Raw genomic sequence first — 228,806 nt, forward strand, 5'->3', positions numbered from 1 at the left:
GCTGTGGTTCCTTTCGGGGGCCTTCTTCCCAACCTCGTCTCTGCCGTCGTGGATATACCCTCTGAGCGTTGTCAACCCGCTCACCTATGCCGCAAACGGGGTGCGCGATGTCATGATGGCCGGCGTATATCCCGTTGCATCAGCCGCGCTTGATCTGTCTATAGTAGCGGCGTTCAGCCTGATAATGATAATCCTTGCATTCAAGACGTTCAAGAGGACGATATGATGAGTGGCAAAAACCCGAAAGGCATAAGAATGGGACACGAAGCTATGGCAATTGGAATGGCGGCGCTGATGTTGCTCTGGTTTGCCAGTGCGGCAAGCGCCCAGTCGACAAGCTATGTTTCCGGAGCGCTGAGCCTGGCCAACCTTGTGATAAGCCCGCAGCCTGTTGTTGCAGGCAGCAACGTGACCGTGCAGTTCCAGCTGTACAACGACTACAACAACCCGCTGCAGAATGTGAACCTGCAGCTCGAGGCGCAGAATCCAATAATAAACGTATCCCCGTCGCACACCTACATAACTGATAGCATAGGCCAGGGCATATTCGGTGGCATAGGCTACAGCATATTCACCTATACGCTCCACATCCCGGCCTCGCTGCCTGCAGGCTCATACGAGATAGATGTAGTGGCCACGTACGAATCATCGGCGCCTTCCACATCAGGCCTTAGTTCGAACAACGAGCCGGGCGAATCTGATATGCCGATCTACATCTATGTGTACGGCACGCCAAGCATCTCCGTTACAGCGACGCCCTCTCCGCAGATAACGCCTGGCATGACCTCGCTGCTGACGCTCGCTGCGGAGAACAGCGGCACAGACACGGCGCGGAACGTGAACATAACAATCCTTAGCACCAACGGCATCGCCGTCTCTGGTCCTAGCAGGATAAGCCTTGGCACCATGGCGCAGGGTGTGCCGGAGCAGGCGAGCACCTCTGTATACGCGCTAACCAACATAAGCGCCGGTACGCAATACATCCCGATGAGGATATCATACACAGCACCCGACGGCATGCAGTACGTGCAGGATGTCAACGCACCCGTAAGCGTGTCCATACCAGAGCCTGACGTCGTGGTCAGCATAGAGGGTTCGCAGCCTGCGCAGCTCTACGCAGGCTCCAACGCCAGCGTCGAGCTTCTCGTGCAGAACATAGGCGGGGGCACAGCAAAAAACGTAAGCATTAACGTGGAATCCAGCAAGTACCTGATAGCTGGCGGCGCGGCATCAACCTTCTTCATAGGCTCGCTGCCATCAGGTGCCTCTACTACAGAGACCACATTCATAAGCGCCAACAGGAGCTCAGGAAGCGCACCATACTACCTGCCTGTCAACGTCTCATACAAGAACGGGGATTACTCCTCAAAGCTGTCGGCAGTTCAGTACGTACCGATAAACATGCAGAATGCCGCGCTCTTCAACGTTACCTCTGTTATCGATTCGCTTGCGCCAGGCACTTCGTATGCGTCAGTGACATTTTCGATCAGGAACACAGGTAGCGAGACAGCGCAGGAGATAACGCTGAGCCTGCAGTCCATCTATCCTATAACAGTGATAAACTCCAACAACTACGTGAACAGCTTGGCGCCAGGCCAGGAAGTAAACGTGACATTCTACGTGAGTGCAGATTCGCGCGGCAAGCCAGGAGAGTATCCGGTTACGATATACGAGCAGTGGCGCCAGCCAAACGGGGCTGCTGGCCAGCAGTACTCGGCGTCTAACGGCTACTATGTTACTGTTGGCTCCGGTGCTGGTTCCTCAGGTTCTATAGGGTCTGACGCAGCATACGCAGTAATAGCAATCGTCATAGTAGTGGCGATAGCGATGGTGCTGCGCCGCAGGCGCGCAGGCAAGGGCGCGAGGGCGAAGAAGGCAAAGGAATAACGGGCGCTGCTGCACGGCAGCGCAGTCCCTGCCATAAGTTTATAGAATTATAACCTAGGAATATAAGTGGGGATTGGATTGAACGCAGGCGTCATGGGTCTATTGGATCCAGTGCTCAAGAAGTACAACGTGCCAGAGTGGCTGAGACCATACCTATACGAGTACGCGCGCAAGGACCCCATCAACGCGATCAAGCGCGCCACCAGCTTCATAGACGTAAAGAGGAAGAAGGGAGTCGTTACGAGCAGCTACATCAAGCTGCCGAACAACATCACCTTCAAGACCGAGAGCGTGGTGCACATACTGAGCCTGTTCTTCTACGGCGAGGAAGAGGCAGCTAAGATAGCGAAGGAATGGGCGTCCGGGCACGACATGCCGAGCAGGGAGTATGCTGAGCAGTTCGCCGGCATGGTCGAGATGTACGAGAAGCACCTGCGCGCCATAAAGAACCTGCTTGGAGGGATGGGCTACAAGCCCACCGAGCCCACGAGGGAGGTGCGCGAGGTGTTCGACTACATGCACGCGATAGAGGGCTGGCCGGAGCGCATGGTTGCAGCGAATATTTTGCTCAAGCAGTCATACGGCGCAGCTTTCGGCTCCACCTTCTACAAGACTTTTTACTTCGTGATGCCTGAATTCATGCGCTCGTTCGGAAAGGTGTTCAATGATACGAACAACATAGCTGTTAGGGGTGCGGATCTCGCCAATGTGGCGGTCAAGTCGAAGGCGGTTCCCGACGCGCGCCTCATCGAGCTTTCGGAGGGCATGCTCTCAAGGGTGGCGCGCTCCATAGACTCGGAGATGCCTATGGCCAGGGCGTCTGGCATAAAGAACGAGGCTGAGCTGCTGCGCAGGCTGGCGATTGCGTATCCGTTGCACACGCTGAAAGAGCTCGGCGTAGAGCTTGACATCGAGGGGGAAGAGCAGGCGATATCCGCGATGGCTGGAAGATTGGGCGCAGCCAAGCCAAGAGCAAAACGGAGCGCACACGGCAAAGGCTAAATATGTTACCGCAAAATTCTCTTTGCAAACGCCTCAGAAGCAAAACTAAGCAAGTGATACTATGGACGAAAACACACAAATCGCAGGGACGCAGCAGAAGGAGAATATAGTGTATATAGGAAAGAAGCCCACCATGAACTACGTGCTTGCGGTGGTGACGCAGTTCAACAGCGGCGTGCCAACTGTGACAATAAAGGCGCGCGGTAATGCCATATCGAGGGCTGTCGACGTGAAGGAGATAGTGATGAACAAGTTCATGCCCAACGTAAAGGAGCGCGGCATAACCACCTCGTCCGAAGAGCTTACGAACGAGGACGGCACGAGGTCGAAGGTCAGCGCCATACAGATAGTCTTGGCTAAGTGACCTCCTCTTTTTCTTAAATGCATCGGCCAGCATGCCGATGCAGACAAGCTTTTTATAGCTGGTTACTCATTACAGAATGTATAGCAGAAAGCCCCTATCCTTTAGATAGGAGAGGATGTCAGACTGCAGGGACTTCTGCGCAAGCGATTTCCATGATGCGCACAAACTTCATAGGCGAACTCGACAGCGGCATGGACGGCAAGGAGGTTACGCTTGCCGGCTGGGTCCACGAGGTGCGCGAGCTCGGCAAGATGACATTCCTTTTGCTCAGGGATAGCACAGGCATAGCGCAGGTCATAGCCAAGAAGGGCGAGGCCGACGAAGCCCTCATCAAGCGCATGTCCCTACCGAAGGAGAGCGTCATAGTTGTCAAGGGGATAGTGCGCGCGAACAAGGAGGCGCGCGCGGGCTTCGAGATAGTGCCGAGCAGCATAGAGAACGTCAACCCGCTATCGGCAGGCATACCTTTCGAAGTAACAGGCAAGGTGCCCGTAGAGCTCGACGTGCGCCTGAACAACAGGCACATAGACCTAAGGCGCATACATACTTCCTCGATATTCAGGATAGAGTCGACAATACTGTCGGCGTTCAGGAAGACCTTCATGGAGAAAGGCTTCACCGAGATCCGCACCCCGTCAATAGTGGCAGAGGCGACAGAAGGCGGCACCGAGCTCTTCCCTGTGCAGTATTTCGAGAGCAAGGCCTATCTGGCGCAATCGCCCCAACTGTACAAGCAGCTTGCAATAATCGGAGGCCTCGACCGCGTGTTTATAGTGACGCCAGTGTTCAGGGCAGAGAAATCGAACGACGTATACCACCTCAACGAGTCTACGCAGATGGATATAGAGGTGAGCTTCGCAAACCATGACGACGTGATAGCAATGCTAAGCGAAACAGTCGTCAATATCGTGAAGACTGTCATTGCAGAGAACAAGAGGGATCTGGACGGACTTGGCGTGAAGTTGCAGGTGCCAAAACCAGTGGTAATTACGTATACTGATGCTGTCGACAAGCTGAACTCTGCTGGTCACATGATAAAGCTTGGTGATGACTTCACACGAGAGCATGAGAAAGCTATAAGCGAGCTGTTCGGTGAGGCAGTCATAGTTAAGGAGTATCCCACAGCGCTGCGCGCCTTCTACTCGATGCCCAACGACAGTAATCCCGAGCTCTCGAACAGCTTCGACCTGATATACAAGGGCCTTGAGGTGTGCAGCGGCGCGCAGAGGATCCACCTGCCGGAGATGCTTATATCATCGATAAAGCGCAAGGGCCTAGACCCGAAGGGCTTCGATTTCTACATAAACGCGTTCAGGTGCGGTGCGCCGCCCCACGCAGGCTGGAGCATAGGGCTCGAGCGCATTGCGATGCAGATAACCGGCTCGCACAACATACGCGAGGCTTCAATGTTTCCGAGGGACAGGAAGAGGCTCACGCCATGACGCCGTAGCCTGTCAGGCGCCATCTCTGCGCCACGCTCCTCATCACGGCTATCTTTATCCCCTTCTCTGCACATACCGGGTGGCGAAGCTCGAGCTTCAGCACGCTCTTCTTCGCCTGCACCACGTAGCCGACTACAGTCAGCGTGCCAACGCTGAGTATGACTGGTTCGTTGTCTGCGAAGCTCCTCTCTGGTATGTCCTTCCTGTTCAGCGTTGTGTAGCTCATGCTCATTGAATTTACCACGTCAGGCAGCTTACCTTTGCGCCCCACAACGTTGCCGACAAGCCCGTCAGCCTTCGTTATAGAGGGATCCATCTCGGTAGAGAGGCCTATCAGGCCGCCAGGTCCCGCATCGGTCAGCTCATCAGTGCCGTTGCTTATGGCGTCTATTTTGGTTATTATGGGCTTGTAGGTCTCGCGCTTGTGCGCGGTGCTCTTCAGGCCCGGCCTTATCTCCACCTCGTCGCCGGTCTTCAGCATGCCCCTGACTAGTGTGCCGCCCATAACCCCTCCCTTGAGCGAGCCAACCTTTGCCCCCGGCCTGTTGACGTCGAAAGACCTCGCTATGTACATGAATGGATCAGCGTTGGGGTCATGCTTCGGCACAGGCAGCTTGGTTATCATCTCCAGCAGCACGTCGACATTTATGCCTTGGTTGGTCATCACAGGTATTATCGGCGCATTCTCTATCACGCTGCCCTTGATGAAGTCCTTTATCTGCCTGTAGTGCGCTACTGCCGCCTCCTTGCCAACTATGTCGACCTTGCTCTGTACTATTATCGTGTCCTTTATGCCAAGCAGGTTTATTACCATCAGGTGCTCGCGCGTCTGCTGCATCGGGCACGGCTCGTTAGCGGCTATCACGAACAGTATCGCATTTATTATGTTGGCGCCTGCTATCGCTGTAGCCATGAGCGTCTCATGGCCCGGCGCGTCGAGTATGGATATGCGCATGACCGGCCTGGCCTCGCCGCCGCATTCCGTGCATTTATCGCCTATCGTGTACGCCTCTGGGCCCCTGCACCTCTCGCATCTCCTTATTATCGTATCTGCATAGCCGAGTTTTATCGTCATGTTGCGCTTCAGGCTCTCGCTATGCCTGTCGGTCCAGACGTTGGTCAGCGCCCTCACAAGCGACGTCTTTCCATGGTCTATGTGCCCGAGCGTGCCTATGTTGAGCACGCTCTGCTTGAAACCTTCCATAAGCTAACCAACTACTGTTTTGCCTCCTGTGCCTCGCCGGCCGGCTTCTCCTTCTTCGGGAGAACCTCGTCTATGCTCTTCGCGCCATACTCTACTATGACTGCGTTGACCTGCTCGGTGTTCTCGCTTACCATCGAGCCTGCGACCGTCCTGCGCGTCCTTACCCCCTTGTCGCGGCCCGATCTCTTGGCCTGGCTGAGCATGCTCCTCTTGCCGGAGCCCTGCAGCGACGCATCCATCGGGAAGCCGCTCTTGTCCGAGCCGCCGGTTATCTGCAGCTTGTAGCCGCTCAGGCCTATCACCGCGCCATCCACCACGTCGCCTATCCTCCTGTTCAGAAGCAACGGCTTCATCTCATCAGTAATCTCTGCCTGTGCGCTCCTTCCAGTCTTCTTGTCGGAATATACCATTTTCAAGTGACCCACCTACCTATACATGTTCTCCGGCTCCTCCTTGAAGCGCCGTATGCGCTCTGCTAACTCCTTCGGCACCGCCGGCCTTACCTCAGTAAGCGCGTAATCGAAGTCCGCTTTCGTGACTTCCACCTTCTTTATGTCGATATCTATGTTGCTGCGTATCGCGCTCATGCCTGCCTCTCTTGCAAGGTTCTCAAGCTCCGCGCCTGTATATCCGTCTGTCGCCTTCGCCAGCCCTTCCAGATCCACGTCCTTTGCCAACGGCATGCGCTTCGTGTGCACCTTAAGTATGGCGAGCCTCATGCGCGCGTCAGGCATCGGTATCTCTATTATCTTGTCGAACCTGCCCGGCCTGAGCAGCGCAGGGTCTATTATGTCCGGCCTGTTGGTCGCAGCTATAACAATGACGTTCTTGAGCTCCTGCAGCCCGTCCATCTCTGTCAGCAAGGTGTCCACTACGCGCTCCGATACCAGCGAGTCGCCGGAATCGCCCCCACGCGCGAACGCCACTGAGTCTATCTCGTCTATGAATATTATGCACGGCGACGCCATCTTTGCTTTCCTGAACACCTCGCGCACTGCCTTCTCGCTCTCGCCCACGTACTTGCTCAGGAACTCAGGGCCTTTTATCGATATGAAATTGGACTCGCGCTCAGTTGCTACCGCCTTGGCGAGCAGCGTCTTGCCTGTGCCTGGCGCACCAACCAGCAGTACGCCCCTGATCGGCCTTATGCCTATGTGCTCGAATGTCTCGGGCCTCTTTATTGGCAGCTCTATTGCTTCCTTGAGCTGCTCCTTTATTTCGTCGAGGCCTCCGACATCGTCCCAGTGCACGTTCGGCCGCTCGACGAACACCTCCCTGAGGGCGCTCGGCTGTATGCTGTTGAAGGCTTCCAGGAAATCGTTCTTCGTCACTTCTAGGCTCATCAGCAGCTCGTTCGGCACCGAGCGCTTGTCGATTATCTTCGGCAGTATGCGCCTAAGCGTCGACATTGCAGCCTCTCTGGCGAGCGACGTTATGTCAGCTCCAGTATAACCGTGCGTAAGGTCTGCCAGCTCGTCTATGTTCACATCCTTCGCGAGAGGCATGTTCCTGGTGTGTATCTGCATTATTTCCTTCCTGGAGTTCCTGTCCGGCACGCCTATCTCTATCTCCCTGTCGAACCTTCCCGGGCGCCTCAACGCCGGGTCTATGGCGTTCGGTCTATTGGTAGCGCCGATTATTATGACCTGGCCGCGGGAATTCATCCCGTCCATAAGGGCCAGCAGCTGCGAGACCATGCGGCGCTCCACCTCGTTCGTTGCTTCCTCGCGCTTCGGTGCTATCGCGTCAATCTCGTCCATGAAGATTATGGTAGGCGCCTTCTCTTTTGCTTCCTCGAACATGCTCCTAAGGCGCTCCTCGCTCTCTCCCACGAACTTGCTGACAAGCTCCGGGCCCGATATGTCTATGAAGTTGGCGTCGCTCTCGTTTGCTACTGCTTTGGCGAGCAGCGTCTTGCCTGTGCCTGGCGCACCGTATAGAAGCACGCCCTTCGGCGGCTCTATGCCCAGCCTTTCGAACAGCTCAGGGTAGCGTATCGGCAGCTCAACCATCTCCCGTATCTTCTGTATCTCTGTCTTGAGGCCGCCTATGTCCTCGTAGTGCACCTCACCTATCCTGACGAGCGACTCGGGCACAGGCTCTGTCTTCACCACCACCTCTGTGTTCTGCGTAACCCTCACCACTCCGTGCGGCACAACCTGCGCCACTACGAAGTTGAAGACATAGCCGAACATCGGCACTGGTACCACGTCGCTCTTCACGAGCGGCTTGTTCTCGAGCTTGCTCTTCGCGTAGCTTGCGAAGTCGGGGCTTATCGGCGTGCGCTGGTTCTGCGGCGGGGCTAGTATAATCCGCTCGGCGTCGTTCACAGTGGCTTTTGTCACGAACGTCTTGTCGCCTATGCCGACGCCTACGTTCTGCCGTATGTAGCCGTCTATGCGTATGAAGTCCAGGCCCTCGTCCTGCTGGTGGGCTTGCCATACTACGGCAGCGGTGCTCCTGCGCTTGCCCTTTATCTCGACTATATCGCCGGATATGACGCCCAGGAGCTTCCTCGCTTTCGAGTCTATCCTGGCTATGCCCCTGCCGTCGTCCGTGACCAGTGCGCCAGCGACTGTCAGCTCTATGCCGTTAACCATCAGAAACACCCACGACTGGCGCACCCAAGAGAGCGCGCCATGCCATCAATCTATTATCTGTATTACTCTTTTATACCTTATTATTCTTTGCTTGGCATCCATGGCACTGCGTACAACCTGCGAGAAAAAGGGGTCAAATAAATAAAAGAAATACACAACGCCCTAGTCGATTCTGGCCTGTTAAGAGTCGTCGCCGTCGCTGTCCATGTCGTCATCGTCGCCGTCGTCTAGTTCCTCGTCGTCATCGTCGTCTTCGTCTTTCTCGTCGTCCATCTTCGCCATTCGTATCACCTGCCTGTGGCCGGATAACTCTTTCTATACATGTGGAAACATATAAAAATTTATCGCAACGGTTCGCATCTTCGACGACTCAAAACATTTATAAACCTTTAAGTTGAATAAATCCTGCAGCCGAGGCAGCGCTACACATCAATGGCGTCTACCGACGGCATTTATAGATAGAGATAAATATCTGAATGGAGACAATCTGAAACGAAAGTTCTATTGCTGGCCGCACGCGTTGCAGCTCGGCCGGTACCGGCCAAAGAGCCGCGACCGGCTGTTCCAGAAGCAAGGCCTGGAATTCAGCAAAGCACTCGGAAACATTGCGCTAAAAAGTGATACAATGGTAGAAAAACCGCACCTTAATCTGATCTTCATAGGGCACGTGGACCACGGAAAGTCAACCACCGTAGGGCGCCTGCTCTACGAGACCGGCGTGATAACGCAGAGGGACATCGACAGGTACAAGGAGATAACGCAGCAGCTCAACAGGCCCACATTCGAGTTCGCATTCGTCATGGACCAGCTCAAGGAGGAGCGCGAGCGCGGAATAACCATAGACATCATGCACAGGGACTTCAACACTCCCAAGTACTACTTCACGATAATAGACGCGCCTGGCCACAGGGACTTCGTCAAGAACATGATAACCGGAGCGAGCCAGGCCGATGCGGCTGTGCTCGTGGTCAGCGCCGCCGACGGCCCACAGGCCCAGACGAGGGAGCACGCCATACTGGCCAACGTCCTCGGCATAGGGCAGCTGATAATAGGTATCAACAAGATGGATGCCGCGAACTACGATCAGACCAAGTACGAGGCCACGGCCAAGGCGGTCAAGGACCTGCTGAAGAGCCTCGGCTACAAGAACGTCGACACAATGAAGGCGGTGCCATACTCTGCGCTCCAGGGCGATAACATAGCCAAGAAGAGCGAGAAGATGGCATGGTACAACGGCCCGACGCTCCTTGAGGCGCTGGACACGCTGACAGTGCCTCCAAAGCCGACAGACAAGCCGCTCAGGCTGCCGATCCAGGACGTTTACAGCATATCAGGTTTCGGCACGGTGCCGGTCGGCAGGGTAGAGACCGGAACGGTAAAGCCCGGCGACCAGGTGATCATAATGCCCAGCGGAGTAAAGGTCGAAGTAAAGAGCATAGAGATGCACCACCAGCAGCTGCAGAAGGCCGAGCCTGGTGACAACATAGGCTTCAACGTAAAAGGCGTCGAGAAGAAGGACATAAAGCGCGGCGACGTGGTCGGCTCGACGAGCAACCCGCCGACAGTTGCTTCTGAATTCACCGCGCAGATAATAGTGCTCCACCACCAGAATGTCATAGCCAGGGGCTACACGCCTGTCTTCCACATCCACACGGCCCAGCTTGCATGCACAATCTCAGACATACTTGAGAAGAAGGATCCCAAGACCGGCCAGACGCTCGAGAAGAATCCAGAGACTATCAAGACTGGCGACATAGCCATTGTGAAGATAAAGCCTACAAAGAACATCTGCGTGGAGAAGTTCAGCGACTTCCCGCCGCTCGGCAGGTTCGCTATAAGGGACATGGGCGAGACGGTTGGCGCCGGCGTGATACTGGATGTCACGCCTGCTACACAGGCGAAGTGAACTGCAGCGTGATGATATGGTTGGCGTAGCTGTTATAAAGCTCTCGAGCATCTCCCAGAAGGCTGCCGATTCGGTGATGCAGCAGATAAAGACGATAGCTATGTCAGCTGGCGTGAAGTTCTCCGGGCCGGTGCCGTTGCCTACCAAGCACATCAGCCATACCACAAGGAAGGCTCCTGGCGCAGATGGCAGCCACACCTACGAGAAGTGGGAGCTCAGGGTGCACAAGCGCCTCATACAGCTCTACGCGAACGACCAGGCGCTCAGGCAGGTGATGCGCATCCCCGTGCCCGATACGGTGCAGATAGAGATAAGCCTGAGCTGATAGCGCTTCTTGCCATCCTTTTTTCTTTTTATTTCCTATTTTCCTTTCATACAACTCTGCGACGCAAACTGCTTTATACCTGAAGCTGGAAGCTCTAACGCTTACGGTGTGCATTATGTCGACAATCAACGAGGTCGTAGAGGCGCTGAAGCAGTGCAAGGACCCGGAGCTTGATGCTAACATCGTAGACCTGGGCCTGATCTACGGCATAACGATGAAGGAGGGTGGCGTGAAGGTCACTATGACGATGACTTCGGCGATGTGCCCCGTAACGTCGCTCATACTCGCTGATGCGCAGCTGAGGCTCGAGGCCGTTCCGGGCATAGGCAAGGTGGAGCTGGAGCTCGTCTGGGACCCGATGTGGAGCCCTGACATGATGAGCGACGAGATAAAGTACAGGAACTGAAATGCCCCTCAGTAAATGACGTCCTCATCCGACCTTTTGTAAGAAGCAATATCCTTGCTGGAGAACCATACCCCTATCTCGCGCTCGGCTGTGGGTGTCGAGTCAGATGCGTGTACTATGTTACGAAGCACCCTTTTCTTCGAATCTGAGAAGTCATACGAGTCTGTAGAATACATGCCCCGTATGCTAGATGGGTCTGCCCTATTCGGAGCTGTTGCCCCTGCGATTTTTCTTACAGCTGCAATTGCATCATTACCCTCGACCACCATTGCTACCACAGGGCCGCCTGTCAAGCTTTCCATAAGCCAGCCCCTTATACGCTCGCCGAGCTGGAGCGGCGTTTCATCCATCTTAAGGCCTTTCTCATCATAACCCTTCTTTGTGTTCTTCCATGCATTAGTGTACCATTCCTTGTCAAGCGGGTAGTGCATGCCTGCGAGCTTCTTGTCTGGAAGCGTAAGCTTGAGTGCCACAACCTTGAGGCCTGCGTCCTCAAACCTTGAAATGACCTTGCCTATCAGCGCCCTTCTTACTCCATCCGGCTTGACAAGCACCAGAGTGCGTTCTATCATACAATCATCATTATTCTTTCACCTGAAAAACAATAAAAAGGATGGCGTATAATCCATCTGCGATGGTGAGACAATGGATATAAATGACTATCAGGCGAAGGCCGCGATTACTGCGCTGTACCCTAATGAGCTAAAGGGGGGCATCTTCTACCCATCATTGGGCTTGGCTGGAGAAGTTGGGGAGCTTCTGAACAAGATAAAGAAGATTGCCAGAGATAATGCAACACCTGATAAAGACGGCATCAAGGCAGAACTTGGAGACATCTTGTGGTATGTGGCACGCATAGCATCAGAAATGGACATTACGATGGATGAAATTGCAAACTACAACATAGAAAAACTTGCGAAACGAAAGGAGAACGGTACCATCCATGGGAATGGAGACTACCGATAGATGACAAGTAAGTTCTTATTGTATAGACATCTGTTGCCATCCAATTCTAATGGTGACATTTGCCAGGGCAATCGGCTATGATACGCTCTTCTGCTTCTTCTGCACCCTAAGCTCCAAAGCAATCTTTGTTACTTCTGGCTTGTCTATACCTAGATACTTGCCTCTGTAAGGTATTGTGGGCCGCGAAAGCTCTTCAAGCATGAGCGAACAGAACCTGATCCCAGGATTCAACGATACGGCCAAAGGACCCTGATTTGCAATCTCCAAGGTTATGTTACCATAAAATCCAGGATCGATTCTTGGGGCCATTTCGACTATCAATCCGAGCCGGGCGAAGCTTGATCTTCCAGTAATCTGCCCTACCAAATCATTCGGTATCCCTACTTGCTCTGCTGTCATACCTAGTACAAGCGTACCTGGATGAAAGGTGAATTTTTGAGCGTTTTCCCTCCTTACTTCCTTTACCGGAATATCAAGTTTGGGGATGGTAAGGTCTATTGAAGGGGTTTGGTCAATCTCATAGACCTTGAAATAATTGCCTAAGGTAAGGTCTATGGAGCACGGCCCGACATTTTCTGGTACAAACGGCTCTATCTTAAGTTTCCCGCTATCAATGTAAGCCTTTATGTCTTCTTTGGCAAGTACAGCCATGTTTTCACCATTGCGATTCGGCTGCATTTAATATATATAGATTTGCTCGCCCTGTTTTGTTAATTACAAGACTCGGTCACAGTGGGCAACAAGTAAATACCTTGCCAACAGAATGGTACTGCTTGCACATATGCATATTCGTTCTTTTTGTGCAGAGAGGGTGTCCAGTATGATCCGCCAGCCAATCATAGTCGTGATGGGGCACGTCGACCACGGTAAAACTACTTTGCTCGACCGCATTCGCAACACCTCGATAGCTGCGAAGGAAGCTGGAGGCATTACCCAGCACATCGGCGCGAGCGAAGTGCCCCTTGAAGCGATAAAGAAAATCTGTGGCGTGATACCGAACGCCAACACAAATCTCAGGATTCCTGGCTTGCTCTTCATAGACACGCCAGGCCACGAGGCCTTCACCAACCTGAGGCGCAGGGGGAGCAGCGTCGCCGACATGGCGATACTGGTAGTCGACATAATGAAGGGCTTCGAGCCGCAGACAATAGAAGCCATAAAGATACTCAAGAGCTACAAGACGCCTTTCATAGTCGCAGCGAACAAGATCGACGTGATAACCGGGTGGCGCGAATCCAAGAGCGCAAGCGTGGCAGAGGCATTGAAGGAACAGGATGCGCACGTCGCCGAAACGCTAAACGCCAAGGTGTACGAGCTCGTGGGCAGATTGAGCGAGCAGGGCTTCTCGAGCGACCTTTACAGCAACATAAAGAACTTCCAGAATGAAGTGGCGGTCGTGCCGATCAGCGCCAAGACCGGCACCGGAATACCCGAGCTGCTCATGCTGGTGGCCGGGCTTGCGCAGCGCTACCTAGAACTTAAGCTCACTATAGAGGTGGACGGCCCAGGCAAGGGCAGCATATTGGAGAAGAAGGAGGAGCGCGGCATGGGCATGACGATAGACGTGATACTGTATGATGGCACGCTTCATGTCAACGACACGATAGCGTTCGCATGCATCGACGGCACTGTCAAGACAACGAAGATAAAGGCGCTGCTCAAGCCGAAGCCTCTTCACGAAATGCGCGAGTCGGCCAGCGGCTTCAGCTACGTCGAATCGGTAAGCGCTGCAGCAGGCGTAAAGATAAGCGCTCTGGGCCTCGAGGATGCGATTCCCGGCTCATCGGTCATACAGACAACGTCGCGCAACTACCTGGAAGAGATAAACTCGGAGCTCGGCGACGTATTCAAGACCGACAAGTTGGGCCTGATATTGAAATCCGATTCGATCGGAGGTATAGAAGGCCTTTCGAAGCTTCTCGAGTCAGAGGGAATAATGGTCAGCAAGAAGGGCATAGGCAGCGTCACGAAGCGCGACGTGATTGACGCTTTCTCAATGAACGGCAAGGATCCGCTGTATTCGGTCGTGCTGGCATTCAACGTCGGCATTGACCAGGATGCCGAGGAGGCCGCCTCGTCAAGCGGCGTAAAGATAATGCGAGGTTCCATAATCTACAAGCTGGTCGACGACTACAAGGAGTTCGCCGAACAGAAGCGCGCCAACAGGGCAAAGCAGGTTGAGGAGCGCCTCTCGATGCCGGCGATGTTGCAGGTGGTGCCAGGCGCGTGCTTCAGGATATCGCACCCTGCGATATTCGGCGTAGACATAACGGAGGGGAGCATAAGGCCCGGCAACGTGATCATGAACGAGGCAGGCGACACGGTCGGCAGGCTCAAGGGCATACAGAACGAGAAGTCGCCGATGGCCGTCGCGAAGAAGGGCGATCGCGTGGCCGTCTCTATGGACGAGCCGACATTCGGCCGCCAGGTTCGCGAGAACCAGGTGCTATACACGCGCGTCAGCGATGACGACGCGCGTATGCTGAAGGGAGAATTCTCGCCGCTGCTGGGCGATGTCGACCGGGAGCTGCTGCAGAAGATACTTGACATAAAGGCCAATGCGAAGCAGTCGAAGAAGCAGGGAGCCTCATAGACATATGCCAAAACCTACAGGGACAGATGTCAAAGTAGCAGAAGTTTTATCGGCATACATCTGTTTTGCGCTCATCCTTTTAAGCTGCAGCGCCAAGCTCCTCTCATCAAAAGCGATAATATGAAAAACATCAGGGTATCGAGAAATTCCTATGAAAGGCTCGAGGAGCAACCGGTAGAGTATGTTGAGAGGAAGGGCTTGGGGCACCCGGACAGCCTTATAGACGGCATAGTCGAGAGGGCCAGCGTCGAGCTCTCTAACGCATACATGGACGCGGCAGGCATGATACTGCACCACAATGTGGACAAGGGCCTGATAATAGGCGGCAGCTCAGAGGCGCGCTACGGCTACGGTGCGATAACCCGGCCAATAGAGGTGATACTGACGGGCAGGGCGGTGCAGGAATACCAAGGCACGCGCATACCTGTTGACGAAATAGCGGTTCATGCCGCATCATCCTACCTGAAGGAGCACACCCGCTTCCTCGACATGGAAAAGGAGGTAAGAATAGAGTCGAAGATCGTGAAGGGTTCTAACGACCTGATCGGCATATTCGGGAAGGGCACCGACATGCCGTTAGCAAACGACACCTCATTTGGCATAGGCTTCGCCCCGTTCACGACAACCGAGCGCCTGGTTCTTGAGGCAGAGCGCATGCTCAACAGCAAGCAGTACAAGGAAGCAATGCCTGCCGTTGGCGAGGACATAAAGATCATGGGAGTGCGCGATGGCAGCACGATAATGCTGACCATCGCAGTGGCATTCGTTGCGCCCCTGATTGCAAGCGCCGACGATTACGCTTCGAAGAAGGAGCGCGTTGCGCAAGACGTGGCCGAATTCGCAAGGAAGCTTGTTGGCCGGGAAGTCGAAGTGGCAGTCAACGTGGGCGACCACAGCGATGACGGCTTTGTCTACCTGACGAAATCAGGCCTAAGCTGCGAGTCTGGAGATGATGGCTCTGTGGGCAGGGGCAACAGGGTCAACGGGCTCATAACCCCGTTCAGGCACATGAGCCTGGAGGCCGCGGCCGGCAAGAACCCGGTCAGCCACGTCGGCAAGATATACAACGTGCTTGCCAATGAGATTGCGAACGACATAGTCAATGCATACCCCCAAGTGACCGAATGCGGCGTCTCTATGGTGTCGCAGATAGGCCGGCCTATAGATGATCCAAAGCACCTTGACATAAAGGTTAACACCGAAAGGCCGGAGCAGGCCGATGCGCTGGCCGGCAAGCTTTCAGACCTGGCCGAGCAGTCGCTTGCCAATATAGGCTTCCTCACGAAGGAGATACTCGCCGGCAAGCACTCAATGTTTTGAGCGCCTGCGTCTAAACCTGCCAGCCACGAACGCCTTGAGCGCGCTGTCCAGTACGCTGTCATTAGGCTTGAGCTCGTACGATACCTGGACTATCGGCTTGTTAGCGTTGAGTATGCCCCTAAGGTTGGTTGGCGTTGCTGACACCACGGTGTCGCAATCAGCAAGGTTTATCGTGTTCTGGAGGTCGCTTATCTGCTTCTGCGAATAGCCCATGGCCGGCAGTTCGTCGTTCAGGCGCGGGTACCTGTCGAAAGTGTCCCTTATCGTTCCCTGGGCATACGGTTTCGCGCTCACGATCTCCTTGGCCCCGAACTGCTTCGCAGCTACCGTGCCGGCGCCGAACTTCATCTCGCCATGTGTTATGGTGGGACCGTCTTCTATTATGAGCACGCGCTTACCCTTTATCATGTTCGCGTTGTCCACGCTTACCACAGAGTCCGCATATGTGATTTTCGCAGTCGGGTTTATCGAGCGCAGGTTCTTGACGAGCACGTCAAGCTCTTCTTTCGTCGCTGAGTTCACCTTGTTGATAAGAAGTATGTCGGCCATCTCAGCCACTTCAGTGCCCGGATAATACGACAGCTCATTTCCGGCCCGGAGCGGATCTGCCACGGTAATGAGAAGGTCAGGCTTTATGAACGAGGCATCGTTGTTCCCACCGTCCCATATTATCACGTCTGCCTCTTTCTCTGCCGCCTCCAGTATCTTCCCGTAATCAACACCGGAGTAAAGCACGAAGCCGTTCCTTATGTGCGGTTCATAGTCTTCGCGCTCCTCGATAGTGCATTTGTACTTATCAAGATCCTTGAGCGTGCTGAACCTTTCGACAATCTGGTCCTTAAGCTCCCCGTAGGGCATGGGATGCCTTATGAGCACCACCTTGAGGCCCTTGTCGCGCAGGAACTTCGCTATGTAGCGCGATGTCTGGCTCTTGCCGCTGCCTGTTCTTACCGCGCACACAGCTATGACGGGCTTGTTCGACTTTATGTATGCTTTCTCTGGAGCTATGAGCCAGAAGTCGGCACCATTCGCATTGACAAGGCTCGCCTTTGTCATCACGGCGCCGTACTGGAGGTCGCTGTACGCCTGCACGCATATGTCTGCCTTTAAGTTCCTTATCAGCTTCGCGAGCTCCGACTCGTCATAAATCTTTATGCCGTCTGGGTATAGCTTGCCGCTGAGCTCCTTTGGGTATACCCTGTTCGAAATGAATGGTATCTGCGCTGCGGTGAAGGCCACTACCTCATAAGCTTCGTTGTCCCTAAACAAGACGTTGTAGTCGTGAAAGTCCCTTCCGGCAGCCCCGATGATGATTACCTTCTTCCTGTCCATGCGATCACATGCGGTATTTACAAGCAAAGCGTATAAAGCATTCCTGGCAATCAATAGTGTGAAAACCGTAATAGCGCTTGGCGGCAACGCTATATTGCGCGAAGGCGACAGGCCGACGTACGCAAATCAGTACGCCAGAATAAGGGCCACCGCTGCGCAGATCGCGAAGATAGCCAAGCGCGGCGGCAAGCTGCTAATAACGCACGGCAACGGGCCGCAGGTCGGCGATGAGCTCCTGCGCAACTGGTACGCCAAGCAAAAGGTTCCCCCATTCCCGCTCTATCTGCTCAACGCAGAGACGCAGGCGACTGTAGGGAGCATGATTGTCACTGCGCTGTCGAACGAATTCATAAGGCAGCGCATTCGAAGGCAAGTGGTTGCCGTGATTACGCATGTTGAGGTCGATGCCAACGATCCCGCATTCAAGCGGCCAGACAAGCCTGTCGGGCCATTTTATACGCACGCTGAGCTTGCCAAGGAACTGAAGCACGAGAAATTCAGTTACGTGCCAGAGAAGGGATTGTATAGGCGTGTTGAGCCGTCGCCAAGCCCAAAGGCTGTGCTTGAGATAGACGCGATCGGGGAGGTGTTTGAGAGTGGTGCAGTGGTCGTGGCAGGCGGAGGCGGCGGCGTGCCTGTCATCAGGCGCCATGGCGCATACGTAGGCACAAGCGCTGTGCTTGATAAGGACAGAACGACACAGCTGCTAGCAAACAAGCTTGGCGCAGACACGATGCTCATGCTCACCAATGTAGGCTATCTGTACAAAAACTACCATGACAGGGGCTCAGCCATACGCTCGATAAGCGCCGAAAGGCTCAAGCGCATGCTGCCTAGCCTCGAAGCCGGCACGATAAGGCCGAAAGCCTCTGCATGCGTCAGCTTCATCGAGAACGGTGGCCGGAGGGCCTACATAGGCAACCTCTCGGGCCTCGATGCCATGCTTGACGGTACGGCCGGAACGACGATAACCAAGTAAGATTCTAGCCGTTCCGCTAATTGCCGATCGCACAACACCATTAAGAATATTGTCCATTTATTCTAATTGCGACCTTCGGCCCGGTGTACCTATGTATTACAGTGAGCACAAGCGCGTCAAGCGCATAGAATCGCTGCTCTCCACTTTAGCATATGCGTCAGTAGGGTCCGATCTCTTCGTAGCCGCTGCGACTTTTCTGGTGGTCAGGAAGATGCAGTATTCAACTACGCTCCTCGCTTTCAGCGATTACATCATACTGATAGAGACTGCGCTTGCAGGTGCGATCTTCGTAACGATAGTCGCGCTTAAGTACTACCGCAGGCTTGCAGAAGGGCTCTCACTGTCGATGTTCAGGGCCAAGCACAGCATCAGGGCAACCAAGCCGATGCTTGCCAGATGAACCAGTCCGGCCAGTCACGAGTATATTCCAGTTACGCAGCTCTGCGGCTTCATGTAGCTGACGTTGAAGAACCTCATAGCATTGTCCGCCCAGCACTCGCCATTGGACGACTCGCTCTCGAGCTTGGCGATCTGCCCTGCAGTGAGCGTGTAAGAATAGCCCACTCCCGGCACGTCGACTTTGCCATTGGCCGAGCGATAAATTGTTCCGGTGCCTATGTCAAGCGTCGAGTTGCTGAAATTTACGTATGTAAGGTAACACGGTGAGCCTGAAGCTATGCCGTCGACTACTGTGCTTACATCACTGTAATTGGCCGTGCTGTAAAAGAACAGCGCCGGGCAGGCGAATGCACCTGGCGCAGTTCCACTAGGAACTCCTGAAACGGTATGCGCGTGCGCGGCAGCGTATGCCCCGTAATAAGCCATCGCGCCGCCTCCTATTACGGCAGCCACAACTGCTATTACTACGCCATATACCTGCCAATGCGGCATCGCTTTGGCTTCTCCGCGCGAATAGCTGTTACTGAGCTTGAAATACTTCATGCGCCTGAAATGGCTGTTGTCATCCTCTACAACCTTCCCCATGTGCTTGAGCTCTGCTATATGCTGGCTGACCGTGGCCTTGGACAGGCCAAGCTCTTCGCTGAGCTGCGTAACAGTTTTCCTACCTGAGCGCAGGCTCTCAATCAGCATGGCCTTGGTCTCGAATGTCTTGCTCATGCCCACACACACTAGACGTTCGTCGCGTTATCTATAAATAGCGCTAGCAGACGGTTAGGTTTATGTTCGGTTTTATCCTGCCTTGAAGCGGGCGCAGTCTTTCAGCTACTGTTTCACTTCGGCCACATTCACGCTAAGTTTGTCGGAAAAGAATGGCTGCCTCTTCAGTTCCGCAATTGCTTCATCTATCTCATCATGCATCGCTCCGCCGACCGAGACGAAGCGTATGTCGTTAAGCCCAAGCGCAGACACTGCGATATCTATGTCAGGCAGTACCTCATCGAACGAGAGCGCCTGTATAAAATAGGTATCATCCTCAAGCACCCCCAGCTGCCTAGACGCTTCAGCGTATGCAACTGCCTGCCTGCCAAGCACTATGGCGAGCACATGCTTGCTCCCGGTATGGAGGTTCAACTTCGAGAGGTCTATGATGCTTGCATCTACGCTTACATCAAGGTCCTCATCAACTGCAAGATCCCTTATCGCGGACAGCTGCACGTCTGTGTTAGTGTTGTCCAAGTCGTCCGTGAGCATTCCTTCGAACTGCCTGACAAGCCTCTTGTAGTTTTCACTGCTTGGCTTCGTCTCTTTGGCCAGCGCGGCCTTTACGAACTTCATAGCTCCGCAGTCCGTGTGCGTGCGCACCACGACTTTGTCCACTGTCCTATCATTGACAAGTCTCTTTATCGATTCTGCGACACCGCGCACATTCGCGCCCGCATTCCTCAGGAAAACGGTAGACTCGCCTGCTTCATTGTCCAGCTCCTCGTTGAGCCTCCTGTCCATGCACGACAATATTACTTTGCCCATGCTACCCTCTCGTTGAATGTAAGCCTCAGGGGGGATTTGAACCCTCGACCTTCTGCTCTATGGTTCTTGATTAAACTTCTTCAAAGAAGTTTACCATGCAGACGCTCTGCCATGCTGAGCTACTGAGGCGCAGATAGAAGTTTTGCTGCAAGATATTTAAAGCGAACAGATTATTATCGTGTTATGCTTCCAAATGTGACTGTCGGCATCACGCCGTTGGGTGGGTAGGCACGGGTACGAAGCCAATACATAGTTCCAGTCCCTCCATTGCCACCAATATATAGATTTCCATTTGTATTAGAATAATAGCCAGTGGAAGATGTTATAGTCACCAAATTATAATTTACATTTAATATAGATTCTCCGCTGCTAAGCATTTGAGAAGTTAATACATAATAGGTGTTTTCAGCATCATCGCCCGTATAATATAGTAAGTTTACATTGTTGTACACTTCCCACCCGTCCTGTAACGGGTAGAAGTAGAATAAGACACCGCCTCCACTATATGTTCCTAATTGAGAAAAACCAATCCAACCAACATTTGTAGGATAAATATAAGCTTCCGTTATTATAGGAGCAGAAAAAGAGTTAATACTCTCTACATAGCTCCTATCAATGGCTGTTCCTTGGCTTTCAAACTCAAATCCGTTATTAATAGCATATCCAGTGCCTAATGACGTCCATTTGTTTGTATTCAAGTTTGTTCCAGCAAAGTTATCATAGAAGCTGAATACGCCCGCTCCGTTGTCGTATTCTGCGTATGGCGTTGTGAGCTCCGGCGCCTCGCCCGCATAAATACCGTCATACTGCACTGTGAAGGGCAGGAAGTACATGTCTATGGCTCTGCTTCCCTGCGACGGTATTGCCACAGGCATCTGGATCCAGAAGATTGCGTTAGCTGATGATGTGCTGCACCCGCTCTCGCACCAGCTGTACAGTTCCTTGCTGCCGTAGTAGAAACGTATGTTGCCAAGATCAGACCTCTCGTACTGCGAATAAGTCTGCGGATTGAAGGTTATCATCTGCTGGAAGTGTGCCGGTGCGGCGCCCGTTTGGCTGTTCGTGATTGTTATTGGCACGTACGCGCCGCCTGCACCGCTGCTTAAGGAGGTGTTTACGCCGCCTATCTTTGCGTTGGATGGCTGTATACGTATGTTGCCCGCAAACGCATAGTTGCTGTTGGCTGGGCACGACTCATTGACAATGGCTGCCGGAGATCCAGCGCAGTAATTTGCGTGGATGCTGAACGTTCCTGTATAGGCCGTGCTGGTGCTTAGGCTGAAGTTGAAGTTGGCAACGCAGTATACCGTCTGGCCTTGTTGGGCCTGGCTAGGCACGCAGTAGCCGGACTTGCTGTTGCCGCTGCCGATGAATGCGCTGAACGAGCTTACGTTCACTATGCCTGGCGTTGAGTCTACAGAAGCAACGAGCAGCGTCGAACCTGTTGAATTGGTCGAGAGCACAGCATCTTCGCACGTGAACGTGTTGAAGTATGCGCACTGCGTAGGCAGTATGGTGCGCGGTACGTTCGATATGAAGACAAGGAGCGCCAGGACTATTGCTATGATTAGGAGCACTAGCCCGTATACAGACATGAACTCTATGGCGCTCTGCTGCCTGTATTCCATAATCGCACTATGTGCTGCTCATGTATAAAAAGGATGGCGTGGAAATCCACTAGTGCTGAGCATGGACAACGACTACAGGCAGGTGCTGAAGAACCTGAGGGCGCACAAGAGGCTGGGTCAGAATTTCCTTGTCAATGCAGATATAGCGAAGGCCGAGGCCGAGTACGCGAGAAATCGTGTAGTCGTTGAGCTGGGTCCGGGCCTCGGCATACTGACAAGGGAGCTAAGCGCAGTTGCAAAACGTGTAATAGCTATCGAGAAGGACAAGCGCCTTTTCGATATGCTAAGCTATGACCTGCATGCCCGCAATGTCACTCTTGTAAATTCGGATTTCTTCGCAGCCGATGAGCGCACCTTCACTGGCGCTGAAATAATGGTATCTAACGTGCCCTACAACCTATCCAGCAAGGTGCTGATGTGGCTGGCAGGGCGCAGGCTCGAAGCCGTGCTATGCCTGCAGAAGGAGTTCGTCGAGCACATGCTTGCCAAGCCGGGCACGAGGAAGTACTCGAAGCTGAGCGTAGTGTCTTCGCTGCAGTTCAAGGTTTCGCAGATGATGAATGTCGGCAGGAACAACTTCTATCCAGTACCAAGGGTGGACTCAGCGCTAGTGCATCTTGGCGTGAAGAACGTGCATATAGAGCCGCGGGCTTCCGCCATGCTTGCATTGCTCATGGAGCACAAGAAGAAGCTGGTTAGGAATGCGGTTATAGATTCGTCCAAGGAGCTCTATCTAAGCAAGGAAGAGGCCGCGCGCATAGCCGGCATGATGCGCAGCTCCAATGCAAGGGTCTTCAAGATGGGGCCAGAGGAGCTGCTCGCAGCTGCAACCGAGCTTGCCGATATGGTTCATCGGTCGAACGAATAAGTAGGCTCCTGAATCTCATGCAGCACCATTGCGCCCCTGACTGCATCCATGAACTTTTTTTCGGCTGCGGCCGACCTGTTTTTGCCGAGAAGGTTCTTGTAGTGCATCGGCACGCTGTGCTTTGCACCTATTGCGTTGGCGGCGCTTATTGCCTCGTCTACGTCCATCGTGTACGTGCCGCCAATCGGAAGCAGCGCCACATCTATGTCATTAAGTTCCTTCATCTCATTTATGAAATCTGTGTCGCCGGCATGATATATGCGCATGCCGTTCGCGCTTACTACGTAGCCTACCCAGTTGTTTGACCTTGGATGGAACTGAAGCCTTTCCTGCCTTGTGTTGTAGGCAGGCACAGCTTCTACCTTTACGCCGGCTATCTCGGCGCTGAAGCCAGGTTTGGCTATGGTAATGCCGGGAAAATCCTTCGCATCTATGCAGCCCTGCGCTGCGACAATGCGCGTTCCGCTGCCTTGTAACTTAGCTATGTCGTCCTTGCTGCAGTGGTCAAAATGCGCGTGCGTTATCAGTATTATATCAGCCTTATTGCTGACATCTGACACCCTGAAAGGGTCAACGAACACCCTTGTGCTGCCATCATTAAGAATGAAGCTTGCGTGCCCTATCCATTCTACCGTTTCATCTACGTTCATGCCATCAGGCTATCATGTACGCCAGACTATTAAATATTATTGCACCCAACTATATACCGGTACGATGAAATACTCGCCTCTCGTCGGGTTCCTGTTAGCATTCATATTTGTCGCCTTCCTCGCGCCTGCACATTCGGCAACCAGAACAGCGATTTCTAGCACTCTCCCAGCTCCTGTTTTCGCTACTTCTTCAAGTTGCCTTATAGGCGCACCGGCCGGCTATTGTGACTTCGCAGCGTGCCCTAACGGGTACACATGCAGCAACCCGACCAACCAGCGAATAACAAAAACAAGCAGCGGTACATGCGTGCTTGGGGGCAGCGGTTACACTATAGGGTCGTGCGTGCCCTCTACCCCTGTGTCTTCCACCACAACCACGACCATCGCGACAACCACGACAACCGCAATCCCCCCATCTCCAATAACTTCCACTACATCAACATCAACCTCCTCGACTTCCACCACATCTACAGTCTCACTTCCGCCAGGCGTAATCGTAATCACTACTCACTCCTTCGCAGACACACCATACCCAGATGCGCAGGGCGGCAGCCTGGTCGCATCAGCTTCGCCGCAGCAGCCTAACTCGGTCACCTCGCAGTCCCTGAAATACACTAATGCCAGCGCCCAGTGGCTCATAACATGCCCTTCACAACCTAACCCATCAGACACCATGCTGTACTTCTCGTCTGAACCCGGTTCGTACATCGGCGGCGACATATGCCTTGCGCAACCTACCACTCTCAGCACCACAGCCTCACTCACTACAACAATCTCGTGGTCGACAACACAGGTAGCCAGCGCCTCTACCACATTCTCGATCGAGAACCCCGGCATCGCATCTGTGCAGAACCTAGGCTACGAAGGCGCCACTAACACAACTTCCAACTACTTCATCACGCAGCAATCAGGTCAGTCGGAAGTGTACGAACCATTTACGCCTGCTGCGCTCCAGCCCAATTGCGAAGTGTCGCTGGCTGCAGGTGTTGCAAGCGACATAGCCAGCGCATGCGGCTGGGATCAGCCAGTTAGTGGCACTCTGTACTTCATGGGTCACACATACAATGCCGAGCTCTATACAAACTCCTCCAATCCCTCATTCTACTGGGCCGTGTTCGAGACAGGCCTTGTATACTACGGAGGTAGGGTGCCTTCGACGTCAGTAGGCTCGTCTCCTACGCCAACCAGCACGTCGATCTCTAACGGCTACGATACCAACTCGTACATATTCAGCCAGGTGCCTTCAGGCAGCCAGGCCGGCATATGGACATGGAATTTCGAGTACGCCAACTTCAGCAAGATGGTGCCGTCACAGCTCACCCAGCCGACGCAAACGTTCCCAGGGCTTGTGTACGACGCGCCGGACGGCTGCTCCTACACTTACACGTTTTCAGAATCGGTCAACTTCCAAAGCATACAGAATGCCAACATACCTATACCTTCCAGCGCACCCACAATACAGCAGAACTACATGGAGATGAGCAGCAGCCTCTATTATCCGGTTACTGAAATAACGTCTGATTTTTCAGGCATCTCTGGCAACCTGAGGCTGCGGTGCCTCTACAACGGCTACTGCCTTACATCTTCCGACCTTGTCAACGTAAATTACATATCATCGAACGGCACGCTCAACTACGGCGGCAAAACGTATGACGGGCCATACGGCACTGGTCTGTACGTTTACCAAGGCATAGGCCAGCTTGCAGGGGATTACGTCGTGGTCACGAACCCCAGCTTCAATACTTACCGTGCATATGCGGTGCCTGACACAATCGCAAGCACTGAGAACGTGTCATTCCTCCCTTACTTTCTATATAGCCTCTCCATGCCTGCGTCTGCCAGCGACGCAAGCGCAAGAGTCGAACCCCTCAACCTATCGTTCGACATCTATAGCCCTCGCAACTATCTGCATGGCAGCTCTCTGGATCCGTTCCAGTTTTATACCGGCTCCGGGTTCTTTGCAACGGTCAACGGCTCCCTTGCCGAATTTCCATCCAACTCCCTCTCGTCGCAGTCGGGATCTGCGTTCTCCAGCCCTACAATAAACTTCATATCCGGCCTTCCTGCGTCGCAGGGCAGTTCAGGCATATCAAACCTGCTCTCACAGACCGTACAAGCGGGCTCGGGCTCATACGGCATAGGCGAGATATCAAACCCGATATACATAGCATCGTCGCCCAACGACTACATCTACCTTCTTAACTACACCAGCACGTCGCAGTTCGGGTTCGGACCATCAACCACTACAAACCTGTTCAAGCTAAGGTACATACCTTATGGTTACTACAACCTGACATACACGCAGCCGAATTTCGTTGTCGGCCAATATGCGCCCAGCTCTAACGCATGGACGAGCGAATGGCAGAGCTACTGGAATGCCGTGCTGCCAGAACAAGCGTCCAACCTTTACGTAACGAACGTCACGACGCTCACCGACACCACGAACAAGCTGTGCTTCTTCTCGCTCTGCATACCTGGCAGCATACAGCCAGGTGTGACGTTCGGTTCGCTCATACCGCTGGCGCTCACGTCGGACTATGCCGATGACGTGTTCTTGGTGGGCGCCAACCGCTACAATCTCGGCACCGAGTTCCAGCTTGCTGCAGTGTTCTCCAATGGCACTACTGCAACAAACAACGTGAAGCCTGGCGCAATAGGCGGCTTCCAGCCTGCGGGCATGATAGCAGCGGATCCGGGCGGCCAGTTCATATACCTGGCGAATTACAGCTATGGATTCATACCGATCTTCGCGGCCAACACGCTGTCAGACGTGTCAAGCATACCTCTGAACTACTCGAACTCAACCTACAGCGCGCAACTCAACATAACAAAGTACCTCGCCAATGGCGGCCCGTTCAACGATTCGCAGATAGCAAGCGCTTATGCCGGAATGCAGGCATCTAATGACATAATGCAGTACCACAGGCCTGTCGCGCTCTTCGCCAGTGGCGGGTTGCTCTACTTGGTCGACGACTGGGCCTTCATGGTCGACGGCCAGCAGTCAAGCGTGCTGATGCTGCGCGTCTTCCTTGACAATGGCACGGAAGTGCCAATACGCGGCACGCCCAATTATGACCTTTCGGTGCCTGCATCAACGCTCGACCTTTCGCAGGGCAACTCTGGCAGCATATACAGTTATCCGCCATACGGATGGCCGCTTGCTGCAAACATCAGCATAGGTAATGGCGGTTATGTGACATACTGCATGGCAGGATGCACGTTCACGCCTAGCAATCCGCCGCCAAACGACTTCAACGGCTACCTACCTATCGGCCCGATGATCAATGTGACCGGCGGAGTGGGCCCGATGAGCAGCATCCAGTCTGGTTCCCCTGGCAAATACCTGGCGTTCTCATCATCATTCAATGGCACGGTGTACATGCTGACCCATGACATTCCGCACAACATTGTGAGCAGCTATAGATGCACAGGCGGAGAATACGGCACATGCACAAAAGTCAGTACTGACAAAGGCAAGATAAACCCTAACCCTTACACGCTGCTTGTAGGCTTCACGCCAAACATAGAGAACTACACGAAGCTCTCGAATGGTGCAAATGCGCCGTTCCAGTGCTACATCAACACTACGGCATATACCTCGCCCTGCGTAACCAACTACAACATCTCGCAGCTCTGGCCGCCATTCTCCGAGATACCGAGCTCGTTCTCGTATGTTACAGGCGAGGGCGCCCCGCAGACGTTCTTCTCCGCAGGCAACCTTTACGAGTCGCTGTATCCGACTGGCGTTGCGTCCAACAACGCATCAGAATCGAGTTACGCGAACAACATAACGAGCAACACGTCAGTGCAGAACACCGCAAACGAGATTGAGACAAATGCCCTCGCCAGCCTGGCCGGCGCCCCGGTGCCGTTCTCGCCATTCGTGCAAACTTCCACCTACATGCGCAGCGTGATAGACGGCTACATGCTGCTGCCATACTACGTTTCCTATATACCAAGCGAGTCGTGGGACACTACATCTGCCTCTGGCAATTACACAGTCGATGGCGTTACCTATAACTGCACAACTGGCGGCGGCCCCAACGGCTCATCATCATCTCCAACGGCTGGATATACAGCGCTGCAGATACCTGTTGAGAGCAACCAAGCGAACAGCACCGTGGAGGGAGGCGCAACGTATGCGTATCTGCCTGCACTGACCCAGTATTACGATGCCAACGTATCTGACGCCAATCTCGCCATGCCCCCGCAGATATACTTCAGGATGTTCTCTGACAGGGTGTTCGGCGACATCTACGTGAACCAAAGTGTATCGCCGTCGCAGCAATACGCGCTCCAAGTGCCGCTTTTCATAAATGGAACCAGGAGCTACAACTATTCGCTTGTAACGTTTACGCAAGACGCCGGCGGCAAGGACTATGCGGGCTATGCGATTGAGGAAGCGGTGCCGTTCAGTTCGCAGTATATTCAGACTGGAACTGCGACGGCACCACAAAATGACGCCGGCCTGAAGCTCTTTGCCGGAGCTTCTAGCATAGGCTCATCCAACACATCAGCGATAAACTACGTCTCGCTCTTCCAGACATATGCAAGACTGTCGCACACCTCGGACATAGTGTTGGGCCTGCAAGGCGATCAGGGTGTGCTCGGCTACAACAGGCTGGTCTATACGTTCGTCGACAGGTTCAACAACACCATCTACATGCCGGTGGACGTAGACCTGACAAACCTGACCACCATATCGCTGAATATAAACACGCTAATAAACGCAACTAACGACAACGAAACCTTGGTGATGGTCAACGGCACCGCCGGCGACTACAGCGGCCTTTTCGGCACGAGCTACGCACCGCTGCCTAAGGGCTCTAGCATATACTTGTATTACGACACGAACCTGAACTTCTATCCGCCTGCAGGCCAGGAGTCATCGCTGACGCCGGGCACTCTGGCCTACGCCGAGTACCAGGACCTCTGTGCCTTCGATCCCGCAATGATATGCACGCTCGCGAATCCGGTCGACACCTCGCAGCAGCCCTATGCTGCAGAGTACGCCAGCCATGTGGACTTCGCGACGCAGTACAATTCCATAGTCGCATCTGGCGCTTCAGGTACGTGCTCGCTGCAGCCGAAGGGCCTCCTCAACATAAGCCGGAACTACAACTGCAACATCTATGGCGCAGCTACCGACAACGGGCCTGCAGTGTACGACCCCAACACCGGTAGCTACGCATACTGCGTGCCTGATTTCGCCAATGGCACAGGCATGCTGACTACGCAGATAGGCCTGATACGCGAGGCAAGTACAAACGGCACAGGCTTCTTCAAGGACAACTCGATAAACACATGTGGCACAGGCACATCAAAAGTAATAGCTAAGTATTTCGGGGCGCCGGCACCGCAGCCAATGACATATACGCAGCCTCCGATCGCGCAGTCTGCAAGCATACCTCCGGCCGACAGCGAGCCATTCACAGAGCTCGGCTACACGTATGCGCCGAACGAGTCTATAGCATCGTTCCAGACGGGGAACTACGCGCTGAGCTTCAGCGCCATAGGCGTTGCGGCTCTCCTGTCGGGCATGGCAGCGCTGGTCGCGCTCCTGCTGAAGTCTGCGCGTTCGAAGCGCCATGAATAGGTATTTATATGAGGGAAGCCGTTATAATTAATCGGATAGGGTTGGCGATTTTATGCTTGGCCCGATTGCAGTGATGCTGAGCTTCAACGTGATACTGCCTCTCGTGCCAGTGATAATAATAGCCATACTGATAATCGCGGCCGCGGGCCTGACGCGGGGCGTCGACATGTTCGCGCTCTTTGGACTGGGAGCGCTCATAGGCCTTGGCGGAAGGGGCGGTGGCGGCGTAGGCAAGGGCGGCGTAGGCAAGGGCATAAGCGGAGTCAAGTACAGGGGCGACGTCATTGCGAGGGGCAAGGCAACCAAGAAGGCAGGAGCTTTGTCTAAGTACGCAAAGAGCCTCCAGAAGAAAGCGAAGGGAGCCGTTAAGACCAAGATTAAAAACAAAATTAGCGACATGCGTGGAGCAGCCGCTGCCGGACGGAAGGCCCAGAGAAGTCTGTTGCAGCAGCACGGAATAAAATTGGCAGTGCCGCAGGCGAGTGCACCCTCCAAGACATCAGCCAGATGGACCACGCAATCCGGCAGATTCACATTTAATCCTAATTCGAAAAACCCGTCTTCGGTTTACATCCCGCTAGCTGCAACGGCGCTTGCCATAGGCGCAGCGGCGAAAAGGCACTCGCAAGTAAAGAAGGAGAAAGCGTCCATACTTAAGGGTGAGGACGAGCTGTTGCAGAAGGGCGGAGGTGGCGCAGATTATTTCCAGGCGAAAAAGCAGAAGACGCGTGAGGCCAAGTCAGCTTTCTATGAGCAGAAAAAGAAAGAGAGAGGAGAAGAGAAGGCACAGAACAGGGAGAAGAAAGCACAGGATGCTCAAGCATCCAAGCAGAAGATAAGGGAGCAGAAAGCCGATTTCAAGAAGATGTGGGGAAGCATGAATTCTGAGGAGCGCAAGAACTACGCCAAGGACGCCCGGAAAGCGTATTTCTGGGGCGGAGATCAGAAGTACATAAACTACAAGACCGGCAAGCCCGTAGAAGGCGTTTTCGAGAAAGGCGTCATAGCCAGCGGCGTGGCCCAGTGGGTCAGGGCAAGCAGGCAGAAAAGGGAGCCTACGAATCTTGCTGCGCCGTCAAGCGGCAACAAAAATGTAAGCGATAGCGAGCGTAAGGAGAAGGTCGATCAGCAGAAGCAGCAAGCAGAAGAGCAGAGTAGGAAAGAAGAGGAGAAAGCGCAGAAAGAAAAGGAAGAAAAGGCGCAGAAAGAGAAAGAGGAGCAGGAACGGAAAGAGAAGGAAGATAAAGGCTAGGCATTTGCGAAATTAATGGCATGTGGCCGCAAGCTTGCCAATAATAGCTGGTTGTCCGCGATTGCAGTCTATTTTCTAATCAGACAATCTTCTTCAGCACAGCGTCGGCCAGAGCCGCTCCCGCGGCCAGCTCCGGCATGACGAGCTTGTAGGTGCCCGCCCTGCTGAGCTTCGGCATGTTCTCCTGCGCCGCGAGCTTAGATATTATTCTTACGCCGCTGTTGGTCGCCTTTGCGGCTATGGAGATCAGCGTGTTCTCGAGATCCTTATCGCTGCACGCCACAACGTACTTTGCGTTCGCAATGCCCGCGGCATCAAGCATCTCTGTGGAGTCTGGATTGCCTGCTATTGCAAGCACGCCCTCGCGGTTGAGCCTCGCTGCTGACTTCTGGTCCCTGGTGATGACTACGCACCTTGCTTCCGAGCCTTTGAACCTATCGACAAGCGTCTGCGCGAACGCATTGTATGGGGCTATTATGGTGTGGCCCCTAAGCGCCCTTATCCTTTTCAGCACCCTTCGCTCGTGCATGCCCGATCCGCGCAGTGCATCGTAGAAAACTGATGCGAGCAGCACAGTGATAAGTGCGAACACGAAGACATCGAGTAGGTTAGCGACAAGCACGAAGATGTTGCCTGCGCTCTGCTCCGGCAGCGTGTAGAAGACTATGCTTAGCGAGCCCAGCGTATTCCAAACAAGAGCGTCGGCGAAGCCTACGCCTCCGATGACGGTGAGCGCTACCGCCACTGCGAAGAACAACGCTGCGGAATAACCTATTATCGCGATGCGCCTGTCCATATCACCCAACCTCTTTGGCTATCCTGCCGCCGATCTCCAGGCCGGTGAGCACCTCAGGCACGACGCATAGCGCCGCGCCGGCCCTGTGCATCTTGGAAACGCTCGATTCGTCCTTGGCCCTCGATACTATCTTCACGCGGTCATTGAGATGATGCGCCGCCACTATGCCAAGCAGGTTTTCGAAGTCGCTTTCGGTGCTGAAGACTGCAGCTTTGGCCTTGCCTATTGCGGCCTCCTTGAGCGTCGCCTCGTCGGTGAAATCGCCGCTGACCACATTGTAGCCTCGTTCTATCACCATCTCGCTTATCGTGTTATCCTTCTCCACGACAACAAACGGCACTGAATGCTTTGCCAGCATCGCGCACAGCTCATCGGCCAATGCGTTGTAGCCGCATACCAGAGTGCCGCCCTTCATGCCCCTTACCCTGATTGATACGAGCCTGGCGCGTATATTAAGATTGGCCATGAGCTCTATCACTCCTGCTATCACGAAGCCTATGACTGCTATCTTTATCACGCCGTCCGCTATCAGCAGCGGCAGCAGCAGGTAGAAATTGCTGCTGAACAGCCCAGCCGTCGCGAATATCGCGCTTGACGAATCTACTCCAACAGCATCGAACAGCGTGGTTTCGACGAAGTAGCCAGAAGGATATGCTCCCCCGGATATCTTGTCTACAACGATGGCTGTGGCAGCCGCTGCGCTGATCAGCACGAATATGAGAAGCGCAAGGTACACGACCGGCACGCCCTCCAGCCTGTTCCCTAGCTCAGCCATTTTTCCGCCTTACTTTGTAATCTCGCCGAATATCTCCTCGCTGGCGCTCTTCTGCGGCGTGGCTATGTAGTCCGCTCCGGCCTCGAGCATCTTCTCCCGCACCATCGCGTCGTTGGCCCTCGTCGCTATGAATATGTTTTTGTTGAGGTCTCTTGCCGTCAGCACCGCGAAGAGGTTCTTCGCATCGTTGTCCATGACTATGGCTATCGCTTTCGCTGTAGCTATCGAAGCCATGCGCAGCACGCGCGATGCGGTTGCGTCGCCTGCTATGACCCTGTAGTCGAGCTCGCGTATGTGCTCTACTACCTGCGGCATTATCTCGATTATCACGAATGGTATGCCGTGCTCCTCCAGCACTTCAACCACCTTCTGCCCAACCACTCCGAAGCCGCAGACTATGACATGCCCTTCCAGTTTGTCCTGTGCCTGAGCCAAGAGAACACCGATACGGTCGTCAAGGAGTCTTGTATGATGCAATCTATAAATATTGCCCTGCATGTATAGAGCCTGAGCCGTGGCGGTACAAATGGAAGATGCTGAGCTCGAAGCCTTGGTAAGGAATATAGTAAAGCTTTCTAAGGAGCTGAAGGACAAGTATACCAAAGCTGCATCTGCACCCGTGAACTATGCGTGCGTGTTCTCTCACAGCAAAGTGGAATACGATGGATTGATCGAGGCTGCAGGCAAAATCGGCAAGGTGATAGACAATACGTCGACGGGCCCAGTTTTCCTGATTAAGCCCATAGAAACAGTGGCCGGCAGGCTGAAGCTGCTCAAGATACGCATCCCGGATCCTACGCGGCCTGAGAGGGGCGATGCGGATTTCTCCAACCGCCGCTCGATAGGCAGCTGGGAATTTAGCCCCACCCAGATTCGAACTGGGGTTTACAGGTCCAGAGCCTGCCGTCCTTGACCACTAGACGATGGGGCTGCCGCGTAGTATATTCTTCGATGCTCTTTTATATATGTTGCTGGCTGATTATCCCGTATGCAGTTCAGGGAGAACATTTCATCGATGCGCGAAGTGCGCGAGATCGCCATAGCAGACGCTGTGCTCATACTCGCGTTCACGCTCACGCTGTCCGGCGGTGTTTTCCTTGCTTCAAGCTCTTCATTTTCGAAGGATTTCATATATCTGCTGCCTATCGTGGCTCTCGGCGTCACGCTCAGCTTCGTGCTGCACGAGCTCATGCATAAGTTCGTGGCGCAGCACTATGGCGCAATAGCAGGATTTCGCACCTCGCCCAACGGGCTTCTCATAACATTGCTGACCGGCATGTTCGGCTTCCTTCTGGGCATCCCTGGCGCGACGGTGATATACGCCAGCAGCTTCACCCGCAAGGAAAATGGGATAGTGTCGCTGGCCGGACCCCTGACAAACTTTGTTGTGTTTATGGCCTTTCTTGTCGCAGGCCTCGCGCTCAACCCTGCGCCGGGCAGCTACCTTGCGAGCACAATAAGCTTCGTGCTCTTCATAAGCATACTTCTAGCATTCTTCAACATGCTGCCCATATTCCCGCTTGACGGCAGCAAGGTCCTGGCTTGGGACAGGCGTGTCTATCTAGTGACGATGGCCGTGATATTCGTGCTTATGATAGAGTTCACAGGCATACCCCTCTACGACATAGCGTTCATGGTGATAATCGCGCTATTCTTCTCGCTCTTCTACAGGCATGTCCTGTGACTGAAGCGCTCTCTAAAGGTATTTAACCCTTTATTCCCTTGTTAACTTAATCTTCACGCAAGTCTATACAGGAAGGTAAGTGCAATGGCCAAAAACGCTCAAACCCCGGAAGCGAAGACCACCATCGACTCTATGGTAGAACTATTGAAGGCCAAAGGAAGAATGGACCTCAACAGCATATCGATGGCCCTTAGCCTTGCGCCCAGCGTGGTGGAAGGCTGGGCAAAGGTGCTTGAATCAGGAGGAATCATAAAGATAACCTATGAAGTTGGGCGCATGTACATCGAGCTGGCCGGCACTGCCCCTGGGCAATCCACAGCACGCACTTCTGAGTTCAACGCCAAGCTTGATACCCTCAAGAGTAATATCAACACCGAGAGCATCGGCCTTGAAGGTCTTTCGGAATATGTGCAGAATGTGAGTGCAAATGCCGCAAACGCCATTGGGACGCTCGGCAAGTCGGCGCCCGAGCTGGAGAAGGAGCTGTCCGAACTGAACAGGATCAGGTCGCAGATAACAAACTATGGCGCAGAAATGGCAAATGCCGTGCGCTCTGTTGATGAATCGTATACCCAGATTAGCAAGAAGTTCGACGATTTCGTGCCGAAGTATAACGATTTCATGTCAAAAATCGCTGCGCAGCCACAGCCAAGCGCGATAGGCGACGATATGCTGAAGCGCGCCAAGGACTCGCTCGCCGCGCTCGACCAGATAAGGAAAAGCAAGGATGCGATGATTGACGGAATGAAACGCGAGATGGACGGGCAGGTGAAGGGCGTGTACTCGGCGCTCGATGCTGCTAGCAGGCAGATAAACGACACGATAAAGCAGTCAAAAGACAGCATAGAGCAAGGGCTCAGGCAGATCGAAGAGAATGCAAAAGCCAGCAGGGCGATGCTCAAGGAGGCGCAGAATCTATCTGGAGAGGGCATGCAGCTGCTGAAGAAGCTCGAGCAGGACAGGACGCAGTTCAACGACAGGTATGCGAAGATATCGAAGGAAATGAAGGACACATATTCGACGTTCCAGGAAAAGTATTCTGCGCTTTCCGGCAAGGTAGAGGAGATGGACTCCAAGTACAGCAACGCAGGCGAGCTCAGCAGTGCGCTTGCCGACCTGAAAGCAAAGAGCGATCAGGCTAAGTCTGACATTGCGTCGCTCAAGGAGCAGCTTGCAACGCTTCAGCAGCAGGCTGCCGCACTTGGCACGCTCAAGGATACGCCGCTGGACAAGCGCGAATCCATACTTAGTGCATTGTCAAACAAGGAGGCAGACATAAAGCATAAGGTCGACGCTACGAGAAGCGCGGTCAAGGGCGCGGATCAAGAGCTTGGCAAGAAGGTTAAGGGCAAGAAGGGTGGCAAGAATGGCGGAGCAACCTGACCAGACAGCTGCAGATCCGGTGCTGGCCGAGTACGACCTGAATGCGCACGGAATGAACGTGCACGTCAGGATACACAGCCCACCTTTGGAATTCGTGCCGGTATACGATGTTACATTCACGGGCGTGAGCAACGCGACGCGCCTGCTGCTGCTCTCGTTCAGGAGAGAGCTCGTCTCCATGGTGCCGATTGACCCGACCAGAATAGAGAACCAGAGCTATGTAGACACGCTCAATGGAAGGTACGTGCAGTCCAGCGGAGTTCTGATAGACAAGTACCTGCCCGGTACCTCTGCTGACACCAAAGCGCTGCTCACCGCATACATACTGAACATGATGCTGGGCTTGGGCGACCTGGAGGTGCCGTTGGCTGACGACAACCTCGAGGAAGTTGCAGTTAACGGCTCAAGCAGCCCCATATGGGTCTTCCACAAGGCCATCGGATGGTGCAAGACCAACATGAAGCCTTCAAGCGAGGACTTCATATACGACCAGGCCGAGCAGATCGGGCGCAGGATAGGCCGCGAGCTGAACAACCTATCACCGCTCATGGACGCGGAGCTGGTCGACGGCTCGAGGGTCAACGCCACGCTTTTCCCGATATCGCAGTTCGGCAACACGATAACGATCAGGAAGTTCGCCAAGAACCCCTGGACGATGCCTGCCCTAATAAAGAACGGCACCATAAGCCTCGAAGAAGCGGCGCTCATGTGGCTGTGCATACAGAACGAGGTCAGCATGCTCATATCAGGCGGCACAGCGTCCGGCAAGACGAGCTTCCTCAACGCGGCTAGCATATTCTTCCCGCCATCGAGGAGAGTAGTTTCTGTAGAAGAAACGAGGGAGCTTACCCTCCCGGACTCGCTGCAGTGGGTGTCGATGTCTACGCGCCAGCCTAACCCCGAGGGCAAGGGCGAGGTAACGCTATACGACCTTATGATAAATGCGTTGAGGCAGAGGCCCGACATAATGCTTGTAGGAGAGGTAAGAATAGCGAAGGACGCAGAGACGTTCTTCGAGGCCATCCACACAGGCCATGCCGTGTACGGCACTGTGCACGCCGACAATGCCGAAGATACAGTGGTAAGGATGATAAACCCGCCTATCAACACGCCAAAGGTGCAGATGAACTCGCTCGGCGCGATAGTGAGCCTGTTCAGGCACAGGGGCAAGGGGATAAGGCGCACCCTCGAGTTCGGCGAGATGCTGAGCTCAGGCGACATAAACGTGCTGTACAGGTGGAACATGCGCGACGACACTTTCCCGCGAATAGGGGATATGACAAGGCTGGCTGAGATACTCTCGCTCTACGGCGGGCTCTCTAAGCAGGACATAGAGACAGAAATAAAGGAGCGCTCCATGATACTGGACTGGATGGTCAGAAACAACGTTATTGGCGTGAACGACTCAGGTTTCGTGATCGCCAACTACTACAAGAACAAGAACAAGGTGATAGACGTGGCGAGGAGCAATGTTCCGTTCTCGAGGGACGTACTGTGAGCTGGCAACGGTGCAACCATGGCTGACTACGCGGCGAACAGCTACAGGTCGCTGGTCGAGCTGATAGGTTCGGTGGAAAACAGCTCGCAGAAAGAGGACGTCGATTTCGTTGATATGTCTGCTGGGCTGGGACCAAAGGGGCGCGGCGAAGTCCAGGGCTCGTACGTTGACGCCATGGAGACGATAAGCAGGATCGAGTCGGAGCGCGGGTTTGAGCCTAGGCGCCGCGCGCAAGCAGCGCAGCCCCATCTCGCCATGTCAGGAGTGCAGCAGGCGGCTACATCGCAGGCCGTGCCTGCTCCTCAAGAGCAGGTCCAGAAACCAAAAACGCAGCCCCAGCCTGCCAAGCCGCAGGAGTTCGCCGAGCCTGCCATAAAGGCGCAGGCAGAGCAGGAAGCCAAGCAATTGACGTCTGAGCTGCACCTGCAGAAGGTCAAGATCAACATAAGGCGCATAAACCTGAAGGAGCTCGTGCTTCCCGGCCTGTCGATGGCCGACCAGATATCGGAGCTGGAGCGCATAATCGAAGGTATACGCGGAAACGCATTCGACCAGGAGCACATGGCCATAGTCGTTGAAGAGGTGTACGGCCTGCAGAAACATCTCGTCATGCAGGAAAAGGAGCAGAAGCGCAAGCACATAGAGCCAAGCGCGCTTGAGCAGTCGCTCATAGCGTTGCGCGAGCAGCGGCTCAACGATGCCATATTGGAACTGAAGCAGCGCGGTGTTGTGTGATGTTCGGCAAGAAGCAGAGGATAGTTAACGTCGGCGGACAGCCCATCGCCCTCGAGCCTAAGCCCAGGAAGGGCATACTTGGCCTGTTTGGCAAAGGAAAGCATCGGCAACCTGCTGCTCCCGCGCCTGCAGCCCCCATCCAAACGCCGCAGCAGGCTCCAGCACAGCAACCGCAGCCTAAGTCTCAGACGTGGTACGATTCAACGAAAATGCAGGTGCAATCGCCATCACAAACTTCAACTCCAGTAAATGTCCCGACGCCATCGCAGGTGCTCGCGCCGAAATCTGCAAGCCACGGCCTATTCGGGCGCGCCAAGCCAGGCGCCGCGCGCCAGGTCAGGCAGGGGAGGTGGCACACATACATAGAGAGCATAGGCTCCAAACAGACGGGCCTGGAGATGGTGCTGAAGGAGCAGCACATCAACGAGAGCCTCTACTCGTTCGTGCAGCGCATGGTGTTCACCTCGATGATACTTGCTGCAGTAATAGCAATTACTGTCTTCGCGCTCTTCCTCCACATAGGCATCAGGGAGATAGCGGCAGCCATACTCGGCATAATGCTGGGAGTCGCGATATTCTACGGCTTCCTGCGCTCGTTCCTCAACTTCCCCAAGCGCAGGGCTGTGACTAGCGCGAAGCTCATAGAGCGCGACATACTGTTCTCTGCCAGGGACCTGATAATAGCGCTCCGCTCCGGCATGCCCCTATTCAACGCCCTGATATCGGTGAGCACCGGCTACGGCGAGTCAAGCAAGGAGTTCTCCCGCATAGTGGAGCGCGTCCAGGTCGGCATGCCTCTCGAGCAGGCCATAGACGAGGCGCTGGCTGAAACCAAGAGCCCCTCGTTCAGGCGGATCATGCTGCAGGCTTCAGTAAGCATAAAAGCTGGCGCCGATGTAGTTGCAGCGCTGCAGAGCGTAATAGACCAGCTCTCGCAGGAGCGCGTCATAGAATTGCGCAGGTACGGCCAGCGGCTCAACGCAATAGCAATGTTCTACATGCTCTTCGGCATAATACTGCCCAGCATGGGAGTCGCTGTGCTCACAATACTCACGACGTTCATAGCTCTGTTCACTGTCACGCCCACGCTGCTGGAAGGCGCGCTTGTGGGCATAGCTTTCCTGCAGATAGTGTTCCTGCAGCTCATAAGGACATCAAGGCCGACATTCACAATGTGATACGATGAAGATAAACTTCGAACGATTGGTTTCGCGAAATGTCGCGAGGTACCTCTCACGCCTGCTAGACCTGGCTGGCTCAAAGATGAGCGTTCAGCGCCTTCTCCGCATGGTAATACCAAGCTTCTTCGTGCTGTTCATCGGCGTATCGATATTCCTTTATGCGATACATATAGGCGTACTCGCCTCAGCGATCATCGGCCTGATAGCCGGCCTTTCCATAATACTCGTCGTATACCTGATCCTGAACTACATGATAGACAAGAGGAAGTCCGCGGTCGAGCAAATCCTGCCGGATTACTTCCAGATCACATCCGCCAATCTGCGCAGCGGAATAGCCCTCGACCGCTCCATGCTCCTCGCGGCAAGACCGGAGTTCACGTTCTTCTCGGAAGACGTGCTCGAGATGAACAGGAAGGTATTCGGCGGCGAGACCTTCGAGGCCGCGCTCCAGGAACTGGGCAACAAGTACAGGTCGATAGCGCTGCAGCACGCGATAAAGATGATGATCGAGGCGCAGCGCTACGGCGGCGCTATGGCCGACCTGATGGACCAGCTCTCGAAGGACCTTCGCAACCAGCAGATAGTCCAGAAAGAGGTATCTGGGCAGCTCTTCATGTACAGCATCTTCATAGCCTTCGCAGGGCTCATCGCAGCGCCAGTGCTCTACGGCCTGACGAGCCAGATGATTGTGGTGACGAACACCGTCTGGAAGGGCATACTCGCCTCTAACCCGGGCGGGCTTCCGACTACTGGCGTATCGTTCCTGAAGCCAAGCCCGCCCAAGATAAGCACATCATTCTACCGCGACTTCGCACTCGTCTCAATAGCACTGGTAACTGGCTTCGCTGCCCTGATCATGAGCACGATATCGTCAGGCTCCACCGTGCGGGGCATACGGCTCGTGCCCGCATTCATACTAATTGGCCTGGCCATATACTTTGTGGTAGGGTCGTTTATCGGATCGCTCTTCAGCAGCATAGGCGGCGTGTAAAAAAGACTCACGGCGGAGTATAGCTAGGTCCGCACTGCCCGTTCACCACCTGGCTGTTTGTGCATGCGGCGCCGTTGCCATAAAGATATCCTGTGTTTCCATGCACTATGTCAGACGTCTCGTTCAGCAGCCCGTTCATTCCAGCGCCGAGCGGCCAGTAATCAACCGGGGTTACACCTTGCACGCTGTTGTTGAGATACAGCTGCTGCACCTGCGCTGAACTAAGCGCCGAGCTGTAGAGCTGGACGTCTGCGACACTGCCGTTGAAGAAATATCCGTTCGTCTGGATTGCACCGATAAGCATCGAGCTGCCTGTTATCGCAGGCGTGGCTGTTGTGCTTACCTTCTGTACGCCGTCAACGTATACTATGAGGCTGCCGGCCGTGCCTCCTCCAAACGTAAGAGTCACGAAATGCCATCCCCCGCTCGTAATTCCACTGCCTAAGTTGGTCCCATAAAGCCCGCCGCCTATCGAGTTGCTTGTGCCTGTCTGGGCTGTTGTCACATAGCCGATATAAGCAGATTCCCCGCTAGATGGGGATCCGATGGCGAACGCACCGCCATAGTTGGACATAGATTGCGCATAGACCCAAGCAGATAAAGTAAAGGCGCCGCTACCAGAAATCGGATTTCCTGATGCGCCCACGTAGTCGCTCACCCCATTGAAGCTCATCGCGTCAGGCAGCGCAGCCCCAATCATGTCGAGCGCTGTGGTCTCGTTCATGAAGCCCCTGCCGGCATGCTCCAGCGGCAACGGATTTAGGTAGAGGTGCTGCAGGGTGGTGTTGCTGCACTGGTTCAGGCTACCGCAGTTCAGCACACCCTCGACAAGGTTTGCGGTGGGGCTGTTCGGCAGCGGGCTGTATATGACGTTGGTCGGGATGCCGTTGTTGCCCTTGCCAGAATAGTCATTGGCGTTGCCGCTTAGCGGCCACCATCCAACAAGCCCGGCGTTGCTTATGGGACCACCATTTATGCCGTCTTGGTAAAGCTGCGAAACCTGTGCGACACTTAAACCCGTGTTATAGACTTGGACATCTGCCAAAGTGCCATTATAGGTGCGGCCAGCAGTATCGTTTCCCATAAGGAGGTTACCGGTTGGAGTGACCGGCAAAGATTCAGGTGGTGAGGTATAAGCTACATTACCATTGGCATACAATGTGTAAATCACATTGCTGGTGCCGCTTGCGGTGGAGACTAAAACTGTATTGTACAGTTTATTGGTGCTAAAGGGGTATAAGGTGCATATCCACCTAACACCTGACTCAAGTATTGCGAACTGCCCGGCCGGGCAGCCTGTGTTGGTGCCTCCGGTGTATATACCATATCCATTGGTACCTCCATTGCTGCCTAACAGCGCTATCACCTGCCCAGTGGTCTCGATGGGTGTTGAGAACCAAGCGGAGATGGTTGTACCTGTAACGCCGTTTGATGGCAAAGGTGTGCTGATGCTGCTCGCCCCATTGAACTGCGCTGCTTTGCTCGTCGGTATACCGGGCACGTGGCTTGAGAGCGAGTCGAATGTATATCCGCCCGGGGCAGCATAAATAACATTTGTGGCTACTCCATTGTTGCTCTGCCCGCTGAAGTCTGTCGCGTTGCCGCCGAGAGGCCACCATCCTGTCAAAACCGAATTACTTGCAGGGGTGCCAGATATACCTTCATGGTAAAGCTGTGCTATCTGCGCAGGTTGCAGTGCTGCATTGTAGACCTGCACATCAGCTATTGAACCATCCCAGAAACTGTTGCTACCCCGTGTGCCGTTGCCTATGTAAATTCCATTAAAACCCACAGATGCAGTAGAAACAGTATTGGAAAGAAACACTCCATCATCGTAGACTTTTGCGACGCTTCCATTGTAAGTCAATGTAACATACTGCCATGCATCCTTTGCGAACGGATTGCTGTTGAACGTCTGTATTCCAGAGCCTAGCCACACATTCAAACCATTATATCCTTGTCCTATATTTACTCCAAAAAACAACGTCTGACCGGATTGTTCATCAACAATCATTGGATAGGCGCCTGCACCTTGAAGCAGGAAGACCCAAGCCGAAATAGTGAATGGCGAATTGGCAGGTATATTGCTTGGTGCTTCAATGTAGCTGCTCGCGCCGTTGAACTGCGCCGCCTTTGTATTCAGCGTCGAGAAGGTGTAGAAGCCGTTGGACGATGAGCCGAAAAGATCATTCTGCGACCTCTGCAGGTACGAGGGCATGTAGGGCGACGCATAGGCGTAGCCCGACTGCACCGCCTGCTGCAACGGTGTCGTGTTGAGGAGCGCGAGCCTCTGGCCTGCAAGCAGCAGGCTAAGCGAACCCTGCAGGTAGCTCATTATTGAAGAGTTCGCGTAGAGCAGATAGGGCACAAGCGGCGTGCTTGCGTTTATCGTGTCGGTCACGAGGCCAGCCATGCCGCAGACGTTCTGCCCTATATTTGTAGCGTTAGGTGTAGCAAGTATGAAGTTGTTGTTCTTATAGCCTGAAGCTATCGAGCTGCAGTTCGGCTTTCCTGGATAGTAGACCACTGTCCCGTATGCAAACATGTACGGTGAGGTGCTGCCAGCCTTCGCATATATATTGCCTACAACAGTTGCGTTCGGGCTTGTGGTTCCAGGCACTAGCATGCTGTAGCTGCCTTGTTCTGCAGCGAGCAGGTATTGTCCGAAACCCGTCGAGACATTGGCCTGTGCGTCGATAAAGTAGCTTGATACTGTATTGCTCTGGTTTATCGTAAGCAATGCGGTATATGACGCGCCTATAGTGAACGCGCCGCTCTGGAACACGCTCAGCGTGCCGTTCGTTATGCTTACCGAAGCGCCCTGACCTGCCGCCTGCTTTACCAGCATTGCTATGTACTGGCTGAGCGTTGTTCCCTCGTAGCTAGAAAGGCTGTAGCTATTGTAAGAGCCAGTATTCATTACCGTTGCCAAGGCAGCTGCAGTGTTGTTGATGAACGAGTCCTTCCTTACAGAAGGCGTAGACTCGTAGTACGTAAGCCCGGCAAGCGCTCCGCTCAGCGAAGAGTGCAGGAAAGTTGCCAAGCTAGCGTTAACGTTCTGCACTATGCTGCTAGTACCTGTTGCGCTGCTTACCTGCGTTTCGAGATTGCTGTAGTTTATGTTCAGCACGACGTAGGTGACGAGCTCGCTCAGCATGAGCACGAATAGCACTATGGTGAAGAGCGTCAACAGTATGCCCTTCCTGCCGACGAACAACGAATGCCTGCGTTTCAGTGCCATACAACAACACTCACATTGTAAAGCTTACTTGTGCCTCCAGCATTTAATAGCATGGGCGCCGATGCCTTGCTTACCGAATATGCGTTCTGGAGCCCGGGCGGCATAGGACCCTGTTGCGTGTATTGCACGGAAATTGAGGTGCCTTCATTGCCATTGCCACTGTAATCGTTCGCATTGCCGTCAAGCGGCCACCACCCGATCAGCTTCGCATTGCTTACCGGAATCGCAGCAATGCCTTGCTGGTAGAGCTGCGATATCTGCGTGGCTGACAGCGAGCTGTTGTATATCTGTACGTCAGCTATCTCGCCTGTGAACAATGAGTTTGCAGTTCCAGGAGCCCCACGGGCGCCTATTCTGAGTGCAAGGCCTGTGTTGCCAACCCCCCCAGTTGCAGGATACGGTGTTGCCTTGGCTGTATTGAGGTACGCTATTACTGCGCTGCCATTGTATGTCAGCGCAACCTGACTCCATTTGTCTGCCGGCACGTACAGCGATGGGCATATCCATGTCCATCTTGGAGATGTGGTGTTCAGCGCCCAGCACAGCTGGCCTGTTGATGAAAGCGCCCATTCGTAAGAGTTTTCCTTGTTGAATATGATGCAGCCTTGCGACCCACAGCCCGATAAGCTGCTTGGATTGAGCCAGGCGTAGAACGTCAGCTGCGTCCCTACGCTAAGATCAGGAGTGTTGTTGACTTGAACGTAGCTGCTCGCGCCGTTGAACTGCGCGATGTCCATTGCGGGCGCATATTCGTTGTTTATGAAAATCGCCGAATCGCTGGTGTTGTAGAGGTTCTTGAAGAGCATGTCAGCAACTGCTGACTGGTTGTTCAGGTAAAGCTCAGAAAGCGCATGCAGCATGCTCTCGTTCGAAGTAAAGTTGTAGCCCCACAGCTGGGTCGTTCCGGTCTGGACGAACGTGGTGTAAGTTGTTTGGCCGTTAACAGTGCCTGCATAATCGTTAGCATTGCCGTCAAGCGGCCACCACCCGAGCAGATCGTAGCTGTTGAGCGGGCTGCCATCAATGCCCTCGGCATACAGTGCGTTGGCCGCGTTGGCTCCTAATGCATATCCATACACCTGTACATCAGCTATACCTCCAGAGATAGGGTTGCAGCCGCTGCTTGATGTAGGATTCGTGCCGCTTATTGTCGTGCCGTTGTACAATATGCTCCCTGTGGCAGCCATAGGGCTGCCTATCCTTTTGCCATTAAGATAGACTATAAGGTAGGTACCATTGTATGCTCCTATAAGCTGCTGCCATTGATTTGGTATAAGATGTGCGCCAGGAGAATTTTGGAAGTTGCTGCCTCCTGTGTTCTTTATACCCCACAATTCGGTCGGTGGGCTGGCCCCCGCCTCTAGGTAGAAATAGTAGCTGTCGCCGCATCCCTTGCTCCCTGAAAGTGCGTTCTCCCAATAGTTTCCAGACGCTCCCCATAGGCTGTTATTGGTTGGGTATACCCAGAATGACACAGTTATATTGTTGGTGTACTGCGGGGTTGTGACGGCCTTTATGTAGCCAGCAGGAGCCTGCAGGAAGTTTGCGTAACCGAAAGGCACGGCCGGACTGTATCCTGCCTGCACCTCGGTAATGCTACCTCCCTGCGCCACCTGCCCGAAAGTGGTGCGCAGCATGCTCTGGAGAAGTCCCTGCGCAAGCGTCGACGGCGCCTGAAAGCTCTGCGGTGCGCTGAACTGCATGTAAAGCAGTATAGATACAGCTGCAGTTGCCACTATAAGCGAAAAAATAGCATCGACCGTGAATATGAAACCTTTCATCATCCAACACCAAATGGCTGGCTTGTCCAGATATCTACCTGCACCGCAACAGGCACGCCTCCCAGGAATGCATGCCCTGTGCTCGTGTATGTCGTTAGTGCACCATTAGTTTCTGGATTTTCGCCTATTGTTATGTTGAGGCTGCCGCCCCTTATGGTTATGAAATATTCGTAGCCTACGCCAAGCACCTGCTTGCTCTGCTGATAGCCTGCAGGGGTGCTTGCCATTGCTGCCAGCGCGTACACCTTGGCAGGAGAGAGCACCGTGGAGCCAGAGCTGTTAGCCAGGCCAACTCCTATTCCCTGCCAGGTGCTCTCGTTGCTCGTGTTGATCTCTGAGTTCCAGTAGCTCGGCGAGCCTGGCGTGAGCAGCGTGCTCGCAAGGCTCTGCTGCTCTATCTGCATTATCGTTGCGCCGTTGCCGTAAGAAAGCGAAAGCTGGCTGTTCACGTCATACCACGTATAGGTAAGAAGGGTCAGCGCCACGCTGAATATGACTATAGCGAAGATGACGTCGAAGCTCCAGAACTGCGCTTTCATGTTCATCATATCAGCTCAGCGATACGTTTACCTTTGCGTAGAGCGGCAATCCCTGCGCGTAGAGCTGCTGCACCTGCTGCTGTGTAAGCGATGTGTTGTAAACCTGTATACCCGCAATCTTTCCATTGAAATAATACGGCGTTCCACCGCAACTGGTGTCCGAGCATTTACCAATATCGGCCGGATCAGAGGCGGGAAGAGTTGTAGATAGCGATAAACCAGTTGCAACTGTCTGTGGTACGCCATCTATGTATGCAGTCACAGTGCCTGAGGTATATGTGTAACCAACTAAATACCATTTTTTCGGTGCCAGCGTCGATGTAGTACAATAGTTCGGTCCGTAGTTCGAGAAGCACACGACTCCGCCACTTCCAAGATGGAGTGACGACCATTCATTACTTATGGTGCTTCCGTAGGAATATATTATTTCAAAGGTCGATGGAACTGAAGGGGTTTCTACCCATGCAAAAACAGATCTTGCTGAGTTTCCGGTAGGCAAGTTGGTATCTCCAGTAGATATATACCCAGAGTTGCTGAGGTTTGCGACCGGAATATCCTGTAGCGATGAAGAGACGGTCTGCATATTGCTATACGTGACACTGGTCGCAGTGCCACCGTTTGCATATATTGAATAATCATTGGCATTGCCGTCAAGCGGCCACCATCCCACAAGCCCGGTATTGCTGAGCGGCATGGCAGTGATGCCTGCTGAATATTGCTGCGCTATCTGCTGGGCCGTGAGCGATGTGTTGTAGACCTGCACGTTCGATATTATGCCGTTCCAGTCATCGAAGCCGGCCAGGTTGCCTATCCTGAACAGCTTTGATGGGATATAATAGATCAGCTGGGAATCGGGCACGCTGCCGCTGAGCTTGCCGTTTATGAATATGCTCGCATTGGTGCCATTGTAAGTGCCAACCACATAGTACCATTTGCCGAGCTGCAACGGAGTGCTGTTGGTGCGAACGGCTACTGTGCTGTTGTACGTGCCGAACGTCATCTCCCCTATGGAGTTGCCAGTCATTGAAAGGTAGTACGAGCCATCGCTAGCTGTCGCCTGCACTCCAGCCACGAACATCCATGGCGTGTCAGAATTGGCCTCGACCCAAGCACCCACAGTAAGGTGCGTTGGCTTGAGCACGGGGCTGCTGCTCACGTTTATGTAGCTCCCTAGCGTACCAGTATAGGTCCCAGCGCCCTGGCCGTTGAACTCCGCTGCCTGGAATGCGGATGTGTTCGCAAACGGCGCCCAAGACGGGCTCACGAACGTGCCATTATTTCCATTGCCGCTCATGTCGTGTGCCACGCTGCCATAGCCTTCGTCAAGCGGCCACCATCCAACAAGATGCGACTGCAGGCTGTTCGCCGAGCTGAAGGCGTTGATTGTCACGTTGGCCATGCCTATGGGCGAGTTAGACGTCACGAACACGGTTGCATTTCCAGCAGGGTCGGTAACAGATGATAAATCTGATGTGTTGCTCGTAACGCTAAGAGAGCCAAAGCTCGGAGCAGCCCCAATCAGAGTGTTTGTGCTATCTGCTGCGCTGCCCGTGCTGGCATGCACATTCACCTGTGCCACGTTGCTGTAATTCACGTAATTTGGCACGCCATTATTTCCATTGCCGCTGTAGTCGTTCGCGTTGCCGTCAAGAGGCCACCACCCCACCAGTCCTGCATTGCTTATCGGCGTTCCGGATATGCCCTCCTGGTAAAGCTGCGAAACCTGCGCCTGCGAGAGTGCGGTACTGTAAATTTGTACGTTAGCGATAGATCCGTTGAAATATCTATCCCACCTGCCTATCCCATTCATGTCAGGAAGCCCTATACACCCTATATAATTTGCGCCACCTGGATAATCGACTCCATTTATATATCCTGTGGGGTGACCATTGCTCAGTACAAGTGCGGTAAATATCCATCTACCTTTAAAGGACTGAGACACACCCCATGAATTTCCCGTCGATGTGTTTCTTAGTTCAAATCTAAGTGAGCCATCGTTATACTCAATGTCATCCCAACCACCGCCGTAAAGGCCTACAACACCTCCTTCGGATCCTGACGATACCATTCCAGAATCATACGACCACGCTGCTAGGGTTACATTACACATGACATTGTTTGAAAATGGAGAAGGGGGGATCACTACGCTGCTCTGCCCATTGAACTGCGCCGCTTTCGTTTCAGCTATGACTTCTGTGCTGAGCTGCCTGGCGTATGTTGCAGGATTCGGTGGCTGTGCGTCTATGTAAACCACTCCATTTTCGTTTGCCACCTTGAGCAATCCTGTATATGCCGGCACGCTGTAAACCGTTATGCCGTTGTACGCGCTTGAGATGGTGCCGTTTATCAGCAGGTTTCTTGCAGAGCTGTACGCTATGGCTGTGATCAACGTCTTGCCCACAGTCTCGTTCGCTATCACTGCTCCGTCAGATGTTATGAACAGGTTGTATGGCTGGAGCGAGCTTGCCACAGGCATGCTCAGCGTGGCGTTGTAGCCGCTCCCTGCCACGAGCGCCTGGTCTATGTAGCTGGATATGTCCTGCGCCACGAGCTGCATCGATGCGTATTGCTGCGCATTGAGCGTCGTGGATCTCTGCAAGGCGACGAGCCCGAACAGCACAAGGAACAATACAAGCACGAACGAGTATACTATTATGAACTCGAAGGCGATCTGGCCCTTGCTCCGTCGCCCCCTGGCCTGCCCCAGCATCAAATCCATTGTTATTAGATGAAAAGCATAATAAAGTTGTCGGGCTGCGTCTAACTAAGTATCTTATGCATCTCCCCATGTCAGAAAATATAGGTTTCCAATGCACGCCAGAGCAATCCACTCCTACCTTCTAAAGTTGGATAGATCGTCCAGCATGTTTCAATAAAAATTGACATTTCCGAAATAAAATAGAAAACTATTTATATGTTATGCTTGCTAAATATCCCGTATGGCCATAAGGATAGTCATAAGGTCTGTCGAGAAGCCGACCATCAAGAAGCCAGAGGACCTGATAGACTGGTTCTGCGAGGTCTTCGGCATAGGCACCGAGAGCGGTGCGGCCGACGCCGAGGAGCGCATATTCAAGGCGTTTGCATATGCGGCGTTCGAGAACAAAGGTTTATCAAGCTCGGACCCCAGCTTAAGGCAGGGCCTTGCAAGGAGCACAGTTATATACCATCTCAACAGGCTCATCAGCATGGGTCTGATAACGAAGCAGGGCCGCAAGTACCACCTGCGCGCCAACGAGATGTCGAAGGTGATAGAGGAGCTGGAGTATGACATCAACAGGGAGATGATGCGAATGCTCGATGCTGCGCACGAGTTCGACAGGCTGATGCTGCGCCAGCGCAGGACGCGCAGTCCACGGGCCAAGATAAGCAAGGAGAGGTGATTGTATTGGCAGATAAAAAAGATAATGATGCAAATGGAGCCAAGAACGGACAGGAAGGAGGGAAGCCAAATACCAAAGAGCCAACTGTGACCAAGCAGGAGTACGACGAGCTCAAGGAGCGCATGCTGCGCATCGCGGCAGAGTTCGACAACTACAAGAAGCGCACAAAGGCCGACATAGACAATGCCAAGGGCATCGGCAAGGCAGAGGTAATAAAGGGCATACTGCCAGTTCTTGACGAGTTCGAGCTCGCCATGATGGCAGTAAGCAATGCGGAGCCCACGCTTGCGAAGGGCGTTGAGATGGTGTTCTCCAATCTTGTTGAGGCGCTGGCAAGGGAAGGGCTCAAGGCCATAGAAACAGACGGCATGTACGACCCGTACAAGCACGAGATCGTGCTGGCCATGGAGAGCGACAAGAAGCCAGGCACCATATTGCAGGTGACCAAGAAGGGCTACACGGTGAACGGCATAATGATACGGCCGGCTTCGGTCATAATCGCGGTCGGCAGCGAGGCCAAGGAAGGCATCGAAGAGAAAGATGATATTAACAAAAACAACAAGGGCGAATAAAATGAGCAAGATAATTGGAGTGGATTTAGGCACATCTAATAGCGCAGCGGCAGTGCTTGAGGGCGGACGCCCGTCAATAATCCCGAGCGCGGAGGGAACGTCGCTCTACGGCAAGGCGTTTCCGAGCTACGTGGCATTCACGAAGGACGGCCAGCGCCTGATAGGCGAGCCGGCCAGGCGGCAGGCCGTGGCGAACCCTACCGGCACTGTAACTGCATTCAAGCGCAAGATGGGCACAGACTACGTGTACAGCATATACGGCAAGGACTACAAGCCGCAGGAACTGTCGGCAATGCTGCTGCAGAAGATCAAGAAAGATGCAGAGACATTCCTGGGTGAGGAGGTCAAGCAGGCGGTCATAACAGTGCCTGCTTACTTCAACGACAACCAGCGCCAGGCCACGAAAGATGCGGGCGCAATCGCGGGCCTAGAGGTCGTCAGGCTGGTCAACGAGCCTACCGCGGCATGCCTGGCGTACGGCCTCGACAAGTCCGACAAGGAGATGAAGATACTGGTGTACGACCTCGGCGGAGGCACGCTCGACGTCACCATCATGGAGTTCGGAAAGGGCGTGTTCGAGGTGAAGAGCACGAGCGGCGACACGCAACTAGGCGGCACTGACATGGATAATCTCATAGTAGAGTTTCTGGTGGGCGAGGTGAGCAAGCTTGGCGTTGACGTGAGGAAGGACCCGCAGGCCATGCAGAGGCTGCGCGAGGCAGGCGAGAAGGCGAAGATCGAGCTCTCAACGGTCATGTCAAGCGAGATAAACCTGCCGTTCATAGCGCAGAAATCAGGGCAGCCTGTGCATTTCACTTATTCGCTCACAAGGGCGAAGCTCGAGAGCATAGTGCTGCCAATAGTAGAGCGCTCCGCCAAGCCGGTGATGCAGGCGCTCAAGGATGCGAAGATGGAGCCCAACGGTCTGGACAAGACAATACTGATAGGCGGCCCGACGCGCATGCCGATAGTGCAGCGCTACATAGAGCAGCTGCTCGGCAAGAAGATAGAGCGCGGCGTAGACCCGATGGAAGCAGTGGCTCTCGGCGCTGCTGTACAGGCAGGGGTGCTGACAGGCGAGGTCAAGGACATACTGCTGCTTGACGTGACGCCGCTCACCCTTGCGATCGAGACCCTTGGTGGCGTAGCCACGCCGATGATAGAGCGCAACACTACAATACCGATAAAGAAGACGCAGATATTCACCACAGCCGAAGACTTTCAGACCAGCGTGCCGATACACGTAACGCAGGGCGAGCGTACGCTCGCCAAGGACAACATAGACCTTGGCAGGTTCACACTGACAGATTTGCCGCCGGCGCGGAGGGGCACGCCGCAGATAGAGGTGACGTTCGACATAGACGCCAACGGCATACTCCACGTTACGGCCAAGGACAAGGGCACAGGCAAGAGCCAGAGCATGGACATAGTGGCGCCGCACAAGATGGACAAGAAGGACATAGAGGCCAAGATGGAGGACGCGAAGAAGTACGAAGAAGCAGACAAGAAGATCCGCGAGCAGGTCGAGGCCAGAAACGACGCGGAGTCGCTCATATACACGGCAGAGCACACCCTTGACGAGTATAAGGACAAGGTGACCAAGGAAGACAAGGAACGCGTAGAGAAGGCGAAGGACGCGCTCGCTGCTGCTGCGAAGACCGACGACATAGAGGGCATAAGGTCGAAGATAGAGGAGCTGAAGCAGGTGCTGGGCGAGGTCGGCGGCAAGTTCTATAAGGGCCAGCCTGGCGAGGGCGCCGAGCAAGGCGCTCCCGGTCCTGGCTCGAGCCCAGACCCTGACGAAGGTGCGCCGGGGCCTGAGGACAGCAGCGCTACAGATGCCGATTTCAAGGTAGAGAAGTGAGGTAAGCCCGCATGGCAAAAGACTACTACGACATACTGGGCGTAAAGAAGAGCGCCTCCGCTGACGAGATAAAGGGCGCCTACCGCGCTCTGGCCATGAAGTACCATCCGGACAAGAACAAGGACCCTGGCGCAGAAGAGAAGTTCAAGGAGGTTAATGAAGCCTATGCCGTGCTGAGCGATCCGGAAAAGCGCAGGCAGTACGACGCATATGGCCCTGATGTGTTCAACCAGCGCTTCACCGAAGAAGACATTTTCCGCGGCTTCGACTTCGACCAGGTCTTCAGGAGCATGGGCTTCAATGTCGGAAATATGTCAGGCTTCGGCAACATAGACGACATGTTCAGTAGCTTATTCGGTATGCAGACGCGCCAAGGCCGCGCGAATGACATGGGCACAGACATATTGGCGCGCGTGAGCGCGAGCCTGCGCGATGCTGCGCACGGCACCACAAAGCGCGTCTCTGTAAGGCACATCAAGGTGTGCCCGAGATGCGCTGGCACAGGCGCAGAGCCCGGTTCCAGCATAGTGAGGTGCGACAGGTGCGGAGGCACCGGCCAGCTGAAGGCCACAAGGCGCACGCCCTTCGGGATGATGCAGACGATAAGCGCCTGCCCCAAGTGCGGGGGTGCGGGCCGGGTGCCTGAGAAGGTGTGCAGGACGTGCTCAGGAACAGGCCGCGTGCAGGGCGAGGACAAGATAGATGTCACCATACCGAGAGGCATAAGCTCGGGCCAGAGGCTGCGCGTCAAGGGCATGGGCGACTACGGCTCAGACCGGCATGGCAACCTCTACATTGACGTTATCGTAGAAGACGATCCGAACCTCGAACGCGTCGGCGATGACCTCCACGCGCAGGTTGACGTACCATTCTACATCGCTATGCTGGGCGGCGAGGTGGAGGTGCCGACGATAGACGGCAGCGAGCCTCTGCGCATAGAGCCCGGGGCACAGAACGGCGATAAGATACCAATGAGAGGCAGGGGCATGCCGCATTTCGAGCGTCAGGGCAGCGGAGACGAGATCGTTGAGGTAAGCATAAGCGTGCCAAGAAAGCTGACGAAGGAGCAGCGCGACCTCATGGAGAAGTTCGCCAACGAGCAACCGGACGATGGCCAGCAAGGCCGCGGCAAGAAGAGGAAGTTCGGCATGTTCTGAGAGCGCTTCTTTTTGATTGGCAATGCAAACGTTTAATAATATTATCATGATTACCGGTGGGCCGTGATGTGCTTGATGATCTAGTCAGGAAAGCAAGACTCATAGGTGCTCCTGGGAAGTACAACTACATTCTAGTATCAAAGGCAGGTTTCAATAAAGAATGCAGGGATGCTGCAGCGAGTTATAGCACAGTACTGCTAGACCTGAATGACATCAAAGAGCTGTTCGATGCTGCCGGATGAATGCCGCTCTGAGTCACAGCCATGTAGAAAACTACTCTTATCATCTTCACTTCAATCTTATCGAATCGAGGTTCATTGGCGCCCTGCTGTCCGCGTGCGCCACCCTTCCCAGCGTCCTTGCCAAGTCCTCGCACTTCTGCTCCTCCCCATGCATGGTAAATATGCTCTTTGGCCTGACGTTGAGCTTCTCCACGAAGCTTATGAGCTGGCGCCTGTCGCTGTGGCCCGAGAAGCCCTCGACAGTCTTGATCCCCATGTTCACCTTTACCGGCATGAGCTTGCCGTCCTCGTCAGGCAGTGGAACCTCGCTGGTGCCGTTCTGCAGGCGCCTGCCGAGCGAGTTGCTGCTGTTGTAGCCCACGAAGACAAGCGTGTTCTTCGGGTCTTCGGCCAGGCGCCTGAAATATTCCACGCTCGCGCCTCCGTTCATCATGCCCCCGCTCGCGAGTATTATCGCTGGCCCCTTCTCAAACACCTGCTCGCGCTCGCCCTTCACCACCTCGAACAGCTCGCTCTCGAATGGGCTCCTGTTGTTCAGTATGCGGCTCCTGAGCCCCTCCTTCAGGTACTCTGGATAGGCAGTGTGTATAGCGCTGGCATCGAGTATCATGCCGTCCAGATAGACCGGCACGTCGAGCTTGTATTGGCTGTTCTCTCCCATCATGTAGCTCTCCAGAACGAGCTGGAGCTCCTGGCTCCTGCCCACCGCGAATAGCGGTATTAGCACCTTGCCCCCGTTGCCTATGGTGCGCCCTATGGTCTCCATCAGCGCATTTTCCGCATCGTGCCTGTTCGGCGTTATGTCGTTCGGGCCACCGTACGTGCTCTCTATGAACAGCGCGTCCATCCGCGGGAAGCGTGTGTTGGCAGGGTCAAATAATCGCGTGAAGCCGTACTTCATGTCGCCGGTGTGCACTATGTTGTACATGCCTTCTCCGACATGCAGGTGCACAAGCGCGCTGCCGAGTATGTGGCCCGCGTTGTGGTACGTGAGCTTCAGCTCGTCTGTTATGTTGGTCACCTCGCTGTAGTCGCGCGTGACCATGTGCATGAGCATCTTCCTCACGTCCTTTTCGTCGTAGAGCGGCGTACCCCCGCTCCTCTGCACGAGCTTTATGTAGTCGTTGAGCAGCAGCGCGGCGAGGTCTCGCGTGGGCGGCGTGCAGTAGACCGGGCCGTCGTAGCCGTACTTGAAAAGGTAGGGTATGAAGCCCATGTGGTCCATGTGGCCGTGCGTCAGCACCACCGCATCAAGCTCGTTTATCGAGAAGTTGGCGCTGTCTAAGTAAGGGAAGGCCTTGTTCGTCTCGCCGCCGGCATTTGCGTCGAGTCCCTTCACGCCCGGCTCCGGGCTTATGCCGCAGTCTATTATCACCTTCGAGTGCGGCGTTTCGAGTAGCAATGAGCTCCTGCCGACCTCGCGGAAGCCGCCGAGGGCCGTCGCCTTGAGCCACTCGCTCTTGAGTATAACCTTGTTGATGTTCTGCCCCACCCTATGCAAGAACTTCTTCCTGAAGTCGCTTTCGTTGTACAGGAGCTGGCGCACTCCGCGTATCGTGTCGCTGTTCATGGTGGGCGTGCGCAGAACCTTCGGCACCCAGCCTGTCTTTATCGCTATCTCTTTGAGGGTGCTGCCGCCCTTGCCTATAACTAAGCCTGGCTTGAGCGCCTCTATCAGCACCTCGCTGAAATCTGCCACGAACCGTATGTTGCTAGTCACGGCTTCCTTCGGCACTATGGCGTTTATGACCTCGAGCGCCTTCTCGGGCTCCATGAGCGCGGAGCTGTCGCTCCTCACGACGAGCTTCTTCTTTATGGCCCCGGCTATGCTCCTTATTACCGTCTCGTCGCTGTATACCGCTGCTATCTTCTTGACCGTGACGACTATGTCAGGGCCTTCGAAGTCCGCCTTGACGAAGCCTGCCTCCTTCGGAAGCAGCTCCTCGATCTTGCCGAAGAGCTCCCCGTTGCGGAGCTTCGTCTGGTCTTCCTTGTCTTGTGGCTTGTCCTCCAATGAATCACTGGCGTTTAAGCTATATGTAAAAAATCCCTAGAGTGCTATGCCTGCGAAGTACGCAAAGTCAAGGTCGAAACATAAATGCGGCTCTACTTGGCCTGGCTGAGTATCTTGTCAAGGTCCTTGCCCGTGTATTCCTCGTAGCCCGCCTTGGTTATGGCGGCTATGGTTATGGTGTTGCCCGTTGCGGAGTCGCGCTTCATGGCGATGTTGAGGGCCCTATACGTGCCCCTTATTGCCTCCTTCGTCGTTATGCCCGGCTTGTACATGTCCTCCAGATAGCCGAGCGCCGTCAGCGAGCCGCTCCCTGTGCTTGTGAACTTGGTTTCCTCAGAGTAGCCTCCTGCCGCATCGAGATTGTAGAGCTGGCCACCCTCGCCGTCAACCCCTCCGACTATGAGCTGGACGTAGAAAGGCAGCATCTTGTTCTCCTGCAGTATGACAGAGAGCAGAGTCGCGGCGCTCCTCGGCGACAGCGGCCTGTTCTCATTCATCTTGTAGATCTCGTTCTGTATCTTAAGTATGCGTATCAGCTCCTGCGCGTCACCCACCAGGCCTGCTATGGTCATGCCAAGATTGTCGTCTATCTTCCATACCTTCCTGGCCTCGGTGCTCGCTATGAACGTGTCCATGGTTGCGCGCGAATCCGCGCCGATTACTACGCCGTCAGTACACACTATGCCAACGGTCGTCGTGCCCTTCATGTACCTCTTAACATCTCTCTCACTCATATCCGTCGCCATTTAAACCACTCGAACAGCTGAAGCATTACTGCACACGTGCAATGCAGCAACGTCGCCCTCCTTGCCGGGTAAATTTCCGGCTTGAATAAAAATAAACCAACAAACCGCTAGCACTATTGCCATGCTTAAGTATAAAAGTCTTGCGCTCGCTCAGAGCTCGACCACGCTGCCGTTGCCGATGAACTGCCGTTTCGCGTCGCTGAGCTCGGCATAGCCGAAGGTCCTGTGCAGCTTGGTTATCCTGACCCTATAGCTGTTGCCTATGCGGGTCTTCGCGTTCTTTATGAAAATCACGAAGTCCCCTGCCTTGCCAATGCCTTCGCCGCGGGCACCCTTCGCGTCCACCTTCAGGTCGTATTCCATTCCTTCCGCTATATCCTCTGGCGTCACGCTCATCTACTCCACCTTGTCGCCGGTTTCCCTAGGCCTTCAACAACCCTACTGGCCCTACTTTTCCTCTCCCAACCCTGGGCGCACCAGCTTCAAATGTATTTTCTGCGCTGCCTATTTAAAGTTATTCTGCAGATTCGGCATCATTTGGCATTTGTCTAACAGGCCGGTGCGCTTTTAAGCGGTTCCCTTTTTTCTCCTGCCTTTCACTACAACTTTCGGCGTCCTCATCACGACGTAAAGCGCGGCAGCGCTAGCTGCCGCCAGCACTCCCATGACTATCAAAGAATCCGCCCTGTAGGAATAGATCCTGGCCAACTCTGTCGCCGCCCTCTCATGCGCCTCATCCAAGTAAAAGTACGCCGCGCTCGCGTTTGCCGCATATTCTGATTTAGCGTTCGCCAGCGCGCTGTACGCGCCGGTCAGGTTGGGATAGAATATTATGTATGAGCTCTGGTTCACCATGCCTATGTACTTGAGCGTGGCGTTGAAGCTGGAGCTGAAGTTCGCAGGCGCATTGCCGGGCAGCGTGAAGTTGTATGCAAAGGCGGCGCTGAAGAGGTATGCCGCAAATACAAGAGGGAGCAGCAAACGCCCTAGCATGCAGTCACAGGTTCACGTCCAGATTGAGCTGCTCCTTCAGCTCCCTGTACCTGTTCCTTATCGTCACTTCAGTCACGCCTGCCACGTCAGCCACCTCCTTCTGCGTGCGCCGCTCGCCCGCAAGCGCGCCTGCTATGTACACAGCAGCGGCGCTTACGCCTGTCGGGCTCCTGCCCGACACGAGCCCCTTGCGCATCGCGTTCCTGAGCAGGCCGACGGCCTTCTCCTGCGCCTCGCCGCTCAGCTTAAGGGCGTTGACGTACCTTGGCACGTAGCTTACCGGATCGGTAAGCGGTATCTTCAGGCCGAGCTCGTGGGATATGGCCCTGTAGGCCCTGCCTATCTCCTTCTTCGGCAGCCCGGATATGTTCGCTATCTCGTCGAGCGTCCTTGGCATGCCGGCCTTCCTGCACGCAGCGTAGATTACCGCCTGCACCACGGTCTCGATCGGCCTGCCCCTTATAAGGTTGTTCTGCACGCATTTCCTGTAGAGCAAAGCGGCATTCTCCCTTATGTTCTCCGGCAGTCCGAGATAGCTGGAGACGCGGTTCAGCTCTGGCAATGCTATGAGATAGTTCCTCTCGCTCGAGCTCGCTATGCTCGCGCGCTTGTGCCACTTGCGCATCCTGTAGAGCTGCGCCTGCCTCTTTGACGGTATGCGCACGCCGCGTATGTCCTTGTTGTACAGGTCTATCTCAGTCACAAGGCCTTTGTTAGGCCTCGTGTACTTCATCGGCGCGCCGGTGCGCGCCCTTGCATTGCGCTGGTCCGTGTCGAACGCCCTCCATTCCGGGCCGGTGTCAGTCACGTTCTCCTCTATTACAAGGCCACAGTTGTTACAGACTACCTCTCCGCGCTCGCTGTCGAATATAAGATCAGTGCTCCCGCAGCTCGGGCACACTTTAGGATTTGCGCTAGCCACATTCATGGCGTGCTGGGCCGCATGCTGCGCCTCGTCGTGCGTCAGCTCCAGCTCACCAGGCCTGGGCCTTGGCGCAGCGTCAGCTATGCTTATCTTGTTGTCCGTGAGTACTATGCGCCTCGGGGCTTCACTGCCGGTAGCAGGCTTCTCCTTGCCCTTCGCACTACGCGCGGCGGCCTTCCTGTGTACGTTTTGCTTCTTCTTCGTAGCCATGGTATCGCTCTATACCCATCGCTAATTCGCTTCACGCGGATAAGCAATAGGTTTATATTCCTTTCTAAAAACAGGCAGTAGATTAGTGCAGGAAAAGATATTTAAAGCTTGCGGTAGGGGAAATTTGAAAATTGTCGCTGATCCCATGCAATGTTTCTCGGTTTTGTGGGCGTATGCGCAGTCATTGCAGTTTACATCGGTACGCACGGATTGGTTGCAAGTGCTAAATCAAGAATCGAACGATTAGGCCAATGGGCAAAGCAGGAAAAGCGCGCGTTGCCCCCATTAAAGATTACCGGAAGCGCCAACGTCGTGGAGAAGATTCCAGGCATGCCCCAAAGGCGCACATTTTTAAAGTTTGATTTGCAAAGGCAACCAGGTGATCAAATGAAGGTTTCAGACATCTACAGCATGGACATATATAGCGACAACGGCCAGTACCTGGGCGAGGTGCGCGACGCTATAATCGATCTTGAGAAGGGCGAGGTCAGCAGGCTCCTGATGGAGGAGTGGAAGAACGCCAGCGAGGACGAGACCCGGAAGGTACTCCAGCAGAAGAGCATACTGTTCAAGAACATAAAGAACATAGGCGACGTGGTGCTCGTGTCTGCCGCAGGCCCGACGGCGAAAGCGCAAAGTTCGAGCGTCGAGGTATCCGACCTAGCAAGCAGGTAGCCAAATAACTTTTTTCTTTTGCCCTACTTCAGCACCTGCGGCAGCTTTATGCCGCGCTGCCCGGAATAAAAGCCGGAATACCTACTGCCGGTCTTGCTGTCGAGCTTCTCGAATATTATGTGCGCGAACCTCTGCTTCGGCCTCAGCAGTATCGAGTAGGGCGCGTTGTTCACTACCTCTAGCGTTATTGTGCCCCTGAAGCCCGCATCTATTATGGTCGGAGGCATGGACAGCCCGTGCCTGGCCCATGTGCTCCTGAGCTCCACGAAGCCCGCTATGTCGTCAGGCATCTCCAGGTATTCGTGGGTCGAAAGCAGAACCTGCTCGTGTGGGCCTATAACAATACCGTCCTTGCCCTTCTCTATCCTGTACGCCATGGCTATATGCTCTTCGTTTGCAGGATCGAGGACGAAACCCTCATTGCCGGGCTGGTGCCTCGCCACCTCGCTCGTTATGCGGCAGTCGATGCCGTTCTCGCGCACTATCTCCCTCGCGAACGGTTTTATCACGAGCCTCTTCGTGCGCAGCATGTTCAGTATGTCCACGTCAGACAGTATCATGCAACCCCCAGGTATCTTATTCTGCAAGCTATAAAAGGATTGAGCTGCAATAGGAACGCAGCGCTCCCTTCGTCCAGCCCGGCCAAGGACACGAGGCTTTCAACCTCGGAACTCGGGTTCAAATCCCGAAGGGAGCATGGCATTAACTAGAGTGCTGCTTCTCGAAGAGCGCATGACTCTAAGTCCTGTAGCCCTCGCTATCTATTGCAAAAGTATTTATATATTAACATTTAGTTAATTTACGATGAAATTAACAAACAGGCTCAGGCAGTATATAAATAATGCTAAGTTGACCGACTTCCGCCATCTGGCGAGCCTTTCGCTTACGTCAGAGAATTCATTGCGGGTTACCCTTAGCCGGCTGGCTGCCAGTGGCGAAATCTACAATCCGATAAGAGGTGTCTACATCTCAAAGGGCGCCGATATGTTCTGGGTCGCGTGCCGGCTCTATCCGGGGTATATCTCGCTTTCGACTGCGCTTTACATCCACCACTTAACCGAAGAATTCCCATTCACGATTTTTGTTGCTTCAGAAGTAAGAAAATCAGTTGAAATGGGTAACATCGAATTCGCATACTTCAAGGCCAAAGATTACCTTGGTGTCGAGAAGGGCGCGTATGATGTCGCCTCTGTAGAAAAAACAGTCTGCGATTCCCTGCGGCATGGCGCATTAGTGAATTTTCAAACACTCGCAAAGGCACTTTATTTCGCCGATATTAAAGCAGACGTGGTACTCGATCTGTCAGAGAACGAGGATTCTGCATTCTTCCAGAGGCTTGGGTACTTGCTCTCCATACTCCCAAGGTTAGACAAAGAGAAAAGAAAATTGCTCATGGAGTGCAAGAAAAGGGTGAAGGCGAATGCCTATTTGTGCGGAAGAAGCAAAGGAGTTTATATACCAAAATGGAAAATAATCGATAATATAGGAAAAGAGGTGCTTTTGTCATGGTGGCTGCAATAAGCTTCAAAATCGACGAGCTACGAGAGTACGCTGTTGCGGCAGGGCTCAGCCTTAATTTTGTCGTTAAGGAAGCCTTCATGTTTGAGTTGATGGACTTAATGGCAGGAGCAGGATTTGTCCTGAAAGGCGGTACTGCGATAAACAAGGGGTTCCTGCAGGGCCATCAGCGATTCTCCGAGGATTTGGACTATGATACCGATCATACAGCAGAGCAAGTGCGACGGATTATAGCTTCACTCGGTTGGGATATAAAAAAGGAGTTTTACACGAAAAGTTCGATAGGCTTTATGATGCACTACCGTTATGAAGGCATAAACGACGTTGTAAGAATTGATGTGTCGTTCGGCATAAAGGGTGCCGCAGAAAGAATTAGACTGGCATCTGACTTCGTCCCAGCATCAAAAATAGTAGAAACCTACGTCTTCAAGGAGCTTAATCGGCAGAAAGAGGCAGCCTTTGAGGCGAGGCTAGAGTGGAAGGACCTTTACGATCTCTACTGGCTGCATTCGCTCTACCCATCGAAGTTTAGCATAACTGACAGAAGCGGTTTTGTGCGCGCGCTTTCTACAATCAAGGTTCCTAAAACGGCAAACGCTTACATACCGGTACAAAAAAGGCCGAACTGGAATGCAGTCATAGAAGAGCTGAAATTTGCTGCCAGCAGGTAACTGCCCGCAAAATCCTGTTTATCAGATGCAGCGTAAAACTCCCGCAATTTATAGGGGAGCAGTATCGCTAATTTTTTCCGCCGTGCCTATTGCAAAGATGCGGGGTGCTGCCTCTCTGGTGATAAGCACTGTATCGTTTTCTGCCACGCTTATGCCCTTCTCAAGCCTCAATGTGATTGTGTTGCTATTGGCTTCCTCTACGGTTGCGTTCGAGTAAGCGAAGCCCGCAGCTATGGAATACGTCTTGCCCACGGCTATGCTCTCATTAGCTATGCTGCTGGTCCTGATCCTAAGCCCGAGCCTCTTTGTCTGGATTGTCTGCGTGCTGGAAAGTATGTCTCCCTTCTCCAGCTCATTCTCGTCTATGCCCTTCAGGGCAAGCCCCACTCTTGTCCCTTTCTCTGCAGCGGGTATGTCCTCATCTTGGCTTTGTATAGATCTCACTGCCACCATCTTGCCCGAGCCGTGGTACAAGGTGTCGTGCACTCTTACAGTGCCACTTGTAACTATGCCTAGCGCGACTGTGCCGACGCCTTTCACGTTGAAGGCCTTGTCGATGTCGATTCTTGCTGCGCTCGTAGGACTATTGTCAGGCTGATAAGCGAGCAATGCATCAAGTATCGAGTCCCTGCTTACCACCGTGGCTTCTAGGCTGAGGCCTTCGAGTAGGCTGCTTATATCATTGTCATCGGTGAGCAGCACCCGCTTATGCAGCAGCGAGCACGCAACGAGCACCTCCCCAAGCAGCTTGTCTACCGAAGCCGTGCTCACTACCACCTGACCTGCGAGCAGGAGCGACTCGGGCAGGGCGTAGAATTTCTCCTCGATTGAAGTCGGCATGAGCGCCACTACCGTGTCATTGCCGATTTTCCGGTTGTAGAAAGTTATGCTGTTTTCTGAGCCCCGCTTGCCTATGTGCTCCGCAAGCGCGCTGTCGAACGGCACAGCAACTATTGTGTTCATGAATAACTACCTCAAGTTTTCAGGGCTCATCTAGATATGCCTGTGCATCAGTCCAGGCGCTTTATTATATGGTAGCCGAACTGCGTCTTGACTATGCCTGACACCCGGCCCTTCTCCAAGGCGAATGCGGCATTCTCGAACTCCTTCACCATAACGCCCCTTCCGAAAGAGCCCAGGTCGCCGCCGCGCTTCCTGCTGCCGTCCATCGAGTACTGCTCAGCGAGCTTCGCGAAGCTCTCGCCCTTGTTCAGCTTATCGAGCACCTCCTGCGCCGTCGAGAATTTCTCTACAAGTATGTGTGCACACCTTATCCTGTCTGCCATGCATTCACCACCGCTCCAATTGTAAGCTAATCTATAAAGCGTTGCCCTGCGCTATGAAAATACGTAAAATTCTGCTGACGAAAGGCATATATACCTTTAAAGCGTTCAAAGAAGTTACTGGGGCAAGACATCCTGTCTATGCCCTATGACACAAAAGCACAGGTGCTGCATTGGCGAAATATGTGCTGGTTTCGGACTCGAGCCTCGAGGCTAACTACAGAAAAGTGCCGCTGCTCGAATTTCTGCCGAGCGCACCGTCTGATTCTGTGCCGAGTCCAATTTACCACTTCTTGAAAGGGCCTTCGTATCCGCCTCTCCCCAACGGAGAGGCGAGCGTCGCGCCATACTCGGTCAGGAAGATCGAGGCCGCTCTCCTCACGCGCAACAGGCGAGAGGACGTGGTTGTGGCGCATCATGACCACATCGCGGATTTCATAAAGGACGATACGGAGATAATAGCAGTTTCAACCATGGACCCGCTCGGCCTCGGACCGCTCACCATGTCGTATTACATGCTCATGGGCGACAAGAGTGGCGCCTGGGTCAAGCGCGAATGGCTCACCCTCATAGCACAACTCAATGCGCTCAGGAAGAGCAAGAAGGCGAAGCTGCTTGTCGGGGGGCCTGGGGTATGGGAGTTCACCATCATGCCAGAAGAACTCGACCATGAGGGCATAGACTATGCATTCCAGGGGGAGGCCGATGACGTCGTCTGCGACCTCTTCGAGCAGCTTGCCACCGGCTCTATAGACCATGCCAAATTTTACGAGGGCTATGCGACTGTGGACGACAACTTCCACAGGACATATGTCGACCACAGCAAGTTCATCTCAAGGAGCCGCTCCATCGGCACGTCTTCGCCGCTAGAGAAGGTGCCGCTCATAGTGAGGCCCGCGGTAAAGGGCATGGTCGAGATAATGCGCGGGTGCGGTATAGGGTGCGACTTCTGTGAGGTCACGCTGAGGCCGCTGCGCTACTATTCAACAGAGAGCATAGTTAAGGAGATACAGGTCAATGTCAACCAGGGCCATTTCGACAACGCATGGCTGCATACTGATGAAATATTCGGTTTCAGGCACACGCGTCCAACATTCGAGCCGAACGAGGAGGCGCTCACCGAGCTGTTCACGAGCGTGATGTCCGTGCCAGGGATCAGGAGGGCTAATCCTACGCACGGCCGCATATCGCCGGCAACAGCATACCCTGAGCTGATAAAGAAGCTGGGCGAAATAATGCATGGCGGCCCGAACAATTGGATAGGCGTGCAGGTCGGAGTGGAAACGGGCAGCGACAGCCTGGCGAAGAGGCACATGCCCAACAAGACGCTGCCGCTGCACGTTGGTCCTGACGGTAGCTGGGCAAGGATAGTTCTCGAAGGCACAGCGAACATGACGAAGTACTGGTGGCGCCCCGCCATAACGGTGCAGACTGGCCAGCGCGATGAGACCGATGACGACAACTGGGATACCGTATCGCTCATAAACCGGATGAGCGGCTCTCACGTGGATGGGCGGCCGTTGGAATTCACGGTCACGCCCATGCAGAACGTGCCGCTAGGGCTTATAAAGAGTGGCGGCTTCTCGATGAATATGCTGACCGAAGCGCAGCTCGCTGTGTACTACGCGAGCTACAGGCACCTATACAAGATGGCAGTGAGGGACGCAAGGAAGACAGGTGTCGGCAACCCGCTCGTCAGGCTCGGGATCGCAAGCATACTGCCATTCGGCGGATGGGCGCTTATGAAGTTCATAGAGCGCCTGGTCAAGAAGAAGGGTCTAGACATAGAAAAGGTAAAGCGCTACGGGATGGACGGCATACCCAGCAAGGCCGAGGCCAAGGAAATACTTGCGAAGGCCTGATGACACGCTGCTTAGAGGCTCCGCGATTCCTGGCCCTGCCCCCAATGCCTGTTGTGCCCCCTGCTCCTGTTGAAGCCCTGGTGCCCGCCGTATCTTTGCCTGCCTCTGTCGAAGCCTCCAGAAGGCCTGCGCTCGCGCCCGCTGTAGAAACCTGGCCTAGCGTGCCTTATCACCGGTATGTGCTCATACGCCTTGGTGTCGAGGAATATCTTCTCTAGCTTTATGTTTGCGTCGTATTCTATCTCCTTCACAAGGCCCAGCTGGTCCCTTGACACTATGGTGAAGGCCCTCCCGTTCTTGCCCATCCTTGCCGATCTGCCCACCCTGTGCACGTACACGTAGGGGCTGTCTGGTACGTCGAAGTTTATGACATCGGTTATGTCCTTTATGTCGAGGCCCCTCGATGCCACGTTCGTAGCTATGAGGAACCTGCCGCTCTGCTTGAACCTGCTGAGGGCATGCTCCCTGCTTGCCTGCGTCAGGCCTCCGTGCATGAGCACGGCGTCGAAGCCCTGCTTTCTCAGAAAGTCGTGCACCAAGTCGGCCTCGCGCTGCGTCTGAAGGAATATTATCGCCTTTGCTGGCTTGTACGACTCTATGTAAGCTAGCAGCATGTGGAACTTCATCACGCCGTACGCCACGCTGTACATATGCTTTATCGTCTTCACCGTTATATCCTCTTCTTCCCCGACAGATATGTAACGCGCATCGTGCATGTGCCTCTTTGATATATCTATTATCTTGTTGGGCATGGTGGCAGAGCAGAGCATCGACTGCTTGGCGTCAGGCGTGCGCGCCAGTATGTACTCAACGTCGTCTATGAACCCCATGTCCAGCATTATGTCCGCCTCGTCGAGCACAAGGAACTTGACTGCGTCGAAGTTCAATGCCCCCCTGTCCATAAGGTCGATCACGCGTCCCGGCGTGCCTACGACTATATCAGCGCCCCTATCGAGCCTTTCCATCTGTACGTTTATCGATGCGCCTCCGTAAACCGTCACTACGTTCAGCGAGCGCCCCGCCATCTTTACCGCGGTCTCGGCTGTCTGCAGCGCCAGCTCCCTGGTTGGCGCAAGTATTAGCACATGTGCCTTGCCGCGCTCTGGCGTACCTGTAAGGTTCTGCAGTATCGGCAGCAGGAACGCGAGGGTTTTGCCAGTGCCCGTCTTGGCGCGTACTATCACATCCTTGCCGCTCAGCAATGGCGGTATGGCTTCCCTCTGCACGTCTGTCGGTTCAGTTATGTTAAGGCGCTTCAGCGCATCCGCTAGTTCTTGCTTTACTCCAAGCTCTTCGAAATTCAAGTGAACACCATTCTGCAAGGATTAGCTGTGACTTAATCTTGCTGGTCTGAAGTACTAAGGCACGTCACATATATAAGCGTTGTTGTATGCCTGTCGCAGTGCAAGCAAGGCCTGCAGCATTTATCTACTGCGTATTACCCTTACACTTGTCATCAAAATGGCACATGGAGTTATTTGAATGTACAAAGTCTGGGATTACGGGAAAGATAAGAGATTATCAGGTCTATATCACCGGATCACGATACAAGCCTCCGAGCGCAGTCGAAGTGCAATCTTATTTGCTTGAGTTATTTAGGTGGTACAAAAGAGAAAAGAACTCATTGAATCCAATCGAACTAGCGGCTCTTCTCCATGTAAGGTTTGAGGCTATTCATCCGTTTGGCGATGGGAACGGCAGAATTGGAAGGCTAATTATGAATTTTGTGTTGCACAGTAATGGCTACCCTATGCTAAACATACCATATTCTAGTCGGCGGAGTTATTATAACGCGTTAGAAAGAGCAGAGATAAAAAAAATGACTCTATTTTCGTATTGTGGTTCTTCAGAAAATATCTAAAAGAATACAAAATGTATTTGAGCCAACGTGATAAGTAGCCAATCGCGCCTCGTGCGATTGCATCATCTATTTTGTATGGCAGCATAATTATTGCGTATCTTTCCTGCTCTGTTTTTCATACACCACAGTTGCGGCATCGATCACTAGCCTTGAGTATTTCGCAATACCTGCAGCATCGAAACCGTGGAAGTCGCCCTTCAGCTTGAAACCGGAAGCCTGCTGGTGGCCATTGCCACCCAACGCACGGGAAAGCACCGAAGAGTCGATACCGGCATCGCTCCTGACGTGCGCAACGCCGTCCTTTGTCGTGACGTACACCATTATGTCTGAACCAGTCAGCTCCTTTATCAGAGCGCACGCTTTGTTGCTTTGCAGATTTTCTGAGAAAGCAATGCCTATCGTGTGCCTGCCGATTTTGTACTGATGTACGCTGCGCCTTATGCCATCGATGTTCTCCGACTCTGACTTCTTGTATTCTGCGTAAAGCCCATCGATCGTGGACCCGGTTATCTTTCCTTCAGCAACCACCTCTACGAGCTCGCGCCGCATCGCATTCGTCTTTTTGTCGTCGAAATCGAGGAGCGCTATTATCTCGGATATGTGCGTCAGCGCTTCGTCGGTTGCCCGGTCGTCAGCTTTGAGGTTGAAATCTGTGATATGCGCCAGCTCGGCAATCACCCTGCATGTCTCGTCGCCATTGCATAGATTTTCGTGCACCAGTTCAGCCCCGCACTTTGGATTCTCGCCGCATATAAGTAGGTCTGTGTAGCTCTTGATGGCCTCAACCACCTGGCTGAGCCATGGGTGATGGTCAATCCAAATGACTGTGTTGTCGCGCGACCTCAAGCTATCCAGAAGGCCCGGCAGGTTAGGCAGGTAGTCGGCCGACGTGTTAAGGTCAGTTATTATCACAGTGCCATTGCTAAAGCCGTCAAGCTTCCTCATCACAGAGGAAAACTCGTTCCAGTTCGGATTGGTGAATACCATGTAAGCGATGCGCTTGTCGTACCTGCGCAGGAGCTCAGCTGCGCATGCTATGCCATCGAAGTCGCGCCTGTGGCTTACCACTGCAATACGTCCGTTAACTAGCCGTTCGGCATCAGCCATCGCACCACAATGCAATTGCCGCGCTACAGTTTAAAGACGTTTGTATGCACGTCAAATCCCGCCTGCAGAAGGGATAAATATGTTTGATTTCAAGCCTTACTGCGGTGCTGCGGGATGGACAGGGAAGAGATCCTGAAGAAGATATCAGATGCGAGCCACAGCGCGCCCGAGCTGAAGCGCTCCACCATAGTGTACCAGCACATGCACGATCCTGCGCTGCTGCGCTACTACTACAAGGTTAAGACGCTGCCACTTGTGGAGCGCCTAGACCTGTCCGGGTCTTCGCCGACCGATATATTCGTGGGCAGGTTCGGCTATCCGAAGGTGTTCATAGGTCCTATGGTGCCTCCGGAGTTCGGCGACACCAGCATACTCAGCACCCCTGAGCGCTGGCGCTACAAGTCTATAGATGAAATAGTGGACATGCGCTACAGGCTCGTAAGGGGGATGTATGAGACTAATGTTCATAGCATTGAGAAGGGCAGGATCGAGGAGCAGGTCAGGGATCTCGCGCTGGCAGAGCGCCCTGCCGATTCTGAAATAGAGTTCGCGAAGAAGCCGTTCGTCAAGGTTGAGTTTCGCGATGAGGTGCAGCCCTTCGGCCCAAGCGCGCAGCTCAAGAGCTTCGAAGTCCACAACGTGCATGCCGACAGGAAAATGGAAAGCAGGTACTCCGACACCGATGCCACTGCCACCACTGCGATACTGGAGCTCTACGAGCGCGGAGTGCCCGTGTCGCAGATACAGAAAGGCCTTTCTGCCGGCCTCTTCGGCGTGCAGAAGAATCGGCGCTTCGTGCCTACCAGGTGGAGCATTACCGCGGTAGACGACACGCTCGGCAAGAATAAGCGCGAACACATCAAGGAATACGACAGCGTCGACGCCATATACGCTTTCTACCATGTCTCACTTGACAACCGCTGGCTCATATTCTTCATGCCGGGCAACTGGCAATACGAGTCAATAGAAGCCTGGTGGCCAAAGACTGTGTGGAACGCCAACGGGATTGACATCTCGATATACGGCTCCTACGAGGGCTATAAGGGCAGGAGTGCCTATGCAGAGATTGGCGGCTGTTACTACGCAGCAAGGCTCGCAGTGACCGAGCGCCTGGAGCTGATGAAAAGGCAGGCAATGGTGCTCATATTGCGCGAGGTCCACGACGGCTACATAATGCCTGTCGGCGTATGGAACGTGAGGGAGCACGTGCGCGAGACCCTCGAGATCGAGCCTGCTGTGATGCACACGCGCGAGGAGATGTTCGCTTACATACGTTCCAAGCTTTCCATACCAGTGAAGAGCTGGATAGCGAACAGCGTGCTCCTGGACAAGATAACAAGGCAGAGGAGCATGAATGAGTATATAGCTGCAGGTAGCCAAGCGCCTTAAGGATGCTGCTAAGGTTTTTATATCTATCATCACTTGTATATAACAATATAGTTATATTGGCGTGATGATAAATGAAGGAGCTCTCGGTGTACAAGATAAGAGATATGGTGCTGAGCTCTGGCAGAAGCGTATTCTCACCTCAGCAGCTTTCCAACCTTATAAACAGACCAAAACCAGTCTCGACTGTTTATATGAGTAGGCTGGTTGCAAAGGGCCTCGCCTCAAAGGTGCTTCGCGGCAGGATAGCATTTGGCAATGACGATTTTGTGATTGCAACGCAGCTTGTCGAGCCCTCCTACATCTCGTTCGATTCTGCACTTCTTTTCCACGGCATCATAAAACAGGTACCTCGCAATGTCGAATGCGCAACAAGCAGGAACTCCATTACCTACAAGGAGCTTGGCATAGAATACCACAAGATACCGGAGCGACTGTTCTTCGGCTATGAGCGTCACAGGCGGGGAACTAGCTATGCCTTCGTCGCAACCGCAGAGAAGGCACTGGTTGATGGCTTATATCTGAACAGATACGACGAGACGCGTTTTGAGGAGCTGGCTGATGGACTGAACTTCGCGGGCATTGCGCGCATGCTGAAAAGATTTACTGGTAAGGGTTCGGTAAGGATGAAACGGGCGATCAAATCATTGGCATAGACGAGCTCACGGAATTGGCGCACCTCAATAACATGAGGCCATGGCAGCAGGAGAAGCACTATGTGCAGGCGCTTACACTAAATGCGCTCTCGGAACTACCACTGGCGTTTAAGGGTGACACATACCTCTGGTTCTTTCATGGTCTTAGGCGGTTCTCGGAAGACCTAGACTTCACGGCCACTGGCGCGCTAAATGAGAGCATTCCTGAGTCGACATCCCGGTCCCTCTCTTTTTTTGGCGTAGAAAACGATATAAAAATGGTTTCAGGAGACAATAAAACGCTTTCGTTTAGGATAGCGGCGCGCGGCCCTCTGAACACCGGGCCAAATGACCTGTGCTTCGTATACGTCGAAATAAGCAGGCGCGAAGCGCTCATCGAAAAGGGCATTCCATTAAAGCTTGACTACCCTGCCTACCAGTTGCCTGTAAGGCGCCTTATCGGAATGAGCCTGGACGAAGTTGCTGCAGAGAAGGTGCGTGCCATCCTATCAAGGAATAAGGCCCGCGATATCTACGATCTTCACTACCTTGTGAAGGAAAAGGGAGTACGGTTCAGCAAGCATATGGTCGATTCAAAGTTGAAATACTACAAGAAGAGTTTTTCCAGTGCATTGTTCTTGGGGGCTGTCGAGGCCAAGCGCCAGGCATATACGAAGGAACTTAAGGGCATAGTTTTTGATGAGTTGCCTAATTTTGATGCTGTAAAGGAGGCATTGGAGAACTGGACTGCCAAGTGATGCAACGTGTAAACCTATCAAGCGATATGAAGGGTATCGCGGCTTTTGGTCAATCCAAGCTGTCTGGTGTCAGCTCATCGATCTCCCTGCCGAGTTTTAGTGAGATGATTGGTTTTGCCTTTACCATCCGTGCTGCAATTGTCCGTCCTTTCTCATCAAGGACTTCGAAAACGTATGGCCTGTCTTCAATGAGCTGAAGGCGGAACTGGTTCAGCCTGTTGGCGGCGCCGAGCTCGAATGTTCCTACCGTTTCGTCGATAAATCTTACGACCAGTGTGCTCGGCTGATGCCTGAGGGTCTCGCATTCTGGCCGCTTTTCGATTAATATGTCTGCGGCTACGCTCTGGGGGACCGCTATGCCTATCGAGGCCATGTAATCATTTATGCTGTTGCCAGCGACGGGCCTTTTTTCCCCGTAGAACCCGGTCCTTATGAATATCGTGTCTGCTGCAAGCTTGTCCTCGCCTCTCCTGACCACGAAGCTGAACGCGCCAGTCCTGGAATCAAGATGCTTCAATTTGGCTACGGCTTCATCGTCTGCCACATAACTGAACACAAGGTCGCGCGCCGCGGCAGGTGCCACGTCTGCCGTCTGTTTCAGATACAGCTTCGTCTGGCAAAGCCTTCTTATGCCTCCGTCTATGTCGGTCGCGTTGTGGGTCAGCAGCATAAGCCCTATTCCGCGTTTCCTGAAGTCCTGGAGCCTGTATTTTATGTCCTCTACTGCGGCAGAAGCCTCGTCACCAAAGACGAGCTGCGCCTCTTCTACGCATATCAGCATGCGGAGCTTGTCGTCGCCGTTTGAGTCAAGCAGCGATGCGATGGCGTACGCCTGGTTTAAGATCAACGCATAAAAATAAGCCATCGTCTTTACGCTGGCACGCGAGAGGTCGAACACCACCCCCCTGTCGAGGAGTTCCTCTATCCTTATCCCGTCCATTACCGAATACTCTGGCATGCGCAGTATCGCCGCAAGATGCTCCAGCGACGATTTTATGTTCTCTCCGTGCTTGGTATACTTCACGCCTGTGCTGGTTTTCCTGCCGTGCAGCCGTATTATCGCCTCTTGGATCTCTTCATATACCTGCGCGGGCTCAGGCGTCCTATTGCTTATGGCGTAAGCTCTGCCGAAGGCGTTCACAAGGCATTTCTCTAAAGGCCTTTTGTAAGGGCCCGCGTCTGACGCTGCCGCGAGGATCATGGCCAGGTCGCTCGTGAACCTGCCAATATCTATGCCTTCGGGGCACCTGAACGGGTTAAATGGCACAGTGCCGTCGCACAATCTTATCAGATGCATGCCATGCGCAAGCGCGAAGTCATCCCATTCATCTGTAGGGGATATCACGATTATGCGCGTATGTGCGTTGCCATGGAGCTGGTCGATGATGTGCATCGCAACGCGTGTTTTGCCAGAGCCAGGAAGGCCGCTTATTATGGTGCCGAGGTTAAGTGTCGGGCTTTCGACAAGAGCCTTCACCCCAGAATCGTGGACTGCATTGGCCATGACTGTACCGAAACCCAAGTCTCCATGCGTTTCTGAATGCGCCGTGTGCAGCACGTATCTTATCGCGTGGCTCCCATAGAAGTTCAGGAAGCGCTTCACATACCCAGAGCCAAAAGGCAGGCTACGGCGCCTAGCGGCAAACGCTATAAGCTCCTCCATGTTCGTGAATGCCCTTTTATCTGAGTCAAGGGCCAGAAACTTCGAGCCTATGTATTCAATGACGGATTGCGGCGCGTCTACTGCCGCAACAAACATCTTGTACAGCATGCCGTTCGATAGTATAGATTCGTCAACAGATTCGATGAGCTCCTTCAGCATGGTTGTTTCGTCAGAGTTGCCGAACAACTCCCTCTGAGAGGATAGGCTGCCTCTTTCCCGCGAGGAAAATGTGGCAGAGCTTTCCCTTACCGCAGTTCTGCTGAGCACGGCTTCAATGTAAGATTTTTCGTGGTTCGCTTCCTCGTGCGTTTCCGGTATGAACACCAGGCATATGGAGCCCGACCTCGCACCAAAATCGAAGATATCCTGCAGCTGCCACGAATCGTGCTCCAACATCTTCCTGTAGCAGGACAACAGCTCGACCTTGAGTTTTACGTGATTGTCATGTTCTGGCGCAGCCGAGAAGGCAAGCCCAGGCAATGAGCTCTCTATGGCGTCGATTACGATTCCCGCATCTCCTCCGACAATGTGCAATGACGTCTTCAGTTCCTCAAGATTGTATTCTAGCGCAAAACCTCTGCCCCCTATTCTTTCTAATATCGGTTCCCGTGGAAATTCTTTGTCTGGCACGGCAATATTGAGAAAACGTGGCGTGTCCTCACCCAAATAATGCCAGCCCGAACGCCACTGCCAAGTTGGCAAGCACGAGTATGCCGCGCCCGCCGCGCAAGTCTCTGCGCAGAGGGCCGAAAGCTGCTACAGCCAGCGCGGCCGCCAAGTCCGCGCCCAGCACATATGGCAACGGAACCCTTGAGCTTAAATATGGCCAAGCCAATTCGAGAATGGCCAACTCTATTATCAGCATGGCCCCGAGAACCGCCAGGCTCGAGAAGAGAAGGTTAAGCCTCCTGTTTTTTGCATAAAGAATTTTCACGTTATCCAGCATGGAGAACACCTATGTAAACGAAAAGCGACATAGCCGCGACGATATAGCCTGCAATCAGCACCTCTCGGCTGAGTTTTGCCACTTCGTTGCTTTTGACTGCGGCCATGGCTGCCGTAGCGCCGGCTATGAAGATCGAGCTTACCGCAATGCCTGCCCTGGCAATGAAATATGCGCCTAGCAGCATACTACCACCTCAATCGCGCCGCTTGCAATGCCAAATTCGAGAAGTGCGCGCTGCCGATCGTATCTCCATGCCTCGTCAAGGAGCAGTCGCTTAGCCTTTGCAGAGGGCACGGCCACTAGCGCTCCTTTTCTGTGCATAGCTCCGCAAAGCGCCTTGGAAGTCATGCGGTTGTAAGGCACCATATTATTATTGGCTAAAAGCCCTGATACCGATGCACCGAGTGAAGCATTGCCCTCGTGCATTGCCTTGTCGTACATGCACCTTGCGGCCTCGGCTTCGTATGGGAAGTCTTGCTTCCACAGCAGTGCGCCTCTATAATGCAGCCTGCCGCTATCTGAGAGCTTTGTGAGCGCCAGCATAAGCTCGTCCTTGAACAGCATGTTACCGGTATCGAGCTTGAACCTGCTCTCCAGTGCACCGAGCACATCGTCTATCCTCAAAGGGATACCCTTCGCGGCAAGATGCGTTGCGCTCCATGCCATGCGCTCGTCGAGCACAGCAATTAGCGCGCTTTCTTCGATGCGCTTGGTCGAATTGTGCTGCGCATGCATGACGATCCGCAGGCCGCCCATCATCGCGTCAAAGCCAGCTGCTCCGACAATCAGGAAATATGCGCCTGCCCCAAGCGCAATGTAGCCTGCGCTGCTGTGTAGGCCGAACATCAGCACCACGGCAAGCACGGTTGAGGCCAGGCCTATCGCAATGTTGTCATAGCAATCAAGCACGCTTTACACCATTCTCCCTGTTCCTTATCCTTTCTGCGAGCTCGCCGCTCAGCCCGAGCTCTACAAGCGCGTCGTCGAGGCTGCCTGAATAAGAGCTCTTTACGACGCGGTCGAAGAACTCTGCATAAGCGCCCAAATCGAGGAGTGCAGACTCATTTCTTGCACGCAGCTCCAGAATTGCATGAGCGAGCGCTGCGTTGGAGCTGCTCAACGCGCTGATCCTATTGGCGAGCGTGTCTGCATCTGCCCCCGCCAAATGCACTTTGTCTGCTGCATGCTGCATCTGGTGCAGCATGTCAATCACCACCTCATATGCGGAATCGAACCTCACTTCATAGGCTCCTTTTGCATATGCCAGAAGCGACAGCAGCATGGCAAGGCTTCCGGCTCTCTGTGATAAGCTCGGGGAATCGAAGTAGTATAAGACCGATGCGCTGCCCCTCGCGAACTCGAGGAGCGTGCCAGGGCTGCCTGTTACCGCATACTTGAGCACGCTCCCGCTGGAGACGCGCTGCAGCGAACCTATGCCCTCAAGCCGGTTCGCAAGCTCGCTCATGCCGACATTCAGCTTTGCGCCTATCGTTATCGCGGCCCAGAGCTGTTTCGTTCTCTTGCTATCTGTCGTTTGCACCACTCTCTATCAATGCGGACGCCGAGGCCTCGCATGCCAAGGCTATGCTCATGTCATCGACGCCTGTCTCGCGCAGGAACCAGACAATCTCCGCCCTGCTGAAGCCGGCCTTTGCCATCGTGCCTGTCAGCTCCACGAGATGCAGGGTGCCCCTGCTGCTGCTTATGGCTTCGCGCAGCCTCGCCTTGGCCGCAGCGCCAGCATCAAGCATTTTCAATAGGCCGTCAAGCCTCTGGTTCGATATGCCTATGCTCATGTTATCGCCTATTATCGAATACTCGCGGAGCTCGAAGCCGTCTACCCTATCGACTGTGAACTCTTCGGCGTGGCCGCCCATCGTCGCCATCGACATTATGCAGCTCCCTACACCAAGGCGCTCCAGTGCCTCGGTCCCGCTATTCAGCCCGGCTGCGCCTAGCTCAGCTGCGCTGCCGGAGCCGGTAAGCCTGAATACGAATCGGCATGCAGCATTTGCAAGTATCGATGCGTCCATATCGCCAGTAAGCTGCGTCGCGATCGCTACTGCGAAGCCGTATTTTCTGCCCTCCCTAAAGAGCTGCGAAAGCTCGCCGACGCGACCTGCAAGCTTCCATGCCTCGTCGATGACTACCATTATGTCAGTCTTCCTGCCGAGTGCTGTGCCCACCATGGCCCTCACCAGCTCATGCAACGCCTGCGCCGCGGCCGCCCTGCGTTCCGGCTCGCCTTTTATCCCTGCAAGGCAGACGTTCACCACGGCATGCCTGCAGTTCCTGGTCACCAAGCTGCGGAGCATTGCCTGCAATGGGCTTTTCCCTGTGGTTTGCACGCCGTCCGCTATCACTTTGCCCCCGAGCGCTTCGGTAAGCTCGGCGTACTCGCCGTTCCAGTCGATGAGCAGCACGGCATTGCGCTGCACAAGCGCGAATCTTGCAATAAGGCTCTTAAGCAAGTATGTCTTGCCGGTGCCGGTAGCGCCCACAATTGCGATGTGCGGGTTAACAAGCTCATCGAGGGAGAGGAAGACGGGCAGGCGATATATCCTTGTTCTACCTATGTACAGCTGCGTGCCGTAGCTTGCAGCATCTGGCACGGGCTCGGACATCGACGGCATAGTGAACAGCCCTGCGACCCTGGCAGTCGAAGTAATGCCGCCGTTCATGAATCCACCACAGCATCAAACCTGAGCAGCCTGATCAGCTCATTGCCTGTCACCACGCTGCATTCCACTCCCAACGCGCCGAGCTCAGCGGCCAATGCCCTTATCTGGGCCCTGGCAGAGTCTTCGGCAGCGCGCTTGGTCGGCATCGCTGCGCTTGTCGCAACATATGCGCTGAGCCTGAGCGGCAGGCCTGCGCCTATTGCCTCGAGCTCATGCTCTATCATGGATATCTCGTTCTTCAGCCTTCGCGTCTTGACGAGCCCCATGCCCGAGTTCCGCTCAGTGACCTTAGAAAGCTCTATCTCGCGCATGCGCCTCCGCGTCTCCATCTTTTCCACAAATCCCTTCGGGTCGAACTTCTCCACCTGCACAACGAACCTGAATGGCGCTCCTGTGCGCGCCACTATCGCCTCAAGCCTTTCGCGGCCCAGCTCCGCCTCAGGCGCTCCGATTACTTTTGCTGCGCCCGTCGCGCTATAGCCGCTATCTATGATTGCCGTGGCGGACTCCCTGTCGCCGGAAAGCTCGAACTCGCCCAGCAGCTGTATCATGTTGGTGCGCTTTATGACAAGGCTTTCGATGACAGGCCAAAGCTTGAGCACGAGCAGCGATGCCATCGCAGCGATCGATGCGCATGCGATGAGCGCTATGTCAAGCGTAATGGCCCCGAGAGCCAGTGCCGCGATGGTTCCTCCGACAAGAACGTATTCGACTATGCTGCTGTAGCTGTCTTTCATGCTGCGCACCTAAAACATGTCAAACTTGCCGAACGAGACCTCGCTTCCAAGTATGCGCGCCAGCTCCCTGATGGATATGATTGTGAGCGCCACGCTCAGCACAGGGATGAAGAATACTTCTACTATCAGGGTTGCTATGGTGTCCACTATGTACTGCATCATGGCCTGAAGGCTCTTTATTGCGGCAGTGCCCTGTTTGAAAACAACTCCAATAAAGCCGCTAGCCGTCGAGTTAGATGTAGTTGCATTGAGCATGCCCGCCTCTAGGGCAGTAGCGCCTGAAAGCATCTCCGAAGCGGTGGTATTGCTCACCGTGCTGGAGAAGCCGGTCGCGATCTGTGCTGCGAAAAGGTATGTGAGCGGAAACACCGCGAACAAGCCTATGGCAATGGCCATTACTGCGCCGCCCAGGCGGCGCGTGAAATAAAACGTCCTAAGCACTATGCCCACAGGCAACATGACCGGCACGGCTATCACTGCTATGACGTCAAGCAACGCCGATTGCGCATATATGCCGGTCAGCGCAAGCGTGAGCGCCTCTATCACATAGCCGAGCTGAGCCAGCAACGGATGGAAAGCAGAACTCAATGATATCGATGCAACTCCGACCCCGAGAGTCAAAGACGAAACCAGGCCGAGGGCAGCATAAGCTACTGACAGCGGTACCAGCAAGAGCAGCGTGTCCTCCAGAAGCGAGGGATAGCTGGCGCCGTTGATTGCTATAGGCTTCAGCCCTGCCAGATAATCGCTTGCGAAGCATATCGCCATGTTCGCGCTTGTCAACGAATTGCATGAGATGCCTGGCGCCGCACCTCCCACAATTCCATTTATCACTCCGATAATGAGCCCGCCTGGCGCGAACGCGGCTACGAGCACGCCTACTATTACGCCGTTTATCAGCGACTGCTGCAGCTCCGCCATGCCGAAATCCTTCAGCTTCCTGCTGTCCATGGCATAGCCGAGGCCGTAGACGATGCCTCCTACAGCTATCATTATGGCTATAACGCTTACAGCTATGCCGTATCCGAGCATGGCGCCACCGCTATACAGATGCGTTGGCAGTCGCGTTGCTCAGCAGGTGCGTAGATGCTGTCGCTAGCGATGTCGATGCCACGCTGAGCACGCCTACGACAATCGCGCCTATTATTATGTTTATCGCTGTGGTGTGGAAGTTGGCACGCTTGTCCGGGGGCAATAGCTGGCCTATCGCGTAGAATATGCCTGCCACCACAAAGAGCACGCCGCTCAATATGGGCCCTACCTGCGTCAGCACCTCCTTCACATAGCTCAGCTCGGATATGAGCGACGCATTGGCAACTGCGCCGTAAGCGTAGCCCGTAAAGAGCAGCGTGAACACCGCAAACGGTACCAGCACATACTTTGCCACGCGCCCAGCGCCCGATGCAAAAGCCGCAACCCTGCCTATAAAGTCCATCGCATCATCTTTTACTCTAATATCTAATCTTATATATAGATATATATTTAAATATTTTGGGTAATAATATAAGAGGCAAGAGAAAACGTATGAATGGACTATTAGCTGCGTCTTCGATGTAAACATGGGCGGTGCTTGCATCTGACTAGAAGAGTGTGCCAAATTTATGTAATATTATAACCAGAAATGTGGTTATACGTTTACATAAAATATAAATATGTTTACTTACATTATACATACATGGCATATATCAAAATGCAGGACGTCATCGACGAGCTTGCGTTGCATGGCAAAAGAGTGTTTAACATAAACGACGTAACCCGGATAATCGGCAAGCCGAAGAACTACGTTTCGAAGCTACTGGCATCAAACAAAAGGATCGGGAGGATAGAAAGGGGCAAGTATTACATAAAAAATGGCGCTCCGGACTTGTACGAAATAGCTTCGCAGATAACGTTTCCTTCTTATGTTAGTGCGTTTGCGGCATTTCAGTTCTATTCGATTACTGAACAGTCAGTAATAAGATACACAGTTTTTACTATAAAGCGTCACAAGCCTGTCAAGGTGCTAAACAGCACAATAGAGTTCATAACAATCGCAAAGGGCCGGTTTTTCGGCTACAAAAAGATAGGGAACATCTACATCGCAACAGTTGAAAAGGCGATAATCGACTCACTCTACATACGCTCGCCCCCGCTTTCATACATCGAAGAGGCGTTTTCTGAAGCCATGCGTATGGGATTGATCGACAAGAAGATGCTTATGGATTTTGCGCGCAAGATGTCATCAAAGACCATCATGCTGAGGGTGTTGAAGCTGCTTAAGACAAATCAAAAGGTCGGCGCAAAGCTTGGTGAGGTTGTAAGATGATAGACGAAGAAACCTTGGTAGGACTAAGCGGGCATCTTAGAGACGTACGGCAGCTAGAAAGAGATTACCTGCTCGTGCTTCTGCTCCATGAAATCTACTCTGTATTTACTAACGAGCTGATTTTCAAGGGAGGCACAGCATTGCGATACCTACACAACCTGAACAGGTTCTCTGAAGATATAGATTTCTCATATGCGTATACGTCTAGCGATGAGGCTAGGAAGCACCTCAATAGTGACATTAATGTCGCCCTGGACAGGCTTAATGATCAGTATGAAGTGGTCGAGCGAGAAAGCAGGGCGACCAAGGCCGCTGACAGGGTAGTCGGTATAAACTACGAAATACGCGTGCGCGGGCCCTTGAATAAGAGGTCCGGTAACCTTCAGAACATAAATATCGATTTGAGCTTGAGGAATGATGTACTCCACAAGCCAGAACCGAGCTACATAACTCCTATTTATCCAGACATAGCAACACTCTCATTGCCGGTAATGGAAATAAACGAGATGCTTGCAGAGAAGATATCAGCCGTTGCAAAAAGGGTCAAGATGAGGGACATATACGACATATACTACCTCCTTGTGATAAAGAAGCTTAAATACAACGAAAAGTTGGTTGAAGAAAAAATGCGAAGGAGGGCAGAAACGTTCAAGAAAGAGGACTTGGCCAAAAATCTTAATACCGCTACCAGCAAGATGAAGTGGAAGTCCGAATTGGCGTACTTGGTAGACCCTCTGCCGGACAACCTGAAGGTGGTTTCAGAGCTGAAAAAGATAATTGGCCTATAGCTGCTGCTTGCAGCATAAGTGCTTTCAACAGCAAATTGGCTCATCTAAAGCGTTTTGTCAATCCAGCCGGAAAACCAACAATGTTTGTAGGGGGACAAAAGCGAACCCTAAGATAATGAAGATATATAAAAATGAATGTCGATGTAAGCAACATGGTATTTGCACTAGCATGCACGTTCAGGATATGTCCTGGCGAGAAGCGAAAGGAAGAGATGGGCCTCCACCTCCCGCTTGCGCAGCAACTTTACAGAACTAATCAGGAGTGATTACAGTTGAAGGTACACAATATGCTCAACGATGAAACCGTAAGCGTGATAATGCCCGTCTACAACGAAGGTGCGACTGTGCGCAGCGTTATAAAGCGCGTCCTTGGTCAGAAGGCGGTAGATGCACTGTACATAGTGTACGACAAGTCTACAGACAACACGTTAGCCGAGATACGCGCCGCAATGAAAGGCAGCGATGCGAAAGGCCGCGCCTTCCTAGTCATGAGCGACGCTAAGAGGGGCAAGGGGCGCGCCGTGAAGCAGGGAATGGCACGCATCCGCGACGGCATAGTGCTCATACAGGATGCCGACGAGGAGTACTACCCGGAAGACTATCCGAAGATGCTTGCGGCGCTGACCGACAGCAATCCTGTATTCGGAAGCCGCGAGTCAAACGCCGGCCACAAGTACTTCCTCGGATCGCTTGCTACTGTCGTGCACACGCTCGCGTTCAACCTGCTCTACGGGCAGTCGATAAAGGACATGAACGCAGCGTACAAGCTTTTCAAGGTGCATATGCTGAAAGGCAAAAAGCTCAGCGAGGACGGCTGGCAGATAGACCAGGAGATAGCATGCACGCTCGCGAAGAACGGCTACCGCATACTCAGCGTGCCGATACGCTACAAGGGCAGGACTTTCGAGGAGGGCAAGAAGATAGGGCCGAAGGCCGCAATCATGAACCTGTTCTACATTGTCAAGGAGCGTTTCTCGCGGTAGCACTGCATATATTTTAATGCTTGCTTGCTCATTCAACTAAGCGTGTTTCGCATGCCCAGGCTGAGCATAATAGTCCCCACTAAGGACGAGCCCACGGCGCCAAGGCTGATAAGGAAGCTTAAGGCGCTGTTCCCCGGCAGCGAGATAATAATAGTGGACAAAAGCTCCCGGCGCAACCGCAGGGCGCTCGAAAGGACCGGAGCCATGATACTCAATCAGGAGAGCAACGGCTACGAGAACGCGCTCATGGAGGGCTTCAGGGCTGCGCACGGAGAAATCCTGGCCACCATAGATGCCGATGGAACCTATTATGCCGAGGACCTCAAGAAGGTGATCAATGAGCTGTCAAAGGGCAATGCATCGTTCGTGGCCGGCAGCCGCACCGTTCGAGAGAAGGGCTCTATGACCGGCGCAATAAGGTTCGGCAACAGCTTCCTTACAGGGCTTTTCAATTTGCTGTACAGGCGCAGGATGCACGACGTGCTGAGCGGCTCGTTCGCCATGACGCGGCAGGCCTTCGATTCGATGCGCGACGAATCGCCTTACAGGGCAGGCACCATATTCTTCGAGATAGAGCTCGTCAGGCGCGGCTTCGCCATAGCCGACGTGCCGATAAAGTATGCAGTGCGCAGGGGCGCGCCGTCGCGCATAACCAGGGCAAAGCCCCTTTACGGCCTGACTATGGCGTACCACGCCGTCAGGTATGCCCGCGATTACAATCCGCTGGCGCTCTTCGGCAGCATAGGCATAGCTGCGATAGTGGTGGGCGTTGTAATAGGCGCGCTCGTGCTCGCCAACTACTTCGCGACTGGCGCGCTCAGCGAGGTCGGCCGCGCGCTGCTAGCCTTCATGCTCGTGGTTGTGGGCTTCCTTTCCATAATAGCGGGGCTCATACTCGACCTGCTCCTCGAGGTGGAGCGCAAGCTCTACCGGGAGCGAAAGTGAGGCGCGCGCATGAGAATCGGCTTCGTCTCTGATGTCGTGTATCCGTGGAACAAGGGCGGAGTCGAGGCGACCGAGGCGCTGGAGATGCGCTCCCTTGCGAAGCGCCATGAAGTGTATTGCTTCTCGATGCGATTCAAGGGCATGCGCAAGGAATTCGTGCGAGACAGAATTCATTATATCACAGTTGCTAACACGGCCAAGCGCGGAATATATACGGAAGGAGGCACGAGATCGATCAACGCGGCAAGGCTCTTTGCAGAGGCCCTGCCTGCAGCTTTAGACAGGCACAGGCTGGACGTGCTGCAGGCCAATGCCTTCCCATACCTGCACCTCAGGGCGTCGAAGCGCTACTGCTCGCGCATCAACTGCAAGCTTGTGCTTGACGTGGCAGAGGTATGGGACAGGAGGCGTTGGGTCGAGTACCTGGGTACGCTGCGCGGGAGCATGGCCCACTATTACCTAAGGCTCGCGCAGGCGCTCAATGGCGCTGATGCATACATCGCAAACTCTTCTATCACCAAGGCCGGCCTCGAGAGGTTAGGCGTATCTTCCAGCAAAATACACGTTTTCTCGCCGGTGCTCAGTGGCAGCATCATGCGTTCCAGGCACTCTTCCAGGCGCAGCATGAACGTCATAGTGTCCGGCCGGCTCATAAAGGAAAAACGTTTCGACATGTGGATCGAAGCCGTCGCGAAGGCGCATGCGCTACGCGGCAGCATAACCGGCACGATAATGGGCGATGGCCCCGAACGCGAGGCTTTGGATGCACGCATAATGGGCTTGCATCTCGAGCGCTGCATGCGCGTGCTTCCATTCGCGAAGAGTAAGGCAGGGCTCTACAAGCGCATAGCAGGATCCGGGCTGCTGCTGCAGACCTCGGGGCGAGAGGGACTCAGCGCCATAGTGCTGGAGAGCCTTGCGCTAGGCACGCCAGTGCTGCTGCCGAGCGACACCCCAATACCGGACGAGGTGAAAAGCATGTGCGTGCTCTCCAAGCCAGAAGACCTCCCCAACAGGATCGTCGAGATACTGGGCAGCAGTAACAGAAAAAAATACCTTCCATCGCGCTCCGCGCTCAGGCAGTTCAGCTCCAGCGCCATACTTGGATTCTACAGCTCTCTATTCCAGAAGCTAGGACTGGAAAGGAAATGATACAATGGCAGCAGGCAAAGCGCAATCCGCAAGGCGCGCCGCGCGCGCCGCCCACGACTGGTATCTCTACGCCGCTTTGGCCATGGTGCTGGCCAGCGTTGCCTACTGGACTGCTTTCGCATTCAATGCCTACGGCACGTTCCATGAGTATTCGGACCTGGGCTCGTTGGCGCTCAGCATGTACTACGACATCCATTATCCCGGCATAGTGCACGGCCTGCAATACATGCTGTTCATGCAGCACATTTCGCCAGACATGCTGCTCCTCCTGCCATTTTTCTATGCCGACAGTTCTGCGCTGACGCTGCTTGTCATACAGGCGGTCGTGGTGTCTTTCGCTGGCCTTGCGGCATTTGCTGTGGCGCGGCGCCTTATCAAGAGCCAAAAGGCCGCGCTCCTGCTCTGCGCCGCATTCCTGCTAAATCCCGGCCTGCACGGCTTAACAATGTTCGACGCCCACGTCGAGATGCTTCTGCCGCTGGCGTACATACTAGTGTTCTACTTCTACGTGCGCGCTATGCGCGCCTGGTTCTTTGCAGCGTCTGTGTTCCTTTTGGGCGTCATGGAAGAAGCTCCGTTCCTTGGCGCAAGCCTTGGCCTAGCTCTCCTCGTGTACGAGCTGCTCAACCGCAGCAACGCAGCGTCAAGGCGCACGCGCATCGGCATGGCCCTCGGCCTCATTGTGCTCTCAGTTGCTGCGTTCGCGTTCTATTCCATTGCAGCGGTTTCGTTGACAAGCCAGTATGCTTCGGGAGCTTATCCATTGCTGCCGCCCGGGCTTGCGCACTACCAAAGCCTTGCGTTCGTGCTGTCAGGCCTGCACTCGTTCGGCAGCCAAAGCTCAGTTTCCACGCTCTCGCTCATGGGCTCCGGCCTCGGCCCTTATGCCTATTATGCCATCATAGTGCTGCTGCTCAGCATGGGCATATTGCTGATTTTCGCCCCGATAGAATCGGCCATACTGCTCTCGCCGTGGCTGGTTGAGACGTTCATCGCCGGCAACTACCAGTTCGTATTCATGTTCAACTACTACTTCGCCTTTGCAATTGGCGGCATGGCAGTAGCTGCCATCATAGGGGCGAAAAACATCATGGAGCGCAAAGGCATGCTGGCCAGGGCGCTGGACAGGCATACTGCCGGGCATGCCCCAAGCGTTGTTGCAGTGGCATCGATTGCAGTTGTCGCGATGGTGCTGCTGCTCTCTCCCGCTTTCATCTATTCGAAGAACATCAACAGCTTCTCGCAGGACTTCCTGTTCCAGGCCAACGCGTCGCAGCAAAGGCTCTACTCGCAACTCTATTCGGTGATGGCGCTGGTGCCTGCAAATGCATCGCTCATGGCGCAATACTACATGATGCCCCACCTATTCGCCCGCAGGTACATCGAGACGACGTGCGCATCCAATTACTACTTCAAGCCGCAGTACGTGCTTCTCGACTACAACCTCAACATAAGCCTCAACGTATTCAGGGAGTGCGGAACGACGCTCTCCGGCATTTACCTGAACAGCGCATCTGACTATTTGGTTGTGGCGCAGAACGGCACGGCGCTGCTGCTGGAGCGTGCGCGCTAGCCATCGACACGCATACGTTTAAATAGGTTTAATGCATCCTATAAATCGCAGGAAATTTCGAATGCAAGGGGTATGAGATTGGGCGCGCCGCTGCCGAAAGGCATAGTGGGCAGGTACAGGGGTCAGTCTGCGCTAGAGTACCTAGTGACGTATGGATGGGCGCTGCTCCTCATTGCAATCGTGGCATCGTTTCTTTACTTATACGTGATCGCGCCGAGCGCCATCGTGCCATCTCAATGCTCGTTTACGTCTGGCATGCAGTGCATCGACCTAGTGCTTGGCGCTAATGCTACAACGCATGCGTCCGCGCTGGCAATATACGCGACCAACGCGCAGCCGTATCCTGTGGAGCACCCTGTGCTTTATGTGAAGATAAACGGCGTGAATACGACAGCAGTGCCCTGCAAGCCCGATTACGTACTTGCAGGAGGCTCCATGATCTGCGAGGTGCCCCTGTCGCAGAAGACATCGTTCAACCAGCTCGTGGCCGGCAACCTGTACATAAACGCGTCGTACTGCGGCCTGACGGGCGCCACGTCGCCTGCCTCGTGCAGCTCATCCCCAACAGAGATTTACTCGGGCAGCTTCAATGCGCATGTGCAGCCCTTGGTAGCTACTAACTCGACCATAACGCTCACTGCTACTAACACTACCAATCCCGGCAACCCCGCCAACAACGCAAAGGACCCGCTCATGGCTACTGTCAAGCTGCTGGGCTATCCGCTCGCTGGAGCGACCGTTAACTTCACCGCCACGTTCCAGAACAACGGCACCAATGCGGTGCCGCCGTATTCGTTCGGCTCGCAGTACGCCACCACGGGCCCCAATGGCGTGGCAAATGATTATATTCAGGGCACGACGGTCGGCAGGGTCATCGTAGAGGCGATGTACGCCGGCATCGCGGCCAACCTGAGCATAAACTTCACGCGCACTGCCGGGATCACGTTCAGCGTGCCCAGCGCTGCGCCGCTCATGTCCAGCAGCGCCGCCACCCTTGCAACGATAGACGGCATAAACTATGACTACGGGCAGCTCACAGGCATAGCATTCGATTGGGGCTGCGACTCATCACATCCTTATTCGTTCGAACAAGTGCCGTACAACAGCTCTGGCACGCGCCTGCTCTTCCAGAGCGCAAAGATAAACGGCATAGCGTACTCCACAGCATCGGGCTCCATGACAGTAAACTGCACGCGCGCTAATCAGACGGAGCTCGCGACATATGGTACGCAGTACGCGCTTACTATGGTTGCCTCTCCATCCAATGCGGGCACCACAGTCCCTGCTGCAGGTACCCACTGGTACAACTCTGGAGCGCCTGTCACGGTAGGCGAGAGCGCAGGCATGAATTACGTTTTCGATACATGGACAGGCAATGGCCTAGGCAGCTATTCCGGCGCAGAAGCAAGTCCATCGCTGACGGTCTACGCCCCAATTTCAGAAACGGCGCACTTCCGCCCGTTGCAAACCACCATCGTTTCGACATCCACCACTGTCTCAACCTCCACCACTAGCATACCCCCGCCGCCTCCAACAACTACTACAATAGGCCCAACTAGAATAATTATAGGCAGCTGCAATACCTACAATTTCTGTTTCATCGGCTCATGCTCGGGTGCAATTATACAGTGCCCAAGCTCATGCTCGACGCCCATATGCACCCAAGGCTATGATGGCTGCTCATCAAGCATGTTCGGTGCAGAGTGCGTTTCGTCCCCACCACCGCCTCCGCCACCACCCACAACAACCACCACCTCCACCACAACAACTTCAACAACTTCCACAACCTCCACTACATCTACAACTTCCACTACGTCAACCACAACTTCAACTTCCTCTACTACTACAACAAAGACCACGACAACAAGCACTATCGCCACTGCCAGCTGCGGCTCGTGCCTGCTCCCAGGAGAGCAGTGCCCGTCGAATTGCCCTGCAACGCGGGATACATCGTGCCCTGGAGTCGGAGCTGAGTGCGCCCCGACCACCGTCACTACCACTTCATCTACTACTACTATCTCTACTACAACCACAGTGCTTCCAGCCTGCACGGGGAACTGCGGTATATGCTCAGCTGGGATTCCGCCGATTGGCTGCTCCTACACATGCGACTACAACTGCGTCCGTTCTGGGTGGTTCAATTATTATAACGCGATCTGTGGAATGATATGCACAACCCCCTAAAAATAAACTTGCCTTGGCGCATGCGCAATCTAAAAATAGTCGCTATTTCTCAGTTATACCCTCAGCAGTATCTCAGTCTTGCTTGCAAATTCTACTATCTCGTGCGCGGTTACAGTGCCGGTAGCAAGCAGCGCGACCGATACACCAACTATTGTTAAGCCAAGGACCGCGCCTCCTATATACTGCTGTATGTCTGGTGGAATTTTGTTCCACAGGCTGTCTATCCTCTCGATTATCCCCGGGCCCTTAGTTTGTGGTTCTGAGTTAGTGATAATCTTTGATGGCTGGTGATTTTTCTGCATGCAAACACAATAAACTTTCCTTACTGCCCATATATTTAAATGTTGCGATTCAATGCAATTATCAGAACAAAACGTACTTTTAAATAAATTAGTTTAGTCAGCTAAATGTTCTACAGTATTTTGATGATGATATGCCAAACACCTTAGGAGAGACGAGTGCCCTCCCAGACACCTCGCCTGATACTAAAAGCGTATCGCAACAAACGACAGTCGGAACACCTACTGCTTCAGGCATTGCACCATCTAATAGTGGTATTGGATTTCAGTCAAGCCCCAAAAACATGAAGAGTCATCGTCTGAAGATGATAGGTATTGCATCTCTTACCTCACTGATTCTTGTTGCAGTTGCCGTATTCCTGATATACGCACATCTCAGCAACCTTACAACCACTACAACCACACCAGTGGTTACTATTTCCCCCTCCCTATTGTTGAACCGTTCGAATGCACTGTATGGCATACCTAATAGCAGCGCATTCATGACAAACAATACACCTACATTACACAATAATGTCACCGGCGCGTCATCTTACATGTTTTTGACGTATTACTCAAGTGCAGTGGAACTGCTATATACGATGAAACCTGCGCCACCTCTGACATATAACCTAACGGTTCCCGCAGCATATTCAAGCGTCACATATCCATTAAGCATAACAGTTACACTCTTCATATACAGCAATGCAAACTTGGCAACATACTGGTTTAACAACAGCTTTTACAACCCCCAGTTCGGAGGCCCAGCAGTAAAAGGGGCCTCATTTACCTCAAGCCATACGACTATCGAGGGCGCGCCAGCAGTTCTTGAATCGTACAAGCCTATCTTTGCGCACTTAGGGTATTATGAAGTGACGTTCCACTATGGCGAGTACATCATCACAGTTTCAGCTTTAGGGATGAATAATACGTTCAACAGCACGTACCTAATCAACATCGCCAGGCACATGTACCAGCAAATCTCATCTTAACCACCTTCACCTCATAAAAACAAATTGTTAGTAAGCCGCATCTTAATTCAGCTAAAATATCTGCGAGCAGTGGCGCGGTGCGCGCCGCCAAATGCTTCGTATTATTAACTTTTGCTGGAAATATAACCCTGCAAGGGTGTGGCAATGGCAATCAAGGGGAAAAGCGTTATAGTCACTGGCGGCGCAGGCTTTATCGGCAGCAACCTCGTGGACGCGCTCGCAAGGGACAACAAGGTCACCGTGCTGGACAACCTGCATACGGGCAGCGAGGACAATCTGGCGCAGGCGAAAGCCACTGGCAACGTCGTGTTCGTCAAGGATGACGCCAAGAGCATCCAGAAGCAGGGCACTAATGCGGATTACGTCTTCCATCTGGGCATATATTCTGCATCTCCGATGTACCGCGACAACCCATCCCTTATGGCAGAGGTCGTGCAGGGCATGACGAGCGTGCTAGAATACGCGAAAGCAAATGGCTCGAAGGTCGTCTTCGCCTCAACTTCTTCAATATACAATGGAATAACTCCGCCGCACAAGGAAGATATCGTACCGAAGGTGACTGACTACTACACCGAGGCGAGGATAGCAGCGGAGCGCATATCCGAGCTCTACTCGAAGCTCAACGGCCTTGACGTTTCGGCAATGAGGTTCTTCTCGGTGTACGGCTACCACGAGAAAAACAAGGGCAAGTACGCGAATCTAGCATCGCAGTTCCTCTGGGCGATGAAGAGCAACGAACAGCCGGTAATCTATGGCGACGGCACGCAGAAAAGGGACTTCGTCTTTGCCACAGACGTGGCAAACGCGCTCATGCTTGCTGCAGAGAAGAACCACGGCTTCAACGTGTACAACGTCGGCACCGGCAGGAACTACGACCTAAACGCGCTCATCGGCAAGATAAACTCGCTGCTCGGCACGTCAATAGGGCCGAAATACATAGAAATGCCAGTCAAGAACTACGTGATGGAGACGCTGGCGAGCACCGAAAAGGCTGAGAAAAACATAGGTTTCAGGGCGGGCGTAAGCCTGGATGAGGGATTGAGCAGGATAGCGGAATATTACGGGCAAACCTAAAGGAGCGCTGATGCTGGTGCTTCCTTTCAGTGCAAATTTACTATAAGGTTACTATAAAACCATAAGTGTTTTATTTTATAGTAATTAATCGGCCGGATATCCTTCGCCGTGACCATCCAAAACATAATATGCACCCCGAAATTTTCCTATCCGGCGTACTAAGCCATGGGTTATGAGTTCGTTTAGGTCCTTTGTAGCTGTCGGCTGTGAAACGCCGACGAGTTCAGCATAAGCTTTGAGTTTTAAGCTCTTGTTTGCCTTAAGAAAAGTCAGCGCCTCCTCCTGCCGTGCGTTTAAGGCATTTGAACGCATCCTTGATTTGCCGCTAGATGCGTTGTATATTGTAACCCTAAAAGAATCACCAATGTTATGAAATTCCGGATCCGGAAGCCCTGCCTCTCGCATATAATTTATCATCTTGCGTACGCCAGTGCCAAGGCCCTCTCCATATCTAAGGTCGTGCAGGAACTGATATACAAGCGGGTTTCTATGCCTTGGGATCTTGTAAAAATTCAGAATGGTTTGCCCCTGAAGCAATCCACCGGGATTCGTAATCTGCAGCCTATCAGGATAGAGTTCTATAAGCACATCGTTTGAATCGAAGTAATCCCTATGGCCTATGGCATTGGTTATCATCTCTCTAATTACCTTATCTGGGTATTCAGGAATTTCTATCCTCTCAAGCCCTTTTGTTATAAACCGGGTACCTGCGATTTCTTTTACCATAATGAAAGCCTTTTCTATAAGGTTTGGAACCGTGCCGTTAATCCTTTTATCGGAAGCTATCGCCTCCAATTCTGGCTCTTTGCTCTTGTATTTTACAACCCGCGCTTCCAGATTGGGCACAAATTGCTGCGGATCTTTTGCAAAAAACATCGCCGCTATGTTCTTTAAGTAAAACTCGCCATTGTAATTTGCTGCGCGAAGGGCAAACAGCATCTTCCTAACGCCTTCAGTATTCAAATCATGCATTTCTTCGTCAGGGCTTCTAGACTGCACTAGCCTAGACAAGGCGCCAGTATCAATGTCGTTCATCTTCATCCTACTTTTCAGTTCCTCAAAGTTCAATAGTGTCCTATTCTTGAGGAACCCTATGAGCTCCCTGCCATAAAGTTCGAGGTTTGTGCTGCCTTGCCTCACAAAGCATTTGCGGTTGAAAAAGCATGGTTCCTCATTAAAAGGAATCTGTTCCACCTTAATCACAATAAGCTTCTTGTCTTCATAAACCAGGGATTCCTGATTTACATGAGGTCTAGGACTGCATCTGTCAAGCAGCTCCCGGATTTTCATCGAAGCTGTATCTGCGTCGTCAATTCCCATCACCTGCTTCTGTGGATTAAGTCCAAGGACTATCGTGCCTCCGAAAGTGTTGGCGAAGGCAGATATTGTATTGCCTATTTTTTCTGACAGCCCCTGCTTTACTTCTATGGATGGGCCCTCCCATTCATCTATGATTTCTTTTATAAGTTCCTTTGTATAAACCATCGAATCGCCATGCGCCTGGATGCACTATGCTTATAGGATGTTACCGAATTACTACTAATTTACTATAAAATAACTATAATGATTAGTTATTTATTGATTTGCTTTACGTTGTCTTTAAGTATATGAACCCCTAGAGAAATTGAGAAAACGACATAGAGCCGAAATACATAGAAATGCCAGTCAAGAACTACGTGATGGAGACGCTCGCAGATACAGGCAAGTCCAAGAAAGAGCTCGGCTACGAGGCGAAAATTGGCCTAGACGAGGGGCTGAGGCTGATGAGCGAGCATTATCTGTGAGCCAACACGGCTGGCCTGCCATGCTTCATGGCCTCGTCGACTATCTCTTGCGTTATGCTGTTGCCCGCGCGGTGCGCAAGCGCAAGAAGGTACTGAAGGTTGCCGACATGCTTGTCGCATGCGCCCACTCTAATGAGTGCGGATCCGCCCAAATACCCATTGAAAAACAGCTTGCTGGGCATTGCCCCTCTCCCGAACATGCTGGCAATCCTGCCGGCAGACTCATCGGAGTCTACGAACGCAGTAATTGCGTTGTGCATGCCTTTATCGCCACCGCAGACGAAGCAGCCCGGCGTTTCGTCGATGGTGAACTTGCCGCTTGAGTGGAAGCGTTCCCCCTTGCTGACCGTTTTCTCGATCATGAATCAACACCACTATGGTTTTGCTGTCCTTTTTTGCTGTTCTATTGAGTTGATTGGGTGCGCGGCTTGGCAGCGCTGTACTTGGCCGCCAGGCCCTGCTGCGCCTCTCTGCCATGGGTCGTGATTCTCAGGCCTTTCCCGTCCTCTGCAACGAGCGCAAACATGAACAGGTCTGATACGCGCTCGCGTACAAGCCTGTCCGTGATGCTGTTGTCGCCCAACCGCTTGCGCACCCCATCTGCGAGATCGGTGAATACCCTGCTCCCATACCTTGTGCCTTCCGGCAGCCTCTCAATCTCGTCAAGGAGCGCACATATCACGCGCTCCCTGACTTCCAAGGGTTCGATGTTGATCTGCTTGTCTCTCATACATGCACCATAAGTGCGCGCTGCCACGCGCGTTATTCAGCCGTATGGGCCTCAGCCGCTACTCTCTTCGCCCGCGCCCCAGACTATAATGCTCCCTATGCTCATGAACGTGCCCGCGATGACTGTACCGAACGCATAAACCACGAGATGCGGATCGTTCGTCTTCAGCCCGGCCCATGCAAGCCCTGCCGCGGCTGCAAGCGGGGAGAACATCGCCGTGACCTGGTAAACGAATGTATGGCTGTTTTTCTTTACAATAGGCTGCCCGCCGTCCGGGCCATCGGCTTCAGGCCTGTGCCCCTCTCTGCGGAGCCAGGAGTGAATGCTGGCCATGGCTCTATGTGTTTCTTGGCCCCGGTCTCCGGCCTGCTTTATCGGCTCGCCCGCGCCCCTTAGGGGCACAGATACATTATACGGTGTGTAATCTATAGAGGGCATTAAATCCACACATTAACGCTATTTTGCTCCCGAACAGTATGGCTTAGGAGATATTTATTCATTGCGCATCAATTCCGGCACGCCCATAAGGTACAGCTGAAAGTGCTCGAAACGCCCCTTTGCGCCCTCAGCTCCAAGGCTCAGCACGCGCGCTATGCTCTTGTCAGGGTCATCAAGGAAGTCGGCCAGCGCCCTGCCCAAGTCGAAGTTATCCATCTCGTATATAAGACCTGCGAACAGCGCAGCGAGCGCGCCGCGCGAAGAGACGGCCATGCCAGACCTCGTTATGCTCGGTATGGTTTCTGCCGTGTCTAGGTCCGCAGACAGCACGGTTGCCATGAGCCTCTCATAAGCGTCGTTCATATCAACGCCATAGTCGGCCTTGAACTTCTGGAAGAGCGCGTCTGCGACCTTGCTGCCATCCTGCCCCTTTCCATGCCCTGAAGCATATGCAGCATAGAACCCGAACAGGTACGCGCCAGCCTCGTTCATGGCGTTCCAGATTATGCTCCTCTTGTTGGCACCGTATTCTCCAAGAACGCCTTCGGGGCCCGCCCGGAGCAGGTACGACATATCAGAATCGTTCGTCATGTCACGGCGCTCCCTGAACTCGTGCTGCGCCTGGTGGAAAAGCTCGTGGCATGTCAGCTCCGTAGTTACGTTCTCGAGCCCGTAGTAGTGTATAGTGCCATCGTGAAGCTGCGCCGCGAGCCTGTCGTCGCGGTGCTGGTGTATCGCTATGTCAGGCAGTTCGCTGATCTGGTAGCCTGTGAGCCCATTCAGCAAGCTGCGGCCGTAAATCATCTGCTCGTTAGCATTATGGCGGTCAAGCTTAATCCTGTGAGGAAGCCCCTCGTTGGCTGCTATGCGCGCCACTGCTGCACTAGAACCATGCACGTTAGAATTGCCAAGCATCAAAGTGTCAACCATGCAACCCCCTCGGTAAGGATATTGCGTCGCAGGAGATATTTATATGTTGCAATCGGCTCGTCAGGCGCCCATCGAGCTTATCGTCCCATTGGCATGAGCGTCCTGGGGTCCAGGTCTTCATACTCTTCGTTACTAAGGGGGAAGAAAGAGAATGTACTATCTTTGTATACCACTTGGATTATGAAATGCCTTGATTGCCAGTTTTCATCGTCTCTATTATCAATAAGAACGCTGCGCGATACCAGGTACCTCGGGCCGCCTGGCATATTCAGTTTTGCCACCTGCACGCGCTTGTCTGTGCTGTTGCCCTTGTCGCTTAGTATGCCATTCAGGTCTGATATGTTGCCTGTCACCCTGCCAGAGGGCGCTTTGTCTAACGTCTCAATCATCTTCTCGAGAGCTGTCTGCGCTGGGCGAGTAATGGTCATTGGTACCACGCTATTATGCTGCGGCTTTCCAGATATTTATAGCTTGGCGCGCCCAGTTTCGACGGTGCAGAGACGTACCTGCAGCATTCGCATAAGTAATAAGGCCATAACCCGTGTAAATGCAGCGTCAGACGTTCCTGAAAGCGCTCAGCGCTGCAGTGCTGATGTCATTGAAATCGAGCGCCTCGAAGTTGGCAACGAGCTCCCTGAGCTCTCCCCAGAACGGCCTTAGGCCTTCAATTCTCTCCTTGAACGATGTGAACGAATACTTGACGCCTTTCAGGCTCGGGTCTTCGGCAAGCTTGCCTGCTATTGCGCCGAGGCTTATCCTGGTATGAAGCACAGCACACAGGTAGTGCAGATCGTAGAGGTCGCGCGCCTTCTGCCTAGAATAAAGCGCGCGCACCTTCTCCGCAAGCAGCTCCTCTGGCTTCATCACGCTTACGCTTGATGCGCTGTACCCGTTCGACAGCTCCCTGTTCTCGAGCCCCAGCGCACATTTGCCTATGCTGTAATCTATGGTAACATTGATGTCCTGAAACTGCCCGTAGCCAAATGTCAGAATGTACCTCCTGAAGCTGCGCGTTTCATATATATTGTCCTCCCATGCGTTCAGTATCTTGTAGCTGTACTCCTTCTCGAACGACTCCAGAACGTCGTCTATGACCGTATAACCTTCTATGTTCGGCGACGAGAAATCTATGTCCTTGGAGAACCTGTCGCTGCCGTAGAAGAACGCAAGCGCTGTGCCCCCCTTGAATGCGAGATCGGCAGGCTTGCGTGCGTATATCTGTATGAGCAGGTCGCGCAGCACCGCAGTGTGGGCGCGCTGCTTTGCGCTGAACCAGCCTTTCATTATTGTTTCCATAATGTCCACACCTTTACGTGTCCATGCGCCTCGATACCACTTTTGCGCGCTCCTTCGGCGCTGCCGCATAATCGACGAGCGCCCTTATCCTCGCCATGAGCGTCTTATTGCCTGACATCTCGGCATAGAGGTTCAGCTTTTCTACGTCTATCTTATTGGCGTTAAGGGCATATTCGAATTCCTCGCTATAGTACTGCCTGCCATGCAGGTACAGGTCATCTATGAAGATCTTCTCGGGCTCTGCGAACGCAGGGCCGTTCCACGTCCCGACAAAGCCGTAGATGAACTCCCTCTTTACCTTGACAAACTCTGCAGTATGCTCTGAGAGCCTCAGCGGCCTGTGGTACTTCATAGACACAACTTGCAGCTTGAACGCAAGCTGCGTAGTAAGCCTGTAGTGCTCCAGCGCAGCATAGCCCGTTATGTAGGAATTTGGGATTATCCTAGATGCGATTGTATAGTCGTCTGTGCCCGGAAGGCAGTATTTGCCCCATTCGACCAGTTTTAGCGCACCGGCCATACGCAGCCTGCGAATGTAGAGTCTCGTGTATGCCGGGCTCTTCTGCAGTATGCTGCTTGCAGTTGCCACTGTCACGACCGGCAGGCCCAGCTCCTTAAGCCTGCTTGTGAAGCCCACGCTGTTCATCGGCCATACATGCGAGGCATGGTTATTTATAAGTATCGCATATTTGTATTACATATAATATCAAATGATATTATATGCTATCTTATATTACGCACTGTTGCATTACTTGGCTCACACATGATATCAAATGATGGAATATACCCTGCAACCGCAGGGGAAGCTCCTGACCTTTAGTTAGGAGGGGATGTCACGCTGCCTGCAAGCTCATCAATAGGCTTGTTTTGCTGCAATTGTTGGGCAAAATTTTCCAAAAGAAATTCATAAATATCAGAACGCACCAAGCCAGAATGGAGGTTCTGTGGCTTCTCGCAACGCGTTCAAGCTAGAGCTGGACAAGGAGCGCTTCCTGAACAATGTCTACCACGACTACAGCCTGGTGGGGAAGCTCTCTGACGTCCACACCATCATATCCATGAAGGACCTGGCCGACCTTTCAAGGGGCATGAGTTCGAGGTCGCTGGTGCACAGGCAGCGGCGTTTCGTTTTTCAAGGTGTCAAGGAACTCTATAATTGAATTGAAGTGATGCGATGGAAAAGAGCGCTGGTGTTGCATTGAAGGATGTTACCAAGGCGCAGGCGGACCTGCGCGCAGAGGCGCTGGCCCGCACATCCAACACCAGCAACCTTAAAAGGTTCTTCACGAAGAGCGAGGTGCTCAGCTTCAACGTAGGATACTGGGTCAATGATAAGCAAAGGCATAACCACATCGCGGTGCTCAACGTCGCGCTAGACGGTTCTGTGCTTATGCTGAAAGGCTTTGTGGAGAGCGAAAGCAGGCGCGGCTTCTACCATTACGTGATAGCGCCCGTGCATCCGGTAAGCATTCAGAAACTGGCTGGCAAGGGCAAGTGCGATTGCGAGAGCGCGCAGTACAACAAGATGCCGTGCAAGCACGTCATCAGGCTCAGGAACATATACATAAGGCACAAGTCGGAATTTGACGCCATCTTCGGCGTCCCGCAACTCAGGAGGTAAGAGCGCCACTATGTGGTGTCGGAAGAGAGGAAGGAGCGCGCGGCCAAAGCGATTCGCGAGGAAGAGAGCATAAAGGCGTCAGCCTATATGAAGCTCAACAACGTTCCGTACTATGTTGCCATGATGGACCTGAACAGTATGATGGCGGCTGGAATTATCGTCAGGCAAAGCGGAGGGAGGGGCTCGTCATACAAGCGCTTGTAGGCACAGCCAGACAGAAGCCCTTATACTTTTTTGTCAGCCTGCCTTTTATAAGTTTTAATAAAAAATGAAACATTTAAATATATTGCTGATAAATAACTGAAATATGAAGCTTTACGAGGTGCTCTATCGCGAGATCGCTGCCGACTTTCTTGCAGGCACCGATAGGTTCACCCAGAAAGAGCTCTCAGAAAGGTTGCACATTTCTATCGGCAACGTGAACCGCGCTCTCTCAAAACTTGAAGAGATAAATGCAGTTGCAGTAGGGCGCAGGTCATTCAGGGTTACCGCGCTGGACAGGCTGCTGCTGTACTGGGCTACGCACAGAAAGCTGTACAATGATGTGATATACAAGGCCCTGTCTGAGCTGAGCGTTGCAGACACCGAGGCCAGCCTGCCTAATGGCATAGCCTTTACGGCATATACTGCCTACAAGAAAACATACGGCAATGTGCCTGCCGATTACAGCGAGGTCTTCGTATATGTTACCGAAGCTGCCGGAGAGGCCATACGGCAAAGGTTCCCCAAGCAGGGTACAGCCCCAAACCTGTTCGTCCTAAGGGCCGATGCCGTGCTGTCCAAGAGAATCGCTTCCGGCAAAGCAAGAGTGGTGCCGGTGCCCAATATCTTCGCGGATCTTTGGAACATAAAGACATGGTATGCGAAGGAGTTCACAGACGCGCTCTCGAAAAGGCTTTTCGGATGATAGCATGGAGTTCTGGAACGACGAGCTGACGGACCTAAGCTGGAAGAAACTGATAGGATTGCGGAAAGAGCTGGAGTTCGTGCTGATAGGCGGATGGGCGGTCTACCTCTACACAAAGCTGCATAAGTCAAAAGATATCGACATAATAGTGGATTATCCAGAGCTGAGGAAGCTGCAGGCAGACTACACGCTCAGCAAAAATGACCGGCTCAAAAGGTATGAGGTGAAGCTCGGGGAAGGATTCGACATAGACGTATACGTGCCTGGCTATTCAAGACTCGCCCTGCCTATCAGGGACATCATTGGCGCGACTGTATCGCGTGAAGGGTTTACCGTGCCAAAGGCTGAAGTGCTCATTCTGCTCAAGCTAGGCGCATACACGGCAAGGAAGAACAGCATAAAGGGCAGCAAAGACGCGATAGACATTATTGGCTTGCTGTTTTGTCCTGACATGGACCTGCACCGGCTCAAGGAGCTGGCAGTCAGGCATGGCTTATACGGCTATCTAAGAGAGCTGCTCGGCGCCCTTGACGGTTTCGATCCGTCGCTTGTAAAATATCTTGGCCTTAATGCGAACAGCTTCTCCAAGCTGAAGAGAAAATACAGACAGCAACTGCTTGCAATACTGTAGCGCCGACGCTTAAGCCGCTTCTTTTAACATGGCTTTGCCACCCCTCATGGCCAATATGCATGCAGGAAAAGCCAGGCTTATGCTGTGTCGTGCTTTGCCAGGCTCCTCATCCCGGTCTCGAAGCCCTTGAGGTACCATGCGATGCTCATCGCGAGGCCTATCAGGAATACGAGCATTACTATGGCTGCCTCTGCATTGAACGAGAGCGTGTAGAATGATAGCACGCCGAATATCAGGGCCGCGACTATCCATACCACCGCCCTGACATAGGAGATGTAAGTGCCGCGCATCTTTGTCGGGAACATCTCGGGCTCGAGCATGGCCCTTGTGCCCCACGTCGTCTCGACGAATATGAAGAGTATGCCAGTCAGGAAGACGAGAAGCAGGCCTGACGTGGATCCCGTAAGCGCAACGTACGCCCATAGGACCGCCCAGAAGAGCACGAGCAGGCCGTATGACCACAGCGCAGCGTTCTTCCTCGAGAACCTGTGCACGTTCAGGCCGAAGAGTATGCCCACCACGACCATAGTGAGACCGCCCATCACAGGTATTGCAGAAGCAAGCTTGCTGGCGAAGTAGAAGAAGCCGACGCCGTACGTTATGTAGAGGAAAGCTACGTTCTGCACTATGCCTAGTATTATGATGACAGAGAACCTCAGGCCCATGCCCGTATTTGGCCTGATGTGCTCGGCCTCGCCGTCTATTGCTTTCCAGGTCTGCCTTACGTTGCCGCCCTTGGTAAGCGCCTTCCACGGCCTTGACTCGCCGACGGTGAAGTAGCCGATCACGAGCGCCGCGAGCGGCGCGAGGAAGAGCAAAGCAACAGCAGTCTCGATCTGTAGCGAGCTTAAGTTCAGGAAGAGCGGTATGAAAAGGAGCGCCACGCCGAGGTTGCCGAAGTTCTGGACTATCACCTCAGTGTTCCCGCGCCACTTCGCAGGTATGCTCTCCGCTATTATCGAAAGTATTGGCGTCTCGAGCCCTATCGCTGCCATGCCTATGAGCACGAACGATACGATAAGCGCAGGTATGTTGGTGGGGCCCGCGATGTAAATTAATATGCCCAGCACTATCAGGAGCGACGCTATGAGGAATGACTTCCTCCTGCCTATCCTGTCGGCAAGGTAGCCTGCGAGCAGCGCGCCTATGCCACCTGCAACGTACGGGAGGCTGAACGCGACATAAACAAGGTTCTTCGGGAAGATCTGGCCTATCGCAGATACGGGGCCGTAGCTCTCAGCCACGCCATACACGAGCATGCCCATGGCAAGCGCTATCACCGCGCCCCAAGGAAAGCGATTAGCGCCAGAGCTGGCGCCAGGCTTGGATTTCTCCCCCACACCTATCCGCTTACTCACTCAAAATAAAAGTATTTAATGCTTGCGAAGTCAGCACAGCGTTCATGAGCGCGCGGATCGCATCGAATTTTCGCAGGCAATCCACGCAGACGGTCATGCGTTGTAGATATCCATTATTGCATTGGCGACAAATGTGCTGCGGATGGTGCCCAGCCAAATCAGATGCATATTTATACAGCGCGTGCAAATTGCTACAATCAAACCCCAGGGGTATGCGATTGAACAGAACGCTCAGGCCAGCATTGTTCCTCGACAGGGACGGCACTCTGAACAAGGATTGCCCGTACTGCCGGAACGCCGGCCAGATAAGGATTTACAAGGACGTGCCAGGTGCCCTGGCGCTGCTCTCGAGGCGCTTCTACATAATAGTCCTCACCAACCAGTCGGGAATAGCACGAGGCTACTACACCAGGAAAGACGTTGCAGGCATGCATGCCAAGATCAGGCGGGAAGTGGAGAAGGCAGGCGGGCGCATAGACGCCTTCTACTACTGCCCGCACATGCCTGAAGACAACTGCAACTGCAGGAAACCAAGGACCGGCCTGATGGAGCAGGCGCTCAAGGACTTCCCGATAGACCTGAAGAACTCTTTCGTGGTCGGGAACAGCAAGGCAGACATAGGGCTTGCGCGCGCGATGCGCGTGCGCAGCATACAGGTAAGGGACAGGGACGATGCGAAGCCCGATTTCTACGCGAGGGATTTCAAAGACGTAGTAAAGATAGCGATGAGCGGCAGCGTGCCGGAAGTCGCGCTAATACTCGCGGGCGGCAAGGGCACCAGGCTCAGGCCTATAACCTACAGGATGCCGAAGCCGCTCGTCAGGGTCAACGGCAAGCCTGTGATAGCGCACATAATCGACGAACTGGCAGGGAACGGCGTGCGCCGCATCTATGTCTCTGTCGGCTACAAGGCAAATATGATAGTATCGTACCTGAAGCGCTACAAGACGAATGCCACGATTAGGTACGTGCGCGAGGATCCGAGCAAGCCGTTGGGCACTGGCGGGGCCATAAGGCTTGCCCTGGGGCAGATAAGGAAGAGCTATGAGGGCGACCTGCTGATGACATACGGAGACGATTTGTTCACCCTGGATTTGGCAGGCATGTACGCGATGCACAGGGCGAAGAAAGCCGAACTCACGATACTCGTCAGGAAGGCGGCCAACGCCAGCGAAATAAGGAATTCCGGAGTTGTGGCGCTGGTAGGCAGCAGGATCACCGGCTTCGTTGAGAAGCCGGAACCTAAGGACGCGCCAAGCAAACTTATAAGTATTGGAAAACTAATACTCGATACGGGCATACACGGCAAGCTGCCAAGGAAGAAAGCGTTCTCGTTCGAGCGGGACTTCCTCCAAAGGCACACGAAGGATGTCAGGATGTACGCATTCGTCTCGGAGGGCATGTGGTACCCGATAGACAATCCCGAAAGGCTCGACAGGGCGAAAATGGCATGGAAAGGCAGGCGGCAATTGGGAGCGGGCAACCATGAGCAGTAATACATGAAGGCTTCTTGCTGTCAACACCTATAGCCAAACCCGCCATGTCATTGGGCCTGCCTGCGCTCTTTCAATCGGTTGGATACGCAGAACTCCCAGAAAGGCTTTTATATTTAATTGGGCACATAGTAATTGACGGGTAAAACCCAAAAGCCAGTGCACCTTGAGATGCACGTTTTAGTGCTTTTGGGTACTGTCATCTTCTTGTTTCCAGACATGTGATGAGTGCTGGTCTATCTTCAGCAGGTCTATGAACTCTGGGTTCCCATGCTCGAATTTCTGGAAGCATACTTGAAAATGGGCATCACAACACTGTCTCTTCTGGCATCGTGCAAGTTTTTGCGTGAAAGTATTTACACCATCGTTTTAGTGCGCCCTCTCCAGGTATTCGCCAATCTCCTTCTCGTCCATGGGCATGCCCAGGTAACATAGCTACGACAAGGCATAAAAAGCTGAATTATGAAGTAGATGCATGCCTGCCCTAAAGAACAGGATGATAATGACAAGGACGCCGTTGCGCATAACATTCACCGGTGGGGGCACTGACATAGGCGCCTACTACAGGCTCAACGGCCCCGGCGCAGTGGTCAACGCAGCGATAAACAAGTACATCTACATAATAGTGAACAAGAAGTTCGACAACGAGATAAGGGTCAGCTACTCGAAGACTGAGATAGTGCCGCACGTCGAAGACATACAGCATCCCTCAATCAGGGAGGCCCTTAGGCTTCTTGGCATAGACGGCGGCATAGAGATAGTCAGCATATCAGACATACCGTCCGGCGGCACCGGCCTTGGATCAAGCAGCTCGTTCCTGGTAGGGCTGCTCAATGCATTGCACGCGTGGAATGGGGAACTGGTCCCTCCAAGGCAGCTTGCCGAGGAAGCGGTGCACATAGCAAGGGACGTGCTCAAGGAACCGGGAGGCAAGCAGGACGAGTACATAGCGGCATATGGCGGCCTGCAGTTCATGGAGTTCAACAAGGATGAGAGCGTGGCCGTCAGGCCCGTAGTCATGACGGAAGAGGCCAGGACGAGCCTTAGGAGCCACCTGCAGATGCTCTATACCGGCAAGCAGAGGAACTCTGGCGTTATACTCAAAAAGCAGTCCGACAGCGCCAAGCCGAACCTGAAGAGCTACGACGCTATGCGCGACCTTGCCTACAGGCTGTACGAGAACCTCACGAAGGGCAACTGGCAGGACACGGGCAGGCTCCTGCATGAGAACTGGATGCTAAAGAAGAAGCTTGAGGGCAGCATATCCGACAAGACGATAGACGGATGGTACGACAGGGCAAGAAAGGCAGGCGCCCTGGGCGGCAAGATAATAGGCGCAGGCGGCGGCGGCTTTTTGCTTCTGTTCACGCCCCCAAGCAAGCAGGAGGCCGTCAGGAAGGCGCTCCCCGGACTTACAGTACAGGAGTTCGAGCTGGAGCCACAGGGAAGCAGCATAATATACGTTGGCGATTGATGGTAATTGCATGGACGAAAAAAAATTCGTGGCTGATCTAGAGGATTACATCGAGAGGAGCGTTGAGGTCGCTAAGGAGTTCAAGAAGCTCAGCCCAAAGCTCAAGGACATTGCCATGGCAATAGAGAACGCGGCAGAGCAGGGCGCCAGCGTCTACATAATGGGCAACGGCGGCAGCGCTGCTACAGCGTCGCACATGGTAGCTGACCTGAACAAGACCGCGATACGCGAGGGCAAGAAGAGGTTCAGGGCCATATGCCTAAACGACAACGTGCCTGTCATGATGGCCTGGGCGAACGACGATTCCTATGACTCCATATTCGTGGAGCAGCTCAAGAACTTCCTGGCCAAGGGCGACATACTGATAGGCATAAGCGGCAGCGGCAACTCCCCGAACGTCGTGAAGGCGATAGAGTACGCGAACGGCATGGGCAACACCACGATAGGCATAACCGGCATGATAAACGAGGCCGGCGGGAAGCTAGGCAAGATGGCCAAGATAGCGCTCATAGTGCCTGACAACCTGATGTACAGGCTGGAGGACTTCCACCTGATGGTCAACCACGCGTTGGTCTATGCCTTCAAGCACAACGATGAGAGACAATGATTGCATGGTAGAGCGTCTCTTCATAACTGGCATCGCAGGCTTCATCGGCAGGAACCTCGCGAAGGAGGCGTTGGCCCAGGGCTTCAGTGTGAAGGGCATGGACATAGCAGACATGAAAGAGCAGCTCAACGTGGAGTTCGTTAAGGCTGACATCCGCGACACGGCGAAGGTGGAAGCCGCGATGAAAGGCGCAGACTACGTGGTGCATTTGGCAGCCGTAACTTCGAACGTCGAGTTCGAGAAGGGGCTCAAGGAGTGCTACGACACGAACATTACGGGCTTCATGAACGTGATAGAGGCGGCAAGAAGGAACAACGTCAAGAAGTTCCTGTATGCGTCCAGCGCGGCGGTCTACACGGACAAGAGCGGTTTCTCGGAAGACTCTGTGATAAGCATGCAGGAGCAGAAGAGCCATTACGCGAAGTCGAAGCTCATGAACGAGATGATCGCCAAATCTTACGCAGATGCCTATGGGATGGAAACGATAGGCATGCGCCTCTTCAACGTCTATGGCCCCGGCGAGAACGAGAAAGGCGACTATGCCAGCATAATAAGCAGGTTCATGAAGGACAGCAGAGAGGGCAGGCCTCTGCTGGTATACGGCGACGGCAACCAGGCAAGGGATTTCGTCTACGTGGAAGATGCTGCCAAGATAATCCTGGAGCTGCTGGGAAAGGCGCAGCCTGGAGTGTACAACGTCGGCACCGGCAAGGCCGTATCGTACACGGATATAGCGAAAAGGATAAATGCCGATGCATTGAGATATGTGCGAAATCCGCTCTCAAGCTACCAGTACTTGACCAGGTCGGACAGCGCAAAGCTAAGGGCCGCGATAGGGGATTACAGGTTTACGGACGCCGTCGAATGGATTGCGGGCTCCAATAAACCAGGGTGATGATGCCATGCCTAAAATAGATGGGAAAACAGTTCTGGTGACAGGAGGAGCGGGCTTCATAGGCAGCAATTTCGTGGAACGCATGCTGGGCAGGGCAGGAAGGGTAATCGTATACGACAACCTGAGCTCCGGCAGGTGCGACTTGATAAAGGGTTTCATAAAAAACAGGAAGTTCAGGTTCGTGAAGGGCGACGTCCTGGATTACAAGACCCTCAGCAGGGTGATGAAGGAGGAGAAGCCTGAAGTGGTAGTTCACTTCGCCGCGAATCCAGACATACAGCGCGGCACAAAAGAGACTGATCTTGACATACAGCAGGGACCAGTCGCGACCCACAATCTTCTGGAAGCCGCCAGGCAGAATGGCGTTAAGTCGATCCTGTATTCGTCCACCAGTGCAATCTATGGTATGGCCAATGTAAAGCCGACCCCCGAGAACTACGGTCCCCTGAAGCCTATATCGCTCTATGCGGCATCGAAGCTCGCATGCGAAGGCCTGATAACCGCATATGGCAGTCTCTACGGAATAAACTACTACATATACAGGTTTGCCAACATCGTGGGCAGGAACCAGACACACGGCGTGATTGTAGACCTTATACATAAACTAGAAAAGAACCCCAAAAGCCTTGAGGTGCTGGGAAACGGGAAACAGCGCAAGGCTTACATGGATGTAGTGGACTGCGTTGATGCCATGGTCTTCGCATATGAAAATGCGAAACCAAACCAGATAATCAATCTTGCCACAAGCGGCCAGACCAGCGTTGCAGAGATAGCCAGACAGGTAATAGCGAGGGTCTCTCCTGAAGCAAGGATAAGATACACGGGCACAAGGCAGGGATGGCCTGGAGATGTCACGAACACGCACCTGGACAACACGAGGATGCTGAAATTAGGCATTAAAATGAAGTATAATACGTCTGACGAGGTCGTTAGGCATGCAGTCGAGAAGTTAACAACTTAAAAGTGCCTATATATTCAGATTATAAACCTACGCTTTGCACCTTAAGTGGCTTTAAGTGCAGATTTAGATATAGGTCTTTTACCTAAACAAATACCAGCTCACATCACTTCTAAATTGCATGGGCACCTTTTCGGTATTGGTAAACTTCTGCATCTGGATTACAATTCTACTAGAGTTGCTATTGGCAGATACATTCCATTCTATTCCAAAGAGAAAGTTTTTTGCACCAAAGAAGTTACGTCTATATACATAATTTAATGCAGCTTGTGTGGATTCATTCAACGCAAATGTTGAGATAAATAAGTCTGCACTTATGTCTGCATAGTCAAGCATTCCAAGTGCAATTATATTTATTTTGCCTTTCTTTGTCCCATTCTTCTTAGTGACAAGATTCACATAGTTTCTTCCCCAAATTGCTGAGAGATAGCAGTATTGAAGAGCAGCATTGGAAGGGATATCTATCAATGTATAAGTACAGGTTGAGTTAATACGTCTGAATATGGTGGCAGCTTCTCCAAAACCACCGCCCCAGTCAACTACACTGTGGAAATCATCGAGGTTCTTGCCATATTCAGTATAACGTACAAAGTGAAAAAGATTTTGTATCCTATAAAATGAAGTCTGGTATCTGTGGCTAATTATAAATGGACTACCAACAAAATCTTCTTTAAGCAACTGTTTGAGAGCTGTATCAGACATTCTATGCGCCATATACCTAAGCATCGCATGTGTACTACCTATATATGGAACACCAAGCATTCCACAATACCACCAACCCCAATCGACATCTCTATACCGCATGAAGTCTGAAGTAAGTGCCTTCTTCTGCTGTTCTCTATCATGGTGCTGCCAGAACGGAGTTAGAAAGTTTTCGTATTTGCCGAGATCGCCTATCTCACTGACTATGTTGCTATATTCCTTGCAGAGATAAGAAAATCTGTCTAACTTTTCTTTGTTATCGCGTCTGAGCTTAGCTTCTGAAGGTAATGAATATATGTTTAGGAAAGTATCTTTGGCTGCTTCGAACATCTCATTAATTAAACTTGTCATAATAAAGAAAGCGAAGAAAAGATTTAAAAATGCAATTTGCACTCTTATTGTGTAAGTTGCATTTCTATAGTTTGCACTTTAAAAATGTAAAACCATAGTTAACATATCTATATTGCAGAGTATCCGCAAAATATCAATTGCATTGATTGATCACTGATGGGAAAATATAAAACTTATGTTTCAGCTACCAGTAAACCGGGGAATTCAATGGGTACCAAAATGAAAGTAAGCCTAATTACACCTATTGATATAAAATACAGTTACCAGGCAACAGAAAAATCGATTTATGAGTATTCAAGATTTCTTTTTCATGAAGGCATCAACGTAACTCTATTGATACCCAAAACGACAATAAATAGCCGTGCTATACGTGTCGATTTTAAAACTCTACGAAATTACTATAAAAGGCTTCCAAAAAAAATCATAATGAATGTTTTGAAAAACTTACCTATGAGATGCCCTCCAGACTTCTACACTAGCCTACCAAAAGAGGGTATTATATACTTTCCAAGAGGTTTATACGAAAACCTACCAAACATATTAACCAAGCCGGAAGGCCAAAAATATATAATAGCTTGCTACTCTATGTCTGTTAGAGATGGACATATAACTAATCATAAAATTATAGAAAGTGTAATAAACTTCTTCTTAACTAATTGTTTTCTAAGAAAAGAGGAGATGCGGAATAATTTATTTTTTAGAGTACTTAACACGAGGCAGAAAAATTATTTGGAGAGAATTGGTGTTCCTTCAGATAAAATATTTAATATACCCGAATTTGTTGATACTAAAAAATATTGTATTGCAACTTCTTATGGGAAAAAACTAAATGTAGTACATATTGGAGGCGAGGCGAAAAATGCCCAAGTCATAATTGACACAATAAAAGAACTAATAGATAAAAGACAGATTACTAAATTTAAGTTTTTCTTTATAGGTAAACACCAGCCAAAAGAATTGTTTGAGTATGCAGAGAAAACCGATAGCGTAGTTTATCTAGGTGCTCTTTCAGACACTAAAAAGATAAAGATTTTATCGATGTCAGATGTTCAGGTAGTTCCAAATCCTGACGAAAATTTTGCTGTATCTATGATAGAGGGCTTGTCGAGCGGGCTTCGTTTAGTGGTAAGTAATCAAAACCCAATCGTTAAAAATTTAATAAAGGAGGGAGCGCTAGCGTATACCTGTTCAAACAATCCTTCTGCCTATGCTAAAGTTCTCTTAGGATTAGCAAGGATGAAAAGAACAGAGCCCTATAAGTTTCAAAAGTTAAAGATGACAAATAGAGCAATAGCGATTAAGGAGTTTGAACAAACAAAAGTCTTCAACCAGATTAAGGATATGTTTATACGTGTGGCAAGTGCAATAGACTGATTACTCATACAAATTTATATCTAAGTATACAATTATAAAAAACATGTTGCCATCAGTAATTAAAAATAGGATTTCGGAGGATAACATGTTTCGTGATCCATCAACTAAGAAGCGGTTCAAGACACTTTATAAAATGAGTCCCTATCTCTATGACTCAACACACACTATAATAGAGCGAACTAAGAACGTTCTTTTCCAACTCAAAAACATATACTTAATCAAGTCGCCTAGAATATACGCTGACCCGGAGATTGTTGCTGAATATGATAAAGTATATACTAAGTTGGAGCAGAACACCAAAAAGTTAGCTGGGAAACTAAGCTGTCCTGTAGAATGGGCGATTAGCAAACCAGCAGGTTTAGTAATTTATGCAATAATTCGTAAGACAATGCCAAAAACCGTACTAGAGACCGGTGTAGCGAATGGCGCTTCAACGTACATTATACTTTCTGCGCTAAACAAGAACAAGAAAGGCCATCTAGTTTCTACAGAAATTAGAAAAGATGTAGGTCAGCTGCTAATTGGAATATCAAAGCGCAGGTGGCGACTTATGGTAGGCAATCCTAAGACAGTATTCAGAGACACACTAAAAAGATTAGGGAAAGTTGATATATTCCTCCACGACAGCGATCATTCTTACAAAACTATGATGTATGAGTACACTACTGTTTTTGACAAGCTATCGCGAAATGGTTTAATACTAAGTGACGATGTGAATGGCAATGCAGCGTTTATGCAATTTTCACAACATTTTAAAACAAAACCAGTTTTAATTCGGTCAAGAGAGAGGGTTTTTGGTGTATTATATGCGAGTTGACAAGTCAAATCGGTTTGTGATACAATTAGCAGCAAAATTACTCTATGTTGTATCCTAACTCTAAAAGCATATCTTTTATCACTACATCGGCCCGTATCCTTTCCACCCATTCGCGTTCAAGTTTACTAGCTCTATCGCGTTCTTTCGGACTTGACATAAACTTATCAAGAGCCAAAGTCAGCGCACGTTCATCACCTATAGGAATCACTATGCCACGACCAGTAACAAGTTCACTACCACTCGTAGCTGTAGTAACTATTGGTAGACCCATGGCCATTGCCTCTCCCCTCACTATACCTGGGTTTTCTTTAGAGGAGCATAAACAAAAAATCGATGCATTTAAATATTCTTTTCTAATCTCTTTTTCGGTTATGAAATTCAAGAAAGTAATCTTGTCTGATAGGCCGTATTTCTTTACTAGATTTTTTAAATCATTGAAGTAAGACCTATCTTCTATCGAGCCAACAAATCTCAATCTCCAAGTACGATGTTTTTTATACAATTTATTAAAACTGCGAATTAGCATATCTTGGGCTTTGAACCTTGTGATTCGTGCTACACACAAAACTGTATTAGTTCTGTGCGCTTTATCTTTCTTTGTTAAGAAAAATGTATCTGGTACACCTACTCTTATAATCTTTAATTTCTTCTTAACGAATGGGACAAACTTCACAGTTATTTCATAATTATGTTGCGTCTCAGACATAAGAAGGTCAGAAATAAAATATTTTATTGCAAAAGAAAGTTTAGTTAAAAGTTTAGAATGCGGGAAATCTCTGAAATCGTATTGTTCAATTCCAACATTAAATACTATCCTAAGCCTTGGATGTCTAAGTTTTATCAGTGCCGCAGTTATTGTATCTGTGAAAAATATCATGATATTTGGGTTTTCTTTTTTTATATGCTTGTTAAGCTGTATTGCATAATCAATTTGCCTGATTAAATTAGTTGTGCTATCTTTTTTGTACCTTACCAAACGTATTATTTTTGGCAAGTCCTTGGTATTAAGTAGCTTGTTACCTGGTGCAAAAATTAATGTGTCGACCCTCAATCTACGGAGTGTTAATGGTATCTCTAATGGGTTCCTATTAACGTGAAATTCGTCTAATACATCTGGTATAAGAATGCCTATTTTTAAACCGTTCATTATTTTCACATAGTAAATATCCTAAAGAATTCTACCGACTTCGTCGGTAGTTGAAATACTTATCTACTTTTTTGTATATTTTCTATTGGCGGCAGCGCGGCCGCGGCATTACGCGACCCAATATTCTGCCGCCGACGTGTAAACATGGATAGTGTGAACTATAAAAATAAAAATGTTGGTGAAAGAGAGTGGCAGTACAACTGGCAGCACGTTGTATTCGTAACGAACAAAAGTAGAAAGAATTTCAAAAAAGAATACAATCGCAACGTCGCCAGATTCGCGATTGAAGAGGCGGCGCGCGCCTACAGTATAGGAATAAAGGAATTTTCGTTCGGCGACGACTATGCGCATGTTCACATGGAAATAAGTGTGCCCAATACTCTTTCCATGTCACAGGTCGTGCAGATACTGAAGTCGCATTCCGCCTCAGTAATATTTCAGAAGATCCCGAATTTCATGAAATTGTATCCAAGAGGCAGCTTCTGGTGCGGCCAGTACAGCAACCACAGCGTCGAACCGACAGACGAATCCACGATTAAGAATTACATCAGAAGGCAGGACGTGTCAAACGTCGACAACCAAAGGCGACTTTTCAATTGATACGTTCGGGGATACCGCCGACTTTATCGGCGGAGAGGACCCGAACGTAAAGGTTTATAAGGGCGAAGCCCTTATGTCACAAAATTTCTTTCCATAAAAGTTTCCACCATCTACATATCCTTTTATTTTTTTAATGGTAAAACCAGCATCTTCAAGCTGTCTTATGGCTTCACTATGGCGTCCTCCCTTTTCATTAGTAGCTTCAAGAACAACAAGTCTTGCACTTTTGAAGGTTTCTATACCCCCTCTAATAGCGTAAGCTTCATGACCCTCTATATCCATCTTAATAACAGTGGGCTTAACTCTATTCTTAAAGTAATCATCAATACGTATTGCATTTATTTTCTCTGTGCCAAGCCTACTTATAGTATTGGCGCCTCTATTGCTATATTCAACGGCCATACGTAATATTGTATTTTTATCGGATACTGCTTTCTGTTCTGAAACTATAGTTGAAGCCTTGATTGTCCCCTTAGAAATATTTAGTTTAATATTCTTAATAAGTAATTTGTAGTTGTAGTTATCCGGTTCAAAAGCATAGACTTTCTTGCATAAGATTGCGAACAATAGCGTATAGTAACCTATATTCGCGCCAAGATCCAGAACAATATCGTTTGTTTTAAGACTTTCTTTAAAGAACTTTGTTTCTTCAGTTTCATAAGTACCGTTTATAAGCCCTAGGCTATCAACATCATCTGTATACATCCAATAACTATTATTTATTAGGAAAGGAGAACTTATTTTTCTTCGTTTGTGGCTAGCAACCAGTATGTTTCTAATGAATCTGCCGACCAATTTCTTACCTTCCCAATTAGGTAATTTATGACTGATCTCAGAAAGCAGTTTATCAATGCTCATTTTCTAAACCCATCTTATCCTTTAAGGCAAGAATACCCCGACCTTTAGGTCGTGGATGAATTGCACATTTCGATACAATAAATACTATTTCTTTTCATGCGATATCGCGTTAATGGCAGGGTCGCAGACACAACCTGCGACGCAATTCTGCCAGAGACGTGATTACACGAATAGAGGAACGAATGCAACAAATAAAAACCAAACGGCCAATGACGTTGGCCATCGGTATAACTGGCAGCACATTGTTTTTGTGACAAAATACAGGTACAAAATGTTCGGAAAACGGAAGACTATAGACGCAATACGTCGTGCATTTTACGAAGTTGCGAAGAGATACAACATGACCATAAAGGAATTGGCATTCGGGGAAGACTTTGCGCATGCACCTCTGGAAGTCAGCATCCCAAATACGATGTCGATTGCATACGCGGTGCAACTGCTGAAAGGATATTCATCGTATACCGTTTTCAAAGAGATCCCGTGTCACAGATTGCGATATCCACAGGGGCACTTCTGGAGTGCAGGATACAGCAACGGGAGTGTCGGTCCTCGCGACGAACAAACCGTTCAGAACTACATCCGCAGGCAGGACATTTCTGGACAACTGCATCTTGTCGTTTAATCACGCAGACACTGCAGCTTTTAAGTCGCAGAGGAGGGTCATCTTCATAATTTACAACATTCATGTTGTTCATGTCTCTATTGCCTAATAGCCGTCTTAGAGATGAATTCAAAAATTCGTGATAATAATCTGTGCCTATTTAATCTCATGCGTAAACGCATATAGGTTTCACAGACCTGTGCTAATAAAGCTTTTTCTTACAAGAACAAAATAATCCTACTGTTCACCAACTTGATTATGTTTATCTGTCTGCAATTGCTTAAACCAAGTTTTATATAACGCAGATTGTTGCTTCCAAGTATATTTCCCTACTACTCTTATGTTCTGTTTACACGGGTAGCGGATACTATTTAATCTTCTTATCGCCTTTACATAGTCATAAGGGTTATGACTTTTGATTATGAAACCTTGTTCTCCATTTTTAATTATCTCGTTTGTACCAACCATATCAGAAACTATAACGGGCAAACCAGCAGCCATTGCCTCAAATGGGACAAAAGCAAATCCTTCGTGTCTGCTTGGGAAAAGTAGAAAATCTGCAGCCTGATAATACTTGATTTTCATATGCTCTGAAATTTTACCCAAAAAATTAACATTGCTACATTTATTGTCCTCAATTTTATACTCTTTCATGAATTTTATTGCTTCTTCCTTTGTTATACCTATTACACTAAACTTAATATCCTTTAATGCATTAGCGACTTCAAGTAGGATGTCAAGTCCTTTCCTATATGGATCCAATCCTACCCAAATGCCATGCTTCATTCCATTTGTAATATGTAGCTCTCCCCTTAGCCTATGCCTTTCTAACCTATTTAACGGTTTGAATTCATCGATTGCAACACCAGGGTAAATAACACGTATTTTACGTTTATCTATACCAAAATATTTTTTAAGTTCCATAGCTGCAAGCTTTGATACTGCTACCGAATAGTCCGCCCGTCTAAACGAATAGCGTTCTATAAGGCCCGCCAATAGTTTGCCCAAAATACGCATGTGTATAGATTTCTTTGGTGTATACTCTATAAGGCCATAATGTGTTCCGTGGGCTCTCTCTATAAATATCGCATTTTTTTTGGCAAACAAGTCAACTAGTAGTCCTGCACCATATGTACTAGGGCCTTCCTCTATTATTATATCTGCTTTATTTTTCTTAACTTCAGATAGCACTCTTAATGGATATAGTAGAACCCTTAAGATCTCGTTTTTCGGAACTTTAAGCGCTATAAGTGTACCAAAGTCGGTCTGCTCTGTTTTGTCTTGTAAAAATGTATAACATATATTAGTTATACTAAAACCGTTAGATTCAAGTTCCTTATTCAGATTACGCACGAAACTCCCGACACCTCCAGGTTCTAGTGGATTTGTGCCTGTTATATCAAGTAATCTTATCTTTTGATTTTCTTCAACAAGTTCTTTACTCACATTATCACTTTGTTCGCTTCATTGACACCTCCATAAACATACGCATTATTTTTGGAAGTGTCACAGTTTTGTCGAAATTCAATGCGACGTTTCTATTCACTTTTGTTTCTTTATCAAGGCTACCTACCTTTTTCTTTTCAACTAAGTTAATCAATGCATTAACATATTCTTCAATGGTTCTTACTAGATCAATTTTGGCTCCCAAACTCAGCATATCTACAGCGGCAGGGTTAGTCCCATTGGCAATTATATGCAAACCGCTAGCAAGACCTTCAAGCATAGTTCTAGAAAACGTTTCTATGGCCGGAACTATTAATACATCTGAACTGCTAAGAAGTTTTACCTTTGTTCCATCATTAACAGCGCCCAACACATGCACATTTGTGTTGCTCTCAGATGACTTGATAACACTTTCAGGCATTTCTTCGCCAACAAAGTAGAAATCGAATTCAGCCAGCAAATTTCTTTGTTTTAGTTTAGATATAACTTCTGTAACAACATTTGCATCTTTTTGTTTGCCGCCTATATGTATTACCGACAATTTATTTGAATTATTATGTCGCAACCTAAATACCTTTACATCGATAAAAGTTGGTATATAAATTATATTTTCTTTCCTTATTCCAAGTGTCAATAAGTATCTTTTCTCTTCGTTGTTTATTACATGATGATAAATGTTCTCCCTCCTATCCTTAGATAAGAAAATAAATTTGACGAAATTATTTAGGATAGCTTCTAAAATTGCATGATTTTTAATTATGTGACCGTCCTTCAGATGCATGCTGTGCGCAGCAATTATATATTTCTGACCTTTCGGTTTAGTTATGATGTTGTATAAGTGGTCATAAATACTGTATGCGAAATATATGGTTGTATTTATCGGCAGATTGTTGTACATATAAATGTTAAAGTTAAATGGAAACCTCACTACTTTTCCCGCTATTTCTTTCTTTGGAATCTTTTTATAAAGGGCTTTGATTTTTTCATAGTCTTTCCTTTCTTGTAAAGTCATTACGTTGGAATATTTTGGCACTAGAATTCGCGCATCAATTCCGGCGTCGATCATATATTTTGCATATTCGTATATCTGCACCTCTGTAGCTCTGTAGCTGTACCTTATGTCAACAGGCGTTATCAGATAGACCTTCATTTTGCCACTCTGTCAAGTGCCTTAAGCAGTGCTTTTCTTACTCTGTTAGGTCTCCATTGTTCAACTATAGCCCTCTCAGCCAGATTGTATCCTATCCTGTACCCGATAGAAGCCGATGGTGAAATGACCATTGACATCAGCATATCTATGTTTACTCTTCGTTTTAGTGTACCAAGATCAATCTTGTAATCCGTAAACCTATCTATATAATACGAGAATAGGACACTTTCTGCTGTGAGAGTTGGTGATACGTTCTTCACAGAGAGGCTTCTTGAGTTGGATTCCTGCCACGGATGATATACCAATGCTCCGTCAAACCAAACTGTTGTATATCCTCTTTTGATAGCTTCCAGAGACGCCGCCTGTTCGTTGCCTATTGCTCTTTTTGTATACCCGGGCAACTTAAAACCATGGAGCGCATCCTTCTTCCAACTCATATTGACACCATGTTGCTTCAGCGTATTTATCATGTTATATCTCTTCCCTGTATCGACGAGCATTCCAGATTTGCCCGGATACATTCCATACTCTTTGAAATTTTCGCCTATAGGCCTGTCGATTATCGTATGTTTGTTCATTCTCCACATTTGACGATGCAGCATATCTGTCATCCATGATACACTTGCATCTTTTGCTCTGTCGTCCACAAGGCCTGTAGCTACACCTACTTCAGGATGCTTGTTGTGAAGCTCTACATGATTTTTAACAAAATTTCTTGACACCTGGGCGTCATCATCTGTATTTATTATTATATCTCCGTCAGCTTTTGCATACGCTATGTTTATAACATCTGCAGCCATCCCTTTTGTTTGTGCTACCAACTCTATGTTCAATGATCTGTACTCTTTTATTCTATCTATAACAGATTTTTTTGCCCTGTCTAATTTATAAATCACTAAAATGTTAAAATTTTTATACGACTGCTGCTTAAGACTACTTAATAAGCTAAATATACAGTTTCTATCCCCATAAGTCGGCAGGGTTATTGTCACATCCATGAAAGCCAACTCAAAGATTTTCTGCTAAATGTGCTATTCAATTCGATAATTGATTTGACACGGTCAGGTTCTTATACTTTTCTTCTATATCTATTGGAAGCAGATATACGTCTGTTGCTGATAGCATTGTATGATAACTAAACGAAAATTTAGGATGCACATCTAGACGTAGACCGGACCTTTAGCTGATTATATGGATTGGATGACTAAAAAGAAATTATATTATTTGGTTGCAGCATTTATCGTGTTTATTTTCATATATGGTTTATATGTCCATTTTGGGTATCTGCTTGACGGAGACAGGGCCTTAAGTAATTCGAATCTGTTGGAACAAGACTATCTATCACTTTTTACATGGTCAGCTTTCAATTATTCTGGGCTTATAAATATTACCGGTTCGATTCCGGATATTTTAATTCTTTTGTTGTTTTTGATACCATATAAGCTTAGCATTATCTTTGGGACTATCGTAGGCTATGCCTTCTATGCATTCGTAGGCTTAGCGGGGATGTTTTATCTGGTATACGAACTGACTGGCGGGTATTCACACCGTATTAGATATTTCAGTTCTGTTGTTGCTTCTGTTATATTCTCTTTTCCAATATATTTACCTTTTGGAGCCGTCGCCTTCTTACCTTGGGTGTTTCTCTTTACAAAACGGCTTTTTTACGATAAAAACAGCAAAACGGCATTAAATAAACTCAACCTGTTCGGCTTAGTTATTTCTATAGTATTTTTCATTTCAGTTGGTGGCGATTCAGATATAATACTTGACTCTATAATTTTAGCTTTTTTAGGTGTTTTAACCTTGTTTTTTGTAGGCAAAGGAGAGCACATCCGTACTCTAAAATATATTCTTTTGATTACTCTGCTTTCTATAGCTATTAGTGCACCATGGTTGATTGCATCTTACATATTTACAAACCATGTGGCACACGGCTTCTTTAGCAGTTCTAAGGGCCTTTTGGGTATATTTGGTCTGAATTCGATAGAATCATTACTAGCATTTGGACCTGGTGAATCTTCTGTGTCAATACCAAATATTTATACGGAATTGATATTGCTGACCATTCTTTTAATATCATTATCATCTTTTGCCTATATCAAGAAAGGTAACAAAAATCGTGGTATGATTTTGTCTATTCTGATAATGTATATTTTCATGGTTGGTCTTGCTACTACAATATTGGTGCCGTTTGGCGCCGTGTTTTCCAGCATATCTTCTATATTTCCTTATTTACTAACATTGCGGTATGTTTATACCGCGACGCACTACGTTTTTATTTTCCTTGTAGCTACACTTTTTGGACTTGGTATAGCATATATAATGCACAGGTCAAACAAAAAGAAGGTCCTTCTTATCACTTTCTTTACATTGCTTTCAGTTGTAATAATCAGCTATTTGTATATTCTTGATTACATTCCAATCGCTATGTCTTCAGTACCATCTAGCATACCCCAAGATGTAAACATACCACAACATGTGTTCCAGATAGCGAATTACATAAACCTACAACATGGTCTTTTTACCATTGCTACAATACCAGTAGATTCGTCGTGGCAATTGACAACATGGTATGCAGGAGTTAGCGTTTATTCTTCATTGATAAACAAACCAGTCTATACTGGTGGCTACTCTTTCTACAGTGAAATTTTTTTCCCAGTCACTGAAAATGAATATTTTGATGCTGCAGAAACGATCCAAAAAGACAACATGACAGGCATTAAAATATCGAACCTGCTTGGTGTGTTCGGTATACACTATCTGATTGTGCAGGGCGACGCCCTGAACTATAGTGTATGTGATGGTTGCTACGTGCCTCCGTTCAATAAGACGCAAATGAGGAATAACCTAAATGGAGCTGAGAATATCAGCCTTGTAGGCGAATACGGTAATTCGAGCCTATATGTAAACAACAACTATGACCCATTGGTCTACGCTGCCGGCATCGAGAACCTTGATACCGCCTCTTACTCTAAAATTTCTAGTGCAATAGAAAATGAAACATTTGATATACAAACCGAGGCGATTTATTCAACCTCTGAATACGGCCTATTCAATAGTACGGGCAAGATGAATGTCACCCCAATAGTTGGATTCTCGCAGCCTGAAATACAATTCTCCCAAGATACGCCAACCCATGTGACTGTTCATGTGCTGAACGCTACCACTCCATTCTATCTAGTCTTCCGCGAGACTTACGATCCGTATTGGCATGCCTATTATTCAAACGGCCCAGCTCTGCCGCAGAACGACCACATCTCTGTCAACGGCTTTGCCAACGCATGGTACATGAACAAGACCGGAAACTACACTGTCACCCTGTACTACACTCCGCAGACCATCGCATGGATCTCGTGGGCTGTGAGCTTCGCTGCCCTCGGTGTCACATGCTACATAGGCTTCCTAGGATACAGACAGTACAAACAGCAGAGGGGGCGCAGCCGGTAGTCACTTGTTCGTCGTAGTGCCGTTGAACCATACTATCAGCAGCTAATTCTTGTAGTTGCTGCTCAGGTAGCGCATGCTGCTGACCACATCGGATGTCTTGTTTATTACCATCGTGGCTCCAGGGACCGGCACCCTCACCGTGACGTACTTCTGCAGCAATCCGAAATAATTTATGTTGTACGTCACCCGTATCGTGCTCAGGTTCTCGAAGAACAGCACCATGTACGCGCAGCTGTGGCTCGGGATTGCGATGCTGGCAGCTGCGGTGCTGTTGTCTGTCTCAATTGTGTACTTCGCATGCGCCCTGTATATGCCCGGCTGCCTGGGCACCGGCCAGCCTGCCGTTGCTGCGAACGCGCCCTGCATGGAGCTTTCGTTGCCGAACAGGAAGGCATACGCCATGCCGTTGGTCCTGCGCACAGATACCACTGCCGTGGCATTGGTGCCGTTCGCGCAGAGCGGTATCGTGTAGTTGTACGGCCATGGGTCAGCTATCACCGTGAAAGACGATGCGTTTATCGCGGTGCCGTAGTACTGCACCGCCCTTGTGGCATTCGTGTAATCAGTTAGCTGCACAGTCAGCGAGGAGGGCCATATCGGCGCTACAAGGAGCGCCACAGCTATTATTATCGCGGCGTATCCTGCCGCCCTGCCTGACATGAACTTCGATATGTTCCTGGCTGCCGCCTTGAGGTGCCTAGAGAGGCCGTTGCTCTCAGCTGCCATCGCTATGAAAATGCCCAGGACCGCGCTTATCAGTAGGTAGTAGCCGACTATGGCGAGGTTGATCCAGACGAACTGCAGCATCAGCGCATCCATCGAGTAGAATATTGAGCTTACCGCTATGAAGACTATGGCCATCATGATTACCGGGCCGGTGTGCCTGCCGTACATGCCGAGCAATATGCCTAGCGCAACGAATGGCAGGAAGGAATAGAGTATGAACGGGGCGCTGTCCAGCTCCACGAACTCGATTATGAACAGCGCTGCCAGAACGGCATAGAGCGCATATGCCAGGGTGCGCACCGCCCTGCCGCCAAGCAATTCATTACGCCTCTTCGGCATTCCATCACGCAGATTTGATTCTCTGCAAAGGCATTGAAGGCTCTTATACCTTGCCATGCCCTGCCAGGCAGCGGCCTGCAACCAGCATAGTCGAGGAAACGGCCGGCATGTGGAAAACGAAGGAAACGGGCGCTGAGTACGCAAGGAAGATAAGAAGGGAAAGCGAGGCAAGGAAATGAGACGCGCCTGGCAGCGCAGGAAATTGGCAAGCCGAACGGCTTGAAAATCCAGAAAGGTTTGGTAAGCCGAAAAGCCATAGGAAGGCAGGTGGAAAGATGAAGACCAAGGCAACGCAGGTCCAGGCTCTCATGCGAGCGCATAGGCAAGGGAATGGCCTGGTTGCGCGCCGCGCTATGCCAAAACCATGCATGCCAATGCCCTCGCAACGACATAAAAGCTATTAAATATCTTTCTTATCAATAGAGAAGCGTGCCGGTGGAGTAAGGCTAAACTACTAGGGTGCAGATTCTTTGCCTAAAAGCGTGCCGCCAAAACCGCGCAGTCGCGCGCAGAGCGCAGTAGAGTATCTTGTGACGTACGGCTGGGCCATGCTGCTCATCGGCGTCGTCATCTCGCTTCTTTACCTTTATCTGATAGTGCCTGGCGTAGTGGCATCGAACTCGTGCAGCTTCCTGTCCGGAGCATACTGCGTGGACCTTGTCCTCGGCTCCAACGTCACAACCCATTCATCGGTCATGGCTCTATTCATAACGAACACGCAGCCGTACCCGATAAAGGACCCGTCGCTCTATACGAGCATAAACGGCGTCAACAGCACTGTATCGGAATGCAAGCCGGATTACGTGCTTGCAGGCGGCTCAATGATTTGCAGCCTGCCAATCACCCAGACAACGACCCTCGGGCAGTTCCTGTCCGGTGACTTATACCTTAACGCAACTTATTGCGGGCTCTCATCAACTCCAGGCACGTGCGTGCAGGCGCCAAACGAGACCTACAAGGGCAGCTTCGGCACGCATGCACAGCCCCTTGTCTCGACGTCATCTTCAATAACGCTTACTGCTGTGAACACAACCCATCCTGGCAATCCAGCCGATGGCGCGGAGGATCCCCTCACGGCTACTGTCAAGCTGCTCGGCTATCCGCTGTCCGGCGCCACTGTGAACTTCACAGCTGCATTCCAGAGCAACGGCACCAATGCCGTGCCGCCGTATTCGCTTGAATCGCAGTATGCCACAACAGGCCCCAACGGCGTTGCGAGCGACTACATAGCGGGCACTACAGTAGGCAACGTCATCGTTACCGCATACTATGCGGGGCTCACCTCGAACGCGCTCATAACCTTCGTGCCCGTAACCAAGGTGACGTTCTCAGTCTCTACGGCTTCGGCGCTATCCGGCAGCGCCGCAACCCTTGCAACGATAGACGGCACCAACTACGATTACAACCAGCTTACTTCCACCACATTCGACTGGGGCTGCGGCACTACGCATACCTATTCTTTCGTTAGCACTCCCTCAATCAGCACCGGCACGCGCCTGTCCTTCCAGCACGACGTGATAAATGGAGTTACATACTCGTCTTCATCAGGCACCATTACAGTAAACTGCGCGCTCTACAACCAGACGCAAACTGCGGTATACCAGACGCAGTACGAGTACATACCGTCGATAAACCCATCCAGCGGCGGCACAGTGTCACCGACACAGGGATGGTATGCGGTCGATTCTGGTTTCAGGTTGAGCGAAACGGCCGCAGCTAACTACACATTCAAGAACTGGACAGGCACCGGCGTAGGCAGCTACACTGGCACGCTGCCGAGCCCTGCAGTGCTGATGGGCGGCCCTGTGACTGAGACCGCGAACTACTACGCTCCTGTTACGATCACGCTTGCGAATCCTTCGCTCAGCGGCACCTCCAACACGATAGTGACGGTAGACGGCGTTGCGTACAATGCGACGCAGCTGCCTGCCGCTATAACAGCAAGCTACGGCTCTATAATAACGTACAGCTACAGCTCTACCATCGCTGGCTCAACCGGCACCCAGTATGTCAATCCTACAGTGAGCGGCTGCGGCGTAAGTTCCGCGAGCGGCTCATTCTCCGCTACGGGCTCGTGCACCCTCAGCGCCTCGTACACTACACAATACTACCTGACGATGGCGGCCTCACCGAGCTCCGACGGCACAGTCTCGCCCTCCAGCGCATGGTACAACTCAGGCTCGCCTGTTACAATAAGCGAGACTCCCAACTCTAACTACATATTCCAGAGCTGGTCAGGCAGCGGCACCGGCAGCTACTCCGGCACGACGGCCAGCACCGGCATAACTATGAGCGCGCCGATAACCGAGACTGCGGACTACGAGGCGCCGCTCACCATGACATTCGCCTCATCGTCGCTGACCGGCTCGACGGCCAACGTGGTCGAGGTCAACAACGTATATTACACAGCCTCGCAGCTCCCGGCCAGCATCTCGGTGGCCCCCGGCTCCACTGTCACATACTCATACGCATCGACCTTGTCTGGCGGCACGGGCACGCAGTACATCACGCCAACAGTGAGCGGCTGCGGCCAGACGAGCGCATCTGGCAGCTTCACTGCCAGCTCGGCCTGCACCGTCACTGGCTCGTACACCACGCAGTACCAGCTCACGATGGCTGGAGTGAGCCCATCAGGCGCTGGCACTGTCACGCCTGCGGCAGGCACCTACTGGTACAATTCCGGCTCTGCGGTGACCATAAGCGAGACGCCCTCCGGCAGCTACACGTTCAATGACTGGACGGGAAGCGGCACGGGCAGCTACACGGGCACCTCGGCGAGCACGAGCATAACGATGAGCGCCCCGATCACAGAAACGGCGAACTACTACACCTCGGTGACGGTCACCTTCACATCGTCGTCCATGACCGGCACCTCAGGCACTGTGGTGACGGTCGACGGCACGGCCTACACAGCCTCGCAGCTCCCGGCCAGCATACCGGTGACATACGGTTCTACAGTGACATACTCATACACGTCGCCTGTTTCTGGCGCATCGGGCACGCAGTACGCATACTCGTCGCTGAGCGGCTGCGGCCAGACGGCGCAGAGCGGCAGCTTCTCAGCAACGTCGGCCTGCACCGTCACTGGCTCGTACACTACCCAATATTATCTCACCATGGCGGTGAGTCCTTCTGGAGGCGGAACCGCCTCTCCATCCAGCGGCTGGTACAACTCCGGCTCTGCGGTGACGATAAGCGAGACTCCCGCCACGAACTACGTCTTCAAGAACTGGACGGGCTCAGGGACAGGGTCGTACTCCGGCACGACGGCCAGCACAGGCATAACCATGAGCGCGCCAGTCACCGAGACGGCCAACTATTACGCGCCCGTGGTAATCACGTTCACATCGTCGGCGATGAGCGGCACCTCGGCGAATGTGGTGACGGTCGACGGCACGAACTACGCATACTCGAGCCTCCCTGAGGCCCTGACAGTGCCCTACGGCTCCACTGTCACATACTCATACACTTCGCCTGTTTCTGGCGCGTCAGGCACCCAGTATGTATATTCGTCGCTCAGCGGCTGCTCCCAGACGGCGCAAAGCGGCAGCTTCACCGCAACATCGACATGCACGATAACCGCATCATACCTTACTCAGTACTACCTCACGATGGCCGTGAGCCCGTCAGGCGGCGGCACAGTGACGCCCTCCAGCGGCTGGTACAACAGCGGCGCGAGCGTGGGCATAAGCGAAAGCCCATCGACGAACTACGTCTTCGACACCTGGACATGCACAGGCACGGGCTGCTACTCCAGCACCGGCACGAGCACGACCATAACGATGAACAACCCCATCACAGAAACGGCAACCTACTACGCGCCCGTCACGATAACGTTCACTTCCTCTGCAATGTCCGGAACCTCCGGCACAGTGGTCACGGTCGACGGCACTGGAGTGGCATACTCCAGCTTCCCATACTCGATAACCGTGCCGTACAGTTCATCGGTGGCATACTCATACTCATCGCCCATAGCAGGCGCGTCAGGCACGCAATACGTTTATTCGTCGGTGAGCGGCTGCGGCCAGTCTGCGCAGTCCAACAGCTTCAGCGCGACATCAGCATGCACGGTGACCGCCTCGTACACTACCCAATACTATCTCACCATGGCTGTAAGTCCCTCAGGCGGCGGCACCGTCACACCAGCGAGCGCCTGGTACAACAGCGGCTCTGCTGTCACGATAAGCGAAACGCCTGCGACGAACTACGTCTTCGAAGACTGGGCAGGCAGCGGCACCGGCAGCTACTCCGGCACAACGGCCAGCACAGGCATAACCATGAGCGCACCTATAACGGAGACGGCGACCTACTATCCGCCACCCACGCTAACGTTCACCTCGTCCAGCATGTCAGGCACCTCGGCAACGGTCGTCACGGTCGATGGTACTAACATCGCCTATTCAAGCTTCCCGTACTCGATAATCGTGCCCTACGGCAGCACGGTCACATACGCGTATTCGTCGCCCATTGCGGGCGCATCGGGAACGCAGTATGCCTATTCTTCGCTCAGCGGCTGCAGCCAAACCGCGCAGTCAGGCAGCTTCAGCGCGACATCTACCTGCACGGTGACAGCATCATATACCACCCAGTACTACCTTACGATGGCGGGCGTCAGCCCCTCCGGAGCAGGCAGTGTCTCTCCTGCAAGCGCATGGTACAACAGCGGCTCCGGAGTCACCATAAGCGAAAGTCCTGCGACGAACTATGTTTTCAAGAACTGGACAGGCTCGGGAACAGGATCGTATTCGGGCACCACCGCCAGCACCTCGATAACCATGAGCGCCCCGATCACCGAGACGGCCAACTACTATGCGCCGGTGACGATAACGTTCGCTTCGTCCAGTATGTCAGGAACATCCGCTACGGTGGTCACGGCAGACAGCACCAACTATGCCTATTCACAGCTCCCAGTAAGCATCACAGTGTCGTACGGCAGCACGGTCACATACTCTTATGCGTCTTCTGTGGCAGGCGGCAGCGGCACACAGTATGCCTATTCGTCGCTGAGCGGCTGCGGCCAGACGGCGCAGTCGGGCAGCTTCAGTGCGACGTCCACCTGCACGGTCACTGGCTCGTACACCACCCAGTACTACCTCACGATGGCGGTCAGCCCCTCAGGCAGTGGCTCAGTCTCTCCAGGCAGCGGCTGGTATAACAGCGGCTCAGGTGTTGGAATAACGGCATCTCCAAGCAGCGGTTACTCCTTCAATGACTGGACAGGCAGCGGCACCGGCAGCTATTCCGGCACCACATCCAGCACCAGCATAACTATGGGTGCGCCAATCACAGAAACCGCATACTACCTCACGTGCACCGGTACAAATTCCACTACAATAACGAGCTACTGGTCAGTTACAGCGCCAGCTTCTGCTACTGTATCTTACACAATGTATGGAGGAGGAAGCGGCGGCAGCTCCTCCACCGACGCAGGCAGTTCAGGAAGCGAAAGCACTGGCTCTTTCAATATCGCTGCAGGGCAAACTTTAACAGTTTATGTCGGAGGTGGCGGAGGCGGTAGCAGTGGCGGAGGCGGTGGCGGAGGCGGAAGCGGCTATTATGGTGGGGGTGGTGGAGGCTATGGCCAAGGCGCTGGTGGTGGAAGCTCTGCAATACTTGTTGCAGGAAGTGTTACAGCATGTGCTAATGGGGGCCCAGGTTATCCTACTTGCATTGGAGGAGCCAAAACCTGTACTTCCCCTGGCGGCGGTACATGCAGCAGCGGTGGAACTGGAGGAACTGTCGAGTTTTTTAATACGCGTACTGGTGCAATAACTTACAGTAATGGGTATACAGGGGGCTTTAATTCCGGTGGCAACGGAGTAGATACTTATAGTCCGGGAGTTGGTGGTTATGGAGGGTCAGGTGGCACAGGGGGAAATGGAGAGCCTGCCACTTCCGGCGACAGTGCCGCTGGAGGGGGAGGGGGCTACGGTGGAGGCGGTGGAGGTAGCAGTAATAGCGCCAACGCTGCTGGCGGAAGCGGCGGGAGCAACGGTGGCAATGGAGTGGAACCTGCGCTATCTGGCTATCCGGGCGGAGTCGGCACAGGTGGCGACACCGGGGAATACGGTTCACCGTGGGTTGGTGGTAATGGTGGTAGCGTATCGCTCAACTGGACAGGTTCTTCATGCCCTGTATGAATGTATCTACTTACACGTATTGCTGCATATTGATAAGCACAGTCGTGTCGAGGCCATAAAAACGCCTTGCAAGAGCTCTGATTGCGATAGTGGTACTATGGCAAGGAGCGCGATGAGCAAGAAAACCAACCCCGGCTTGCTTGTGTTTGAATTCATGAGCCTGTTCTGGGCTGATTCTATTTCTATAAATCGATGTTAGATAATTATCAAAAATGATAAGTATCGGTGCAAGAAAGCCAGGTAGAGGCCTGTGCGGATCACAGATATTATGCCTATCAGCATTATTCTCTGGAAAATAATATCTTGTCGGCAGTGGGGGAATCCGCAAAGGCAGGTAGAAAGAACTGCCTTAACCAAAGCCTTATATATTTATCTTTATTAATACATAATAAAGATTTATTAATAAAGATGATAGGGATGGAGGGCGGAACAAGCTTTGTCGATCGCACCATGGAACTTGCCGCGCTTGGTGATGCCTATTCAAGGAAGTCGTCCTTGGTGGTGATATACGGCCGGCGAAGGCTCGGCAAGACCTCGCTCGTTAAGCGGTTCATGGAGGGCAGGCGCGGAGTGTACTTCCTGTTCACCAAAGAACCGGAGCATGACCAGCTCTACAGGCTAGCGAGGGCAGTAGGCAAGGCGATTGGGAGCAGAAGGCTGGAAGACTTCGGAGCGTCGAGCTTCGAGGACCTGTTCGCAGAAATAGGCGAATCCTGCAAGAGCGAAAAGCTGGTGCTGGCGCTCGATGAATTCCCATACCTAGCAAGCCAGGATCCTACTATACCGTCAATCTTCCAGAAGATATGGGACGAGTACCTGAAAGGCTCGAATGTTATGCTTGTGCTGACAGGCTCGAGCGTGGGCATGATGCGCAGCGAGGTGCTTAGCTATTCCGCGCCGCTGTACGGCAGGGCCACAGCCATACTTCACCTTAAGCAGATGGGCTTCAAGGACGTGAGCGCGCTGATGCCGGCAGGCATGGGTTTCGAGGACAGGCTTATGCTGTACTTCATGTTCGGCGGCGTGCCGGCATATTATGCTGCGCTCTACCAAGGAGGCAAGGCGAAGAGCTATACGATAGAAAGGGCTATGGAAGCGGTTCTGGCCGAAGGCGCCATATTCGCAGAAGAGCCGTCCGTCATGCTTTCGGAAGAGGTTACGAACGATGCAAGGTATCTCATAATACTGTCGCTGCTTGCAGAGGGCGTCAACAAGCCGAGCGAGATCGCATCAAGGCTGAATATAGCGCAGAGCAACCTCCAGAAGTATCTTACCGTGCTGGAAGGCATAGGCGTAGTAGAGAGGGAATTTCCTGTGACAGAAGCTAGGAAGAGCAGGTCGAAACGCGGCATCTACGCCATAAGCGACAATTTTACGTTCTTCTATTTTTACGTACTTAGGAAGATAACGGCAGATTTACGTGCACAGCCAGCTCAGGCCGCAATTGAGGCAATCAACTTGCTCGGGCGCGCAGCTCCTAAAAGATTCGAGCTGCTTGTGCGCGAGGTGGTGTGGTCGCTCTCCGGCAGCGGCAGCCTTCCATTCACCGCCTTCAGCGTAGGAAGATGGTGGGGGCGCAACCATAGCAAACCAAAAGGGAAGGACGAGGAGGAGATAGACATAATGGCGCTGAACCCCGAAACCAGGGATATGCTGGTTGGCGAGGCCGAATGGCGGAACAGAAAGATGGACATTTCCGATTACATGTCATTGAAAGAGAAAGCCAAAGCAGTAGAATGGAATGATGGCGACAGGAGCGTTTATTACGCGCTCTTCTCAAAGGCAGGCTTCACAGAAGGCATGGAAAAGATGGCGAAAGAAGAGGGCGTGATGCTCTTCGACCTCGATGCTATTGAGCGCGCGCTTGCTGGCAAGAGCACTGCATGATTATCCTGCCGTTGGATAATCCTATGGATGGATAAATTGCAGCACGGAAGCATCTCCGCCTTGGCTAAGTGCTCATGGGGCTTTCCGATCCGGTGAGAATGCAGCAAGCCTTAAAAACCTTGCCAGAGTGCTATATGCGAAGAGTGATGGGATGGCAAGGAGCGCGATGAGCAGAAAAACCAACCCCAGCGTGCTTGTACTGAACTTGTGGGCGCCTGTCCTGAAGCTGTTTCGCATCCATTAGATTAACGCTAGATGCTTATCAAAAATGATAGGCATCGATACACGGGAAAGTCAGGTAGGGGTCGGCACAGGAAAGCCTTAAACATTATGCCTGTCAGCATTATCCTCCGAAAAATAATATTTCGTGGGCAGCGGATGGATAGAGCGAAATTTTACAACAATGCTATCCATCTATTGGTGTCATGTGAGTACGAAAGATTTAAATATTCGTACTGTTGAAGTACCTATTATGGAGATAGGCAGCGCGCTCACCGACCTTAACGACTGGTGGCTCGACGGCAGTATCAGCGACAGCCTGGCCAAAAGCTACAGGAGGCACGCGTTCGCAGAATTCAGGCGGCTTTTCGATGCATACCGGGAGGTTTTGGTCATCACAGGGCTCAGGAGGGTGGGCAAGACCACCATCATCTACCAGCAGATATCCGACCTGCTGAAGGAGCACGCGCCCCGTGAAATACTGTACTTCACGTTCGACTACGGGGCCGTGCCAATAACGGACATACTCGATGCCTACAGGAAGCTCACTGACGTGGATTGGAAGCACCAGAAATTCTTCCTCTTCCTAGACGAGGTCCAGAAGCTCGCCGGATGGAGCTCGCAGGTGAAGATGCTCTACGATTCTTTCCCCAACATAAAGATCGTGGTTTCCGGGTCAGCCTCCCTCGAGCTGGAAAAGGGGGCTGCCGACAACCTTGCGGGCCGCCATTTCCTGGTGGGCATCAAGCCACTCTCGCTGATCGAGTTCTATGAGCTGAAGCATGAGAGGCACATCGAGAGGCCGGCCCTGTTCAGGGACGAGCTGGACGCAGAAGTGGACGCGTATATAACGAAGCCATTTCCCGAAACGGTAAAATGGAGGAGCTATAGGGATGTGGCCGCATACGTGCGCGAAAATGTCGTTTCCAAGATAGTGAGGTCCGACCTGCCCGATTCGTTCAAGGGCGTGAATTTCTTCCTGCTGGAGAAGATGCTGGATGTTTTTTACTCCAATCCGGGCATGCTGCTCAGCGTGGACGAGAACGTGAAGGCATTCGGCGTGAGCAAGACCACTTTCGAAAACCACCTCTTCTTCCTCGATTTTGCGAAGCTCATAAGGATCGTAGGCAACTTCAGGGGTTCGACGGTGGCCGCGTCGAGGAAAGGAAAGAAGGTATATCCGTATGATATTTCGCTCGCATTGGCGTTCAACCCTGACATAGGCGCGGGCAGCATACTGGAGACCAAGGTGGCCTCTGTTCTGGCTGCAAAGGCATACTGGCGGCATGCCGACGCAGAGGTCGATTTCGTAGTTTCAGACAGGCACAGGAAAGTAGGCGTAGAGGTCAAAGCGTCAAAAAATTTCAGCAAATCTGATCTCTCCGGGCTGCACAGGCTGTCTGATAGGTTCGGGATGCGAGAGGTGTTGATTTACCGGGGGAATACTGGAAGAAGCGGCAGGGTCCGCCTTATAAATTTTACCGATTTTCTGATTAAGGAAGGGCTGTGAGTGCAGGTGCCTGTCTGCAATCATGATTGCGTTACCCAAAGCCGCCACAAGGCATGCGTGCGTCACAGGGCAAGCCTTAAAAGCCTTGCCAGAGCTCTGATTGCGATAGTGGTATTATGGCAAGGAGCGCAATGAGCAAGAAAACAAACCCCGGCGTGTTCGCGCTGGAGCTCGTGGGAAGCCTGTTCTTCCTGTTCCTGGTTTACCTGATGGGCATGAACAGCATGCCGGTGAGCGTGGTGTTCAGCGGCACGGGCTCGTTCTGGCTGCCGGTGTTCGCTGGCGTCTCGATACTCGCCGCGATAGCGCTGTTCGTCTTCAGCTTCACCTACCTGGGAGAGCCGAAGATAATGGCGGGCGAGCGCACCAAGAACATGGGCCTGCAGCTGGCGATGGTGCTTGGCGTGACGTACTTCGCACTGACGATAGGCACGCCGTACTTCTTCGTCTCCCTGATAGGCTTCATACTGGCCCTGATAGGCGGAATACTGGGCTACAGGCTCTGAAGTCAAGGCACTGGCCCTGCCTCCGGCAGGGCATTCTCTTTTTGGTTATTGGAGACCCCGATCTGTGCCAGGACTTGCCGCACTATGCTAAACGTTTTATATCTTAGCTGTCATATATTGGCGAGAAACATGAAGATGGAGATATACGGGTTTAAGGCCGATGTCCACAGGGACGGGAAGTGGTTCGTGGGCACGATCGACGAACTCCACGTCCAGGATCAGGCCAGGAGCTTGAGGGAGCTCGAGAGCGAGCTCAAGGATGCGGTAGACACCGCAGTCGAATTCCTTACTGAAAAGAGTATCGTCAAGACAAAATCGCCGGTGCTGAGAAGCCTGATCGCCAGGAACTAGGTGAGCACATAGGCGCACTGAGGCCTGTAAAACCGTTCAGGCTGCTTAAAGTGCTGCAGGAAGATTACGGGTTCTCGGCCAGGCAAAACTCTGATGATTTTATGCTCTTTTGGTTGGGTTAGGTGCAATGATAGCTATTCGACAAAGACGTATTTTGGTATGTTAATACCTGGCCTGAACCGCCTGAACCGCCTGCTTGTCCTATCGTGGAGGCTCCCCCTAAAGAGACATTATTTTGCGGTCCTCCACTACCGCCCGAATATGTGTAGATGCCTGGAGTATACCCTCCATTTCCGTAAACTATTAATATACTCCCCCCGCCACCGCCGCCGCCACTAGCACCATCTGATGTGCCCTTGTCTGTAATAGTTTTACTATAAACATGTGTGCCATACTCTGCTTGCCCGATTTGTCCGCTTGCTCCTGCGGTGTTGATCGAACCAGTTATGCTAACGGTAAATCCTTGTATATATACGCCATAACCAGCAGCACCACCCGTGCCTCCATCTCCTTCGCCAGTAACGCAGCCTGAGAATAAACAACTGCCTGCGCCGCCGCCTCCAGAGCCGCCATTTAAGTAGCCTGTCGGATTTGCTTCCACAGAACCTACGAGAGATGAACTCAGCACAGGGGCCGGGGGTGTAGAACCGTTATTTCCGACCTGACCTGCCGCTGAGGTAAGACCCCCACTAACGCTCGTATTGCATCCGTTAGCTCCGCCATATGTATTGCTACCGCCGCCACTGCCACCAGAGCCTCCATACGAGCTAGTAAACATATTACACCATGATGTCGTTGTGTTATAACCGCCGGTGGGGTTAGTGTAAGCACCTGTGCTCAGGCTTTGCGTACCTGAATTAACTGCACCGTTAATATTGACATTCAGGAGGGCTTTAAGACCATAGCCGATGGTCGTTAGTGTGACACCGCTATCTACTGTTATATTGCAGGCCACAATATCGCCAGTTAAGGTTGTTCCCGAATTGTATATTACCACTGCGCTCGAATTATCTAAGGAGGTAGGATTATATACTGGAGTTATATACCCTGCAGTTTCTGTGATCGGGGCGCTCATCGTTATGCTCGTGCTCGTTGATGTGCCGGAATACGAGCCGGATCCCGAACCTGACCAGCTCTGGAATATATAACCGCTGCCAGGAGATTCGCTTATCCCGACTCCGGAGCCGCTGTTGTACCAGCCGCTGCCTGGAGAGACTGAGCCAGTTCCCGACGGACTTACTGCCATCGTTAGGTAGTACTGGGTGGTGTACGAGGCTGTGACAGTACATGACGACGAGGCAGTGAAGCTGCCTGACTGCGCACTCTGGCTGCAGCCGCTCAGCGACGAATATGCATACTGTGTGCCGCTGCCGCCTGCCACAGAAGACGCATAAGAGTATGTGACCGTGCTGCCGTACGACACTGTGATGCTTACTGGGAGCAGCAAACAAGGTTTTCGAAGGAAGTTTGTTTAGTTCTCATAAAATATCTTTTACAAAAAAACAATCGCTTTAGCGGCTGGATGAATCTACACAATTATTAAGAACCTACAATATTGTAATGGTGTATAAATTTTTATATGCAGGTAAAAGGGTTTATAGGTTCAGGATAGTGATTGGATGAGATATCCAGAGAATACTATGAGAGAAGTGGAAGCGCAGTTAGAGAGGATAAGTCACATCAAATGGGTGAGCGGCGGCAACATGGAACTGGCCCGAAAGTACGCTGACAGACTACTGGCGCTGGACAGGAACCCCAGGACCATCAGCAAGCACATCTATTACCTGAGGCGCATCCTGGAGCTCTCTCCCGCATTCGACTTTTCCAGGGCGAAGCGCGAGGACTTCGAGAAGCTTCTGCTCAGAATCAAGAGGCTCGGAGTTTCGGCCGCCGCCGAGTATGATTACAAGAAGGTCTTGAAGTCGTTCATGAAGCAGGAGTTCGGCGACGGGGTTATGCAACCGGCCGCAGTGCAATGGATCAAGCTTTCGACCAAGGATTTCGGGAGGATAACGCCCTCCGATGTGCTGCGACCCGAAGAGGTTTTGCTGCTGATAGAGGCCGCAGGCAACAGCCGTGATCGGGCCCTCATCTCGCTCGGCTTCGAGGCGGGGCTGAGGAGCGGCGAGGTCGTTAACATGAGGGTAAGGGACGTCGACCTGGTATCGCAGCAGGCCTGGGTCACGGTCTCGGGCAAGACGGGCATGCGGCGCATCCCAATCTTCGGCTCTGCGTTATATATAGCGCGCTACCTGGACGACTGCAGGCCCAGACTGAAACCTGACGACTGGCTCTGGCAGCGGCTGGTGCATGATCGTCGCGCGGGCCGCCTGGAAGCACCGGGCATGAACGCGATGCTGAAAAAGGTTGCCAGGGAGGCCGGCCTCGCCAAGCCCAAGGGCATCTGGTGGCATTTGTTGCGCCATTCCTCGGCAACCTACAACGCGAACAGGCTCAACGAGGAGCAGCTGCGGAATTTCTACGGCTGGGCCAAGGGCAGCCAGACGCCATCGCTGACGTACGTGCACATGGCCGCAGAAGACGTCGCCAACGCGCTACGCAAGGCGAATGGGCTGAAGGCACATGAAGCATGGGAGAGATCTTTGCCTGTTAAGGAATGTCCCCGCTGCATGTTCGTGAACACAACTGATGCAAGGTTCTGCTCCAGATGCGGATCGGCGCTTGACGTAAATGCGGCTTTTCGGCAAGGGAAAGACGAAACTACTCTCGAGCGGCTTTTTGTCGAGTGGATGAAGAATCATGAAGATGTTAGAAACTGTGATACCAAACTGCCATATGAAAAAAGGCGGACGCGCATTGCCGGCAATGACAGTCTTCGATTATAGGATGATATTTAGACGAGCCCCTAGAGATTAAGATGAAGTGGCTCTATCATCCTATCAGATAGGCTTGCCCCTCCCAACGTAGCGCGCGTTCAGCTCGCTATAAGTGACAATTGCTGCCTTGGCGCGCAGCGATGTGGCGCCGAGCGTCTCAGCCAGCGGCGCGCTGTCGGGCGCGGCTGCAGAGGCGAATGCCGATGCCTCAAGCTCGTTGCGTATTGCCTTGTAGAGCACAAGTCGGTCCTCGCGGTAATGGCTCGATCTGAAAGGCGCGCTCTCGCAATCGAGTTCGAGCTCCTCCACTATCTTGTCCAGCATCTCGCGCTGCTTTGCGGTCTTCCGCAGCATTGTCGTGATATCAGCCCTCTCGGCTGTGCTTGGCCTCTGAGCAAATCTCTGTTCGGACATCGTATCAGCATCGCTTGCGCATGCCACGCATTTAAAGACGAAGCCATATTCGTCAGAAGTCGAATTATTGAGAACCTGTAAGTCCCGCATCGCCCGAATGACTTCAGTGTATTTTAGCAAAGTATATATATGTTTACTCGAATAAAAGAAATCAGATGATAGGTCAGGGCGCCGCTCGATGGATAAGAATATATATTATATAGACTTATATAATATCATGGCCGGTAGACTACTGCACTACCCCAGACTCGACACGGTGCTCATGGTGGAAGAGGCGATAAAAAGGGCCAGGGAGTACCCGTCGAAGAGGCAGCTCTGGCTGTCGCTGAGGAAACGTGTGATGTATCAGACATTCAATGTCATAGTAGCCTACCTCGAGGACTCGGGAAAGATAGTCCAGAAGGATGGAAAGATAATCTGGGTGTGGGGGCCTGGTCTGGTGAAGAAATACCGCAGCAGCGGTTTTGTGTTGAAATAAGCGCAAGCAGGAGCGTCAGGGTGGTCTTTGCGGACAAGAAGGTGCAGAGGGCCTACTATAAACTGCGGAAAGAGAATCCGCTTCTTTACAAATTTCTGGAGAGGGCAACCGATGACATTAAGGCGGATCCGGTCTGCGGCATAGCAATACCGAAACGCCTCATACCTAAGGTGTACAGGCAGCGATACGGGATAAACAACCTCTGGAAATACAATCTGCCGGATGCCTGGAGGCTTGTCCATTCCTTAGTTGGCGATGAAATAGAAATAATCGCCATATTACTCGAGTTGTTTCCCCACAAAGAGTACGAGCGGCGCTTCAGATATTAGGCCGCGTATGGTTCTTTTGTGCCTGTTCCGATTCCTTGCCCTGGTATAGCATGGCCTTGAGCTTTGATAATGCCTTGTTATCCTGATATCCAAACCCCAACGCCCCGGTCCATGTACTGACGAACTCTATCGGCGTCCTCACGAACATCATGCCGAACGGGTCTTCAGAGAGATGCAGCTCAAAGCCGTGGTTGGAAGCCTTCCAGATGCCAATAGCGCGTATCGCATTGAATCTCGATGTCACTATGTGGAGTTGCGCATCGGCAGGCATGCGCATCGCTCTCATTATACGCTCGCTGTTGCGGAAGTTGTCTATCGTGCTGTTGGCACTGAAGTCGAGGTGCAGTCTGTAGCTGCCAGGCGCGGCTCCGCGTTCTAGCCCAGCGATGATCTTATGGGAGATGTGGGTCGTCTCGGTCTTTGTGCCAGTTACTATGACATTGACGTCCATGCCTGGCCGCAGGAGTTGCTTTGCAACTTCTACCGCCTTGTCGGCGCGCCTCTCGGAAATGGCCTTCCGCTGGTCGCCCAGAACTATGATTACGTGCGTTTCCTGCTTCTGCATTTGCGCCACATCATGGTGTAAATTAATCGGTAAGCAGCCGTATCCTCCTGCTCAGGCCATAGCTAACCGTAAATTCGTCAGAAATGTCAGCGCTGCCGAGGTGGGACGAATGCCTGACATCGGCCTCGAGATACGCGGCCTTGCCTGCAGCCATCAGGGTATTGTAATCATCAAGGAGGCTGTCGGCCACCGAGCTCGGAAGTTCAATTACGTAGATGGTCCTGTATTCAATAGCATTATCGCTTCTTCGCAGCATCGCTAATATATTGAGGTCGTACGTGTTATAAGCCCATTCGTTCTCGGACTTTGTTAGGCCGTTCGGGGCTATCTGCACGCATACTGCAAGGGTGCTGTTCGGCTTTATTGAGTCGAACTCCTCTTTCGTTGTAAGCCTGTCTCCGGCCGTGCGCCTTGGTACACTTGATGTACCATCGGTACCTTCAGCATCATGTGCAGAAGCGGTCTCTGTCAGCGGCCCGTAATACTCAAGATAGTCGTGAATCGAGCTGATGTGATGCTTGTCATTTGGCTTAGCGGCCGTGTTTCCCATGATTATATTGCACCTTTCCAGATATTTAAATTGTGTTTTTTGTTGTATTGCGCAGCATGGTGCGGGAGCGCTCCCATAGCCTGCTGGGCTCTGTCCTGAGCAGCATGTGCATTGTGTTGTATATGCTGAACCTCTGCGAGGCGTAGAGCTCGCCGACGAAGACGTCGTGCGCCATTTCGGGCCCGCGGCTCTCCACAAGCCCCCACGATTTCATGTCCCCGCATGCGACGTAGCCTAGCACCTCTGCCACGCGTTCCGAACCTGGTCTGATGCCCATGCGGTCCAGGACGGCCTTGCCGCGCTGAATGGCCGGAAGGCCCCTCAGCTCGTAGTAAAGCGCGAAGAGCCGGGGCGCACTCCTTCTTATGGCTTCGAGCAGCGGGCCCTTCGCATAGAAAGTGGCGCCTTTCGCCTCTTCTGCTGCGTGCCAGAGCTCGAGGTTATGCCTTGCTATGCCTTCGGCTATGTGGAAGTCGTCGATGCATAAAGGGTCTATGCGCAGCTCGCCCGTGGCATTATCATATGCGCTGGCATTTATGACGAACGGGCCGCGCCTGTAGGCCATGTCATGCACTATGCGCAGCTTCGGCATCCTCGCCTCGATGCCTGATGCGCGCCCAAAGTGCGATAGGGCGTCTGCAGCTATAGCATGCGCGCGCTCGTTAGCGTTGTCATAGATGGCGCGCTCTGCCGTGCCCTCATAGCCGGCGTTGGGCACGTACGCAGCCCTCCTGTGGAAAAGGCGCAGCATGCTTCCGCTCTCAATGCTTCATATTGCTATTTATAGCTTGCTGGGTGCCAAGCTTGAATGCATCCATGGGAATGCTACCAGGAATAAGGCTGTGTATAACGTTTCTACCTATAGATCTGAGGCATCCATGATCTCAAGCATATCAGAATGAACGTTCTTCTTGTCCTGGACGAACAGTATTCTGCGTTTGGCATTTATCCTGCCAAGGCTTTCCTCCGCTCTCCTTACATCTTCCCCGCTGACTTTACCGCCCCATTTGACCTCCAAAACCACTTGCACGGAGTTGAACCTTACCAGCACGCCATCAACATCATAATCCTTCGCTTCAAATACATATTCCTGAAGGCCAAGTTTGTCCGCAATATGTTCACGAATATTGTCTTCGACGATGTGTGGAAGAAGTTCTGTGATGATCCGGTTGGCCTCAATGCTTTTTATTCGTCTTTGCGAAATCCCATATTTCTCATCTGCATAGAAGAACAGCTTCATTAGCGGGGAAGGTATCTTGTACGCAAATTTGTTTTTCTCATATACTTTAATGCGCCTTAGCAGCCCTATTTTTACCATCGTACTGAGATAGGACTGGACAAAGCTGGGATCGTCTTTCGCCACAAGTTTTTTGGAAAACAGGCTGCTTGATATCTCGCCAGATGTGGTTTTACCGTCTGCCACGGCTCTGATGATACCCTCGAACACTGCTGTTGTTCCTTTATCCTCCTCGATTAGTATCTCTCCGAACAGGGCCGGCACGGCCTCTGCCGAGCCTAGTAAAACGTCACCCATGATTTCCCCGGCGTTCTTATTCTTATCGTAAAACGCCACAGCTAGCGGTTCCCTAAGCATTATGGCTGTTTCCACAAGCTCTTTATTATCAAGCTTCTCCTTTGAGAGCGCCTCAAGGCTTTCTCCAAGAGAAATTATCGGTATCTGCACTTCGTTGAAAAGGCCCATTATTGGGGATCTTATTGATAGCAGTTGCTTCGCAAGAAAAAGCGTCGAAGTTACCAGTATCAGCTTGCCGCCCGCGCCTATAGACTGCAGCACGTCCAAGAACGAACCGCCAAGCCTATGGAATTCGTCGATTACTATCGTTTGCCCATTCTTTGCTCCGAATCTTAGCCTGTCAACGAGCACCTCGTATGGCACCTGCACTCCGTCCTCATCAGATATTATAGTCCTGTCCCTGTTTACGAAATAGTATGAGTCGTATTTCACGAAGTTTTGCACGAGAAACGTTTTTCCAGTCTTCCGCCTACCATAAACCAGCACCCACTTTTTGGTTTCTAGGCGCCTAACCTCTTCCGGCCTTTGTATAATCATAATTTGTATATTTTAAAATATACATATAAAAAGCTTTCTGTATGGACCTGCCTGGGATAGAGATATAGTTCATTGCGGTTGTTAGGTCTGTGCGCTTCCAAATTGCGCCAAGCTCAGTCAGGCAGCTTCTCTATTATCTCGCTCATCTCGGCGTAGTGCTTCTTTATTATCGGCCCTGCCTTTGGCCCGAGCATCTTCTCGGTGTTGAGCCTGCACAGTTCCATCGCTTTCCGAAGCCCATCCTTGCTAGGGTTGTTCACATCGACGTCGCACTTCCTGAAGGCGTCGCCAACGAATATCCTGACGCGCGCCTTGAGCTCGCGCTCCGGCACATTCTGCCCGAGCGCCTCGTTTATCTCTTTGTTTGCAGTCTCGAAGCAGTTTATGAGGCGCTCAACTGCATATTTATTGCCTTTCTCATCCATCACGTATCGCCTGCCTTGTGCTACCAAATGCCTTGAGAAAAAAGATATTTAAAGCAGGCGCGCGCAGGATTTGACTTCTGCGCCTCTTCCGCGCAGGTTTTTAAATGCAGGCTGCGCAATAGCCACGATTCCAATGATAAGCGCTATAATAGCAGTGCTCAACGAGCAGGAATTGCTCGTCATACCTAATACCGATGTGCCGGCGGAACAGCTCGTGGGCCGCAAGGCGCGCTACGTGGACAAGGAGGAAAAGGTCTGGCCAGGCAAGGTCGACCACGTTGCGGATTCGATGCTCTGCGTCAAGCTCGACAAATGGCCGAGCGGCCTAGGCCAGGGACAGATAATCGAGATATACGAAGAAGGTGACGAATAGGCTGCAGGCCCTGGGGCACCGGATCATTCGTATATGCCGCCGTTGCCGCCATCACGCTGGGCCGCATTCTCTTTGCGTATTAGCAGTTCGTCCTGCATGCTGATGTTTTTCTCGTCAGCTCCGCCGATTCCTGTAGCGTGCATGTCGCCGCTTTCGATCTTGTACGGGCCGAGGGCCCGCTGAGTAAGGTTGTGCGGATGGGTGCGGAGTAAAATATTTACCGACGCAGCATCCAAAGAAAACTGGATTCTGTAGGTTTCCTCTATCAAATGCCCCGGCAGGCTGTCAACTATGGAAAGGTTGTACACATCACTGTGTGAAGGGTCCCTTGACAGGGTCTCTATGACAATGCGGTCGGGCATGTTGAGCACCACCGAAACGCCATCAATGACGTACGCCTCGTCGACTGACCAATCTATTATCTTGTAGGTAGGCTTGCTGCCGCTCGCCGGATTTATATGGAGCGGGTTTGGCGGATGAGCGAGCAGGCGCGCAGATTCGGGCCACAGCCGGACCGCATCGCTGCACGAATGGCCGGGAATAAGCAGATCTGGCATGAGCCCGTCTTCCGTGCCCAGTTTCATGATATCGCTGGCAAGGAGCACGGCCTCTCGCGCGCGCTTCTCTGGCTCAGGCACGACATAGACTACCCTGCGACTCCACGTTCTGAACGGCATGTAATCGCTCAGTGCTGGCCGCACCTGCCGGAGATGGGCGCTTCAAGGTATTTATTGGTTCCGTGCAAAAGAATGCTGTGGAGTGCCAGATGCGCATGTATGTGCATCGGCATCCCAATATGGCAACCTATCCCTTTGGCAGGAGAGGGCGCCAAGCATCGTGCTAATAGCGATACTATGACAAACAAGCTGTACCTGATCGGGATAGACTCCGCGCCGCTCTGGATGGTACGGAACAATATAAGGGAGCGCAGGCTCAGGGGCTTCGAGAGCCTCTTAGGCAATGGCGTGCTCATGGACCTGGAGTCGACCATGCCGCCCATGACCGGCCCGTCATGGCCGAGCATATACACAGGCTTCAAGCCGGGCGAGCACGGCGTGCCCGAATTCCAGCGAATGGAGCGCAACTACAGCAAGAGCGTGGTCTTCTACGATCCGTCGATAAGGCCGCCGTTCTGGGACATGATGGCAGAGCACGGCCTGCGCAGCCTCGTGGTCACGCCGGCCATGCTGGTCAAGCCTTCGGCCGAGAAGAATGTCGACATGATAACCGGATTTCCGTTGCCGGCGAAGTTCAGCTCCCCATGGGTGAGGGGCATCGCCATGCGGCACTCCTACAAAGGCGAGCCCGACGAGATAGAGATGAAGATGAAGCGCGGCGAGTATACGCTCGCCCAGGGCGCACACGATTACCTTAAGGGCATAGAGAAGAGGGTAGCGGTCAGCAAGGAGCTCATGGCCAAGAAAGATTACGATATGTCGTTTATCTGCTTCACGGAACAGGACAGGATGCAGCATTTCGCCCTCGGCAGGCCCGAATGGAAGGAATACGTGATGCCGCTATACGAAGCAATATCGGATTTCATGCTGTGGGTGGAGGCGCGAGCAGAGCGGGAGCGCGCTACTGTCATGGTGGTGTCGGATCACGGCGGCCAGCCCATAAGAGAGAAGCTGCTCATGAACGGCTGGCTCATAGGCAAAGGCTACGCGCACCTCCAGGGCGCCATTGAGAAAGAGCTCGAGAGCGCGAGCGCGGCCGGCAGCCTAAGGTACAACATACGCGAGAGAGTGCTCAAGAGCGTGCAGCGCGGCGGCTCCAGGAAGGTGCTGTACGACAGGCTGCCACCTGCGCTGAAGGGCGTGGCAAAGTCGACGATATCAAGGCTTCTGCCTGGGGTAGGGCAGGGGGACTACGTACGCATACACGACTTCGACCTGGACATGGGCAGGACCAGGGCGTTCGCGAGCATAGCGAACTGCCCAGTAGCTACCATCTACATAAACGACGGCAGGTTCGACCACGGCATAGTGAGTGCCAAGGAGAAGCCCGCGCTGAAAAGGAGGATAATGCGGGAGCTCCTCGGAATCAAGGGCAAGGACGGCAAGCCGATCATAATAAAAACGTACGACGCTGACAGGTACTACGAGGGCACAAAGCTCTTCATAGCCCCTGACATATTCGCAGAGGCGAGGGAAGGCTACCTGCTGGACTCGTTCGGCTACCTGAAGAGCGGAGGGCTATTCATGGCGCCAGAGGCCGCCAAGAGCGGCGACCACCTCAGGAACGGCATATTCGGGGTCCTGAGCTACGGCGAGAGGCTGGATTACCGCGCCATAGCCAAGAGGAAGCTCTACGTGTACAACATCGAGCCCACAATAATGAAATACTTCGGCCTGGAGCCGCGAAACGACAAAAGGTACGGGCCGATATTCTAGCCATGGCGATCCTATGAAAGTGCTGCTGGTTGATGTCAGTTCCAGGCTCGGCGGCGTGGGCGGCGCGCAGCGCGTAGCCGCGAATCTCTTCCGCGAGCTGCCCAAGCGCGGCATCGAGACCTTCTACATGGGCTACCGGACAGAGTACCTGAAGAATGCCAGGAACGCCCTTTTCCTGAGGGAGTCGAGGCAGAAGGGCCTGAAGTCCGGCATAGAGGGGCATGGCCTGAACCGACTCGTGGACAGCAGGCTCATGCGCGTAGCCTACTACAGCTCCTACTCTGCTATAGGCATAAACACCGCGGAGATGAGGGAATACGTGGAAAGGGTCAGGCCCGACATAGTGCTCGCGAGCTCGATACAGGACTACATAGTGCTCAAGGCGCTGAGGCGCCATCTTGGCTCAGCCAAGCTTCTTTACATAGAGCACGCCAACGCCTCTGGCGCATACAAGGGCTCGCTCGACTACAACATAATACAGCTGACGTTCGGCACCGGTGTGTTCACGCCAATAAGGCGGGCGCAGAGGCGCTTCTTCCGCTTCTTCGACGGCGTGATAGCGCTGAATGCCCAGCAGTACAGGTCCGTCAGGGCGTTCAACCGGAACGTCACTGTTATACACAGCAGCTCGCTGATGGATAGCACAACGGTAAACGCGCGAAGGCTTGAGGCCCTGAGGAGCAAGCTGGGCATAAGGAAAAGCGACAATGTCGTCCTGTACCTCGGGAGGCTGGTAGAGGCGCAGAAGAACGTCGGCACGCTGATAAGGGCGTTCACCGGCATGAAGGGCGATAAGCTTCGCCTCCTGATAGTCGGCGACGGCAGGTCGCGCCCCGAATACGAGGCCATGGCCGCGCATGACAGCAGGATAAGGCTGACCGGCAGGGTGCCCGAGCGCACGCTCGCATACTACTACAGCCTTGCAGACCTCTATGTCCTGCCGTCGGTGTGGGAATCGTTCAATGCGACGTTCATCGAAGCCGCAACAATGGGCCTGCCGTTGCTGCTCTCGAGGAAGGCGATAAACGAGGACATAGAGCGCCTTTTCGGGAAGCGCCTCTATACATTCGAGCCGTCTGATGTGGCGGACCTGAAGGCGAAGATCGAGAGGTTCTTCAGTAATTGGGAGCTGCGGCGCAGGCTCATCGCGCTTTCAGGCAGGATAGCCGACGAGTACAGCAGGGAGAAGCAGATGGACGCGTACGCAGCTGCGCTGAAGAAGTTCAACAGCACAGGCTCATTCTGAGATGCCTATGCCGACGAACCTGTCGTCGTTGTACAGCACGAACCTGCCGAGCTCGCGTGTAACGCCATAGCTCTCTACAGGCACTTTTCTTGCAAGAGTGACGTCAGCCTCAACAGCCTCCAGCAGCTTAGGCTTCGTAGAGGCAACAATTTCGCCGGTCGTCGTGTCTATTGTGCGCAGCACCCTTATCGTTTTGCATGGTATGTCTACACCGTTGAACTTCACCCTCATCGACTTTCCGAAAGCGCCGGTCACGAACACTTTGAGCCTTATCCTGTCGGTGACCTTAGGTATGTCAGCCGTGGCCGATATCAGCGCACCGCGCATTTCCCTTGGCAGCGCGCCTTCCAGCGAAAGCGCGACATTCTCTCCTGCGGTCCCGACCCTTGCCTTTGCGCCCCTGACCACTATGCTGCCTATCGTGGCTGGGATGCCCTCTGGCAGCACCACAACCTTCTCGCCGAGCTTTACGCTACCGCTTACTATCTTCCCGGCCACCATGCCGTTTGGCAGCGTGCCTTGGACAACTATCCTCAGTTCATTGCCTCCTTCGGCTGTGGGCTGCCTTGAGTTGTCGTACAGCAGGTCTATCAGCGGCTTGCCCTTGTACCACTTCATCATCATGCTTTTCTTTGTCAGGTTTTCTCCGGCATAGGCTGATATAGGTATGTACGCGACGTTGCGCGCCTCAAAACCTATCGATAGTATGAATTCGTTGAGGCTTTTGGCAATGGCATTGAACCTGTCTGAGTTGTAGCCTATTGTATCCATCTTGTTTACAGCGACTATCAGCCTGTTTATGCCCAGCATGCGGGCTATGAACAGGTGGCGCTTCGTCTGGTCGCGTATGCCCTCGTCAGGTTTCGCCGAAACGAGCAGCACGCCGCCCTCGCCGTAGCTCGCTCCGCTTATCATGTTCTTTATGAGCTCCTCGTGTCCCGGCACGTCTATGAGCGCGAACGCCAGATCCTTGTGCTTTATCTCGGCCCTCGTGGTGTCATATGTCATCTCGTTGAGCCTTTCCTCGGCGAAGCTGTCTAGGATGAATGCTGGCTCGAAGGCCCTGCCGAGTCTTTTGCTGTAAGTTTCCGCTTCCTTAATGCGCACCTTTGTCGCAGCTCCGGTCTGTATCAGCAACTGGCCTATCAAAGTGGACTTGCCATGGTCTTTGTGGCCCAGCAAAGCAATGTTCTTGACTATCATAGCAGCGCCTACATGTATCCGAGAGCCCTGAGCCTCTGCATTGCGGCCTCATGCTCTTTGTCCATGCTCCTGCCCGAACGCTCCTCCTGCTTTGTTATCTCGAGTTCCTTTATTATGTCGTCTACGTTTTTGGCATTTGACTTCAGGGCTATAGTACAGTGCGTGCAGCCAAGGCTCCTGTACCTAAAACCGTTCCTCGAAAAATAAAGAGGATTGACCGGTATACGCTCCTGCTTTATGTACCGCCACACATCGATCTCGTTCCAGTCAAGGAGAGGATGCACCCTCATGTGCTCCTTGTCGCTAAGCTTGCTTGCGTAGTCATCCCACAGCTCCGCCGGCTGGTTTTTGTAATCCCAATGGAAACTCTTGTCCCTTGGGCTCATGTATCTCTCTTTTGCTCTCACACCATGCTCATCGCGCCTTATCGAAACGATGAGGGCATCAAATCCATACTCTGCCATTATCTTCTTCAGCGCCTCGGGCTTGTTCTTGCCGCAGCACGCCGAGCCTATCAGATCAGGCTTGATCTCGCTGTGCCCGACTATGACCTTGAAGTTCCATTTCTTCGCGAGCCACTCCCTGAAGGCGTACGTCTCGGGGAAGTCTATTCCATTGTCGATATGAATTACTGGAAACGGTATCTTGCCCATGAACGCCTTCCTAGTCAGAGCGAGCATTGTTGTGCTGTCCTTGCCCATGCTCCACAGTGCTGCTACGTTCTTGAACTTGAGGTTCGCCTCTCGTATTATGTATATGCTCTTCTCCTCCAGCGTCTTGAGGTCCTGCTCTATCATTTTATCCACTCGTCAGGCTTGTTCACGGCCAGCAGCCCCTTAATATAATACGTTGCGCCTGTCACTTTTCCATTCCTCTTCTCGAAGATCGGGACTCGGAGCACAGGCCTCTGCTTTGAGTCGTAGAGCTGAGCATACGACTTGGTGAGGTCCTGCGCCCTCTGCAGCTTGCCTTTCTGGTATACGACCTTGTAGTATTTCAGGCCGCTCATCGGCAGTGTCTTCGCAAACTTCTTCCAGTTCTCCTCGCTTGGCTTCTCCCAAAGGGCGTCTACTGCGGCCTGCAGGTTTGCTTTTGCCATTCTATCACTATGCGTATCCGAGAGCCTGCAGCTTCTCCATAACGCTTGATTTGGCTGCCTTTCCTGCCTTCTTCATTTCCATCTCCGAGACCGTTTCGCGCATGACGTACGTCACGTAGTCTGAAACTGATGAAAAGCCAGTACTCCTTATGTTCGCCCTTATGCGCTCGAATAGCGGCGCTGGTATTGTTATCGTGGTGTACTTTCTCTTATTCTGCAATCGCGTTTTCATGGTCTTACCATATAGAATAATGTAATGACATTAATCTATATAAATGTTTCCCTTTGCGCGGCATCGCCGCCCGGCAAACATTAAAAGCCTTTGGCACGCAAACCGTGATGGTGGATGCGATGGACGGATTCCAGCTCGTCGTTGTTTTATCTACCACGGCAATATTGGTGCTGAGCGTTGTCCTGGCCGGCTTGCTTACCCTCGATTACATGAGGGGCCGCCGCAGGAGCCATATCTTCTGGAGCGCAGGGATGTGGCTCTTCTCGTTCGGAGTGCTGCTCGAAACGCTCTTCGCCCTCGGCATCTACAGCAACGCGCTTATCGGCCTGTATCTGTTCGTGGTCGCACTGCTCGTCGAGATGCTGGCCATGGGCTCTATGCAGCTGATTGCGTCTAGGCTGCTGAAGCGGCTCTATGCTGTGTTCGTAGTCGTAATCAGCGCATTCGTCGCGTATTCCGTCGCAGTATCGCATTTCCCGAACATAATCCAGACGTACGTGGTGTTCGGGCCGCTGCCGCTTCTCGTGGTTGTTTTCTCATCGCTTGCTACATTCCCAGCGGCTGCGATACTGATAATAATAGCGCTGCTCAGCTACTCTAGGCGCCACAGCTACAGGATGGCGAGCATAATAATCGGAGTGATAGTGGTATCTGTTGCCGGCACGCTGTACATTGCCGCTATGCCAGAGTTCCTGTACATATCGGAGTTCATAGGCATACTGCTGCTGTGGCTAGGCTTTGTTGACTTCAAGGTGCTGCGCGGGCGCTGACTCATCCAGGCACAAATAACGACGCATAATCCAATAGCTTTTCCAGCGGCGCTGCGAGCCTGCCTCCTCCAAGCGCATGCCTAAGAAAATATATGTCGGAGCTTGATACGCCGCCGGTGAATGCAAGAAGCGGCGGATATACTAGTAAAGCAAGCGCGACATTCGCCAACAACGAGGCATAGCCAAACGAGAGCGCATACGACACGGCATACAGGAGCACGAAGAGGACCGCAGCAGCAATGGCAACCCTGGCGGGTTTGCCGAATTCGGGCCTGTAGCCTACGCTTCTCCTGAACTCCAAGATATAGATTATGTCCATCGCAATCTGGAATATTATGAATATGCCGACTATCATGCCTACAACCTTGAATATGGGAGTAAGCGCAAAGAGGAGTGCCAGCTCTATGGCTGCAGCTAGCAGCTGGTATCGCAGGAACTTCTTTACCGAACCCATGCCTAGCAGCATCGTGCTTGCGTAATTCCATATGACGCCTATGGCAAAACCCACTGCCACAAGCGACAGGTAGAAAGGTGCATACGTGTACTTGTGCGAGAAAAGTATGAAAGTCAACGGCATAGAGACAGATACGATGTACGCTACGACAGGCGCAAGGAAGATCAGCGTATAGTGTATGCTCCTGTTGAGCGAATGCCCTATGCGCTCATTTGCCGCAGAATGGGCTGCGACCTTTGAGAAAGCAGGCAGGAGCACGAATGCAGCGGTCGATATTATTATGCCGACTCCCCCGCCCATCTCATAGCCTATGTTATAGTTCCCGACTATTGCTGCGGAGACGAACCCTGCTACGAAGAGCAGCGCGAAGCTGTAGACGCCTTGGGCTACAAGGTTCGAGAGATAGACAGGAGTTGCGAAAGACAGTATGTTCCTCATTTGCGTGCCGTCGAAATGCACGCCTATCCAGCCGACTGCGCGCGTCACGAAGACAAGGCCCACTATCGTGGCCGCCACGATGCCTATTGCCAATCCTGTGACCGCGCCGATTATGCCATAACCCAGAATGACCAGCGTAGGTGCGACTGCGAGCTGCACGTACGAGTATACTATGTCTATTATTGCGCCCTCCTTCGCCTTGTCAAGGGCGACGAGCGAGGCCATAGTCAGGTTGAAGAGCGCCCAAAGCCATACGAGCAGCGACACAAGCATGAAGGCGTGCGCCAGCCCTGGCTGGTGGTAGACCGCATTTGCGACATAACCGCTCGCCGCGATTCCTGCTATTGCCAACACTGTCGCGATGGCCATCGTCGCGATGTATGCATTGGAGAGCATCTTCCTCTTCGCTTCTACACCTTTCTGCTCGACGAGCTTCTTCCTCATTGCGGTGCCTATGGTGAAGTTGCCGAGCGTGCCGAATAGGGTGTAGAACGCTATCACTATTGAGTAAAGCCCCCAGTTCGTCACGCTGAAGAGCCGGGCAAGCACTGCAAAGAGTGCGAGTATTGCGATCGAGCCGAGCACCTGCCCTGTGACGTATACCGCACCGCTCCTGGCGGTCCGCGCACCCAGGCCGGCATCATTGTTCGTGTCTTCTGCCATCAACATCAATCTCAACCAAGGTCTATAAATGTGATATTGGTTATATCAACGACAGTATGATAGAGCCCATTGCGATTGCCATCTTTGCTGCGCTTTCGTGGTCCATATCGGGCACACTCATCAAGAGCTTCGCGTCCAGGTACGGCAGCATGCTCACCTCTTTTGTGATAGCTGCCGGCAACCTCCTTCTCATAGGCATGGTGCTGCTGTTCCTAGGCCATTTCAGCATAAGCACGTACTCGATAGCGCTCTCGATCCTTGGCGGCGTATTCACAGCCATAGGCTACCTGTTCTTCTACGTGTCGTTGAAGAGAGAGCAGGCATCGAACGCCTTCGCCACCATCGAGATACAGGTCGTGCTTATCGCGTTGTACGGCATACTCGCATTACACGAAAGCGTAGCCTTGGCGCAGGGCTTTGGCATGGTTCTCGTGGTGCTGGGCATACTTATGGTCTCGTTCGAGAAGGGCCACAAGTTCAACAAGGGCCTCTTGCCCGCAATGCTGGCTAATGTATTTTGGGCCTTTGGCTGGATTGCGCTTGTGTATCCGATCGCGCACTCGAGCACAAGCCTTCTCCCGGTATGGATAAGCTTCGTGGCGGACATCGTGCTGGTATCAGCCGTAATGCTTGCCAATACAAGGCGTATGGGAAACATGGCCAAGATTAATGCGCGCGGAGCGGCAATCGGCCTTTCGGCAGGGCTGGCATCCGGCATCGGCAACTCGCTGTACAGCTTCCTCGTCTCCATGAGACAGCTGGTGATCGGCACGGTGCTGTCGAATACGTCGCCAGCTATCGTAGGGGTGTTTGCGCATTTCGCATATCACGACAGGCTGACCAAGCTCCAAATTGCGGGCCTTGCGGTCGTAGTGACTGGAGGTATGATACTGGGCGCGTGATGGCTGAAGCCGGCAGACCCCAAAGCAACGATGCAATTCTAATCAGAATCTAACAGCACCTATAGGCTGTGCACCACGAAGGCATCTGAGCGTAGGTATATAACTTTATAGATGTTGGCTGGCGAGACACATAGGGATTGCCGTGATGGGTCGTTCCGCGAAACGCATGCTTGCGCTCTATTTTGTGGTAGCGCTGCTCGTGATAAGCACGGGCGTCTTTGCGTACCTCTACCTTACTGCGCATCAATCATATTCAACGGCACTGTCATCAACAAAGGCCAAACTCGCCACACTCCAAAGCCAGCTGGATAACAACTCAGCCCTCCTTGCCTCGACGGCAGGCAAGTTGCTCAACATCACTGCAATGTACACCGGTGCCGAATACAATCTTACCCATCAATACTACAAAGTGCTATTCGCTTCCTATAGAGTGAACCTGCCGCCCCTTAATGTCACTACCACCTACAATCATACTACCGGCAACTTCACGATTCACTGGGTGTCTTCGAACTACACGTACGTGTTCAATGCCGTCTATCCTGGCTACCTCATCTTCAGCGTGAACAGTACAGGCAGCGCCTTTGATATAGGCGTCACCGATTCCGCCCTCAAGCCGTACGAGCTGCACAACCTGCTCTATGAGAATGCATCTTATACGATATTTCCGGAGCAGGGCAAGGCATACCGCATACCAATCATGAACGGCACCAATTACTTCATAATGCAGAACTATGCGCCATCTAACGTATCAGTGACGTTCTCATTGGAATACTTCGGCTTCCACACATCTTGACTGCTAGAGTGCGCGCATATGGGGGAAACTCGACAGACAGCATCAAGCAAAATGATGCGATCTGTCCCGTCAAGAAAAACGAAAATTTGCGCAGGTAATAATAACATGCACATACACAGATAGAGGTGCATGATGGGAGCATGGTCCAGAACGAACAAACTGACCAGCCGCAGCAGCAAAAGAGAAGGAACAGGAAACTCGTATACGTGATAGCGGGCGTGGCCATAGCTATAGTGATAGTCACCTATCTGCTCACTTACACGCCGCCGCTCCCCGTCATAAAACAGACACGGTCGTTGAATCAAACCCGGCCCATAGAGGTAATATCAAATGATACTACATATAGCTGACTGCCATTTCTTACGGTTACTAGCGCTATAAGCTACACGATAGGCTTTTATGTGCTTATGCTGAAATCCCTTCGTCAGAAGCCTTTTGTAATTGATGGCAGTGTTTAGACATGAAACACGAGGATACACCTTCAGAAGATATAGGAAAGGATAAAACGCAGGCCGGCACCAAGATAACATTCTCTATAAACAAGGTGAAAGACTTTCCGGACTGGTATGACAGGGCGCTCGAGGTGAGCGACTTCGTAGACACGCGCTATCCTGTCAAAGGTATGTACATATGGAAGCCCTACGGCTACAGGACGCTGAAGCTGATGCTCGGGATAATGCAGGAGCTGCTTGACAAGACGGGCCACGAAGAAGTGTACTTCCCGATGCTTGTGCCCGAATCGGTGTTTGGCAAGGAGCACGACTTCCTGAAGGGCTTCACTGGCGAAGCTTATGTAGTCACAAAGGCGGGAAATGACGACCTTACTGAGAGGCTTTATATCAGGCCTACGTCCGAGACTGGCATGTACGAGAGCGTGAAGCTCTGGATAAGGTCGGTGAACGACCTGCCCCTAAAGCTCTACCAGATAGTAAACGTATTCAGGCATGAGACCAAGCAGACGAGACCAATGCTTAGGCTCAGGGAGATAGCGAAATTCAAGGAGGCACATACATTCCATGCCACTGCCGAGGAAGCCGATGCGCAGATACGCGAAGGCGTTACTGTGTATAGCGAGTTCTTTGACCGGTTGCTCGTACCATATATCGTAGTCAAGACCCCAAGCTGGGACACATTCGCGGGTGCGATGTACAACTACGACCTAATGTCAGTCATGCCAGATGGCAAGGCGATAGAGCTCGGTTCCGTAATCAATCTGGGCACCAAGTTTGCGAAAGCCTATGGGCTTACCTACAGGACGAGCGACAACAAGGAGGAATACGTGCATCAGACGTGCTACGGCATATCAGAGCGCGAGTTGGGGGTCGTGATAGCAATACACGGCGACGACAATGGCCTAATAATGCCGCCTGTTATAGCGCCGGTGCAGGTTGTCGTGGTGCCCATAATGAAGAAAGGCATGACGGACGAGCTGAAGAAAAGAGCCCTCGAAATACGGGATATACTGACTTCAAAGGGATTTAGGGCAATTGCTGATTTGCGCGACCGCGGCGTAGGCGACAAGTACTACGAGTGGGAGGCGAAGGGCGTGCCTATCAGGATCGAGATGGGGCCCAAAGAGGTAGAGGCGAGCAAGCTGGTGCTCTTCAGGCGCGACACGCGCAAGAAGGAAACGGTCGATGCGAGCGGTGCCGCTAAGCGCATCACTGAACTGATGGGTGAAATCTCCGAAAACATGAAAGCAAGGGCGCGCGATTACCTTAAAGGAAGGATCTTACACTTCGATACCGTTGAAGAGCTGAAGTCGAAGTACACCGAGCGGCAAGGGATGGTCGGCCTGCCGTGGTGCGGCGACGAGAAATGCGGCAGGAAGCTCGAGGAAGAGATAGGCATACCGACAATAGGCTTCGTTCCTGACAAAGAGGTGCACGGTGCGTGCGCCGCCTGTGGGAAGAGTGGTCATTCAGTTGAGATGTTCTTCGGTAGGACTTATTGAATATTTCTACCACTATCAGTTAATTTCAGTATCTTTTTCATTAAGTATCTGTTTTTAGATCAAAATCACTTAGTAAGAATATACTCTTTGAATTTAGACGCCGCTTTCATTCTGTGGCTGAACTTGATTCTCTCACCTACTGGAATTTCACATACAAATCTAGAATCACCATCCGGTATAAAGAGTTGGTTGAATGGAAAACCTGTCTCTCCCCCTCCATTATATTTTAATGAGAGTCTGCCATACGCCTCTCCAGTAAATGTTACCGGTACATCGGACGACTCGTCCATATACGAAAGGATCGTGAAGAAATGGGCTCTATCCCCCTCGTCTATAAGCCTCTTGATACCCTCGATACCAAGACCTTCAATTATCTGTTTGGTGTTTGTGCCGGGAAAATTGTTGTACCTGTCTATATATATACCGGAATCATCAACAAGTATCGGTTTTTTTATCTGCCCAAATGCGTCCAACGCCTTCTGTTGTGAAACTTTCTGCAAATCATCTTGCTGTAATTCGTTAAATTTTATTGACAAAGGTTCTATTTCTATGCCGCTGCCTCCAAATGCTTCTCTGAACTCCTTCAGTTTGCCTTCGTTTGTTGTTGCAACAAATATTTTTCTATTCACACTCTCACTCCTTTCTTGCACATACTCTTATAACCCGCGATCCTACCTTACCGTCAAAATTAATTCTATTAAACTTCTTCTCTTTCAATAAGCAAGTTATCTCGCGTTTTGTAAATGCTTTCTTGTATGATTCTTGTGCTTTGAACTTCGCGGTCTTGGTGTTCGACAAAAAGTCGAATAGTATCGCGCCGCCAGGCTTTAACACCCTATTGATCTCGTTAAGCATCTGATTTATTTTGGCCTTTCGTGCTAACAATGATATAAGGATGCCTCTGCTTATGGCAATGTCAACACATTCACTCTCTATATGCATATCTGTAACTGAAGCGTACAATATTCTTGCCTTGGGATATTTCTTCTTTGCTATTTCTAGCATCTTATAAGAAATATCCAACAACATAAGATTTTTTACATGCTTTGCTAGTACTGCGCTCGCCTTGCCCGTTCCACATCCTATATCTATCCCAGAATCAACCTTTCCCATTTTGGAGATAATACCTGATGCAAACCTGTCAAATTTCTTATATCCATCCTCAAAATTAACATAATGGCCCGGATTTTCTATGTCGGAATCCCATCTATGCGCCACACCGTTCCAGCCAATGGCTTTCTTTTTCCACTTAGACAGATTGCCAGAAAATTTCATTCATCCATCCTCTGTGAATTCCATGAGTGGCCGTACTATGCTATCAATATCTTTCTCGTATATATGTAGAGATGCAATAAAAATAGTCAGGGCACCAGCCTTGGAACCTGTTTCATTTGCAACTTTCTTGGTTAGTTCACCTAACGAGATCATATCTGCATATATCTTCTTGCCGGCATCCTGAGACCTGAAAAACGCAGCACATTGTACTCTTCCATCCCGTATCTTGAAGTCAAGTGTACAGATGCATGGGACATGCTTCCCGTCCTTAGAAGGATCCATGAGGTTTATGGTCGCTGATTTCGACTCTCTGTTCCGTTTTAGCTTATCTATGATGTTCTTAAGCTGATTAGTCCCGTTATAATCAAGGATCCTTGCTCCGTATGAGTAACCCCAGTCAAGCACTGGCTCTTTTTCAAGGAAATTTCCTAACATGAAGTCCAGCATCTTTTTGTCAGCAAATTTATCAAGCACACGGTCGCTCTCTAAAGGATTTTCGCACACGAGCACTACATTTGTCAGCTCCTTCAAGCGATCCTGCCCATCCATTACGGCTGCACCATTTTTGTATACCACTGTCGCTGCTTCTTGCCATAGCTTACCTGGCGAATGTGCTTCTATAATTTTCATATTTCTCACCTTACACGTCACTAAATATATAAACATTATGTATTATAGACCTCGTTCAGCAAATGTGCGAAGAATGAATCAACTTTAGCCTGGCCTGTTTATAGTCGTCTTGTTGTCTATTCTCAACCTGCAAACAGCCATCATTTGAATCGTCAAAATTGTGATAGACAATTGCAGTTCAATACTGCAGGTAAAAGATAGAATAAATGAATTAATGAACAAAGTCGATGGAACATAATAATTAAATATTAAAATGTGGCTATAGGAAAGCATGCCAACATCCAAACCTTTGATGACTAAGACTGCAGAAAAAGTGAGGTTTAAGCCGTTCGGAATCGAGCTTAGGGTTAATGCGCCAGAGGATCTGCACAGTGAGCTGCTAGATAAAAGCGCAATATACCTCCCACTTGGTGTATCATATAATATTGCTACCACACAACAAATTGAGATTAATGTAGAGAGAGGCGCACCCAGGCTGGAAATTGAAAATTTTAAGGCTAATTTAACTTCAGATTCAAAGAATAACTCTATTGTATCTGACACGCTGCTTATAGCATCAAGGCTGCTTGAAAAGGCACTAAACCAAAACGGCATATTCTCAATGCATGCTAGCGGAGTATCATACAACGGTAAAGCAGTCCTAATTCTGGGCCCGTATGGCTCAGGCAAGACTACAACAGCATTCAATGCGTGCATGAAAAATTATACGATTAGGTACGTAACTGGCAATCGGCCGTTTTTGAAAAACAGCACTAACGAGATTCTCTATGGTATGAATTCTCATGCATCATTGCAAAGAAGCTCTCTCGTATCGGAACTGGGAATTCGTAGCGATGCTCTAGCAAGCATGCACATAAACAAAGGCGATGACCCCTCAGTGACTATACAATCGTCAAGAGTTGTAATCGACCCGTCAGCATTCGGCGTACAGATATCTAGCTTCCCGTTAGATCTGGAGGCGCTTGTCATGGTGAGGAAATCGCACAGGGACTTAGTTTCATATGAACCCGGCACTATAAGCGAACGGGAAATAATGGCGATATACTATGCGCTGTGTGAGTATAGTGAGAGCATATATGTGATGTTTGGACCCCGGCTAATCTTCCCAAACATACTAAGCGAAGAGGAGAAGCAGAAGCGGTTCGAGTACGCGGAACGCCTATCAAAGAGCACCCGAATCATTTACGCTGAAGGAAAGCTCAATGACTTGTCTGCATATATAACCAAGCTTCTGCGTAAATAACTACAGATTCTTAAAGAATTTAGGCACTGCCAATGGGGCCAAATTAAGTATTCTTGATGGCACGTCTCTATGTTCATTTGCCCGGTCGACTAGCACTGCCTTCATACCGCTGGCTATCGGCCCGCTGTAGTCATTCGTTGGATTGTCACCCACGAAAAGAATCTCATTCGGCTTGCAGCTGGCTTCATCTATGACACGTTTGTATGCGCGCAAATCTGGCTTTGGAGCATTCACAGTATCTTCGCCAAGCACAAATGAGAAGTATGTTTCTAAGCCAAGCTTCCTGAGCGTCTTTCTATAGCTTATGGCTGCACCTGCTGTTAACAGCCCAAGCTTATACTTGCGTCTTTTCAATGATTCAAGCACAATTCTTGTCTCTGGGTAAGGTGTCCTATTTCCAGCATCTGTCCATTGAGAGTTTACTATTCTTGCGAGCATGGCTACCTCGTGGTCATCGAAATCCAAAAGTATAAGCCTAATCTCGTTCTCCAGCAGATATCCTGCACTGTCAAGCTTTGTCAACCCCTTTGACTTAAGTAAGTTTGCGATCCTTTTTGCCTTCAAGAAAGCCCTATCTATCTCTGCGAGCCTCCTGCGATAGCCTTTCTCTTTGAGTATGTTCTGTATTTTCTTATTTTTTGGCAAACTGCTGAAAAGCGTGCCTTCCCCATCAAACACTATAACTTTTATCATTGCAAATCATACTCTAAAACAATATAAAAATCTCACTCTTCTTTATTTAAACTTTTAAGGAATCTGGATATGAGTCTGCGCTGCACTGCAATAGAATTGCGCCCGTCTATAGTGAGTATATTCCTCTCTACTACACTGAAATAGAATCCATAGAACAGTTCCATAAGCCTCAGCTTCTTCTTGCTTGACCATACCTTATGGAATTGCTTCCTGCGCTTTCTGCTGATGCTAACAGAAACCGGTGTCTTTATGTAAACATAGCAGTCCGGCTTCCAAATCTCTCCGCTGGCCATGCTTTTAAAGTACCAACTGACCACGCTGAAGAAGGTTGGATCAAGGCCCGCCAGTTTAGAGAAATTAAACGCCAAACTAGATACATAATTCCTATCCATAATAGTTATTCCAGGTTTTGTTGCTAGGCTATATTTCTTAATTTCGTTCCTTAGGAAAAACATCTCGTTCGGTTTATTCGGTACTTTTGATAAAATTTCCTTTACAGTGTTGTAGTGTTTTGAAAAATACATCAAATGCCCCGTCTTGCCGCTTCCAGGCAGACCTTCAAGTACTATCAACCATCGCTTATTTGAAGAACCTGATCCTGCCATTTTTCACTACCGCATATCTATACCTTTCCGGTATCTTATACTTGATGGTAAACCTTTTTTTTACAACCATCTCCCTAAGCCAAGTTGGTATTACGTACGCCTTTCTTTTTCTCATGTTTGTTTATTTTTACTTAATATTAAAATACTTGCCTGCACAATAAGGATTCGGTCTATATTGCATGCACGTTGCTATATTTCGAGACGGGCCGTGGCTTCCGGCAAAGGAAGGGGGTTCGTTTGGCATAAATCAGATGATTCAGGCGTTGATGAAAAAACATATACGCGTAACTCTTGTGAGATGCTATCGTGGCTGGGATAACATCACACTATATAAAAAGGAGAAGTACACAAGCATACTGCTTCGCGAAGCCGATTTCTATGGACGATCTGAATTTATAACAGGGCTGCTTGCTAAGGCTCATGTAGATGCTGCTCACTTCGACTCACCAGAGATTCTCAATGTATATGCAGAAGCCCTCCATAATAGCCACATACCGATAGTTTGGGAGGTTCACAACATACATAGTGATCTTTTGCAACAACTGGGATATAACAGAAAGCGAATCTTGGCAATTGCTAATAGAGAACGGACAGCTGCCAATGCTTGCGATGCAGTACTGTGTAGGTCTAGTAGTGATGCAAATAAGCTTATCAATATATCTGGAATTTCCCGACATAAGGTGTTCATATACAATGGCTGCATTGATACGAAGCCATTGGAGAAACTGCGGCCTGCCCCTAGCAGCATGCGCATAGTAACGTTTGGGAACTTCTACTACGAGCCAAATAAAAGGATGTTGGTTAACTTGGTAAGCATAATGAGGGAAATGGAAAAAGTTGAGAAAGACATAATGCTAGATGTTATCGGTGACATCCCTCCAGCGTTGCGTAGAAAAGTGGAATCGACTAATATAAAAGTTCATGGCTTTATTCCAGATCTTGCAAATGCAATCAGGCGCAATTCAATTCTTGTTGCCCCGATAGATAGCGGTTCAGGGACAAGAGTGAAACTGCTTGTTGCTATGGCATCTGGAATGCCGGTCATTACTACGACAAAAGGTGCTGAAGGTCTAGACCTTAGAGGTTCAGTGATAATATCTGACGATTTAACAGAATACCCTAAGCTTATCATGTATCTGTTGCACAATAAAAGACTTTATGCCTGCCTCAGTGCAAAAGGCAGGAAGCTCGTTCAGAAAGAATATGATTGGTTTGGTCAGATAGATCAGGTCATATCTGCTTATAGGTTTGTTGCGACTCCAAAACCTACATCTGGTGCATAGTTAGCATCTATACCTCTTCTTCTGCTACCCAATACTCCTATTCCGCCCCTAGCATAAACCAATGATCCTATGTATGGTTCTGTCATGGCCCGCCTGAGATACAGCGCATCAGGCTCTTCCCATACAGCTTTCTTACTGCATGGTATTCCTGTTTCTTTATTTGTCTTGTACCATCCCGTTTCTGCCGGCCAATCAATAATTTTTACGATTCCTCCACGCACTACACCAGTGTGCTCATCAATAAAAGTCGTGTTGGCGTTCAGGACTATAGCAGTGTCATGCATGCCTTGAAGTTTGACAGGCACATTGAATGTAAGCCCTTTGAACGTCACGCGCTTATCAAATGGTTTGCCTGCGGCTTCTACTATAATGAATTCATTGACCCTGAAGCCAACGTGATCGTATGGTTCGTTAACGCCTAATGTCTTACGCATCGTATTTAAACCTGTAATTTTCCCCCTGAATCTGTTTATTGCTGCAAACAAATTCCAAGGCCCTGGTCTCAGTGCTAATTCTTTATTAGAACGGAAATTTGGCATAGGTTCAGCAATTCCTTTATCCACTCTTGTGATCTGCCTTTTCACTTTCTTTGCATTTGCACTCCATTTGTATAAGACCATTCCAGAGTTTAAATCATATGCTACCTCCTCAAAGTACTCAGCACCATTCGAATTTGCTGCTTCGGGTAGGCGCATACCGAACAAGAAGAATATGTCTCTTTTTCCGCTATCAGAAAACCTTGTTGCAATTTCTTTTGAAAAACTAAAAAATTCACAGGTGTCATCAACAACAAGTAATGCTTTTCTGCTGTTATTCACTAGCTCGGTGTCTGCTTTGTCAGCGTAGAGGGTATGGGTTGGAAAAAGTACTTTACCATCTCGTGATTTAACTGCTGCTTTATGAATCCCAAAAAGCACTAGGTCGAATGTCTTGCGCCTCGTCGTAAGTGCATAACCTACAAGCCTTCCCAATTCATAGCCCTTTATCATTATTGGCATGAGCACTACATTGTCTGGTAGAATGTCAAGCATCTTTGGCCATGATTTTACTGCGCTTTCCACGAATATCACTGATGGATTTCTGACTCCATAAAAAAAGTAATTCCTGAGAAGATCCCTCAGGAAGCCCTTGGCAGAATCATCCGCTTCAGGCTCAAACTGGTCGGTCCACGTTTTGGTACTGAATGTCGTAATTTTAGGAAAGGCAGAATTCCAATTTCCAAAAAAATGTGAGTATGCAGCAAGCTGCATAACATCCTTAGCTACGGCTTCACGCACAGAAACGCTTACATTCTTCGCTGTGCCTTTCGGTACCATTCAAGCACATTAAATCTGCCTTCCTCAAAATATATATAATTTCTTAATGCAATGCGTACATATGGTAAGCGTTAACCGTTTGATTATACTATTAACTGGTCCATCAGGCGTTGGGAAATCCACCGTGATTGAGCATCTACTCGGTATAGACTCTAGGCTTAGACGAATGACGGTATATACTACGAGGCAGAAACGAGATAACGATGATAAAAATCATATTTCGCTCATCCACCTAATGGTGCTCCAGCAAGCTGGGCAGGTGAAGATATTTCGACACTACGGCTCTGTTTATGGAGAACCAATAATGGAAGTGCTGAAAACTCAGCAAGCTGGGAAGGTACCAATAATGGATATAAGTGTCGAATTTGTCGATGAGTGGCTTAGGTACGTGGGAGGGAAATCATTTGTTGTATACCTTTTTCCAGAAAGCATCCCAGAGTTAAAGAGGAGGCTGCAGGCGACTGGCAGGGACATCACTGGAAAACGTCTCGAATATACACGCCAAGAACTAAAGGCGGTCAGATCTGGAAAGTACAATTCATCAATAAACCGTTTCGTTACTAATAGATCATCAATCTCCACCGCCAGAAGTCTTTTGCCTGAATTGCGTAAAGTAATTGATGGAAGCCTAAAATAGTGTGGCAAATGAAAATTCTTTTCGTATGCAGAGCAAACATGGAAAGGAGCGTGGTAGCTGCAGTTATATTCAGCAAACTTTCCACCAAGAATACAGCAACAAGTTCAGGTTTTCATGTGAAAGCGGAAAACGGCGTAGGGAAAGGACCGAGCGAGATAACCTCTCCACTACTAAACAAAGCAGGCTACGATGCTTCTAACCATCATCGAATACAGTTGACAAAACGAATGTTTGATGATGCCGACATTGTAATATTTATTGTAAATCGCATGGAGAAACGTATGCTTCCAAGTTACTGCAAATCCTCAAAAAAGACTATATTTTGGGATATTAATGCAAGTATACACACCGCAGAGCACCATGCTGCTAGACTACGTATAATCGAGCATCTCGTTATGGAGCTAGTAATCGAAACGGGCTAAATTTATGTAAGTCTACATTAAAGTATTAAATGTTTAACTAAGAGAAAATGTTTATGGAGATAAAGGAGATAACTGCGAAGTCTTTGCTTACCCTATCCAGGCTTCCAGATTCTGACTATGCAGTAAATCCCTATGTGGGATGCGAGTTCGGATGCGCCTACTGCTACGCAAGCTTCATGGGCAGGTTCGTCAAGGAGCCGATAGACAACTGGGGCAACTATGTCTACGCGAAGACCAATGCTGTTGGGGTGTTCGAGCATGACCTCATGGCGCTTCCCAGAAGGAAATGGAACTCTTCTATATTCCTGAGCTCCGTTACAGACCCATATCAGGGCGCAGAGGCAAAATACAAGCTAACGCGCGGCATACTGGAAGTGCTGGCCAAGCACCAGTATCCTGGTGAGGTAAGCATACAGACGAAGTCGGTAATGGTGCTGCGCGATGTGGACGTGTTCCGAAGACTGCGCAACTTCGATGTTGGCATGACAGTCACAACAACCGATGACGCGCTGAGCCGATTTCTCGAGGTCAGGGCCTCGGCTGCCAGCGCAAGAATAGACGCACTAAGAAAACTCACGGAAATGGGATTTCGTACATATGCGTTCGTGGGGCCCTTGCTACCTCATTTCAGGTACACTCCTGAGCTACTTGATGAGCTCTTCTCCGCAATAGCGAACGCAGGCGTAAGGGACGTGTACGTCGAGCACATCAATCTCAAGCCCTACATAAGGGAGAGGTTGTGGAAGGTATTGGAGAACGCGCCAGAAAACATCAGGAAGGTCTACGAGAGCGCAGATACTGAGCCCCACAGGCAGGCCCTAGACAGGATAGTATACAAGCTGCTGGAGAAGCACGGTCTCAGGATAAGGCTGAATGGCGTCATCTACCACAAGAAATGGATCGATTCCGGCAAGGTGGAATAATATGGCAATATACTGCAGACATTTATAGATACCGAGATATTTGAGCTGGAGATAATATTCACTAGGTAAACCGTTTCCTCAGTTCTTTCTGCAAAATCACCGAAGTATGTATAAACGTCTTGGGTTAGCAATCGATCATAAGCAGACCTGGGCGTAAGTTGGTTTGCTCTAGCATATTGGCTAAACCGAGTTATCTGCAAGAAAGACATATACATATCTAATTGGGGCAACGGAATTTGATGGTACTCCATGCCTGATATAAAAATGAAATCAGCAGCCAAAGAGCGCTTGGATACTCTAAAGCAGATCATGTTGCAGTTGATTCTCGGCAGAAAATATGGGGCTATCGGATAGCACCAGTGTTATGCAATCTACCGAGCTTTGCCAGGAGCATGCTATAAATCTATCACAACCATTTCTTCTTTATTTCAAAACGGCTGTCAGCCTCCAGCAGCTCTTTGACGTACTCGAACATATCGCTGACTGGGGCGCTGCTTCTAAATACTATCTGTCTTATACGGCCATCGATATTGTTCATTTGAGATTGATTGTATTCTAACAGTTTCTGCAGGTAATCAACCGTACCAGCATAATTACCAGGCATGTTGAGGATTAACTTAAGGTCGCTTTCCACTTTATTAATGTCAACCTCCTTTTTGCCTTTTACTATGCTTACCGGCATGTACGACACCCGCTTTGCTTATAATAATTCAGCAGCTCAGATATATAAACATGGCTTGTTCCCGCTAAGCCATGAATCGTATCCCAATTTATAGTTAATGATGCTATGGCTCACGTATGAATGCAAAATTTATTGCCATGTGCATTCTCTTCCTGCTACTGGGAGCTGCGGTAATGGAAGCATACCATTTATACGGCGTCGGTTGGGACTTCGTGGCGCACTACATGGCTGGAAAGGCTATGCTGGCTCCAGGCTTCTTTAGCTCTGTGAAGAATGCAGTGGCAACCGGCGGCACATATTTGGATTTTGGCATAGTCCAAACAAAAAACATCTATTTCGAATCCTACAGGGCGCCGTTGAGCATTATCACCCTAGCAGGACTTTATCTGCTGGCTGGGCGCCTAGCAATACCTGCCTATCTAGCCATCATGGTGGTCTTCCTCTTCTTCGCAACCGTCTATTTCTCCAAGGGCTTCAAGATTAATTACCTCCTGGTCGGTTCGCTTCTTGTGCTTCCCTACCTGGTGGTATTCCCATTTATGATCAACAGCGAAGAGATGCTATCGCTCATCATGATGATTGCCGCGCTCCCCCTGCTTTACAGGGGCAAATGGCAGGCCGGCATATTCATCGGCTTGGCCGGCCTCTCGAAATACACGGCACTGATATTCCTGCCACTACTGCTACTCGTTGGCGGCAAGAAGAAGATATTGTACAGTTTCATCGCCTTCGTTGTAATCACGCTTCCATGGCTGGCATTCAACTACGCAGCGTTCGGAAACCCCCTATACAGCTATCTATCATCTGTGGTGGTCAACGAGGAGAGCTCAATGCCAAGCGCAATCTCGCTTGTCGCTCTCGAAGGAATAGTTGCAGGCTTCATCCCTGCCATAATGCTGCTGCTCATCATGTACTACCGGCATCCGCGCGGCTCTATTGCCAAAATTCACAGGACCTTTAAGGCAGTCACCGGTGCAGGGCACAGGATGCCTCTAATTCTGGCATCGTTCTTTCTTCTGGCTCTCCTCGAGTTCGTGGTGCTAGGCACCCATGAGAGCGTATTTGACCAGGCAAGGTACGGCTACTTCCTGTTCGCATCCATAGCATTCCTGCTGTCATGGCTCATAGAAAGGAAGCTTAGGCAAAGAAGCCTGTCCAGGTACAGGACAGCCGCTATCGCCACACTTTCTGCGTTCTCGGCCGCATCGATGATAGCGGTTATTGCACTGATGGGCTCAAGCCTGATTGCGTTCTCTCCTGGCAGCAATAATTCGGTTTTCCCGAGTGCGGTCAATGCTGTAAAGGGCCTCAATCTAAGTAACTGCAGTTTCGTCTCGAACGATTGGGTCTATCTAAGATATTATGGAGTCACCGCCTTCTCGCCTTATGGCTACAATGCGACAACTAGCGGCTATCCGGCTATCGTGTTCTACGGCATAGGCACGAACCCTGGCGCTGTGAAGACATACAGCACGAATATCGTGCATCAGTACAGCGATTTCAGCATTTACGCATCAAGAAACTACAGCTGTTGACAAGTCTAGTAAAATATATCAATACCAGAATCAGTTTTCAATCCGAGTGCCGAGTAAGGCATAAATATCTTCAAAGCAGATAAAATTTAAGATGATACCATGCCAGTAAGCAAGTCAATAGAACGGGAAAACACTGGAATTAGCTATAGTCTTATGGCAGCTGTGGAAGGGAGGATAACCGTGAAATTGGAGAAGATTGATAATGAGAATCTGGTGTATGCTAAGGTTTTCGATGTAAGGATTAATTCCGCAAACTATTGGGATAGGGATCGTGCTCGGAAGGAGGCCGCAAGGAACCATGCCGAGAAGGAGATTGTCGAGAACTTGGATCAATCTGACATAGCGAAAATCTATGAGCAAATGAAGAAAGAAGGGAAAACATCTTCGGATATGAATAGAGATATCGACCATATAATAGATGTCATTGTTAATTCCTCAAAAGCGCTGCATAAATAACTGCTTTTTGACGCATGGGATAGGTTTCTTAAGGCATTTTTCAGGACAGTACAGGAAGAGAGCTTCCAGCCAGCTATAAATATCTTCGAAGCCGCAATACACATGTAAGGATTGCCGTGAGCCAATGCCCGATACCCCGATCAACAAGATGAGGCAGGAAAGGAGCGACATAGTCCAGCGCATATCCAAGGGCAACGCCAAAATAGCAGAAGTATGCAGAGAGCTGGACGAATACTATAAAAGCATCAATCCTGAGGTAAACGCTATCGGAAGAAACCTGTTCGAGAAGTTTGAGGATGGCCACGACGCGCAGTACTGGTATATGCGCAAGGATCCTCTGGACCTGCTCCTGTTGCTCAGGGATAAGATATGGGGGCTCACTATAACCAGGGCGTACAATGACATCTACGAGTCGGGGGCCGGAAGTATGTACACGGCCCTTGCTACTGGAAGGATAATATCCGACATAGAGGATTTCAACGCGGAAGAGGCTTCCAAGGAAATAGGCTTCACGCTCGAGCAGTTCTTCTTCGGTGGCGTCCGCGATGATGAGGCGAAGGCGTTCAGGGCGAAGAACCTGACAGAATACTCAAACCGGCTTGGCAGCATAGTGACGCTCCAAGCGATGCGCGCGCTCGTGGAAGCTCAAGAGTCTGGAAAGTTTGTCGAGCGCGTCAGGACCGCTGCAGAGAAGGCCCGTAACACGCCGCTCATGGGGCCAAAGGGGGAGCTTATCAGAGACTGGACCCATGGCTACATCGCCCTCGTCATTGATACGACGGGCAGCGTTGTGGCCTTTGCAGACTACCCTGAAGGCAGGGCGAAATTCCTGAACTATCAGGTACCTAAAGCGCTACGAGCAGCAGTGCTCAGGGACCATGCGAGCGAGGGAATGAGAAGCCCAACTGATGAAGGCAACATAAAGTACCTGGAGAGCTTAGGTATAGCTCGCAAATACCAGTACCCAGGGGCGCAGGATGCCGCTCCTATACCGATAGATTCAATGGTAAGGCAGGTGTTCATGGTGGGTGGGGCCACAATCCTCGACCCCCAGTATGTCAACGATGTCTATGGCACCGAACATCCGGCAGAGTACAGCGAGCTTGATGGCGTAAATCCGCTTGAGCCAGAGATGGATATGTTGTTCGGCAAGCTGCTGCTCTACTATATGCAGAATCCAGACGTGCCGGTGAATCCTGTGCCAGAGCCTTCGGATATAAGCGGCATAAGGGGTCGTAAGCTGCTCCGGAATGGAGTCTGATGAAATCGGGATCTGCCAGATCGAGGACGGATTGATGGCCCAATAGTTTAATGCTTTTGAACCATATCATAGATCTCAGAATTTATTGGACAAGGTCAGGCATTAAATAAGTATAAATATTTGAACGAACTGACGTTTTGAATAGGGGATTGTATGACAACCGGGCAAGAAACCACAAAGAGAGGTCTGTTATGGACCGAAGACAAGGTGCAATCCGTGCGCAAAGTGTACGATTTCTTGGTAAAGAACAAAGAATACAGTTTCATGGTGCATGGGTGAATGAATGTCGAAACCTATTAATATGGATCAAAAAGGTAGGCAGCAGATCAGCGATTTTAGGAGCATGCGAGGCATTGACGCTCTGAAGCCAGAGACCGCTCCAGAAAGGAACAAACTGATTGTAGAAAGGGACGAATCGCTGGTAGCCGCATTTGCTAAATACTCAGTCTACAAGAAGAAGGGCCTAGATGCTGAAGCTGAAAAGCTTAGGGAAAGGTACCAGCTAAACGACTTCATACTATACCAGCTGACCGGAACTGGCAGGAGCAGCATATATGACAAGAATGTCCCGATAGCGGATCTTGCAGGTGAGGTCAAGCGCCTGGAAGTGATGCTGAGGGAGGACGACATACTCCACGTGAAGGTATTCCTCGATGAAGCCATAGACCAGTTCTGGCGCTACCTGGCAATTGAGCGCAAAGGCTGAAGACCGAAACGGTCCTTATGGCAGGAGTCTATGACAGCCTATCGTAGATTACGGCCTGTCGATAGGCATCCCGAAGGAGCAGCTCGATTTTCCGATAGAATAGGAAACATTTTAGAATTTCTATGAAGGTGTTGGAACATGCACCTAGAATTTATTATTGATAAAGAGTATGACGCCAAGATATCTCTTATGCGCCGCACAGCAAAAAGTAGAGAACAAGTAGAAGAACGATATAAATCCGATATGGGTCTGATGCTCGTCAAAAAAGACGAATATCAGAAATCATGGGATCAAATCAATGACGACTTTTCGGACTACGTAGAACGCATGACAGGGTACAAATGGCTTCATCCTGAGTATGAATGCGTACTATCCTGCTTTAATAGAGGAATATCTAATTGGGGGATGGATAATAGGATAGTCAGGAGCTGGACTGAGGATCAATTTAAGATGCGTAGGATAACCGCGCACGAGCTAATACTTATGCATTACTTTGAAATTTACAAGGAAAATTATGTGCACGAGGGACTGACAGAAGGGCAGGTTTGGGCGCTTGCAGAAATTGCCGCATTCGCTCTCACCTCACTAACGAAAGAGGCTGAATTATTCTGGCCAGGTGATACAGAATACCATACGGACCACAATTATCCGCATATTGTGGAGCTGCAGAACGAATTGAAACAGGTTTTCTTGGACAGCATCAAGAAAAGCGATTTTGACCATTATATGAAAGTTGGGATTAATCTGGTGAAGAAATACCCAAACATGAATCCAAAGGGCAAATGACAGCTTTAGAAGGGTACAATTTCATAGAAATGAAATTGTAAACGCCATCTGTGCTGTCTGATTATTTTTCATATTTCCGAAACGAAAACACGTTTTGTTTTAAGCATCTCTTTTGAATTTTTGGAAAACAGGGCCTGTTGGTTAAGCAAGCGGTATTGAGCGCGAAGTCGGCCTGTTTTTCATGCCTTTCCGAGAGAGGGCGTTTTTTGGCTCGCAATTATGAAACTTAATAGGCATAAATCCATATTCTTGAAAATCAATTTCTGAAGGGCTGAAAACCCTCGAAAACAAATTTTCGAGAGAAAAATTTACACGCATTTGCGTTCTGCTGCACGAAAAATTTTCTTTCGGGATTTTATTCACGCCATAGCGCAATGCAATAGGCAGCAAATAAAGAAGAAATCGAGTTTTGCTAAAAGAATCAAAGAAAAACTAAGTATATTCTATATTGTTCTAAAATAACGCATGCCATCAGTTATGCAGCTGAGCTCAGAAACCTTTTCTTTGAATTTCATTGACCATTAGGCTCTTGCTCTGCTGCAGCTTGCGCGACGCCTTCCGCAGCCCTCTTGTTCTGATTTGCATCATGAATATGTGATGCTATAATACCCCCTATAAACCCGCCGGTCAGTAGAATGTTTAATGCCAGCGAAGCATAGGGCATGGCGTGTGGCGACATAGTGTAATCATAGGCACTTTCTATAACAATTATTGTGCTGGTGCTAAGAGCGAGCATGTATGCGGCTATCGTGTCCTTTCTTGCCTCCTTGTTTAGGATTAATATCTTAGTATCTAGAGATATCTCATTAGCTGCCTCAATTGTGCTGGATGGCACATAGCGCATAAACGCCCTATATGCAGCTTGCCCGGCATCGCTAAGATGATAATATTCGTGTCCGCCAAGCTGCAGAACAGTGAGAAGGCCATCAGCCTTGAGCGTTTCTATCCTCCTGTTTGCCGTACCTGTAGTGAGGGTCTCGTATTGATTGCTCTTGCTTGTCCACGCATCATTGATCCTAGCCAATTCCAAGAGCGTACCAGGATCAGACTTATGCGTTCCCTTAACATACTTCTTGGCAGCCCTCAGCTCAGTATAGCTCTCTTTTCTCAGAAACCTTACGAATTGCCTAGTATTGCCATGCTTGATGGCTTCTTGTTCTTGCAGCTTATAAATATTTGCCTTCTTCATGGCGATGATAAAGGCCCTCCCATAATCTGATGCTTGGTTATTCGTGTGCAAGCTCGTATTCATGTCACCACATTAAGGTTTTCTCGTTCGAGATATTTATACCTGCCTAAAGAGGTTTCACCTAAAAGAAATTAGAAATACTAAATTACTGTTAGTATCACTAAAGCCGTATGTGGGCGGGTCAGAATCGCCATCAGTCTTTCCGGCCAGTCAAGCCTTCCCTGATCTTTTTCTTAGTATCATTATTCTGGTCCCTTGCTTCCTTAGCATTTTCAGGTTCTCCGGCAACGTCATAGAGCTTTGCAGCCGCTTCATAAAGATAAAGGCTTCTTACCTTTTCTCCGTATTTGTACTCCAAGACTGCGGCCTCCTTCACGTTCGCCGCGGCTTCGTGGCATGCCCGCCTATAATCCGACGTAGATTGGTCCAGCACCACTGATGCCAATGTCGGTATTATCTTATCCACCGCGCTTCCAAGCCACCCATCTGCCTCTCTGCTGTATCTGTGCTGGGCAACAACCTTGAATGCCTCCACAAGGTTATTCTTCTCGTCCCTCGTCAAAAGCTTGCCGCTCTTGGCAGACTGCAACATATCTACCATGCAACCACACCACATACGTGTGCATTAAGATATTTACAGCTTTCATTAGGGCAAAAAGAGAAAGTCGGATTTACTCAAAAGGAATCTGCCTGGGCCCAGCCGTGCGCCACACTGCACCTAGCTTTTCCGGCCTTCCGTCTTGATTAAGCTTGGATACCTTCATCGCATTATTGAATCTATCGTGGAATACTGCATTGAATACCCTGTCGAAATCTCGCTTGGGGAGAATCTCTTCCAAGTAGCAGATTGCGCCGCTGAGCAGCTTTTTCTTCGTCAATTCCGCGTACTCTTCGCTGGTAAGCTCGACCAAGGTCGAATACCTGATGCTGGGCCAACCGCTTATCCTTACATTGAATTTTGTTTTCGCGGCCTCTTCATGTTCTTCATCGTCGATAGGTCTATGCGCAATTCGTTCAGGACTCAGGCCGTTCTTTGGCCATGCCATACCATTTTCTTCCGGTGTCCAGTCTGGCTTGAGCCTGAACACCGCCATTGCGGTGTTTGGTGACCCGTCAAAGACTGCATTTCTGACTTTATTGATATTAGCAGGGGGTGCCGCATCTGCAAGGTAAAAAATTACACTATTTATTGAATCTTTTGTCATTAATTGTCTGTATTGGTCTTCGGTAAGCTCAAATAATACTACGCGCGTAACGTTAGGCCAGCCGCTTACCATTATGTTGACGTTCTTTTCGGTTGTCTTCTCGGTCGGTTTTGGACTTTTTGCAGGCACACTTACGCGAGATATTGTTTTTATTTCAGGAGCTTCTGGATGCATCGGCATATTATTAGACCCGGGCTCTTTTGTCTGATTGATAAGATCAAGGTAATGCTCCTCTGTCTGCTCTACCTTATTGCCAAGTCTTAGCAGGCGTGCATGCCTTTCCTCTGGGGTCTCACGCGGACGCTTGATATCGCGAACTACGTCTGGAACGTCTCCATAAGAGGTTGTGCGATTTGTATGTTTCTGCGGCAATTTCCACACCATCAATCATTGGCGCCAGTATTCATGGCTCCAGAGAGACCCAAACCATTCAGGCAACATTGACCTCCTTCAATTGTCTACATCTTCTTGTGGATTTGCCGTTACGCTAGTAGAGACAGTAGGTATGTGCATACCAGCAGTAAAATCAGTTATCGGCTGTTTTTTAACAGCTTTAGTTGTACTTGGCACGGTATCACGAAAACGCTCAGTCCATCTAGATATTTATGCCTTTTGGGATCTGATCCTGACTTCAAGATTGACGATAAATAGACGCTGCAGAATGTCTAAATATCTGACCGAACTTCATAGAAATGCCGATTTTGGCCAGGGACGTCAATGCCACAGACTACGATCGACAGAGACGAGAGCGTCAGAAAATTAGAGCGACGCTTCTGTTCCGAGGCTGCGGCAAAAGGTCACTATGTGGCTGCGTTCTGCTGGGCTATGCGCGCCAGAGACAGAGAGACGGCCGAACATTACATAGGCAAAGAGTGCGAGAAGTTCACCGAGGCTGGATTCCCGGATGCGGCACAGCAGCTCAAGGAGCGAGCCATGGAACTTGCATCGGCCAACGCTGAGATAAGCTGGCGCGACGTGTACATTGTAGAGTTCGAGATACTAGGCAAACTGTCAGAAACGCTAGCGGCCAAGACCGGACTCCCAAACTATGCGCCTCTCGATATGGATGATTTCTACAGGTTCGGCATGTGGGATAGAGTGCAGAAGATAGGTGGCTCGCTCGATGCCCTTGCAGCTCAGACCGCGTTCACCGAAGGGCTTCTCGCGCGCGTATGGGACGGCGGCGCAGAGGAAGCCAGCATCAGCGGTTATAAACCAACTATAAATAGGCTGTTCACGAAAAATCCAGGCTATGAGCCTATCTACAACAGCATATACGACACGCAGTTCGATATAGACTACAACGAAGGAGAGATGCACAACTTCGCTCTCAAGGGCTATGTACAGCTGCGCTTGGTCGAGGGCAGCGCGCTTCGCTGCATGGCAGTGGCTGAGGGCGGCGAGCTGGCGAGACACATAGCTGGCTTGGGCCTCTTCGGTGCTTACGCTGCGTCGAAGCAGGCATTGCTGGCAAGGCAGATAGGCATAGTAGCGGAATACGCCGCAGCAGCCGACTCGCAAGTCATCGGAAAGCTTGACCCGGACAGCGGCATAACGCTATCAGGCATAGGTAGCACTCATGAATACAAGCCGCATATGGAGGGGCTGAACGCGCTTAAGGCGGGCTATGCTGGCATAGCGTACACAAACTCGACAATAGGCGCGTTCTACGACGCGATCCGTGATATTAGCAGGCACGTTGGCATGGAAACGGCACGTATTCATGCACGCATCGCAATGATATCCGATTTCGCATCGGCAACAAGAGATGGTAATGATAAATTGGATCCAGAAGCGGTGCGCTCGTTCGTGCGCGGATTCCGTGCAGTGAGCGAGACATACAGGCCTGACACAACCCAGCTCTCTCTCGAAGGCAGGACTGCGGATTCCAGGCCTATTGCACTCTACGACCAAGACTCTTACACGAAATTGGCGAGCACAGCATACGTCAGACTCGCGACAGAGGCGATAATCGCAATGTACGGGTGGGGGCACGGCCAGCGCTTCAGGCTGCCGGTACTGCTGCATTCGAGCGATCCAGAGCTCTCGCATAGGCTGGGGCACGAGGAGCATGGATGGAACTTCTATGTCTCATGCGGAGCTGCGGGCTGGGAAATGCCAGAGACCATAGCCTCAGATACCGATGAATCGATAATCTATCTGCTCGGCGTCGCGGCGAACACTGGACGTGCTGCCGATGTGGCATCCATCGAAAGACTCGTCGCCTACGAGCTGGGCCGCCACATGCTGGCACAGCAGGCCCCACGCAAGGACTGGGAAGAGTTCTACTCGCATGCGGGGGAGAAGCCGGCCGCGATGCTGATCAATGGGCTGGCTGAGATACTTGGATGCTACCTTATGCAGCGCGCCACCCACGCAAACAGCAGAAACGAGGCCGTGGCACGTGCTGTAGCAGGGCGCATAGAGGAACGCGCTACAGCGATGGCCGAGCGCGCCTCTGCAGCGCTGCTATCTGATATTCTCAATGCAGCCAGCGACCCAAGCACGCCAAATTCGGAGATACTCAAGGCCAGCGAAGCGCTCGTTGACGAGGCCGAACGGTACACTAGGATGCACATGTACAGCGCATTGCACCTTGCAGCGGGGCTCTACATCCATCACACTACTATCATTATGGGTTTCGTGCAGGAGTCGTGCTGGCGTACCATCTGGAACTGGAAAGAGAACAGGGAGATAGACACCTACCCGATGCTTGATGAGTTCGGGGCCCGCCTCAGGGCGCTCGATGCTGGCGTGAAGGATGAGCATGGAGGCAGCTACTTGGAACTGTACATGAGCTCATACAAGCACGAGGCCTCTGACATAAAGCGCCTCCGCGAGCTAAGGAGCGAGATGGACGTCGACCTGAAAGGCATCGGATCGGGAAATGCTGAAGAGACGCGCGAATCAATCAAAAGCCTAGAGCGCCACATACGCGCCCTCTATGCCACCGAGGCGGACAGGGCCCGCAAGCTCATTGATTGGTTCGACAGGTTTGAAAAGGCGAGCCAGGAAGAGAAGTGGGCATATATAGAGGAGATGCGCGAAGCCTTGGGTATGTAAGGTTCAATAGGTGTCTAACATGATGAGCAATTCTAAAAGCGTGCAAGTCGACAACTCTTGCATGCAACGCAACGCTATAAGCAAGGAAGAGTTTGTCGATAAAGTATTGTACCTGAAAGATACCCTCGAATCGGTGATATACCATCGGCATAGCCCCGCGGAAATATGTAGTGAGATATGCAAAACCTTGAGGAATGTTCCAGAAACCGCCCACTATCTCGAATCAAACAGTATACCAGAATATGGATGCCCAGAATTCATAGGGACGATACTGAGAGAGACCGAGAAGGAGAATGATAAGTTGTAATCAAGGCGACACAGACGGATATTTCAGCATCACGGCGCGGGGTCAGCAATCATACCGTATTTGGATAGCCCGGATCAGGGCCTGGATCAAACATTCTTCTGAGCTCCATGCCTCTCAGCTCCAAGTACTGTGTTTTGTTATCTGGCAAGTTGAAGTTCTCCTTTATTCCAGCTGCCACTTCGGGATTAAAAGCAACGGTTTCGCTGAACGCTTTGAGCGCTAGCTCATGCATACCCTCAAGCTCCTCTTGAGTGAGCTTAAACTCCTTTATAAGTACATCCACATTGCCCTTGTTGTATCTAGTAGTATAGTCGGACAGGAGGTTATTGAGCACGTCTAGTGCGCCAGCATGTTTTTGGGCCTCTGAAAGCTCGGTGCCTTCTCTATTTGCAGCTCTGTTTGCATACTCTAGATAACCATCTTCTCCCTGCGCATACACTTTCAAGTATGCAATAAAGTCTTTGTACGCTTCCGCCCTTCCCAATTCTAATCTAAGTTTTATGTCGTAAGGAGGGTTTTGCTTTTGACTTGCCTTTTTACTTACATCGTCAGTAGCTGGCATTATAAACACCAAAAAACGTTCGGCCCAACCAGATATTTATGCCTTTTCGTAATGTATGGTGGCGATGTCAGCGCCCAGTCATTACCGTTTCAGCAACTCAGCTGGTGCTACTTTCTTGGATTACCACACGCCCAAGCGTTTCGATCGTGCGCTTCCGGCCCGTCGAGCTGTAGGTGGAAATGCTTTGTAGAACTCTAGATGGTTCGTTGCAGGTATCTCAACCCTGTACCTTTCAGGGGCATGCGGATCCATCATGAGCCTGCGCCTGAGCTCCTGCTCGGTTATGCTGCTCCTCCATATCTGCGCGTACGATACGAAGAAGCGCTGCTCCTGCGTTAACCCATCTATGATTCTTCTCTTTTCCGAGTGCCTTGCAAGCGCCTTCTGGAGCGCATCGTATGCTATTGCTACGCCGCCCAGGTCGGCTATGTTCTCGCCTAGCGTAAGCTTACCGTTTATCTGGACGCCAGGCAGCACCTCTATTGAGCCGTATTCAATTTCAACCTCTCTGGCCTTTTCATTGAACTTCTTGGCGTCGTTTTTGGTCCACCAGTCCCTCATGTTGCCGTTTGGGTCATAGTGCCTGCCGTGGTCGTCAAATCCGTGTGTCATTTCATGCCCTATAAGCGTGCCTATGGCCCCGTAGTTCACGGCATCATCAATATCTGCATCGAAGTACGGTGGCTGGAGTATGCCGGCAGGCAACACGATCTCGTTCCTTTCAGCGTAGTGGAACGCGTTGACTGTTTGTGGAGGCACGGTCCATTCATCAATATCAATACGGTGCCCCGCTCTTGAGGTTTGCCGCCTAATCTCAAATTCCGATGAGCGGCGCACATTGCCGGCATAGTCGTCTCTTTTTATCTCTATGCCGGAATAATCCCTAAACTTGGCGGGATGACCTATCTTGACTTTCATCTTGCTCAGCTTTTCCAGCGCCAGGCGTCGGGTGCCCTCAGACATCCACTTGGCCCCTTCGAGCCTCTCCCTGAACGACTCCATCAAATCATTTACCAGTTCCGACACTCTGATACGGATGGCCTCGTTGAACTGTTTCTCCACGTAAAGCTTCCCAAGCGCCTCGCCTATCTGTACATCCATGCGGTATATGGCGCGCTTCCACATCGGCGCTTGCTGCTTCTGCCCCATGAGTTTCCTACCAAAGAAGCCAAAACTCTCGTTGCTCACTTCATCATGAAGCAGCGGAGCGTATGCACGCAGTATGTTCCAATAGAGATACGCCCTAAGTTTTTCTATGTCGGCCGTGCTTAGCTGCTCATCCAGATAGTCAAAGAACTCTGGCTGCCCTATAACGACATATGATATGCCTGTTGCACCCACGCCCTGCAGATAGCCAACGAGGTCCAGATTCGGATATCTGGATTCAAGTGTCTCTAAATCAACCCTGTTGTAGTTCTTCTCGGCGTCGCGCAAGTCGGCCGAGCTCCTGCTCGCCCTGGCGAGCCCTGTTTCGAAATCGAGAACCATGTCAGACCAGTTTCCCGCAGTTTCTTTCCCAACACCTTTGAGCATGAACATTTTCTTTATGTGTTTGCGGAATTCTTTTCGTGTTTCTGCAAATGCATCTAGGAGGTAGTAGTCCCTGTTCGGCAGAGACAGGCCGCCCTGCCTTAGATGCATCGCATATACAGAGTTGTTCTTTGCGTCCGCATTAGAATACGAATCAAAGAACGCCAGAATACCTGCCCGTTGCGTCGGCGTTGCAAGATGAAGCCTTGGTAGGTGGGCTGCGACTTCGCCAGCGCTCTTTATACCTGAAATAAGGTCCCATAAATCGTTTATCGGTGAAAAGCGTCTTTCCTCTACGCGCTTCCTGTTCATGGCCGCAGCGTAGAAATCTCCTACTATTCTTTTGTATGAGCCCTGCGCGGCTAAAGAATCGGCCATGCAAGCATCGGCAATCGCATGGATGATCTCAAGGTTATGGTCATCGAGTGCATAGTAGGAGCTCCAGCACGTCTTATCTGGGGGAACGGGGTTGTTGTCAATCCACTTCCCGACCGCATATCTATAGAAATCCTTGCCTTGGTCGGCTGACGTGTCCATATAGCTGACTGAAAAGCGCAACGCATCGCGCATGCGTACGTCTGCACTTGTAGCTTCTTTGCTTTCGTTAGAGAGGTCTTCAGAAGAGGGCAAGTGACCCACCATTAGAATATGTTGCTCCGTTTATTTATGCATTTTGCCTGCTTTCCCTACTGCGTTTGTTTACATGCCTGCATGCTCCCAACGGCAAGATTTTAAAACCTTAATTGAAGAGTAGAAGTGATTGCATGGCAGGCAAAGCACTTAGTTGGATCGGAATAGCGATGGGAGTGATAATCTTCATTCTCGACGTGTATTGGACATATGTAGCGCGCGTTGTGCCAATGTTTTTTGCGATAGGCGCGATCATAGCGATTGCAGACCTCGTATGGATAGGCACTGACGCAGTGCTGATGAAGAGAGGCTGAAGGAACTTTCCTCTCTTTCTATTTCTTTCTTTTCTTTAACTCCGGCACTGTGAACCTGTTCCAGAAGATTTTGTAGAGTTTCAGCTTGTCAGGCACGCTCCTCAGTCCAGGTATGTAAGGCAACAACAGGAGCACCAAAAACGCGAGGAACGCCAGCGTGCCGTTTTCTATGTCGTTCCACCATGGTATGCCGCTCGTCATAATCTCGAGCAGGTTGTACGGAGCGAGCCAGTACTGTATGGGCAGCGAGCCTGCAGCGACCTTCAGCATGCCCCACTGCCCGGTTGTGAGCCCATATTCCTGGCCGGCAGCCCCGAGCTCGCCTGTATCATTGATGAACAGGAGCACGTATGTAGTGTCAAGCCCGCTCGCTTCCTCGTTCTGCACGGCAGGCTGGTAAAGCCCTTCCTGGGCCATCAATGTAAGCTCAGACGCCAGCGCTATCATGGGGTCCGACGAGTTGCGGCCTTGCGCTATCGACCCGTTGGCATCGAAGTAAGAGTGGGCCTGAGCAAGCGATGCCCTTTGCGCGCTGACATTTTCCGCAAGGAGCGCCTCCTCGGCATTAGGCGCACTGGTAATGTTTAGGTAATATGTGTACGGAGCTGTGACATAGACATTCCTTGTGCTGAACGTATACGGGTCTATGGTGTCTATGTATGTGGCTGTGTTCGAAGAGAAATTAAACTCCTCCAGCAGTGTGAGCGCGACCGCGTCAGGGTGCGCGTTCGCTATTCCGGCTATCGTCAACGGGGCAGTATACGGCACCCTGAGGAAGATTGCGAACAGCAATACGATCACTGCTATATAACCCATACGTTTGTACATCGTCCTGTGGTCTGCGGCGACGATGGAATACGGTATGTCCTTACGGTACGGCGTGTTCAGGCCCCTGCTCTTGACAAGCATATAGTGCGTGAACATAAGGATGGCAAGCAGTATAGGCACTATGGCGACATGCCAGCCGAGCACCGCGCCCATGTTGAGGGGATTTAGCCAGTAGCCAAGGCCCATTCCGTTCCAGAGGTCAGCTCCAGCCTTGGCGTTCCACTGCGAGATGAGCCCGCCGGCTATGCCTACGCCAAATGCGAATTCGAGGAGCACCAGGAGCAGCATCACGGCTCCAAGCATCCAGACGAGCCTCTTCTTTCTGTAAGCTGATGTCGTGAGCTGCACGAAGAGGTGCACGAACATGAGCGTAACGAAGGCCTCAGCCGCCCATAAGTGCACGCTCCTGACGAATGTCCCAGCCACGCTGAGGTCCCACCAGTATGGGCCGAAAATCAGCATTATCATGCCGCTTATCGCAAGTATCGCGAACAGCTCAAGCAGGTAAATTCCAATGGTAAAAAAGAAGTTGTTGCCGTAAGACGGCACGTTGGTTATGTAAAATGATTGGACGAAAGCCTTGATGTCTGCACGTATCGAGCTAGGCTTCGTTTCATCTTCATCCGGCCCCGTGTCTTCAGGAGGCCTTTGAACATCCATCCGGCACTACTTGAAGGCCAGATTTTTTATTTGTTTCGGGGTGGCTGCACATCTGCTCTTTAAAATGTTGCTTTGCATATTTGGCTGATGAGCATGCCGGACTGGCTAAGCCGTGATGTCCTGCTAATATCCCTTTCGGCATTCTTCGCAGATGCCGGCTACCAGGCGCTTGTTGTGGGCCTGCCCCTGTTTTTGGTGATATACCTCAAGGCTCCTGTCTATCTATTTGGTATAGTCATGGCGCTGGCATACGGCGGCGGATCGCTTTTTGCCTATCTGGGAGGGAAGGCTTCCGAAAAGTATGGCAAGAAAAGGATTGCACTCATCGGTAACCTGCTTATACCAATACTTTCATTGACCGGGCTAGCCTCTACTGCGGCAGAAGCAGGTGCGCTTTACTCCGGGGGCTGGTGGGCCAGGAACTTCAGGACTCCCGCAAGACGCGCAATGCTCGGCGACATAACTAAGAAAGAGTACAAGGGCAGAGTTTACGGGTTTCTCAATGCCCTTGACATAGGCGGAGGGCTCGTAGCCGTAACGTACCTTTCGTTCGCCATATTGGCAGGGATGAGGATAAGCACCGTATTCATCTACACTGCAGTGCCTATACTGATGTCTTCTCTTTGCCTCGCTCTTGTGAAGTACAAAGGCGTAGGCAGAATAAGGCATGCTGTCGCGAGCATAAGGCAGGGCATCGGAAAGGCCGCAGCAAGGGCAAAGACCTACAAGGCAGTCATAGCCGCAACAGGCATATATGGGCTCAGCTTCTACAGCATAAGCTTCCCGATACTCACCGTAGCGCAACGCTCCGGCAGCCTGGCAGGCGTGGCCTCGTATGCCATATTCCTGATAAGTTCTGCAGTTTTCGGATACATTGTAGGCGTTAGGGTCAGGAAGCTCGTGCATGGTCTCGCGTTTCTTGGCTACTTCCTCGCGGGCGTCGGCTCCCTGGTGATAGGCCTGGCGTATGCATTCTCTTTGGGCATCGTTGTATCATACGTAGGCATGCTGCTCATCGGCATGGCTGCAGGTGCCATCGAAACATTTGAACCTACCATCATCTCGATCGTCAAGCAGCGCAGGGGCTCAGGTTCTGGCATGGGCGCCTTGACGGCATCGAGAAGTATTGGGCTGTTCGCCGCCAATCTAATAGTTGGATTCCTGTATGCGATTGGGCCCATATACTCGTATTCAATAACAGGCATGCTTGCCTTTGCAGCCGGTGCCGTGCTAATCTTATTTGGCAGGGAACTGTGACACGCAGACTTCTGGAAGGCTGCACATGATGCTATTTTCTTCTGCTTATCCCGAACTCCCTGACGAGGCTGTGCACCGGTGAGAAGGTCGGCATACTGCCCCTGCCGGATCTCCTCAGTGCAGCCATCCCGACATAGTAAAAGATGGAAGCCAGCAGTATGCCCGCTGCGATTAACAGGCTCTCTGGGCTTAGATATGCCATCACCATCACGATTGCAAACATGCCTATTACTGGAACGGCGACGAAATGCCGCTTGTATATCAGCCTGCCCTTCAGTTGCAGGCGCCTGGTTTTCATGTAGAGGGCCAGTGCAGCCATGTTGACTATGAAGTACGAAACCAGTATAGTAGCGTTCGCGCCCTCTACTATGGTATCGAATGATACGAGAAGCACGAAGGCGATGCTTGCGATTGCGGATACGATTATCGCATTTATCGGAGTGGAGAAGCGATCTATGGCGCTGAGCTGCCGCGGCAGCTCCCTGTCACGGCCCATCGCAAAGAAGAGCCTTGATGTTCCTAGTATGCCGGTTAGGACTACGCCTGCCGTTGCGGTTATCCCTCCGAGCGCTATTATCAGGTCGAGCGCCTTGCTGTGCACGGCCGACATCGCTAGCGAGAGCGGCGCCGATGAGTGCGCGAGCATGCCGTATGGGACAAGCCCAAGCGCCACCACTGCCACGGCGACATAAATTGCCGTCGAGATGGCGATCGACAGTATTATGGCACGCGGCATCGTCCTTCTTGGATTCTTAACCTCGTCGCCCACCGTCGTCACCCTCGAGAAGCCGGTGAATGCGAAGAATATGATGGCTGCGCCTGCGAGCAGGCCGCTAATGCCCGATTGCACATGCGTCGTTAGGTAAACGCTGTTGAACTTCGTGAGGCCCGCAATTGCAAAGATTAGAAGCACGGCCACGTTTATTCCGACCAAAACCGCGATGGTACGGGCAGAGTTCTTGATGCCAAGGATATTAACCGTCATAAACGTCAGTATCGCTGCGATGGCTATGTAGGCAAGCGGCACCGAAGTTCCCAAAAGGGCGTTTATGTAGCTGCCGGTGCTCACAGCTACAGCCGCTATCGCTATTATGTTGCCGAATGTCCACATGATGCCTGCGATGAAGCCCATGAATGGCGACAGTTCCTCCCTTGCGTATTCGTATGCGCCGCCCTCTTTGGCAACATGGCTCGCTATTTCAGAGAAACTCAGCCCTGTCAGCACGGCAATGACCGCCGCAACCAGTATGGAATATGGCAGCAGCGGCCCTGCCATCCCTGCCGCTATCCCTACTATGACGAATATGCCGGCGCCTATTATCGCGCCAAGGTTTATCATCAACGCATCGAACAGTGATAGCGTTCGTTTAAGCCTGTAAATGGAAACTCCTCTCTATCAATTGCATGCATAAGCTAAAATATGGATGTTGCGCAGCAATGCCCGATCTGCCATCATCTAGAAGACCTGATATGCCTATCTCAACTGTTAGCATGTGGAACGCAACGCAGGGCTTATGACTGTCACGCCATTATTTCAGATGGTATTTAGCTCCCCTCCATGTTATGTATTTCATGCGATTGGCGACAATGAGATTGGCCAGGTATATGAAATTTACCATCAGATATGCGACAAATAGCTCCGGGTCTGCCACCCCCGCGCGCATGTACATCCTGACTGCACCGATTACGAACGGAAGCAGCAGAACGGCAAACAATGGGCTTATTATAATTGCCATAAGTATCGACGACAAAAGCAGCAGTATGTTAGCCGAATATAGCACCACCCCGTACCTGAAGTTTTTCCTGTTTCCAAGTATAGTAAGCGCCGACTGGCGATTCGACCACTCCTTGAACTCGGCGAAACTGTCATTGCTTTTGACCTCAACAATGCGCTCCGGCACGTATTTTATTTCAAGGCCCTTCCTCTTCGCGATGCGCGTTATAGGTATGTCGTCGGATACAGAAGCAGCGAACTCACGAAACGAAATTTCGTCAAGAAGGCCTTTCCTGAACGCCATCGAACCTCCCCACGCGAACCTTGTTATCTTCGACTCCATCATCCCATTGCCGACAAAGCCCCAGACAAGCTTGACCTTCGACCAGAACCCTCCGACGGGCCTGAAGTAAGGGAATGCCGTGGAAACGCCCACACTGCCGTCGGCAAGCGGCCCGACAAGCTTGGCCAGCCAATCCCTGCTAACGGTCACATCAGAATCAGCAACCACATATACCTCGTAATCCTTGAACTTCGTAAATGCGGTTGCGATGGCCCGCACCTTCCCGCTTGCATATCCGCTCCAATGCGATGATCTTATCAGGCGTATTCCCGCATCCCTTATAGCCCCAACTGCAGGGTCAGAAAGGTCATCGACGATCGCCACCACATCGTAATTCCTGTATGACTGGTTAGCAAGCGAAGCGAGGTTGCCGCTCAGCGTTATGTCGATGCCCTTGCACGGTACCATAACCAGTGTTTTTGGCATGTATTTTCTGCGGCTTGGCGCATTGCGCTCATTGCCGGCCATGCTTATTGTTGCGAGGGCCATGAGGCCGAGCCATGTCAGGGTCAGAAGAGCAATGTATGCCGCAAGGAACGCATTCATCGACACGAATTGCACAAAAACAGCTAAAAGGCGTGCCGTTACTTTATTCCATTACGTTCCATGACCCGTATGTTGGCCTCTATGCGCTCCACTGTTTCTCTGTAGGACTTCTTCACGTCGCCGCGCATGTTGCCCCTCTTGGCGAAGAAGGCCTCGATTGCGGCCAACTCCTTTCGCGACGAAACCATTGACATGTATTCTACGTATCTGTCGAGCATGTGCGCACCCGGCGTGTAGAGCTTCTGCAGTTCTTTCCAGTTCTTCATGATCCATGAGGCAAGCATATGGACGTGCATCGGATTTGAAGAGAGCACCGCAGGTATGTGTATCGAGTCCTGCAGCCTCACGTCCTTCGACCTCGAGAACCCTAGGGCCCGCTTGGCCATGGGTGCGCTCTTGAACATCGCAAGCGACGAAAGCAGGCGTATCTTCTCGTCCGGCATTTCTGCTTTCTTGTACATTCCGGCCAGTTTCTTGAACATGCCTGCATCGCCGTTCCATGCCATGATCGAATACGCTGCGCCCCTGAGGTTCGGGTCTATCTGCTTGCCCTCCTTCGTGTGCGCATCGAATTCCCGGCGAGCCCATGCAGTGGCCTTTTCGTCGCCGAGTATACCAAGGCCGTGTATGGCGGCGCTCCTGAGCATGGTATCGGTGTTAGGCTCTCCATTCCTGGTCTTCCAGCCAAGCCGCCTTATAATCCCGTCGAAGTACTTGCGCTGCACCTGCGACACCAATTTGAATGCGTCCTTCGTGTAGAGCAGCGACGTGAGCCAGCCGAAATGCGCTGCAAGATTGTCGCTCAACGGATAGCCTGCATTAAGGCAGTGCCTGCCTACGAAGCCTATGTAATCGGAAAGCGGGATCTCTCCGGCGCGCATCATGGCGAAGAGATCATTCTCGACGCCCCATGCATCTATTGCAGACAGCTTGCCTCCGTTTATCATGCCGCCTATCCTATCAAGAACCCATGCATCGTAGGCGCTCCTGTAAAGGAAATGCTGGCCATAGTTAAGCTTCACCCAGTTGTCCGCAGCATCTATAGCGATGCGCCTGCCTGCCATGAACGCATGCGCAGGCTTCGCCTTTCCGCTGAGATAATAGATCGGTACAGGCCAGACCTGCTTCGAGGCCCTGTCTATGCCTCTGAGCGTGAACCGGTGCTGTTCAATCATGAACTTGCTGCCGCTGCGCTCCACGCTTAGCATTGGATAGCCCGGCTGGTCTATCCAAGAGCTGGCGAACTTCGGCACGCTGCCAATGCCGCTGCTCCCCGATGCCTTGCCTATCGCGTCCCAGAGGTCGCGCTTCACCGCATTGCCATAGCTGTGCGCGCGAAGATAGTCGTGGAGGCCTGCCCTGAAGGCGTCGGCGCCCGCATATTCCTCTATCATGTGGAGCACAGTGCCGCCCTTCTCGTAGCTTATCTCGTCGAATATGCCGTTTATCTCTTCCGGCGTGTTGACATCCACGCTTATGGGGTGCGTGCTCCTGAGCTGGTCGGCCGCGAACGCGATCGCCATGACGTCGTTGGTATACTGCTCCTTCATGTTCCACTCGGGGTAGACGGCCTGCATCGCCTTGTAGCTCATGAACGTCGCAAAGCTCTCGTTCAGCCAGAGGTCGTTCCACCACTTCATGGTGACAAGGTCGCCGAACCACTGGTGCGCCAGCTCGTGAGCCACTGTCTCGGCTATGCGCTGCTTGACAGCTATAGGGGTTCCTCGCTCGTCGCCGAGCAGTGCAGTTTCCCTGAACGTTATGGCCCCCCAGTTCTCCATCGCCCCTGCACTGAAGTCTGGTATGGCTATCAGGTCGACCTTCGGCAATGGGTACCTTATTCTGAAATAGCGCTCGTAGAAGGCTATGAAGCCCCTTGCATACTTCAGTGCCATGCCGCACAAGGCCTTCTTGCCCGGCACGGAAAGCACGCTTATGCTGAGCCTGCCCAGCTTCGTGCTTATCCTGTCGAACCTGCCTACGTCAAGATATACAAGGTACGTCGACATCCTCGGCGTAGCCATAAACGTTGTTATGGTGCGGCCATTGCTTGAGGTCTTCGACCTGACAGGCATGTTCGAGAGCGCCTCGTATCCCTTGTCTGCCACTATGGTTATGTAGAACCTCGCCTTGAATTCCGGTTCATCGAAGCACGGAAACGCGGCCCTGGCGTCGGCTGGCTCAAACTGGGTGCTCAGCATGTATTCCTTGCGTTTCCCGGCATCATAGGCGCTCCTGTAGAAGCCGTACATGCCATCGTTGTTCCTGCCTGAAAACTCAATCTCTATGACTGCCTTTCCATGGATGCTTTCCGCAAGCCCCAGCGTCAGGGTTTCGTCGCTTTTCGATAGTCTTACTGATGCGCCTTGCGTCCTTCCGGAGCACCTTACCTTTGCGCTCTTTATGCCTAGCTCCTTTGCGTTAAGCACGATTTTACGGGTCGGCTTTCTGACAGATACGGTTATGGCTGCCTTGCCGATGTATGTGAAGCGCTTCATGTCTGTGTCGAACGTCAGCCTATAGCTTTCGGGTATCGTATTGCTCCCTATGGTCTTGTGCCTCTCATCCATGGAATCGATAGCGCATTCACAACAAAGAAATAAATGTGTTACCGATGCAAAGCTGACACGCCGATGCATTCGGCAACGACTGTGATTCTAAATACGGCATTATCGCGCGCATTTGGCCGCCGTCGTGGCCTGGCGCAATCTATATTAAGCGGAAAAGAAATTTTCTGGTAATGGAAGTAACATTTAATCCAGTTCTACATTGAAAATCCTATGCAGGTTTTTAAAGCTTGTTTCTCAATACCTACTCGCTGCTTGTTGCAGGGGTGCGGGTATGGCGACCAATGTCATAAAGAGAAACGGGGAGAAAGTTGCCTTTGACAAGGCAAAAATTGTGAGGGCGGTATTCAAGGCTTTTTCTGATGTTTATTTCAACAGGTCCGACGAGGAGAACAATGCGGAGGCCGAGAAGGTGGCATCCGCTGTCACAGAGGCCATAGACAAGCTCGGCAAGGAGGAAATAGGCGTAGAGGAGATACAGGACACGGTAGAGAAGACGCTCATGGACATGAACCCAGGCGTGGCCAAGTCATACATACTATTCAGGCAGAAGCGCGCAGAGATACGCACTTACAAGGCCTCGCTCGGCATACAGGACGACGACCTGAAGCTGCCAATCAACACGGTCATAGTGCTCGCTGCACGCTACCTGCTCAAGGATACTACTGGCAAGATAGTGGAGACCCCGAAGCAATTGTTCCATAGGGTGGCCGCTGCCATAGCCAGCGTTGAGAAGAGCTACGGCAAGAGCGAGGAGCAGGTTATTGAGATAGAACAAAGCTTCTATGACGCCATGACGAACTTCAGGTTCATGCCTAACACGCCTACGCTTATGAACGCGGGCACGAACCTCGGCCAGCTCAGCGCATGCTTCGTGCTGCCTGTCGGCGACTCTCTGATGGAAATATTCGATGCAGTGAAGTACGCGGCCCTGATACACCAGAGCGGCGGAGGAACCGGCTTCGCCTTCTCGAGGCTGAGGCCGAAGAACGACGTGGTGAAGAGCACCAGCGGCGTGGCGTCCGGGCCTATCTCGTTCATGAAGATCTTCGATGCTGCAACAGAGGAGATAAAGCAGGGCGGCAAGCGGCGCGGCGCCAACATGGGCATACTGCGCGTCGACCACCCCGACATACTCGAGTTCATAATGGCAAAGGAGCACGAGGGCGTGCTGCGCAACTTTAACATCTCTGTCGCTGCAACCGAAAAGTTCATGAAGGCGGTAGAGAAGGGCACAGACTACGACCTGGTAAACCCGCACACCAACAAGGTGACCGGCAGGCTCAATGCGACTGCTGTCTGGAACTTAATAGTCACAATGGCCTGGAAGACCGGCGACCCCGGTCTCGTGTTCCTGGACAGGATGAACTCCACATACTCCAATCCAGTTCCATCGTACGGTCCGATAGAGTCGACTAATCCATGTGGTGAACAGCCGCTCTATCCATACGACTCGTGCAACCTCGGCTCGATAAATCTCGCGAAGATGGTCAAGCAGACTGACCACCACTACGAAGTAGACTGGGATCTGCTTAAGGAAACTGTGCGCCTAGGCACGCGCTTCCTCGACAACGTCATCGACGCCAACCACTATACATTGCCGCAGATAGACCAAACAAGCAAGGCGATAAGGCGCATAGGCCTCGGGGTCATGGGCTGGGCCGACATGCTGATAAAGCTCGGCATAAGGTACGACAGCAACGAGGCGCTCATGCTGGCGGAGCGCGTCATGTCATTCATAACCAGAAACTCAAGGGAAATGAGCGAAGAGCTGGCTGTCGAGCGCGGACCGTTCCCAGAATTCAAGAACAGCATATGGTACAAGCTGGGGTACAAGCCACTCAGGAACTCTACTGTTACAACTATAGCCCCGACCGGCACGATAAGCATAATATCAGGAGGGGCCTCGCAGGGCATAGAGCCTATCTTTTCAGTTGTCTACATGCGCAACGTGCACGAGAGCCTGGGCTCAAATCTCATAGAGGTCAATAACGAATTCGAGCGCTATGCACTGGAGTACAACTTCTACTCCGAGGAGCTGATGAAAGATCTGGCAGGTCGCGTGTCTGTGCAGGACGTCGAGGCCATACCCGAAAACGTCAGGAAACTGTTCGTAACCGCTTATGACATAGAGCCGGAATGGCACGTCCGCATGCAGGCAGCCTTCCAGAAATATACAGACAATGCAGTCTCAAAGACAATAAACTTCCCGGCATGGGCCACGCCTCAGGACATAGAGAAGGCGTACAAGCTCGCGTACCAGCTCGGGTGCAAGGGCATAACGGTCTACAGGGACAGCAGCAAGTCCGTGCAGGTGCTGCAACCAGTAGACCGCAAGCAGAAGACGTTCACCGGGCTGAAGGAGAAGCACACAAAAGACCCAGAGGCCATGGAATCCGAGCAGCGCATAACAATGGCCGCGCTCAAGAGCGGCGCAGCCAACTACACCATATCGATAGACGAGGAGGTGAAGTGCCCGGACTGCGGCAGCGCGATGGTCGCTGCGGAAGGCTGCTACACCTGCCCCAAGTGCGGGCACAGCGAGTGCGGCTGACTTCCGCACTTCTTTTATTTTTTCCTTACTAAGCACTGTTGTTGCCATGTTCGCTAAAAGGCTGAGCATAGAGAAGTTCAGCGCCACGGACGGCACGCTTCTCTACGGGTTGCTTGCGCTGCCAAGGAAAGGAAGACCCAAGGCAGCCGTGCTTCATGTCCATGGATTCACAGGCAGCTTCTACGGCAGCACTGCAGTTGAGGAGCTGTCTGCGGCAATGACAAAACGCGGAATCGTCTTTTTCTCCATCCAGACCCGCGGCAGCTATTCCATAGAGGAATTCACCAAGCGCAGGGGCGCCAAGGAGACCGATTACATAGCAGGCGGGGCCCTGGAGAAGTTCGAGGACTGCGTATACGACATTGAGGGCGCTGTAAGATTCCTGAAAGGAAAAGGGATGAAAAAGATAATTCTTGAAGGCCACAGCACCGGCTGCCAGAAGATAGTGTATTACTCTGCAATGCGCATGGACCGCGCGGTCAAGGCGCTAATCCTGCTTACGCCCGTTGACGACACCAACTTCGACAGGGCGAACTTCGGCAAGAGATACAATGCAATCATCAGACTGGCGCGCTCCACGGCAAGGCGCGGCAGGTACGCGCTCATGCCATTGGGCAAGGATCCATACACGGTTGTTGGGGCTGCGCGCCTGCTCAGCACTGCAGATCCGAAGAACAGAGAGGCGAAGACGCTGAACTACCTCAGGCCGCGCATGGATTACATAGAAAAGATCAGGGTGCCTATCTTAGCGGTTTTCGGAACGGATGATCGCTATATGAATGTGGCAGGAATAGAGCCATCGTACGCCATAGCAAAGCTGAGAAAGAGCTGCTCCAAGCCCGTCGACTCGCTGATAATAAAAGGCGAGGGCCACGGTTTTGCGGGCAAGCGCAAGTTTTTGGCAAGGAAAGCGGCAGAGTGGGCCTCTAAGCATGCATGAAGTGTCATGTAAGCACTTCGCACGAATCCTTAGTGACGAGAAGCGTGGCCTCTTTCTGGCTTACCGTTGCGCCGTTCATTTCTGCAAGCGTTGGATGCGGCTCCAGCGCGCCTGCCGAGACCAGCGCCTTAAGCGCCGAATACAACGAGAACCGCGACCCTACGACTCCGGCCAGCCATCTGGCGGCGAATGGCTCGCTTGGATACTTGGCAAGCACCTCCTTAAGCACAGCCCGGGCATCAGGCTGCCTGACTGAAGCCTCGCCCGCCAGGCTGTATATCTCCCATATGTCGGTGTTAGCGACCGATCCCCTGCCCTCGCTCGTGGTTGCAAATGGCTCTATCGCAATTATTTCGCCTTCTTCCAGCACAGTATCATCGCCGTTGTCATAATTGGGTATGAATGGCGATGCGTGCAGGTCATGGAAGCGCACTCCGTGACCGCCGAGATTCATGATGGGCTTGAAGCCGTGCTTTGAGATCGCGGTCTCTATCTCTTTGCCTATGGCAGATACGCTGACGCCGGCCTTAACCGTGCTTATAGCGGCCGCCAGCGCATCGTCTGTAGACGTGACAAGCTCCTGCATGCTGCCCGACAAATCAATTGTGATCGCGCAGTCGCTGAGTATGCCGCCCTTTGCTGCGCCCAAATCCACCTTCACGAGGCCTGAATCAGGGAACACGAGAGCGTCGTCCAGCGACGGGGTGTAGTGCGCAGCTTGCGCATTGAGCGACAGGTTTACAGGAAATGCGGGTTCCATACCCTTCTCCCTGATCAGCGATTCCAGCGCGTTCGCGACGTCGAGGTATTTCGCTCCGGGCTTCACAAGCCCGTGCGCCATCTCCAGCGCGGCGCGCGCCACCGCGCCCGCTTCCCTCGCGCCCTTCTCCATCTCTTCCCTGCTCGGCTCTTCTTTTTCGTCCATAAGCTCGCCATTCAAAGCTTTTTCTGCTTGCCCATGCCCTTGACTTCATCTTCGCTCAGGCCCAGCTCCTTCAATATGCGCATTGTAGCGGGTATGACCTGATGGTTTATGTAATAATCGGAATCATAGTCCTGCGCGTACTCCTCGAGCTCCGCCCTGTCTGATATCGAATTGCCGTGCCTGGTTATCACGTAGCTTATCACCGCATGCTCCACGTCCTCCCTGCTCTTCAGGCCCTTCTCTATTGCTTTCTTCGCGGCTGCAAGCTCCGGGCTCTTCGAGTCGTAGCCGTCTATCCCCTTCCTGAGCTGCGTGCTTATGGCGAGCTCGCCGAGGGGCACATTGCCTGCCTGGAGCCTGCCGACTACTTCCTTTACTATCGCTACCGCGTTCTCTGCGCTGCCCTCCTTGAGTATGGCCTCGAGCACCTTGCGCTGCGTCTCTCTTGCAATCTTCGACCAGTCCCTTCTTACGAGCTCGAAGCCACGTATCTTTATGTAGCCCGATTCAGATATGAGCGCGTACTTCTTTTTCGCGCCCGTATAGCCGGTCTCTGTCTTCCTGCCGACGAACACGCCACGCGAGTAGAAGTCCTCGAGCTCAAGGTCCATGTCGCTCGGAAGGCTTGAGTTGAATCCCTTGACGAACGCCAGGGCATCGTCCCTGCTCTTGTCCATGAGCAGCATGAGGAGCGAATCAGTGTCTGCGTACAGGACCCTGAAGCCGTGCGCCTCGGCTTCGTCTATCGCCTTGTGGATGAACTGCCTGCCCCATGCTGTTATGCTGCCTGCGCACTCCCGCGAGTACCACCGCGACCTCGCGTAGCCCATGTAGCCGAAGAACGAGTTGGATGTTATCTTCAACGCCTGCGACCTCGAGCCGAGGTATATGTTTGACTTGTCCTTCTTGTAGAGCTGCTTGACCTTGGCCCTCTCGTCGACGAGCACCTTGAGCGCTGCGGGCGCTATGCCCTTCCTTGTCTTGGAGAAGCGCGTCCCGGTTGGCGACTCGTTGTATTCCTTGCAGTCCGCGCATATCGACGATGGGTCTATGTTCTGCGATATTATTATTGACGGGTACAGGCCCCGGAAGTCAAACATGACGAGATTCGTATATATGCCTGGCTCAGGGGTTTTGACGTATGCGCCCTCTATCGGATTGGCTTCGCGGGCGCGCATGTCGCGCTCCGACGGCTTGTTCGGTATGAGCTCACCAAACCCGTGCGCATACTTCATCAGCATGAACTCGACCAGCTGGCCCGTTGTAGAGACGGATACGTCGCTCAGGGTGTTGCCCGTGACGCGCGTGAGCGCAGTCATTATCGGCGCGAACGTGTCGTAGACCTTGTTCAACGCATGCGAATCGCTCAGGTTGTAGTCGGCGAGCTCCTCAAGTTCCTTGCCGTTGGAATCCCACATCTTGTATATGTCCTTCTTCTCCACGTTTGTCTTAGCGGTCTTAGTCACGGCCTCGTAGACGTTCTTCAGCGTATAGCTGTTCAGCTTCAGTATGTATTCAGCTGCGCCAACCGTGGATATGAACTTGACGACGTTGTACATGTCGACATGAACCCTGCCGGCTATCTTCACCTTGTCGAGGAGGCCGTGCCTCTCTATCTTCGTCTCGCCCTCAAACCTGCTGAGGTCGAACTTCACCTTCAGCGTCTTCGCCCTGTCGAGCATGTACTTGACGTCGTAGTTGGCTGAGTTGTAGCCAGTCACTATGTCAATGTCAAGCTCGTCGACGAGATCCATAAAGGTCTTGAACAGCTCCTTCTCATCCTTCACAACTCTGACGAAAGGCCTGTCTATCTTCTTGTAGGTTATTACGCCCTCGCCGGTCTTGCCGTTCGAGGTGTAGGTATAGCTGAGCATTATCACCGGGTCGCGGTCTGGTATGGTGATTGTTTTAGGGTTGTAGACCTCTATGTCGAAACACATGACATTCAACGCCGAGTCGACAGGCTCTGCAGCCGGGACCGGCTCCGCGCTCTTGAGCACGAGAAGACCGTCACTGAGTCCAAGAGTGAACTTGTAGTACGACAGCGGCGTCAGGCCTTTGTCTATCAGGTAGCGCTTGGCGAACGGTATGTCGTATTCGTATCGCTCCCCGTGCCCTGCAAAGGCCTCGCTGAGCTTTGGCACTTGCATAGGCAGCTTCGTGTATACTTTGTAGGAATTGACATCCTTCCCGAAGATGCTGCGCCTTTCCGTTACCGCATCAGCAGCCTTAATACGCTCGTTGCCGTCAAAGGCCTGGATTGCAAGCATCTCATCGGTGCCCATAGCGTTTCTGGGCACAAAGTAGAAGTAGGGTTTGAACGCCGGGTCGAAGACCTCGCGCGCATTGCCTGAGCTGTCCTTAACTGCTAGCCTTATCAGCGCATGCTCATCGCTGGTAAGGTAGTCGACTTCAAGAAGGAATCCCTCGAAAACAAGCGGCTCTTGCGCCTGCTTCTTCCCGGCTTGGCCCCGCATAGCCATCAGTGGCTTTTGAGGCTTATATGCTTTTCCCCGGAAAGCGCTCAGGCGCCCTCGTCCTGGATCTTGGTAGTGCTTATGACGAGAGGAGGTATGAGGCCCAGAGAGTACGCTACGAGCGTGCCTGTCGCGCTGCACCTGAAGTTCAGGCCATTCACGACCTCTTCGGCCATCTGCACAGGAAGCTTGTGCGATTCGTTCCACTTCTTCGTGACCGCGCTCACGACCTCCTTGCTCTCCTGTATCTCTATGACGCCGCCGAGCTTGATCTGGCCCAGGTTCTTTGCGTCCTTGCCGTCGCCGTCGAAATAGTCTGCAAGGAACGTGTACGTTATGTTTATCTTGTCGCTCTTCACGTTCAGGTTGTCGAGGCTTATGTTGAGCCTCGGGAACCGCTGCTTCTGCAGCGCCGTGACGTCGCTTATCTTCCCTTCCACGTTGGATATTGTGAATCCGGTTATCATTGGTATCACTGCATCGTTGCTTTATTCTTTTGAATTGGCAGGATATTTAGCTCTATCGGCGGAATTGGAAACTGGCGCTTTTTCTGATCTTATAGTAGAGCGCGCCCGAACTCTTCCATGCTCGTGAACATGTAGTCGGGGCGCCATTTCGAGAGCATTGACGCGCTGTCGAACCCGTTCGTGACTGCCGCTGATGCTATTCCAGCATTCTCCGCAAGCTTTATGTCGTCGATCGAGTCGCCGACGTAGATCGTTGTGCGCCTGTTCGCGCGAAGCACCCTTAGCAGTATCTCTATCCCAAGAGGGTCGGGCTTGAGCCGCATTATTGACTGTGCGCTCAGTATGGCGTCGAAGTATCCAATGACATTGAGGCGATCGAGCTCCCTGTATACGCGCCATAGTGCGGCATCCGTGAACAGCGCCACTTCCTTGCCCTTTTCCTTGAGCGCTTCGAGCGTTTCCCTTGAGCCGTAGCTCAGCCTCGGCACTATGAAAGCAAGCGAGAGGTCGCCGATGAAGGTCAGCAAAGCAGTCTCGGCCTCGTGGAGCTCGGCCAGCGTCCGGCCTGTGTGGACGTGGCGCATGTTTGCGGCTATCTCATCTTTAGTGTACTTCCTGACGCTGCCTCTTGAAAGTGATTTCTTAGTGCGCCAATGAGGATTCAGCGCCGCGTTGAGCTTGCGCGCAGTGCTCACGCCCCTGAGCGTGCCGTCCCAATCGAATATGAATGTCTTGTATGGCGAGAGCTGGCCCATCACTCCCACCTTATGTCGAGGCTAGGCCTTTCAGGCAGCGACCTCTGCGCCCTGCTTGAGCCTGACGAGCCTTCGCGCTCTACCTTCACTTCGACGCCCAGCCTGCTGCTCATGTAAGGTGCTGCCTGCGAAAGCCCGTCAAATATGGCGGCGTCGTCGTATTCCCCGAGCTCGGCCAGCTCAGGTAACCTCTTTGCGAACTGCGTCAGGAACGCGGAGAGCTTTTGCCTGTCGATGTCCTTGAGCTTGCCGCTGGACATCGCCTTGCCGATGTCGCGCTCATTGCACAGCACGTTGTATGCCACGGCCTTCCAGTCCTCCGAGACTATCACTGTGACCGACTTCGGCTTCTTGCCCTTGTTGGCATCGATCTTGGCGGTGAGTGCGAGCGTAGACTCTGCGTCCTCTATGGTGCGCTGCACCATCTCCTCTGCGCGCTCCACTGCCATGTTTATCATGCTCTCATCGCATTCCGGCCAGCGCTCCTTCTCTATGAAATTGCTCTTGCCCAGCATGTGCCAAAGCTCTTCGGCGAGGAAGGGCATGGCCGGAGCGAGCATGAGCACAACCTTCTCTATGAAATCGCGCACCACGAGCGCGTTCGCTCCGCCCCGCGCAGCGTACCACTTCAGCTCATTGACCGAATTGTAGTAGATGTCTATGTATGCCTCGCGCAGCGATAGCCTGTCCATTGCCTGGCTGGCCCTCTTTATCTTGGAGTTGAGCTTCGAGTACAGCCAGTAGTCTATGTGGCCGAGTGCCCCGCTGTCCTCGCCGTCAAGCGCGCCCACCATGTCATACAGGAACTGGTTCTTCGTCATGACGCCAATTGCGCTGTCAGGCATGAAGTTCATGTCAGATTCTAGATCGCCGCCTACTATCAATATGAAGCGCACCGTGTCTGCGCCGAATTTCAAGAGCGCGTCTCCAAGCGGCATCACGTTGCCTGTGCTCTTGTGCATCTCCTGCCCCTTGAGGTTTATCATGCCGCTCGTGACTATCTGTTTCGGCCAGAAGGGCTCCGGAAATACTGCAAGATGGTTGAATATGTAGAAAGTGAGATGGCTGGGTATGAGCTCGTGTGCGGAATGCCTTGACGTGTACTTGTACCAGTACGCGAAAGAGTCACGGCATTTCTTCGTAGCCTCTGGATCGATGCCTGTATTTCTCGCGACCGCGTCGACATTGCCCTCGCCCAGCAGCACGTAATCGAAGAACTCCGGCTTGAGCTGCTCGGGCTTCACGCCATAGCTATGCAATACGTGCACGAACGTGTAGAACGCCATGTATATGGTTGAGTCTGAGAGCGGCTCTATTATGTGTGATGGGTTCAACGGGAACTTCGTGCCCAGGCCTTGGGCGCGTTCGACGGGCTTCATTTCGAGCCATTCAACTGTGGCATTGTATGCGGCCCGCATCTTCTCGGGATAGAGCTTCATCTTGGGCATGTAGCTTCTGACCTGCTCCTTCCATGCGGGATTGCCGTAATCTATGAACCACTGGTCCTCTATGACCTTCACCACTGCCTTGTAGCCGCACCTGCAATAGACAGGCTGCTCGTTTGCCAGGACGTACATGCCTGTGGCGTCGCCCTTTCCTCGCAATTCCCTTGCCACCAGCTCTCGCGCCTCGGCAACCGGCTTGCCCTTGTACTCTCCTACAGCCATAATCCCGTTGCGTTGCTCTGTCTTGTAAAGCAGTTTCGTCGCCTCCTCGACCTTCTCGTCCGGCGCATGCGCATCCGCACCCACAGCCTTTAGGTACTTCGCTGCTGGCAGCTCGTTTGCTGGTTCGCCTGCCATAGTAATTATTACCTTGGCCGGCAGCGCACTGCCGCTTCCTAGCCTCTCGAGCGCCGCATAGTCGAACGGTGCATGCGCAGGCACCGACATGACAATGCCGGTGGCGAAATTGGGCTTGACGAAGTAGCCCGGAAGCACCGCTATGCCTTCACCTGTAACGGGGTTTATGGCTCTCTTTGACAAAAGCTCCGCCGCGCTTATCTCCTCTTCTACCGTTAGCTTCGCCTGATATGAGAGCAGCGCTGCTGCGTCCTTGCTGATGTAGAGCTTTGAGCCCTCAACTTTGGCAATTACGTATTCCGCCTTGTCATTAATGAACAGGTTGGTCACGCCGTATATAGTCTCAGGCCTGTATGTCGCGCAGGCGAAGAACGCGTCGCTGGCCGAGTCCCTGAACTTTATCACGGTCATTTCCTCTATCTTCGGATCTACGTCATGGAGCGTATCGTGCATGCCTATGGCGTTGCCCTCATTCGGGCACCATCCTACTGGATGCCTGCCCTTGACAAGGAAGCCCTTCGCGTTCAGCTTGGAGAACTGCCATTCCACCATCTTGCTGTATATTGCGTCGGTCGAAGTGAAGCTTCGACGCCAGTCTATGCTGAGGCCGGCATGCCTCATCTCTTCTTTGTACACGCCTGAGAAGTACTCTGACAGCAAGGCGGGATCTGCAAGGCTCTTGACCTTGTCCCAGCCGATGTGGTATAGCTCATATTCCTTCTTTAGGTCCTCGTCGCCGGCAAGTATGCGCTTCACTACCGCAAGTATCGGCGTGCCCGTCTTGTGAAAGCCCATCGGGAAAAGCACGTTGAAGCCCTTCATGCGCATGTACCTTGCGTAGAAGTCTGCCGTGCCGTATGTGCGCATGTGGCCTATATGCTGGGGAATGTATGTATAGGGCCAGGCGGCCGTTACCAGTATGCTGGGCCTATCGGTAGGTTCGGCCTCGAAAAGCTTGGTTTCGTCCCATGCCCTTAGCCATTTATCCTCGATGGCTTTGTAATCTATCACTTGCATCGCCCAAGGTGCCGCATAGAGCTTGAAAGAAGAACTTTTTAATTGTGACGTACAATACATTACGTAGTACCATGGCCGATTACCTGCTGGCGCTGAGGCTTGGGAGCGTAGTTGCGATAGCGCTCATCTATATGCTCTACGATCTGTTTAACAACCGCAACGTGCCGTCGATAGTCGTATACGCCACGCTCGCTTACGGCATTGCGCTTACTGTACTTTACATGAACACGATAATCATAGTAGCCAGCCTGCTCCTTGCAATAGCTGTGCTGGCCATAGGCTACATAATCTACAGGATAGGCCAGCTTGGCTTTGCTGACGTGGCGGAACTGGCTGCGCTCTCGATGATGCTGCCTCTTCAGAGCGCACCCTTTTTGGTAAGCGCGCTGCAGTTCAACCTTCCCTTCATCGCATCCGTAGTGGTGAACTCCGGCATAGCAGTTCTGATAATGGTGCCTCTATACTACATACCATTAGCAATCAAGAGGTTCGGCAGCAAGAAGCTCGACTCCATGCTCTCGCAGAACAACTGGGTCAAGGTTGGCATGGTGACAGTGGCATACGCCCTGTTCCTCGCTTTCCTCATATACGTGACAGGCACGGGCTGGCCGGGCATTGCACTCATAACCGTTATGATGGCGGGATCTGCGCTGCTGCTCTTCTTCGAGAAACCGATAACCGACGTGATGGTGCGCTACGTGACTCCAAAAAGTATGGAGGAAGGCGACATAATAGCCACTAACCTCATGAGCAAGCGCGAGCTGACAAGCGTGAAGAAGCGCGTGCCCGGCTTCGAGCGTCTCGCGACCCCCAAGCTGATGGCAACAATGAAAAGGAGGCGCTTCGCCTCGAAGCTCCCTGTATACAAGAACGCGATGCCGTTCGCGGCAGCCATATTTGTGGGCGTCGTGCTAACCCTGCTGTTCGGCAACCTGCTCCTCTACATCATACCGCTGTAACAAACTTTCCATCGGAAAGATTTTTATTGTGATGCATACAAGGTAAAGCGGTGGCTGAGTGAAATACGCAAGAGAGCATGTAAAGAGGTACTGGATTTTTGCTTACAGACGCGCACTTGGAGTATCTATGGTGACGTTCGCCATAGCGCTCGCCATCGGGATAATGTTCACCGGCCTGCTCTCGCCTTCCTTCACCTCCCATCCGATGATCGAGTTTGCTTTCTGGGGCCTCCTTATAATAGTGGCGGCGCTGATGCTGATCATGAGCTTCGCCAACGCGCATAGGTCGTCAGTAAGGCTCATGAACGAGCTTGAATCCAGGAAGCACTCCAAATACATGGCGGCCTGGGTACTGGCCATCCTTGTGGGAATTGCGGTTTTCGTTATGCCAGTGGTGTTCATAAACAGCTTCATAGCCCCGCTGATGTTCCTGCTGAGCTTCGGCGGCATACTCTGGGTGCTTTACATATCTGTCACGTTGCTGTTCAGGCACAGCTACAAGGAGCTTGCGTACGGCGCGACAGCGCTGCTTGTCGTGTTCGTGGTGGTTCTTGGCGCCATAACCGCCACCATGTCGAACGCTGCGCTCTATGCAAGCGAGCAGGGCAACATGGCCGCCATGCTCTTCATAACTGTCGCGACCTTGGTGCTGGTGTTCGGCTTCACTGGCATGCTGATGATGTTCAACTCGTCAAAGGAGTTCGTCACCGAGTTCGAGAACGCCGTGCGCGAGCTCGAAGGCAGGCCGCAGCGCAGGACTGGAAGGAGGGCAAGAAGAGGCAGCTGATGAAGCTGCAACGCCAAGAGAAGATGGGTGCAGAGTAGTTCAGGTATCGCCGAGCTGCGAGAATACTTTCTCGGAAATTTCCTTGCCAAGAAGCCTCACTACCTTTTCCCTGTTGGCGCGTATGTCTGTGACGCGCTTGATGCCGTTGTCGAAGAGCCTGCGTGCCCTTACCCTTCCTATCTGTTCCAGCCTGACAAGGTCGAGGAGCTCGGCTTTTATCCCGTACCTTAGCCTCACCCTTGTGTCTATCAGCGCGTGTGCCGACCTCTTCGATATCTTGGCCAACTCTATTGCCGAGTAGGCCAGCCAGTCTGCGTTTGTCAGCTTCGTGAATAGCCCACCAGGTGTCGTGCCGTACTTCTTGACCAGCTCATCTTCATGTAATTCTTCCATCCAGTCGTTGAGCATCATGGCGGTGCTGAATGCACCAATCGGATCATATGAGCCGTAGTCCATGCCTGCATACTCATACAATGAGCCTGACTTCGCCATGCTCCTGTACATGACGAACTTTGCCTCTGCATCTTCGGTAGGCTTCACGTACGGCCTCATCTCTATGGTGTTTGATATCATGTAGAGCGTGCCAAGCCCGTCGTCCGCTTTAGCTAGCGAGTCCATGATCCATTTGGCTGAGAGCGGGTCTATGTAGAGCTCGCTCACGCGCTTGCCTATCTTCGTCGCGATGTAGGCCCTTTTGCCTGCACGCTCTATGAACTTCCATGCCTCGAGGTCGTCAAGTACCTCACCGATCACGCGCCTTATGTGTGCATTGTTGCCGTACTGATGGCCGTAGAAGGTCTTCGCGATGAACACGTTGATCGCATCCAGGTCGTTCAGGAAGTCCTCGGCTATGAAGGCCAGCATGTGCATGCGCAATACGGGCGCCATGCCAAGATTCGAATCTATCGGCTCTGCTTCGGCATTGAGGTAGTTGTTGTACAGGTCCGCGATGGCGTACTTTGACGTTGCTATGAGGAGCGCCCTGCCCTCCTTGTCGTATTGGGGCCTGCCCGCCCTGCCGAAGAGCTGCATTACCTCGTTGATTCCCAGCCTGTCTGCACCTGACTCGCTGTGCCTGTGCAGGTCGCGCACCAGCACAGTGTGCGCCGGTACATTTACGCCGAGGCTCAATGTAGGCGTAGCGCATATGGCCTTGATGAGGTTGCCCTTGAAGGCCTGCTCCACTGCCGCGCGCTGCGAATTGAGCAGCCCCGCATGGTGGAATGCAACGCCTTTCCTTACCTGCTCTGCAAGCTTGACGCACTGCGCCGTAGGCCTGTCGAGCGCGTTGAGGATTGCGTCGCCGACTTTCGCCAGCGCCTCGGATTCTGCAGGCTTGAGGAGCTTCTGCACATGGGGGGCAAGCCTTACTGCGCCGGCTTCCGCATTCCTCCTTGAAGAATAGAAGAGGAGCAGCTGCTTTGAGATGTCTAGCGTATCTTCGAGCACGCGCACCTCGGGCACGGCGCTTGCGCCTAGGAGCTCCTCGCCGTCACCATCGCCATAATACACCTTGCCATCGCTCACTATGCCCTTCTTTAGGGGCACTGGCCGGTAGTCGCTCGTGACGAGCTCGGCATTGAGCCACTCCGCCAGCTCGTCTGCGTTGCCTATCGTGGCGCTTAATGCGATGAGCTGCGCATGCGTTGCCGAGGCGAGCTTTGTCATGACCAACTCGAGTGTTGGGCCCCTTCCTGGTTCGCCGAGCATGTGCACTTCGTCGAAGACCGCGCATCCTATCTCGGAAAGCCAGCCGATCCTATGGCGCATCAGGCTATCGAGCTTCTCGGTTGAGATGAATATCATCTCGTATTCCGACAGCCACTGGTCGCTCGCGTCGAGGTCGCCCATCGATATGGCTGTCTTTATGTAGGGGTAAGAGGCCCTGAACTCGTTGTATTTCTCGCTGACGAGCGCGCGCATCGGGGCTATGTAGAGCGCCTTCCTGCCCTTTGCCAGTATAGAGTTGACGCACGCGAGCTCGGCAATAAGGGTTTTGCCGCTGGCCGTCGGCGAGGCCACTAGCACGTTTTTGCCATCGAGAAGGCCCTTCAACAGCGCAAGCTCTTGCGGAGGCGTAAATCTGCGTATGCCCCTCGCCGCAAGGGATTCGAGTATCTCGTTCGGCGCTTTGCCCTTTATTGATGATACGTCCATCAGCATATGCATAGGCTTGAAAGTATTTAGCCACTAGCCCGCGCAATGCTGCACGGCTCAGCGCGCTGCGTCATCCCCGTGGACCTTTGCCCGCATATGGCGGAGCTCGAATATCTTGAACTGCTTGTCAGTTTCTGGATTGTACGTGAACCCCGATGTCTGCGTGCCTTGCGCTTCGGCCCCGGCAAGCAGTGTCCGCAGGCTCTCTGCGTGGGATCTGAAATCAAGAGCGGCCCCAATCCCGTCCATTAAAACATCTTTTGCGATGACAGCCATGTCGCCAGTCGGCCTGATCGTACTGCGTCTTCGCGTTGCAGGTTCATTAATCTGTCCAGCGGCATAAGGCGCATCATCGCTCCTATAGCGCTTATTGGCAACACGCACGGCTGTGACATTCTGTGGCGCGCCAGAGAAGCCATGGGCAACGTAAGTGTTCCTGAAGGCCCACGTATTGTCGGAATTCAAGTCCATGAAGCCGTCTACGTTGGCACTTGCGAGCGAATTCATCGGCCTGAAGTTTCTGTCGATTGCAATCTCGCGCTTCGCATGCTTCCCGGCCTCTGACGAATACTCTGCAACCTCGGTCTTACGTAGCTCCAATTCGTTAGGTTTGTAGGGCTTACGGCTGGTTTTTGGCATTCGTGTTATAATGCCCTCCTTGGCAAAGAACTGCACAGCGGAGCTGCCAGAGACGGCTTCGATGCCGTCTGAGCCGTTGCGCCTTATTAAGACTGCCAATTTGCCAGCATCTGGATCGATTTGCGTTCTGCTTTCAGGAGCTCTCTGCGTTGTCTTTGGCTCCATGTCAAGAAAGTCTAAGTCATCTGCTACCATTTTACCCCCACTGAAAAATTAGAGTATTGTAATGCATCACATATAAAAAGATTTCGGTGCTCTTTGCGCACTCCAGCGAAGAGCGCACCGGCTACGTGTCAAGAACCAGGAAAAAGAAAAAGAAAAAGAAGGGAATGAGCAACGCTCACTCCTTCGCCAGGCCTGCTCCTATAATGGCCAGTATGAAGCCCACTATGCTGACGAACAGCCAGAATGAGCTCACGTATGTCAGGGCCATCAGGGTGAAGCCGCCGATCAGCGCAGCACTGCCTGCATACATGCCGAATTTGCCCGATGGCATTAGGTTTGTGAAGCTGACTATGAATAGTAATATCGAGCTTATCAGCGCGCCTGCATACAGCAATGGCAGCCATATCGACGACACAGCCGACCCGAATGCTACTGTTCCAATTGATACCAGGTATACAACGACCAGGTATATGATGCTGCCGATGAACTGCAGCACGAATGCTGCCGGGTTCCTTCTGGTTAATTTCGCCATTTAACCACGTTTAGTGAGAGAGCTGGCAAGGTTTTTAAATGTTGGTAAGGCATACGTTTAGCGTCATATAAAGATTCCTTTAGTCGTTCCATAGTGCATGTTTAATGCTTTGCGGAAACATACTGCTACAGGCAAATGTGAGTCAATGAAACTGTTGCATGGCATGGCCCCGTACAACCTCTTCGGGCTTGAGGATCAGAGCTACGACTCTGCAAAGGTCGTGGCAGTGCCAGTGCCCTACGACTCGACTACCAGCTACAAGGCAGGCGCCAGGAACGGGCCAATGGCTATAATAGAGGCCAGCAGGGCCGTCGAGCTCTACAGCGAGGAGCTCGGCCGGAAGCCGAGCGAGGCAAGTATATTCACAACAGAGGAACTCGAGCCTGATGTCGGCTCGCCAGAGCGCACAGTGCGGCGCATAGAGAGGGAGATTGAGCTCATTGTGGCAGACGGGAAGATGCCGTTGCTCATCGGCGGGGAGCACACGGTCGCGCTAGGCGCGATCGGGGCGCTGGCAAAGGCGGGCAAGGCCTTCAGCGTTGTGCACTTCGACGCCCATGCCGATTCTAGGCAGGAGTTCATGGGCTCGAAATACTCGCACGCGTGCGTGGCGGCAAGGGCCCGCGAGCTGGCGAGGGGCGTGTATAGCGTTGGAGTGCGCAGCACTGACGAAGAGAGCGCGAAGCTTCACTCCAAGGATACCTTATATATGAAGGACATGCGGGGCATGGACGCCAAGACCATAGCAGACAGGATAGCAGCCAGAACCGAGAAAAGCGTATATATGACGATAGACCTTGACGTGCTCGATCCCAGCGAGATGCCGAGCGTGGGCACACCCGAACCAGACGGCATGCGCTTCAGGCAACTTGTAGATGTGATAGCCATGCTTCTGAGGAAAAAGGAGCTCCTGGGCTTCGATGTGACTGAGCTGAGCCCCATACCTGGCCAGCATGCCCCGAATTACCTAGCCGCAAAGCTCATATATCTGATAATAGGTAATGCCTTTAGGGATAGGAAATGAGGCTTTACGCTACGCCGAAGAAATACAGACCGAGCCAGCAAAATGCCGGCGCACCAACCAGCCTAGTTGACGAAAGATGGATAGGAGGGCAGCGGCATCTGGAAGAAGTCGTGCAAGGCCTGGCAAGGTTGGCCGAGGAAAAAACAAGGCACCAATCGAAGATAGGCGAATACACCAACAAGAACAGGGAAGACGGTATCATAATAATGAACTATGTCTTAGCCCATTTTGAAGAGCTTAAGATAATAGGTGCCATAGAAAACAATGTAACGAAGCCGTCTATCGATACGCTGAGACCTGATTCGCCGACGACCTTTGACACCATAACAGTGCATCTTGATAATAAGCATGTAAAGGAAATTTATCATGGTATACTAGAGTCAGTAGAGGCAAAGCCTATCCGCCTTTCTATATTCCCTGGCTACAAGATAACAGACCCAGACCATCTAGGCACAATAGTGGAAGAGCTGGTTGGTATGGGGGTTGACAAAAGCGAGCTGCAGACGATTGAGCAAAGAACCGTCGAAAACTTTCTGCGCAGGTATAGCGACGATCCAAAGCTAAATGAATGGCTTAGGAGAAATTTTGATAGAGCCGAAATAAAGAAGTTCCCTAGAATAAGCACTGAAAGCCATTACTAGTTGTACAATTTACGTTAATCGCTGTTAACTACCCATTGCTTGGAATGGATAGTGCAGGGCTGCGCCTCGCGCCATGAAAAATAAAAAAGAGGAAATAAAGAAAAATAACGCTTACTTGCTGCCCAGTCCTGCTCCGATCACGGCCAGTATGAAGCCGACTATCGCCGTAAGCAGGTACGTCGTGCTGCCCAGGCTCAGAGCCACTAGGGCAAAGCCTCCCGCTATAGCCGCGCACCCTGCAGTCATGCCAAACTTTTGGCCGACTCCCATTAGGTACGTGAAGCTGACTATGAACAGGATTATCGAGCTGACTACCGCGCCTGCATAGAGCAATGGCAGCCATATCGACGATACAGCCGCGCCGAAAGCCACCGATCCTGTCGAGATCAGGTAGACTAGGGCCAGATAGATGATGCTACCTATGAACTGCAGCACGAATGCTGCCGGGTTCGTTCCTCTTTCTTTAGCCATTTACATCACAGAGAGGAGTGCACTGGCAATGCTTTAAAAGGCTTGCTTCGCATTCGGCGAGCGGCGTATAAGGGACGTTAGTGCTTGGGCACAAGCTGCAGATGAAAATGGGCCCGCGGCGAATCGAACGCCGTATCTTCACGTTGTCAACGTGACGTCTTACCAATCGACTACGAGCCCCTCTTCGCACGCTCAAGCGTTATGCTCAGCCCGTCATGTGCGGCCTCAACATTCTTGAATATTTCCTTTGCCTCGTTTTCCAGCACGCGCTGGTCCGTGTAGCGCGTGCTCATGTGGGTCAGCACCAGCCTCTTGACATGGGCCTTCTTCGCCACCCCTGCTGCCTCCTTTGCGGTTGAGTGCAGGCGCTCCTTGGCCAACCTTGCCAGCTCCTCGGCGTATGCAGATTCGTGGATCAGGAGGTCGGCGCCTTTGGCAGCTGCAACAGTTGATGCAGCAGGCCGCGTGTCAGTCGCGTACACCAGCTTCCTGCCCTGCTCCAGCGTGGTAACGGCGCTCAGCTTCACCGTCTTGTTCCCTATCTTTATTGAGCCGCGTTTTGCTAGAGCGGAGAACATCTCGCTCTTTATCCCGAGCAAGTCGCACTTGCGCTTCATGAAATGATGCTTGTCCTGCTCCTTGACGACATAGCCGTATGTCTTTACAGTATGGTTGAGCGCGAACGCCCTTATCTCGAGGTTCTTGTCGACACGCACAATGCCGGAACGCACCTCCTCGACTATTATTGGATAGCTTATCATGGCGTTGTCGAACTGCAGCAGCGCCAGCAGGCTCTTCGTGAAGCCCTGGGGCACGTATATGAAAAGCGGCGCTGAGCGCTTGTAGAGCGCGAGCGTGCGCACAATGCCCGCAACGCCTATTACATGGTCGCCGTGCATATGCGTTATGAATATGGCGTTCACCTTGTAGGGATTTATGCCGAAGCGCATCATCTGCCTCTGCGTGCCCTCGCCGCAGTCGAGCAGGTAGAGCATGCCTTCATATTCAACCGCCACGCCTGCCAGCCCGCGCTCCTTCGTGGGCGCCGAGCCCGATGTGCCGAGTATTGTTGCCCTGAACATGCATTCGCCTACAATTCCAGCTTGATTATCTTGTCCTTCAGGTCAAGGCCATTTATCTTGAGCTCGGGGAAGCGCTCCCTGAGCTCCTCGACTGTGGCATGCCTGTGCTCCCTCGCGTACGATATCAGCATATTTATCTGGTTTAGCATTTCAAATATCTTTCTGCCTGCCTCGCGGTTCAATGCCGTCGAGGCCTCCAGCTCCGCGATTGCGTGCTTCTGCTTCTCGATGCTCGCGGCGAGCTCCTTGGCAAGCGCGTTTTCCTCTATTGTTTCCTTTGGCATGACGGAATAATAAAATTCGTCAAGAAGCTCCTGCATGCTCGCAAAGGTGCGTTTTTCTAATGTGCTGTACTTGACGAGCGGAACCACAGAATAGTCGACCGCATTGCCGCCATCGAGGTACATGCAATACGATGGCGCCGCCGATTCTGCCACTTCATCAGCAAGCGCCTTCGCGATGTCTGGCAGCGACCCGAGCGATTGCGAGAGTCTTGCCTTAGGGTCGATGCGCAGGTGCAGCAGGGCGTTCTCTGCGTACTGCGCCCCGATGTTGACGTTCCTGTTGAGGAACGACATGATTGAGACGTTCTGATCAGCTGCCTTCGCAAGCTCGGCCAGCCTTGCCTGCGCACCGCTGGTTCCTGCCATAGTAATAGGAGCGTTATGGGGCGGCACGTATGTTGCGCCGGGCCGCACGCTCCTGTCCTTGAAGTCATGCACCCTGTAAGCGAGCATTATGCGCATGTCCTGCTCGGCTATTACCATATTGCCCTTGCCGAACATCTCGAGCACTATGTTCATGCTTGCATCGGCTTTCTCCAACCTGATGAGCAGCAGGCGGTCGTCGTTGTACTGCTCGACCGATCCTATCACCGCGCCAGAGATGCGCTTCCGCACCGCGAGCGCGAATGGTGTAGGCTGCTCCGCGGCCTCTACGTAGCGTGTTGCACCAACCGTGCGGCCGAGAAGGCACTGCAGATTGAGCTGCGTGCCCTGCCTGCTCAGCCTGAACCTGAAAGAGCCATTTCCCAACTCGTAGAACTTGTCGATATGGTAACCATTGAGCGACGCAAGTTCCCTCGATAGAACAGAGAGCTCTAGCGTGGATATCTCGCGCATTGTGCTAGCGCCCTTTTCTCTTTCTTGCACCCTCTTCTTTTGCGATGCGGGAGAAGAGCAGCGCCTTCTTGTAAGCAGATGAGGTAGAACCGTTCTCGAAGGCGGTGCCTATCTGCACAGCGTCGGCTCCATTCTTGTACGCTGTTCTGAGCTCCTGCTCCGATACGATCCCGCCGCCGACAACGTACGGCACGTCTATCGCCTGGCGCACCGCCCTTATCATATCGGCAGGTATGGGCCCGCCGCCTTGTAGCCTGGGATTCGAGCCCGTATCAGTCACTATGAGCCTGCTCCCGAAGTATTGGCCGGTAAGCGCAAGCGCAGCCGCTATCTTCGGCTTCTCCTTAGGTATTAAGTTGGCGTCGCCTACCCAGCCGGCCGTGCCGCCGGGCTCGACAAGTATGTAGCCGACCGGCAATGGCTCTATGCCGAGATGCCTGATCAGCGGCGCAACGAGCATCTGCGCCTGCGAGTGCCAGTAGGAGTTGCGCGAGTTGAGCAGCGTCTGGAAGTATATCGCGTCTGCATACTTGGTTATCGTAGCCATGTTGCCCGGGAAGAGCACGAGCGGCACGTCTATGGCTTCGTGTATCTGCTTGGTGACCTCGTCGAGCATGGTGCCCTGCACGCCGCTGCTGCCGCCGAGCAGCAGAATGTCGCTGCCTCCCTTCGTAACTGCTTTCGCGGTCTCTACTGCCTCCTTTTCGTTCTTGTAGTCCTCAGGGTCCATGAGCGAGAACAGCATCGCGCCCTTGCTCTCTATGGTATCGTGTATGTACCTTTCGACCTTTCCGTTCTTCATGATAATCACAGCAATAGCGTCACTTGTGAGTCTTGTCGAACTCCTTGAGCATCTCCAGGCCAGCCTTCTCCATCCTTTCCTTAGGCGCGAATCCGAGCTCGGTGCGCGCCCTGTCTATGCGTATTATTCTGTCGCTGGCCACAAACTCCAGCTCATCGGACTTCACGCCCATTATCGGTCTTATTATCTTGGCCACGGTATGGGAGATATGCCGTGAGGGCGGCTTCACGCCGAAATAATCGGCAACGAACCCGAACAGGCTCTTCACAGTGTAGGCCTGGCCGTCCGTTGCATTGTAAACCCTGTTCAGCGCCTTCGGACTCTGCGCAGCCAAGAACATTATCCTGACGGCGTCGTTTTCATGTATAAGTGTGAGATGGTTGCCGCCCGTGCCTATATACATGGCCTTGCCCGCCTTGATCAACTCGAAGATCTTGAAGAATGAGTTGGTGTAATGCAGCCCGTAGAGCGTGCCGAACCTCAGTGTGGTGTAATGCATCTTCGGATCTGTCTCTGCATATGATTCCACTACGCGTTCGGCCATCTCCTTGCTCTCCGAATAAGGGCTTGCCGGCTTAAGCTCCGACTCCTCTGTCAGAGTCTCGCCAGGGCGCCGATAGCCGTAAACGGTGCAGCTGCTTGCGAATATCACGTGGACATTTTTCTGGAGCGGCCTGTTCACAGTCTGGCACGCGCTCAGCAGATTGTCGGTACCCACCACATTCGCATCTATCAACTCGTCGAACGTGTTCCTGTAGTTGTACGTGGCGCCGGCTATGTGGAATATGTTGTCGACATCCTTGCACGCTTCCTCGATAACTCGCGTCTCTGACGCATCGCTGCTCCTCAGATCAGCGACATACAGCTCCACGTTCGGAGGCAGCTTAGTCCACTCGTCGCTTGTTGCAGGGCTCTGCCTGAGCAGCACCCTTACCTCGTGGCCCTCCTTGAGGAGGAGCTCGACGAGAAGGCGCCCTATGCCGCTGGTTGCCCCGGTTACAAGGTCTATTATAGGAGTCTCGGCCCCTCTGTTGTTAGGCATTTCCCACAACCTTATGCTCGCCGTTCAGCACCGCCACAGCAATGTCGCGGATGCGCCCCTCGGTGAGCCTGTTTATCGCGTATGGTATCCAGTCCTTGCCGTACGTGACATAGACGCTGACGTTGGCCTTTAGCTTCAGAAGCATGCCAACCCTCTTTTGGTTATAGCCCAATGGCACCTCAAATATTAAATCTCTTCTGTGGCCCTTGTTGGCCTTGAAGAGCCCGAGCATGAGCCTCTCGTCCTGGCCGGCAACTGTCACGACCCTGTTCTTCCTCGCCAGCCTGTCTATCGAGCGGCTGAAGACGTCGAGCATATCGTCATAGTGCTTGCCGCGCTTGCGAGCGCCCTTTGCCGCAACGTCAGGCATGGCGTAGTTGTTTGTAGTGAGCTTTATGTACCTGTTCTTCGCGCCCAGGTACTTTTCGGCTGTGCCATTGTAGAGCAGCGAGGCCGGCATCTCGAAACCTGCAGGCATGCCCGCATGCTCCTCGCAGATCCCTGCCAACTCGCCCGGCCCTATGCCCTGCTCGCTCTCCAGCCAGAGCTTGCTGCCCGGGCCCAGCGAGCCGAGTATCTCTTCTGCTCCTGCGCGCGCCCCGTCCTTGCTGATGAAGTAGCCGAGCTGGCTCAGCCTGACCGACAGGTCGGCGCGTATGCTCTGCCTGGACAGCTGGCGCGCCAGCTCTATGTAGGCATTGATGTTGTATCTGGCATTGAGCTGCGTGTTGACGTGGTCGCTCAGGAATGTCACTGTGGGCAGCAGGCCCCTGCCGCTCAGCGTAGCGGCGGTCCTTATGGCAGATGATGTTGTAGTGCCCGCAACATGCTTCCTGACAAGCCTGAACACTAGGCGCTTGATTATACGATGGTGGTCGTCTGCCAATTTAATCACTCCTTGCCTGCGTGCTAAACCGTGCCTAAACGGCAAAATAGCTCGTCGTGAAACTCCGCGTTGCTACCTATTCGTTTGCATTCTTTTTATACCTTTGTCTGGGAAGGTTTTTAGTGGTGCTTTGTCAAGCATGAATGGCGCGGAGCGCGCACATTTGGCGATTTGATGGCAAACCCAACTGACAGCACTAGGGGCCTGTCGCTCGGCGAACTGCTGTCAAGGCTGCACTCGGCCGTGCGCCAGTTCGTCTCTGACCTGGATGCGATCATAGACAGGAACAAGAATGTTGGCGTGGACGACATACGCGGCCTGAGGGCCAGCGTGACCGAAAGGCTCAGGGCGGGCAATGACGAGGTGGAGAACAAGAAGCTGCTCGAGGTGCTCGACCTGCTGAGCATGGACAAGACTGTCATAGCCCTCATGAAGGACGACGCAGAGGAATGGCTGGACTTCATAGACGCGATAGAGAGCCACATAGCGAGCGGCGAGTACAAGGCCACCGAAGCAGAGAAGGAGGAGCTCGCCAGGATGCGCGAGCTCACGGCGCGCATATCAGGGCTCATAAGGAAGTAGGGAATCGCAGCGCGACCTCAATTTGTTCACGCTACGGTGTCAGGCGTTAACATTATCTCTTCCTTCAGTTCGTCGACCTCGGTGTTGAGATACTTGCTCCTTATCTGTTCCCATTCCTCAAAGGTTGCGGTAGAGCGCAGTCGCCTGAGCAGCGCGTTGTCAAGGTCTCCCACCGCCATCGGCTCCATGCTGCTGATGAATGCGATTTCATCCGGGTCCAGCCCCATCCTTGCAGCCAGCCTGTGGTTGGATGAAAGGTGGGCCTGTATGAGTATGTTGGAGAATTCGTCAGCATCCTCTGAAGTTATTCGTACCCTACCAATCATGGTGCGCAGATCCTCTCGCGTCTTCCTGCTTTTTATCGCATACGGGCCAGTGCGCTCAAGCCATTTCCCGTTCACCACCTGCCATATCTCCAGCGCTTTGTCAAGTGTTACCTGTTCGCCGTTCCTCAGCTTATCCAGTGCAATCTTGAATTCGTCATCCTTTGCAGCTTCATTGAGCGCCTCATTGAGCCAACTGGCGTTTTCAGCCAGATACTTCTTGCTGTATGCAGTCCATCTCAGGCTAGTGAGGTCTGTGCTTACTTGTTTGCTGTAATCTTTGCCGCCATGCCTAACCTTGTCCATGAGCCCCATTGAGATTACACTGTACGGCTGCTTCTTGAATTCGCCTTCGCTGAAGAAATCCGCAATTCTCCTGACATAATCGAGGTCGCCGCCGTGTAGGTAGGCATACCTTATCATGTGGGCCATGCGCTCAAGATAGGCAAGCGCCGCAAGGTGCGCCATGTCATTTATGAAAGACTTCTCGTCTATCGAGTGAATGTCTTGTAGGTTGCCGATGAACTTTTCACCGGCTCTGTCCTTAAACACAGTAGAATTCTCGAAGCGCTCCCACTCTGGAACTGCGCTTAAAGCAGCGCCGAAGGCATGCGTCGAAACGTACAGGCCCTTGGCCTCGTCATTAAGATTTGCTATTATTCTCCAGACCTCAAAGCTATCTGAATCAGCGAGCTGGTCCTTGTGGGCTATAGCATTTAGTGCATCGAATATTGTGACAACTTTGCCAGAATTGAATGGATATCCCATCTTAAATTTGGACAGATATTCATACGCCATATCATCTATACTTTGGTTTCCCGCATCTTTACTTTCGGTGCGCAGTACGCCTTCGATAAGTGGCATTATGTCCATTATAGTAGCTGCAAGCCTACTGCCGACGCGATTTTCAAGCTCCTTGTATGCGGTTGGGGCGTTCTTCAAGAGATCATGCCGCGCCTTATCGTCGGCTGCAGCCTTTAGTTTTGCGGAAAGCTCTATTATACTCTCTCTTGTTCTCTCGTCTTCAATTCCTACGTGCTTGGCAAACGTCCAAAAGCCATCATGGACGTAGTCCACTTCTTGCTCAATTTTTCCAGCCAGCTTGCCTGCCCTTCTCGATTGCCAGTTAGTGAAAAAGTTCCAGTGATACTGCTCCCAGATATTCATACGGGTATCATATTCTTTCCCCTGCTCGTTTACATTTTTATCGTGCGCGTTTACCGTGGTGGCCATAGCATCATTACGTATATTGAGCAATTCAATATATTTATAGGTTTTTAGAGTCCGTTTTGTGCACTGCACTCAGGCCGTGCAGACACACGCTATTCAGCGGGCATTCCAAGCATTTGGGCACGGTCTTGCAGTAGTTCTTGCCCAGCTCCACGAACTGTGCGTGCATGTCCTTGTACAGCCCGACGTCCTTCTTGACTCTAGACTCGAAAAACCTTTGCAGCTCGCCATAGCTGATTTTCTCGTCAATGCCCGTGATCCTGTGCATCGCTCGCCGCGTATAAGCGTCAACGACGAAAACGGGCTTCTCTGCCGCGTAGAGCACTATGGAATCTGCTGTCTCCTCGCCTATGCCGTTGAGCGAGAGAAGCTCGTTCCTCAGCTCGGCCGCATTGCGTGAAAAGAAGCGCTCCAGCGTGCCGTAGTTGCTTAGTATGTAGGAGCAGGCGCCCTTCAACCTCCATGCCTTCTGCCTGTAGAAGCCGCTCGGCCTGATGTATGACTCGAGTTTACCTATGTCGATGTTCGCAAGCCTTTTCAGGTTTAGGGCATGCGCGCGCTTCAGATTGGCGAGCGCCTTCTCGACGTTCTTCCAAGATGTCTGCTGCGTCAGTATCGCGCCGACAAGGATCTCGAACTTTGTGTCGCCGGGCCACCAGTCCAGGAAGCCGAAGCGCCTGCGCAGCAGCGCGTATATCTCCATCGGCGCGGCGCCTGCGCTCACGACACCTTCAGCTGTCCCGAGTTTATCTTCGCTATGACCGCCCTCGGATCCTCGTTCTCGCACTTCACCCCCATGCTCTTGCAGGTGCCGAGCACCTGCTTGACTTTGTCGGCGAAAGCATTGCCGTATATCGACGCTTCCTTCGATTTCGCTATTTTCTTGACCTGCTCCATGGTGAGGCTGCCGATCGTCTCATCCTTGGTCTTTGCTCCGGCAGGAGCCCCGAGCTCCTTGAGTATCAGCGCACTCGTGGGCGGAGCCCCGACCTCCACCCTGAAGGCCTTGCTCGACATATCGACAATGACCTTCACAGGTATCTTTATGCCTGCGAACTCCCCGGTCTTCTTGTTTATCTCGCCCACTATCGCGCCTATGTTGACGCCGAGAGGCCCAAGGGCAGGCCCGAACGGGGGCCCGGCAGTAGCCTTGCCTCCCTCTACCAGCCCGGATATTGTGATCTCGCTCATCTACTCGCCTTGTGAAACGTCAATGCCCGTCATGCGCCCTCTGCGCTCTTCGCCTTCTGTATTATCTTGGCTGTGTTCATCTTCGTCGTTATCGGTATTGGCACCACCACGTCCATGAGCTCCACGGTTATGTCGCTCTTCGCGTCATCGACCTTCAGCACCCGAGCCTTGTAGCCCTTGAACGGCCCGCTCGTGAACTCTATGGTGTCGTCCTTCTCTATCTCCTGCACGGCCGTGCTTATCTTTATGAGCTTCTCCACGTCCTCGGTGCTCAGCGGCTTCGATAGCATGCCGCGTATGTTGTGCTCCTTGCTTATGAAGCTCCTGCAAGAGAGCTCCTCCTCGGCCTCAACTATTATGTAGCCGCGCACGCCATCGACAACTATTATCGAATAGATCGGCAGGTCTGTCTTGCTCGCCTTGTTCTGGAGCATGCTGGCTGCGATGCGCTCCTGGCCCGACGTTACCTTCACTACGAAATACACTGAATCACGGCCGCATAGCCTATGCGCATGAACCTTTTTATTGCATGCGAGACAGATTCATGCTGTGTTATACATGCTGCACCTTCGCGTTGAGAAGGCCAAAGCGGAGCACGCTAAGGCGCTTCTCGGCGAATTCGGCCTGCTCAACAGGAAGATGATGGTCCAGAATAGCGCACGCTATGTGTTGTTTCCTATTCTTTTAGATGCGCAAAAGACTAAAAAGGTTCTTGAGAGGCTGGGCGGCGGCACCAAGCTCGTTGATAGGCAGGGAGTGCCGAACGCCAGGCGCGTTAGCTACTACGACCTGCTCTCGGAAAGGCTCTCGAAGAGGGAGCTGGCGCTCGTCGCAAGGGGCTACGAGGGATTGGGCAATATAGCCATAGTGGAGTTGCGCGGCGACATCGGCAGCAAGGAGAAGATGGTAGGCCGCTCAATTGCAGAGGCAAATCCGCGCATAAGCACCGTGCTCGCGAAAGCGGGTGCTGTGCACGGCACTTACAGGACAAGAAGGCTCAGGCGCATCTACGGAAAGAGCACTTACATGGCCCATTACAAGGAGAACGGGTGCAGCTTCGCGTTCGACGTCAGGAAGGCCTTCTTCTCGGCCGCGCTCTCATTCGAGCGCGGGAGGATAGACGCGCTGGTAGGGGATGGCGAGGCCGTTGCCGTGCCGTTCGCGGGAGTGGGCCCGTTCGCTATAGAGATAGCCAAGCACCATCCACATTCGCGCGTGCTTGCGATAGAGCTGAATGCTGATGCATACAGGTACATGAAAGCCAACATGAAGCTTAACCGCGTCGCCAATCTAGAGGCCGTTCATGGGGATTTCGCGGCAGTTGCGGAGAGGCGCAAGGGCTTCGCGGACCGCGTGGTGGTGCCCATGCCGAAGACCAGCCTGGACTTCATGTCCGCGATATGCGCGATAGCGAAGGCGCACGCGAGCGTGCATCTGTACGCATTCTGCGGTGCGGGCAAGCAAGATGAGCTCAAGAAGGAAATCGCTGCAAAGGCACTGGCAATGGGGCGTAAGGTGCGTTTTGTCGGCGAGCGCATGGTGCGCCCATATTCGAGGAACGAGGTAGAGATGGTCTTCGATATTGTTTTATCGAGACGCGCTCAGCGCAGCCGGTCGTTGATCTCGGCAAGGTCGATGAGGCGCCTGTAGGTCGGAGGGTGCGTGGCGAAGAGGGAATTGAGCCCGCCGAACAGGCTGTGCTTCGGCTTCGAGCCCGCAAGCAGTGTCTCCACATTTACGCCGGGCAGCAGCCGCTTGAGCTCTGGCATGTGCTCTCTTATCTCGGCAATGTCCTTGTCTGCGCTGAAAAAGTCCATTATGTAGAGCGACCTTGCTATGGTCGAGTCCTGGCCTGGCTTCTGGTTGGCGGAGTTTGATGCTGTAATCTTCAGCAACGCCGACGCCAGGTAGCCCGGCTGCTGGGTGGAGTTTGCAGAGTACTCGTCCGCAAAGCTTTCCCTCACCCTCGACAGCGACAGCATGAGCAGCTCTGAGATGAAGTACACGACGAACGCGATGAGCCCGAACAGCACCAGATACGAATCGTTGTTGCGGCTGCCGCCGAATATGCTGCTGAACAGCAGGCTCTGCGCGACTATGTAGGCGAGGAGCGGTATGAACGACACCATCGTTATGACTACGATGTCGTTGTGCTTCAGGTGCCCTATCTCGTGCGCGAGCACAGCCCTCAGCTCGTTAGCGTCTAACAGCGGCAGCAGCCCCTCATGCACGACAAGCGTCGCGCTCTTCTTGGTGCGGCCGAACACGAACGCATTAGGCTCCTTGGCGGGCGCTATCGCTATCCTCGGCACGGGCACGTCGGCCTGCTGAGAGAGCTCCTCCACCAGCTTGTGGAGCTGCGGGTACTCGTCATCCTTTATGTAGCGGATGCGCGAGAACATGGCCATTATGTGCGGTGATATGTACCACTGGAACAGGAAGAAGAGCGCTGCTATCGCGACTATCGGATAGATGCCGGCCCCGGCATACAGAAGCAACGCATAGATTATGCCGAAGCCTATCGCGAACGACAGTATCAGCGTGATGTACATCCTGAACCTAAGGTCGCCGGCAGTAATCATGGAATCAGAGCTAGATGTAATTAGTATAACATGCACGTTATAACATTTAATAGTTTGGCAAATGCCTGCGCTTTTGCGCCTGGTAAGGCGGCGTACCATATCTGTGTCGTCAGCGACAGGGATAAATACCTTCCTGACGCATTAACTCTGACCGGTTCAGAGGCATTCGGATGGCGGGCGTAGTAGAGACCGTCGTATCTTCGCCCAAGGCGGACTTCAACATAGAGGAGCTTGTGAAGAACGCCACGTGGAGGGAATTGCTTGTAGGCCTGGTGGAGAGCAACGAGCTCAATCCATGGGACATAGACATAGTGCGCATGGTGGAAAGCTACGTGGACGTAGTGAAGCGCATGAAGGTGCTCGACCTGTTCGTGCCGGCCAACATAATGCTTGCCGCCTCGATATTGGTGAGGATGAAGAGCGACAGCATCGAGATATTCAGCCGCGAGGAGCCTCAGGCGGAGCCAGAGGCGGAGCAGGCGCCTGGCCAGCGCGTCCTTCCTGGCGTCGAGGCTCTTACGCCGAGGGCGAGGCAGCAGCCCCGCAAGCGCATAACGCTGGCTGAGCTGATGGACGCGTTGGATGATGCCATGAAGCTGGAGCAGCGCCGCGAGCAGCGCGCCGTGGCAGAGGCCACGCCCATGCAGTTCTACGTAAACAATTATGACATAGACGAGAGGATTGAGCTGGTATACGAGCTCGTGAAGAGCAAGATCGATGCCTACAAGACAACGACGTTCGCCAGCCTGGCCGAGGGATTCAACAGCTCGGAGAGCATGCTGCTCGACCTGTTCGTGCCGCTGCTCTTCCTCGCGCACAAGGCGCGCATATCGATGAGGCAGGACAGCTTCTTCGACGAGATATTCATAGTGCTTGGGGATGCGCATGCAGCAGAGTAAGGTCGACGCAGACACCAAGCGCCTGATAGAGGCCGCACTCTTCGTGACCGGCAAGGCGATGAGCGCCGAGGAGCTGGCGCAAGCCATTGGCGTGGTGTCGCTCGGCTACATCAACAGCGCGCTGAAGGAGCTTGAGGGAGAGTACGCATCGAGAGACGGAGCGCTGCGCATACTGTCTATAGGCAACAAGTACATGATGGGATTGGCAGAGCCATACGCGACGAAGGTCAACGGATTGGCCGGGCAGCCGGACATAAGCAAGGGCGCGCTGCGCATACTCGCATATGTGAGCAGGAACGAGCCCATCTACCAGAACGCCGTAGTAAAGGCGTTCGGCAGCTCGACATATGATTACGTGAAAGAGCTCGTAGAGAACGATTTCCTCGACACAAAGCGCGTAGGCCGAACCAAGAAGCTCCAGACAACCGACAAGTTCCGCGAGTACTTCAGCCTTGGCGAGAGCAAAGGCAACTAGGTCAATAGGTGGGCCTTTCCTCGTCGACGCCCTCCCTTGCATTGATGGCCCTTGCGGCCCAGAACAGGTACGATGAGAGCCTGTTGAGGTATTTCTCTATCGCGGGATTGAGTTTCCTGCCGTTGGCCTTGTGCATCAGCTCCACTATGGTGCGTTCAGTGCGCCTTGCAACTGTAGCTGCTAAATCCAAATAGGCGGCGCCCGCCGGGCCACCCGGCAGCACGAATGATTTCAGCTTGTGCGCCCTGCCTCCAACTTCCTCTACGGCCTGCTGAAGCGCCTCGACGTCAGAATCTGCTATCGCGCGCTTAGGGGTGAAGCGCTTGTCGGCTATCGATGCCAGCTCTGCACCTATCACGAAGAGCTCGTTCTGTATGAAGTGCACCTGCTTCGACACCATCTCGTCGCTGACGTTCTGGAGAGCAACTCCGAGCCATGCGTTGAGCTCGTTGATGTCGCCGATCGCATGCACCAGCGGGTCATTCTTCAGCACGCGGCCGCCGCCCATGATCGTAGAGCCGCTGTCGCCTGTGCCGGTATAGAACTGCGAAGCCACCACATCGCCTCGTCAAACACCAATTGACTGGATGTGCAAGTCTATATATATTTGGATTAGACAAAAAGCACAATTGGTTCGTTATGCAAACAACAAAACCGCACATACAAAAATCAAAGCCGGTTTATGCGAACGGTTTCCTGAAATACTGCCTGTTCGACGGCAAGCCGCTCCTGCCAACCGACTGGGTAGAGGGGCGCACTGCTGGTACCGAATCATACCAGATAAAGTGCCCTGCATGCAAGACCGTATACAACCGGTTCAGGGACGAGAGCGATCCCAAAAGCACTGGGAAAACCTACTATATGAGAATGGGAGAGGGGGAGCTGTATTGGCGCTGCATAGAATGCGACACGCCGGCGATAATGGCAAGGGTGGAGGTACCGATCTACAGCCATTCGCCATCTAAGTTCATCAATGCAATAAAAGCAGCGCTCAGCGAGAAAGACACGGAATACATACTTTATTGCCCGAATTGCGATAAAGAGGCAGCGCCGGCAAAGCTCAGGAAGGCCAATCCCTGAGCTTGCCCAACGCCTTTGCTGCAGGCCCGGCGTCTCGCGAAAACTGCAAGAGTTAATAAGCTTTTATGCGCTTGACTATTCGCGGGCCTGTGGTCGAATGGTAAGACGTTACCTTCACAAGGTAAAGATCGGGAGTCCGATTCTCCCCGGGCCCATTCCGTCCGTTGCCTCCCCTTCTGCTCAGGTATAAAAACACGCGCATGCATTCTGGTTTGTGGTATTATGCGTAGCATGCGCGACAGACTCAATAGCGTGTTTTCGGAAAGCGGGTTCGATGCGCTTGTGCTGATGAACACCGAGGAGAAGGACGCGAACTTCACCTATCTCACTGGCTTCTATGGCGGTGTGTTCGAGCAGGACGTGCTTATAGCATTCCCGAAAAGGATGGTGCTGCTTACCTCAAAGCTTGAGGCAGGCATAGCGACGGAGCAGCGACCGAGGGAGATGGAGGTCGTAGTCGTGGACAAGCGCGAGAAATTTCAGAAAGAGCTTGCCCTGCACCTCAAGGGCAAGAGGGTCGGAATCAACGGCAGCTACCTGCCGTATGCCTATTACAGGCTGATAAGAAAGTATGCGAAGGCAAAGAGCATCGGCGACGCGAGGGCCCTCTTCGCAAAAGCGAGAGAGATCAAGAGCCAGGGGGAAATAGACGCGATGCGCAAGGCGGTAAGCATAACAAAGAGGGCGCTAGGCGCCATACCTGAGTATTTCAATGAGGGCATGACCGAGCTGCAGCTCGCAGCAAGGTTCAACTACCTGATGATGGATTACGGCTCGCAGAAGCCCGCATTCGACAGCATTGTATCGTTCGGCGCAAACAGCGCGCTCCCGCACCACATGCCTGACTCGACAAGGCTGAGGCCGAACAGCATAGTGCTCATAGATGTCGGCGCCATGTACGGCAACTACTGCGCCGACATGACAAGGACGTTCATTTTCAGGCCAGACAAATCAAGCGGCAAATACGAGAGAATGGTCGCGATGCACAAGATAGTGGAGCAGGCGCAGAGGCTGGGCCTGGACAGCATAAGGCCGGGCGTTGACGGCCATGACGTGCACAAGAGGGTAGCGGACTTCATAGACGCTGCGGAGCACGGGCGCTACAAGGGCAAATTCATACATTCGCTGGGGCACAGCATAGGCCTGGAGGTGCACGATGTGGGAGGCGGCCTCGGCATGCAGAAAAACATGCTCAAGCCGGGCATGATAGTGAGCGACGAGCCAGGTATATACGTGCAGGGCTTCGGCGGGGTAAGGATAGAGGACGATGTGCTAGTGACGAAAGACGGAGCAAGGTTCCTATGATGGCGCATACGGTGGCATGATAGCCGACGGACCGTGCTTCGAGCCAGGTAAGCTTACACACGAACAACGCAGGAAGATATTTAAAGGCTACGATACAAGCGTAAGTGGTGAAACTATGGGCGGTGCAGGAGGAGGAGGTTAATACTGTAAGAGGCAAAACCATGGGCGGAAGCGGAGGAGGAAGCTAATCTGGTTAATGTAAATAAATGTGGTGGATGGTATGAGTGGAAGTGGAGGAGGAGGGTAATCGGATTAATCTAGTAAGTGGTGAAACTATGGGCGGAAGCGGAGGAGGAGGTTAATATCTGATTGTTAATAAAAGGTGAAATTATGGGCGGAGCAGGTGGAGGAAGTTAATACTGTAAGAAGCGAGACTTATGGGCGGAAATGGAGGAGGTTAGTCTATTGATGTAAATAAATTTGGTTGATAATATGAGTGGAAGTGGAGGAGGAAGTTAACTACGATTAATGTAAGGTTTCTTTCTTCTTTAAGAGTTCAATTTTGACTTTAAAGCTGTTTGATTCTTCCATTTTGAATTTTCTCAGGCCGAATTCTCCAACAAGCACGCGTGTTATTGAAGCAGTTTTTATCTTTATACCTTTTACTTCGGAAAGCCCCTGCATCAATGTGGCTGTCTCTTTCTCTTCAAATATTGGTGTGACAAGTATTATGCCGTATGGTGATGACGAATTCGCAACATACGCATATTTGTTGGTTGAATATTGCGTTTCGTCTGTTATGTTTTCCAGAAACTCTATTCTAGTGCTGTTGAATGCAGGTATGTTGCGCTGTACGAGGTAGATGAATTCGAGGTACTTCAATGGCAGGCCTTCCATCGTGATTGTTGCCCTCTTTATCGTCTGCTTGCCTAGCAGCTTCTCGTAGGTGTAGCGTGCATTGCCCTCCTTGAGGCCGTATTCCCTGTCTATGTCCGCGAAGTTCGTCGCCGCGTCTTTGTTCAGCTCCTTCATAACAGCGTATTCGCTGTGCAATAGCTGGCCTGGCTGCCTCCTCGGCGAATCCTTGCTCCTGCGCCAGATGCGCTCCTTGAGCAATGTGAAGAACTCGTCCCTGAAAGGCATGTACCAGCCGTACGGCTCTATGAGGTAGCTCACGTTCCAAGTGCCAGGTGCATTCGCGAACACAGAACTTGAGCGCATCTCGTATATCGTGTCCTCAAGTGCCGTGTTGCTCTCTGCAAGCACGTATATCATCAAATTGTAGTCGCCCTCTGCTGTCGCTGCGAGTTGCACTCTTGGGTTCTTGCCCAGCAATTCTCTGAGCCTTTCTGGATCCGGCTTGCCTCTGGGGAATTTTGCCAGTAGCAGATACCTCTGGAAGCCGAAGGTATCGGGCTTCATCTCTATGGTGTACTTCATCTTGTAGAGCTTCCTGAGCTGGTTTACCCTGTACAGCACCCTTTCCCTCTTTATGCCAAGCATGCGGGCGAGCTCGCCCACTGCGATCCTAGAATTCATGCTGAGCTCTGTTATGATTCTTGTGCTCAGTTCATCGGGGTAGAGCAGCGCGTCGAGCATCGCCGGCTTCTCGCCCTCAGCCTTCATCTTCATGTATTCGCTAAGGTTCCTTACCCTCGTGTGCAGGAACCTCCGCCTTGCGGCTATGAAAGTGCCGTCCTTCTCGATCTTGCCCAGATAAAGAGAGAACCTGCGCACCCTGCCCGCAATGGTCTTTACCTTGTACTCATACACGTAATAGCTGCCGCGCAGGAACACTACCTGTACGCTGTATTCGGACTTCTTGCGCAGCGATTCGAGCACAGACGCTACGGCAGGCGGGAGCTCCATAATAGTATATTAAACCTAATATTTAAAAGGCTTTCTACGTTAAAAGTTTAAGTATTAAGCTATTTTAGTATATAAATAGCACATTTTCATAATTATATTTAGTTATTTTAGCGTTATGCATAAAATGTAATTGCATATTGCCTGAATAGTTATATATACAAGCCGCGCCGTAATAATAATCAAGCAGGGTGGAAGGCATGGTTTATATTTCTAGCAGCATCGAGTGCTTCTTTAACTTGGCTGCGGCCCCTAATTCGGCCTTCCATCCTACCTCTCCCAAGTGATGGTGCTTGTAATGTTCGGAATAAGCAGGGAAAGCAAGAAGCCTACAAATAACGATAGCAGGCCGGTTAAGGTGGTCAGGATAGACGATGGCATATGGCAGATCGTCTATGCTGACGAATGAAAACGAGGTGGAGGGACGTGCATAGCGCGAAACACAGCGGAGACTCTGCAAAACAGAAGAATCCCTGGGTCATCAGGGAGAGCGGCAGGACCTTTCATAAGTTCTTCCTGCTGAAACCGAAAGACGGCGTCGAGATAGGGAAGGTGGCAAAAGAGCTGATGAACCTTGACGACGTGCTTGAAGTATACGTGACTGAGGGGGAAGCCGGCTTCATGGTAAAGGCAAGGTTTGACGGGGAGCGCGAGCCGAACAAGGTCGCGGAATACATAAGGGACAACATAGACAGCAGGTACGGCACGCTTGTCAGTTACCTGAACTACAGGAGGTAATGCAATGAACCGCTTCCGTTCCTGGCTGCTAAAGCGCGCAAACAATAAAGGAGCGCAAGACGGGCTTGAAAAATCTGCTGATGGCAATTTCATAGTTATAAGAGACGGCCCTGGCACATCGGTGCGCATCAAGGAAGATGAGCTAGAGAGCTATGCAGAGTATTTCAAAGAGAAGAGCGAGTATTACGCAAAGGCATACAGCGACTATCTGAAAAGAAGGCAGACGAATTCGTTTCAAGGCTAGATTTGTCAATACATACATTCATTTTTTCTTGGGATTGAGCATTCTCGAGAGCTCGGTCCCGTCAACGTTAAGCCTGTGTTCCTTCATTATGTGCTGCATGAGTTCCGTAGCTTTCGCTCCGGGGTGCTCTTTCTTAGCCTTCTCGACAAGGCTGGCGAGCCCATCGCCGCTTACGCGCTCCAGGCCTAGCTCTTTGGCTATCCTTTCGGCCCCGCGTTTGCCTTTCGAGAGCTCCTTGAGCACCTCTTCTACCGCCTGCTTGGTGAGCCTGCCTTTACCGTACATGGCGAAGAGCCCGGCAAGCTCCTGCTCTGGTATGGATTCGGCATCAAGGCCGGCCCTGCGCAGCTCGGTGAATTTCTGGAGCAACGTGTTGGCTATGAACGGCTTGTCTGAGTTCTTTGCTGAGACGAGTGCCTTGTAGAGCTGCAGCCTCGGCGACAGCATGAGCATGCTTGCTAGGTTCTCATTGCCGAGTTCCCTGACGAGCCGCGCGCGCTCCTTGTCTATGTCGGGCGCACTTAGCGCTGCTCTATCCAGCATCTCGCCGGTTATGCGCACCGGCTTCACGTCAGTCTCGGGATACATCCTTGCTCCGCCCGGGAGCGGACGCAGGAACTTTGTGGTGAATGCATCGGCGCTCGCAACTCCACGCGTCTCCAGCGGCACTCCGACAAGAGCCTGCCTTGCCCTGTCGGCTGCTAGACTTATCGCCTTCGATGCGCTGTCGTTCGGGCCCGCTATCAGCATGAACGCGTCATTCGCGCCCAGCTCCAGCTCCTTCCTTATCGCGACTGCTTCGCTGCTGGTAAGGGCATAGCCGCTTATGTCCTCGTTGCTGTGTATCAGGCCTTTCACGCCACCCATCTTCGCGTAGTCGCTGATCTCGGTGCCCAGGCGCCTGCCAGGGTTGACCTCCGCGCCAATCACGCCCTTGAACCCGTGCAGCGCAACACCTAGTACAACTCCGCCAGCTTCAAGCGCAGGTGCGATTATCTTTGCGTTTGTGCCTTTCAGCAGCTTGCTCATATCGTGCGGCTCCCCCACAGACGCCTTGCGCTTGACGAGTTCGTCGCGCAGCCATATCAGGCGCTGCTGGCGCACGACTTCGTTCTCTATGAACTTGTCCATTGTATCGAGCTCCTGCAGGCCTTTTATCTCGACGCGCGCCCCACCCTTTATCGAGACGTTGACGTCCTGCCTTATCGTGCCTATGCCCCGCTGCACCTTGCCAGTAAGCCTGAGCAAAGTGCCTATGCGCAGGGCCGCCTGCTTCGCTTCCTGCGGCGATGCTATGTGCGGATCCGTGTCTATTTCCACCAGCGGTATGCCTATCCGGTCGGAATCGTAGGTTATTGAGCCAGGAGCCGCGGCGCTTATGCCTGCGGATTCCTCTTCCAGCGATATCATCGTTATGCCTATCGCATGCCCGTCAAGCTTCATGATGCCGTCGGTGCCCAGCAGCACAGTGCGCTGGAACGCGCTCGGGTTGCTGCCGTCCACTACCTCCTTGCGCATCGGCTGGAGCTCGTCGACAATCTTAAGGTGCAGGGAAGAAGCTATCGACAGCGAGATCTCCAATGCCTCTGTGTTGAGCTGGTGGGGCGGCTCCTCGTCTATGTCGACTAGGCACGTATGGCCTGGGTAGAGGTTGTAGATGAACTTCCGATTGCGCATCTCCTCGAACTGCGCTGATAGGTCGACATTGCCGAGCTCGCCCGCAACGGCGCGCTGGTACCTGAATATGGAATTGGAGCTTTGAACATGCGCGACATCAGCAGGGCACGCGCAGAACAGCTTCTGCTTGGTGGCAAGCCGCTGGTGCACCTCGAGCCCGCACATGAAGCCAAGCTTAGCATAATCGACAGGAGCGGCAGCGTTGCCTTCAGGTGCCATGGCGCTCATTCGAACACGTCGTTTGGGAATTCATCATGCTCCCGGCGCTCGGCTATCTCGCCAACAAGGTTCTTGCTTAGAAGCTCCTTTGCCTTCTTTGCGTCATAGTTCCCGAGCAGCCATCCAAGCTTGGCGTATGCGGTCTCTGGCAGCATGTCCTCGCAGTATATGACGCCCGAGGCGCTCAGGAGCCTCAGGTTCCTGTACACGTTAGGGTGCACGCGCCCGTAGAGGCATTGCGAGGTCATGCCTATTACCATGCCGTTCTCTACGGCGCTCTTTATTGCAGGGAGCCACGACTTGCCCTCATGCTCCGTCGAAACGGGCGTATGGCCCAGCCCTGTGCCCTCTATGATCATGCCCTTGTAGCCCTTGTCGGCATAGAAGTTGATTATGTCGGGGCTTGAATCAGGGTAGGCCTTGACCAACGCCACCTTTTCCTCGAAGCCGGGAAGCGCTTTTGCTTTTTTTGATTGTTCGGCTTTCCTGTACTTGCTGATGTATTTTATGACGCCTGTGCTGCCGAGCTCTGCTATCGGCTTCTCGTTGACTGGCCTGAACGCGTCCCTCCTTGAAGTGTGCATCTTTCTTACTTTAGTGCCCCGCATGAACGCGCATTTGTCGTCAGAGCTAGTAGCGTGCATGCAGATGCCTACCTCCCCTATGTCAGATTCGGCAGCAAGCCTGACCGCGCATATAAGGTTCAGGAAGGCATCGCTGGATCCGCGGTCGCTGCTCCTTTGCGAGCCGGTCAGCACTATAGGCGCCTTGACGTCGCTAAGCATGAACGACAGCGCGGCAGAAGCGTAATGCATCGTGTCCGTGCCTATCGTGATCACTACGCCATGGGCGCCCTCGTCCACTGCTTTGGCTGCCTCCTCTGCTATTCTTTGCCACTCCATATAAGACATGTCCTCGCTGGAGATGCTGAAGAGCTGCTTTGCCGATACGCTCGCTATGCTCGACAGTTCAGGCACCTCGTAGAAGAGTTCTTCCGGCTTGAGGAGCATATACACCCCGCCGGTCTTGTAGTCGAGCTTGCTGCCTATCGTGCCGCCGGTGTAGAGCAGCGCGACCTTCGGCAGGCCCTTGCTCTGCTTGAGCTGCGCCTTCGGGAATGAGCGCGCCTCCTTGCGCGCGCCATCCAGTTTCTTCACCTTCGCGCCCTTGAGCGATATTCCGGCATTGTAGCCGTTCTTGAGCTTTACCACAAGCACGTCTGGGCTGTTGGCCTCGGTGCCGGGCATCAACTCGCCCTCTATGACGGCGCCGGCACGCTCTACTTTTATCGTGTCGCCGACCGCTATGCCGTTTTCCTTGAGAAATTCTGAGACTTTATCTTGATACATTGTGCAACACCCTGCGCAGGAGGCGCAACAAGCCACTATATTATCGCAAGCTTATTAAAAATGGTTCGGTGCGCCATATCTTTTTATATGTATTTGCGGCAATCTACCTGTTTGTAAAGCTTATCCGCAGCGCTCGGCGCAATGCGGGAGCTGCCTATCTGGTGCCATTATGCTTTGCGAGAGATGCAAGAGGGAAGTGTACCGCTACGAGAAGTGCGACTACTGCGGCAGGAACATATGCAATTCGTGCAAGAAGAGCTCGCAGACGGCCACAAAGACGCTCCGCCTTGTCATATGCAAGGACTGCTGGACCAACCTTCAGAAGCGCGGCGCCTACAAACGCAAGGAGCTCCTCGTGACCAACAAAGAGGCGCGCAGATAAACTAATTTTAACTTATTCTGAGCATCTATAGAGACGGCCATGTCCAGAGATGCTTCAGACGGCAACGCCCTCTACAGCGGCAGCGCTTCTTACCGCGAAGTCGAGAAGCTGCTTTACGGCAGAGGCAGAGGCCTAAGCATCGTCTCGCCCTATCTCAGCAGGTACTATATCAGGAAGCTCGCCGCCATAGCGAGGAGGAAGAGAGTGCGCCTCATAACCACGTCGCGCACGGCAAGGGAGGAGCACGAGCTCAGGAAGTACCTCAGCAGGGGAAGCCATTCGATATGGTTGAAGGCATTTGCGGCGCTCTTTCTCTTCATCGCGCTGTCCTTGCTGGCGGGCTCGGAGCTCATCGCCCTGATGGCGGCGCAGGTGCTTGCTGTGGATTCGATGCTCCTTGTCGTGAACGCAGCGAGGAGGAAGCACAACATCGAGGTGAGGTTCGTGAAGGGGGTCTTCGTGCACGAGAAGATCTACATATCGGAAAGGCAGGCGATAACAGGCAGCGCGAATCTCACGTGGTCGGGCATGCACAAGAACATAGAGCATCTCGAGATGACGAGCGACCCTGTAAGGATACGCACCCTCACCCGGCACTTCCAGGAGCTCTGGGAGAGGGCCGTATGATCTCCGGCGGTTATCAGGCAAGATCCCGGCAGGAAAAAGGTTATATATTTGGACGACCACAGCACAAGGTGTGGTTTCATGGCATGGAAGAATGTAAGGATGAGTACGTCGGATAAGAATTTACCGCAGATGCTGAAGAGAAATGATATTGGAGTAGAACATATGTTCTCAGCAACGCACATGCGTAACTTCCATGTTGATTTGGAAGGGGGACAGCTAGCAGCAAAGAAAGGATTTGGTGAAAATGTATCTGTTACGGTCCAGGCGCAGCTCGGCACGATAGAATCCTACAGAGTGGTGCTCGAAATGCTCGAGTTCAAGCTTAAAGATTTACTTGGCAGTTTTCCCGACGACACCACTGTTAAGTTGGAACTTGGCATGAATGTAACAGTTAGTGACAAGAAGAGATTGTATATGGTACCCATTACTGTCAAGGAGCGAGCGTATGAGGGTAATGGCATGTTCCTGGGCAGGTACGATGACTTTTGTGACAAGGACATCGCGAAGAGCGTCTTCCTGCTGGAGCCGATGGTGCCGGACTTCATAGCAAAGGGGGGCGAATCGTTGCCTAGAGGCAGCGCGGGCTTCATGGACGGAAATAGGTATGACCAAACCATAGAGCTTGCCAATCAGCTGAGAGAACTCATCGGAACGACATATGCAAAGGTAGGCAATGAGCACGTCAAGCAGGCATGCCTCGGGTCAAGAGAACTGACAGGCGACGGCTTGGCGACGCTGCTAGATGAAAAGCCAGTCCGCCTTTTGCTGAGACTAGAGGAGAGATTTCATGGCTACGGCGGCAGTATTAACGCAATATACTCGACAGGAAGTATCGACGCAACAGCGCAGATAAGGGGCGATGAATATTATATTACTGGGTTTAGAAGAGTTTCTAGTGAGCCGCTCGCTGCTCTAGTAGAAGCGGGCGGTCTGAAGCTGCGGAAAGATGGAAGCGTTTCCTACGATGAGGAGTACACTATCAGGGGCTGGCGGGAGGCCAGTAGAGCGCTGAAAAGCGCTGGGGCCGCGGCCGTTTCGCCGTTCAGGGCCATTCAAAATCGCCTAGCGTCCAAGACGGAGGAAAAGGAGGAGATCTACAACAATGCGCTGAAGTATGTAAATGAGGCACAATATGTGGCCATGGTAGAGGGCAAGCTCCAGGGACACCGAGGCAGCTCGTGCGTAATAGAGGTATCGGACTCAAACCACTTCAAGGGGAAAACAACTAGTGCAGCCCCGAAGAACGAGCGTGTGACTGTTGAGGTAGTCGACGGCATTGAGAGCAAAGCGGAGGTCGAGCTTTGACAATTAGACGGCCAAACCGGGATGTAGCTCTGGCCGGCAGGTGCGACAGCATATGCCTGAGACATTAATGTTAATAGATGTTAATGGGCAGTTATCGCATGGTGAGGCGGACGCGTCCTGTTGGCATGGAGGGCAACACATCTCTCGATCTGGCGGAAAAGCCGAATGGTTTTGCGAGCAATCCCAATCTCGCTTCCGCGGTCGTGGAACGGACAGGCTTTATCGTTAAGGAAAAATTATTTGAATACAGATACATGGCAAAGGACGGGAGGGAGCTTCCAGGTACCATTTATTTCAGTGGGACATACGACGGAAAACCAGCAGTGCTAAAGGTCCGCGGCCTGAAGGAGCGGGACGAAGCCGACATCACGGCCCTGTTCGAGGCCCAGAATAGGAGCAATGTAATTCACGTACCTAAGATACTGCTGCATGAGGGTTGGAACGAGGACCGCAAATATGGCTTTACGGTTACAGAGCTCGAGGACGGCAAACACATATACGACGAGTCGAAGTTTGCCACGGCCGAGGAGATGGAGGATTTCTGCAGCTTCTACAACGAATTCAAGACGAGAGCGGTTACTGAGCCATGGGAGCCGAGGCCTGGCCTTGCCGGCACAGCGCTGGAGAGGACTAGAAAGACAGTAGAAGGCTGGATAAGGCTTTCGGAGGCCGTCGGCAGGCTGCGTCCCGAAGACTACCAACCCTACGTAGACAGATATTTTGCCGTCATGGAAAGGCATGCCGCAGGCACCAGGCTAGAGTTTACGCACCGGGAGCTCACCGCAGAACAGATAATAAAGACCGATGGAGGTTATGCCATAACAGCGAACATACTTTGGGGTTACATGCCAGAGTGGGCGGACCTGTCCCCGAATATCTGGCACTCGCTCCTGTTCGTGAGGAGCGCCGACGCCACTCCCGAGAGGGTTATAGAGTATGTCGATGCGTGGATTGATGCTTACGGGCGCATTCCTGCGGCCGGGAAGGACCCTGACTTCGAGAAGAAGATAGTGCTGGCATTGCTCAACAGGGTAGTTGGCACACTGACCGGAGATTTGGGGGCAGGATGGCAGTGGGGCGATGGGAAGCCGGGCCGGCCATATCTCAAAAGAACGCTCGTGTTCGAGCAGAGGCTCTTCGACCACCTCGAAGCCCGCCTGTCTGGATTGTAGGTATAACCACATTTAGCGAAAATGCGACCGTCGGGATTTGAACCCGAGTTTTTGCCTTTCCTTTCTTGCTGGAGCTTCTTTCCAAGAAGCTCCTTGGAGGGGCAAAGTCCTACCAGGCTAGACTACGATCGCGCACGTTAGAATTGGCATGAAGGTTTAAAAGAGCTTGCCGGCCGTGCCTCAAAAACAAGAGAAAAAGATAAGTCAATGTAAAGGGCCGGCACTTCCAGTGCCGGCGCCTTCCGCTAGGCCTTTACTGCCTTGCGGCTATTATCAGTGCTGCAGGTCCGAGCTGCCTGAGGCCGCGTTTGCGCCTGACTCGGTTTGCCTTTATCAGGTAGTCCGCGGCATTCTCTGCCAGCAGTCCCTTCAGCAGCGCCTCTGCGCTCTTCGTCTCTTCGCCCTTCGCCCCCACCATCTTGAAGAGCCCCTTGAGGTCGCTGTCTTCCAGACTCTGCTCTGCGCTTGCTCGCAGTTTCTGGCGCTCGGCGGCTTTCGCGCCGCCACCCCTGATCCTCTCCACATCTATTTTCGGCATAGATAGCCCCTATCCATTTTTGGTCTGATACTTCTTTTCCACATTGTAAGTATTTAAGTCTTTTGCGGAACTTTCTAACATTGTAATGGAAAATTAGCATTGCTTTCTTTAACCTTCTCTACAAACCGCTGTGCATGGGTGCGGCAAGCGAGCCGCAACAGCACAGCAACGCATATAAGTATGAGCACAGAAATGAGTGGTGTTGGCGGCGGGGTAGCTTAGCCTGGTGGAGCGCTAGACTCATATGCATAGCATCATGAGTGACGAGCCTTATGGCTGTGACGAGAAATCTAGAGGCCGCGAGTTCAAATCTCGCCCCCGCCAAAATGCATTATGGGATTTTCTTGAGCATCATGCACAGCCCGGCATATCCTTTCTCGCCGAAGAACAATGGATAGAAGCTGGTTGCGCTCCTGATCCTCTTGCCATTTGCAACCTGTATGGTTGCCCCTTTCTTAACCATGATGAAATTTCTTATGCCTGATGGCGTGCCGAGCTTCGGGACGAACCTTATTGAGTGGTACATCTCCTTGCCGCTGGTTTCCCTGTGAGTGACTAAGTTGGATATTGTCGTTCTCACTATGTTCTCTACGTAGGCCGTGCTTCTGCTCCTGCTGAACTCCAGGCTGACGCCGCAGTCAGCGTAGTCTATCAGTGAGCCGCCATTGGCTATGGCCCTTTCCATGACCACAATCTTCTTTACTGGAATCCTTCTGGCAAGCGCCATCGCGCGCTTGTGGGTGACTATTATTATGTCAGGCTGCCTTGCAAATGTAGAGTGTATATCAATCAGATAGTCGCAGCCTTCAATCGCCTCGAGTAGCTCGAATGCCATCCTCTGCTCGGTGTTCCCATTCCTGCTGCCTGGAAAGCACCTGTTGCCATCCACGTCGACGAACCTCCTGTTCAGTGAGATGGCTGCTTCATTGGCCACGATGAGTCTCAGCCAGACGCCTGCTGGCGGATTCATGGCGAGTCTAGCGATTACTCTGCTCCCGACAAGCTCGTTGCCGTGTATTGACCCCACTACTGCTATCTTGACATTGCCAGATCCGATATCGTATGTCTTCATGCAGTCGCCCTATCTATTTACCAGTAGCACCCTTCATATCCGTACTTCTGCCCTGTGGCCGTGTTCGGGCGATACGCGCCCTGCACAAACCCTATGATTAGCACAGAGTCACCGCGCCGCCTGTCTATGCGCAAAGAATTGAACAAGCCGGTAGCTTCGCTGTCGCTAATCTTGGGTATGGAGTCGTTCAGAGGCCTGCCGTACGTCTTCCTGTCTGTGAATGTATTGGCGTTATACGACTTTGCCTTGAGCCTTTTCGCTATTTCAGAGCCTATGGCCATTGCCAGCGCCTTTTCGTACGCCGTTTGGAGCGATGCATCGGTGTTGGTATTTGGGTAGATGGCAGATACATACCTGCTTGCGCAATGGTAGACCACAGGGCTCTGCGTGCGCATAACAAGCATGTTGGGGTTTTCGTCATGCAGTGCCCTTTCCATCGATGTGTCGAACAGGTGGTGCCCCTGGCTCTCAGTCTTCAGCACTATTCCACCAAGGTATAGTACCTTGAGCCCAAACACCTTGAACGTTGAATACGCGCCGAAACCTACAAGTTCGTTGTCGTAGTAAATCAGGTGCAGCGTCTCAGCGCTGAGTATGTGGTTCCTTGCATCGTCATCAGTCATGTGCGATCCGAAGCCGTCCTTCGCGGCGCTGATGAGCTGGCTAAGCATTTCGTCAGTAAGCTCGCCACCGTAAAGGCGCATGAAGGACCATTACCTTCCGCTCTGCGCCCCTGACTAGGGACGCGTAGTACTTTTCATCCATGTCCTTGCTTTCTATTTTCCTAGTTGTGTTGGTTGTCATTCCATCACTTTCGCATTATAGTTCAGCGCAGATCTGCCAGCGTGAGTTATTGTTAGAGGCTCACCGATTCTCCGTCGTGCCACGAAACCTCGTTCGAAAAGTGCCTCCATGTTCAACTTCAGCGTGGACAGCGGTATTCTGAAATCGCCGCTTATGCGCCTTAGCACAGCGCTTTCGCTCATCGAAAAATTACAGGCAACGTGCCGTAGGATAAGGACCTGCTTCGGTTTCAGCTTTTTTATGCGACAGCGCTTAGGCTGGATGCAGCTATATGCGCTGTCGGTAGCCAGCGGCAGTCATGCACCTTCGCCATAGTCACCATCTTCCGTCATGCTTAATGGACATAATAATATTTAAAGCGGTTGGTCAGTTTTTACCGAGCTGCAATTGATTCTGCAGGCATGTTACGTCTCCTTGTATCGCCATGGCCAAAAAAACACTTCCGACGTCAAGGTGTCAGAGTCTAATGCAGCCCTGCCAAAATACGTCAGGGCAATTTCATTTTAACTGCCTTGGCAAACAGGCTTTTGAACCTGGGCGCATACGCCTTCAAATAGCCTGAGAGTTTCTCGCGGTTGGCAGTGCGCTTCAGCTCTTTGAGAACGTCTTTCCTAAGGTAGTGCTTGAAGTATACGAAATCGATGAGTGTTTTTTCAATGTCTGACACAGGAATCCAAAAGTCATAGTACTTGACGAGCTCGTACCCAAAAAACAGCTCCTTGTCAATCCTCTGCACTACGTAATTGTTTCCCAAGAACGTCCTTAACCCAGTCCTGACTTTCCTAGGGGTTATGACGACAGGGTTTGTGCCTTGCTCCCATAGTTTTCTTATTGTGAGGGCATTCTCAAGGCCGTAGTAAAAGGGCTGGAAGGCGAAGCCGACCGTAGTCATGTCATTGTGGAGCGTGTATACCCCCTTTGTTATCCTGGACAGCTTGCCGTCATGCATCAGGTAGTTGATAAGCCTCTTGAGGTATGCGTCACTTATGCCTTTTGGTTTTAGAGCTGTCCTGATGTCTGTAAGCGTCGCTACTGGAAAGCCGGGGTCGCTGAAATGCTCCAAAACAAATCTTATATACTTCAAGAGAAACGCCCCCTTATGTGCTCAACCATGTTCCTGAACGAGGGCACGGGCCCGGCATAGATCAGCGCTGCAAGGTCCTTCTCATTGACGGGCTTCTCTATCCTATCGGTAAACGCAAGCACTTTGCCCCTTATGCTGCGTGTGTCCTTGACGTAATCGCTGAGTATATACATGTCGTAGATGTCACGTATGAATCTCCGGTCGGAGTACGCTGCCATCTTCTCGAGTATCAGCTCTTCTGCAGAGAGCGCCAGCACCTCGGTGTACGTGCCGTCGACCTTCTCGAATCTCATTGCTACGGGATGCAAACCCTTTTTCGCGTAGTTCATTTCCACCTTAAGGTATGCGCCCTCGAACGAGAACGCCATGAAAATCAGATTTCTGGTGTCTTTTATCTTTTCCACCCTCACGCCCTGGGCGGTTGCGACAGATAGAATACTCCCCTTCAGCTCCTTGAGCTCTTTTTTGGACGAAACGTACGCGTCTATGTCATATGATAGCCTGCTACCGGAGAAGCAACGCCATATTGCCGTACCTCCATGCAGCACAATCCTGCTGTCGGCTTGGTACAGCGCTGTTACTACCATGTCCTGGAACTTCGCGAGATCTTGGTATTCGCGTCTCTTCAGCAGCTTTATTATTGGTAGGTCCATATGAAAACCTAAGTTACAATTAAATGTAACTTAAGTTATAAATATTTTTCTATGCCCCATGCAGACGCCTAGATAAGGAATGCTTTTAGCAGCAGCGCTCTAGTTAGTCTGTTCCTTGGCGAACAGGTGCGCCGTTCCTTAGTCTGAGGGCCCTACTCATCATCTTGTCAACACTCAGCCCTTCTGCCTGGTTTCCAGACAGAACTCAGCCACCTTCACCATGTTCTTTGCCATTTCAGTTATAAGGTAGACTTCCAGCCTGTCGAACCCCTTCGTTATGGCACTGAATATTTTGTCGCGCTCCTCTATTGCCAACTCGAGGGCACCGAAGTTGCCTTCAAAGGCAGACATGCACAGCTCCAGCTCCTTGTCAAGCTCGTCGAACACCCCCAGGCTGGCTCTCGCAACGGGCCTCTGCGAGAGTTCATATATCTCGTCTGCGACCAGTTCCAGCAGCTGGAAGACATCGAAGTACTTTACCGCATTCTTGCCTTCGGCTATGTTGGCATACCTCACTCCCAGGGTAAAGAACCGATTGACGGATTCCTCTGCGTACGCGATGCCTGCCCTCTCGCCTTTGCCCATCTGCATCAACTCGTCAGTTATTATTGATTTCAGTCTAACCAGAATCTTGTCCGGGGTTACTTCCTTCATCTCCGTGAAGTCGGCAAGCACGATGGACTTGCTTGACCTGCTCATTACCTCAAATCCTGGGCAGAACGATTTTGCAGTCTCTTGTATCGACTTGAACTGCTCGTCGGCGTTGTCGCTCTTTGAACGGACAGTTAGCTTCTTGACGCCTGACCTGTAGTACAGGCCGGCCCAGCGCCCCGCAACCTCGGGGCTCACCTTTGAATCTAAGGTCAGCTCCGCCTCCTTGTTTATCTTGGACCCGGCAGCTACTACGAGATTCCCGGAATCATCCTCATATACCGACAGGCTCTTATCTGCTGAGATGCCGCTCGCTTCGACCCATGCCTTTGGCAGCACCATCGCCCAGCTCCTGTCGCCGAACTTGAAGATATGTTTCTCCATATTATATATACTATATGTTAGTATATATATATTATATAGCCAAATTATATATATTTGAATAAACGCTATAGTACTGGTGTGTGTATGGAAAAAGAAACGCGAGAAAAACTTGATGCGGCAAAAGACGGAAGAAAGAATGGTGGTGCACCAGAGATATTTACATTAAGCCCAAAGCAAGAAATCCTCAGATACAGTATAATAGCAAGGACAACGACAGATCCAGAAGTTTTAGAAAAGCTCGCAGACAAAAAGGAATTTGAAATAGTATTTGATATAGTTCATAACAAGAACGTTGGATCGAAGGCACTTGCTAAGCTCGCGACTTACAAATCGGAAATTATAAGGGAAGAGGTTGCAGAGAACGAAAAGACACCAGTTTCAGTTTTAGAGTCTCTCGCGCATGATGAAAGCCCTAACGTGCGCTGGCATCTTGCCATGAATCCGAAGACACCAAAAGCAATTCTAGAGGTGTTATCTTCGGATAAAGAGTGGTTAGTGAGAAGCGGCGTTGGAGAAAATCCAAATTCTCCTGCACGAATCCTTGAGAAATTAGCTAAAGATCCAGAAAGCAGTGTCAGAGCAGATGTGGCTGAAAATGCTAGCACGCCAATTGAAACAATAAGAAACTTGGCAAATCGTTATGATAGCAACCCCAATATCGCGGTAAACGCAGGAAGAAATCCGAGCCTCGACGCCAAAACCATAGAAGAATTCTCAAGGCATCCAAATTCGGACGTTAGAGATGGCGTAGCGCAGAATGAACACACACCAATTAGTATTCTAAGGCGACTTTCTCAAGATTACAATGCATACGTAAGGTCAGGCGTCGCCTACAATGCTAAGACGCCAAGTAATTTGCTAACTGAACTTTCAAGGGATTCTGATAGTCGGGTTAGAGAAGGCGTGGCCCAAAATGCCAACACGCCAAAAGAAACCCTTGACAGCCTCGTAAGCGATAAGGATTTTACAGTTATTGAGAGGCTAGCCTATAACAAAAACCTGCCTGTCGGTGCCCTGATTAAACTATCAAATAGTGGTGATGCCGCCTACCGAGTAGTTGCAGCAGAAAACCCAAACACGCCTTACGATACCCTCGTTAAGCTTGCAACAGACGACGACGATGGGGTAAGAGCAGCAGTCGCAAGAAACTCTAATGTGCCAGCAGATTTGCTTGTAAAGCTCTCTAATGACCCTTCAGATTACGTCAGAAGCTGGATCAGTGATAGGGATAGCTTGCCGAAGAAAGCATTAGCACTCCTTCGTAATGATAAGGTAAATTACATCCAAGATAAGGCGTTAGCACTATCGGCGTTAAGGAAAGAGAGTAGGTTATACCAGAACGGATAAATTTGTGCAACGTGATAAAATGATACCAAAAACATCAGAGAAAGAGACGGCAAAAAGTGCAGGCAAGGTTTTTGCAGACGGCTTCGCGCCACTAGAAAAAGCGCTTAGGGAAAAGGCGTTTAAGGCGTTGGAGGTAAAGTACAACAAGAGTTCTTATGGAGAGCCGTCTCAGAAGGAAGTATTATACGATGACTGGAAAGACGAGCTAGGCAGACTTGGATACTTTAACGGAATAGGAGATTTCGATTATTTAAGAGAATTTCCGACATTTTCTGCTCTGCTTAACGAGTTAAAGTTGAATATTGAGACAGTCAAAGCGAACAGGTTAGAAGCGGGTAAAATTGAGCTGCCATTGCACCATGATAGGCAAGACATACCAAACTACCAGTCATTTGATCAACATGAACGTTTAGAATCGACATTGGGCAAAATGCTGGAGATGGGAGGGATGCTATGGCAAATGAGACGCGGGGATATCGATGTGAAACTGAATGAAATGTACAACAGTTCTGGAAAAAATCCTGTCGTATGGAGTATCCTCAAAAGTGTCCGTGATGAGTTCCTTCTGACTGAGATGAATAACTGCATAAATGAGAAGAGGATAGAGGCGCTGAAGAGGAAGGAGGAAGCCGGCGTTAAATAATGAACGATAAATTTGTGCAACGTGATAAAATGGAACCGACAACACTGAGAAAACCAACAGACAGAAAGAAACTCGAGAACAGCAAAGCTGTTTCGACGCCGTTTACTGCGGAAAGATTTGTTGATATGGTAAAGGCACTCGGAGAATTGGACGCAGCCAACGGCGAACCCGTTTCGCCATCGGTTAGTGATGATGACCATTATATTGACACGTTTGTCAAAATACATCCTTCTGAGTTCAATAGGGTTCTGGAACTCTCTATAGATGAATACAAAAACGCTGTCAAAACTAGTAATGATGTAGCTCGTGAAAATTTCGAGTATCTATTGGTTTGCTTATGCAGTTTTGCAATAGCCAATAAGAACGGCGATGCAGAATATGCAGATATAAACCCTAGCATAAAGCTATTGACTAATGTCTTATGGCTCCCAGATAACGATAATTTCGAGGCAAATGATACAAAGAAGAAGCTGATCGAGGCCTTCCAGCCGCTCAGGAAAAGGGGGTCGGAAGAGGAGTCGGAAGAGTGAGATTATGATAAAAACCCGGCGATTAGATAACAAGGAAGGCAACATAAACCCCGGGATTGAGGCTAAGATTCAGAAGTGCTTGGAGTAGCAATGGAGATGAAAGAATACCCGGATAAGGTAACGGGCCATGAAGAATGCGCTGTTTCAAAGATAGGAGGGTTTATGATCCAGAGAGGGTGCTCACCGAGAGAGATTACTTTAGATAGGATTTTAGGCTAGAATAATATATGCATGACATTATCAAAGCGGAAACGCTTTGGGCAGACGCACCCTGAGCTCTGAATATTCGCTTGTCGAACCGTACCTTTCTTTGATGGACGAGAGTCTGCTCCTGACCTCATCTTCCGTCAAGTTCCTTGCACGCGCCACCATGCGCACAGTGCCCTCGAAATCCTCGTGGCACGTCTCGTAGCAGTTGCACATTCCGGTAAGCAGCTCCTTTTCCGCATAGTCCATGCCATCACATGAGAAGCAAAATGTAGCGAGAGGCCGTAGCCCCCTTTCTGTTTTAGGCAGCATTCAACTGAGCGGCATTATAGCCTTGCATGCTCACCGTGCGGCGCATCGGCGCGTTTCAGCCCTTGGTTGCGCTCGTCGCGTCATCGCAATTGCAACTTCAGGGTATCGTTTCTGTTCCGAATTATGCCTTGGGCACATCCGCACTCTGCATGAGGGGAGCTTCCTCCTTTCGGTAAGCTGCCCGCCTCCCGCTACGATAGAACTGCTCATCGAAGATATTAAACCCTTTCCGCAAGGTATTTTAGACTTTAGTGACACACAGGTCTGATTGGAAAGTGGGCGAAACCGTGAAGGTATTGTTTGTGTGCAAATTCAACGTCGGCAGGAGCCAAATGGCCGAAGCATTCTTCAACAAGCTGTCAAAGAGGAACCGTTCGACCAGCTACGGCATCGACCCGTATTACGTAAAGCGCTACAATGCCAAGGTTGCAAATTACCCAAAATCGAGGGTAGTCGATGTGATGGCCGAGAAGGGCATAGA

General features: G+C 52.0%; 223 protein-coding genes, 7 tRNA genes, 1 other RNA gene and 2 pseudogenes (2 of these 233 only partly in view). 113 read left to right on the forward strand and 120 right to left on the reverse strand.

The features are described 5' to 3' along the window. The 5 genes from M1158_01335 to aspS all read left to right on the forward strand — a co-directional run. Positions 1 to 226 carry the 3' end of an ABC transporter permease gene (locus M1158_01335; GenBank protein ID MCL5099746.1) on the forward strand. Its footprint begins 899 nt before the window's first position, so the window shows 226 of its 1,125 coding nt (coding positions 900–1,125); the start codon falls outside the window, past its left edge; it ends in the stop codon at positions 224 to 226. Further along, positions 223 to 1,887 carry a hypothetical protein gene (locus tag M1158_01340; protein ID MCL5099747.1) on the forward strand — a complete coding sequence of 555 codons (1,665 nt, stop codon included), beginning with the start codon at positions 223 to 225 and terminating at the stop codon, positions 1,885 to 1,887. The genes M1158_01335 and M1158_01340 overlap by 4 nt, the downstream gene beginning before the upstream one ends. 78 nt (positions 1,888 to 1,965) lie before the next feature. Beyond that, complete coding sequence (locus M1158_01345; GenBank protein ID MCL5099748.1) at positions 1,966 to 2,889, forward strand: hypothetical protein; 924 nt, start codon at positions 1,966 to 1,968, stop codon at positions 2,887 to 2,889. 61 nt (positions 2,890 to 2,950) lie between these two features. After that, positions 2,951 to 3,253: a DNA-binding protein Alba gene (gene albA / locus M1158_01350; protein ID MCL5099749.1), complete on the forward strand. Its 303-nt coding sequence runs from the start codon at positions 2,951 to 2,953 to the stop codon at positions 3,251 to 3,253. 152 nt (positions 3,254 to 3,405) lie between these two features. Then, positions 3,406 to 4,695: an aspartate--tRNA(Asn) ligase gene (gene aspS, locus M1158_01355; GenBank protein MCL5099750.1), complete on the forward strand. Its 1,290-nt coding sequence runs from the start codon at positions 3,406 to 3,408 to the stop codon at positions 4,693 to 4,695. On the opposite strand, the gene M1158_01360 is transcribed toward aspS, so the two are convergent. From M1158_01360 to M1158_01370, 3 genes are read right to left on the reverse strand one after another with little or no spacing between them, the layout of a single operon-like run. Further along, positions 4,685 to 5,899 carry a translation initiation factor IF-2 subunit gamma gene (locus M1158_01360; GenBank protein MCL5099751.1) on the reverse strand — a complete coding sequence of 405 codons (1,215 nt, stop codon included), beginning with the start codon at positions 5,897 to 5,899 and terminating at the stop codon, positions 4,685 to 4,687. The genes aspS and M1158_01360 overlap by 11 nt on opposite strands. Positions 5,900 to 5,910: 11 nt before the next feature. After that, entirely contained in the window at positions 5,911 to 6,309 is a 399-nt protein-coding gene (locus M1158_01365; protein MCL5099752.1) for a 30S ribosomal protein S6e, read from the reverse strand. A 15-nt stretch (positions 6,310 to 6,324) separates the two neighbouring features. Beyond that, on the reverse strand, positions 6,325 to 8,499 hold the full coding sequence (locus tag M1158_01370) for a CDC48 family AAA ATPase (protein MCL5099753.1): 2,175 nt from the start codon (positions 8,497 to 8,499) through the stop codon (positions 6,325 to 6,327). 625 nt (positions 8,500 to 9,124) lie between these two features. Between M1158_01370 and tuf the strand changes: the two genes are divergently transcribed. From tuf to M1158_01385, 3 genes are all read left to right on the forward strand, one after another. Next, positions 9,125 to 10,405 carry a translation elongation factor EF-1 subunit alpha gene (gene tuf / locus M1158_01375; GenBank protein MCL5099754.1) on the forward strand — a complete coding sequence of 427 codons (1,281 nt, stop codon included), beginning with the start codon at positions 9,125 to 9,127 and terminating at the stop codon, positions 10,403 to 10,405. Positions 10,406 to 10,421: 16 nt separating this feature from the next. Continuing rightward, positions 10,422 to 10,730 (forward strand): 30S ribosomal protein S10, encoded by a 309-nt coding sequence (gene rpsJ / locus M1158_01380; GenBank protein MCL5099755.1) that lies wholly within the window; start codon positions 10,422 to 10,424, stop codon positions 10,728 to 10,730. 115 nt (positions 10,731 to 10,845) lie between these two features. Further along, complete coding sequence (locus tag M1158_01385) at positions 10,846 to 11,136, forward strand: iron-sulfur cluster assembly protein (protein MCL5099756.1); 291 nt, start codon at positions 10,846 to 10,848, stop codon at positions 11,134 to 11,136. Positions 11,137 to 11,144: 8 nt separating this feature from the next. Here M1158_01385 and M1158_01390 read toward each other — a convergent pair whose 3' ends face one another. Next, a complete protein-coding gene (locus tag M1158_01390) occupies positions 11,145 to 11,708 on the reverse strand; it encodes a nucleoside-diphosphate kinase (protein ID MCL5099757.1) in 564 nt (187 codons plus the stop codon). Between the two features lie 73 nt (positions 11,709 to 11,781). On the opposite strand from M1158_01390, the gene M1158_01395 reads away from it, so the two are divergent. Continuing rightward, positions 11,782 to 12,102, forward strand: coding sequence for a nucleoside triphosphate pyrophosphohydrolase family protein (locus M1158_01395; protein MCL5099758.1), 321 nt, complete (start codon positions 11,782 to 11,784; stop codon positions 12,100 to 12,102). Positions 12,103 to 12,177: 75 nt separating this feature from the next. Here the strand turns inward: M1158_01395 and dcd (M1158_01400) are convergent, their stop codons facing one another. Next, complete coding sequence (gene dcd, locus M1158_01400; protein ID MCL5099759.1) at positions 12,178 to 12,753, reverse strand: dCTP deaminase; 576 nt, start codon at positions 12,751 to 12,753, stop codon at positions 12,178 to 12,180. 169 nt (positions 12,754 to 12,922) lie between these two features. On the opposite strand from dcd (M1158_01400), the gene infB reads away from it, so the two are divergent. Both infB and M1158_01410 read left to right on the forward strand, forming a co-directional pair. Beyond that, a complete protein-coding gene (infB, locus tag M1158_01405; GenBank protein ID MCL5099760.1) occupies positions 12,923 to 14,695 on the forward strand; it encodes a translation initiation factor IF-2 in 1,773 nt (590 codons plus the stop codon). Positions 14,696 to 14,815: 120 nt separating this feature from the next. Next, positions 14,816 to 16,015: a methionine adenosyltransferase gene (locus tag M1158_01410; GenBank protein ID MCL5099761.1), complete on the forward strand. Its 1,200-nt coding sequence runs from the start codon at positions 14,816 to 14,818 to the stop codon at positions 16,013 to 16,015. Here the strand turns inward: M1158_01410 and M1158_01415 are convergent. Continuing rightward, entirely contained in the window at positions 16,004 to 17,347 is a 1,344-nt protein-coding gene (locus tag M1158_01415) for a cyclic 2,3-diphosphoglycerate synthase (protein MCL5099762.1), read from the reverse strand. The two genes, M1158_01410 and M1158_01415, sit on opposite strands and share 12 nt — an antisense overlap. Before the next feature lie 58 nt (positions 17,348 to 17,405). Here M1158_01415 and M1158_01420 point away from each other — a divergent pair, with 58 nt between their 5' ends. After that, a complete protein-coding gene (locus M1158_01420) occupies positions 17,406 to 18,326 on the forward strand; it encodes a carbamate kinase (GenBank protein ID MCL5099763.1) in 921 nt (306 codons plus the stop codon). Between the two features lie 91 nt (positions 18,327 to 18,417). Beyond that, entirely contained in the window at positions 18,418 to 18,726 is a 309-nt protein-coding gene (locus tag M1158_01425) for a hypothetical protein (GenBank protein MCL5099764.1), read from the forward strand. A 14-nt stretch (positions 18,727 to 18,740) separates the two neighbouring features. Here M1158_01425 and M1158_01430 read toward each other — a convergent pair whose 3' ends face one another. The 4 genes from M1158_01430 to M1158_01445 all read right to left on the reverse strand — a co-directional run bounded on the left by M1158_01430 (position 18,741) and on the right by M1158_01445 (position 21,883). Further along, on the reverse strand, positions 18,741 to 19,445 hold the full coding sequence (locus tag M1158_01430) for a winged helix-turn-helix domain-containing protein (GenBank protein ID MCL5099765.1): 705 nt from the start codon (positions 19,443 to 19,445) through the stop codon (positions 18,741 to 18,743). A 105-nt stretch (positions 19,446 to 19,550) separates the two neighbouring features. Then, the gene (locus M1158_01435; protein ID MCL5099766.1) at positions 19,551 to 20,255 is read right to left on the reverse strand and encodes a hypothetical protein; all 705 of its coding nucleotides are present in this window, start codon (positions 20,253 to 20,255) and stop codon (positions 19,551 to 19,553) included. A gap of 21 nt (positions 20,256 to 20,276) precedes the next feature. Beyond that, a tRNA-Thr gene (locus M1158_01440) sits at positions 20,277 to 20,384 on the reverse strand. Between the two features lie 44 nt (positions 20,385 to 20,428). Continuing rightward, positions 20,429 to 21,883 (reverse strand): hypothetical protein, encoded by a 1,455-nt coding sequence (locus M1158_01445; GenBank protein ID MCL5099767.1) that lies wholly within the window; start codon positions 21,881 to 21,883, stop codon positions 20,429 to 20,431. Between the two features lie 61 nt (positions 21,884 to 21,944). On the opposite strand from M1158_01445, the gene rsmA reads away from it, so the two are divergent. Then, positions 21,945 to 22,751: a 16S rRNA (adenine(1518)-N(6)/adenine(1519)-N(6))-dimethyltransferase RsmA gene (gene rsmA, locus M1158_01450; protein MCL5099768.1), complete on the forward strand. Its 807-nt coding sequence runs from the start codon at positions 21,945 to 21,947 to the stop codon at positions 22,749 to 22,751. Here rsmA and M1158_01455 read toward each other — a convergent pair. Next, complete coding sequence (locus M1158_01455; GenBank protein ID MCL5099769.1) at positions 22,733 to 23,401, reverse strand: MBL fold metallo-hydrolase; 669 nt, start codon at positions 23,399 to 23,401, stop codon at positions 22,733 to 22,735. The genes rsmA and M1158_01455 overlap by 19 nt on opposite strands. A 64-nt stretch (positions 23,402 to 23,465) precedes the next feature. Here M1158_01455 and M1158_01460 point away from each other — a divergent pair, with 64 nt between their 5' ends. Both M1158_01460 and M1158_01465 read left to right on the forward strand, forming a co-directional pair. Then, a complete protein-coding gene (locus M1158_01460; protein ID MCL5099770.1) occupies positions 23,466 to 28,997 on the forward strand; it encodes a hypothetical protein in 5,532 nt (1,843 codons plus the stop codon). A gap of 52 nt (positions 28,998 to 29,049) precedes the next feature. After that, positions 29,050 to 30,249, forward strand: coding sequence for a hypothetical protein (locus M1158_01465; protein ID MCL5099771.1), 1,200 nt, complete (start codon positions 29,050 to 29,052; stop codon positions 30,247 to 30,249). A 79-nt stretch (positions 30,250 to 30,328) separates the two neighbouring features. Here M1158_01465 and M1158_01470 read toward each other — a convergent pair whose 3' ends face one another. The 4 genes from M1158_01470 to M1158_01485 form a co-directional block, all read right to left on the reverse strand. Next, entirely contained in the window at positions 30,329 to 31,045 is a 717-nt protein-coding gene (locus tag M1158_01470; protein MCL5099772.1) for an NAD-binding protein, read from the reverse strand. Between the two features lies 1 nt (position 31,046). Continuing rightward, the gene (locus M1158_01475; protein ID MCL5099773.1) at positions 31,047 to 31,820 is read right to left on the reverse strand and encodes an NAD-binding protein; all 774 of its coding nucleotides are present in this window, start codon (positions 31,818 to 31,820) and stop codon (positions 31,047 to 31,049) included. Between the two features lie 9 nt (positions 31,821 to 31,829). Beyond that, positions 31,830 to 32,255: an NAD-binding protein gene (locus M1158_01480; protein MCL5099774.1), complete on the reverse strand. Its 426-nt coding sequence runs from the start codon at positions 32,253 to 32,255 to the stop codon at positions 31,830 to 31,832. 423 nt (positions 32,256 to 32,678) lie between these two features. Next, positions 32,679 to 32,751, reverse strand: a tRNA-Gln gene (locus M1158_01485). Between the two features lie 57 nt (positions 32,752 to 32,808). Between M1158_01485 and M1158_01490 the strand changes: the two genes are divergently transcribed. The 6 genes from M1158_01490 to M1158_01515 all read left to right on the forward strand — a co-directional run bounded on the left by M1158_01490 (position 32,809) and on the right by M1158_01515 (position 39,292). Then, positions 32,809 to 33,504, forward strand: coding sequence for a site-2 protease family protein (locus M1158_01490; GenBank protein ID MCL5099775.1), 696 nt, complete (start codon positions 32,809 to 32,811; stop codon positions 33,502 to 33,504). Between the two features lie 84 nt (positions 33,505 to 33,588). Further along, positions 33,589 to 34,887, forward strand: coding sequence for a hypothetical protein (locus M1158_01495; GenBank protein ID MCL5099776.1), 1,299 nt, complete (start codon positions 33,589 to 33,591; stop codon positions 34,885 to 34,887). Then, positions 34,871 to 36,385 carry a type II/IV secretion system ATPase subunit gene (locus M1158_01500; GenBank protein MCL5099777.1) on the forward strand — a complete coding sequence of 505 codons (1,515 nt, stop codon included), beginning with the start codon at positions 34,871 to 34,873 and terminating at the stop codon, positions 36,383 to 36,385. Before M1158_01495 ends, M1158_01500 begins: the two co-directional genes overlap by 17 nt. A gap of 18 nt (positions 36,386 to 36,403) precedes the next feature. Then, entirely contained in the window at positions 36,404 to 37,120 is a 717-nt protein-coding gene (locus M1158_01505) for a hypothetical protein (protein MCL5099778.1), read from the forward strand. Further along, the gene (locus tag M1158_01510; protein MCL5099779.1) at positions 37,120 to 38,298 is read left to right on the forward strand and encodes a type II secretion system F family protein; all 1,179 of its coding nucleotides are present in this window, start codon (positions 37,120 to 37,122) and stop codon (positions 38,296 to 38,298) included. The genes M1158_01505 and M1158_01510 overlap by 1 nt, the downstream gene beginning before the upstream one ends. A 4-nt stretch (positions 38,299 to 38,302) precedes the next feature. Next, positions 38,303 to 39,292: a type II secretion system F family protein gene (locus tag M1158_01515; protein ID MCL5099780.1), complete on the forward strand. Its 990-nt coding sequence runs from the start codon at positions 38,303 to 38,305 to the stop codon at positions 39,290 to 39,292. Positions 39,293 to 39,299: 7 nt separating this feature from the next. On the opposite strand, the gene M1158_01520 is transcribed toward M1158_01515, so the two are convergent. From M1158_01520 to M1158_01535, 4 genes are read right to left on the reverse strand one after another with little or no spacing between them, the layout of a single operon-like run. After that, a complete protein-coding gene (locus M1158_01520) occupies positions 39,300 to 42,533 on the reverse strand; it encodes a LamG domain-containing protein (GenBank protein MCL5099781.1) in 3,234 nt (1,077 codons plus the stop codon). Next, entirely contained in the window at positions 42,524 to 44,314 is a 1,791-nt protein-coding gene (locus M1158_01525) for a LamG domain-containing protein (protein ID MCL5099782.1), read from the reverse strand. Before M1158_01525 ends, M1158_01520 begins: the two co-directional genes overlap by 10 nt. Further along, the gene (locus M1158_01530) at positions 44,314 to 44,862 is read right to left on the reverse strand and encodes a hypothetical protein (protein MCL5099783.1); all 549 of its coding nucleotides are present in this window, start codon (positions 44,860 to 44,862) and stop codon (positions 44,314 to 44,316) included. The genes M1158_01525 and M1158_01530 overlap by 1 nt, the downstream gene beginning before the upstream one ends. A gap of 1 nt (position 44,863) precedes the next feature. Further along, entirely contained in the window at positions 44,864 to 47,563 is a 2,700-nt protein-coding gene (locus tag M1158_01535) for a LamG domain-containing protein (protein ID MCL5099784.1), read from the reverse strand. A 229-nt stretch (positions 47,564 to 47,792) separates the two neighbouring features. Between M1158_01535 and M1158_01540 the strand changes: the two genes are divergently transcribed. The 5 genes from M1158_01540 to M1158_01560 all read left to right on the forward strand — a co-directional run bounded on the left by M1158_01540 (position 47,793) and on the right by M1158_01560 (position 52,071). Next, on the forward strand, positions 47,793 to 48,236 hold the full coding sequence (locus M1158_01540; GenBank protein MCL5099785.1) for a winged helix-turn-helix domain-containing protein: 444 nt from the start codon (positions 47,793 to 47,795) through the stop codon (positions 48,234 to 48,236). Between the two features lie 5 nt (positions 48,237 to 48,241). Continuing rightward, a complete protein-coding gene (locus M1158_01545) occupies positions 48,242 to 48,808 on the forward strand; it encodes a nucleotide exchange factor GrpE (GenBank protein MCL5099786.1) in 567 nt (188 codons plus the stop codon). Position 48,809: 1 nt separating this feature from the next. After that, positions 48,810 to 50,672, forward strand: coding sequence for a molecular chaperone DnaK (gene dnaK / locus M1158_01550; GenBank protein MCL5099787.1), 1,863 nt, complete (start codon positions 48,810 to 48,812; stop codon positions 50,670 to 50,672). An 11-nt stretch (positions 50,673 to 50,683) separates the two neighbouring features. After that, on the forward strand, positions 50,684 to 51,829 hold the full coding sequence (gene dnaJ, locus M1158_01555) for a molecular chaperone DnaJ (protein ID MCL5099788.1): 1,146 nt from the start codon (positions 50,684 to 50,686) through the stop codon (positions 51,827 to 51,829). A gap of 68 nt (positions 51,830 to 51,897) precedes the next feature. After that, complete coding sequence (locus M1158_01560) at positions 51,898 to 52,071, forward strand: hypothetical protein (GenBank protein ID MCL5099789.1); 174 nt, start codon at positions 51,898 to 51,900, stop codon at positions 52,069 to 52,071. 46 nt (positions 52,072 to 52,117) lie between these two features. Here M1158_01560 and M1158_01565 read toward each other — a convergent pair whose 3' ends face one another. The 5 genes from M1158_01565 to M1158_01585 all read right to left on the reverse strand — a co-directional run bounded on the left by M1158_01565 (position 52,118) and on the right by M1158_01585 (position 56,752). Then, positions 52,118 to 54,085 (reverse strand): beta-CASP ribonuclease aCPSF1, encoded by a 1,968-nt coding sequence (locus M1158_01565; protein MCL5099790.1) that lies wholly within the window; start codon positions 54,083 to 54,085, stop codon positions 52,118 to 52,120. Between the two features lie 92 nt (positions 54,086 to 54,177). Next, the gene (psmB, locus tag M1158_01570) at positions 54,178 to 54,819 is read right to left on the reverse strand and encodes an archaeal proteasome endopeptidase complex subunit beta (GenBank protein ID MCL5099791.1); all 642 of its coding nucleotides are present in this window, start codon (positions 54,817 to 54,819) and stop codon (positions 54,178 to 54,180) included. A 162-nt stretch (positions 54,820 to 54,981) separates the two neighbouring features. Continuing rightward, positions 54,982 to 55,227, reverse strand: a complete 246-nt coding sequence (locus M1158_01575; GenBank protein MCL5099792.1) for a TRAM domain-containing protein — start codon at positions 55,225 to 55,227, stop codon at positions 54,982 to 54,984. A 171-nt stretch (positions 55,228 to 55,398) separates the two neighbouring features. Further along, complete coding sequence (locus M1158_01580) at positions 55,399 to 55,824, reverse strand: hypothetical protein (GenBank protein MCL5099793.1); 426 nt, start codon at positions 55,822 to 55,824, stop codon at positions 55,399 to 55,401. 4 nt (positions 55,825 to 55,828) lie between these two features. Next, positions 55,829 to 56,752: a transcription initiation factor IIB gene (locus M1158_01585; GenBank protein MCL5099794.1), complete on the reverse strand. Its 924-nt coding sequence runs from the start codon at positions 56,750 to 56,752 to the stop codon at positions 55,829 to 55,831. A 594-nt stretch (positions 56,753 to 57,346) separates the two neighbouring features. Between M1158_01585 and M1158_01590 the strand changes: the two genes are divergently transcribed. Further along, positions 57,347 to 57,634, forward strand: a complete 288-nt coding sequence (locus M1158_01590; GenBank protein MCL5099795.1) for a PRC-barrel domain-containing protein — start codon at positions 57,347 to 57,349, stop codon at positions 57,632 to 57,634. Between the two features lie 23 nt (positions 57,635 to 57,657). Here the strand turns inward: M1158_01590 and dcd (M1158_01595) are convergent, their stop codons facing one another. Continuing rightward, complete coding sequence (gene dcd, locus M1158_01595; GenBank protein ID MCL5099796.1) at positions 57,658 to 58,194, reverse strand: dCTP deaminase; 537 nt, start codon at positions 58,192 to 58,194, stop codon at positions 57,658 to 57,660. A gap of 62 nt (positions 58,195 to 58,256) precedes the next feature. Here dcd (M1158_01595) and M1158_01600 point away from each other — a divergent pair. From M1158_01600 to M1158_01610, 3 genes are all read left to right on the forward strand, one after another. Beyond that, positions 58,257 to 58,331: transfer RNA gene (locus M1158_01600), tRNA-Glu, on the forward strand. Between the two features lie 107 nt (positions 58,332 to 58,438). After that, positions 58,439 to 59,155 carry a hypothetical protein gene (locus tag M1158_01605; protein MCL5099797.1) on the forward strand — a complete coding sequence of 239 codons (717 nt, stop codon included), beginning with the start codon at positions 58,439 to 58,441 and terminating at the stop codon, positions 59,153 to 59,155. Next, complete coding sequence (locus tag M1158_01610; protein MCL5099798.1) at positions 59,140 to 59,823, forward strand: nucleotidyl transferase AbiEii/AbiGii toxin family protein; 684 nt, start codon at positions 59,140 to 59,142, stop codon at positions 59,821 to 59,823. Before M1158_01605 ends, M1158_01610 begins: the two co-directional genes overlap by 16 nt. Positions 59,824 to 59,871: 48 nt before the next feature. Here the strand turns inward: M1158_01610 and M1158_01615 are convergent, their stop codons facing one another. Both M1158_01615 and M1158_01620 read right to left on the reverse strand, forming a co-directional pair. Next, on the reverse strand, positions 59,872 to 60,786 hold the full coding sequence (locus M1158_01615) for an EF-Tu/IF-2/RF-3 family GTPase (GenBank protein MCL5099799.1): 915 nt from the start codon (positions 60,784 to 60,786) through the stop codon (positions 59,872 to 59,874). A gap of 47 nt (positions 60,787 to 60,833) precedes the next feature. Continuing rightward, positions 60,834 to 61,109: a peptidyl-prolyl cis-trans isomerase gene (locus M1158_01620; GenBank protein MCL5099800.1), complete on the reverse strand. Its 276-nt coding sequence runs from the start codon at positions 61,107 to 61,109 to the stop codon at positions 60,834 to 60,836. Positions 61,110 to 61,279: 170 nt separating this feature from the next. Here M1158_01620 and M1158_01625 point away from each other — a divergent pair, with 170 nt between their 5' ends. Then, positions 61,280 to 62,968: a B12-binding domain-containing radical SAM protein gene (locus tag M1158_01625; GenBank protein MCL5099801.1), complete on the forward strand. Its 1,689-nt coding sequence runs from the start codon at positions 61,280 to 61,282 to the stop codon at positions 62,966 to 62,968. An 11-nt stretch (positions 62,969 to 62,979) separates the two neighbouring features. Here the strand turns inward: M1158_01625 and M1158_01630 are convergent, their stop codons facing one another. Together M1158_01630 and M1158_01635 are read right to left on the reverse strand one after the other, a co-directional pair. Beyond that, positions 62,980 to 64,272, reverse strand: a complete 1,293-nt coding sequence (locus tag M1158_01630; GenBank protein ID MCL5099802.1) for a DEAD/DEAH box helicase — start codon at positions 64,270 to 64,272, stop codon at positions 62,980 to 62,982. A 644-nt stretch (positions 64,273 to 64,916) separates the two neighbouring features. Continuing rightward, on the reverse strand, positions 64,917 to 65,936 hold the full coding sequence (locus M1158_01635) for a hypothetical protein (GenBank protein MCL5099803.1): 1,020 nt from the start codon (positions 65,934 to 65,936) through the stop codon (positions 64,917 to 64,919). A gap of 114 nt (positions 65,937 to 66,050) precedes the next feature. On the opposite strand from M1158_01635, the gene M1158_01640 reads away from it, so the two are divergent. The 3 genes from M1158_01640 to M1158_01650 all read left to right on the forward strand — a co-directional run bounded on the left by M1158_01640 (position 66,051) and on the right by M1158_01650 (position 68,715). Beyond that, positions 66,051 to 67,325, forward strand: a complete 1,275-nt coding sequence (locus M1158_01640; protein ID MCL5099804.1) for a hypothetical protein — start codon at positions 66,051 to 66,053, stop codon at positions 67,323 to 67,325. A 71-nt stretch (positions 67,326 to 67,396) separates the two neighbouring features. Further along, positions 67,397 to 67,978: a hypothetical protein gene (locus tag M1158_01645; protein ID MCL5099805.1), complete on the forward strand. Its 582-nt coding sequence runs from the start codon at positions 67,397 to 67,399 to the stop codon at positions 67,976 to 67,978. 32 nt (positions 67,979 to 68,010) lie between these two features. Beyond that, positions 68,011 to 68,715: a nucleotidyl transferase AbiEii/AbiGii toxin family protein gene (locus tag M1158_01650; GenBank protein MCL5099806.1), complete on the forward strand. Its 705-nt coding sequence runs from the start codon at positions 68,011 to 68,013 to the stop codon at positions 68,713 to 68,715. A 49-nt stretch (positions 68,716 to 68,764) separates the two neighbouring features. On the opposite strand, the gene M1158_01655 is transcribed toward M1158_01650, so the two are convergent. The 9 genes from M1158_01655 to M1158_01695 are packed head-to-tail and all read right to left on the reverse strand — an operon-like array spanning position 68,765 to position 76,177. Continuing rightward, a complete protein-coding gene (locus M1158_01655) occupies positions 68,765 to 71,008 on the reverse strand; it encodes a hypothetical protein (protein ID MCL5099807.1) in 2,244 nt (747 codons plus the stop codon). 28 nt (positions 71,009 to 71,036) lie between these two features. Then, complete coding sequence (locus M1158_01660) at positions 71,037 to 71,324, reverse strand: hypothetical protein (GenBank protein MCL5099808.1); 288 nt, start codon at positions 71,322 to 71,324, stop codon at positions 71,037 to 71,039. After that, positions 71,314 to 71,508: a hypothetical protein gene (locus tag M1158_01665; GenBank protein ID MCL5099809.1), complete on the reverse strand. Its 195-nt coding sequence runs from the start codon at positions 71,506 to 71,508 to the stop codon at positions 71,314 to 71,316. Before M1158_01665 ends, M1158_01660 begins: the two co-directional genes overlap by 11 nt. Further along, positions 71,499 to 72,233, reverse strand: a complete 735-nt coding sequence (locus M1158_01670; protein ID MCL5099810.1) for a hypothetical protein — start codon at positions 72,231 to 72,233, stop codon at positions 71,499 to 71,501. Before M1158_01670 ends, M1158_01665 begins: the two co-directional genes overlap by 10 nt. Next, positions 72,226 to 72,864 (reverse strand): hypothetical protein, encoded by a 639-nt coding sequence (locus M1158_01675; protein ID MCL5099811.1) that lies wholly within the window; start codon positions 72,862 to 72,864, stop codon positions 72,226 to 72,228. Before M1158_01675 ends, M1158_01670 begins: the two co-directional genes overlap by 8 nt. Then, positions 72,848 to 74,005, reverse strand: a complete 1,158-nt coding sequence (locus M1158_01680; protein ID MCL5099812.1) for a DUF87 domain-containing protein — start codon at positions 74,003 to 74,005, stop codon at positions 72,848 to 72,850. Before M1158_01680 ends, M1158_01675 begins: the two co-directional genes overlap by 17 nt. Continuing rightward, on the reverse strand, positions 74,002 to 74,742 hold the full coding sequence (locus M1158_01685; GenBank protein MCL5099813.1) for a hypothetical protein: 741 nt from the start codon (positions 74,740 to 74,742) through the stop codon (positions 74,002 to 74,004). The genes M1158_01680 and M1158_01685 overlap by 4 nt, the downstream gene beginning before the upstream one ends. 9 nt (positions 74,743 to 74,751) lie before the next feature. Then, positions 74,752 to 75,774: a hypothetical protein gene (locus M1158_01690; GenBank protein MCL5099814.1), complete on the reverse strand. Its 1,023-nt coding sequence runs from the start codon at positions 75,772 to 75,774 to the stop codon at positions 74,752 to 74,754. Positions 75,775 to 75,784: 10 nt separating this feature from the next. Further along, positions 75,785 to 76,177 (reverse strand): hypothetical protein, encoded by a 393-nt coding sequence (locus tag M1158_01695; GenBank protein MCL5099815.1) that lies wholly within the window; start codon positions 76,175 to 76,177, stop codon positions 75,785 to 75,787. A 240-nt stretch (positions 76,178 to 76,417) separates the two neighbouring features. Here M1158_01695 and M1158_01700 point away from each other — a divergent pair, with 240 nt between their 5' ends. The 7 genes from M1158_01700 (at position 76,418) to M1158_01730 (ending at position 84,672) form a co-directional block, all read left to right on the forward strand. Next, entirely contained in the window at positions 76,418 to 77,047 is a 630-nt protein-coding gene (locus tag M1158_01700; protein ID MCL5099816.1) for a hypothetical protein, read from the forward strand. Continuing rightward, complete coding sequence (locus M1158_01705; protein MCL5099817.1) at positions 77,044 to 77,835, forward strand: nucleotidyl transferase AbiEii/AbiGii toxin family protein; 792 nt, start codon at positions 77,044 to 77,046, stop codon at positions 77,833 to 77,835. Before M1158_01700 ends, M1158_01705 begins: the two co-directional genes overlap by 4 nt. A gap of 287 nt (positions 77,836 to 78,122) precedes the next feature. Further along, positions 78,123 to 78,818 carry a glycosyltransferase family 2 protein gene (locus M1158_01710; protein MCL5099818.1) on the forward strand — a complete coding sequence of 232 codons (696 nt, stop codon included), beginning with the start codon at positions 78,123 to 78,125 and terminating at the stop codon, positions 78,816 to 78,818. Positions 78,819 to 78,869: 51 nt separating this feature from the next. Next, a complete protein-coding gene (locus M1158_01715) occupies positions 78,870 to 79,763 on the forward strand; it encodes a glycosyltransferase family 2 protein (protein ID MCL5099819.1) in 894 nt (297 codons plus the stop codon). Positions 79,764 to 79,772: 9 nt separating this feature from the next. Beyond that, a complete protein-coding gene (locus M1158_01720; protein MCL5099820.1) occupies positions 79,773 to 80,915 on the forward strand; it encodes a glycosyltransferase in 1,143 nt (380 codons plus the stop codon). A gap of 4 nt (positions 80,916 to 80,919) precedes the next feature. After that, positions 80,920 to 82,488 (forward strand): DUF2079 domain-containing protein, encoded by a 1,569-nt coding sequence (locus tag M1158_01725; protein ID MCL5099821.1) that lies wholly within the window; start codon positions 80,920 to 80,922, stop codon positions 82,486 to 82,488. Positions 82,489 to 82,560: 72 nt separating this feature from the next. Continuing rightward, positions 82,561 to 84,672 (forward strand): hypothetical protein, encoded by a 2,112-nt coding sequence (locus M1158_01730; protein ID MCL5099822.1) that lies wholly within the window; start codon positions 82,561 to 82,563, stop codon positions 84,670 to 84,672. A 53-nt stretch (positions 84,673 to 84,725) separates the two neighbouring features. On the opposite strand, the gene M1158_01735 is transcribed toward M1158_01730, so the two are convergent. Then, entirely contained in the window at positions 84,726 to 84,974 is a 249-nt protein-coding gene (locus M1158_01735; protein ID MCL5099823.1) for a hypothetical protein, read from the reverse strand. Between the two features lie 131 nt (positions 84,975 to 85,105). Between M1158_01735 and M1158_01740 the strand changes: the two genes are divergently transcribed. Beyond that, complete coding sequence (locus M1158_01740) at positions 85,106 to 85,942, forward strand: hypothetical protein (protein MCL5099824.1); 837 nt, start codon at positions 85,106 to 85,108, stop codon at positions 85,940 to 85,942. A gap of 144 nt (positions 85,943 to 86,086) precedes the next feature. Then, positions 86,087 to 87,016, forward strand: coding sequence for an NAD-dependent epimerase/dehydratase family protein (locus M1158_01745; GenBank protein ID MCL5099825.1), 930 nt, complete (start codon positions 86,087 to 86,089; stop codon positions 87,014 to 87,016). Positions 87,017 to 87,100: 84 nt separating this feature from the next. On the opposite strand, the gene M1158_01750 is transcribed toward M1158_01745, so the two are convergent. The 8 genes from M1158_01750 to M1158_01785 form a co-directional block, all read right to left on the reverse strand. Next, on the reverse strand, positions 87,101 to 88,501 hold the full coding sequence (locus M1158_01750; GenBank protein MCL5099826.1) for a putative DNA binding domain-containing protein: 1,401 nt from the start codon (positions 88,499 to 88,501) through the stop codon (positions 87,101 to 87,103). 289 nt (positions 88,502 to 88,790) lie between these two features. Continuing rightward, positions 88,791 to 89,162, reverse strand: coding sequence for a hypothetical protein (locus M1158_01755; protein ID MCL5099827.1), 372 nt, complete (start codon positions 89,160 to 89,162; stop codon positions 88,791 to 88,793). Positions 89,163 to 89,203: 41 nt separating this feature from the next. Beyond that, a complete protein-coding gene (locus M1158_01760; GenBank protein ID MCL5099828.1) occupies positions 89,204 to 89,530 on the reverse strand; it encodes a hypothetical protein in 327 nt (108 codons plus the stop codon). Positions 89,531 to 89,581: 51 nt separating this feature from the next. Continuing rightward, positions 89,582 to 89,968 carry a hypothetical protein gene (locus M1158_01765; GenBank protein ID MCL5099829.1) on the reverse strand — a complete coding sequence of 129 codons (387 nt, stop codon included), beginning with the start codon at positions 89,966 to 89,968 and terminating at the stop codon, positions 89,582 to 89,584. Between the two features lie 54 nt (positions 89,969 to 90,022). Continuing rightward, on the reverse strand, positions 90,023 to 90,898 hold the full coding sequence (locus M1158_01770; protein MCL5099830.1) for a hypothetical protein: 876 nt from the start codon (positions 90,896 to 90,898) through the stop codon (positions 90,023 to 90,025). 77 nt (positions 90,899 to 90,975) lie between these two features. Further along, positions 90,976 to 91,326 (reverse strand): hypothetical protein, encoded by a 351-nt coding sequence (locus tag M1158_01775; GenBank protein MCL5099831.1) that lies wholly within the window; start codon positions 91,324 to 91,326, stop codon positions 90,976 to 90,978. A gap of 127 nt (positions 91,327 to 91,453) precedes the next feature. Beyond that, positions 91,454 to 92,194, reverse strand: coding sequence for a nucleotidyl transferase AbiEii/AbiGii toxin family protein (locus M1158_01780; protein ID MCL5099832.1), 741 nt, complete (start codon positions 92,192 to 92,194; stop codon positions 91,454 to 91,456). Positions 92,195 to 92,207: 13 nt separating this feature from the next. Further along, positions 92,208 to 92,840, reverse strand: a complete 633-nt coding sequence (locus M1158_01785; protein MCL5099833.1) for a hypothetical protein — start codon at positions 92,838 to 92,840, stop codon at positions 92,208 to 92,210. A gap of 298 nt (positions 92,841 to 93,138) precedes the next feature. On the opposite strand from M1158_01785, the gene M1158_01790 reads away from it, so the two are divergent. The 5 genes from M1158_01790 to M1158_01810 all read left to right on the forward strand — a co-directional run bounded on the left by M1158_01790 (position 93,139) and on the right by M1158_01810 (position 95,353). Further along, entirely contained in the window at positions 93,139 to 93,354 is a 216-nt protein-coding gene (locus M1158_01790; protein MCL5099834.1) for a hypothetical protein, read from the forward strand. Between the two features lie 14 nt (positions 93,355 to 93,368). Then, entirely contained in the window at positions 93,369 to 93,815 is a 447-nt protein-coding gene (locus tag M1158_01795) for an SWIM zinc finger family protein (protein ID MCL5099835.1), read from the forward strand. A gap of 15 nt (positions 93,816 to 93,830) precedes the next feature. Beyond that, positions 93,831 to 94,019: a hypothetical protein gene (locus tag M1158_01800; protein ID MCL5099836.1), complete on the forward strand. Its 189-nt coding sequence runs from the start codon at positions 93,831 to 93,833 to the stop codon at positions 94,017 to 94,019. Positions 94,020 to 94,122: 103 nt separating this feature from the next. After that, a complete protein-coding gene (locus M1158_01805) occupies positions 94,123 to 94,722 on the forward strand; it encodes a winged helix-turn-helix transcriptional regulator (protein MCL5099837.1) in 600 nt (199 codons plus the stop codon). A 4-nt stretch (positions 94,723 to 94,726) separates the two neighbouring features. Next, positions 94,727 to 95,353: a hypothetical protein gene (locus tag M1158_01810; protein MCL5099838.1), complete on the forward strand. Its 627-nt coding sequence runs from the start codon at positions 94,727 to 94,729 to the stop codon at positions 95,351 to 95,353. Between the two features lie 77 nt (positions 95,354 to 95,430). On the opposite strand, the gene M1158_01815 is transcribed toward M1158_01810, so the two are convergent. Next, complete coding sequence (locus M1158_01815) at positions 95,431 to 96,711, reverse strand: MFS transporter (GenBank protein ID MCL5099839.1); 1,281 nt, start codon at positions 96,709 to 96,711, stop codon at positions 95,431 to 95,433. A gap of 212 nt (positions 96,712 to 96,923) precedes the next feature. On the opposite strand from M1158_01815, the gene M1158_01820 reads away from it, so the two are divergent. The 5 genes from M1158_01820 (at position 96,924) to M1158_01840 (ending at position 102,141) form a co-directional block, all read left to right on the forward strand. Next, the gene (locus M1158_01820) at positions 96,924 to 98,207 is read left to right on the forward strand and encodes an HAD-IIIA family hydrolase (protein ID MCL5099840.1); all 1,284 of its coding nucleotides are present in this window, start codon (positions 96,924 to 96,926) and stop codon (positions 98,205 to 98,207) included. Positions 98,208 to 98,679: 472 nt separating this feature from the next. Continuing rightward, positions 98,680 to 99,678, forward strand: a complete 999-nt coding sequence (locus M1158_01825; protein ID MCL5099841.1) for a kinase — start codon at positions 98,680 to 98,682, stop codon at positions 99,676 to 99,678. A gap of 10 nt (positions 99,679 to 99,688) precedes the next feature. Continuing rightward, entirely contained in the window at positions 99,689 to 100,285 is a 597-nt protein-coding gene (locus M1158_01830; GenBank protein MCL5099842.1) for an SIS domain-containing protein, read from the forward strand. Between the two features lie 4 nt (positions 100,286 to 100,289). Next, a complete protein-coding gene (locus M1158_01835; protein ID MCL5099843.1) occupies positions 100,290 to 101,180 on the forward strand; it encodes an NAD-dependent epimerase/dehydratase family protein in 891 nt (296 codons plus the stop codon). A 7-nt stretch (positions 101,181 to 101,187) separates the two neighbouring features. After that, complete coding sequence (locus M1158_01840) at positions 101,188 to 102,141, forward strand: NAD-dependent epimerase/dehydratase family protein (GenBank protein MCL5099844.1); 954 nt, start codon at positions 101,188 to 101,190, stop codon at positions 102,139 to 102,141. Positions 102,142 to 102,219: 78 nt separating this feature from the next. On the opposite strand, the gene M1158_01845 is transcribed toward M1158_01840, so the two are convergent. Further along, positions 102,220 to 103,191 (reverse strand): hypothetical protein, encoded by a 972-nt coding sequence (locus M1158_01845; protein MCL5099845.1) that lies wholly within the window; start codon positions 103,189 to 103,191, stop codon positions 102,220 to 102,222. A 156-nt stretch (positions 103,192 to 103,347) separates the two neighbouring features. On the opposite strand from M1158_01845, the gene M1158_01850 reads away from it, so the two are divergent. Next, positions 103,348 to 104,565, forward strand: a complete 1,218-nt coding sequence (locus tag M1158_01850) for a glycosyltransferase (GenBank protein MCL5099846.1) — start codon at positions 103,348 to 103,350, stop codon at positions 104,563 to 104,565. 43 nt (positions 104,566 to 104,608) lie between these two features. Beyond that, a complete protein-coding gene (locus M1158_01855; GenBank protein MCL5099847.1) occupies positions 104,609 to 105,382 on the forward strand; it encodes a class I SAM-dependent methyltransferase in 774 nt (257 codons plus the stop codon). Positions 105,383 to 105,419: 37 nt separating this feature from the next. Here M1158_01855 and M1158_01860 read toward each other — a convergent pair whose 3' ends face one another. Further along, on the reverse strand, positions 105,420 to 106,529 hold the full coding sequence (locus M1158_01860) for a glycosyltransferase family 4 protein (protein ID MCL5099848.1): 1,110 nt from the start codon (positions 106,527 to 106,529) through the stop codon (positions 105,420 to 105,422). A gap of 144 nt (positions 106,530 to 106,673) precedes the next feature. Between M1158_01860 and tnpA (M1158_01865) the strand changes: the two genes are divergently transcribed. Continuing rightward, positions 106,674 to 107,129, forward strand: a complete 456-nt coding sequence (gene tnpA, locus M1158_01865) for an IS200/IS605 family transposase (protein ID MCL5099849.1) — start codon at positions 106,674 to 106,676, stop codon at positions 107,127 to 107,129. Positions 107,130 to 107,183: 54 nt separating this feature from the next. Here tnpA (M1158_01865) and M1158_01870 read toward each other — a convergent pair whose 3' ends face one another. Continuing rightward, entirely contained in the window at positions 107,184 to 107,987 is an 804-nt protein-coding gene (locus M1158_01870) for an FkbM family methyltransferase (GenBank protein MCL5099850.1), read from the reverse strand. Positions 107,988 to 108,237: 250 nt separating this feature from the next. Between M1158_01870 and tnpA (M1158_01875) the strand changes: the two genes are divergently transcribed. Continuing rightward, a complete protein-coding gene (gene tnpA / locus M1158_01875) occupies positions 108,238 to 108,609 on the forward strand; it encodes an IS200/IS605 family transposase (GenBank protein ID MCL5099851.1) in 372 nt (123 codons plus the stop codon). 216 nt (positions 108,610 to 108,825) lie between these two features. Here tnpA (M1158_01875) and M1158_01880 read toward each other — a convergent pair whose 3' ends face one another. From M1158_01880 to M1158_01890, 3 genes are read right to left on the reverse strand one after another with little or no spacing between them, the layout of a single operon-like run. Continuing rightward, complete coding sequence (locus M1158_01880) at positions 108,826 to 110,034, reverse strand: glycosyltransferase family 4 protein (GenBank protein ID MCL5099852.1); 1,209 nt, start codon at positions 110,032 to 110,034, stop codon at positions 108,826 to 108,828. 4 nt (positions 110,035 to 110,038) lie between these two features. Further along, positions 110,039 to 111,184: a glycosyltransferase gene (locus tag M1158_01885; protein MCL5099853.1), complete on the reverse strand. Its 1,146-nt coding sequence runs from the start codon at positions 111,182 to 111,184 to the stop codon at positions 110,039 to 110,041. Then, positions 111,181 to 112,182, reverse strand: a complete 1,002-nt coding sequence (locus M1158_01890) for a glycosyltransferase (protein MCL5099854.1) — start codon at positions 112,180 to 112,182, stop codon at positions 111,181 to 111,183. Before M1158_01890 ends, M1158_01885 begins: the two co-directional genes overlap by 4 nt. Before the next feature lie 202 nt (positions 112,183 to 112,384). On the opposite strand from M1158_01890, the gene M1158_01895 reads away from it, so the two are divergent. Then, positions 112,385 to 114,634, forward strand: a complete 2,250-nt coding sequence (locus M1158_01895; protein MCL5099855.1) for a hypothetical protein — start codon at positions 112,385 to 112,387, stop codon at positions 114,632 to 114,634. 42 nt (positions 114,635 to 114,676) lie between these two features. Here the strand turns inward: M1158_01895 and M1158_01900 are convergent, their stop codons facing one another. After that, on the reverse strand, positions 114,677 to 115,699 hold the full coding sequence (locus tag M1158_01900; protein MCL5099856.1) for a hypothetical protein: 1,023 nt from the start codon (positions 115,697 to 115,699) through the stop codon (positions 114,677 to 114,679). 14 nt (positions 115,700 to 115,713) lie between these two features. Here M1158_01900 and M1158_01905 point away from each other — a divergent pair, with 14 nt between their 5' ends. Continuing rightward, positions 115,714 to 115,878: a hypothetical protein gene (locus M1158_01905; GenBank protein MCL5099857.1), complete on the forward strand. Its 165-nt coding sequence runs from the start codon at positions 115,714 to 115,716 to the stop codon at positions 115,876 to 115,878. Between the two features lie 642 nt (positions 115,879 to 116,520). After that, positions 116,521 to 120,942 (forward strand): annotated as a pseudogene (locus M1158_01910) (hypothetical protein). Between the two features lie 254 nt (positions 120,943 to 121,196). Here the strand turns inward: M1158_01910 and M1158_01915 are convergent. Then, a pseudogene (locus tag M1158_01915) lies at positions 121,197 to 121,301 on the reverse strand (LysM domain-containing protein). Positions 121,302 to 122,256: 955 nt separating this feature from the next. On the opposite strand from M1158_01915, the gene M1158_01920 reads away from it, so the two are divergent. The 4 genes from M1158_01920 (at position 122,257) to M1158_01935 (ending at position 126,312) form a co-directional block, all read left to right on the forward strand. Then, the gene (locus M1158_01920; GenBank protein MCL5099858.1) at positions 122,257 to 123,726 is read left to right on the forward strand and encodes an ATP-binding protein; all 1,470 of its coding nucleotides are present in this window, start codon (positions 122,257 to 122,259) and stop codon (positions 123,724 to 123,726) included. A gap of 472 nt (positions 123,727 to 124,198) precedes the next feature. Continuing rightward, complete coding sequence (locus M1158_01925; protein MCL5099859.1) at positions 124,199 to 125,455, forward strand: ATP-binding protein; 1,257 nt, start codon at positions 124,199 to 124,201, stop codon at positions 125,453 to 125,455. 116 nt (positions 125,456 to 125,571) lie between these two features. Next, positions 125,572 to 125,961 carry a hypothetical protein gene (locus tag M1158_01930; protein MCL5099860.1) on the forward strand — a complete coding sequence of 130 codons (390 nt, stop codon included), beginning with the start codon at positions 125,572 to 125,574 and terminating at the stop codon, positions 125,959 to 125,961. A 129-nt stretch (positions 125,962 to 126,090) separates the two neighbouring features. Further along, positions 126,091 to 126,312 carry a hypothetical protein gene (locus M1158_01935; GenBank protein ID MCL5099861.1) on the forward strand — a complete coding sequence of 74 codons (222 nt, stop codon included), beginning with the start codon at positions 126,091 to 126,093 and terminating at the stop codon, positions 126,310 to 126,312. A gap of 118 nt (positions 126,313 to 126,430) precedes the next feature. Here the strand turns inward: M1158_01935 and M1158_01940 are convergent, their stop codons facing one another. Beyond that, a complete protein-coding gene (locus M1158_01940) occupies positions 126,431 to 127,759 on the reverse strand; it encodes a hypothetical protein (protein MCL5099862.1) in 1,329 nt (442 codons plus the stop codon). A gap of 172 nt (positions 127,760 to 127,931) precedes the next feature. Between M1158_01940 and M1158_01945 the strand changes: the two genes are divergently transcribed. Then, positions 127,932 to 129,158 carry a site-specific integrase gene (locus M1158_01945; protein MCL5099863.1) on the forward strand — a complete coding sequence of 409 codons (1,227 nt, stop codon included), beginning with the start codon at positions 127,932 to 127,934 and terminating at the stop codon, positions 129,156 to 129,158. Between the two features lie 54 nt (positions 129,159 to 129,212). Here M1158_01945 and M1158_01950 read toward each other — a convergent pair whose 3' ends face one another. Beyond that, positions 129,213 to 129,563 carry a hypothetical protein gene (locus M1158_01950; protein MCL5099864.1) on the reverse strand — a complete coding sequence of 117 codons (351 nt, stop codon included), beginning with the start codon at positions 129,561 to 129,563 and terminating at the stop codon, positions 129,213 to 129,215. Positions 129,564 to 129,780: 217 nt separating this feature from the next. Between M1158_01950 and M1158_01955 the strand changes: the two genes are divergently transcribed. Both M1158_01955 and M1158_01960 read left to right on the forward strand, forming a co-directional pair. Further along, entirely contained in the window at positions 129,781 to 130,041 is a 261-nt protein-coding gene (locus M1158_01955; GenBank protein ID MCL5099865.1) for a hypothetical protein, read from the forward strand. A gap of 20 nt (positions 130,042 to 130,061) precedes the next feature. After that, positions 130,062 to 130,370, forward strand: coding sequence for a hypothetical protein (locus M1158_01960; GenBank protein ID MCL5099866.1), 309 nt, complete (start codon positions 130,062 to 130,064; stop codon positions 130,368 to 130,370). Here the strand turns inward: M1158_01960 and M1158_01965 are convergent. From M1158_01965 to M1158_01985, 5 genes are all read right to left on the reverse strand, one after another. Further along, entirely contained in the window at positions 130,360 to 130,935 is a 576-nt protein-coding gene (locus tag M1158_01965; protein ID MCL5099867.1) for a YdcF family protein, read from the reverse strand. The two genes, M1158_01960 and M1158_01965, sit on opposite strands and share 11 nt — an antisense overlap. 22 nt (positions 130,936 to 130,957) lie before the next feature. Continuing rightward, a complete protein-coding gene (locus tag M1158_01970; GenBank protein MCL5099868.1) occupies positions 130,958 to 131,485 on the reverse strand; it encodes a hypothetical protein in 528 nt (175 codons plus the stop codon). 25 nt (positions 131,486 to 131,510) lie between these two features. After that, entirely contained in the window at positions 131,511 to 132,236 is a 726-nt protein-coding gene (locus tag M1158_01975) for a hypothetical protein (GenBank protein ID MCL5099869.1), read from the reverse strand. Positions 132,237 to 132,344: 108 nt separating this feature from the next. Continuing rightward, a complete protein-coding gene (locus M1158_01980; GenBank protein MCL5099870.1) occupies positions 132,345 to 133,556 on the reverse strand; it encodes a hypothetical protein in 1,212 nt (403 codons plus the stop codon). Positions 133,557 to 133,669: 113 nt separating this feature from the next. Then, complete coding sequence (locus M1158_01985; GenBank protein ID MCL5099871.1) at positions 133,670 to 133,981, reverse strand: hypothetical protein; 312 nt, start codon at positions 133,979 to 133,981, stop codon at positions 133,670 to 133,672. Between the two features lie 133 nt (positions 133,982 to 134,114). Between M1158_01985 and M1158_01990 the strand changes: the two genes are divergently transcribed. Then, positions 134,115 to 134,354 (forward strand): hypothetical protein, encoded by a 240-nt coding sequence (locus M1158_01990; protein MCL5099872.1) that lies wholly within the window; start codon positions 134,115 to 134,117, stop codon positions 134,352 to 134,354. Between the two features lie 23 nt (positions 134,355 to 134,377). Here the strand turns inward: M1158_01990 and M1158_01995 are convergent, their stop codons facing one another. Further along, complete coding sequence (locus tag M1158_01995) at positions 134,378 to 135,031, reverse strand: hypothetical protein (GenBank protein ID MCL5099873.1); 654 nt, start codon at positions 135,029 to 135,031, stop codon at positions 134,378 to 134,380. Positions 135,032 to 135,208: 177 nt separating this feature from the next. Here M1158_01995 and M1158_02000 point away from each other — a divergent pair, with 177 nt between their 5' ends. Both M1158_02000 and M1158_02005 read left to right on the forward strand, forming a co-directional pair. Beyond that, entirely contained in the window at positions 135,209 to 136,747 is a 1,539-nt protein-coding gene (locus M1158_02000; protein MCL5099874.1) for an alkaline phosphatase family protein, read from the forward strand. A 13-nt stretch (positions 136,748 to 136,760) separates the two neighbouring features. Beyond that, positions 136,761 to 137,993: a glycosyltransferase family 4 protein gene (locus M1158_02005; protein ID MCL5099875.1), complete on the forward strand. Its 1,233-nt coding sequence runs from the start codon at positions 136,761 to 136,763 to the stop codon at positions 137,991 to 137,993. Here M1158_02005 and M1158_02010 read toward each other — a convergent pair. From M1158_02010 to M1158_02025, 4 genes are read right to left on the reverse strand one after another with little or no spacing between them, the layout of a single operon-like run. Continuing rightward, positions 137,985 to 139,196, reverse strand: coding sequence for a GTP-binding protein (locus M1158_02010; GenBank protein ID MCL5099876.1), 1,212 nt, complete (start codon positions 139,194 to 139,196; stop codon positions 137,985 to 137,987). The two genes, M1158_02005 and M1158_02010, sit on opposite strands and share 9 nt — an antisense overlap. An 8-nt stretch (positions 139,197 to 139,204) precedes the next feature. Further along, on the reverse strand, positions 139,205 to 139,993 hold the full coding sequence (gene cysD / locus M1158_02015; GenBank protein ID MCL5099877.1) for a sulfate adenylyltransferase subunit CysD: 789 nt from the start codon (positions 139,991 to 139,993) through the stop codon (positions 139,205 to 139,207). Then, positions 139,990 to 140,295: a hypothetical protein gene (locus M1158_02020; protein MCL5099878.1), complete on the reverse strand. Its 306-nt coding sequence runs from the start codon at positions 140,293 to 140,295 to the stop codon at positions 139,990 to 139,992. The genes cysD and M1158_02020 overlap by 4 nt, the downstream gene beginning before the upstream one ends. A 7-nt stretch (positions 140,296 to 140,302) precedes the next feature. After that, the gene (locus M1158_02025) at positions 140,303 to 140,527 is read right to left on the reverse strand and encodes a ribbon-helix-helix domain-containing protein (protein MCL5099879.1); all 225 of its coding nucleotides are present in this window, start codon (positions 140,525 to 140,527) and stop codon (positions 140,303 to 140,305) included. 107 nt (positions 140,528 to 140,634) lie between these two features. On the opposite strand from M1158_02025, the gene M1158_02030 reads away from it, so the two are divergent. Next, complete coding sequence (locus tag M1158_02030; protein ID MCL5099880.1) at positions 140,635 to 141,297, forward strand: hypothetical protein; 663 nt, start codon at positions 140,635 to 140,637, stop codon at positions 141,295 to 141,297. 1 nt (position 141,298) lies between these two features. Here the strand turns inward: M1158_02030 and M1158_02035 are convergent, their stop codons facing one another. Beyond that, positions 141,299 to 142,852 carry an oligosaccharide flippase family protein gene (locus M1158_02035; GenBank protein MCL5099881.1) on the reverse strand — a complete coding sequence of 518 codons (1,554 nt, stop codon included), beginning with the start codon at positions 142,850 to 142,852 and terminating at the stop codon, positions 141,299 to 141,301. 56 nt (positions 142,853 to 142,908) lie between these two features. On the opposite strand from M1158_02035, the gene M1158_02040 reads away from it, so the two are divergent. The 4 genes from M1158_02040 (at position 142,909) to proS (ending at position 146,501) form a co-directional block, all read left to right on the forward strand. Beyond that, positions 142,909 to 143,754, forward strand: a complete 846-nt coding sequence (locus M1158_02040; GenBank protein ID MCL5099882.1) for a DMT family transporter — start codon at positions 142,909 to 142,911, stop codon at positions 143,752 to 143,754. A gap of 145 nt (positions 143,755 to 143,899) precedes the next feature. Continuing rightward, on the forward strand, positions 143,900 to 144,547 hold the full coding sequence (locus M1158_02045) for a hypothetical protein (protein MCL5099883.1): 648 nt from the start codon (positions 143,900 to 143,902) through the stop codon (positions 144,545 to 144,547). Between the two features lie 140 nt (positions 144,548 to 144,687). Beyond that, entirely contained in the window at positions 144,688 to 144,897 is a 210-nt protein-coding gene (locus M1158_02050; GenBank protein MCL5099884.1) for a hypothetical protein, read from the forward strand. 110 nt (positions 144,898 to 145,007) lie between these two features. Beyond that, positions 145,008 to 146,501 (forward strand): proline--tRNA ligase, encoded by a 1,494-nt coding sequence (gene proS / locus M1158_02055; protein ID MCL5099885.1) that lies wholly within the window; start codon positions 145,008 to 145,010, stop codon positions 146,499 to 146,501. Between the two features lie 65 nt (positions 146,502 to 146,566). Here proS and M1158_02060 read toward each other — a convergent pair whose 3' ends face one another. Genes M1158_02060 through M1158_02070 form a run of 3 tightly spaced genes read right to left on the reverse strand, consistent with a single transcriptional unit; the run spans position 146,567 to position 148,406 of the window. Then, positions 146,567 to 147,130 (reverse strand): hypothetical protein, encoded by a 564-nt coding sequence (locus M1158_02060; GenBank protein MCL5099886.1) that lies wholly within the window; start codon positions 147,128 to 147,130, stop codon positions 146,567 to 146,569. A 4-nt stretch (positions 147,131 to 147,134) separates the two neighbouring features. After that, positions 147,135 to 147,776, reverse strand: coding sequence for a class I SAM-dependent methyltransferase (locus M1158_02065; protein ID MCL5099887.1), 642 nt, complete (start codon positions 147,774 to 147,776; stop codon positions 147,135 to 147,137). Next, the gene (locus M1158_02070) at positions 147,777 to 148,406 is read right to left on the reverse strand and encodes a thymidylate synthase (GenBank protein MCL5099888.1); all 630 of its coding nucleotides are present in this window, start codon (positions 148,404 to 148,406) and stop codon (positions 147,777 to 147,779) included. A gap of 271 nt (positions 148,407 to 148,677) precedes the next feature. Here M1158_02070 and M1158_02075 point away from each other — a divergent pair, with 271 nt between their 5' ends. Then, positions 148,678 to 149,649, forward strand: coding sequence for a hypothetical protein (locus M1158_02075; protein ID MCL5099889.1), 972 nt, complete (start codon positions 148,678 to 148,680; stop codon positions 149,647 to 149,649). On the opposite strand, the gene M1158_02080 is transcribed toward M1158_02075, so the two are convergent. From M1158_02080 to M1158_02090, 3 genes are read right to left on the reverse strand one after another with little or no spacing between them, the layout of a single operon-like run. Continuing rightward, on the reverse strand, positions 149,650 to 150,342 hold the full coding sequence (locus M1158_02080) for an HAD family hydrolase (GenBank protein MCL5099890.1): 693 nt from the start codon (positions 150,340 to 150,342) through the stop codon (positions 149,650 to 149,652). 32 nt (positions 150,343 to 150,374) lie between these two features. After that, positions 150,375 to 150,947 (reverse strand): hypothetical protein, encoded by a 573-nt coding sequence (locus M1158_02085; GenBank protein MCL5099891.1) that lies wholly within the window; start codon positions 150,945 to 150,947, stop codon positions 150,375 to 150,377. Beyond that, positions 150,922 to 151,062, reverse strand: a complete 141-nt coding sequence (locus M1158_02090; GenBank protein ID MCL5099892.1) for a hypothetical protein — start codon at positions 151,060 to 151,062, stop codon at positions 150,922 to 150,924. Before M1158_02090 ends, M1158_02085 begins: the two co-directional genes overlap by 26 nt. A gap of 64 nt (positions 151,063 to 151,126) precedes the next feature. Here M1158_02090 and M1158_02095 point away from each other — a divergent pair, with 64 nt between their 5' ends. Further along, entirely contained in the window at positions 151,127 to 152,230 is a 1,104-nt protein-coding gene (locus M1158_02095; GenBank protein MCL5099893.1) for a glycosyltransferase family 4 protein, read from the forward strand. Here M1158_02095 and M1158_02100 read toward each other — a convergent pair. Next, positions 152,188 to 153,546 (reverse strand): hypothetical protein, encoded by a 1,359-nt coding sequence (locus M1158_02100; GenBank protein MCL5099894.1) that lies wholly within the window; start codon positions 153,544 to 153,546, stop codon positions 152,188 to 152,190. The two genes, M1158_02095 and M1158_02100, sit on opposite strands and share 43 nt — an antisense overlap. A gap of 61 nt (positions 153,547 to 153,607) precedes the next feature. On the opposite strand from M1158_02100, the gene M1158_02105 reads away from it, so the two are divergent. The 3 genes from M1158_02105 to M1158_02115 are packed head-to-tail and all read left to right on the forward strand — an operon-like array spanning position 153,608 to position 155,528. Next, a complete protein-coding gene (locus M1158_02105) occupies positions 153,608 to 154,183 on the forward strand; it encodes a hypothetical protein (protein MCL5099895.1) in 576 nt (191 codons plus the stop codon). A gap of 38 nt (positions 154,184 to 154,221) precedes the next feature. After that, positions 154,222 to 154,605 (forward strand): hypothetical protein, encoded by a 384-nt coding sequence (locus M1158_02110; GenBank protein ID MCL5099896.1) that lies wholly within the window; start codon positions 154,222 to 154,224, stop codon positions 154,603 to 154,605. A gap of 53 nt (positions 154,606 to 154,658) precedes the next feature. Next, on the forward strand, positions 154,659 to 155,528 hold the full coding sequence (locus M1158_02115; GenBank protein MCL5099897.1) for a radical SAM protein: 870 nt from the start codon (positions 154,659 to 154,661) through the stop codon (positions 155,526 to 155,528). A gap of 406 nt (positions 155,529 to 155,934) precedes the next feature. Here the strand turns inward: M1158_02115 and M1158_02120 are convergent, their stop codons facing one another. After that, positions 155,935 to 156,210 (reverse strand): hypothetical protein, encoded by a 276-nt coding sequence (locus tag M1158_02120; GenBank protein MCL5099898.1) that lies wholly within the window; start codon positions 156,208 to 156,210, stop codon positions 155,935 to 155,937. A 173-nt stretch (positions 156,211 to 156,383) separates the two neighbouring features. Between M1158_02120 and M1158_02125 the strand changes: the two genes are divergently transcribed. The 5 genes from M1158_02125 (at position 156,384) to M1158_02145 (ending at position 160,954) form a co-directional block, all read left to right on the forward strand. Continuing rightward, entirely contained in the window at positions 156,384 to 157,745 is a 1,362-nt protein-coding gene (locus M1158_02125) for a hypothetical protein (protein ID MCL5099899.1), read from the forward strand. A gap of 99 nt (positions 157,746 to 157,844) precedes the next feature. Beyond that, positions 157,845 to 158,201, forward strand: coding sequence for a hypothetical protein (locus tag M1158_02130; protein ID MCL5099900.1), 357 nt, complete (start codon positions 157,845 to 157,847; stop codon positions 158,199 to 158,201). A gap of 124 nt (positions 158,202 to 158,325) precedes the next feature. Beyond that, positions 158,326 to 159,462: a hypothetical protein gene (locus M1158_02135; protein ID MCL5099901.1), complete on the forward strand. Its 1,137-nt coding sequence runs from the start codon at positions 158,326 to 158,328 to the stop codon at positions 159,460 to 159,462. Between the two features lie 283 nt (positions 159,463 to 159,745). Next, on the forward strand, positions 159,746 to 160,168 hold the full coding sequence (locus M1158_02140) for a hypothetical protein (protein ID MCL5099902.1): 423 nt from the start codon (positions 159,746 to 159,748) through the stop codon (positions 160,166 to 160,168). Positions 160,169 to 160,306: 138 nt separating this feature from the next. Next, on the forward strand, positions 160,307 to 160,954 hold the full coding sequence (locus tag M1158_02145) for a hypothetical protein (GenBank protein ID MCL5099903.1): 648 nt from the start codon (positions 160,307 to 160,309) through the stop codon (positions 160,952 to 160,954). A 511-nt stretch (positions 160,955 to 161,465) separates the two neighbouring features. On the opposite strand, the gene M1158_02150 is transcribed toward M1158_02145, so the two are convergent. The 3 genes from M1158_02150 to M1158_02160 all read right to left on the reverse strand — a co-directional run bounded on the left by M1158_02150 (position 161,466) and on the right by M1158_02160 (position 163,720). After that, positions 161,466 to 162,206: a hypothetical protein gene (locus M1158_02150; protein MCL5099904.1), complete on the reverse strand. Its 741-nt coding sequence runs from the start codon at positions 162,204 to 162,206 to the stop codon at positions 161,466 to 161,468. A 130-nt stretch (positions 162,207 to 162,336) separates the two neighbouring features. Continuing rightward, complete coding sequence (locus M1158_02155; GenBank protein MCL5099905.1) at positions 162,337 to 162,744, reverse strand: hypothetical protein; 408 nt, start codon at positions 162,742 to 162,744, stop codon at positions 162,337 to 162,339. Positions 162,745 to 162,814: 70 nt separating this feature from the next. Further along, positions 162,815 to 163,720 carry a hypothetical protein gene (locus M1158_02160; protein ID MCL5099906.1) on the reverse strand — a complete coding sequence of 302 codons (906 nt, stop codon included), beginning with the start codon at positions 163,718 to 163,720 and terminating at the stop codon, positions 162,815 to 162,817. 345 nt (positions 163,721 to 164,065) lie between these two features. On the opposite strand from M1158_02160, the gene M1158_02165 reads away from it, so the two are divergent. After that, complete coding sequence (locus M1158_02165) at positions 164,066 to 166,411, forward strand: hypothetical protein (protein ID MCL5099907.1); 2,346 nt, start codon at positions 164,066 to 164,068, stop codon at positions 166,409 to 166,411. Between the two features lie 356 nt (positions 166,412 to 166,767). Here M1158_02165 and M1158_02170 read toward each other — a convergent pair whose 3' ends face one another. Both M1158_02170 and M1158_02175 read right to left on the reverse strand, forming a co-directional pair. Next, positions 166,768 to 167,280: a hypothetical protein gene (locus M1158_02170; protein ID MCL5099908.1), complete on the reverse strand. Its 513-nt coding sequence runs from the start codon at positions 167,278 to 167,280 to the stop codon at positions 166,768 to 166,770. Between the two features lie 120 nt (positions 167,281 to 167,400). Continuing rightward, on the reverse strand, positions 167,401 to 169,380 hold the full coding sequence (locus M1158_02175) for a M13 family metallopeptidase (protein ID MCL5099909.1): 1,980 nt from the start codon (positions 169,378 to 169,380) through the stop codon (positions 167,401 to 167,403). A gap of 194 nt (positions 169,381 to 169,574) precedes the next feature. Here M1158_02175 and M1158_02180 point away from each other — a divergent pair, with 194 nt between their 5' ends. After that, positions 169,575 to 169,754: a hypothetical protein gene (locus M1158_02180; protein MCL5099910.1), complete on the forward strand. Its 180-nt coding sequence runs from the start codon at positions 169,575 to 169,577 to the stop codon at positions 169,752 to 169,754. A gap of 18 nt (positions 169,755 to 169,772) precedes the next feature. On the opposite strand, the gene M1158_02185 is transcribed toward M1158_02180, so the two are convergent. Next, positions 169,773 to 171,242, reverse strand: a complete 1,470-nt coding sequence (locus tag M1158_02185) for a cytochrome b N-terminal domain-containing protein (protein MCL5099911.1) — start codon at positions 171,240 to 171,242, stop codon at positions 169,773 to 169,775. A 93-nt stretch (positions 171,243 to 171,335) separates the two neighbouring features. Here M1158_02185 and M1158_02190 point away from each other — a divergent pair, with 93 nt between their 5' ends. After that, positions 171,336 to 172,499, forward strand: coding sequence for an MFS transporter (locus M1158_02190; protein MCL5099912.1), 1,164 nt, complete (start codon positions 171,336 to 171,338; stop codon positions 172,497 to 172,499). A gap of 31 nt (positions 172,500 to 172,530) precedes the next feature. Here the strand turns inward: M1158_02190 and M1158_02195 are convergent, their stop codons facing one another. From M1158_02195 to M1158_02205, 3 genes are all read right to left on the reverse strand, one after another. Beyond that, on the reverse strand, positions 172,531 to 173,838 hold the full coding sequence (locus tag M1158_02195) for an amino acid permease (GenBank protein ID MCL5099913.1): 1,308 nt from the start codon (positions 173,836 to 173,838) through the stop codon (positions 172,531 to 172,533). Between the two features lie 190 nt (positions 173,839 to 174,028). Further along, positions 174,029 to 175,117, reverse strand: a complete 1,089-nt coding sequence (locus M1158_02200; GenBank protein ID MCL5099914.1) for a glycosyltransferase family 2 protein — start codon at positions 175,115 to 175,117, stop codon at positions 174,029 to 174,031. A 23-nt stretch (positions 175,118 to 175,140) separates the two neighbouring features. Beyond that, complete coding sequence (locus M1158_02205) at positions 175,141 to 177,672, reverse strand: M1 family metallopeptidase (protein ID MCL5099915.1); 2,532 nt, start codon at positions 177,670 to 177,672, stop codon at positions 175,141 to 175,143. 271 nt (positions 177,673 to 177,943) lie between these two features. Here M1158_02205 and M1158_02210 point away from each other — a divergent pair, with 271 nt between their 5' ends. Together M1158_02210 and M1158_02215 are read left to right on the forward strand one after the other, a co-directional pair. Further along, positions 177,944 to 180,223: an adenosylcobalamin-dependent ribonucleoside-diphosphate reductase gene (locus M1158_02210; protein ID MCL5099916.1), complete on the forward strand. Its 2,280-nt coding sequence runs from the start codon at positions 177,944 to 177,946 to the stop codon at positions 180,221 to 180,223. Between the two features lie 46 nt (positions 180,224 to 180,269). Further along, on the forward strand, positions 180,270 to 181,163 hold the full coding sequence (locus M1158_02215) for a DUF1749 domain-containing protein (GenBank protein ID MCL5099917.1): 894 nt from the start codon (positions 180,270 to 180,272) through the stop codon (positions 181,161 to 181,163). A gap of 4 nt (positions 181,164 to 181,167) precedes the next feature. Here the strand turns inward: M1158_02215 and map are convergent, their stop codons facing one another. From map to leuS, 5 genes are all read right to left on the reverse strand, one after another. After that, entirely contained in the window at positions 181,168 to 182,088 is a 921-nt protein-coding gene (map, locus tag M1158_02220; protein MCL5099918.1) for a type II methionyl aminopeptidase, read from the reverse strand. Positions 182,089 to 182,099: 11 nt separating this feature from the next. Further along, positions 182,100 to 184,565: a DNA-directed DNA polymerase gene (locus M1158_02225; protein MCL5099919.1), complete on the reverse strand. Its 2,466-nt coding sequence runs from the start codon at positions 184,563 to 184,565 to the stop codon at positions 182,100 to 182,102. Positions 184,566 to 184,612: 47 nt separating this feature from the next. Beyond that, positions 184,613 to 185,032 (reverse strand): hypothetical protein, encoded by a 420-nt coding sequence (locus tag M1158_02230; GenBank protein MCL5099920.1) that lies wholly within the window; start codon positions 185,030 to 185,032, stop codon positions 184,613 to 184,615. 89 nt (positions 185,033 to 185,121) lie between these two features. Continuing rightward, entirely contained in the window at positions 185,122 to 185,787 is a 666-nt protein-coding gene (locus tag M1158_02235) for an HAD family hydrolase (GenBank protein ID MCL5099921.1), read from the reverse strand. Further along, entirely contained in the window at positions 185,787 to 188,600 is a 2,814-nt protein-coding gene (gene leuS, locus M1158_02240) for a leucine--tRNA ligase (protein ID MCL5099922.1), read from the reverse strand. Before leuS ends, M1158_02235 begins: the two co-directional genes overlap by 1 nt. A 77-nt stretch (positions 188,601 to 188,677) precedes the next feature. On the opposite strand from leuS, the gene M1158_02245 reads away from it, so the two are divergent. Further along, a complete protein-coding gene (locus M1158_02245) occupies positions 188,678 to 189,565 on the forward strand; it encodes a hypothetical protein (protein MCL5099923.1) in 888 nt (295 codons plus the stop codon). 58 nt (positions 189,566 to 189,623) lie between these two features. After that, the gene (locus M1158_02250; GenBank protein ID MCL5099924.1) at positions 189,624 to 190,352 is read left to right on the forward strand and encodes a hypothetical protein; all 729 of its coding nucleotides are present in this window, start codon (positions 189,624 to 189,626) and stop codon (positions 190,350 to 190,352) included. A 39-nt stretch (positions 190,353 to 190,391) separates the two neighbouring features. Here the strand turns inward: M1158_02250 and M1158_02255 are convergent, their stop codons facing one another. The 3 genes from M1158_02255 to M1158_02265 form a co-directional block, all read right to left on the reverse strand. Beyond that, complete coding sequence (locus M1158_02255; GenBank protein ID MCL5099925.1) at positions 190,392 to 192,509, reverse strand: DEAD/DEAH box helicase; 2,118 nt, start codon at positions 192,507 to 192,509, stop codon at positions 190,392 to 190,394. 57 nt (positions 192,510 to 192,566) lie between these two features. After that, a complete protein-coding gene (locus tag M1158_02260) occupies positions 192,567 to 193,343 on the reverse strand; it encodes a hypothetical protein (GenBank protein MCL5099926.1) in 777 nt (258 codons plus the stop codon). 145 nt (positions 193,344 to 193,488) lie between these two features. Next, positions 193,489 to 193,845 carry a hypothetical protein gene (locus tag M1158_02265; GenBank protein ID MCL5099927.1) on the reverse strand — a complete coding sequence of 119 codons (357 nt, stop codon included), beginning with the start codon at positions 193,843 to 193,845 and terminating at the stop codon, positions 193,489 to 193,491. Positions 193,846 to 193,990: 145 nt separating this feature from the next. Here M1158_02265 and speB point away from each other — a divergent pair, with 145 nt between their 5' ends. Both speB and M1158_02275 read left to right on the forward strand, forming a co-directional pair. Then, positions 193,991 to 194,869 carry an agmatinase gene (speB, locus tag M1158_02270; GenBank protein MCL5099928.1) on the forward strand — a complete coding sequence of 293 codons (879 nt, stop codon included), beginning with the start codon at positions 193,991 to 193,993 and terminating at the stop codon, positions 194,867 to 194,869. Next, a complete protein-coding gene (locus M1158_02275) occupies positions 194,866 to 195,510 on the forward strand; it encodes a hypothetical protein (GenBank protein MCL5099929.1) in 645 nt (214 codons plus the stop codon). Before speB ends, M1158_02275 begins: the two co-directional genes overlap by 4 nt. Before the next feature lie 111 nt (positions 195,511 to 195,621). On the opposite strand, the gene M1158_02280 is transcribed toward M1158_02275, so the two are convergent. The 7 genes from M1158_02280 to M1158_02310 form a co-directional block, all read right to left on the reverse strand. Then, positions 195,622 to 195,981: a hypothetical protein gene (locus M1158_02280; GenBank protein MCL5099930.1), complete on the reverse strand. Its 360-nt coding sequence runs from the start codon at positions 195,979 to 195,981 to the stop codon at positions 195,622 to 195,624. A gap of 108 nt (positions 195,982 to 196,089) precedes the next feature. Then, positions 196,090 to 196,161, reverse strand: a tRNA-Val gene (locus tag M1158_02285). Beyond that, positions 196,152 to 197,063, reverse strand: a complete 912-nt coding sequence (locus M1158_02290; protein ID MCL5099931.1) for a ribonuclease Z — start codon at positions 197,061 to 197,063, stop codon at positions 196,152 to 196,154. The genes M1158_02285 and M1158_02290 overlap by 10 nt, the downstream gene beginning before the upstream one ends. Positions 197,064 to 197,071: 8 nt before the next feature. Then, a complete protein-coding gene (locus M1158_02295; GenBank protein ID MCL5099932.1) occupies positions 197,072 to 198,184 on the reverse strand; it encodes an NFACT family protein in 1,113 nt (370 codons plus the stop codon). Between the two features lie 4 nt (positions 198,185 to 198,188). Then, entirely contained in the window at positions 198,189 to 198,986 is a 798-nt protein-coding gene (locus M1158_02300; GenBank protein ID MCL5099933.1) for a geranylgeranylglyceryl/heptaprenylglyceryl phosphate synthase, read from the reverse strand. A 19-nt stretch (positions 198,987 to 199,005) separates the two neighbouring features. Continuing rightward, complete coding sequence (locus M1158_02305; GenBank protein ID MCL5099934.1) at positions 199,006 to 200,028, reverse strand: NAD(P)-dependent oxidoreductase; 1,023 nt, start codon at positions 200,026 to 200,028, stop codon at positions 199,006 to 199,008. Further along, positions 200,021 to 200,914: a hypothetical protein gene (locus M1158_02310; GenBank protein MCL5099935.1), complete on the reverse strand. Its 894-nt coding sequence runs from the start codon at positions 200,912 to 200,914 to the stop codon at positions 200,021 to 200,023. Before M1158_02310 ends, M1158_02305 begins: the two co-directional genes overlap by 8 nt. A 174-nt stretch (positions 200,915 to 201,088) precedes the next feature. On the opposite strand from M1158_02310, the gene M1158_02315 reads away from it, so the two are divergent. Continuing rightward, the gene (locus M1158_02315; GenBank protein ID MCL5099936.1) at positions 201,089 to 201,496 is read left to right on the forward strand and encodes a hypothetical protein; all 408 of its coding nucleotides are present in this window, start codon (positions 201,089 to 201,091) and stop codon (positions 201,494 to 201,496) included. A gap of 26 nt (positions 201,497 to 201,522) precedes the next feature. Here the strand turns inward: M1158_02315 and M1158_02320 are convergent, their stop codons facing one another. From M1158_02320 to M1158_02335, 4 genes are read right to left on the reverse strand one after another with little or no spacing between them, the layout of a single operon-like run. Beyond that, positions 201,523 to 203,052, reverse strand: a complete 1,530-nt coding sequence (locus tag M1158_02320) for a hypothetical protein (protein MCL5099937.1) — start codon at positions 203,050 to 203,052, stop codon at positions 201,523 to 201,525. A gap of 34 nt (positions 203,053 to 203,086) precedes the next feature. Continuing rightward, entirely contained in the window at positions 203,087 to 203,773 is a 687-nt protein-coding gene (locus M1158_02325) for an endonuclease III domain-containing protein (protein MCL5099938.1), read from the reverse strand. After that, positions 203,770 to 204,240 carry a 50S ribosomal protein L11 gene (locus M1158_02330; GenBank protein MCL5099939.1) on the reverse strand — a complete coding sequence of 157 codons (471 nt, stop codon included), beginning with the start codon at positions 204,238 to 204,240 and terminating at the stop codon, positions 203,770 to 203,772. The genes M1158_02325 and M1158_02330 overlap by 4 nt, the downstream gene beginning before the upstream one ends. Before the next feature lie 29 nt (positions 204,241 to 204,269). Further along, positions 204,270 to 204,725: a transcription elongation factor Spt5 gene (locus M1158_02335; protein ID MCL5099940.1), complete on the reverse strand. Its 456-nt coding sequence runs from the start codon at positions 204,723 to 204,725 to the stop codon at positions 204,270 to 204,272. 73 nt (positions 204,726 to 204,798) lie between these two features. Between M1158_02335 and M1158_02340 the strand changes: the two genes are divergently transcribed. Next, positions 204,799 to 205,890 carry a methyltransferase gene (locus tag M1158_02340; GenBank protein ID MCL5099941.1) on the forward strand — a complete coding sequence of 364 codons (1,092 nt, stop codon included), beginning with the start codon at positions 204,799 to 204,801 and terminating at the stop codon, positions 205,888 to 205,890. Here M1158_02340 and M1158_02345 read toward each other — a convergent pair. Next, positions 205,842 to 206,822, reverse strand: a complete 981-nt coding sequence (locus M1158_02345) for a zinc metalloprotease HtpX (GenBank protein ID MCL5099942.1) — start codon at positions 206,820 to 206,822, stop codon at positions 205,842 to 205,844. The genes M1158_02340 and M1158_02345 overlap by 49 nt on opposite strands. A gap of 170 nt (positions 206,823 to 206,992) precedes the next feature. Here M1158_02345 and M1158_02350 point away from each other — a divergent pair, with 170 nt between their 5' ends. Continuing rightward, a complete protein-coding gene (locus M1158_02350) occupies positions 206,993 to 207,721 on the forward strand; it encodes a segregation/condensation protein A (protein ID MCL5099943.1) in 729 nt (242 codons plus the stop codon). Beyond that, the gene (locus tag M1158_02355) at positions 207,708 to 208,196 is read left to right on the forward strand and encodes an SMC-Scp complex subunit ScpB (GenBank protein MCL5099944.1); all 489 of its coding nucleotides are present in this window, start codon (positions 207,708 to 207,710) and stop codon (positions 208,194 to 208,196) included. Before M1158_02350 ends, M1158_02355 begins: the two co-directional genes overlap by 14 nt. Before the next feature lies 1 nt (position 208,197). Here the strand turns inward: M1158_02355 and M1158_02360 are convergent, their stop codons facing one another. Next, positions 208,198 to 208,752 carry a cob(I)yrinic acid a,c-diamide adenosyltransferase gene (locus tag M1158_02360; protein ID MCL5099945.1) on the reverse strand — a complete coding sequence of 185 codons (555 nt, stop codon included), beginning with the start codon at positions 208,750 to 208,752 and terminating at the stop codon, positions 208,198 to 208,200. 83 nt (positions 208,753 to 208,835) lie between these two features. Between M1158_02360 and M1158_02365 the strand changes: the two genes are divergently transcribed. The 3 genes from M1158_02365 (at position 208,836) to M1158_02375 (ending at position 210,581) form a co-directional block, all read left to right on the forward strand. Beyond that, entirely contained in the window at positions 208,836 to 209,276 is a 441-nt protein-coding gene (locus tag M1158_02365) for a hypothetical protein (GenBank protein MCL5099946.1), read from the forward strand. A gap of 83 nt (positions 209,277 to 209,359) precedes the next feature. Beyond that, positions 209,360 to 209,431: transfer RNA gene (locus M1158_02370), tRNA-Val, on the forward strand. A 67-nt stretch (positions 209,432 to 209,498) separates the two neighbouring features. Further along, positions 209,499 to 210,581, forward strand: a complete 1,083-nt coding sequence (locus M1158_02375; protein ID MCL5099947.1) for a Xaa-Pro peptidase family protein — start codon at positions 209,499 to 209,501, stop codon at positions 210,579 to 210,581. A 465-nt stretch (positions 210,582 to 211,046) separates the two neighbouring features. Here the strand turns inward: M1158_02375 and M1158_02380 are convergent, their stop codons facing one another. Continuing rightward, complete coding sequence (locus tag M1158_02380) at positions 211,047 to 212,390, reverse strand: winged helix-turn-helix transcriptional regulator (protein ID MCL5099948.1); 1,344 nt, start codon at positions 212,388 to 212,390, stop codon at positions 211,047 to 211,049. A 402-nt stretch (positions 212,391 to 212,792) separates the two neighbouring features. Here M1158_02380 and M1158_02385 point away from each other — a divergent pair, with 402 nt between their 5' ends. Together M1158_02385 and M1158_02390 are read left to right on the forward strand one after the other, a co-directional pair. Then, positions 212,793 to 213,125: an Lrp/AsnC ligand binding domain-containing protein gene (locus tag M1158_02385; protein ID MCL5099949.1), complete on the forward strand. Its 333-nt coding sequence runs from the start codon at positions 212,793 to 212,795 to the stop codon at positions 213,123 to 213,125. Positions 213,126 to 213,129: 4 nt separating this feature from the next. Continuing rightward, the gene (locus M1158_02390; GenBank protein MCL5099950.1) at positions 213,130 to 213,369 is read left to right on the forward strand and encodes a hypothetical protein; all 240 of its coding nucleotides are present in this window, start codon (positions 213,130 to 213,132) and stop codon (positions 213,367 to 213,369) included. 18 nt (positions 213,370 to 213,387) lie between these two features. On the opposite strand, the gene gatE is transcribed toward M1158_02390, so the two are convergent. Further along, on the reverse strand, positions 213,388 to 215,274 hold the full coding sequence (gene gatE, locus M1158_02395; GenBank protein ID MCL5099951.1) for a Glu-tRNA(Gln) amidotransferase subunit GatE: 1,887 nt from the start codon (positions 215,272 to 215,274) through the stop codon (positions 213,388 to 213,390). Continuing rightward, positions 215,271 to 216,614 carry a Glu-tRNA(Gln) amidotransferase subunit GatD gene (gene gatD, locus M1158_02400; protein ID MCL5099952.1) on the reverse strand — a complete coding sequence of 448 codons (1,344 nt, stop codon included), beginning with the start codon at positions 216,612 to 216,614 and terminating at the stop codon, positions 215,271 to 215,273. The genes gatE and gatD overlap by 4 nt, the downstream gene beginning before the upstream one ends. 169 nt (positions 216,615 to 216,783) lie before the next feature. Between gatD and M1158_02405 the strand changes: the two genes are divergently transcribed. The 4 genes from M1158_02405 (at position 216,784) to M1158_02420 (ending at position 220,100) form a co-directional block, all read left to right on the forward strand. Continuing rightward, complete coding sequence (locus tag M1158_02405; GenBank protein MCL5099953.1) at positions 216,784 to 216,996, forward strand: hypothetical protein; 213 nt, start codon at positions 216,784 to 216,786, stop codon at positions 216,994 to 216,996. A gap of 39 nt (positions 216,997 to 217,035) precedes the next feature. Continuing rightward, complete coding sequence (locus M1158_02410; protein MCL5099954.1) at positions 217,036 to 217,623, forward strand: phospholipase D-like domain-containing protein; 588 nt, start codon at positions 217,036 to 217,038, stop codon at positions 217,621 to 217,623. A gap of 201 nt (positions 217,624 to 217,824) precedes the next feature. Continuing rightward, positions 217,825 to 218,928, forward strand: a complete 1,104-nt coding sequence (locus M1158_02415) for a hypothetical protein (protein ID MCL5099955.1) — start codon at positions 217,825 to 217,827, stop codon at positions 218,926 to 218,928. Positions 218,929 to 219,026: 98 nt separating this feature from the next. Further along, a complete protein-coding gene (locus M1158_02420) occupies positions 219,027 to 220,100 on the forward strand; it encodes a hypothetical protein (protein ID MCL5099956.1) in 1,074 nt (357 codons plus the stop codon). 22 nt (positions 220,101 to 220,122) lie between these two features. On the opposite strand, the gene M1158_02425 is transcribed toward M1158_02420, so the two are convergent. Continuing rightward, positions 220,123 to 220,232, reverse strand: a tRNA-Gly gene (locus M1158_02425). Between the two features lie 121 nt (positions 220,233 to 220,353). Further along, positions 220,354 to 220,638 carry a hypothetical protein gene (locus tag M1158_02430; GenBank protein ID MCL5099957.1) on the reverse strand — a complete coding sequence of 95 codons (285 nt, stop codon included), beginning with the start codon at positions 220,636 to 220,638 and terminating at the stop codon, positions 220,354 to 220,356. Positions 220,639 to 220,845: 207 nt separating this feature from the next. Between M1158_02430 and M1158_02435 the strand changes: the two genes are divergently transcribed. Then, positions 220,846 to 220,962, forward strand: a tRNA-Met gene (locus M1158_02435). A gap of 7 nt (positions 220,963 to 220,969) precedes the next feature. Here M1158_02435 and M1158_02440 read toward each other — a convergent pair. The 6 genes from M1158_02440 to M1158_02465 form a co-directional block, all read right to left on the reverse strand. After that, positions 220,970 to 221,710, reverse strand: coding sequence for a succinylglutamate desuccinylase/aspartoacylase family protein (locus M1158_02440; GenBank protein ID MCL5099958.1), 741 nt, complete (start codon positions 221,708 to 221,710; stop codon positions 220,970 to 220,972). A 17-nt stretch (positions 221,711 to 221,727) separates the two neighbouring features. Next, a complete protein-coding gene (locus tag M1158_02445) occupies positions 221,728 to 222,414 on the reverse strand; it encodes a hypothetical protein (GenBank protein ID MCL5099959.1) in 687 nt (228 codons plus the stop codon). A 96-nt stretch (positions 222,415 to 222,510) separates the two neighbouring features. Beyond that, entirely contained in the window at positions 222,511 to 222,696 is a 186-nt protein-coding gene (locus tag M1158_02450; GenBank protein MCL5099960.1) for a hypothetical protein, read from the reverse strand. A gap of 305 nt (positions 222,697 to 223,001) precedes the next feature. After that, on the reverse strand, positions 223,002 to 223,598 hold the full coding sequence (locus tag M1158_02455; protein MCL5099961.1) for a type IV toxin-antitoxin system AbiEi family antitoxin domain-containing protein: 597 nt from the start codon (positions 223,596 to 223,598) through the stop codon (positions 223,002 to 223,004). Then, the gene (locus tag M1158_02460; protein ID MCL5099962.1) at positions 223,595 to 224,251 is read right to left on the reverse strand and encodes a nucleotidyl transferase AbiEii/AbiGii toxin family protein; all 657 of its coding nucleotides are present in this window, start codon (positions 224,249 to 224,251) and stop codon (positions 223,595 to 223,597) included. The genes M1158_02455 and M1158_02460 overlap by 4 nt, the downstream gene beginning before the upstream one ends. Before the next feature lie 174 nt (positions 224,252 to 224,425). Next, positions 224,426 to 225,286, reverse strand: a complete 861-nt coding sequence (locus tag M1158_02465; GenBank protein ID MCL5099963.1) for a hypothetical protein — start codon at positions 225,284 to 225,286, stop codon at positions 224,426 to 224,428. Positions 225,287 to 225,370: 84 nt separating this feature from the next. On the opposite strand from M1158_02465, the gene M1158_02470 reads away from it, so the two are divergent. The 3 genes from M1158_02470 to M1158_02480 are packed head-to-tail and all read left to right on the forward strand — an operon-like array spanning position 225,371 to position 227,806. Then, the gene (locus M1158_02470; protein ID MCL5099964.1) at positions 225,371 to 226,633 is read left to right on the forward strand and encodes a hypothetical protein; all 1,263 of its coding nucleotides are present in this window, start codon (positions 225,371 to 225,373) and stop codon (positions 226,631 to 226,633) included. A gap of 19 nt (positions 226,634 to 226,652) precedes the next feature. Beyond that, the gene (locus M1158_02475; protein ID MCL5099965.1) at positions 226,653 to 227,276 is read left to right on the forward strand and encodes a hypothetical protein; all 624 of its coding nucleotides are present in this window, start codon (positions 226,653 to 226,655) and stop codon (positions 227,274 to 227,276) included. 29 nt (positions 227,277 to 227,305) lie between these two features. Beyond that, positions 227,306 to 227,806: a hypothetical protein gene (locus M1158_02480; GenBank protein MCL5099966.1), complete on the forward strand. Its 501-nt coding sequence runs from the start codon at positions 227,306 to 227,308 to the stop codon at positions 227,804 to 227,806. A gap of 240 nt (positions 227,807 to 228,046) precedes the next feature. Here M1158_02480 and M1158_02485 read toward each other — a convergent pair whose 3' ends face one another. Next, a complete protein-coding gene (locus tag M1158_02485; GenBank protein MCL5099967.1) occupies positions 228,047 to 228,262 on the reverse strand; it encodes a hypothetical protein in 216 nt (71 codons plus the stop codon). A 24-nt stretch (positions 228,263 to 228,286) separates the two neighbouring features. Further along, positions 228,287 to 228,518: RNase P RNA component (gene rnpB, locus M1158_02490), an RNA gene on the reverse strand. 94 nt (positions 228,519 to 228,612) lie between these two features. On the opposite strand from rnpB, the gene M1158_02495 reads away from it, so the two are divergent. Continuing rightward, positions 228,613 to 228,806, forward strand: partial view of a low molecular weight phosphatase family protein gene (locus tag M1158_02495; GenBank protein MCL5099968.1) — the 5' portion only. Its footprint extends 250 nt past the window's final position; 194 of the gene's 444 nt are visible here — the first part of the coding sequence; its start codon is at positions 228,613 to 228,615; its stop codon lies beyond the right edge, outside the window.

The organism is Candidatus Marsarchaeota archaeon (genome assembly GCA_023473665.1).
In the GTDB taxonomy this organism is placed as follows: Archaea; Micrarchaeota; Micrarchaeia; order Micrarchaeales; family Micrarchaeaceae; genus JAMCYM01.

Excerpts from the sequence above, each read along its gene's own strand:
- M1158_01430 (MCL5099765.1), bottom strand. The coding sequence starts at position 19,445 with ATGAGCAAGACATTCGAGACCAAGGCCATGCTGATTGAGAGCCTGCGC.
- M1158_01415 (MCL5099762.1), bottom strand. The coding sequence starts at position 17,347 with ATGGACAGGAAGAAGGTAATCATCATCGGGGCTGCCGGAAGGGACTTT.
- M1158_02025 (MCL5099879.1), bottom strand. The coding sequence starts at position 140,527 with ATGAAAACGCGATTGCAGAATAAGAGAAAGTACACCACGATAACAATA.
- M1158_01395 (MCL5099758.1), top strand. The coding sequence starts at position 11,782 with ATGGATATAAATGACTATCAGGCGAAGGCCGCGATTACTGCGCTGTAC.
- M1158_01975 (MCL5099869.1), bottom strand. The coding sequence starts at position 132,236 with ATGCTGCGCCTTTTCCACAGGAGGGCTGCGTACGTGCCCAACGCCGGC.
- M1158_02265 (MCL5099927.1), bottom strand. The coding sequence starts at position 193,845 with ATGGCGAAATTAACCAGAAGGAACCCGGCAGCATTCGTGCTGCAGTTC.
- M1158_02470 (MCL5099964.1), top strand. The coding sequence starts at position 225,371 with ATGGAAAAAGAAACGCGAGAAAAACTTGATGCGGCAAAAGACGGAAGA.
- M1158_01700 (MCL5099816.1), top strand. The coding sequence starts at position 76,418 with ATGGCATATATCAAAATGCAGGACGTCATCGACGAGCTTGCGTTGCAT.
- M1158_01645 (MCL5099805.1), top strand. The coding sequence starts at position 67,397 with ATGAAGGAGCTCTCGGTGTACAAGATAAGAGATATGGTGCTGAGCTCT.
- infB (MCL5099760.1), top strand. The coding sequence starts at position 12,923 with ATGATCCGCCAGCCAATCATAGTCGTGATGGGGCACGTCGACCACGGT.
- tnpA (MCL5099849.1), top strand. The coding sequence starts at position 106,674 with ATGGATAGTGTGAACTATAAAAATAAAAATGTTGGTGAAAGAGAGTGG.
- M1158_02430 (MCL5099957.1), bottom strand. The coding sequence starts at position 220,638 with ATGCCGAAAATAGATGTGGAGAGGATCAGGGGTGGCGGCGCGAAAGCC.
- M1158_01695 (MCL5099815.1), bottom strand. The coding sequence starts at position 76,177 with ATGGACTTTATAGGCAGGGTTGCGGCTTTTGCATCGGGCGCTGGGCGC.
- M1158_01500 (MCL5099777.1), top strand. The coding sequence starts at position 34,871 with ATGGCGGAGCAACCTGACCAGACAGCTGCAGATCCGGTGCTGGCCGAG.
- tuf (MCL5099754.1), top strand. The coding sequence starts at position 9,125 with ATGGTAGAAAAACCGCACCTTAATCTGATCTTCATAGGGCACGTGGAC.
- M1158_02045 (MCL5099883.1), top strand. The coding sequence starts at position 143,900 with ATGGGTCGTTCCGCGAAACGCATGCTTGCGCTCTATTTTGTGGTAGCG.
- dcd (MCL5099796.1), bottom strand. The coding sequence starts at position 58,194 with ATGATACTGTCTGACGTGGACATACTGAACATGCTGCGCACGAAGAGG.
- M1158_02255 (MCL5099925.1), bottom strand. The coding sequence starts at position 192,509 with ATGGACGTATCATCAATAAAGGGCAAAGCGCCGAACGAGATACTCGAA.
- M1158_01640 (MCL5099804.1), top strand. The coding sequence starts at position 66,051 with ATGGACAGGGAAGAGATCCTGAAGAAGATATCAGATGCGAGCCACAGC.
- M1158_01835 (MCL5099843.1), top strand. The coding sequence starts at position 100,290 with ATGGTAGAGCGTCTCTTCATAACTGGCATCGCAGGCTTCATCGGCAGG.
- M1158_01725 (MCL5099821.1), top strand. The coding sequence starts at position 80,920 with ATGGCAGCAGGCAAAGCGCAATCCGCAAGGCGCGCCGCGCGCGCCGCC.
- M1158_02135 (MCL5099901.1), top strand. The coding sequence starts at position 158,326 with ATGCCCGATACCCCGATCAACAAGATGAGGCAGGAAAGGAGCGACATA.
- M1158_01585 (MCL5099794.1), bottom strand. The coding sequence starts at position 56,752 with ATGAATGTGGCTAGCGCAAATCCTAAAGTGTGCCCGAGCTGCGGGAGC.
- M1158_01510 (MCL5099779.1), top strand. The coding sequence starts at position 37,120 with ATGTTCGGCAAGAAGCAGAGGATAGTTAACGTCGGCGGACAGCCCATC.
- speB (MCL5099928.1), top strand. The coding sequence starts at position 193,991 with ATGAAACTGTTGCATGGCATGGCCCCGTACAACCTCTTCGGGCTTGAG.
- M1158_02390 (MCL5099950.1), top strand. The coding sequence starts at position 213,130 with ATGAACCGCTTCCGTTCCTGGCTGCTAAAGCGCGCAAACAATAAAGGA.
- M1158_02295 (MCL5099932.1), bottom strand. The coding sequence starts at position 198,184 with ATGCGCGAGATATCCACGCTAGAGCTCTCTGTTCTATCGAGGGAACTT.
- M1158_02445 (MCL5099959.1), bottom strand. The coding sequence starts at position 222,414 with ATGCGCCTTTACGGTGGCGAGCTTACTGACGAAATGCTTAGCCAGCTC.
- M1158_02150 (MCL5099904.1), bottom strand. The coding sequence starts at position 162,206 with ATGAATACGAGCTTGCACACGAATAACCAAGCATCAGATTATGGGAGG.
- M1158_01535 (MCL5099784.1), bottom strand. The coding sequence starts at position 47,563 with ATGCTGGGGCAGGCCAGGGGGCGACGGAGCAAGGGCCAGATCGCCTTC.
- M1158_02170 (MCL5099908.1), bottom strand. The coding sequence starts at position 167,280 with ATGCCAGCTACTGACGATGTAAGTAAAAAGGCAAGTCAAAAGCAAAAC.
- M1158_02300 (MCL5099933.1), bottom strand. The coding sequence starts at position 198,986 with ATGAAGAACGGAAAGGTCGAAAGGTACATACACGATACCATAGAGAGC.
- albA (MCL5099749.1), top strand. The coding sequence starts at position 2,951 with ATGGACGAAAACACACAAATCGCAGGGACGCAGCAGAAGGAGAATATA.
- M1158_01425 (MCL5099764.1), top strand. The coding sequence starts at position 18,418 with ATGTATTACAGTGAGCACAAGCGCGTCAAGCGCATAGAATCGCTGCTC.
- M1158_01980 (MCL5099870.1), bottom strand. The coding sequence starts at position 133,556 with ATGATTATACAAAGGCCGGAAGAGGTTAGGCGCCTAGAAACCAAAAAG.
- M1158_01810 (MCL5099838.1), top strand. The coding sequence starts at position 94,727 with ATGGAGTTCTGGAACGACGAGCTGACGGACCTAAGCTGGAAGAAACTG.
- M1158_01385 (MCL5099756.1), top strand. The coding sequence starts at position 10,846 with ATGTCGACAATCAACGAGGTCGTAGAGGCGCTGAAGCAGTGCAAGGAC.
- M1158_01900 (MCL5099856.1), bottom strand. The coding sequence starts at position 115,699 with ATGCCGAAGAGGCGTAATGAATTGCTTGGCGGCAGGGCGGTGCGCACC.
- M1158_01470 (MCL5099772.1), bottom strand. The coding sequence starts at position 31,045 with ATGGACAGGCGCATCGCGATAATAGGTTATTCCGCAGCGTTGTTCTTC.
- M1158_02210 (MCL5099916.1), top strand. The coding sequence starts at position 177,944 with ATGGCGACCAATGTCATAAAGAGAAACGGGGAGAAAGTTGCCTTTGAC.
- M1158_01525 (MCL5099782.1), bottom strand. The coding sequence starts at position 44,314 with ATGAAAGGTTTCATATTCACGGTCGATGCTATTTTTTCGCTTATAGTG.
- M1158_01765 (MCL5099829.1), bottom strand. The coding sequence starts at position 89,968 with ATGCCCTCTATAGATTACACACCGTATAATGTATCTGTGCCCCTAAGG.
- M1158_02365 (MCL5099946.1), top strand. The coding sequence starts at position 208,836 with ATGCAAACAACAAAACCGCACATACAAAAATCAAAGCCGGTTTATGCG.
- M1158_02120 (MCL5099898.1), bottom strand. The coding sequence starts at position 156,210 with ATGCCGGTAAGCATAGTAAAAGGCAAAAAGGAGGTTGACATTAATAAA.
- M1158_02190 (MCL5099912.1), top strand. The coding sequence starts at position 171,336 with ATGCCGGACTGGCTAAGCCGTGATGTCCTGCTAATATCCCTTTCGGCA.
- M1158_01850 (MCL5099846.1), top strand. The coding sequence starts at position 103,348 with ATGGGAAAATATAAAACTTATGTTTCAGCTACCAGTAAACCGGGGAAT.
- M1158_01580 (MCL5099793.1), bottom strand. The coding sequence starts at position 55,824 with ATGCTAGGGCGTTTGCTGCTCCCTCTTGTATTTGCGGCATACCTCTTC.
- M1158_01520 (MCL5099781.1), bottom strand. The coding sequence starts at position 42,533 with ATGGCACTGAAACGCAGGCATTCGTTGTTCGTCGGCAGGAAGGGCATA.
- M1158_02165 (MCL5099907.1), top strand. The coding sequence starts at position 164,066 with ATGCCACAGACTACGATCGACAGAGACGAGAGCGTCAGAAAATTAGAG.
- M1158_01530 (MCL5099783.1), bottom strand. The coding sequence starts at position 44,862 with ATGATGAACATGAAAGCGCAGTTCTGGAGCTTCGACGTCATCTTCGCT.
- M1158_02185 (MCL5099911.1), bottom strand. The coding sequence starts at position 171,242 with ATGGATGTTCAAAGGCCTCCTGAAGACACGGGGCCGGATGAAGATGAA.
- M1158_02485 (MCL5099967.1), bottom strand. The coding sequence starts at position 228,262 with ATGGACTATGCGGAAAAGGAGCTGCTTACCGGAATGTGCAACTGCTAC.
- map (MCL5099918.1), bottom strand. The coding sequence starts at position 182,088 with ATGGACGAAAAAGAAGAGCCGAGCAGGGAAGAGATGGAGAAGGGCGCG.
- dcd (MCL5099759.1), bottom strand. The coding sequence starts at position 12,753 with ATGGCTGTACTTGCCAAAGAAGACATAAAGGCTTACATTGATAGCGGG.
- M1158_01455 (MCL5099769.1), bottom strand. The coding sequence starts at position 23,401 with ATGAACGTAGATGAAACGGTAGAATGGATAGGGCACGCAAGCTTCATT.
- psmB (MCL5099791.1), bottom strand. The coding sequence starts at position 54,819 with ATGAGTGAGAGAGATGTTAAGAGGTACATGAAGGGCACGACGACCGTT.
- M1158_02005 (MCL5099875.1), top strand. The coding sequence starts at position 136,761 with ATGAAAGTGCTGCTGGTTGATGTCAGTTCCAGGCTCGGCGGCGTGGGC.
- M1158_02050 (MCL5099884.1), top strand. The coding sequence starts at position 144,688 with ATGGTCCAGAACGAACAAACTGACCAGCCGCAGCAGCAAAAGAGAAGG.
- M1158_01610 (MCL5099798.1), top strand. The coding sequence starts at position 59,140 with ATGGTGGCTGCAATAAGCTTCAAAATCGACGAGCTACGAGAGTACGCT.
- M1158_01505 (MCL5099778.1), top strand. The coding sequence starts at position 36,404 with ATGGCTGACTACGCGGCGAACAGCTACAGGTCGCTGGTCGAGCTGATA.
- M1158_01650 (MCL5099806.1), top strand. The coding sequence starts at position 68,011 with ATGAGGCCATGGCAGCAGGAGAAGCACTATGTGCAGGCGCTTACACTA.
- M1158_02215 (MCL5099917.1), top strand. The coding sequence starts at position 180,270 with ATGTTCGCTAAAAGGCTGAGCATAGAGAAGTTCAGCGCCACGGACGGC.
- M1158_01360 (MCL5099751.1), bottom strand. The coding sequence starts at position 5,899 with ATGGAAGGTTTCAAGCAGAGCGTGCTCAACATAGGCACGCTCGGGCAC.
- M1158_01895 (MCL5099855.1), top strand. The coding sequence starts at position 112,385 with ATGACTAAAAAGAAATTATATTATTTGGTTGCAGCATTTATCGTGTTT.
- M1158_02180 (MCL5099910.1), top strand. The coding sequence starts at position 169,575 with ATGGCAGGCAAAGCACTTAGTTGGATCGGAATAGCGATGGGAGTGATA.
- M1158_01890 (MCL5099854.1), bottom strand. The coding sequence starts at position 112,182 with ATGGATGTGACAATAACCCTGCCGACTTATGGGGATAGAAACTGTATA.
- M1158_02320 (MCL5099937.1), bottom strand. The coding sequence starts at position 203,052 with ATGGCCACCACGGTAAACGCGCACGATAAAAATGTAAACGAGCAGGGG.
- M1158_01935 (MCL5099861.1), top strand. The coding sequence starts at position 126,091 with ATGAAGATGGAGATATACGGGTTTAAGGCCGATGTCCACAGGGACGGG.
- M1158_02155 (MCL5099905.1), bottom strand. The coding sequence starts at position 162,744 with ATGGTAGATATGTTGCAGTCTGCCAAGAGCGGCAAGCTTTTGACGAGG.
- M1158_02040 (MCL5099882.1), top strand. The coding sequence starts at position 142,909 with ATGATAGAGCCCATTGCGATTGCCATCTTTGCTGCGCTTTCGTGGTCC.
- M1158_01615 (MCL5099799.1), bottom strand. The coding sequence starts at position 60,786 with ATGAACACAATAGTTGCTGTGCCGTTCGACAGCGCGCTTGCGGAGCAC.
- M1158_01540 (MCL5099785.1), top strand. The coding sequence starts at position 47,793 with ATGGCCATAAGGATAGTCATAAGGTCTGTCGAGAAGCCGACCATCAAG.
- M1158_02225 (MCL5099919.1), bottom strand. The coding sequence starts at position 184,565 with ATGCGGGGCCAAGCCGGGAAGAAGCAGGCGCAAGAGCCGCTTGTTTTC.
- dnaJ (MCL5099788.1), top strand. The coding sequence starts at position 50,684 with ATGGCAAAAGACTACTACGACATACTGGGCGTAAAGAAGAGCGCCTCC.
- M1158_01775 (MCL5099831.1), bottom strand. The coding sequence starts at position 91,326 with ATGACCATTACTCGCCCAGCGCAGACAGCTCTCGAGAAGATGATTGAG.
- M1158_02465 (MCL5099963.1), bottom strand. The coding sequence starts at position 225,286 with ATGGAGAAACATATCTTCAAGTTCGGCGACAGGAGCTGGGCGATGGTG.
- M1158_01930 (MCL5099860.1), top strand. The coding sequence starts at position 125,572 with ATGGCAAGGAGCGCAATGAGCAAGAAAACAAACCCCGGCGTGTTCGCG.
- M1158_02475 (MCL5099965.1), top strand. The coding sequence starts at position 226,653 with ATGATACCAAAAACATCAGAGAAAGAGACGGCAAAAAGTGCAGGCAAG.
- M1158_01955 (MCL5099865.1), top strand. The coding sequence starts at position 129,781 with ATGGCCGGTAGACTACTGCACTACCCCAGACTCGACACGGTGCTCATG.
- M1158_01635 (MCL5099803.1), bottom strand. The coding sequence starts at position 65,936 with ATGGCTGATGCCGAACGGCTAGTTAACGGACGTATTGCAGTGGTAAGC.
- M1158_02090 (MCL5099892.1), bottom strand. The coding sequence starts at position 151,062 with ATGAGAAAAAGAAAGGCGTACGTAATACCAACTTGGCTTAGGGAGATG.
- M1158_02450 (MCL5099960.1), bottom strand. The coding sequence starts at position 222,696 with ATGAGCGAAAGCGCTGTGCTAAGGCGCATAAGCGGCGATTTCAGAATA.
- M1158_02480 (MCL5099966.1), top strand. The coding sequence starts at position 227,306 with ATGGAACCGACAACACTGAGAAAACCAACAGACAGAAAGAAACTCGAG.
- M1158_01715 (MCL5099819.1), top strand. The coding sequence starts at position 78,870 with ATGCCCAGGCTGAGCATAATAGTCCCCACTAAGGACGAGCCCACGGCG.
- M1158_01515 (MCL5099780.1), top strand. The coding sequence starts at position 38,303 with ATGAAGATAAACTTCGAACGATTGGTTTCGCGAAATGTCGCGAGGTAC.
- M1158_02235 (MCL5099921.1), bottom strand. The coding sequence starts at position 185,787 with ATGGGCCAGCTCTCGCCATACAAGACATTCATATTCGATTGGGACGGC.
- M1158_02085 (MCL5099891.1), bottom strand. The coding sequence starts at position 150,947 with ATGGCAGGATCAGGTTCTTCAAATAAGCGATGGTTGATAGTACTTGAA.
- M1158_01825 (MCL5099841.1), top strand. The coding sequence starts at position 98,680 with ATGCCTGCCCTAAAGAACAGGATGATAATGACAAGGACGCCGTTGCGC.
- M1158_01680 (MCL5099812.1), bottom strand. The coding sequence starts at position 74,005 with ATGAACGGCGGCATTACTTCGACTGCCAGGGTCGCAGGGCTGTTCACT.
- M1158_01985 (MCL5099871.1), bottom strand. The coding sequence starts at position 133,981 with ATGGATGAGAAAGGCAATAAATATGCAGTTGAGCGCCTCATAAACTGC.
- M1158_01970 (MCL5099868.1), bottom strand. The coding sequence starts at position 131,485 with ATGGGAAACACGGCCGCTAAGCCAAATGACAAGCATCACATCAGCTCG.
- M1158_02095 (MCL5099893.1), top strand. The coding sequence starts at position 151,127 with ATGCACGTTGCTATATTTCGAGACGGGCCGTGGCTTCCGGCAAAGGAA.
- M1158_02105 (MCL5099895.1), top strand. The coding sequence starts at position 153,608 with ATGGTAAGCGTTAACCGTTTGATTATACTATTAACTGGTCCATCAGGC.
- M1158_02145 (MCL5099903.1), top strand. The coding sequence starts at position 160,307 with ATGCACCTAGAATTTATTATTGATAAAGAGTATGACGCCAAGATATCT.
- M1158_02100 (MCL5099894.1), bottom strand. The coding sequence starts at position 153,546 with ATGGTACCGAAAGGCACAGCGAAGAATGTAAGCGTTTCTGTGCGTGAA.
- M1158_02070 (MCL5099888.1), bottom strand. The coding sequence starts at position 148,406 with ATGAAAATTATAGAAGCACATTCGCCAGGTAAGCTATGGCAAGAAGCA.
- M1158_02195 (MCL5099913.1), bottom strand. The coding sequence starts at position 173,838 with ATGATAAACCTTGGCGCGATAATAGGCGCCGGCATATTCGTCATAGTA.
- M1158_02110 (MCL5099896.1), top strand. The coding sequence starts at position 154,222 with ATGGAAAGGAGCGTGGTAGCTGCAGTTATATTCAGCAAACTTTCCACC.
- M1158_02230 (MCL5099920.1), bottom strand. The coding sequence starts at position 185,032 with ATGATAACCGGATTCACAATATCCAACGTGGAAGGGAAGATAAGCGAC.
- M1158_01605 (MCL5099797.1), top strand. The coding sequence starts at position 58,439 with ATGAAATTAACAAACAGGCTCAGGCAGTATATAAATAATGCTAAGTTG.
- dnaK (MCL5099787.1), top strand. The coding sequence starts at position 48,810 with ATGAGCAAGATAATTGGAGTGGATTTAGGCACATCTAATAGCGCAGCG.
- M1158_01435 (MCL5099766.1), bottom strand. The coding sequence starts at position 20,255 with ATGGGCAAAGTAATATTGTCGTGCATGGACAGGAGGCTCAACGAGGAG.
- M1158_01370 (MCL5099753.1), bottom strand. The coding sequence starts at position 8,499 with ATGGTTAACGGCATAGAGCTGACAGTCGCTGGCGCACTGGTCACGGAC.
- M1158_02440 (MCL5099958.1), bottom strand. The coding sequence starts at position 221,710 with ATGAAGACATACGATATCGGATCTGGCAATGTCAAGATAGCAGTAGTG.
- M1158_01950 (MCL5099864.1), bottom strand. The coding sequence starts at position 129,563 with ATGTCCGAACAGAGATTTGCTCAGAGGCCAAGCACAGCCGAGAGGGCT.
- M1158_01365 (MCL5099752.1), bottom strand. The coding sequence starts at position 6,309 with ATGGTATATTCCGACAAGAAGACTGGAAGGAGCGCACAGGCAGAGATT.
- M1158_01490 (MCL5099775.1), top strand. The coding sequence starts at position 32,809 with ATGCAGTTCAGGGAGAACATTTCATCGATGCGCGAAGTGCGCGAGATC.
- cysD (MCL5099877.1), bottom strand. The coding sequence starts at position 139,993 with ATGATAGAGCAGGACCTCAAGACGCTGGAGGAGAAGAGCATATACATA.
- M1158_02035 (MCL5099881.1), bottom strand. The coding sequence starts at position 142,852 with ATGGCAGAAGACACGAACAATGATGCCGGCCTGGGTGCGCGGACCGCC.
- M1158_02115 (MCL5099897.1), top strand. The coding sequence starts at position 154,659 with ATGGAGATAAAGGAGATAACTGCGAAGTCTTTGCTTACCCTATCCAGG.
- M1158_01990 (MCL5099872.1), top strand. The coding sequence starts at position 134,115 with ATGATAAGCGCTATAATAGCAGTGCTCAACGAGCAGGAATTGCTCGTC.
- gatE (MCL5099951.1), bottom strand. The coding sequence starts at position 215,274 with ATGAGCGCCATGGCACCTGAAGGCAACGCTGCCGCTCCTGTCGATTAT.
- M1158_02460 (MCL5099962.1), bottom strand. The coding sequence starts at position 224,251 with ATGGACCTACCAATAATAAAGCTGCTGAAGAGACGCGAATACCAAGAT.
- M1158_02175 (MCL5099909.1), bottom strand. The coding sequence starts at position 169,380 with ATGCGCGATGCGTTGCGCTTTTCAGTCAGCTATATGGACACGTCAGCC.
- M1158_01925 (MCL5099859.1), top strand. The coding sequence starts at position 124,199 with ATGGAGATAGGCAGCGCGCTCACCGACCTTAACGACTGGTGGCTCGAC.
- M1158_01740 (MCL5099824.1), top strand. The coding sequence starts at position 85,106 with ATGCCAAACACCTTAGGAGAGACGAGTGCCCTCCCAGACACCTCGCCT.
- M1158_02385 (MCL5099949.1), top strand. The coding sequence starts at position 212,793 with ATGAAAACGAGGTGGAGGGACGTGCATAGCGCGAAACACAGCGGAGAC.
- M1158_01660 (MCL5099808.1), bottom strand. The coding sequence starts at position 71,324 with ATGCTGGATAACGTGAAAATTCTTTATGCAAAAAACAGGAGGCTTAAC.
- M1158_01495 (MCL5099776.1), top strand. The coding sequence starts at position 33,589 with ATGGCCAAAAACGCTCAAACCCCGGAAGCGAAGACCACCATCGACTCT.
- M1158_01780 (MCL5099832.1), bottom strand. The coding sequence starts at position 92,194 with ATGGAAACAATAATGAAAGGCTGGTTCAGCGCAAAGCAGCGCGCCCAC.
- M1158_01340 (MCL5099747.1), top strand. The coding sequence starts at position 223 with ATGATGAGTGGCAAAAACCCGAAAGGCATAAGAATGGGACACGAAGCT.
- M1158_02405 (MCL5099953.1), top strand. The coding sequence starts at position 216,784 with ATGCTTTGCGAGAGATGCAAGAGGGAAGTGTACCGCTACGAGAAGTGC.
- M1158_01920 (MCL5099858.1), top strand. The coding sequence starts at position 122,257 with ATGGAGGGCGGAACAAGCTTTGTCGATCGCACCATGGAACTTGCCGCG.
- M1158_01805 (MCL5099837.1), top strand. The coding sequence starts at position 94,123 with ATGAAGCTTTACGAGGTGCTCTATCGCGAGATCGCTGCCGACTTTCTT.
- proS (MCL5099885.1), top strand. The coding sequence starts at position 145,008 with ATGAAACACGAGGATACACCTTCAGAAGATATAGGAAAGGATAAAACG.
- M1158_01690 (MCL5099814.1), bottom strand. The coding sequence starts at position 75,774 with ATGCTCGGATACGGCATAGCTGTAAGCGTTATAGCCATAATGATAGCT.
- M1158_01760 (MCL5099828.1), bottom strand. The coding sequence starts at position 89,530 with ATGAGAGACAAGCAGATCAACATCGAACCCTTGGAAGTCAGGGAGCGC.
- M1158_02380 (MCL5099948.1), bottom strand. The coding sequence starts at position 212,390 with ATGGAGCTCCCGCCTGCCGTAGCGTCTGTGCTCGAATCGCTGCGCAAG.
- M1158_01575 (MCL5099792.1), bottom strand. The coding sequence starts at position 55,227 with ATGAGCGTGACGCCAGAGGATATAGCGGAAGGAATGGAATACGACCTG.
- M1158_02140 (MCL5099902.1), top strand. The coding sequence starts at position 159,746 with ATGTCGAAACCTATTAATATGGATCAAAAAGGTAGGCAGCAGATCAGC.
- M1158_01445 (MCL5099767.1), bottom strand. The coding sequence starts at position 21,883 with ATGGAATACAGGCAGCAGAGCGCCATAGAGTTCATGTCTGTATACGGG.
- M1158_02205 (MCL5099915.1), bottom strand. The coding sequence starts at position 177,672 with ATGGATGAGAGGCACAAGACCATAGGGAGCAATACGATACCCGAAAGC.
- M1158_01820 (MCL5099840.1), top strand. The coding sequence starts at position 96,924 with ATGCGATTGAACAGAACGCTCAGGCCAGCATTGTTCCTCGACAGGGAC.
- M1158_01855 (MCL5099847.1), top strand. The coding sequence starts at position 104,609 with ATGTTGCCATCAGTAATTAAAAATAGGATTTCGGAGGATAACATGTTT.
- M1158_02290 (MCL5099931.1), bottom strand. The coding sequence starts at position 197,063 with ATGTTCAGGGCAACAATACTCGGCACATCGGGCTCGGCGCCCACGAAG.
- M1158_01710 (MCL5099818.1), top strand. The coding sequence starts at position 78,123 with ATGCTCAACGATGAAACCGTAAGCGTGATAATGCCCGTCTACAACGAA.
- M1158_02075 (MCL5099889.1), top strand. The coding sequence starts at position 148,678 with ATGCCAACATCCAAACCTTTGATGACTAAGACTGCAGAAAAAGTGAGG.
- M1158_02010 (MCL5099876.1), bottom strand. The coding sequence starts at position 139,196 with ATGATAGTCAAGAACATTGCTTTGCTGGGCCACAAAGACCATGGCAAG.
- M1158_02260 (MCL5099926.1), bottom strand. The coding sequence starts at position 193,343 with ATGGTAGCAGATGACTTAGACTTTCTTGACATGGAGCCAAAGACAACG.
- M1158_01620 (MCL5099800.1), bottom strand. The coding sequence starts at position 61,109 with ATGGCAGACAGGATAAGGTGTGCACACATACTTGTAGAGAAATTCTCG.
- M1158_02330 (MCL5099939.1), bottom strand. The coding sequence starts at position 204,240 with ATGAGCGAGATCACAATATCCGGGCTGGTAGAGGGAGGCAAGGCTACT.
- M1158_02130 (MCL5099900.1), top strand. The coding sequence starts at position 157,845 with ATGCCAGTAAGCAAGTCAATAGAACGGGAAAACACTGGAATTAGCTAT.
- M1158_02000 (MCL5099874.1), top strand. The coding sequence starts at position 135,209 with ATGACAAACAAGCTGTACCTGATCGGGATAGACTCCGCGCCGCTCTGG.
- M1158_02125 (MCL5099899.1), top strand. The coding sequence starts at position 156,384 with ATGGAAGCATACCATTTATACGGCGTCGGTTGGGACTTCGTGGCGCAC.
- M1158_01590 (MCL5099795.1), top strand. The coding sequence starts at position 57,347 with ATGAAGGTTTCAGACATCTACAGCATGGACATATATAGCGACAACGGC.
- M1158_02350 (MCL5099943.1), top strand. The coding sequence starts at position 206,993 with ATGGCGGGCGTAGTAGAGACCGTCGTATCTTCGCCCAAGGCGGACTTC.
- M1158_01475 (MCL5099773.1), bottom strand. The coding sequence starts at position 31,820 with ATGGCTGAGCTAGGGAACAGGCTGGAGGGCGTGCCGGTCGTGTACCTT.
- M1158_02305 (MCL5099934.1), bottom strand. The coding sequence starts at position 200,028 with ATGCCTAACAACAGAGGGGCCGAGACTCCTATAATAGACCTTGTAACC.
- M1158_01795 (MCL5099835.1), top strand. The coding sequence starts at position 93,369 with ATGGAAAAGAGCGCTGGTGTTGCATTGAAGGATGTTACCAAGGCGCAG.
- M1158_01460 (MCL5099770.1), top strand. The coding sequence starts at position 23,466 with ATGAAATACTCGCCTCTCGTCGGGTTCCTGTTAGCATTCATATTTGTC.
- M1158_01410 (MCL5099761.1), top strand. The coding sequence starts at position 14,816 with ATGAAAAACATCAGGGTATCGAGAAATTCCTATGAAAGGCTCGAGGAG.
- M1158_02065 (MCL5099887.1), bottom strand. The coding sequence starts at position 147,776 with ATGAAATTTTCTGGCAATCTGTCTAAGTGGAAAAAGAAAGCCATTGGC.
- rpsJ (MCL5099755.1), top strand. The coding sequence starts at position 10,422 with ATGGTTGGCGTAGCTGTTATAAAGCTCTCGAGCATCTCCCAGAAGGCT.
- gatD (MCL5099952.1), bottom strand. The coding sequence starts at position 216,614 with ATGTATCAAGATAAAGTCTCAGAATTTCTCAAGGAAAACGGCATAGCG.
- M1158_01685 (MCL5099813.1), bottom strand. The coding sequence starts at position 74,742 with ATGAAAGACAGCTACAGCAGCATAGTCGAATACGTTCTTGTCGGAGGA.
- M1158_01995 (MCL5099873.1), bottom strand. The coding sequence starts at position 135,031 with ATGCCGTTCAGAACGTGGAGTCGCAGGGTAGTCTATGTCGTGCCTGAG.
- M1158_01870 (MCL5099850.1), bottom strand. The coding sequence starts at position 107,987 with ATGAGCATTGATAAACTGCTTTCTGAGATCAGTCATAAATTACCTAAT.
- M1158_01945 (MCL5099863.1), top strand. The coding sequence starts at position 127,932 with ATGAGATATCCAGAGAATACTATGAGAGAAGTGGAAGCGCAGTTAGAG.
- M1158_02080 (MCL5099890.1), bottom strand. The coding sequence starts at position 150,342 with ATGATAAAAGTTATAGTGTTTGATGGGGAAGGCACGCTTTTCAGCAGT.
- M1158_01860 (MCL5099848.1), bottom strand. The coding sequence starts at position 106,529 with ATGAACGGTTTAAAAATAGGCATTCTTATACCAGATGTATTAGACGAA.
- aspS (MCL5099750.1), top strand. The coding sequence starts at position 3,406 with ATGATGCGCACAAACTTCATAGGCGAACTCGACAGCGGCATGGACGGC.
- rsmA (MCL5099768.1), top strand. The coding sequence starts at position 21,945 with ATGGACAACGACTACAGGCAGGTGCTGAAGAACCTGAGGGCGCACAAG.
- M1158_02355 (MCL5099944.1), top strand. The coding sequence starts at position 207,708 with ATGCAGCAGAGTAAGGTCGACGCAGACACCAAGCGCCTGATAGAGGCC.
- M1158_01750 (MCL5099826.1), bottom strand. The coding sequence starts at position 88,501 with ATGGTTTATACAAAGGAACTTATAAAAGAAATCATAGATGAATGGGAG.
- M1158_02030 (MCL5099880.1), top strand. The coding sequence starts at position 140,635 with ATGGTGGATGCGATGGACGGATTCCAGCTCGTCGTTGTTTTATCTACC.
- M1158_02420 (MCL5099956.1), top strand. The coding sequence starts at position 219,027 with ATGGTGAGGCGGACGCGTCCTGTTGGCATGGAGGGCAACACATCTCTC.
- M1158_01720 (MCL5099820.1), top strand. The coding sequence starts at position 79,773 with ATGAGAATCGGCTTCGTCTCTGATGTCGTGTATCCGTGGAACAAGGGC.
- M1158_02410 (MCL5099954.1), top strand. The coding sequence starts at position 217,036 with ATGTCCAGAGATGCTTCAGACGGCAACGCCCTCTACAGCGGCAGCGCT.
- M1158_01845 (MCL5099845.1), bottom strand. The coding sequence starts at position 103,191 with ATGACAAGTTTAATTAATGAGATGTTCGAAGCAGCCAAAGATACTTTC.
- M1158_01965 (MCL5099867.1), bottom strand. The coding sequence starts at position 130,935 with ATGCAGAAGCAGGAAACGCACGTAATCATAGTTCTGGGCGACCAGCGG.
- M1158_01755 (MCL5099827.1), bottom strand. The coding sequence starts at position 89,162 with ATGATCGAGAAAACGGTCAGCAAGGGGGAACGCTTCCACTCAAGCGGC.
- M1158_02340 (MCL5099941.1), top strand. The coding sequence starts at position 204,799 with ATGCTGCACCTTCGCGTTGAGAAGGCCAAAGCGGAGCACGCTAAGGCG.
- M1158_01665 (MCL5099809.1), bottom strand. The coding sequence starts at position 71,508 with ATGCTGCTAGGCGCATATTTCATTGCCAGGGCAGGCATTGCGGTAAGC.
- M1158_01735 (MCL5099823.1), bottom strand. The coding sequence starts at position 84,974 with ATGCAGAAAAATCACCAGCCATCAAAGATTATCACTAACTCAGAACCA.
- M1158_01745 (MCL5099825.1), top strand. The coding sequence starts at position 86,087 with ATGGCAATCAAGGGGAAAAGCGTTATAGTCACTGGCGGCGCAGGCTTT.
- M1158_01465 (MCL5099771.1), top strand. The coding sequence starts at position 29,050 with ATGCTTGGCCCGATTGCAGTGATGCTGAGCTTCAACGTGATACTGCCT.
- M1158_02375 (MCL5099947.1), top strand. The coding sequence starts at position 209,499 with ATGCGTAGCATGCGCGACAGACTCAATAGCGTGTTTTCGGAAAGCGGG.
- M1158_02020 (MCL5099878.1), bottom strand. The coding sequence starts at position 140,295 with ATGGCAAAAGCAAACCTGCAGGCCGCAGTAGACGCCCTTTGGGAGAAG.
- M1158_02280 (MCL5099930.1), bottom strand. The coding sequence starts at position 195,981 with ATGGCTAAAGAAAGAGGAACGAACCCGGCAGCATTCGTGCTGCAGTTC.
- M1158_02245 (MCL5099923.1), top strand. The coding sequence starts at position 188,678 with ATGGCCGATTACCTGCTGGCGCTGAGGCTTGGGAGCGTAGTTGCGATA.
- M1158_01840 (MCL5099844.1), top strand. The coding sequence starts at position 101,188 with ATGCCTAAAATAGATGGGAAAACAGTTCTGGTGACAGGAGGAGCGGGC.
- M1158_01705 (MCL5099817.1), top strand. The coding sequence starts at position 77,044 with ATGATAGACGAAGAAACCTTGGTAGGACTAAGCGGGCATCTTAGAGAC.
- M1158_02315 (MCL5099936.1), top strand. The coding sequence starts at position 201,089 with ATGGCAAACCCAACTGACAGCACTAGGGGCCTGTCGCTCGGCGAACTG.
- M1158_01785 (MCL5099833.1), bottom strand. The coding sequence starts at position 92,840 with ATGAACAGCGTGGGCTTCACAAGCAGGCTTAAGGAGCTGGGCCTGCCG.
- M1158_02345 (MCL5099942.1), bottom strand. The coding sequence starts at position 206,822 with ATGATTACTGCCGGCGACCTTAGGTTCAGGATGTACATCACGCTGATA.
- M1158_01830 (MCL5099842.1), top strand. The coding sequence starts at position 99,689 with ATGGACGAAAAAAAATTCGTGGCTGATCTAGAGGATTACATCGAGAGG.
- M1158_02275 (MCL5099929.1), top strand. The coding sequence starts at position 194,866 with ATGAGGCTTTACGCTACGCCGAAGAAATACAGACCGAGCCAGCAAAAT.
- M1158_01770 (MCL5099830.1), bottom strand. The coding sequence starts at position 90,898 with ATGGTTGACACTTTGATGCTTGGCAATTCTAACGTGCATGGTTCTAGT.
- M1158_01390 (MCL5099757.1), bottom strand. The coding sequence starts at position 11,708 with ATGATAGAACGCACTCTGGTGCTTGTCAAGCCGGATGGAGTAAGAAGG.
- M1158_01885 (MCL5099853.1), bottom strand. The coding sequence starts at position 111,184 with ATGAAGGTCTATCTGATAACGCCTGTTGACATAAGGTACAGCTACAGA.
- M1158_01730 (MCL5099822.1), top strand. The coding sequence starts at position 82,561 with ATGAGATTGGGCGCGCCGCTGCCGAAAGGCATAGTGGGCAGGTACAGG.